Genomic DNA, 162,737 nt, shown 5'->3' on the forward strand with positions numbered 1-162,737 from the left:
TCTTCCTTGCCGGCCTGGTTCGGGTCGGCGTAGCGCAGGAAGAACAGGCCCTGCTTGCGGTCCCGGTCCTCGATCGTGAAGCCGTGGCGGTCCAGCGACTGGCCGACCCGGCGCCAAGCGCGGTCGAAGTCCTCGTTGATCTTCAGCTGGTCCGGCACCTCGGCCAGCGAGCGCGGCGCGTTGCCGCGCGGCGCTTCGGCGAACGAGGGCGCCGGCTGCTGCGCGTTGGCGACCATGGTCTTGGCGTCCTCTTCCTTGCCGCCGAGCTTGAGCATCAGGCGCGAGGTCATCTCGGCTTCCAGCTCCGGATCGGAGGGGCGGGGCTGCCAGCCGGTCTCGTCACGCTGCGAGTTCGTGTAGACCTCGACCAGGCCGCGGTGCGTGATGTAGATGTCGGTGCCGCCCTGTTCGTTGCGCTCCAGGCGGGTGCGGTACTTGTCGCGTTCGCCGGTGGAGTACAGCGAGTCCAGCAGCGAACCCAGCGTCTTGCGGATGAAGTCCTGCGGCAGCTTGGCCTTGTTCTCGGCCCAGTTGGTTTCCATCAGGCCGACGTTCTGGTCCTCGGTCTCGATCGTGAAGCCGCGGTCCTGCCAGAAGCTCTTGACCTGCGGCCAGACCTGCTCGGGCGGCAGCGCGCTGTGCAGCCAGCGGGCGTTGCCCAGGCGCTGGAACTCGATCGAACCGGCCTTGTCCAGCGCGACGGGCGCGCCGGCGGTGGCGGCGGTCGGGCGCTGCGCGTTCGGCTGCGTGGCCATCTGCGCGGCGCTGATCGGGCCGGTGGGGCGGTTTTCCTTGGGCAGTTGCGTCAGGTCCGGCGGCACGTCCAGGCCGGTGGTCTGCTTGGCCTGGGTGCGGTAGTCGACCTTGTCGCTGCTGGTGATGCTCTCGAACGTGCTGCACGCCGTCAGCGAGGCCAGCGCCATCAGGCAGGCCACGCGCACTGGAGTGGGCGCGCTGGATTCAGAAAGGGAACGAGTCACGCTGGAGATCTCCGAGGTAGGTCGCTGCGGCCCGCGGCCGCTGAAGGAAAGGGTGCGGCCGGCGCGCCGGCCGGGGGTGATTAGAGCAGGCCGGCGTCGCGCAGCGCGCCGGCGACCAGGTCCTGGCCGGCGGGCGTCAGCGGCGTCAGCGGCAGGCGCAGGTTGTTGGGGCAGCGGCCCAGCTTGTTCAGGGCCCACTTGGCCGGTGCCGGGCTGGGTTCGCAGAAGAGCTGCTTGTGCAGCGGCAGCAACTGGAAGTGCAGCGCGGTGGCTTCGCGCACGCGGCCTTCGATCGCGGCGATGCACATCTCGTGCATCGCCTTGGGCGCGATGTTGGCGGTGACGCTGACGGAGCCGCGGCCGCCCATGAACATCATCGCGATGGCGGTGGCGTCGTCGCCGGAATAGATGGCGAACCCTGGCGGGGCATGCTTGATCAGCCAGGCGGCGCGCTCGACGTTGCCGGTCGCATCCTTGATGCCGAACACGCCGGGCAGCGAGGCGCAGCGCAGCGTGGTCTCCACCGACATGTCCGCCACGGTGCGGCCGGGCACGTTGTACAGCATCATCGGGATGTCGACGGCCTCGGCGATCGCCTTGAAGTGCTGGTAGATGCCTTCCTGCGACGGCTTGTTGTAGTAGGGGACGACCGACAGCGTGGCGTCGGCGCCGACCTGCTTGGCGAAGCGGCTCAGCTCGATGGCCTCGGCGGTGGCGTTGGCGCCGGTGCCGGCCAGGACCGGCTTGCGGCCCTTGACGTGCTCGACCGCGACGCGGATCACTTCGCGGTTCTCTTCCATCGTGACCGTCGGGGACTCGCCGGTCGTGCCGACGACGCCGATGACGTCGGTGCCCTGGTCGATGTGCCAGTCGATCAGGCTGCGCAGCCCATCGAAGTCGATGCGGCCGTCTTCGTGCATCGGCGTGACCAGCGCGACGATGCTGCCAACAATTGCGTTCATTGAGGATTCCTCTGGATCGGCGGATTCTACTGAAGCGCCGGGGCTGTTTCGGCGTTCCGGGCGCTCAGCCCGGGCGCTCATCCCCGGCGCTCGCGGGACTGCCCGCTCAGCGCAGCCGGTATCTGGGGTAGACCCCAGGCGGCGCGCCGCGGTCGCCGTCGCCTCCGGTCGCGGCGTCCGCCCGGCGGTTGTCGCGAACGGCAGCAACGCGCTGGACATAGCGGCCGTTGACCGCGTCCCCCTCGGCGCTGCCCTCGGCGGCATGGCCCTGCGTCTCGATGAAGCCGTCCTCGTAGGCGACCACGCGCAGGCCCTCGACGGCGGCCAGCAGCTCGCCCGGGCGCAGCAGGAAGTCCGGCCGGGCGGGCCGTCCGACCGTCTGTTGTCCGTCGGTAAAGGTCTCGTAAATCAGCCAGCCGCCGGGCGCGACGGCCGCCACCACGCGCGGCAGCAGCGGTCGCCACAGGTAGTTGGTGACGAGCACGACGTCGAAGACGCGCTCCGCGAGCGGCCACGGGCCCTGCTCGAGGTCGGCCTGGATCAGCTCGGCCCGGTCCGACAGGCCGGCCAGCGTCGCCAGCGCCGCCGCGTCGCGGTCCACGCCGGTGACGGTCGCGCCTTCCCCCGCCAGCAGCCGCAGATGGCGGCCCGAGCCGCAGGCGAGGTCCAGCGCCGTGACGCCGTCGCGGTCGCGCCAGGCCTGCGCCCAGCGCAGCACCCAGTCGCTGGGGAAGGGGGCGCCGTGGGCAGTGACGCCGGGGACCGTGGCGCCGGGGACCGTGGCGCCGGAAAAAGCAGACAGGCTCATGCGGGTCGCTGTTCCTTCTTGAGGGCCTTCATGGCCATGCGATCGACCATCGCCGGCGCCAGCAGCTTGAGCCAGCGGCCCAGTTTGCCCTTGGCGGTCATGACGATGTCGCGCTCGCGGTTCAGCGTGCCGTCGAGGATCAGTCTGGCGCACTCCTGGACCGGCATCGCGCCGCGTTCGTCGAGGCTGCTCTGTCCCGAGGCCGTGCCCTGCGCATTGAAGCCGCGGTAGCGGATCTGCGTGTCGACGACGCCCGGATAGGCGATGGTCACGCTGACGCCGCTGGCGGCGACCTCGGTGCGCAGCGCCTCGAAGAAGCCGGTCATCGCGAACTTGCTGGCGCTGTAGGCGGTGCGTCCCGGGATGCCCAGCAGGCCGGCCAGGCTGGAGACCGCGACGATGCGGCCCTTGCTGGCCTTGAGCGCCGGCAGCGCGGCCTGCGTGCACCAGGCCGAGCCCCACAGGTTGATCAGCATCAGCCGCTGGTACCAGGCGAGGTCCTTGACCTGGTCGAAGAGCGCGTGCGCCGACATGCCGGCGTTGTTGACCAGCACGTCGATCGCGCCGAAGGCGCCCAGCGTCGTGCGCACGAGCTCCTGGCAGTCCTCCTGCGACTCGACGTCGCAGCGCTGCACGCGGGTGTGGGCGCCGAGCGACTCGCACTCGGCCGCCACCTTCTCGAGCTTGTCGACGCTGCGCGCCGCCAGCACGAGGGAGAGCTTCGCGCCCTCGCGCCGTGCCCATTGACGCGCCAGTTCGGCGCCGATGCCGTCGGAGGCGCCGGTGATGATCACGACCATGTTGTCTCCGTTGTCGTTGCGGTCATTGGGGTCATTGGGGTCAGAAGCAGGCCCAGATCGCGTCGCCCATCTGCTGCATCAGCGAGGGTTGCGTGTAGGCCAGGAAGACCGCCGCCAAGGCCAGGCCCGCGCCCAGCCACGCCACGATCCGCCAGAGTCCGCGCCGCGTCATGGCATCGCTCCGCCGCCGCGCGTCAGGCCGCGGCCATCGCCGGGCGACGCGGGATCGCCGTTTCGCGGACCGGCAGGTTGGCCAGCATCGCCATCACGCCCAGCGCGATCGCCAGGTACCAGACGACGTCGTAGGACCCGGTCGCGTCGTAGAGCTTGCCGCCCAGCCACACGCCCAGGAAGCTGCCGATCTGGTGGCTGAAGAACACGAAGCCGCCCAGCATCGACATGTGCTGCACGCCGAAGATCTGCGCCACGATCGCGTTGGTCGGCGGCACGGTGGACAGCCAGAGCACGCCCATCACCGCGGCGAAGACGTAGACGCTGGCGGCCGTCAGCGGCACGTTCAGGAAGGTGATGATCGCGATCGAGCGCAGCAGGTAGATGCCCGACAGCAGGTAGCGCTTGGGGAATCTCTGGCCCAGCGTGCCCGCGGCGTAGGTGCCGAAGACGTTGAACAGGCCGATCAGCGCCAGCGCGTTGGTGGCGACCTGCGGCGTCAGACCGTGGTCCTTCAGGTAGCTCGGCATGTGCACGCCGATGAACACGACCTGGAAGCCGCAGACGAAGTAGCCCAGCATCAGCAGCTGGAAGCTGCGGTAGCCGAAGGCCTCGCGCAGCGCCTGGCCGATGCTCTGGTGGTGCGCGCCCGGGACGGCGGCGCGGGCCGGCTCGCGCAGGCCGAAGGCCAGCGGCACGATCAGGCAGGCGGCGATCGCCAGCACGTACAGCGCGTTCTGCCAGCCGCTGTAGCCGATCAGCCAGTTCTCGACCGGCACCATCAGGAACTGCCCGAACGAGCCCGCCGCCGCCGCGACGCCCATGGCCCAGGAGCGCTTCTCCGCCGAGACGTTGCGGCTGATCACGCCGTAGATGACCGCGTAGGTGGTGCCCGACTGGGCCAGCCCGATCAGCACGCCGGCGCTGCCGAGGAAACCGGCGGTCGAGGTCGACACCGCCATCAGCGCCAGCCCCGCGGCGTAGAGGAGGGCGCCGGCGATCAGCACGCGCAATGCGCCGAAGCGGTCGGCCAGCATGCCGGCGAAGGGCCCGGCCGCGCCCCAGGCGATGTTCTGGACGGCCAACGCCAGCGAGAAGGCCTCGCGGGTCCAGCCGCGGTCCATCGTGACCGGGGTCAGCCACAGGCCGAAGCCGTGGCGAATGCCCATCGACAAGGTGACGATCGCGGCGCCGCAGATCAGCACCTGCCGCATCGACAAGCCGCGGGAGGAAGAAGGGGGGATCGGAAGCGCGCTCATCCGATCAATGTACCGGCTGGGCGGGCGTCTCAGCGCGAGCCGCTCCTGGATGCGGGTTTCCCCGATGACTTCTTCTTGGGGGACGACTTGGCGGTGGACTTGGTGGTGGACTTGGCGTTGGACTTCTTGCCGGAGGCCTTCTTCTCGGCGCCGGAGGCGGCGTTCAGCGCGTTGTTCTCTTCGCCGGCGGTCGCGGCGACGTCCTCCAGCTGCGTCAGCACCCGACCCTGCTTGATGCGCAGGATCGGCTTGTCCAGGGCGTCGAGGTCCTCGAGCGGGTTGCCGATCAGCACCAGGAAGCTGGCTTCGCAGCCGGGCTGGAAGCAGCCGAGCCTGCGCTGCGGGAACAGGGCCTGCGGCGTCTCGACCGTGGCCAGGCGCAGCAGCGCGGGCTTGTCGAGCACGCCCAACTGGTCGAGGTGGTGCACCTCGCTCAGCGCATTGCCGGTGAACAGGTCGGAGCCGACCAGCAGCCGCGCGCCAGCGGCCTTCAGCCGCTCCAGGTTCTGCTTCTGCACGGCCTCGATGCGCGCCAGCAGGTCCGGCGCGGGCTGGAACAGCCGCGTCGCGACCGTGGCGGTGACGATGCCGATCTTCTTCTCGGCGGCCAGCGCGGCGACCTCCGGCGGGATCAGGTGGGTCTCGGGCGCCTCGCCGTGCTGGGGGAAGTAGCCCGGCAGCTCGGCGATGAAGTCGGCCCCGGCGCGCACGGCGGCGGCGAAGTCCGCGGCGCTCTCGATGTGGACCACGACGCGGCGCTGCTCCGCATGCGCGCGACGGACCACCTCGGCCACGACCTCGGGCGTCACGCCCAGCCGGCCGCGCTGCTCGGGCACCTGGCGCAGCTCGGGCCGGTCGTGGTAGCTCATGATCACCTTCACCAGGTCGGTGTGGCGGGCGGCGATCAGCGGCCACTTCTGGCCGACCTGCTCGGGCGTGTCCATCACCAGCACGGCCTTGTCGACGATCTGGTCCAGCGCCATCGGCGGCGTGCCCGACTGCAGCATCGCCAGCGGCTGGCCGTCCGACGAGGTGATGCAGGCCGTGGCGAACAGCACGTCCGGCGTTTCCGGCTGAGAGATGCGGGCGCGGATGGGTTCGATCGCGGCCGGATCCGCGCACAGCATTGCCGCGTAGAACACGCCGTCGCGCAGGTAATCCTGACCGAACTTGTCCAGGCCCCAGGCGCTCTGCAGGTTGTGGTTGTGCGCGTCGGCCAGCGGCGCCACCAGCGTCTGGCCGCGCAGCTCCAGCAGCCGGTTGACCTTGCGCGGCCGTTTCTCGACGAAGCGGCCGTCCTCGACGTAGAGCGTGCCGCTCTGCAGCTTCTCGCCGTCGAACCAGCGGGCGTGGCGCAGCTCCATGGCCATCTCCGGGCTGGCCTTGAAGTCGTCGGCGCGCGCGGGTCCCGCCCCGAGGAGGGCGGCCAGCACCAGGGCGAGGGAGGCCAGGGGTGTCAGCGGGGCGCGCGGGGGTCTCGGGGACCGCGGGGGCTGAGGTGGCTGCTTGAAGGGGGGCAGGAGCGACATCGGACCGGTCGGGCGGGGGCGTGCGGACAAGCGGCGGATGCTACGACAGCGCTCCCGCGCCGTCGGTGCTCCTTCGGTAACGGGACGTGCGCGAGGGGATGCGTCGTGCGGCATGCGCGCGCAGGCCCTCCACAGGGGGCCCGCGCCGAGGGGAAACCCCCATGGGAGCGACCCGTGCCGGCAGGCGTCCGGCAGCGCCGCCGACGCTGCATAGAATCCCGCCCCATGGCAACCAAAGCAGTCACTTCCACCGGCAGCAGCCCGGGCAGCTATGGCGAAGGCTCGATCCGCGTCCTCAAGGGACTCGAGCCCGTCAAGCAGCGCCCGGGCATGTACACCCGCACCGACAACCCCCTGCACGTCATCCAGGAGGTCATCGACAACGCGGCCGACGAGGCGCTGGCCGGTCACGGCAAGCGCATCGCCGTCATCCAGCACACCGACGGCTCGATCACCATCGAGGACGACGGCCGCGGCATTCCCTACGGCCTGCATCCCGAAGAGGGCGTGCCGGTCGTGGAGATCGTCTTCACCCGGCTGCACGCCGGCGGCAAGTTCGACAAGGGCTCGGGCGGCGCCTACAGCTTCTCCGGCGGCCTGCACGGCGTGGGCGTGTCGGTGACCAACGCGCTGGCCAAGCGGCTGCAGGTGACGGTCTACCGCGAGGGGCATGTCGCGACGCTGGCCTTCGCCGGCGGCGACGTCATCGAGCCGGTGGCCACGCGCAAGGCTGAGCTCAAGACGGGCGACCGCAAGCAGGGCACGACGGTGCGCGTCTGGCCTGACGGCAAGTACTTCGAGAGCGCCGACCTGCCCAAGGGCGAGCTGGTGCACCTGCTGCGCTCCAAGGCCGTGCTGATGCCCGGCGTCACGGTGACGCTGACGCAGGAGAAGACCGGCGAGACGCAGACCTGGACCTACAAGGGCGGCCTGCGCGACTACCTGATGCAGGCGCTGCCGGCCGACCCGCTGATCCCGCTGTTCGAGGGCGAGCAGTTCGCCACCGCCTCCGAGAGCGAGAACTTCGCCGAGGGCGAGGGCGCCAGCTGGTGCGTGGCCTTCACCGAGGAGGGTCAGGTCATGCGCGAGAGCTACGTGAACCTGATCCCGACGGTGGCCGGCGGCACGCACGAGTCCGGCCTGAAGGACGGCCTGTTCGGCGCGATCAAGGGCTTCATCGAGATGCACGCCCTCGCGCCCAAGGGCGTGAAGCTGATGGCCGAGGACGTGTTCTCGCGTGCCAGCTTCGTGCTGTCGGCCAAGGTGCTGGACCCGCAGTTCCAGGGCCAGACCAAGGAACGGCTGAATTCGCGCGACGCGCTGCGCCTGGTGTCGGCCTTCGTGAAGCCGGCGCTGGAGCTGTGGCTCAACCAGCACGTCGAGCACGGCAAGAAGCTGGCCGAGCTCGTCATCAAGCAGGCGCAGACGCGCCAGCGCGCGGCGCAGAAGGTCGAGAAGCGCAAGAGCTCCGGCGTGGCCGTGCTGCCCGGCAAGCTGACCGACTGCGAAAGCACCGACCTGCTGCACAACGAGCTCTTCCTGGTCGAGGGCGACTCCGCCGGCGGCTCCGCCAAGCTGGGCCGCGACAAGGAGACGCAGGCCATCCTGCCGCTGCGCGGCAAGGTGCTGAACGCCTGGGAGGTCGAGCGCGACCGGCTGTTCGCCAACAACGAGATCCATGACATCTCGGTGGCCATCGGCGTCGACCCGCACGGCAAGAACGACGAGCCGGACCTGTCCGGCCTGCGCTACGGGAAGATCTGCATCCTGTCGGACGCGGACGTCGACGGCGCCCACATCCAGGTGTTGCTGCTGACGCTGTTCTTCCGCCACTTCCCCAAGCTGATCGCCACCGGCCACGTGTACGTGGCGCGGCCGCCGCTGTTCCGCGTGGACGCGCCGGCGCGGGGCAAGAAGCCCGCGGCCAAGCTCTATGCGCTGGACGAGGGCGAGCAGACCGCCATCCTCGACAAGCTGCGCAAGGAAGGCGCGCGCGAAGGCAGCTGGAGCATCAGCCGCTTCAAGGGCCTGGGCGAAATGAATGCCGAGCAGCTCTGGGACACCACGCTGAATCCGGAGACGCGCCGCCTGCTGCAGGTGCAGTACGGCGAGCTCGACTTCGGCGACACCGAGGGCGCCATCAACAAGCTGATGGGCAAGGGCGAGGCGGCCGCGCGTCGCGAGCTGATGGAGTTGCATGGCGACTCCATCGAAGTCGACGTTTGAACCCCGGACCGCGCCATGCTCGACCACCGCGTCACCCTCCGACCCACGATGCTGTCCGACCTGGACTTCGTCGTGGGCGTGGAGCAGGACGCGGGCAACCGGCCCTTCATCACGCCGTGGGAGCGCACGCAGCACGAGGGCGCCGTCCGGTTCCCGGACGCGCGGCACTTCATCGTGGAACTGGACGCGGAACGCGCCGGTTTCGTGATCCTGCAGGGCTGCCGCAACCCCAACCGCTCGGTGGAGCTCAAGCGCATCGTGCTCGGCCCGAAGGGCCAGGGCGTCGGCCGCCTGTGCGTGCGGCTGCTCAAGAAGATGGCGTTCACGCAACTGGGCGCGCATCGCTTCTGGCTGGACGTGAAGGGCCGCAACACGCGGGCGCAGTCGCTGTACCGCAGCGAGGGCTATGTCGAGGAAGGCCGGCTGCGCGAATGCGTGCGGGCCGAGCCGCTGCCCGATGCGGACGGCGTCATGGGCGAGGGCTATGACGACCTGATCGTGATGTCGCTGCTCCAGCGCGAGTACGAGGCGCGCGCCGCGCAGGGGCTGGAGGCGGCATGAGTCACGGCCGTTCCCCGCCGCGCGGACGCGGGCTGCGCAAGCGGCTCGCGATGAGCATCGCCGTGGCTTTCGCGGCCAAGCTCTCGCCGGCGCACGCCGAGCTGTGGGGCTACGTGGACGCCGACGGCATCGCGCATTTCGCGCCGGTGCAGGTGGACAACCGCTTCCAGCCGGTGATGTCGCCGCTGAGCGGCATCCGGCGCGTGCCGGGCAAGACCGACCACGGCCAGCGCATGCTGACCTGGCTGGACATCGCGCCCGAGGCGAAGGCGGTGCAGCCATACCTGCGCGAAGCGGCGGCGGCCACCGGCATCGACGCGGAGTTGTTGAAGGCGATCATCGCGGTCGAGTCCGGCTTCAAGCCCGACGCGGTGTCGCCGCGCGGCGCGACCGGCCTGATGCAGATCACCGCCGCGACGGCGCAGCGCTACGCGACGCCGGACGAGCTGCGGCGCGCCGGCTACCTGCAGGATCCCCGCACCAACGTGCTGATCGGCGCGCGGATGCTGGCGGACCTGACGCGGCGCTTCGGGCGCCTCGACGCGGCGCTGGCCGCCTGGAACGCCGGCGAGGGCGCGGTGCGGCGCGCGGGCGGGCACATGCCCGACATCGACGAGACACAGGCCCACGTCCATCTGGTGCTGGAGCTGTACTGGGCGCTGCTGCAACGCAGCCTCGGCAGCCGGGCCCGGCAATTGACGATGATCGCGGCGCCGCTCGAATGAGCGGCCGCGGCCACATTCCCCCAGACATTCGCAAGCGGATCCGAACGACCGGCGCAGGCCGGCATGAGAGAGATGACCCAAGAGACCTTTGATTTCGAGAACCCGAACGGCTCCGGCGGCCCAGGCGGGCAGGCCCCGTCCGGCGACGCGCTGACGCTGGCGCAGTACGCGCAGCAGGCCTACCTGGAATACGCGCTGTCGGTGGTGAAGGGCCGCGCGCTGCCGTCCTACAGCGACGGCCAGAAGCCGGTGCAGCGCCGCATCCTGTTCACGATGGAGCGGCTGGGCCTGGGCTTCACCGGCACGACGGGCGCCAAAGCGGTCAAGAGCGCGCGCGTGGTCGGCGAGGTGCTCGGCAAGTACCACCCGCACGGCGACCAGGCCGCGTACGACGCGATGGTTCGCATGGCGCAGGACTTCAGCCAGCGTTACCCGCTGGTCGACGGCCAGGGCAACTTCGGCAGCCGCGACGGCGACAACGCCGCCGCGATGCGCTACACCGAAGCGCGCCTGTCGGCCTATTCCCGGCTGCTGCTGGACGAACTGGACCAGGGCACGGTCGACTTCCAGCCCAACTACGACGGCTCCGAGAGCGAACCCCGCGAGCTGCCGGCGCGGCTGCCCTTCGTGCTGCTGAACGGCGCCTCGGGCATTGCCGTGGGCATGGCCACCGAGATCCCGAGCCACAACCTGCGCGAGGTCGCCGAGGCGGCGGTGCTGCTGCTCAAGCGCCCCGATGCCGGCGACGACGAGCTCTTCAGCGTGATCAAGGGCCCGGACTATCCGGGCGGCGGCCAGCTGATCAGCTCGGCCGACGAGATCCGCGCGGCCTACAGCACCGGTCGCGGCAGCCTGAAGGTGCGCGCGCGCTGGAAGATCGAGGACCTCGCCCGCGGCCAGTGGCAACTGGTCGTGACCGAGTTGCCGCAAGGCGTCAGCACGGCCAAGGTGCTCGAGGAGATCGAGGAACTGACCAACCCCAAGGTCAAGACCGGCAAGAAAACGCTGACGGCGGAGCAGCTGCAGCTCAAGGCGTCGGTGCTCGCGGTGCTGGACAAGGCCCGCGACGAGTCCAACAAGGACGCGCCGGTGCGCCTGGTCTTCGAACCCAAGAGCCGCACTGTCGACCAGCAGGACTTCATCAACACGCTGCTGGCGCAGACCAGCCTGGAAACGACGGCGCCGCTGAACCTCACGATGGTCGGCGACGACGGCCGCCCGACCCAGAAGACGCTGCGCAAGATCCTCACCGAATGGATCGGCTTCCGCCTGAACACGGTGACGCGTCGGACGCAGCATCGCCTGGACAAGGTCCGCGATCGCATCCACATCCTGGAAGGCCGTCACGAGATCCTGCTGCACATCGACGAGGTCATCGCGCTCATCCGCCATTCGGATGAACCCAAGCCCGCGCTGATCGAGCGCTTCAAGCTGAGCGAGCGCCAGGCCGAGGACATCCTCGAGATCCGCCTGCGTCAGCTGGCGCGCCTGGAGTTCATCAAGATCGAGCAGGAACTGAAGACCCTGCGCGAGGAAGCCGGCAAGCTCGAGGAGATCCTGTCCAACCCGTCGGTGCTGCGCCGCACGGTGATCCGGGAGATCGAGGCCGACGCCAAGCAGTACGGCGACGAGCGCCGCACCGAGATCAAGGAAGACAAGCGCGCGGTGGCCGAGGTGCGCATCGTCGACGAGCCGGTGACCGTCGTCGTCAGCCTGAAGGGGTGGGTGCGGGCGCTCAAGGGCCACGAAGTGGACGCGGCGACGCTGGCGTTCAAGTCGGGCGACTCGCTGTATGGCGTGTTCCCGTGCCGCAGCGTCGACCCGCTGGTGGTGCTGGGCAGCAACGGCCGGGCGTACTCGGTGCCCGTCTCGGCGCTGCCGGGCGGCCGCGGCGACGGCCAGCCGATCACCACGCTGATCGAGCTCGAATCGGGCACCCAGATCGCGCACTACTTCGCTGGCGCGGCGACGCAGAAGCTGCTGCTCGGGGGAACGGGCGGTTTCGGCCTGGTGGCCGAGGTCGGCGACCTGGTCGGGCGCCAGAAGGCGGGCAAGAGCTTCCTGAGCCTGGAAGGCGAGGAGCGTCCGCTGCCGCCGTCGGTGGTGCCGGCCGGCGCGGCCAAGGGCGAGGCGGCTGCCGTCCAGGTCGCCTGCCTGACGATGACCGGTCGCCTGCTGACCTTCGCGATCGACGAGCTCAAGCACCAGCCCAAGGGCGGTCGTGGCCTGACCCTGATCGACCTGGACGCGAAGGACGCGCTGGTCAGCATCGCCGCGTTCACCCATCTGCTGATGGTCAGCGGCATGGTCCGCGGCGGCAAGGCCAAGGAGGAGCCGCTGCGCAACGCGGCCCTCGCGGCCTACGCCGGCAAGCGCGCGAAGAAGGGCAAGCCCTGCGACGTGATGACCAAGCCGATGCGGGTCACCGCGGGCTGATCGCCCGCTCGAGCGCCGTCGACGGTGTCGTCGGCGATGTGATCGGCACGTCTGCTTGCGCGGGCGGTATCGGACTCAACCTCGCGAGGGGGCTGCCGCCGAGCCGGTTGACGATGCCGCGTTCCAGCGGTCGATGCCGATCCAGGGACCGGACGTCGAACCTCGACAACATCTCGATCAGGAACAGGGCGGAGTCGGCCACGGCGAGAAATCGACCGGGGCACCGGTTCCGGGCGTGGAAGAAGGTCTGCATGACGTCGTCGTGGCGCTGGTTGAGCAGCCCCAGCGTGGGACGGCCTTCCTCGGCCAGCAGCCGGTCCAACCCGGCGGCCTGCCGCGTCTGCATGCCTTCGATGTCGAAGATCACCGCGTCGCCCGGCCGCAACGTGTGAGAGTGGCCGTCGGCATCCTCGAAGGTCGTCGGCATGAGGACGTCGCGGGACACGATGCCCACGGGGCTGTTCTCCAGCATGACCGGCAGCAGGGCACGCAGCGTCGGGCAGTTGCGCAACTGGGTCACCCCGACTGCGCCGGTGGGAAAGTCCTCGCGCATGTGCTGGCGCAACGTGCGCAACGCGTCCGGATGTCGCTGGTAATGGTCCAGCGTCCGCTCGATCAGGTTGCCCGTGGTGAACAGCGAGGCGGCGAGGCTCATCGCCACGTCGATCAAGGCGTCCGTCGGAAATACGGTTGATTCGTCGACGTCGGCCGGGTCGATCCCGTGGCGCCGGAGCGCACGCAAGGCCAGCGTGTCTTCCAGTCCCTGCCGGGCGGCGCCGGCGATGAGCATCTTCCGGCCGGCGCTCTGGAATTCGCGGGCCGCGCTCCGCGCCTCCAGGGCCATGTAGTCGGCCGTCCCGGGCACGTTGGCGGCCAGGGCCGTCCTGAGCATCGACGTCGCCTCCCGATGCAAGGCCTCCACGCCACGCCTGAACACGGGCACCTCGGCGCCCAGGTCCACGTCGACACCCGTGATGGCTCGCGAACCGACGTCGAAGAGATAGCGCAGGATGACGTCCAGCATGTCCACCGGCGCCTCGGGCGCGTCCGCCACCGCCGCGCGCACCGTGTCCACGGCCTGGCGGGCGCGGGCGGCGATGTCGGGGGTGATGGCGTCGATCCGCTGCTGGTTGAACAGCCGGGTGAACTCTCCGGCGCGACGCGTGTGAGCGCGGCCATGCGGCATCAGGAACAGCGTTCCCGGGCCGAAGACCGATCGGAGGAGTGTGACGCCGGCCCCCCGGTCGAGCGCCGGATCGTTCGCCAGCTTTGCCATCGTGCCGGCATGGCGCACGAACAGCAGCTGCGTATTGCCGGGCAAGGCGACCCGCACGGTGTCCGTGCCGTCGGGCAGTTCGCGGACCTGCCGGGAAGGATGGGACGACAACAGCCCGGCCATGTTGGAGAAGGAACTGGCGAGCGAACGGAGAGACGGGAGCATTCAGGAGACCGGTGAGAACGGGAGGTCCTGTGTGACCCTCGCAATGTCGGCCGTTCCGTCGGAAAGCATCGATCGGCCTGGCGTTGCGGCTGGCGTGCCCGATGCGCGCATGGGGGGACACCACAGGGGACGAAACCCCGATCTTTGTCCCTCGCGATGGTGACGTCGTCGTGACGCACTGCAACAAAAGTCGCCAGTTTGTCCAGGACGCGAACTCATGCTGCAGTGCAAACTCCGTCACGAAATCAACTCGACTGACGGGATGGGCAGCCATGAAACTTAAATCTCTCGTGCTGGCGCTGGGCGCCGCGCTGATCGCCGGCGCCGCAGGCGCCGCGACCCTGGATGCGGTGGCGGTGAGCACCACCCCGACGCCGGCGGGCAACAGCTTCTCCGACGTCGTGCTGGGGTCCTTCACCCTGACGCAGGCGTCGGACGTGACCGGCTCGGTGCTGGCCGCGACCACCGTGGGCTTCGGCAACGGCCTGACCTTGCCCCTGCAGTCGGTGAGCTTCAGCTTCGCCGGCCTGAACGGCCTGACCGACCTGGACGCGAGCGCCTCCGGCTTCCATTACGCCAACCTGGCCGCGGGCACCTATCAGCTGCTCGCCAGCGGCTCGCTGAGCGGCCCGGGCTTCGGCGGCATCGCCGTGCTGTCGACGACGCTCAACGTCACCGCCGCGGCCGTCGTGCCGGAACCCGCGACCTACGCGCTGATGCTGGCCGGCATCGCCGCCATCGGCTTCGTGGCGCGCCGCCGCCGCCAGGACTGATCGGTGTCCGGGCCGCCGGTGGCGGCGGTCTCTGCCTTTCCGGCCGCTCGCGCGGCCGTTTCTATTTCAGCCGCTCGCGCGGCCGTTTCTCCTCCAGCCGCTCAACGCGGCCACAGCGCCTTCAGCCATCGCGGGCGCCACGACAGCGTGGCCGCGATGGCCGACGCCGCGCCTGCGAGCAGCATCAGCCAGACCAGCGCGGCCATCGACGGGTGATCCGCCTTCAGGCACAGCCCGAGCGACAGCGCGAGCGCCAGCACGCCTGCCGCGCGGAGATTCCGGGCGGTGGCCGCCTTCGGCGCCTCGTCGCCGTGGACCTGCTCCCAGTGGGTGTCCATGGCCAGCGCCAGCCAGCCGAAGCCCAGCACGGCGTTCACGGCGGCGGCGCTCAGCAGAACAACCGGCTCAGCCATGACGGACTCCCGCGGTCTTGAGGGCGGACGGCGAAGCATGCGCCGCCGACGCTGATCGCCTGGCCCGCTGAGCGAGCTTTCCGGCGGCGAAGAGGGCGACGGCGGCCGTCGCGATCAGGCTCAGGTCCACGCCGGCCACCGGCCAGTACCCGGCCGACAGCGTCTTGCCGAGGTGGTCGCCCGTCGTGACCGCGTTCGCGACCACTGCCGACACCGCGCCTGCGGCGATGACCCAGCATTGCTCGCGCCAGGCCGGATTCATCTTCGCCCGCGCGACCGCGCCGCTCCGGACGAAGGCGTGCGCCATCGTCAGCGCCCAGGTGCCCCAGAAGACGTTGCGCTCCCACTCGCCCTTGTCGGCGAGCGATTCCGGCAGCAACCGGTTGGCGATCAGCATCGCCATCGTCGCGACCAGCATGCCGGTGACCGTCGTCACCGCCAGCGCATCGACGACGCGGCTGCCTTGTCCGCCCGCCTTGGCGTGCTGCTGCTTGCGCTTCTCGACGAAGAAGAGGAAGCCCGTCGCGATGCAGACGCAGCCCAGCAGGCCGCCCAGCACGTAGAGCCAGCGCAGCAGCCAGTGCCGGAAGTGCTGCAGGTGCAGCCCGGTGAGGAACTCGTTGACGCTGTCGACGGCGGTGCGCGGCGGATCCTCGCGCAGCAGCTCGCCGGTGCTCGCCTTGAAGTGGATGCCTTCGCCGGTCAGCGCGACGCGGTCGGTGCCGGCGCGATACACGCTCACATAGGCGTTGGCGTCGCCGACGTGCTGCAGGTTGACGAAGCCCACGTCGCCCGCCATGCCCTTGGCGGCCCAGCGCCGCTGCGCCTCGGCCACCATGGCGTCGACCGACGCGAGCGGCGCGGCCACGCCGGCGCGCTCGTGCGGCAGGCCGGTCTCCTTCGCCTCGATGCGTTCGGACAGGTCGTGCAGCTCATGCAGCTGCGTGTGCGCCACCGGGAAGTAGATGCCCGCGAAGATCACCAGCCCCGTGAACGCGAAGAAGAAGTGGAAGGGCAGGGCCACCACGCCGGTCAGGTTGTGCAGGTCCAGCGCGCTGCGCTGCACGGTCTTGTTGCGGCGGAAGGTGAAGAACTCGCGGAAGATCTTGCGGTGCATCACCACGCCGCTGACCAGCGCCGCCAGCATCATCAGCGCCGAGAAGCCGACGATCCAGTAGCCCAGGTCCTTCCAGCTGAGGTGCAGGCTGTAGTGCAGCGGATAGAAGAACTCGCTGCCGATGCGCAGCTGCCCCTGCGGCAGCACCGCGCCGTTGCGCGGATCGAGCGCATGGACCGCGAAGACCGTCTCGTCCGGATCCTTCGCGTTCGGGACCTTGAAGCCGGCGAACACCGACACCACCGGATCGCGGTGCGTCGTGTACGCGCCCCAGCTGCTGACGACGTCGAAGCGCTCGGGCAGCGGGCCTTTCACGCGGCCCTCGAGCAGCGCGACGGCCTCCTTGGCCGGCTGCATCTTCTCGAAGGCGGGCTTCAGGATCTGGTCGAAGGAGGGCATCGGCTGCGGCTCGAAGCGCGAGGACGGGATCGCCCAGCGGTCGATCTCGCGGTCGAAGACCGACAGCGCGCCGAAGAAGAACACCACCATCAGCACGAAGCCCAGCACCAGGCCGAACCAGGTGTGCAGCCAGGCCATCGAGAGCCGGAAGTTCTGGAACACGGTCCGTTCCTTTCGCGTCAGGCGAGCAGCGCGCGCTGGATCAGCGCGGCCGCTCCGGTCATGAGGCCGCCGCCGCCCAGCAGCACCGCCCAGCACAGGCCGACGCGGCGCGCCGCGAAGGTCCATAGGAAGACCACCAGGAAGAGCAGCACGCCCAGGAGGGCGCTCAGGTGTTCGGCGTCGTGGAAGGACATGCCCAGCGCGTACTGCCCGCTGTGCGCGATCGCGATGAAGCCCCAGCAGAACGCATAGCCGCCGAGGATCGCCGCGGCGATGCGCGACAGGTGCTGGAGCGGTCGCGGACGGCTTGCTCCACGGGCGGGATGGGTAGCGGTGTCAATCATGGGCGGGCAGGCATCAGTCAGGCGTCGGTCAAGCGTCGGTCAAACGTCGATCAAGTGTCGGTCAAATGGGAATGCGAGGCATTATCGTCTTGGCAATGGCTTGAGCTGATGAAGTTCCGGGTCAGACCCACAGGTCTTTGCTGAACGCACCAACGAAAAAGCGCTCCAGGAGGAGCGCTTTTCGAGGGGGCCAGAAGAGGCCCGTCGATCGCCGGTCAGAGCCGCGCCATCGCCTTCGCGCACTCGGGCACCAGCGCGGGACCCTTGTAGATCAGGCCGGTGTAGAGCTGGACGAGGTCCGCGCCGGCCTGCAGCTTGGCGCGGGCATCTTCCCCACTCAGCACGCCGCCGACGCCGATGATCGGATAGCCGCCGCCCAGCGCCGAGCGCAGGAGGCGGATCACGCGGTTGCTGGCCTCGAAGACCGGGGCGCCCGACAGGCCGCCGGTCTCGTCGGCGTGCGGGAGGCCCCGCACGGCGTCGCGGGAGATCGTCGTGTTCGTCGCGATGACGCCGTCGATGCCGTGGCGCTTCAGGCTGGCCGCGATGACGGCGACCTGGTCCTCTTCGAGGTCGGGCGCGATCTTCACGAACAGCGGGACCTGCCGTCCGCTCTCGTCCTGCAGCGCCAGGCGGCGCGCCTGCAGCGGCCCGAGCAGCGCGTCCAGCGCCTCGTCGCTCTGCAGCTGGCGCAGGTTCTTGGTGTTGGGACTGGAGATGTTGACGGTGATGTAATCCGCGTGCGGGAACACGCCTTCCAGGCCGATCAGGTAGTCGTCGACCGCGCGCTCGATCGGCGTCGCGGCGTTCTTGCCGATGTTCAGGCCGAGCAGCCCGCCGTGGTGGCGGAAGCTGTGAGAGCGCTTCACGTTGGCGATGAACGCGTCCAGGCCGTCGTTGTTGAAGCCCAGGCGGTTGATCAGCGCCTGTTTCGCGGGCAGGCGGAACATGCGCGGCTTGTCGTTGCCGGGCTGCGCCTTGGGCGTGACGGTGCCGACCTCGATGAAGCCGAAGCCCATCGCGCCCAGGCCGTCGATGCAGCGGCCGTTCTTGTCGAGGCCGGCGGCCAGCCCGATGCGGTTGGGGAAGCGCAGTCCGGCGACGGTCACCGGATCCGACACCCGCGTCTGCGCCCAGGCGCATTGGGCGGGGGTGTTCTGCAGACGGGCGATGCTGCCCAGGGTCAGTTCGTGCGCGTGTTCGGGATCCAGACCGAACAGGAAGGGACGGGCGAAGCCGTAGGGGATGAGAGCCATGATGGGGGCGGATTGTCTCATCGCGCCCGGAACCGCCTGCGTTGCGCCTACTCCTGGCGTGCGAACGGTGATGGGGGACTCTCCGTGGCTCGAACGGGCCGGGGTCCGGACGAGACCGGGTCGGACGCCCCCTTCATGGGCGTTTCATGCGCATTTCATGGGGGATCCGGGCGATCCCACGGCGGCACGTCCCCGAATCGTTCGACACAGAAATCGATCAGCGCACGGCCCTTCGGGCTGGGGAAGCGGCTCGGCAGATAGACGGCGTAGAGCACGTTGGCCTCGGCCGGTCCGCCCAGCGGCGTCCAGTCCGGGAGCAGCGCGGTCAGGCGACCCTCGCGCAGGTCGCGGCCGATCGCGTAGGTCGGCAGCACCGCCAGGCCCATGCCGGCGAGTGCGGCCACGCGCAGCGACTCGCTGCTGTTGGCCGTGAGCCCGCTTTCGAAGCGCAGGGCGCCGGAGATCTCGACCTCCGCCTCGCCCTCGACGGGATGCCGGAAGCGCCAGCGCTCCGGCGCATGCAGGTAGCCGAAGCGCAGGCAGCGGTGGCCGGCCAGGTCCGCGACCGCCGTCGGCGTGCCATGCCGGGCGAGGTAGTCCGGCGCGGCACACAGGACGAATCGGATGTCCGCCAGCTTGCGCGCCACGAGCCCGGGACTCGGGCGTCCGGTCAGACGCATCACGAGGTCGAAGCCTTCCTCGGCGAGGTCGACGTAGCGGTCGTTGAGTCCGAGCACCACCTGCAACTGCGGATGCATCGCGCAGAACTCCGCCATCAGCGCGGTGAACTGCAGGTTGCCGAAGGCGGTGGACGTGCTCAAGCGCAGCACGCCGCGCGGCTGCTCGCGACGGCCGGCGAGTTCCGCGTCGAGCGCCTGCGCCTCCTCGATCAGCCGCTGGGCGCGCTCATACACGCTGCGGCCTTCCGCCGTGGGACTGATGCTGCGCGTGGTCCGGTGCAGCAGCCGCGTGCCGAGCTGCTGTTCCAGTCGCGCGACCTGCTTGCTGACGGCGGACTTGGTCGCGCCGAGCAGCTTGGCCGCGCCCGAGAAGCTGCGCGCGTCCACGACGCGGGCGAAGGCTTGCAGGTCTTCCAGACGGCCCATGGCAGTCCTCCGATTGTTCTTGATCTGGAAACTCTAAAACGAATCGACAGTGGATTGTGTCCAAGGTCTTCCGTTTCTAGAGTTCATCCCATCGCTGTTTACTAGGGAGTCCGCCATGGCGACCTCGACCCTGCCCACCGCCACCTCGCGCAGGTCGCCTGCGTCCTCCACCTTGCCTGCTGCGTCGATGCCGCGTCCGCTCCCGCAGGCGGCGGGCACCGTGGGGCAGGACCGCCTCGGGGCGCTCGTCGCGCTGAGCCTGCCGGCGCTCTTCATCCTGCTGTGGAGCACCGGCTACGTCGCCGGCAAGCTGGCGCTGCCGCACGCGGGGCCGTTCACGCTGCTCGCGCTGCGCTTCGGTCTGGCGGCGGTGGTGCTGCTCGCCGTGTCAGTAGCGACGCGTGCGCCATGGCCCCAGACCGCACGGGCCTGGATCCATCTGGGCGTCGTCGGCCTGCTGATGCAGGTGCTGCACTTTTCCGGCGTCTACTGCGCGATCGCCTGGGGCCTGCCGACCGGCGTGGCCGCGTTGCTGATCGGGATGATGCCGCTGGCCACCGCGATGGGCGCCCACCTGTGGCTGGCCGAGCGCATGAGCGCCGCGCAGTGGCTGGGCATGCTCGGCGGAGCGGCGGGCGTGGCGCTGGTGATCGTCGACCGGCCCTTGGGCGGCGGCAGCGGCGGCGGGGCCTGGATGGCCTACGGCGCGGGCCTGCTCGGCCTGACCGGCCTGGTCGCCGGCACGCTGTACCAGAAGCGCTTCTGCGCCGGCATGGACCTGCGCACCGGCAGCGGCATCCAGATGACGGTCTCCGCGCTCGCCGTGCTGGCGCTCGCGCTCTGGCGCGAACCCGGCGCGCCGGACTGGAGCCTGGAACTCCTCGGCTCGACGCTGTGGCTGGGACTGGTGAACTCGATCGGCGCCTTCAGCCTGATGTTCGTGATGATCCGGCGCGGCCAGGCCGGCGCGGTGGCCCGGCTTTTCTACCTGATCCCCGGCGTCTCGGCGTTGATGGGCATGGGGCTGCTGGGCGAGCACCTCGGCGCGATGGCCCTGGCGGGCTTCGTCGTGTCGGCGACCTCGGTGGGACTCGCCTCGATGTCCCGCGCGGGCGGATAATCGGCGGTTCAATTTCGCGTTTCGACGCCCGAGAGGGCGCACCGCCGCCGCCATGAAGCACCTCGACCACCCGCAGCACGATCGCGAGATCGGTTCCGCCGACGCCACCCGCGACGACACCCGCACCGACGACACCCGCATCGACGCGGTCCGCCCGCTGATCTCGCCGGCGCTGCTGCTCGACGAGCTGCCGCTGCCGGAGGCCTCGCTGAAGGTCGTCGAGACCGCGCGCCGCGAGATCAGCGACGTGCTGCACGGCCGCGACGACCGGCTGCTGTGCATCGTCGGGCCGTGCTCCATCCACGACCATGGCCAGGCGATGGACTACGCCCGGCTGCTGAAGGATCTGCGCGGCGAGCTCCAGCAGGACCTGCTGATCGTGATGCGCGTGTACTTCGAGAAGCCGCGCACGACGGTGGGCTGGAAGGGCTACATCAACGACCCGCACCTGGACGGCAGCTTCCACATGAACGAGGGCCTGCGGCTGGCGCGCAAGCTGCTGCTGGACGTGACGGCGCTGGGCCTGCCGGCGGGCACCGAGTTCCTGGACCTGCTGTCGCCGCAGTACATCTCCGACCTGATCGCCTGGGGCGCCATCGGCGCGCGCACGACCGAGAGCCAGAGCCACCGCCAGCTGGCGTCGGGCCTGTCCTGCCCGGTGGGCTTCAAGAACGGCACCGACGGCTCGGTGAAGATCGCCGCCGACGCGGTGCTGGCGGCGCGCGCGAGCCACGCCTTCATGGGCATGACGAAGATGGGCCTGGCCGCGATCTTCGAGACCCGCGGCAACGACGACTGCCACCTGATCCTGCGCGGCGGCAAGGCGCCGAACTACGACGCGGCCTCGGTGCAGGCGGCGGCCGAGGTGCTGAAGGCGGCGGGGCTGCGCGAGCAGCTGATGATCGACTTCTCGCATGCGAACTCGTCGAAGAAGTACGAGCGCCAGGTCGACGTCGGCCACGACGTCGGCGCGCAGATCGCCGGCGGCGACACGCGCATCACCGGCGTGATGGTCGAGTCGCACCTGCAGCCGGGTCGCCAGGACCTGCTGCCGGGTCAGACCAAGGCCGACCTGCTGCCCGGCGTGTCGATCACCGACGCCTGCCTGGGCTGGAGCCAGACCGAACCCCTGATGCGCGCGCTGGCCGCGGCGGTGCGTCAACGGCGCGAGCGTCGCGCGGCCTGACCGGGCCCTCCGGGCTCCCGCTGCCACCCTGGCGAATGAGCGGCCGTCCGGACCGGCACACCCCGACGCAGGACGGCCTGACCGCATGTGGACCACGATGACGACGCTGGCGGCCCATCCCTGGGCCTATCCGGCGTTCTCGGTCGTGCACCTGATCGGGCTGGGCGCGCTGTTCGGCGGGCTGTTGGTCTTCGAGCTGAGGACGCTGGGCGCGCGGCCCGAGATCGATCCGTCGGCGCTGGCGCGTCTGGCGATTCCCACCGCGCTGGCGGGCTTCGCGCTGTGCGCCGTGTCGGGCGCGGCGATGTTCGCGGTCCAGCCGCAGGAGCTCTGGGTCAATCCGGCGCTGCGGATCAAGGTCGCGCTGATCGCGCTGGCGGGCCTGAACGCGGCGTGGTTCCACTGGCGCGGCGGCGTCCGGGCGCGGGACCAGCTCGGGCGCTGGCAATGCCTGCTGTCGCTGGGGATTTGGGTCGCTGTCATCATCTGCGGGCGCTGGATCGCTTTCGTCTGAGTTCCCACCCGCCGGCGCGTCCTTCACTTCCTTCAAGGAGGCTTCGATGGAACGTCGTCTGTTGCTGGCCGCGCTCGCGGCCGCGCCCCTGCTGCCCGCCACCGTCCGCGCCCATCACGGCTGGAGCGGCTTCGACCAGGATCGCCCGCTGTACCTCGAGGGTCGGGCGTCCAAGGTCACCTGGCGCAACCCGCATGCGGAACTGGATCTGGACCTGCCGGAGCGGCTCGTGCTGCCCGCGGACCTGAAGCAGCGGGCGCTGCCGAAGCAGACGACCGCCGTCGACGGCGAGACCCTGCTCGCGAAGACGCAGCTGCCGACGCGGCGCGACCGGCGCTGGGAGGTCGAGCTCGCGCCGCTGACGCGGCTCGAGGCCTGGAAGGTCGAGGAGATCAGACCTGGCACCGAGGTGTCCGTGATCGGCTTCGCCGCGCCGGGAGAGCAGGGCGCGGCGGTGCTGCGGGCCGAGTACCTGTTCGTCGGCGGGAAGGTGTACGGGCTCAGGTCGTCGCCGGCGTGAGCGTCCCGGCCGCTGCGCGCGCGCGCACAGTCCGGGCGAGCCGGAGCGGCGGAGCGGCGGAGATAATCCCGCCTTTCCTTATCCGCCATCCATCACGAGCCTCCGCTCGCTCCCCCGCCATGACCCAAGACGAATTGAAGACCCTGGTCGGCCAGGCCGCATTGCAGTACGTGACGCCGGACACGGTGGTGGGCGTGGGCACCGGGTCGACGGTGGACAAGTTCATCGACGCCCTGGCCGCGAGCGGGATCCGCATCTCGGGCGCGGTGTCGAGCTCGGTGCGCAGCACGGAGCGGATGAAGGCGCTGGGCATCCCGGTGCTGGACGCGTCGGAGGTCGAGTCGCTGCAGGTCTACATCGACGGCGCCGACGAGATCGACCGCCAGGGCCACATGATCAAGGGCGGCGGCGCCGCGCTCACGCGCGAGAAGATCGTCGCCGACCTGGCCAGGACCTTCGTCTGCATCGCCGACGAGAGCAAGCTGGTCGACGTGCTGGGCGGGTTCCCGCTGCCGGTCGAGGTGATCCCGATGGCCGCGGCGCAGATCGCGCGCCGCTTCCGGGCGATGGGCGCGGAGCCGGTGCTGCGCAAGGATTGCGTGACCGACAACAGCTGCCAGATCCTGGACGTCAAGGGCCTGGAGATCACGGATCCCGCCGCGTTCGAGGCCGAGGTCACCCAGTGGCCCGGTGTGGTCACCGTCGGCGTCTTCGCCCGCAACAAGGCCGGCGTGTGCCTGCTGGGCACGGCGCAGGGCGTGAAGACGATGACGTTCTGAGCATCGCCTCCCGGAACGACGACGAGGCCCCGCGGGGCCTCGTTTCGCATCCAGCGCCGCGGGCGCTCAGCGCAGCCGGAACACGGAGATCGCCGTTGCCAGTCGTTGCGACTGCTCCTTGAGGCTCTCGGCCGCGGCGGCGGATTCCTCGACCAGGGCCGCGTTCTGCTGCGTCATCTGGTCCAGCTGGCCGATGGCGGCGTTGACCTGGTTGATGCCGTCGCTCTGCTCGCGCGACGCGGCGCTGATCTCGCCGATGATGTCGGCCACGCGCTGCACGCTGGCCACGATTTCGGTCATCGCGCCGCCGGCGTCTTCCACCAGCCGCGAACCCGACTCGACGCGCTCGACGCTCGCGCCGATCAGCGTCTTGATCTCCTTGGCCGCCTCAGCGCTGCGTTGCGCCAGGGAGCGCACCTCGCTGGCGACCACCGCGAAGCCGCGGCCCTGTTCGCCGGCGCGCGCCGCTTCCACGGCCGCGTTCAGCGCCAGGATGTTGGTCTGGAACGCGATGCCGTCGATCGTGCCGATGATGTCGGCGATGCGACGCGAACTGCTGCTGATGTCGCCCATGGTGCTCACCACCTGACCCATCACCGAGCCGCCGCGCTGCGCCGTTTCGGCCGCCGAGCTCGACAGCTGGTTGGCCGTCATCGCCGAATCCGCCGTCTGGCGCACCGTGCCTGTCAGCTGCGTCATCGACGCGGCGACTTCCTGCAGGTTGGAGGCCGTCTGCTCGGTGCGGGCGCTCAGGTCGTGGTTGCCGGTGGCGATCTCCGCGCTGGCGGTGCCGATGCTCTCGGCCGAGCCGCGCACGTCGCCGATCAGCTTCAGCAGCTGCGACTGCATGCCGCCCAGCGAGCCGAGCAGCTGGCCCGTCTCGTCGCTGCCGCCTGTGGGCACGCGCTGCGTCAGGTCGAAGTGGGCGATGGCGTCCGCGACCTCGGCGGCACCGCGCAAGGGGCCGGTGATCGAGCGCGTCAGCGACACCACGAACCACACGCCCAGGCCCAGCGCGACCAGCGAGAACACGAGCAGCGCGGTCCGCGCCCGGCCGTTGGTTGCGTCGAGCTGCTTGGCCGCATCGTCCAGCAGCGAGCGCTTGTGCTGCACGATGGCCTGGATCGCTTCCTGGAACTTCGCCGCGGCGGGCTGGAATTCGCGGTCGAAGACCTCGCGCGCCTTGTCCGCGTCGCCGGCCTTCTTGGCGGCGGCGACCGCGTCACGGGTGCTCAGGTAACCTTTGCGGGCCTCGCTGAGCGTCTCGAACATCTTGCGCTCTTCCGGCGTGACCATGTAGCCGTCGAGCTGCTTCTGCAATTCGCCCGACTGCTTGGTCGACTCGGCCGAGGTCGCCGCGAAGAACTGCGCCAGGCTGGGGTCGGCGCTGACGGCGATCGCGCTGGTGCGGTTCACGCCGTTGGTGATATTGCGGTACCAGTCGGAAGCGACGCGCTCGGCGGCCAGGTCCTGGTTGAGCATCACGTCGGTCTCGGCGGCCACGCGGCCCAGGGCCAGGTAGCTCAGGCCCGAACCGACGAAGGCGATCAGCAGCACCAGGCCCAGCACCACGCCGAGCCGCTGGCCGATCGATCGGCCCGCGACGAGATGAATCATGAATGTGTCTCCCGAGAGGTTGAATCCGCGTGGATTCGTTTGGCTTCGTTTGGATTGGTGTGCCTGCGCCCATGCGGGCGCGCGGCAGCCTTGACGGCGTCTTCGCACCTTATCGACGCGTACGTGATCAAACTTAAATGGTTCGACGGAGGCGGTCGGACAATGCGCCATCCGTCACGACCTGCCGGCCATCGCCGGCGTCCGCCATGTCCGACACGACCTCCCCGTCCTCCCCGTCCTCCCAGACCGCCACGACGTCCGTCGGCGGCAGCTTCCTGCAGGTGATCGCGCATTACCACGTCAAGCCGGGACTGGGCGACCAGGTCGGCGCGCTGCTGGTCGAGCTGACCGAAGCCACCCGCCGCGAGTCCAAGAACCTGGCGTATGCGTTCTACCGCTCGCCGCAGGATCCGGACCGCTATGTGATCCTCGAGCAATATGCCGACGCGAGCGGCCTGGACGAGCATCGCGCGTCCGAGCATTTCCAGCGCCTGGGCTTCGGCACCATCATCCCGATGCTGGTGTCGCGCGAGGTGACGAGCTACGTCGTGCGCACCGGCGCGGACGGGCAGCCGGCGGACGCGGTCAAGGCCTGACCCCCTGGAAGGTTGAGCTCTAGGTCTGGGCCCGTTGGGCCTTGGCGGCGAAACGGGCCGGATCGAGGGCTTCCGCGAGGCTGGCTTCCACCGGCCACGGCGCGCCGGTGAGCTGCGCCGCGACTAGCTCGGCGCACAGCGTCGCCCAGGTGATCCCGCGCGAGGCGAGGGCGCCCACCACCATCAGGCCCGGCTGACGCGGCCAGAAGCGCACCTGCTCGGCGCGCCGCTCCGGCCTCACGACCGGCAGGGCGCCCACGATCGGGAGCCGGTCCGGCAACAGGCTTCGCCAGCCCACGCGGCCCGCGAGCGGGACCTCCGCCGGGATCGGGACCGACGGCAGCAGTGCGCGCAGCCGGGCGACGTTCTGGTCGTGATCCGCCGACCGGAGCGCGGGGGCCATGTCGCCGCCGTCGGTGCTCGCGCCGAAGCACAGGGTGCCGTCGGGGAGGCTGAGTGCGTAACCCAGTCCTGCCACCGGCATCGCCAGCGTCGCCGGGGTCAGGGCTTGCGTCATGACGCTCAGTTGCCCGCGCTGCGCCACCCACGGCCATGGCGGGCCGGCCGTCCAGGGCGCGGCCAGCGCGTCGCTGCCGATGCCGGCGCAGAGCACCACGGCATCGGCGCTCGCGATGACCTCCCCGGCGTCGTTCTTCGCGGACCAGCGACCGCTTCCCGCATCGCGAAGCAAGCCCGCAACGGGCGTGTCCAGACGAAGTCGGAAGCCATCGGCTCGCGCGGCTTCGTCGAGCCACGCGGCCACGAGCGCCGGCGGCGATACCGCGCCGCCGCCTGCGAAGTACCAGGCGGGTCGGGCCAAGGCCAGGCTCGCTTTCGCGCTGGCTTCCTCGACGCTCAGGGCCTGGACGTAGTCGTCGGGCAGTCCGCTGCGCGCGAGCAGCCTCCGCATCGATGCCAGCGCGTTGGCGTCCCGTTCGACGCGCAGCAATCCCCATTGCAGCCACGGCAGGGCGGGGGCGACACGGCGCAGTTCGCGCTGGGTCGCGAGTGCCGCCGCGCGGCTGAAGCGCGCATGCGGACCGTCTTCGGCGTGGAGCGTGCCGTGGAACAGCCCGCCCGGGTTCCCGGAGGCCTGAGCCGCGGTCGTCGCGCCGCCCTCGAGCACCGTGACGTGCCAACCCTCTCGCGCCAGCACGCGCGCGCAGGCCGCGCCCGCCAGCCCCGCGCCGATGATCAGCACATCCTTGGCCTGGGGCGCGACGGCCACCCGGCCCGGCGGCACCGGTGGCCGATGACGCGGGGCGAAACGCGCCACCGTCGTCTGCCATTTGCCGCCGATGCCCGGCCGCTTCCGGACCTCGAAACCTGCCGCGGTCAATCCGTCGCGCACGCTGCGGGCGACGCTCCAGGTCGCGGCCGTGGCATCCGGCGCGGCCAACCGGCCGACCTGCTTCAGGACGGCGTCGTCCCACAGGTCGGGGTTCTTCGCTGGCGCGAAGCCGTCGAGGAAGAACGCATCCACGGTCGCCACCAGTTCGGGCAGCCAATCGTGCGCATCACCGAGCGCCAGCATCAACCGGACCCGGCCGTCCTCGAAGTCCAAGGGGTGAAGGTTGGGGGTGAGCACGGGCCAGGACGCCAGCAGCTGCCGCGCGAGCGCGGGCTCCGGCGAGGCGGCGTGCGCGCGCGCCAGATCGGCCGGCGTCAGCGGATGCTTCTCGATGCTGAGGAAGACCAGTCGCTCACACCGTGCCGGATCCGCGCGCCAGGCGGCCCAGGTGGCGAGGAAGTTGTTGCCCAGGCCGAAGCCCGTTTCGAGCACGACGAAGCGCCGCCGTCCCGCCCATCGATCCGGCAATCCATTGCCGTCGAGGAACACCTGCCGCGCCTGCACGAACGCCCCTGACGGGGCGTGGTACGCGTCGCCGAAATCAGGCGCGCTGGGAATGGCGCCGGAGAAATCGACGCGGGCCGGAACGATGGGCGCGGTCTTCATGGGATCAGGGAGTGGCGGGGAGTATGCCCAATGTGATCTTGCCCGGCGCCAGGGATACGGTGGGCGGAAACGGCGGGCGGAAACGACAACGGCGCCTGCGAGGGCGCCGTTGCATCACGGGGAGTCCGGGATCAGGAGTTCGACTTCGGACGCGTCAGCGCCGCGCCTGCCGGACGGTTGCCCTGGCTGCCGTGACGGCTGCCCTGGCCCTGACCTTGACCCTGGCCTTGGCGCGGACCGCCTTGACCCTGCGCCTGGCGTTGGCCTTGACCCTGGCCTTGGCCGCCCTGGCCCTGACGCTGACCGCCTTGCCCTTGCGGTTGACCGCCGGATCTCTGGCCGCCGCCCTGGGCGCCCTGCGCCGGACGGCCCTGGCCTTGACCCTGGCCGCCGCCCTGCGGACGGCCGCCTTGGCCTTGCGAACGGCCACCGCCGCCGCCGCCGCCGCCGCGACGGCCACCGCCGCCTCCGCCACCCGCCGGTCGCGGCGAGCCCGAAGACTTGCCCAGGCCGCCGTTCAGCACCATGCGGCCCAGCACGATGGGTTCGGGCTTGGCGTTCGGATCCGGCTCGAAGCCCGGCACGACCTCGCGCGGGATCTCGCGCTTGATCAGCTTCTGGATCTCGCGCAAGAAGCCTTCCTCGTCGACGCACACCAGCGACAGGGCCTCGCCCTGCGCGCCCGCGCGGCCGGTGCGGCCGATGCGGTGCACGTAGTCTTCGGCGACGTTGGGCAGCTCGTAGTTGATGACGTGCGGCAGCTGGTCGATGTCGATGCCGCGGGCGGCGATGTCGGTCGCGACCAGCACCTTCAGGTCACCGCTCTTGAACTCGGCCAGCGCCTTCGTGCGGGCGCCCTGGCTCTTGTTGCCGTGGATCGCCATCGCGGTGATGCCCGACTTGTCCAGGTACTCGGCCAGGCGGTTCGCGCCGTGCTTCATCCGCGTGAACACCAGCACTTGGTGCCAGTCGTTCTTCGTGATCAGGTGGGCCAGCAGTTCCTTCTTCTTGTCGCGGTCGACCGGATGGATGCGCTGCGCGATCGTGTCGGCCGTCGCATTGCGGCGCGCGACCTCGATCAGGCCCGGCTTGTCCAGCAGGCGGTCGGCCAGCGCCTTGATCTCGTCGCTGAAGGTCGCGGAGAACAGCAGGCTCTGCTTCTTCGCCGGCAGCAGCGCGAGCACCTTCTTGATGTCATGGATGAAGCCCATGTCGAGCATGCGGTCGGCTTCGTCCAGGACCAGGATCTCGACCTTGGACAGGTCCAGCGTGCCTTGCTGCGCGTGGTCCAGCAGGCGGCCCGGCGTGGCCACCAGGATGTCCACGCCCTTGCGCAGCTGGCTGATCTGCGGATTCATGCCGACGCCGCCGAACATGACCATGCTGGTCAACGGCAGGTACTTGCCGTAGGTGCGCACGCTTTCCTCGACCTGCGCCGCGAGTTCGCGGGTCGGCGTCAGCACCAGCGCACGGATCGCGACGCGGCCCTTGGCGTCGCGCACGGGCTTGCCGGTGGAGAGGCGCTCCAGCAGGGGGAGGGTGAAACCGGCGGTCTTGCCGGTGCCGGTCTGGGCGCCGGCCAGCAGGTCGCCGCCGGTGAGGACGGCGGGGATCGCCTGGCTCTGGATGGGGGTGGGGGTCGAGTAGCCGGCATCGGCGATCGCGCGGAGCAGGGGCTGGGAGAGCCCCAATGCGTCAAAACTCATAAGCTGCTTTGTTGGTGCCCGAACGGGCTTTGTGTGCAGCACGCCGGCCCCGTGGGGGCTGGCGCCAGTCTTCGGCTGCCGTGGGAGAGCGTGAGCTCAAAAGATAAAGCCGCGGCAAGACTGAGCCGCGGCGATGGGGCCATTGTAGCTGACGGGGTCTGTGATCCTTGCGAGCGATGGGTTCGGAACGACGATGCGATCGTGAGGAGGCACCGGTCCGCGGCTTGAGCGACCGAATGCGCCGGAGTTGCGGAAAAACGGGGATCCGGACAGCTTCCAGCAAGCTGGGTGACAGCCCTCACTCAGGCAAGCGTGTCGGTGTCCGCAGCCGTGTTTCAGTGCGGTAAACCGCGGGTAAAAAGGGCGGTGAGGCCCGTCCTGATCGGCGTTCAAACGGGATTGCAGCGGCATAGTCTTGCGCCAATGTGTCCACTTGTCCCATCGTCATGAGCGCCCTGTTTCCCGATCCTGCCGCCGGCACCCATCTGCTGCTGCTGGACCCCGACCCGCATGCGCGCCAGCGATTCGCCGGCCTGATGCGGGCGTGGGGGTTCCGTGTCACCGACAGCAGCGAGGCGGCCCTGCTGGACCGCGTGCCGCTGCTGCCGGTGGACCTCGCCCTGATCGATCCCAGCGACGCCCGCGAGGCCGGCTGGGGCGCGCTGACGCGGCTCAGACAGCGATCGCGGATGCCGGTGATCGTGCTGCTGCAGCATGACAACACGCTTGAACGCGTGCTGGCGCTGGAGCGCGGCGCGGACGCGGTGCTGGCGAAGGACGGGGAGCCGCGGGAGCTGCAGGCGCGCATCAAGGCGCTGTTGCGCCCGCGTGAGGGCGATGCGGCGGAGGTGCTGATGTTCGGGCGGTTCAAGCTGGAGCCGATGACGCGCCGGCTGTCCGGGCCGGGCGGATTCTGCGTGGTGCTCTCGCAGAGCGAATACAAGCTGCTGCGGGCGTTCCTGGAGCGGCCGCACAGCGTGTTGCAACGGCAGGAGCTGCTGCACCTGGCGCGCGGCGACGGCGTGACGGCGCTGGAGCGTTCGGTCGACCTGATGGTGTCGCGGCTGCGCCAGAAGCTGCACGACGATCCCAGCTCGCCGTTGATCCGCACGGTGCGCGGGATCGGGTATCTGTTCGATCCGCCGCTGCGCTGAGGTCCTTCGACGGCCGCTGGCCCTCACCCCCACCCTCTCCCGCAAGCGGGAGAGGGAGTCCGAGAGGCGCCGTGCTTACCCCCTCTCCGGCTTGCGGGAGAGGGCAGGGGTGAGGGCCAGCGGCCGACGCAGTAAGCCGATGGCTTACTTCGGTGTGACTGACGCCCAGCGCAGTTCGAACCAGTTGTCGGGGCGGTGGATCACCGTCACGTTGGCGCGGGTCGCCCACGGGATCATCTGGCGGTGCAGCGGGATCAGATGCGTCTGCGCGCGGAACTCGCGCAGCGCGGACTTGATCAGCTCCTCGCGCTTCTTGGGATCGGCTTCCTCGCTGGAGGCGGCGGCAAGCTGATCGAACTTGTCGTCGCGCCAGTTGCCGAAGTTGTACTGCCCGACCGACTTCTCGCCGCGGTTGCGCATCAGCGGCGTCATCGCGACCTCCGCGTCGGTGATGCTGCCGCCCCAGCCGTACAGGTAGAGGCTGGTGTCGAGCTTCTCCAGCTTGGGGAACATCAGCACGCGCGGCTGCGCGTTGACGCTGACCTTCACCTTGAGCTGCGCCCACATCGACGCCAGCGCCAGGCAGATGCGCTCGTCGTTGATGTAGCGGTTGTTGGTGCAGTCCAGCGTCACCTCGAAACCGTTGGCGTAGCCGGCGTCCGCCATCAGCTTGCGCGCCGCGGCCAGGTCGAAGGGCAGGCGCGTCTCCAGCTGCGGGTCGCTGAACGCGCCCAGCGGCGACGGCGTCAGTCCGCCGGTGGGCAGGCTCAGGTCGTTCATCAGCTTGGTGCGCATCGTGTCGATGTCGATCGCCTGGTACAGCGCCTGCCGCACGCGCAGGTCCTTGAACGGGTTCTTGTCGCCGGGCACCTTGCCGTACAGCAGCTTGTCGCGCGACTGGTCCATGCCGATGAAGACGATGCGGTTCTCCGGGCCTTCCTGGACCTTGACCTGCGGCGTCTGCTTCAGCTTCGGGATGTCGCGCGGCGACGGATCGAGCACGAAGTCGATCTCGCCCGACACCAGCGCCGCAAGCCGCGTCGCGTCGTTGGCGATCGGCGTGTAGACGGCGTCCTGCACGTTGCCGTCGAACTTGCCCCACCAGGTCGGGTTGCGCTTGAAGGTGGTGCGGATGCCGGGTTCGCGCGCCACCATCGCGTACGGTCCGGTGCCGTTCGAATGCGTGGCGGCGTAGGTTTCCTGCTTGTCCTTGAAGTTCTGCGGCTTGACGACGTTGTGCTGTTCGCACCACTTGCGGCTCATGATGAACAGCGTGTCCAGGTGCTGCAGGAAGATCGGGTTGACCTTGTCGAGCTGGAACTCGACCGTGTGGTCGTCGATCTTCTTCGGCGTGCCGACGGCCTGCGCGTAGACGCTGATCTGCGAGTACGGATCCTTGGCCCGGTTGATCGAGAACACCACGTCGTCCGCCGTGAACGGCGTGCCGTCCTGGAACTTCACGCCCTGGCGCAGCTTCAGCCGCCACAGCGTCGGCTTGGGCTGCGTCCATTCGGTGGCAAGACCCGGCACCAGGTTCAGGTTGCGGTCGCGCGAGACCAGACGCTCGTACACCTGGCCGTTAATCGCGTTGGTGACGATCTCGTTCTGCGAATGCGGGTCGGCCGTCTGCATGTCGCCCTGGCTGGCCCAGCGCAGCGTCTGCGCGTGCGCGCTGCCCACGAGGAGGGCCATCGTGAGCGGGAGCGCCGCCAGGACGCCGACTGTGCGCGAACGAACCGAGACGGTGCGCGAGATGGAACGGAACAGCATGGTGGTCATCTCTGAAGAAACCGGAAGGGGCGGGCAGGGCCGTCGAGTTTATGGGCACCGGCGGAAGCTGCGACAATGCACGACTATTGCCCGGGCGCCCCGCCGCCCATGCAGGCTCCGGCCCCGCTGTCGAACCCGTCGCTGCCACCGCCGCGACTGGCGCCCCGGGGCCCCCAGGTCAACCCACGAAACGCTGAAGAACCATCGCCATGGCTCAATACGTCTTTTCGATGAACCGCGTCAACAAGACGGTTCCTCCGAAGCGCCACATCCTCAAGAACGTCTCGCTGTCCTTCTTCCCCGGCGCCAAGATCGGCGTGCTGGGCCTGAACGGCTCGGGCAAGTCCACGCTGCTGAAGATCATGGCCGGCGTCGACAAGGAGATCGAGGGCGAGGCCATCCCGATGCCCGGCATCAAGATCGGCTACCTGGAGCAGGAGCCGCAGCTGAACCCGGACCAGACCGTGCGTGAAGCGGTCGAGGAAGGCATCGGCGGCGTGCTGGCCGCCAAGAAGCGCCTGGACGAGGTCTACGCCGCCTACGCCGAGGACGGCGCCGATTTCGACGCGCTGGCCGCCGAGCAGGGCGAGCTGGAGGCCATCATCGCCGCCGCCGGTTCCGAGAACACCGACCTGCAGCTGGAACTGGCCGCCGACGCGCTGAACCTGCCGCCGTGGGACGCCAACATCGGCGTGCTGTCCGGTGGCGAGAAGCGCCGCGTCGCGCTGTGCCGCCTGCTGCTGTCCAAGCCCGACATGCTGCTGCTGGACGAACCGACCAACCACTTGGACGCCGAATCGGTCGAGTGGCTGGAGCAGTTCCTGCAGCGCTTCCCCGGCACCGTGGTGGCCATCACCCATGATCGCTACTTCCTGGACAACGCCGCCGAGTGGATCCTGGAACTGGACCGCGGCCACGGCATCCCCTGGAAGGGCAACTACTCCGACTGGCTGGACCAGAAGGAACGCCGCCTGGAGCAGGAACAGAAGACCGAGGACGCCCGCGCCAAGGCGATGAAGGAAGAACTGAAGTGGGTGCGCTCGAACGCGAAGGGCCGCCAGGCCAAGAGCAAGGCGCGTCTGGCCCGCTTCGAGGAACTGAGCGACGTCGACTACCAGAAGCGCAACGAGACCAACGAGATCTTCATCCCCGTGGCCGAGCGCCTGGGCAATGAGGTCATCGAGTTCGAGGGCGTGACCAAGTCCTTCGGCGACCGGGTCCTGATCGACAACCTGTCGTTCAAGGTGCCGGCCGGCGCGATCGTCGGCATCATCGGCCCGAACGGCGCCGGCAAGTCGACGCTGTTCCGCATGATCCAGGGCGTCGAGACGCCGGACAGCGGCACGGTGAAGATCGGCAAGACGGCCAAGCTGGCCTTCGTCGACCAGAGCCGCCAGAGCCTGGACGCCAACAAGACCGTGTGGGAAGACGTCTCCGGCGGTCTGGACAACATCATCGTCGGCAAGTTCGTGATGCCGTCGCGCGCCTACATCGGCCGCTTCAACTTCAAGGGCAACGACCAGCAGAAGATGGTCGGTCAGCTGTCGGGCGGTGAGCGCGGCCGCCTGCACCTGGCCAAGACCCTGGCCCAGGGCGGCAACGTGCTGATGCTCGACGAACCGTCGAACGACCTGGACGTCGAAACCCTGCGCGCGCTGGAAGAGGCGCTGCTGGAGTTCGCCGGCTCGGCGATGGTGATCTCCCACGATCGCTGGTTCCTGGACCGCATCTGCACGCACATCCTGGCCTGCGAAGGCGATTCGCAGTGGTTCTTCTTCGACGGCAACTTCCACGAGTACGAAGCCGACAAGAAGAAGCGCCTCGGCGAAGAAGGCGCGCGTCCCAAGCGCGTCCGCTTCAAGCCCATTGCGTAACCTCCGCAGCCCCGCTTCGGGCGCCTCGCGTCGTTGCAAATCCTCGCCATAGCTGGGCTATGGCTCCGGTTTGCGCCTAGCGCTGCATCCCGAACCGGAGCCGCGGCGGTCACGCAATGCCGAGCGTTGCGCTGAAGCCCAATTCGCCCGTGAAGCCTCGATTTCAAGAGGCGCCGCGGGCGTTTTTCATTGGGGTCGATTCATTTCACGAATCTTTACGGGACGCCCACGGCCAATTGACGCGCGCCGCCGACCATTTCCTCACCCCAGAACGATTTGGAGATTCCGAGATGGTCAAGAGCTTCTCCCGCCCCCTGAAGATGCTGGCCCTGGCCGCGACGATGAGCGTGGCCGCCCTGGCCGCCAACGCCCAGCCGGCGCCCGGCGACGCGCCGCCCCCCCCGCCGCACGGCATGCACCGCGGCGGCCCGGACTTCGGCGGCCCCGGCTTCGGCCCCATGGGCGCCATGCACGGCAAGTTGCTGAAGGACGCCGGCGTCACCGACGCGCAGCAGGCGCAGATCAAGCAGATCTTCGAGGCCGCGCACAAGGACCTGAAGTCGCAGCGCGACACCGAGCGCCAGTTGCACGAACGCATGCAGGCGCTGTTCACCGCGCCCACCGTCGACGCCAACGCCGTCGAGCAGGTGCGCCAGCAGATGCATGCCGCGCATGACGTCGAATCCAAGCGCATCACGCTGGCGATGATCGACGCGTCGCGGGTCCTGTCCCCCGAGCAGCGCGCCAAGATCGCCCAGCTGAAGAACCAGCAGCGCGAGAAGGTGAAGGAGCGCATGAAGGACCGCGCCGAGCGCGCCAAGGAACGCCGCGGGGCCAATGAGGCCAACCCGGTTCCGAAGCCTTTCACTGACCGCTGAACGCACGAGGCCGGCTATGCTTCAGTCTTTCGATGAGTCCGCGGCGCGCGGCCTGGCCGATCCGGCCCGGTCGGTGGCTGCACCGCAACGCCCGATGAACCCACGACTGCTCCTGATCGACGACGACGCCCGGCTCACCGCGATGCTGGGCGACTACCTCAGCAGCGCCGGCTTCGACGTCAGCTTCGCCGGCTCGCTGGCACAAGGTCGGACCGAACTCGAGGCCGGCCAGTTCGAGCTGCTGGTCCTGGACCTGATGCTGCCCGACGGCGACGGCCTGGAGTTCTGCCGCCAGCTGCGCGGCGACAAGCGTTGGCGCCGCCTGCCGGTGCTGATGCTGTCGGCGCGCGGCGAGCCGATGGACCGCATCCTCGGCCTGGAACTGGGCGCGGACGACTACCTGCCCAAGCCCTTCGAACCTCGTGAGCTGCAGGCCCGCGTGAAGGCGCTGCTGCGCCGCACCGAGCCGCAGGCCATGGGCGACGAAGTGCTGCGATTCGGTCGCCTGGAGATCGACCTGGCGGCACGCCAGGTGCGCCTCGACGGCAATGCCTGCGACCTGACGAGCCACCAGTTCGACCTGCTGGTCGTGCTGGCGCAGAGTCCGGGCCGCGTGCTCTCGCGCGACCAGATCATGGATGCGCTGAAGGGCCATCCGCTCGAAGCCTTCGACCGCTCGATCGACGTGCACATCTCGCGCATCCGCTCGGTCATCGAGGACGACGCCAAGAACCCGCGCCGCGTGCTGACGGTGCGCGGTGCCGGTTACGTGTTCGCACGCAAGCAGGACGCCGAAGGCCTCGAATGAAGGCTGCGACGCGGTGAAGGCGCTGTACCTGCGCATCTACATCACCGTCGTGGTGGTGTTGCTGGCGTTTGCGCTCGGCTCGGCGTGGCTTTTCCAGGGCCGCATCGAGCAGGAGCGCGGCACCTTCGAGCAAGCCGCGTCGGAGCGCCTGGTGGCGCTCGCGGTGTTGGTGCAGCGCGCCTTGCCGCCGGTGACGGCATCGACGGACGAGCAGGCTGACGCCGTCGAGGACTGGGGTCAGCGCCTGCGCATGGCGCTGGCATTGGAAGATTCGCGCGGACGCCGCATCGGCGCCTCGCCGCTGTTCGAGCGCCGGGAAGATCTGCCCGGCTCGCGCGTGCAGCGTGTGCCGCTGGACGACGGCCGGCATCTGCTGTTCCTGCGACTGGCGCGCCCGCCGGGCGCCTCGGGACCGACCGGCCAGGACAAGCTGGAAGCGGATGCGCGCGCCGCGAGCGGTCCGCACCGGATCCAGCGCGAGCGCCGCGATCCGTTCGTCGACGGGCCGCCGCCGGGCGACGCCCGGGATCCCCTCCGACGTGAACCGCGTCCGGAAGTCGAGCAGATGCGCCAGCGCATGCTGGATCGCCTGGAGCAGCAGCGTCGCGAGGACGCCGCGAACGGCTCCTGGCTGCCGGGCTGGATCCCGCGTCCGAGCGGCGAAGCCTTGGCGGTGCTGCTGGCCATGCTGTTCGTGGCCGTGGCCGTCGGCGCCTATCCGGTCGTGCGCCGGCTGACGCGTCGGCTCGAATCGCTGAAGTCCGGTGTCGAGCAGTTCGGCGCCGGTGACCTGAGTTTCCGCGTGCAGGACAACGGCAAGGACGAGGTCGCTGCACTGGCGACCAGTTTCAACCTCGCCGCCGAACGGATCGAGGCCTTGCTGAGATCGCAGAAGAGCCTGCTCGCCAACGCGAGCCATGAGCTGCGCTCACCGCTGGCGCGGCTGAAGATGGCGTTCTCGATGCTGGACGACGCGTCCCCCGCGCAGCGCGCGCGGCTGGGGCATGAGATCAACACCAACATCGTCGAACTCGACGCGCTGGTCGAGGAAGTGCTGCTGGCCAGCCGCCTTGAAGGCGGCGCGCAGTCGTTGCGGCTGGAGCCGGTCGATCTGCTGGCCATCGCCGCCGAGTCCGCCGCGCTGGGCGACGCCGAGCTGGAGATCGAGGACGGCATCGAACGCCTGCCGCTGAACGGCGACGATCGTCTGCTGCGCCGCGCGCTGCGCAACCTGCTCGAGAACGCGCGTCGTTATGGGGGACCGGTCGTCGAACTCAAGGTGCGCCGCGCCGGGCAGGACCGCGTCGAATTGCAGGTCTGCGACCGCGGCCCGGGCGTGCCCGAGCCGATGCGCGAGCGGATCTTCGAAGCCTTCTTCCGTCTCCCCGGCCATGCCGAGGTGTCCGGCGGCGTGGGGCTTGGCTTGAGCCTGGTGAAGCAGATCGCGACGGCGCATCAAGGCACCGTGCGCTGTGACGCCCGCGAGGGCGGCGGCAGCTGCTTTGTGATCACGCTTCCGCTGAGCGCGGCCTCAAGAGCGGCCTAACAGCGGACTGAAGAGCGTCCCGAAAGCCTCCGAAGCTTTCGCTCAGAGGCTCAGAGGCTCAGGGACCGATCTCGCGGCGATGGACGAAGGCCAGCAGGATGCTGAGCCCGATCGCGGCCGCCGCGAGTCCGGCGGAAGCGGCGCTCCAGAAGCCCATCGCGCCCTGCATCATCGCGGGCAGCGCGACGGCATGGTCGCCGAAGACCAGCCAGTAGCCCCCACCGAGCCCGAGCCCCCAGATCGCGAAGGCGTAGATCAGCATCGGCGCGGTCGCGATGTGATGGGCCCGCAGCACGAACGCGGCCACGGTCTGGCCGGCGTCGGACACGTGGAAGAGCCACAACCAGCCCAGCAGGGGCAGGGCGGCGGCGATCACGGCGGCGTTGCTCGTGTACAGGCCCAGGACCTGCTCGCGCAGCGAGAAGACCACCCCGCCCAGCACGAACGCGATCGCCAGCGCGATCTCCAGTCCGTGCCAGCCGAGCCGGCGCGCCGCCGCGTAGTCGCGCGCGCCCATTGCCTGCGCGACCAGCGTGCTGCAGGCGTTCGCCTGCGACAGCGGCAGCATGAACATCATCGCGACGAGGTTGGCGCAGAGTTGATGCCCCGCCACCGGCGTCGTGCCCAGCCGCGCGATGAAGATCGCCATGAAGGTGAAGCCGGTGACCTCGATCAGCACCGACGCGCCCATCGGCACGCCCAGCTTCAGCAGCCGCATCAGCGTGTCCTTGCGCGGGCGGTGCAGCCCGCTGCGTGCGAAGCCGAAATCGGCATAGAACGGATCGCGGCGAAGCACCGTCAGCGCGATGAGCAGTTGGCTCCACATCACGATCGCCGTGGCGATCGCGCAGCCGACGGCGCCGAGCGGCGGCACGTGCAGCGGCCCGAGCGTGAATCCGCCGATCAGCAACGCGCTGGCCGGGAACTTCAGCAGCAGCCCGCCGATCTGCAGCGCCATCACGGCCTTGGGGCGCGACACCGCCGTGTTGAAGCCGCGGTAGGCGGTGAACAGCAGGGCCGCCGGCAGCGCGACGCCCAGCATGCGCAGGTAGTCGCGGATCTTGTCTGCGATCTCGGGACCGACCTGCGAGATCGCGAGGAAGGGCTGCGGGAACCACAGGATCAGTTCACCGACGACCGTCAACGCCAGTGCCAGCCACGCGGCCTGGTGGAGGCTGTCGCCGGCCTCGGTCATGCGTCTCGCGCCGAAGAGCTGCCCCGCCACCGGCGAGATCGCCAGCACCACGCCCATCAACCCGACGAAGACCGAGGTGTAGACGGCCGAGCCCACCGCCAGCGCTGCGAGGTCGATCGCGGAATGGCGCGCGACGAGCAGCGTATCGATCGTCGAGTACGCCAGCACCGCGAGCTGCCCGATGAACACGGGCCACGCGAGCGGCAGGATCTGGCGCAGGCTCGAGAGCCGGCCGTGCAGCGCTGCGCTCAAGCGGCATCCTTGTCGGCGGGGGGCGGTGCGTCGGCGGCGCCGCCGCCGGGCACGCTGGCGGCGCCGCGCAATTCGATCGCCCGCTCCGCATAGCGGTTGAAGCGCCATGCGGTGCCTTCGATGGTGATCCGTCGCCAGGTCGCGCGCTTCTCGCCCGGCGTGAGCACCGGCCAGTTCTGGACTTCGTCGAAGCTGCGGCCGCAGCCCTTGCAGCGTTCATCGCCCTGGCTGGTCGAGCAGATCGCGATGCAGGGCGCATCCGGCGTCGTGTCGTACCAGCGCATCCAGGCTTCGCGCGCGCGTGGCGGCATCGAGTCCTCGTCGCAGTCGTTCTCGTGATGGAAGACCATCAGCGCGTAGACCTCCGCCAGCGCGCGCAGCTCGGGCCCCAGCGTCACGCCGTCCCCCGGCGAGCGCTGGCGCCACCAGTTGATCGCGGATTCGATGTCGGTGATGTGGATGCCGGCCATCTCTCTCGTCTCAATAGTCGATGCCCATCGCGCCGCGCACCTCGCGCAGCGTCTTGCGCGCCACTGCACGGGCACGTTCGGTGCCGACCTCGACGATCCAGTGGACCTTCTTCGGATCGGCGAGCAGCTCGTCGGCGCGGGCGCGCCAGGGCGCCTGTTCGTCGTGGATCGCCTCGATCAGCGGCTCCTTGCAGTCCAGGCAGCCGATGCCCGCGGTGCGGCAACCGGACTCGACCCAGGCGCGGGTGTCGCTGTCGGCGTAGACCTTGTGCAGCGCCCAGACCGGGCAGCGCTCGGGCTCGCCCGGATCGCCGCGGCGCACGCGCTGCGGGTCCGTCTGCATCTTGCGCACCTTGTCGGCGACGACCTCCGGCGCGTCGCGCATCGCGATCGCGTTGCCGTGCGTCTTGCTCATCTTGCGGCCGTCCAGGCCGGGCAGGCGCGAGGTCTCGGTCATCAGCGCCTGCGGCTCCGGGAACAGCGGCGCCGACGGCGGCCGGTAGAGGTGGTTGAAGCGGCGCGCCACCTCGCGCGTCACCTCGACGTGCGGCGCCTGGTCCTCGCCGACCGGCACGAACGCCGCCTTGTAGATCAGGATGTCGGCCGCCTGCAGCAGCGGGTAGCCGAGGAAGCCGTAGGTCGCCAGTTCGCGGTTGTCGGCGACGAGGTCCTTGTAGCTCGGCATCCGCTCCAGCCAGCTCGACGGCGTGCTCATCGCCAGCAGCGTGAACAGCTCGGCGTGCTCCGGCATGCGGCTCTGGATGAACAGCGTCGCCTGCTCCGGATCGACCCCGGCCGCCAGCCAGTCGACGACCATGTCGTAGACACTCTGCTCCAGGCCCTCCCGGTGCTGGTAATGCGTCGTCAGCGCATGCCAGTCGGCCACGAAGAAGAAGCAGTCGTAGGCCGTCTGCAGCCGCACCCAGTTCTTCAGCGCGCCGTGGTAGTGGCCAAGATGCAGCGCGCCGGTCGGGCGCATGCCGGACAGGACGCGCTGGCGCGGGGAGAGGGGAGGGTGGTCGGACATGGCGAGAGGCTGGGCGGGAGGCTGGGCGGTGGCCACGGCGGCGCGCGACGGCCTCGGGACGGGGCCGGCCGTGCGACGGCGGGAGGGCGATTGTAGGGAGCGGCGGCCGGGTCGACGGCGGTCATGGCCATGCCCTTGGCTACACTGCCGGCCCATGAAGCACATCGTGATCCTGATCTCCGGGCGGGGCTCCAACATGGAGGCGATCGTCCAGGCCTGCGCCGCCGGCGGTTGGCCGGCCCGCATCGCCGCGGTGATCAGCAACCGGCCGGATGCCGCCGGGCTTGAATTCGCGCGGACGCATGGCATCGCGACTGCGGTGGTCGACCACCAGGCCTTCGGCAAGGGCGACGCGGCCCGCGTCGCGTTCGACGCGGAACTGCAGCGCGTGATCGACGGTTTCTCGCCCGATCTGGTGGTCCTGGCCGGTTTCATGCGCATCCTGACGCCGGGGTTCACCGGCCATTACGCGGGCCGCATGCTCAATATCCATCCGTCGCTGCTGCCCGCCTTCACGGGCCTGCACACGCATCGGCGCGCGATCGAGGCCGGCTGCCGCGTGGCCGGCGCGACGGTGCACTTCGTGACGGCGGAACTCGACCACGGGCCGATCGTCGCGCAGGCGGTCGTGCCGGTGCTCGACAACGACGACGAGGCGGCGCTGGCCGCGCGGGTGCTGACACTCGAGCACCGCATGTATCCCAGCGCCGTGCGCTGGTTCGTCGAAGGGCAGCTGGCGACCGAGGGCGCCCGCGTCCTCCATCGCGGCGGTGAGCCGCAGATGTTCAGTTGACCGTCGGTCCGGCGCTCAACCCAGCATGCCGGCCAGGAAGTTGATCGTCAGCGCCAGCACCACGGTGTTGAACACGAAGGCCTGGATCGCCTGCACCAGCACCAGACGCCGGATGGGTCGCGCGCTGACGACGACATCCGAGGTCTGCGAGGTCGCGGCGACCGTCGCCGCGAAGTAGAAGAAGTCCAGGTAGTCGGGAGCGTCTTCGTCGCCCGGGAACTCCAGCCCGTGGGGCGCCTTCGGACCGCAGTGGAACAGCGACGCGTAGGCCAGCCCGAATTCCACCGGCAGCAGCAACCAGGAGCCGGTCAGCGTCGCCGACGCCACCAGCAGGTGTGGCCAGGCCTGCAGCAGGCCGGACTCTTTCACCTGGGCCAATTCCAGTGCGATCGCCGCCATGCTCGCGGCGGCACCAAGGATCGCCAGCACCAGCACCATGGGTGCGCTGTCCGCGACGGCACGAGCCTGGTCCTCGACATCGTCCGCATCGGTGCGGAACATCATCCAGCCGATCAGCACGAGATAGGTCCAGACACCCGCGCTCCAGCCCAGCAGCGTGCGCGTGTGCCAGGCCAGTTCGACCGGCCAGGCGGCCGCCAGCAAGGCGCCGGTGGCCGCGCCGATCAGCAGGCGGGGGCGGCGTTGGATCTGGTGCAGCAAGGGCATGTCGGGTTCGGCGGGGATCCGTCCAGGCTCAATCCGCCATCAAGGCGAAGCGCGGCCGCGTCACGCCGTCGATCTCGACGGTGCCGAAGAACATGTCGTAGGGACGGACCCACAAGCCGCTGACGTTGTAGAGCGGCGCATACAACACCAGCGCCTCCAGCGTCTCGCTGTGACGCACGACGCCTCGGACCTCGTACTCGCCGCCCTTGTAATGGCGGTAGCGGCCGGCGGGGGCCTCCGGCAGGGGCGGCAACGGGTCGCCGGCACCGTGCGCGGCGGAGGCCTGGGTCGTAGAGGAATCGCTCATTGGGGGGAGGGCGTGACGGAGGCAACAGGGCAGGGCGCAGGCCCGGGCCCGGAGCCGGGGATAATCGGGCGATGCATCCTAATGCCCTTCTTGAACTCTGCGCCGAACTGGTGGACAGCCTGCTGCTGTTCGACAAGCCCGCCGACGCCCTCGTCTCCGACTTCTTCCGCGCGCACAAGGCGCTCGGCCAGCGCGAGCGCCACACCATCGCCGAAACCGCCTACGCCGTGCTGCGTCAGCGCCCGGTGCTGCAGCATCTGGCCCAGTCGGGCCGCGGCCCGATGTCCCGGCGGCTGGCGATCCTCGCGTGGGCCGGCAGCGAAGCCTTCCTCCGCGCCGCGACCGATGACCAGGAGCAGCACTGGCTCAAGCAGGTCGAGAAGGTCGACCGCAGCAAGCTGCCGGAAAAACTCCGCCACAACCTGCCCGACTGGCTGGTGCAGCCGCTCAAGGAGCGCCTCGGCGACGAGGAGTTCTGGCAACTGGCGGACGCCGTCAACGTGTCGGCGCCGCTGGACCTGCGCGTCAACCTGCTGAAAGCCAAGCGTGAGGAAGTGCAGGCCGCGCTGAAGGACAAGGGTTTCGCCTCGTCCCCGACGCCGTTCTCGCCGTGGGGCCTGCGGCTCGAAGGCAAGCCGGCACTGCAGAAGCTCGATGTCTTCACCAGCGGGCAGGTCGAGGTCCAGGACGAGGGCAGCCAGCTGCTGTCGCTGCTCACCGAAGCCAAGCGCGGCGAGATGGTGGTCGATTTCTGCGCCGGCGCCGGCGGCAAGACGCTGGCACTGGGCGCCGCGATGCGCAACACCGGGCGGCTGTACGCCTTCGACGTGTCGGGCCACCGGCTCGACAAGCTCAAGCCGCGCCTGGCGCGCAGCGGCTTGTCCAACGTCTACCCGGTGCAGATCAGCAACGAGCGCGATGAGCGCGTCAAGCGCCTGGCCGGCAAGATCGACCGGGTGCTGGTCGACGCCCCTTGCTCGGGCCTGGGCACGCTGCGCCGCAATCCCGACCTGAAATGGCGCCAATCGCCGGACAGCGTCCGGGAGTTGCACGACAAGCAGCTGGCGATCCTGAACGGCGCGTCGCGCCTGCTCAAGCCGGGCGGGCGCCTGGTGTACGCCACCTGTTCGCTGCTGGATGCCGAGAACGAGTCGGTGGCCCAGGCCTTCGCCGAGGCGCATCCCGACTTCGTCCTGATGCCCGCGCAGGAGGTGCTGGCGCATGCCCAGGTCGACCCGACCCAGGCGGCGCAACTGTCCGAGAACGGCTATCTGCGCCTGTGGCCGCACCGCCATCACAGCGACGGCTTCTTCGCCGCGGTGTGGGAACGGAAGAAATGAGCCACTCGACGGGCGCCGTCGCCAGGATCCTGGACGGGGTGCTTGTTTTCGATGCGAACTGATCGGCGTCCGATCGATCACATCTTGAGGGTCTTCCAGTCGCTAAGCGTCAAAAGACCGTCGGGAAAGCCGCTTACATCCGGGCGATTTCTAGAGTGAGTCGCCTACAATCGGGCTTCCTGTGGACAACTGGCTCTCCGCGAGCAGGGTTAGGACCGAATGAACGTATTGATGTCTGTGCACGACGCCATCCTGGCGTGGATGATCGATGGCCTCACCGGCGCGAGCTGGTGGCAGATCGTCGTCTTCACCTTGGTGGTGACGCATATCACCATTGCTGGCGTCACGATCTTCCTGCACCGCGCCCAGGCGCACCGGGCCCTCGACCTGGGGCCCATCCCGTCGCACTTCTTCCGCTTCTGGATGTGGCTGACGACCGGCATGGTGACCCGCGAATGGGTGGCCATCCATCGCAAGCACCATGCGAAGTGCGAGACCGAGGACGATCCGCACAGCCCAGTCACCCGTGGCATCAAGACGGTGATGACGCGCGGCGCCGAGCTGTATCGCGCCGAGGCGAAGAACGAGGAAACGATCAAGAAGTTCAGCCACGGCGTGCCGGACGACTGGATCGAGCGCCATGTCTACACCGGCCGTTCGGTGTGGGGCGTGTCCCTGATGATGATCATCGACCTGGCGCTGTTCGGCGTGGCCGGCATGGCGGTCTGGGCGGTCCAGATGGCCTGGATCCCGTTCTGGGCGGCTGGCGTGATCAACGGTGTCGGCCACTACTGGGGCTATCGCAACTTCGAGGCGCAGGATGCGTCGACGAACGTGTCGCCGTGGGGCGTGATCATCGGCGGCGAAGAGCTGCACAACAATCACCACACCTACCCGACGTCGGCCAAGTTCTCGGTCAAGCCGTTCGAGTTCGACATCGGTTGGGGCTACATCCGCGCGATGGAGATGATCGGCTGGGCGAAGGTCCGCAAGACCGCGCCGCAGATCAAGACGGGCGAGTTGAAGGCAGTCGCCGACAAGGACACGCTGGAAGCCATCATCGCCAACCGCTATGAAGTGATGGCACGTTATGCGCGCGGTCTGCGCGGCGTGTGCAAGGCCGAACTGACCCGACTGAAGGCGGCGGGCGAGCAGCACAGCGTCAAGTTCCACCAGTTCAAGCTGGCGACGCGCTGGCTGCATCGCGACGCCGAGAAGATCCCGGCCGCCTACCAGGCGCATCTGGATGGCGCCCTCGCGGCGAGCCCCGTGCTCGACAAGCTGGTGACCATGCGCGAAGAGCTGCGTCAGCTGTGGACCCGCACGAACGTGTCGGCCGAGCAGCTGGTGCATGACCTGCAGGCCTGGTGCCGCAAGGCCGAGGAGAGCGGTATTGCCGAGCTCAAGGCCTTCGCCACGGGCCTGCGCGCGGTGCGCGTCTGATCAGAACGCGATCATTCATCGGACCCGGCGGCTGTCCAGAGTGACGGCCATCACCCAGGTGCAGATGAAGCAATGCAAAGGGCGCCCCTACGGGGCGCCTTTTTTCTTGGCGACGCCCATAATTTGTGTGGACTCTCAGACAAGGAGATTGACATGATGGCCTCGACCTTTTTCAAGCGCACCGTGCTGTTCGGCCTGACGAGCGTGAGCCTGGGCGCGATCGCCGCGGCCGCTCAGGCGCAGGCGGAAGTCAACTTTATCAAGCCGGAGAACTTCGCCGACATTGGCTGGGCCGGTGTGGACCGCGACAACGCCATGAAGCAGCTGGGAGAGCACTTCAAGGCGCTCGCGGCGCGCGAGCTGCCCGGCAAGCAGCTCAAGATCGACGTCACGGACATCGACCTGGCAGGGGAGGTCGAGCCGCGCGTCCGCATGGATCGCGTCCGCATCCTCCGGTCGGTGACGATTCCGCGCATGAGCTTCACGTACACCCTCAGCGAGAACGGTCAGGTCCTGAAGTCCGGCAAGGCTGATCTGAAGGACATGAACTATCAGGACGCCGGCGGCAACCGCTACTTCGACTCCGAGCCGCTGCGCTATGAGAAGAAGATGATCGATGACTGGGTGGCGAGTGAGCTGCTGGGCAAGACGCGGTTGGCGCCGACGCGTTGATCACGAAGGCTGCGGACGCAGCCGCTCTTCGATCGCCCATGAAAAAACCCGCCGAGAGGCGGGTTTTCTTCTTCAAGGACCGGGCTGAATCACTTCAGCTTGGTTTCCTTGTACAGCACGTGCTTGCGTGCCTTGGGGTCGAACTTCATGAATTCCAGCTTTTGGGGCGTGGTCTTCTTGTTCTTGTTGGTGGTGTAGAAATGACCGGTGCCGGCAGTGGATTCCAGCTTGATCTTCTCGCGTCCGCCTTTGGATGCCATGGTGTCGCTCCTGATTCAGTGATTAGGCTTGACCGCGCGAGCGCAGGTCGGCCAGCACGGCGTCGATGCCCTTCTTGTCGATCAGACGCAGACCTGCGTTGCTGATGCGAAGACGGACCCAGCGGTTTTCGCTCTCGACCCAGAAGCGGCGGTATTGCAGGTTCGGGAGGAACCGGCGCTTGGTTTTGTTGTTGGCGTGGGAAACGTTGTTCCCGACCATGGGCTTCTTGCCCGTGACTTCGCAGACGCGTGCCATGAGGACACTCCGATACTTGTCATCCGGCGACCGTCCCAGTCGACTCGACCTCGCTGTCGAGCCGCGGGCGGCGGCCTCACCTCGCCATAGGGTGGCGGTATCCCATCTTCCTCGCGTCAAGATCCTTCACAGGTTGATGGCGCGGGGAAACGAAGAGTGTAGCAGAAACACACCGGCCCGCGCAAAGGCGGGCCGGTCGGGTCCTGCTGGGGCGCCCATCGACGGGCGCCGCCATCGGGCAGTGATCAGGCCGATTCCTGTTCCAGGAAACGTTGTGCGTCCAGGGCCGCCATGCAGCCCGTGCCGGCGCTGGTGATGGCCTGGCGATAGACATGGTCCTGCACGTCGCCCGCGGCGAACACGCCCGGCACGCTGGTCATCGTGGCGAAGCCTTCCAGGCCGCTCTTCGTGCGGATGTAGCCGTCCTTCATCTCGATCTGACCCTCGAAGATGTCGGTGTTGGGCTTGTGGCCGATCGCGATGAAGCAGCCCTGCAGCTTGACGTCGGTCGTCGTGCCGTCCTGCGTGCTCTTGATGCGCACGCCGGTCACGCCGCTGGCGTCGCCCAGCACCTCGTCCAGCGTGTGGAACACATGCAGCTCGATCTTGCCGGCCTTGACCTTGTCCATCAGCTTGTCGACCAGGATCGGCTCGGCGCGGAACTTGTCGCGGCGGTGGATCAGGTGCACCTTGCTGGCGATGTTGGACAGGTAGAGCGCCTCTTCGACGGCCGTGTTGCCGCCGCCGACGACGCAGACTTCCTGCTCGCGATAGAAGAAACCATCGCAGGTCGCGCAGGCGCTGACGCCGCGGCCCATGAACGACTCTTCCGACGGCAGGCCCAGGTACTGCGCCGACGCGCCGGTGGCCAGGACCACCGCATCGGCCGTGTAGACCGCGCTGTCGCCGGTCAGCGTGAACGGCCGCTTGGAGAAATCGACGCTGTTGATGTGGTCGAAGACGATCTCGGTCTGGAAGCGTTCCGCGTGCTCCTGGAAACGCTGCATGAGCTCGGGCCCCTGCACGCCCATCACGTCGGCGGGCCAGTTGTCCACTTCGGTCGTGGTCATCAACTGACCCCCTTGCGCCATGCCCGTCACCAAAAGCGGCTTCAGGTTGGCACGCGCCGCGTAGATGGCGGCGGTGTAGCCGGCAGGGCCGGAACCGAGGATCAACAGTTGGGCGTGGCGGGTGTTTTGGCTCATGACGGGGGAGGTGGGGATGCGTTCAGCGGACGCAAGGGACGACAGCCTAAGGGGGCCGGCGCGCGGCTCATGGCGTTGACCCTATGAACAGCCGTGAACAAATTGGCACAATGCATCCATTCTAGGTGGCGGGTCACTCTGCCATCCTGACAACCACGATTGACCCTAACACCCCACAGGAGGCATTCCTTCATGGCCATGTTGTCCAATTTGGATCTGATCCGCAGGGTTCCCTTGTTCTCCCTGCTGACCGCCGACCAGGCCCAGTCCATCGCGGACAGCGTCGTCAAGCGGCGCTTCAAACGCGGCGAGTTGATCGTCGAGCAGGGCACCAAGTCCAACGCGCTTTTCATCCTGCTCAACGGCCGCGCCCGCGTGCTGACCGCGGACAGCCGCGGCCGCGAAGTCATCCTCGCCGTGCTGCAACCCGGCGACTACGTGGGCGAGATGAGTCTCATCGACAACGAGCCGCATTCGGCCACGGTCCGCGCGGAGGTGCAGACCGACATGCTGGTCCTGGGTCGCGCCGATTTCGGGCGCGGACTGCCGGAGTCCTCCAGCCTGGCCTACGGCATCCTGCGCGGCCTGGTGGCGCGCCTGAGAAACGCGGACCGACAGATCGAGTCGCTCGCGCTGCTCGACGTCTACGGCCGCGTCGCGCGCACGCTGCTGGACATGGCGGAGGAAGAGAAGGGGGTGAAGATCATCCGCGGCAAGGTGTCGCGGCAGGACATGGCCAAGGTCGTCGGCGCGTCGCGCGAGATGGTCAGCCGCGTCATGAAGGACCTGGAGGACAAGGGCGTCATCGAGACGCTCGAGAACGGCTCCGTGGTCATCAAGGAACGACTGCAGCACGACTGAGTCGCGGGCGACCGACGCTTCAACGTTTCTTCACCTTGGCGGGGGGCCTCGCGTCCGGGACGCGGGGCTTGTGCGTCACAATCGGGGAATGAGTTTTCCCGGTTCCCTGCTGGGCGGCGGTGACGACGCCGCCCCGACCGAGCGCCCCGCGCCGGCCCGCAAGTCCAAGAAGGCCGCGGCGCCCGTGGCACCGCCCCCCTCGCCCAGCCCGCTGCGTACGCCGCTGTGGCTGTTGATCGGCGCGTTGGTGTGGTGCCTGGTCTTGCTCGCGATGGTCAGCCATGACCGCGTCGACGCCGCCTTCAGCACCGCCGGCACCTCCGCCCCGGCGCACAACCGCGTCGGTGCGCTCGGCGCGTGGATCTCGGACCTGATGCTGTTCGGCTTCGGCTACTCCTGCTGGTGGCTGATGCTGGTCTCGCTGCGCGCGTGGCTGAGCGGCCTGGCACGCATGCTGCGCGCCGACGCCGGGCCGATGCCCACGTTCAAGGAGCGCCTGCCGACCGTTGGCGGCCTGGTCCTGCTGATGGCCGCGAGCTGTGCGCTCGAATGGACCCGCCTCTACGGTTGGGAGTCGCATCTGCCGGGCCACGCCGGCGGCGTGCTCGGTTATCTGCTCGGTCCTGCCAGCATGAAGCTGCTGGGCTTCGCCGGTTCGGGCGTCGTGTGGATCGCGGCGCTGGTCGCCGGCGTGTCCCTGGCGCTGAAGTTTTCCTGGCTGCGTCTGTCCGAGCAGATCGGCACCGCGATCGAGCGCCTGATCGAGAAGCGCGAAGTGCGCCGCGAGATCGCCGAGGACAAGCGCGTCGGCAAGGAGGCCAAGCGCGAGCGCGAGGCCGTCGTCGAGGTCGAGCGCCTCGTCGAGGAAGAGCACCACATCCCGATCGTCATCGAGCCGCCGGTGGTCGAGCAGCCAAAGTCCACGCGCGTCATCAAGGAGCGCCAGCAGACGCTATTCACCGATCCGAGCGACGCGAAGCTGCCGCAGGTCGACCTGCTGGACGCGCCGCCGCCGCGGATCGAGACCGTGACCCCTGAGTCGCTGGAAATGACCAGCCGCATGATCGAGAAGAAGTTGAAGGACTTCGGCGTCGACGTGCGGGTGGTGGCGGCGTCGCCGGGGCCGGTGATCACGCGCTACGAGATCGAGCCGGCGACCGGCGTGAAGGGCTCGCAGATCCTCGGCCTGGCCAAGGACCTGGCGCGTTCGCTCAGCCTGACCTCGATCCGCGTGGTCGAGACGATCCCGGGCAAGAACTACATGGCGCTGGAGCTGCCGAACGCGCGCCGCCAGACCATCCGGCTGTCGGAGATCCTCGGCTCGCAGGTCTATGCCGACGCCGCGTCGCCGCTGACGATGGGCCTGGGCAAGGACATCGTCGGCCTGCCGGTGGTGGCCGACCTGGCCAAGATGCCGCACTGCCTGGTGGCCGGCACGACCGGCTCGGGCAAGTCGGTCGGCATCAACGCGATGATCCTGTCGGTGCTCTACAAGGCCGAGGCCCGCGACGTCCGCCTGATCCTGATCGACCCGAAGATGCTGGAGATGAGCGTCTACGAGGGCATCCCGCATCTGCTCGCGCCCGTCGTCACCGACATGAAGCAGGCCAGCAACGCGTTGAACTGGTGCGTCAACGAGATGGAGCGCCGCTACAAGCTCATGTCCAAGATGGGCGTGCGCAACCTGGCGGGCTTCAACAAGAAGATCGCCGACGCGGCCGAGCGCGAGGAGAAGATTCCCAATCCGTTCAGTCTCACGCCGGAGGAGCCGGAGCCGCTGGAGCGGCTGCCGCACATCGTCGTCGTGATCGACGAACTGGCCGACCTCATGATGGTCGTCGGCAAGAAGATCGAAGAACTGATCGCCCGCCTGGCGCAGAAGGCGCGGGCGGCCGGCATCCACCTGATCCTCGCGACGCAGCGCCCGTCGGTCGACGTGATCACCGGCCTGATCAAGGCCAACATCCCGACGCGCCTGTCCTTCCAGGTGTCGAGCAAGATCGACTCGCGGACCATCCTCGACCAGATGGGCGCCGAGGCGCTGCTGGGCATGGGCGACATGCTCTACATGGCATCGGGGACAGGGCTGCCGGTGCGTGTCCACGGCGCGTTCGTCAGCGACGACGAGGTGCATCGCGTCGTCGAGTACCTCAAGGAACAGGGCGAGCCCAACTACATCGAGGGCATCCTGGAAGGCGGCGTGCTGGACGGCGATGGCGGCGGCGACGGACTGCCCGGCTTGACGGCGGGCGGCGACGGCGAGTCCGACCCGATGTACGACCAGGCGGTGGCGATCGTGCTGCAGCACAAGCGGGCGTCGATCTCGCTGGTGCAGCGTCATCTGCGCATCGGCTACAACCGGGCCGCCCGTTTGCTGGAGCAGATGGAGAAATCCGGCGTCGTTTCGGCGATGGCCACCAACGGCAACCGCGACATCATCGTGCCCAAGCGGGACGATTGACCGCGACGAATGATTGAGGCCTTTTCCATGTTCCGTACCCTGACCCGAGGCGTCGCGGCGATCGCCGTCTGCTTCACGACCCTGGCTCATGCCGACGGCGCGAGCGCGCTGCAACAGTTCGTCAGCGAAGTGAAGAGCGGTCGCGCGACCTTCACGCAGACCGTCACCGCGCCGGACGGCAAGCGCAAGAAGACGACCACCGGCACCTTCGAGTTCCAGCGTCCCAACCAGTTCCGCTTCGCTTACGCGAAGCCGGCCGAGCAGTTGATCGTGGCCGACGGCAAGGAAGTGTGGATCTACGACCCGGACCTGCAGCAGGCCAGCGTCCGCAACATGGACCAGGCGCTGGGCGCGACGCCGGTGTCGCTGCTCGCGGGCGGGGACCTGTCGAAGGACTTCAGCTTGAAGTCCCTGCCTGCGGCCAACGGCCTGGACTGGGTGCAGGCCACGCCCAAGCGCAACGACAGCAGCCTGCAGAGCCTGAAGCTCGGCTTCAAGGGACGCGAGCTGGCGGCGCTCGAGATCGTCGACGGCTTCGGACAGCGGTCGGTGATGCAGTTCAGCGCGATCGAGCCCAACGCCAAGGTGTCGGCCGACCGCTTCCGCTTCACGCCGCCGCCCGGCACGGACATCGCGCGCCAGCCCTGAGCGGCGCCTGAGTCTGCATCGATGAGCAACGCGTCGCTCTTTCCGGACGAGTTCGGGTCCGTTCCCGGCGGAACGCCCTCTGCGGCAGCGCCGAGCAAGCATGCGCCGCTGCCTGAGCGGCTGCGTCCGCGCAAGCTCGACGAGGTCGTCGGTCAGCGCCACCTGCTGGGCGAGGGCATGCCGCTGCGGGTCGCGCTCGAGAGCGGTCGTCCCCACTCGATGATCCTGTGGGGGCCGCCCGGCGTCGGCAAGACGACACTGGCGCGCCTGATGACCCAGCATTTCGATGCGCAGTTCATCGCCATCTCGGCGGTGCTGGGCGGCGTCAAGGACATCCGCGAGGCGGTCGATCGCGCGCAGGTCGCGGCGGGGCAGGGCCGGCGCACGATCGTGTTCGTCGACGAGGTCCACCGCTTCAACAAGGCGCAGCAGGACGCCTTCCTGCCGCACGTCGAGTCGGGCCTGTTCAGCTTCATCGGGGCGACGACCGAGAACCCGTCGTTCGAGGTGAACTCGGCGCTGCTGTCGCGGGCGACGGTGCACGTGCTGAAGTCGCTCGACGAGCAGGACATGCGCGAGTTGCTGGCGCGCGGGCAGGAGGCGCTCGGCGCGCCGCCCGTGAGCGAGGCGGCCACGCTGCGGCTGATCGGTTATGCCGACGGCGATGCGCGGCGCCTGTTGAACACGCTGGAGACGGTGGCGCAGCTGACGCCGCCCGCCACGACCGAGATCGACGAGGCGCTGCTGGAGCGCACGCTCGGCGAGCAGCTGCGGCGCTACGACAAGGGCGGGGACCAGTTCTACGACGTGATCTCGGCGCTGCACAAGTCCGTGCGCGGCTCGAATCCCGATGGGGCGCTGTACTGGCTGGTGCGGATGCTCGATGGCGGCGTCGACGCGCGCTACATCACGCGACGGCTGATCCGCATGGCGAGCGAGGACATCGGCAACGCCGATCCCCGCGCGCTGCGGATCTGCCTGGACGCCGCGGAGACCTACGAGCGTCTCGGTTCGCCGGAAGGCGAGCTCACGCTGGCGCAGGCCGTGGTCTACCTGGCGATCGCGCCGAAGTCGAACGCCGTCTACAACGCCTACAACCAGGTGCGCGCGCTGATCAAGCAGGACAGCTCGCGGCCGGTGCCGGTGCACCTGCGCAACGCGCCGACGCGCCTCATGAAGGAACTCGGCTACGGCAAGGCCTACCGCTATGCACATGACTTCCCCGGCGCGTATGTGGCCGGCGAACAGTACCTGCCGGACGGGCTGGAGGACCATCGCTTCTACGAACCCGTGCCGCGCGGCCTGGAGATCAAGATCGGCGCGCGCCTCGACGAATTGAGGCGGCTCGATGCCGGCGCGCTCGGGCAGGACGATGCCGGCGCGCACGGAGGGACCGCCGGCATCGCCGACGACAGCGAGGCCTGATCGATGGGCACGTGGATCCCCGGCGTCGCGGCGGCGTTGATCCTGGCGCTTGCGGCGACGGCCGGCGCGCTGTCCGCGGTCGCCGCGCCGGCCAAGCCGGGGCTCGCCGCGCCGGCGGCGTCACGCCCCGCGCAACCGCCGGAAGGCCCGACGCTGACGCGCATCCGCGAGACCGGGGTCGTCGTCATCGGTTATCGGCCGGCTTCCGCGCCGTTCTCGTACCTCGACGCCCAGCTGCGACCGACGGGATACTCCGTCGAGCTGTGCGAGCGCGTGATCGCCTCGCTGCGCGTGAAGCTCAAGCTGCCGGACCTGGAAGTGCGACGCGTCGCGGTCGGCTCGGCCACGCGCATCCCCATGGTCAGCAACGGCACCTTGGACATGGAATGCGGCATCACGACCAACACCGCCGAGCGTGCGCGCAGCCAGGCGTTCTCGGTGACGATCTTCGTGGCCGAGACCAAGCTCATGACGCGCCACGGCGAGAAGGTGCAGAGTCTGGCCGACCTGCGCGGCCGCCCAGTGGTGAGCACCATCGGCACGACCAGCATCCAGCACCTGGCCAAGGTCAGCGAGCAGCAGGGGCTGAACATCCGCATCGTCGCCGGGCTGGACGATCCGGATGCGTTCCAGCTGTTGCGCAGCGGCCGTGCCGACGCGTTCATGATGGACGACGTCATCATCCGCGCCCTCCTGGCGCAGCAGGGGGCGGCGGTCTCGGCGGACGACTACGTGATCTCCGATCGCGCGCTGACGGTGGAGCCTTATGCGATCGGGCTCAACCGCGACGATCCGATGTTCAAGACGATGGTCGACGACGTGCTGATCGGCCTGTATCGCAGCGGCGAGATCCACGCGATCTACAAGCGCTGGTTCGAGTCCCCGCTGCCTCCGACGGGCATCAACCTGAAGCTGCCGATGAACGCCGCTTTCCGGCGCGTGGTCGCGCAGCCGACGGACTCGCCGGATCCGGAGCGTTACCGCTGAGCGACGGGCTGGCCTTCGCGCCGCTTGTCGTGCCAGCCACCGCGCGATCGCCGGCGATCGCGCCGGAGCAGCCCTCGCGACCGTTCAGCAGTGCCACGAAACGCCGCGCGGCGAGACCCAGCGGCCGCGTCTGGGTCCAGACGACGTCGACGTAGAGCTGCAGCGCCGTCGTGAAGTTGCCGGCGGGGATCTGCACCAGTTCCCCGGAGGCCAGCGCCGCGCGCACGAACCCGGAGGGCAGCCATGCCCATCCAAGTCCCGCAGACACCATCCGCAGCGCCGCCACCGGGCTGTCGGTGCGCCACCGCACACGCGAGACGGCAATGCGTTTGTCGACGTCGCAGGCGTCGCGCCCGGCGACCAGGATCTGGCGTTCGGCGATGAGCTGCTCGTCGCGAAGCGCCGGCGCATCCCGTGCGAGCATCGGATGCGAAGCCGCCGCAACGGCGATCAGCGTTTCGCGCGCCACTTCCTGGAACTGCTCCGAGGGGTCCAATCCTTGGCGTTCGAAGACCAGGGCCAGTTGCGCGCGGCCCGACTTCAGCATCGCCAGCGCGTCCGCCTGCGGCGCGGTCAGCACCTCGACGTCCAGCAGCGGGAACTCCGCGGACAGTGTCGTCAGTGCGTCGCTCCACGGCGTCGCGGCGACGAGTTCGGGCACGACCGCGATCGTCAGCGAGGGCTCCAGCCCCTGGGTCATCGACAGCGCGTGGCGGTTGAGCTGGCCGAGTTGCTCGGCCAGCCGGCGCGCCTGAGGCACCAATGCGAGCGCCTGCGCGGTGGGGACGGGCTCCCGGCCAACGCGGTCGAAGAGGGCGAGGTCGAGCTGCGCTTCGAGGTTGGCGATCGTCATGCTGACGGCCGAGGGCACGCGCCCCAGCACGCGCGCGGCGGCGGAAAACGAGCCGTGATCGATCGCGGCGAGGAAGACGCGGAGATTGTCGAGGTCGAAGGCCATGGCACGGTTGACGATCTGTCAGTGGAACTGATGAATGCTGACTTTAACTATCAGCGCAGCCAACATAAATTCGCCTCCATCCACTTTCAAGGAGATGGCGATGGTGTGGGGTGTGTTGTTTCTGGCCGGGCTGTTCGAGATCGGCTGGGCCGTCGGCCTGAAGTACACGGACGGCTTCACCCGGCTGTGGCCGACGGTTGGCACCGTGGCGGCGATGGTGACGAGCGTCGTGCTGCTGGGCTGGGCGTTGAAGCACCTGCCGGTGGGAACGGCCTACGCGGTGTGGACGGGCATCGGCGCCGTCGGCACCGCGATCGCGGGCATCGTGCTGCTGGGCGAATCGGCGTCGCTGGCGCGCCTGGCGTGCATCGGCCTGATCGCTGTGGGCATCATCGGCTTGAAGATGTTCTCGTCGCAGTGAGCCGGCCGTCCGCGGCGCCCTTGGGCGTCCGCAGACGCGGGACCGGTGGTCAGCGGAAGGTCTTGAGCGCCTGCTGGCCCGCCGGCGTCAGGTAGGGCCAGATGGCGTCGATCGGCAGCGCCACGTCCTCGGCGCACGGCGTCATCGCGTACGAGGCCTGCGTGTGGAAGACGAGCTGCTTCGTTTCCGGGTGGATCGAGCTGCCCATCCAGGACACTTCATCGCGGCATTCGGCGTCCTCGCCGTTGCCGCCGCCGTCGGCATAAGCCTTCACGAGCAGCTTGCCGAGCCGGGAGTCCTTGGGGATCTCTTTGCGCAACTCGGGCTTCAGCCATGAGGCGACGTCCGCCTCCGCCCCGGTGTCCAGGCGATACGTGGTGACGCTGCTGCCGTGCCACGGGTGAGCGCCGCCGCAGTAGCCCTCGTTCCAGGTGTCGACGACGACGAAGGCAGCGTTCCAGGCGACCACCTTCTGTGTCTGCGAGGACTCGTAGCCGGCCTCGGGGCCGCGCTCGCGCCGGCCTTGCGCCAGGCAGTCGATGTGGTCGAGGACTGCGTCCGCGGCCTTGTCCCACAACGTGGCGTTCAGCGTCGAGATGGCCGGCGTCGTGCCGACCAGGCGGACGCCGACCTGCGTGGTGTCAGGTGTTGCGTCTCTGGAGCCCGTGCCGCCTCCTGGCAGGGGCAAGGTCAGCGCCTCGTAGCGGCGACCTCCGATCTGGGTGGCCTTCGCGGAGATCGGCTTGAGCGCGGCCTTGCGGGTCGCGTTGTAGTCGCGCTCCTGGATCGCCACGGCGGCGATCGGCAGCGTCTTCGTGCCGTCGACGGAGCGCCACTCGCCGCTCAGCGTGCGGGCATCGCAACTGAGCTTCAGCCGGCCCGTCTGCTTGTCCCTGGCGTCGCGCTCCTGCCACTCGCCGCTCTTGGCGTCGCGCACCAGCGTGAGGTCGCCGAGCGCGCCGCGGTAGTAGTAGCGGCCGACGGCGGGGCGCTCGCCCTCGGCGGGATTGAGTTCCATCGATACCGGCGTGGTGCCCAGCGTGCCGCGCCATGCGCCCTTGTCGCAGGCCTCGGCGGCCTGCGCTGCCAACGGGCTGAGCACCGCCGCCATCGCCAGCGTGATCAACGCGTGAAGGCGGGTGGCAGGGATGGATCGGAAGAGGGCGGAGGGACGTGCGCGCATGACGCCGACTGTAGCGACGGCAGGGCATGGCACTTGCCGACGAAGGTCATCGAGACTTTCTGGAGACTGCCATGCCTGACTTCGACAAGCCCCGCGACAAGGCCTACGACCACGAGCAGGAGGCCACCTACTGGCGCGACAACTACGCCAAGCGGCCCTACATCCAACAAGGCGACACGCACGACGACTTCGGTCCCGCGTATGCCTACGGGGTCGATGCGTTTGCCCGTTATCCCGATCGCGACTTCGAGGACTTCGAAGCCGAACTGCACCGCGACTGGGGCAACCAGCGCCAGGGCTCCTCGCTGGAATGGGCGAGGGCCAAGCCCGCGGTGAAGGACGCCTGGGATCGCATCAAGGAGGCGTCGAACATGCCGCCGTCGACACGCTAGGGCGCGCCTTCCGAGGCTGCGGAGGCCGGCGACGACGCCGCCTCCGCCGGCAGCCCGAACAGCGCGTTCGTGTCCGCGTTGGGGTCGGTGCGCTCGGCTTGTCCGGCATCGATGCCCTGCAGCATCTCCGTGGCCTTGTCCATGTCGACCGCTTCCGTCTTGTCGAGGAAGGCGGTCACCGTGACCGGGAAGAAGATGACGATGGCCACGAGGATCAGCTGCATCACCACCCAGGGGATGGAGCCGAGGTAGATGTCGCTCGAGAGCACGCGCCTGGGCAAGGCGCCGTTCTTGAAGAGCGTGTCCGAGATCCCTCGCAGGTAGAAGAGCGCGAACCCGAACGGCGGGTGCATGAAGCTGGTCTGCATGTTCACGCAGAGCATCACGCCGAACCACACCAGGTCGATGCCCATCTTGTCGGCCACCGGGCCGAGCAGGGGCAGGATGATGAAGGCGATCTCGAAGAAGTCGAGGAAGAACGCCAGGAAGAAGATGAACAGGTTGACGACGATCAGGAAGCCGATCTGACCGCCGGGCAGGTTCGAGAGCAGGTGCTCGATCCACTTGCCGCCTTCGACGCCCTGGAACACCAGCGAAAAGGTCCGCGAGCCGATCAGGATGAACACCACCATCGCGGTGATGCGCATCGTGCCGATCATGGCGTCCTTGACCACGGGCCAGTTCAGCCGCCGGTGCGACGCCGCCAGGATGAACGCGCCGACCGCGCCCATCGCGCCGGCCTCGGTTGGCGTGCAGACCGCCGTGTCGATGCCGGGCAATCCGCCCATCGAGCCCAGCACGGCGAAGATCAGGATCGCCGACGGGATGATCCCGCGCAGGCACTTCTTCCACAGCGCCCAGCCGTTGAGGGTGCGCGCCTCCTTGGGCACACCGGGCACATGTTCCGGCCGGATGCGCGACACCAGGAAGGTGTACAGCGCGAAGATCAGGACCTGCAGGATGGACGGCCCCCATGCGCCCTTGTACATGTCGCCGACGGGCTTGCCGAGCTGGTCCGCCAGCACCACCAGCACCAGCGACGGCGGCACCAGTTGCGTGATCGTTCCCGAGGCCGCCAGCACGCCGGTGGCGTAGCGCATGTTGTAGCCGTAGCGCATCATGACCGGCAGCGAGATCATCGCCATCGCGATCACCTGGCCCGCGACCGTGCCGGTGATCGCGCCCAGGATGAAGCCGACGATGATCACCGAGTAGCCCAAGCCGCCGCGCACCGGGCCGAAGAGCTGGCCCATCGAATCGAGCATGTCCTCGGCGAGTCCGCATTTCTCCAGCAACGCGCCCATCAGCGTGAAGAAGGGGATCGCGAGCAGCAGGTCGTTGGACAGGATGCCGAAGACGTTCTGCGGCAGCGCCGACATGAACGAGGGCGGGAACCAGCCCTGGCTCACCGCGAAGAAGCCGCAGGCCAGGCCCAGCGCTGCCAGCGAGAACGCCACGGGGAAGCCGATCAGCATGATGATGATCAGCCCCGCGAACATCAGCGGGGGAAACTGCTCCATCGTGATCATTGCAGCGGCCTCTCGTAGTGCGTGTCCATCTCGACGAGATGCGACAGGTAGCCGATGCGCTTGATCACCTCGGAAATCCCTTGCAGGAACACCAGCGCGAAGCCGACCGGCAGCGTCAGCGCGGCCGGCCAGCGGATCAGGCCGCCGGCGTTGCCCGACACCTCGCCGCTGGTGAACAGCTTCCATGCGTAGCCGCCGTGGCCGAGCGCGGCGACGGTGTCTTCCGCGCGCATGCCGGTGGTCAGCTTCACCATGAAGAAGTCCCACGACAGCCAGCCCGCATACCCCATCACGGGGAGCAGGAACACGATGAGTCCGAACAGGTCGACGTACACCTTGCCGTGGCCGCGCAGGCGCGTGTAGAGGATGTCGACGCGGACATGCTCATTGAGTCGCAGCACCTGCGCCGCGCCGCCCATCACGCAGGCAGCGAACAGGTACCACTGGATCTCAAGGAAGGCGTTGGAGCTGATGTCCAGCCCGTAGCGGATCACCGCGTTCGCGGCGCTGATCAAGCACGACAGCAGGACAGCCCAGGCGGCAAGCGTGCCGAACCGGTCCGTCAGCCAGTCGATGCCCTTGGCAAGTGCAAGCAGGGCTTTCATCGACAAGTCCAGGTCTCCATCTCGAACCCCGACGGGAGGGCTCTCGGTTCTTGTGTGTAGACGTGGACTGTAGCCAGAGGGGGCTGTCGGGAAGCTGAATTCGGGAGGGGCTGCGGGAAAGCCCCGACGTGCTGCGGATGGAGCGCCGATCGAGGCAACCGGGGGCCCTTTCCTCCATCTCCCTCCTTTGCTTGCCTCCCGGCAAGCAAATTCCCTCCCTAAGTCCGGAAAGGGCCCCCGGTCGCCTCGATCCGAGGCACCGAGGGGCACGCTTCGGATCAGAGTTGGGTGGCGGCGGCGAAGAGGCGCGTGGAACGCGCACCGGAGCGGCAGAACGCCAGCACCGGCTTCGGCACGTCGTCGAGCAGCGCGCGCATCGCGGCGATCTCTTCCGGCGATTGGTAGCCGCCTTGCACCGGCAGGTGGTGATAGGTCAGCCCTGCGGCTTCGGCCGCGGCGCGGATCTGCTCGCTCGTCGGTTGATCGGGGCCGTGCTCGAAATCGGGACGGTTGTTGATCACCGACTTGAAGCCGGCTTCGGCCAGCGCAGCCATCGCCTCGGGCGTCAGCTGCGGCGCGACGCAGAAATCGGGCGTCAATTGTTGGACGGTCAGTTCCATCGCGTGCTCCTGTCGTTGAATCGAAGCGAGGAGGGCGCTCAGCCCGCCAGCGCAGCCTTCACCGCCGCCGAGACCAGACCCATGTCGGCCTTGCCCGCCAGCTTGCCCTTCACGGCGCCCATCACCTTGCCCATGTCGGCCGGACCCTTGGCGCCCAGCTCGGTCACGATGGCGGCGACTTCGGCCTTGATCTCAGCTTCGCTCAGGCGCTGGGGCAGGTAGACCTCCAGCACCTTCAGCTCGGCGGATTCCTTGTCGGCCAGGTCCATGCGGCCCGCGGCCGTGAACTGGCTGATCGAATCCTTGCGCTGCTTGATCAGCTTGTCGACGATGCCCACCAGCATCACGTCGTCCACCTCGACGCGCTCATCCACTTCCTTCTGCTTCACCGCAGCCAGCAGCAGGCGGATGGTGCCCAGGCGTTCACTGTCCTTGGCGCGCATCGCCGTCTTCATGTCTTCGGTGATCTGTTCCTTCAGGCTCATGAGGGCTCCTTGATTCGTGGTCTCGAGGGAGATGTGGGAGAGGTGAGAGATGTCGTAATGTCGCGCAGAAACAGAAAAGCCCGCGGCAGCGTCCTGCGCGGGCTTTCTGTGCTGTTCCGGCGGTGGGGATCGTCAGTGGACGGGTCCCCGGTGCCGAAGCGGTCCGATCAGGCGATCAGTACAGCTTCTTGGGCAGCTGCATGCTGCGCACGCGCTTGTAGTGACGCTTGACGGCAGCCGCCTTCTTGCGCTTGCGCTCGGCAGTCGGCTTCTCGTAGAACTCGCGGGCGCGCAGCTCGGTGAGCAGGCCCAGCTTTTCAATCGTGCGCTTGAAGCGGCGCAGGGCCACGTCGAACGGCTCGTTTTCTTTGACGCGAATGGTGGTCATGAAATTCCTTCAAATAGCGCTCGGTGTTCGCGAGGAAGGGCTTGCCTTCGAAGCGGAGTATCCGGATTCCACTTCCGAATCGACGCGCAGGGTTTGCCAGCAAAACGAGGATTCTAGCCTTATTTTTGACCGTTCGCCATCTGCCGGCGCGCATCGGCGCTGCGCAAGACGCAACGCTTCCTGCCGGGAGGCGTGTCCCCTGTGAAGGTCCCATGGCGCCGCGGCAGGCGGGCGTGACATTTTCACGCCTTGTCCCCGTCCGAGCGCAGGCCCGCCTCCCTGGGCGAAGTGCATCGCCTTCGGCCCGACCCGGGGCAAGCTAGGATGCCGGACCCCAAGCTTAGGGGGAGTGGCGCCTCTGTACTGCCGACGGCACTTGCCCCGGCAACGGACGCCCAACTACATTCGATCCACCACCATTCGACCGCGAGGGGCCTCCCCCCTGGCCCGGCCTGACCCATGGACTTACAAGCCGCCGCGACGCCCGCGCCTGCCAGTTTCGATGCCTGGCTGGAGTCGTCGGGAACGTCCCAGACGCCCGTCGCGGCCGGCTTGCTCAGCCTGCTGGAGCCGACGGGTGCCTGTCTGACCGTGAAGTCGATGGCCACCGGACGTTACGTCTTCGCCAGCCCCGGCATGAGCGAACTCTTCGGCCGCCTCGAGGCCGGCATCGTCGGCGCCACCGATGCGGAACTCATGCGCGGCGACGAGGTGCAGGCGATGCGCCGCTCCGAACAGGCGACGCTGGCGCAGCGCGGCGTGGTGAGTTCGGAACACCGCCTGGAGATCGGCGGACGCCGCCGCGAGTTCATGGTCATGCGCGTGCCGCTCGGCGCGGAACACGTGATGGCGCTGTGGAGCGACAAGACCGAGGAGCGCCATCGCGAGACGCACCTGCAGCGCGCGCTGCAGCAGCTCGAGCAGCAGCAGAAGTCGCTCGAGCAGATGCGCCGCGAGCTGCAGCAGGGCAGCGGACGCGACGAGGTCTCCGGCCTCTACATGCGGGCGCAGTTCGATGACCAGCTGCTGCGGGAGATCGATCTCTCCACCCGTGAACACCGCGAGTTCACGCTGGTGCTGATCGCGCTGGATCCGGTGTCGCCGGAGGCCGGCCTGGGTGAAGAGGCCCGCCAGCGCCTGCTCGAGGGCCTGGGGCGCATGCTGCGCGCGAATACCCGCGCGATGGACGCGGCCTGCCGCATCGGCGACGACCTGTTCGCCGTGCTGCTGTCGGGTGTCGGTCTTGCGACGGCGCATGCGCGCATGGAGCAGCTTCGTCGCCAGTGCCATTCACAGATCGTCGTTTTGCACGGGCAGGACATCGGCCTGTCGCTGTCGATGGGCGTCGCGAGCTTCCCGCATACCGCCTCTCGCCAGGAAGAACTGCTGGGCGCCGCCGAGATGGCGGTCAAGGAAGCCCAGCGCCGCGGCGGCAATCAGGTCGTGCTGGCGTCGATCCCGTTCGGGATGGGCGGCTGACGCCGCGGCGGGGCTTCGCTTCGCGTTCGCCCGTCGCGTCCGCCCTTCAGGCGAGCAGCTTCTGGAGGTGTCGCCACTCCGCCGGCGTCACCGGCGTGATCGACAGCCGGTTGCCCGGCTGCAGCGTGCGCATGTCGGCGAGCGCCGGATCGCGCTTCATCTCCGCCAGGCTCAGCAAGCGCGTCTTGCGCACGAAGCGCACGTCGACGTGCTGCCAGCGCGGTTCCTCGCGCTTGGACTTCGGATCGAAGTAGGGGCTCGCGGCATCGAACTGGGTCTCGTCCGGATACGCGGTGCTGCTGACCTCCGCGAAACCGGCGATGCCGGGCTCCGGACATGAGGAGTGATAGAACAGCACGCCATCGCCGATGCGCATCTGGTCGCGCATGAAATTGCGGGCCTGATAGTTGCGGACCCCGGTCCACGGGAGCTCTCCGGCGGATTGCAGATGGTCGATCGAGGCCTCGTCCGGTTCGGACTTCATCAGCCAGTACTGCGGGCTGGCGTGCGCTGCGGTGCTCAAGGCGGAATCCTCACGACGATGACCGGCAGGGTCGACCATGAAAAAACCGCGCGTGACGATGGATCAGGCGCGGTTTCGGGAAGAGGTGTCCACGGCGAACCGTGAGCCGCATTCCTGAACCCTAGGGGTACAGGTGGGCGAGGTCAGCAGGGCTTCGGGTTCATCTGACGCGAGACGCTCACACCAGCTCTGCAATGTTCCAAGCCCTTGCTCGCGAAAGCATCGGTTCAAGGAAATATAAAACTCACGCGAACGCAGTGGACACGGTGGATTCTACGCGCCGCGGTGCCGTCATCACAGCAGTTGCCCATCTTGGACAAGGGCTTCATCGAGCCGCTTCATCAACGTTTCAAGATCGGGTAGGGGGCCGTCGGTGTCCGCGCTGCGCGCGTCACCGGCGGTTGCATTCGTTGCCTCGCCGACGCCTGCCGCTCCGGTGCCCGAATCGGTGAGCGAATAGGCGAGATTCAGCGCCGCCAGCACCGCGATCCGCTCCCGCGCCTTGATCCGGCCCGCATCGCGGATCGCGCACATTTCCTTGTCGACCCGGCCCACGGCCTTCTGCAACGCGGCTTCGCCGCCCTCGGGGCAGCCGAGCAGGTAGCTCTGGCCCATGATCGTGACTTCCATTTGCTTCATGCGCCCGTCTTTCGAGAATCGGAGGTGTCAGAGCCGTCGCCGCCGCTCTCGAGAAGATCGACCGCTTCCAGCGGCAGGCGGTCCAGCAGGGCGTCGACGCGCGCGCGGGCCGCGGCCAGTCTGGAGCGCAGGCTGTCGCGCTCCAGGGTGAGTGCCTGGACCTGTTGCTCGAGCAAGCCGTTCGTGCGTTTGAGTTCCTCGTGACGCACCAGCAGGCGCTCGACGCGGTCGACTAGGTCGTTGATGCTGGACATGGCTTCCCTGACGGATGAACGCGCAGATTGTAGAGGGCGGGGTTCGCTCAACGGGCCGCGGCCATCGGCGCGCTGTCACATTGCGCGACGACGGCGCAGCGCTCGCACAGCGGGCGTCGCGCCTGGCAGACGTAGCGTCCGTGGAGGATCAGCCAGTGGTGCGCATCGACGAGGAATTCCTCCGGCACGCGCCTGAGCAGCTGCTGCTCGACCTCGAGCACGTTCTTGCCGGGTGCGAGGCCCGTGCGGTTGCCGACGCGGAAGATGTGCGTGTCCACGGCCATCGTCGCTTCGCCGAAGGCGACGTTGAGCACCACGTTCGCCGTCTTGCGGCCAACGCCGGGCAGCGATTCGAGCGCCTCGCGGCTCTGCGGCACGGCGCCGCCGTACTGCTCGACAAGGATGCGGCAGGTCGCGTACAGGTTCTTCGCCTTGGTCTTGTAGAGCCCGATCGTCCTGATGTAGTCGGCGAGACGTTCCTCGCCGAGATCCAGGATCTTCTGCGGCGTGTTGGCGACGACGAACAACCGTCTCGTCGCCTTGTTGACGCCGACGTCGGTGGCCTGCGCGGACAGCAGCACCGCGGCGAGCAGTTCGAAGACGCTGGCGTATTCGAGCTCGGTCTGCGGCGACGGATTGGCTCGGCGGAGGATCTCGAAGAATTCGCGGACTTGCGTGGTGTTCATGGCGCGCTAAGGGGCTTCGTTCAGACGCCGCGCTTGGCGCGGGCCCGCGCCAGCGCAGCCTCGATGACGGCGCGCTTGCGATCGATCTGCGCAGCGTCGGTGAGGCGCGTTTCCTCTTCGAGAGGGTCGAGCTTGTGCTGCGCCTTGGCGTCGAGGCGCGCGTCATGCTCGCGCAGGTCGCGCGCGACGCGGATCTCATGCCAGCGGTAGCGCTCGCGGGCACGTTCGGCCTGCGGCGCGCTCCACGCCGCCCAGCCGCTGCGTCCCGGCGTCGCGTCGGTCAGGGAGATGCAATCGACCGGGCACACCGGGATGCAGAGTTCGCAACCGGTGCAGTCGGCATCGATGACGACATGCATCTGCTTGTTGGTGCCGATGATCGCGTCCACGGGGCAGGCCTTGATGCAGAGCGTGCAACCGATGCACCAGCCTTCATCGATGACGGCGAGCCGCCTGGGCCCCTCGATGCCGTTGTCCGGATTGAGGGGCAAGGCCTCGCGGGCGGTCAGCGCGGCCAGGCGGGCGATGCCCTCGGCGCCGCCGGGCGGGCACTGGTTGATCGCCGCCTCCCCCCGCGCGATCGCGTGGGCGTACGAGTGGCAGTCGGGATAGCCGCAGCGCGTGCATTGCGTCTGTGGCAGGGCCAGGTTCAGGCGTTCGACGAGATCGTCGAACGTGGCGGAGGTCGGTTCAGCGGAGGCGGAAGCGGCGGGATTCACTCGGTCGGCTTGCGCGGCCGGCGTGCCGCAGCCGGACGGGCGGCGGCACGCTTGGCCGCAGCGGGCTTGTGCAACGGGGCCGCATCGTACTTCGCAATGAAGTCGCGGATCACCGGATAGACCTTCTCGCGCCAGCGGCGGCCCGAGAAGATGCCGTAGTGGCCGGCGCCGACCGCGTCGTAATGGGCCTGGTTCTTCGCGTCGATGCCGCTGCACAGTTCGTGCGCGGCCTTGGTCTGCCCGGCGCCGGAAATGTCGTCCAGCTCGCCTTCGACCGTCAGCAGCGCCGTCTGGGTGATGTCCTGCGGACGCACCAGATCACCGCCCACCTCCCAGGTCCCGTGGACCAGCGCGAAGTCCTGGAACACCGTCTTGATCGTGTCCAGGTAGTACTCCGCCGGCATGTCCAGCACCGCGTTGTACTCGTCGTAGAAGCGGCGGTGGGCGTCGACGCTGTCGTCGTCGCCGCGCACCAGGTCCAGGAAGTAGTCGTAATGGGAGCTCAGGTGGCGGTCCGGATTCATCGCCACGAAGCCGGTGTGCTGCAGGAAGCCGGGATAGACCTCGCGGCCCGCGCCCGGGAAGTTGGTCGGAACGCGGTAGATCACGTTGTTCTCGAACCAGCTGTAGCTCTTGTTCATCGCCAGGTTGTTGACGGCCGTCGGGCTGCGACGGGCGTCGATCGGGCCCCCCATCATCGTCATCGAGCGCGGCGTGGTCTCGCCCTTGGAGGCCATCAGCGAGATCGCGGCCAGCACCGGCACGGTCGGCTGGCAGACCGAGATCACATGGCAGTCCTCGCCGACGTGGCGGATGAAGTCCTGGACGTAGTAAATGTAGTCGTCGAGGTGGAAGGCCCCGGCCCCCAGCGGCACCATGCGGGCATCGGTCCAGTCGGTGATGTAGACCTTGTGGTCCTTCAGCAGCTGCTTGACCGTGTCGCGCAGCAGCGTGCTGTGGTGGCCCGACAGCGGTGCCACGACCAGCACCGTCGGTTGCGCCTTCATCTTGGCCAGCACGGCCTGGTCGTCGGTGTAGCGCTTGAAGCGCAGCAGGCGGCAGAACGGCTGCTCCAGCGCCACCAGTTCCTGCACCGCGACGTCGACGCCGTCGACCTCGACGCTGTTGATCTCGAACTCCGGCTTCTCGTATTCCTTGGCCAGACGGTGCATCAGGTCGAGGCCCGCGGACATCCGGTGCGACAGCGGGGTATGGGCGAAGGGCGACAGCGGGTGGCTGTAGAGCTTGGCCGTGGCGCTGGCGAATTCGGAGAACGGGCTCAGCAGCGCGCGTTGGGTTTCATAAAGCTGGTAGAGCATCTGGCGAACCTCGTGAGGGGGAGTGAGGCGAAGGCTGGCACCCGTTGTGCATTGCAGCAATTCTAGGTCCCGGCTTCAGGCAGTGTGTGTCGCCAGTGCGCCGTGCAAGGCGGAAGGAGGGGCTTCGAACCCCCGCATTTCGCCATAAATGCGCAGAGCCGGCCCGCCTGCGGCGGGTCCGGCCCTGTGTTCGGAGGCCGATCGGGCGATCAGCGCATCGAAGTGTGGTGTCGGCAGGAAGATCCGCGATCAGCCCTTCTTCACGGCGGCGATCGCGGCGGCGACCGGCTTCAGGTTCTTGCTGTTCAGCGCGGCGACACAGATCCGGCCCGAGTCGACGCCGTAGACGCCGAACTCCGAGCGCAGGCGCTGCATCTGCTCGGCGGACAGGCCGCTGTAGCTGAACATGCCTTTCTGGCGGGTGACGTAGCTCAGGTCATCGGTGATGCCGGCGGCTTGGAGTTCAGTCACGAGCGCCTCTCGCATCTGCTTGATGCGCACGCGCATGCCGGCCAGTTCCTCTTCCCACTGGGCACGCAGCGTCGGGGTCGACAGCACCGTGGCCACGACCTGCGCGCCGTGCGTGGGCGGGTTCGAGTAGTTCGTGCGGATGACGATCTTGAGCTGGCTCAGGACCTTCACCGTCTCCTCGGCGGAAGCGCAGACCACGCTCAGCGCGCCGACGCGCTCGCCGTAGAGCGAGAAGCTCTTGGAGAAGCTGGTCGACACGAAGAAGTCCAGGCCGGCGGCCAGGAACTGCTGGATCACGGCGCCGTCTTCGGCGATGCCTTCGCCGAAGCCTTGATAGGCCATGTCGAGGAAGGCGACGAGCTGCTTCGCCTTGACGGTCTCGACCACCTGCGCCCATTGCGTGGGCGTCAGGTCGTAGCCGGTCGGGTTGTGGCAGCAGGCGTGCAGCACGACGACCGTGCCGGCCGGCGCGGCGTTGAGCGCCGACAGCATGCCGTCGACGTGGATGCCGCGGTTGGCGGCGTCGTAGTAGGGGTAGGTCTCGACCGCAAAACCGGCGTTGGTGAACAGCGCGCGGTGGTTTTCCCAGGACGGGTCGGAGATCAGCACCGTGGCGCCCGGGTTCAGGCGCTTGAGGAAGTCTGCGCCGATCTTCAGGCCGCCGGTGCCGCCGATGGCCTGCACGGTCGCCACGCGCTTGCTCTTGAGCACGTCGTTGTCGGCGCCGAAGACCAGGCCCTGGACCGCCAGGTCGTAGGCGGCGATGCCGTCGATGGGCAGATAACCGCGCGGCTTCGGGGCGGCCTGCATCTGCGCTTCCGCCGCGGCCACGCAGGCCAGCAGCGGCAGCTTGCCGTTGTCGTCGTAATAGACGCCGACGCCCAGGTTGACCTTGTCGGGATTCGGGTCGGCGTCGAATTGCTCGTTCAGACCCAGGATGGGGTCGCGAGGGGCCATGGCGACGGCGGCGAACAAGGACATGGAGGCTTTCCTGACAAACGGTGGAGAGGACTGCGCTACGCTGTCGCGTCCTGACGCCCGAGGCGCCTCCTGAGCGCCCAGCGAAGCCCGCCGATTGTAGGCAGGGAACATGCGTTGCCCCTGGGAAACCCTGATGAGCCGATCCACCGTCGCCAAGCCTGAAATTTCCGTCGCCAACGGGGAGAGACCTGCCTCGCCAGAGGCGGACGCCGCCAGCGCGGGCGAGCCGCCGAAGGGCGAATTCGTCTCTTTCGAAGGCTCTCCGTTCCAGCTCTTCCAGCCGTACCCGCCCGCGGGCGACCAGCCGGCGGCGATCCAGGGGCTGGTGGACGGCGTCAACGACGGCGAAAGCTTCCAGACGCTGCTGGGCGTGACGGGCTCCGGCAAGACCTTCACGATGGCCAACACGATCGCGCGGCTCGGACGCCCGGCCATCGTGTTCGCGCCCAACAAGACCCTGGCCGCGCAGCTGTACAGCGAGTTCCGCGAGTTCTTCCCGAAGAACGCCGTCGAGTACTTCGTCAGCTATTACGACTACTACCAGCCCGAGGCCTACGTCCCGCAGCGCGACCTGTTCATCGAGAAGGACAGCGCGATCAACGAGCAGATCGAGCAGCTGCGGCTGTCCTGCACGAAGAGCCTGCTCGAGCGGCGCGACGTGGTGATCGTGGCGTCGGTGTCGGCGATCTACGGCATCGGCAACCCGAGCGACTACCACCAGATGGTGATGACGCTGCGCGTGGGCGACAAGGTCGGCCAGCGCGACGTGATCCAGCAGCTGGCGCGCATGCAGTACACGCGCAACGAGATGGAATTCACCCGCGGCCACTTCCGCGTGCGCGGCGACACGATCGACGTGTTCCCGGCGGAGCACTCGGAGCTGGCGCTTCGGATCGAGCTCTTCGACGACGAGGTCGAGGGGCTGGTGCTCTTCGATCCGCTGACCGGCCAGATCCGGCAGAAGATCCCGCGCTTCACGGTCTATCCCTCGAGCCACTACGTGACGCCGCGCGACCGCGTGGTCGCCGCGATCGAGACGATCAAGGAGGAACTGCGCGAGCGCGTCGCCTTCTTCATCAAGGAGGGCAAGCTGGTCGAGGCCCAGCGGCTGGAGCAGCGTACGCGTTTCGACCTGGAGATGCTCCAGGAGGTCGGCCATTGCAAGGGCATCGAGAACTACACGCGCCACCTGTCGCAGGCCGCGCCGGGCGATCCGCCGCCGACGCTGGTGGACTATCTCCCGCCCGACGCGCTGATGTTCCTGGACGAGAGCCACGTGCTGATCGGCCAGTTCGGTGGCATGTACAACGGCGACCGGGCGCGCAAGAGCACGCTGGTCGAGTACGGCTTCAGACTGCCGTCGGCGATGGACAACCGGCCGCTGAAGTTCGAGGAGTACGAGCGCAAGATGCGCCAGGCCATCTTCGTCAGCGCGACGCCGGGCGAGTACGAGAAGCGTCAGGCCGGCAACGTCGTCGAGCAGTTGGTGAGGCCGACGGGACTGGTGGATCCGATCGTCGAGGTGAGACCGGCCGTGCACCAGGTCGACGACGTGCTGCAGGAGATCCGCGACCGGGTCGAGATCCGGGAACGCGTGCTGATCACGACGCTGACCAAGCGCATGGCCGAGCAGTTGACCGAGTACCTCAGCGACAACGGCGTGAAGGTGCGCTACCTGCACTCGGACATCGACACCGTCGAGCGGGTGGAGATCCTGCGCGACCTGCGGCTCGGGACCTTCGACGTGCTGGTGGGCATCAACCTGCTGCGCGAGGGCCTGGACATTCCCGAGGTGTCGCTGGTGGCGATCCTGGACGCGGACAAGGAAGGTTTCCTGCGCGCCGAACGCAGCCTGATCCAGACGATCGGGCGGGCGGCCCGGAACGTGAACGGCAAGGCGATCCTGTATGCGGACCGCATGACCGAGTCGATGAAGAAGGCGATCGGCGAGACCGAACGCCGACGTGCCAAGCAGGTGGAGTTCAACGCGGCCAACGGCATCACGCCGCGCGGCGTCGTCAAGCGCATCCGCGACCTGATCGACGGCGTCTACAGCGACAAGCCGGGCCGCGACGACGCCAAGGTGATCCACGATGCCGCCGAAGTCGAGGCGCTGAGCGAGAAGGACCTGAGCAAGCGCATCACGCAGCTGGAGAAGCAGATGCTGGAGCACGCGCGCAACCTGGAGTTCGAGAAGGCCGCGCGCCTGCGCGACCAGCTGTCTCAGCTCAAGGAACAGGCCTTCGGCGCGGCCGTGCACGACAACGTCGTGCCGATCTCGGCCGGCAAAGGGAAGTAGGACTAGTCCTCGATCACGCGGAAGAAGTGCGTCCCGTCGCGCTCGAGCTGGGCGATCAATCCGAACTCCCAGTCGAGGTAGGCCTGCATCGCGTCGCGCGGGTGATTCGTGCCTTCGTAAGGCCGGCGGTAGCGGTCGTCGCGCGGGAAGGCCAGGCGCGGATTGGCGGATTCGATCGGCAGTCCCGCGTCGTACCAGGCCGTCGTGCCGCCCTCGAGCACCAGCAGTTCGCGTCCCTCCGAGGCCAACTCCGCGGCGAGGTCCGCAGCCACGAAGCGCGGCAGCACGCCCAGGTTGCCGGTGAGCACGACGCGGCGCGCCGGCGGGATCACGTTGCGGAGTGCGTCGGCGAGCCGCGCCCGGGGGCTCCACCAGGCGCCGGGGATGTGGCGGACGATGTAGGTGATGCTCGGCGCCACGTCGACGATCACCGTGTCCGGCCGCTCCTGATCCACCTCCTCGGCTCGCCAGCGGGCGAGCTCCGCGGGCGTGACGGTCGCGACCGTCGGCGAGAGCGGCTGCGGCGGCAGGTCGGGGCCGGTCTCGGTGTGGGCGGCGGCGTCGGGCGGCAGCACGGCGACCTCCCAACCCATCTGAGCCAGCCAGGCCGCCGCCATCGGCGCGCGGATGCCGTCGTCGTCGGCCAGCACGATGCGGGCGCCGCGCACCGGCACGTGGTGATCGGTCTCCTGGACGAGTTGTCCGCCCGCGGCGTTGCGGAAACCGGGGCGATGGCCGCGACCGTACTCGACGGCGCTGCGCACATCGAATCGGTAGGTCGACCGTCGGGCATCAGCCAGCCATTCCGCGAGGACCGAGCCGTCGATGCGCTGGACGTGCGCCCGGCGGGCGAGGGCTGCCGCGCCTTCCCGGGCGGCGCTCAGATCGCCGAGCGGCACATCCTCGTGCGAGCGGCCCTGGCCCTGCGCCAGCGCGAGGCCGGCGAGCGTCCATCCGATCGTCCCGTTTCGCAGCGCCGCGACGGGATTCGGCACGCCGGCGTCGATCAGCGATTGCGCGCCGATCAGGCTGCGCGTCCGACCCGCGCAGTGCACGACGATCGTCGTCGACGGGTCCGGCGCGAGGTCGCGCGCGCGGCGCACCAGCTCGCCGCCGGGCGTGCTGATCGAGCCGGGCAGGCTCATCGTCCGGTATTCGTCGAAGCGTCGGGCGTCCAGCAGCACGACGTTGTCGCGACGAACGAGTCGCTCCTGGACCTCTTCCGCCGGCAGCGACGGCGTGTGCCGACGTGCTTCGACGAGCTCGCCGAACGCCTTGCTCGGCACGTTGACGTCGCGGAAAAGTTCCAGGCCGTCGTCGCGCCACGCGCTCAGGCCGCCCGCGAGCAGGGCGACGTCGGTGTAGCCGAGCGACTGCAGCTTGCGCGCCGACGCCGCCGCAACGCCTTCGCCGTCGTCGTAGACGACGATGGGCACGTCACGCCGGGGCAGGCGGCCCCATGCGTCCAGTTCCAGCCGCGAGGCCGCCAGGTTGGCGGCCCACAGCGGATGGGCCTCGGCGTAGGCGGCTTCCTCGCGGACGTCGAGCAGCGCGATCTCCACGCGCGCCAGCAACGCGGCGCGGACGTCGGCGGGCGTGCGGATCGGCAGCGGCGCGGGGTGCTTAGGGACCGGCGGACGGGACAGCTCCTGGGCGGCTCCCGTGTCGGAGTTCAGGACGGACATGGCGTTGCTCCTTGCGATCGGACCGGGGCGGTGCGGGTCGGGGGTCGGGGCGGTATTCAAGCCGGGCGCCAGACGGGCGATTCCTGGATCGCGATGCGGCGCGGCAGGATCTGCGCGCCGCTGAAGGCGTCGGCGATGCGCTGCTGCTCGGACAGCGATTCCGCGTCGACCGCGCGGACCGCATAACTGCGGCGCTCGTTGGCGGCGGCGACGATCGAAGCGTCGAGACCGAGCACCGGCGCATGCCACTCGGCTGCTGCGCCGGGGTTCTTCTTCACCCAGTCGCCGGCACGCTGAAGTTCGTCGTAGACGCGCTGGAGCACGTCCGGGTTCTGCTGTGCGAACGCGGTCGCCGCCAGGTAGAAGCGCCGGTAGGCCGCGATGCGCGTGCCGTCGACCAGGATGCGCGCCCCGGACTGGCGCTGCACGGCCGCCAGGAACGGATCCCAGACGACCCAGGCGGCGATGGCGCCGTTCTCGAAGGCGGAACGGCCGTCGGCGGGAGTGAGGTAGGCGGGTTCGATGTCGCGGATCGACAGGCCGGCTTGGCTCAGTGCTTCCAGCAGCAGGTAATGCGCGCCAGCGCCTTTGGCGAAGCCGATCTTCCTGCCCTTCAACTGCGCGACGCTGGTGATCGGCGAATCCTTGCGGACGACGATGGCCTGCGCGGTGGGCGAGGGCGTCTCGATGGCGTAATAGGTGAGCTTGGCGCCGGCGGCGAGCGCAAACGGCGGGACGGCGTCGGCCACGTCGGCGCTGAGGTCGAGCGCGCCGATGTTGAGCGCCTCGAGCAGCGGCAGGCCGGAGGTGAACTCATGCCAACTGACGGTGACCTGGTGAGGCGCCAGCGCCTTCTCCAGGACGCCGCGCGACTTGAGGAAGAGCGTCAGCGTGCTGGATTTCTGGTAGCCGATGCGCAGGGTCTTGGCCTCGGCGGCGCGGACAGGAAGCGCGGGCAGGGCGGTCGCTCCGGCGAGGGCGGCGGCCTGGGTCAGCCAGCGGCGGCGGGAGGTCTGGATACGCGGAGAAACCATGGCAGCGGACTCGAAGTCGAGCGTGAAACAGGGGAACGCTGCAGGCTACGGATCCGGACCAGGGAGAGGAAGGAAGCAAAGCGAGGATCGATACACGCGCTCTGCTTCGGCGCTGCCGACGGGACGTCAGCCGGCCTGCGGAGCGTTGCGCTCCGGTTTGGTGTCGGAGACCGGCGAGGGCGGAACCTCCGTCTTCAAGGCCCACTCCAGCAGCGCCGCGGTCTTCTCGTCGCCGAGGTCGATCAATTGCAGACGCGCGGCGCGGACGGTTTCGATTTGCGAGAGGCTCATGGCTGGACTCCAGGGTGGGGATGACCGGTTGATCAGCAAATTCTGATCCCAGGCGGATGACTTGCTGAAGGCGATTCGATGAACCCTGCCAAGACCACGCCCGAAAAGGGGGCTATGAGCTCCGCGATCAACGGGGGCGCGCGCTTCGCACCGATGATTTCGAGCGCTTCGATCTCCCGGCCGCCATGGTCGGCGGCCATCTGCGGGAGCTTCGCCGCCGCTGCCCTGCTGCGCTGCAGCACCGGATTTCCCTGCTTCCGGGGGAGATCGAGGTACCCGATGCAGGCCCCCTCGACCCCTGTCCGGGGTAACCCGAGCAAGCTTCTTCTTAATTGAGTAAAATGGTCGGACTTAGCCGGGGTTAACCCTGCTCCGGGAGTCGACCCGGCGTCAGCCGAGCCACCGCCTCCATGTCCTGTAGCCCGACAAGGGCGCCAAGGAGAAGTTCGATGCGTCTCACCACCAAAGGTCGTTTTGCCGTCACCGCGATGATCGATCTGGCCCTGCGCGAAAACGGCGGGCCCGTCGCGCTGGCGGCGATCAGCCAGCGCCAGCAGATCTCGCTGTCCTATCTCGAACAGCTGTTCGGCAAGCTGCGCCGCCACCAACTGGTCGAATCCACCCGCGGTCCCGGCGGTGGTTATTCGCTGGGCCGCCGTTCCGATGAGATCACCGTCGCCGACATCATCGTCGCCGTCGACGAGCCCATCGACGCCACCGGCTGCGGCGGCAAGGAAAACTGCATGGGCGATGACACCGGCCGCTGCATCACGCACGACCTGTGGACGGCGCTCAACAACAAGATGATCGAGTACCTCGACTCGGTCACGCTGCGCAAGCTCGTCGACGACCAGCTCGCCAAGGGCGTCACCGTCGAGGAAGCGCCGATCAAGCGCGCCATCTCGAGCACCCCCGTCGTCAAGCCCATCCGCATCACCGCGCCGAATTCCGTGTTCGCGCTCGGCAATGCGATGAGCAAGTGATCCCGGCCCTCCGGTCCACCCCGGTCCGCGTCACCCCGATTCAGTAGTCGATAAGAAAAAACGTTCCCATGGACATGACCCCGCACTTCCCCATCTACATGGACTACGGCGCCACCACGCCGGTGGACCCGCGCGTCGTCGACGCGATGATTCCGTGGCTGCGCGAGCACTTCGGCAATCCGGCGTCGCGCAGTCACGCGTGGGGCTGGGAGGCGGAAGAGGCCGTGGAAAAGGCGCGCGTCGAAGTCGCCAAGCTGATCGGCGCGGACCCGCGCGAGATCGTCTGGACCTCCGGCGCAACGGAGTCGAACAACCTCGCCATCAAGGGCGCGGCCAACTTCTACCAGTCGCGCGGCAAGCACCTGATCACCGTCAAGACCGAGCACAAGGCCGTGCTCGACACGACGCGTGAGCTGGAGCGCCAGGGCTTCGAGGTCACCTACCTCGACGTCCAGGAGGACGGCCTGATCGACCTGGACGTGCTGAAGGCGGCCATCCGTCCCGACACGATCCTGATCTCGGTGATGTTCGTGAACAACGAGATCGGCGTGATCCAGGACATCCCGACCATCGGCGCGCTGTGCCGCGAGAAGGGCATCGTCTTCCACGTCGACGCCGCGCAGGCCACCGGCAAGGTCGAGATCGACCTGGCCACGCTGCCCGTCGACCTGATGAGCCTAGCCTCGCACAAGTCCTACGGCCCCAAGGGCATCGGCGCGCTGTACGTGCGCCGCAAGCCGCGCGTGCGCCTGGAAGCGCAGATGCACGGCGGCGGACATGAGCGCGGCCTGCGTTCGGGCACCTTGCCGACGCACCAGATCGTCGGCATGGGCGAAGCCTTCCGCATCGCCCGCGAGGAAATGGCCGCCGAGCTGCCCCGCATCAAGGCGCTGCAGCAACGGCTGCTGGACGGGCTGAAGGACATCGAGCAGGTGTTCATCAACGGCGACCTGACCCGCCGCGTGCCCCACAACGTCAACGCCTCGTTCAACTACGTCGAGGGCGAGTCTCTGATCATGGGCATCAAGGGCATCGCCGTGTCGTCGGGCTCGGCCTGCACGTCCGCGAGCCTGGAACCGAGCTACGTGCTGCGCGCGCTGGGCCGCAGCGACGAGCTGGCGCATTCCTCGCTGCGCATGACGATCGGCCGCTTCACGACCGAAGAGGAAATCGACTACGCCGTCTCGCTGCTGAAGGACCGGGTCGCCAAGCTGCGCGAACTGTCCCCGCTGTGGGACATGTACAAGGAAGGCGTCGACATCAGCACCATCCAATGGGCAGCGCATTGAGCGCCCCTCATTGATTGCGGCGGATTGATCGCCATCTGATCATTACGAACAAAGTTGTTGGAGAACGAGACATGGCATACAGCGACAAGGTCATCGACCACTACGAAAACCCCCGCAACGTGGGCGGCTTCGACAAGGGCGACGAGTCCGTCGGCACCGGCATGGTCGGCGCGCCGGCCTGCGGCGACGTGATGAAGCTCCAGATCAAGGTCAATCCCGCGACCGGCCTGATCGAGGACGCCAAGTTCAAGACCTACGGCTGCGGCTCGGCCATCGCGTCGAGCTCGCTGGTCACCGAGTGGGTCAAGGGCAAGACCCTGGACCAGGCGCTGACCATCAAGAACAACCAGATCGCGGAAGAGCTGGCCCTGCCGCCGGTGAAGATCCACTGCTCGATCCTGGCCGAGGACGCCATCAAGGCCGCGGTGGACGACTACCGCGCCAAGCACGGTCAGCACGCCGAGGCTGGCGCGACCGCCAGCGCCTGAGGTCCGCGATGTCCGTCACCCTGACCGAAGCCGCCGCCCGGCACGTCACGCGCTACATCGCCAAGCGCGGTCGTGGCGTGGGCGTGCGCCTGGGCGTGAAGACCACCGGCTGCTCGGGCCTGGCCTACAAGCTGGAGTACGCGGACGACGTGGCCCCGGAGGATGTGATCTTCGAAGGCCATGGCGTGAAGGTGCTGATCGACCCGAAGAGCCTGCCTTACCTGGACGGCACCGAGTTGGACTTCGTCCGCGAGGGCCTGAACGAGGGCTTCAAGTTCCGCAATCCGCGTGAGAAGGACCGCTGCGGCTGCGGCGAATCCTTCCGAGTCTGAATGTCGGCCCCCGGGCCGGGCGTTGCCCGTCCCGCCCCCCCGAGGGGGCCGCAAGAAACCTTGGGGCGGCCCGGCGGTTCCTTGCGGGCTGCTTCGACACCACCGAGCGGCGCGGCCAGAAGCCGCGCTTTTTCTTTGCCATCGTGAAACTCGACGACGACGACTTCATCCTCTTCGGACTGCCGCAGCGCTTCGCGCAGGACGGCGCCGAGATCGCCGAGCGCTGGAAGGCGCTCGCGGCCAAGGTGCATCCCGACCGCTTCGCCGCCGACGGCGCGGCGTCGCAGCGCCTGGCGATGCAGTGGGCGCTGCGCGTCAACGAGGCGCATCAGCGCCTGCGTGATCCGCTCAAGCGCGCGTCCTACCTCTGCGAATTGCGCGGCGCGCCGATCCAGGCCAACGAGAACACCCGCATGCCCGCGGCGTTCCTGATGGAGCAGATGGAATGGCGGGAGTCGCTCGACGAGGCGAAGACGCCCGACGCGATCCTGGCCATCGACAAGCAGGTCGCGGACCGCGAACGCGCGCTGCTGGCGCAGGCCGGCCGCCAGCTCGACGGCGAGGGCAATGCCGCCGGCGCCGCCGAGTCGGTGCGCGCGCTGATGTTCCTGACGCGTTTCCGCTCGGACATCGACCATCGGCTCGATACGCTTGAGCACTCCTGAGGCGGTACCGCCCGGGACCGCCTCATCGACATCCGAAGAACAAGACAACACACCATGGCCCTGCTGCAAATCTCCGAACCCGGCGCGTCGCCCGATCCCCATCAGCGCCGCATCGCGGTGGGCATCGACCTCGGCACGACGCATTCGCTGGTGGCGTCGGTGCGCCACGGCGTCGCCGAGTGCCTGCCGGACGACCAGGGTCGCGTGATCCTGCCGTCGGCCGTGCGCGTGATGCCGGAAGGCCGTCGCCAGTTCGGCTACGACGCGCTCGCCGCGCAGGCCGAGGATCCGGAGAACACCATCGTCTCGGTGAAGCGCTTCATGGGCCGGCGCCTCGACGACATCGCCAACCGCGACAAGCTCCCGTACCGCTTCGAGGACACGCCCGGCATGCTGAGCGTGCTCACGCGCGAAGGCCTGAAGTCGCCGGTCGAGATCAGTGCGGAGATCCTGGCCACGCTGCGCCAGCGCGCCGAGGATACGTTCAACGACGACCTGTTCGGCGCCGTGATCACGGTGCCCGCTTACTTCGACGACGCGCAGCGTCAGGCGACCAAGGACGCGGCGCAGCTCGCGGGCCTGAACGTGCTGCGCCTGATCAACGAGCCCACCGCCGCCGCGATCGCCTACGGGCTCGACACCGGCAACGAGGGCCTCTATGCCGTCTACGACCTGGGCGGCGGCACCTTCGACATCTCGCTGCTGCGCCTGACGAAGGGCGTGTTTGAAGTCGTCGCGACCGGCGGCGATGCGCAGCTCGGCGGCGACGATTTCGATCGCCTGCTGGCCGATTGGGCGCTGGCGCAGGCGGGCCTGAGTGTGAGCAGCGCAGCGGACAAGCGCCGCGTGCTGGTTGCTGCTCGCGAAGCCAAGGAATCGCTGACCAACCACGAGCGCGTGACGCTGAGCGCCGCGCTCGACGCCGGCGCGCTGAACATCGAGGTCTCGCGCGGCCAGTTCGACGAGCTGGCGCAGCCGCTGGTCAACAAGACGCTGCTGGCCGTGCGCCGCGTGCTGCGCGACGCCAAGGTCGCCGCGGAGGACGTCCAGGGCACGGTGATGGTCGGCGGTTCCACGCGCATGCCGATCGTGCGCCGCGTCGTCGGCGAGCTGTTCGGCCGCGAGGTCCTGACCGATCTGAATCCTGATGAAGTCGTCGCGCTGGGCGCCTCCGTCCAGGCCAATCAACTGGCCGGCAACAGCTCGGACGGCGAGATCCTGCTGCTGGACGTGATCCCGCTGTCGCTGGGTCTGGAGACCATGGGCGGTCTGGTCGAGCGCATCATCGAGCGCAACGCCACGATCCCCGTGGCCAAGGCGCAGGACTTCACCACCTTCAAGGACGGCCAGACCGCGCTGGCGGTGCACGTGCTTCAAGGCGAGCGCGAGCTGGTGAGCGAGTGCCGCTCGCTGGCGCGCTTCGAACTGCGCGGCATTCCGCCGATGGTGGCGGGCGCCGCGCGCATCCGCGTGACCTTCCAGGTCGACGCCGACGGCCTGCTGAGCGTCTCCGCGCGCGAGCTGGGCTCCGGCGTCGAGGCGGCGGTGCAGGTCAAGCCGAGCTACGGCCTGTCCGACGACCAGATCGCGACCATGCTGCGCGAGGGTTTCGCCAGCGCCGAGGGCGACATGGTGGCCCGCAAGCTGCGCGAAGCGCGGGTCGACGCCGAGCGGATGATCCTCGCGACGCAGTCCGCGCTGCGTGCCGACGGCGACCTGCTCAGCGACGCTGAACGCGCCGAGATCGCCGCGCTGCAGACGGACCTGCTCGCGAAGGCGCAGGCCGACGACGCGGTCGCGAACGCCGATGCGATCGACGCCGCCGTCGAGGCGCTGGCCAAGGGCACCGAGGCCTTCGCCGCCGCGCGCATGAACCGCGGCATCCAGCAGGCCCTCACCGGCCGCAGCATCGATCAGGTCTGATCGCAAGCCGACGCCCAGCCGGAAAAGCTCAGCTCGCCCGCCTCAAGGACTCCTCCCCATGCCCGTCATCAAGATCCTTCCCCATCCCGAATACGCGCCCGAGGGCAAGTCGATCGAGGCCCCCTCCGGCACGACGATCTGCGAAGCGCTGCTGGACAACCACATCGACATCGAACACGCCTGCGACCAGGTCTGCGCCTGCACGACCTGCCACGTGATCGTGCGCGAGGGCTTCGCGTCGCTGTCCGAGATGGAAGAGAACGAGGAAGACATGCTGGACCGCGCCTGGGGCCTGGAGCCCAACTCGCGCCTGTCCTGCCAGGCGATCCTCTCCAACAAGGACGTGACGGTCGAGATCCCGAAGTACTCGATCAACCACGCCAAGGAGAACCATTGATCGCTGCGGCCGGCTTCGCCGGCCCGGCGGCGGTTCGCGGCGACTTTCCAGGCATCCTGAACGGCTGATCCCATGCGCGTCCTCGGCATCGAATCCTCCTGCGACGAAACCGGCGTGGCGCTGGTCGACGCGTCCGGCGACGGCGTGCCGACGCTGCTCGCGCACGCGTTGCACAGCCAGATCACGATGCACCAGGCCTACGGCGGCGTCGTGCCCGAGCTGGCCTCGCGCGACCACATCCGCCGCGTGCTGCCGCTGACCCGCGAGGTGCTCGCGGGCGCCGGGCTGTCGCTCGCGGACGTCGACGTCGTCGCCTACACGCAGGGGCCGGGTCTTGCCGGCGCGCTGCTGGTCGGTGCCGGCGTCGCCGCATCGCTGGGCGCGGCACTCGATCGGCCGGTGATGGGCATCCACCACCTCGAAGGCCATCTGCTGTCGCCGTTCCTCTCGGCGGATCCGCCGGAGTTCCCTTTCGTCGCCCTGCTGGTGTCCGGCGGCCACACGCAGCTGATGCGTGTCGACGACGTCGGCAGCTACGAGCTGCTCGGCGAAACCATCGACGACGCCGCCGGCGAAGCCTTCGACAAGTCGGCCAAGCTGCTCGGCCTGCCGTATCCGGGTGGTCCGCATCTGTCGAAGCTGGCGGAGCAGGGGAATTCGGAAGCCTTCGCGCTGCCACGCCCGCTGATGCACAGCGGCAAGCCGGATTTCAGTTTCGCCGGTCTGAAGACGGCGGTGCTGACGCAGGTCCGCAAGCTCGAAGCGCAGCCCGGCGGCATCACCGAAGTGCAGCGCGCCGATCTCGCCGCATCGACGCAGGCCGCGATCGTCGAGGTGCTGGTCAAGAAGGCGCTGCTGGCGCTGAAGGAGACCGGCCTGAAGCGCCTGGTCGTGGCGGGAGGCGTCGGCGCCAACAAGCGCCTGCGCGAGCAACTGGATGCGGCCTGCGAGAAGCGGCGCGTGCGCGTCCACTATCCCGAGCTGCACCTGTGCACGGACAACGGCGCCATGATCGCGCTCGCGGCCGGCCTGCGCCTGCAGCGTGACATGGCCAACCTCACGCGCGGCGGCGGCTTCGAGGTCAAGCCGCGCTGGGACCTGTCGCAACTCGCCGGCCCGGCCCAGCTCTGATGCGTTGGACGAGAAGGGCGGTGGTCGCCTTGACCGCCGCGATGGCCGTCATGTCCGCGCTGACGGCGGACGTCGTGCTGGCTCAAACGGTGCCGGCACCGGCCCCGATGGGCGTTGCTGGCATCGCCTCCCCGCCTCCGATCCGGCTCGCGTTGATCGAAGGGCTGTCCGGTCCGCTCGGCAACGGCGGCGAGACAGTGTTCCGCAACCTCATCTGGGCGACCGAGCGCGTCAACGCCCGCGGCGGCGTGAAGTTGCCGGGTGGCGCGCGCCGGTTGGAGATCGTCCGCTTCGACAGCAAGGGCTCCGTCGAGGAGTCGCTGTCGATGCTGCGCGCGGCGACGGACCAGCGCATTCCGGTGGTCCTCCAGGGCAACAGTTCCGCCGTCGCGAGCGCGCTGATCGGCGCGCTCGATCGGCACAACGCGCGCGAGCCCGACCGTCGCGCGCTGTTCCTCAACTACGCGGCCGTCGATCCGGCGCTGACCGGCGCCCAGTGCAGCTTCTGGCACTTCCGTTTCGACGCGCACACCGACATGCGGCTGGCCGCGCTGATCGAGGTGATCGCCCAGGATCGGCGCCTCAAGCGGCTGTACCTGATCGGGCAGGACTACAGCTTCGGCCAGCACTTGCGCGAGCAGGCGAGGGCGATGCTGACCCAGCGCCGTCCCGACCTGGAAATCGTCGGCGACGAGCTTCATCCGCTCGGCCGCGTGAAGGACTTTCTGCCTTACGCGACCAAGATCCGCGCCAGCGGCGCCCAGGCGGTGCTCACCGGCAACTGGGGCAACGACCTGACGCTGCTGATCAAGGCGGCGAAGGACATCGGGCTCGACGCGCGCTTCTACACCTTCTATGGCAATGCGCTGGGCGTGCCCAGCGTGCTGGGCGAGGCGGGCGTCGACCGCGTGCTGGCGGTGGCTGAGTGGCACCCGAACGTCGGCACGGCGGACTCGGAGCGCTTCTACGCCGCGTTCCGCCAGCGTTTCCCGAAGCCGGAGCACGACTACCTCCATGCGCGGATGCAGCTCATGATCGAGATGCTGGTCGCCGCGATGGAGCAGGCGGGGACGGCCGATCCGAAGGCGATCGCGCTGGCGTTGGAGGGGCTGCGGCTGGACGGTCGGCCGCTCGACGTGGCGCACCAGGGCTGGATGCGGCCTGCGGATCATCAACTCCAGCAGCCGCTGTACGTCAGCATCATGCGTCGCGCCGGCGAGGCCGGGACCCCGCATGACAACGAAGGTTCGGGGTACGGCTTCCGTACCTTGCGCTTCCTCGACGCTGCCCAGGCGGCGCGGCCGTCCGCCTGCCGGATGGTGCGCCCCGGCTGAGCCCGCCGTCCGTGAGTCATCCGCCGGGCACGGTTCGCCGGATGGGGTGCCAATCGGATATACTCCGTGGGTTTTTCGCCAGCTCCCGGGGTCAGTTCCAGGACCATCCCCACGAGCGGCGGGACGCAATCAGCACGACACGGGTCGGTTTCACCTGTGATCGCAAGTCAAACCTCGGAAACCGTCAGCGCACTCGACGCCTTCACTGGCATGCCGGCGGACCTTCCGAATCATTCCGGAACAAGGAACGCATCATGTCCAGCTTCGACCAAAACAAGGCCGAGATCGTCAAGGCCAACGCGCGCAGCGCCAACGACACCGGCTCGCCGGAAGTGCAAGTCGCCCTGCTGACCGCGCGCATCAACGAACTGACCCCCCACTTCAAGCTGCACGCCAAGGACCACCACGGCCGTCGCGGTCTGCTGAAGATGGTCAACGCGCGCAAGAGCCTGCTGTCCTACCTGAAGAAGAAGGACGCCGACCGTTACACCGCCCTGATCCAGAAGCTGGGTCTGCGCAAGTAATCGGCGCATGAAAGCAAAGAGCCTGATTGGTCTGACTCCAACAGGCTCTTTGTCGTTTCTGCGTGCTTTCAGCGTGCTGTCGGCCGGAGTGTTCCGGCAGGCGGCCCGACCGGTCGGTGGACCGGTCACACAACGGAGTTGAACTGACGTGGCGCCGATGTGTCATTCCAAAGCGATTGCAATGCGTTCGCCGGCGGCAGCCGGGACCTGCAGCCGCTCTGGAATGGCATCCCGCCAAACCCAGTTTCACTCCCGGTCCTTGTGCCGCACCGTGAGCGGCGCATCCCTGAACTGAGGAGAACTCGAATGAGCATGTTCAACAAGGTCGTGAAGACCTTCCAATGGGGCCAACATCAAGTCGTGATGGAGACCGGCGAGATCGCCCGTCAGTCCTCCGGCGCCGTGCTGGTGAACATCGAGGACACCGTGGTGCTGGCGACCGTCGTCGCCAAGTCCTCGCCCAAGGCCGGCCAGGACTTCTTCCCGCTGACCGTCGACTACATCGAGAAGACCTACGCCGCCGGCAAGATCCCCGGCAGCTTCTTCAAGCGTGAAGGCCGTCCGAGCGAGCTCGAGACCCTGACCTCGCGCCTGATCGACCGCCCGATCCGCCCGCTGTTCCCGGAAGGCTTCTTCAACGAAGTCCAGGTCGTGATCCACACGGTGTCGCTGAACCCTGAAGTCCAGGCCGACATCGCCGCCCTGATCGCCACCAGCGCCGCGCTGGCCATCTCCGGCATCCCGTTCAACGGCCCGATCGGCGCCGCCCGCGTGGGCTACGTCAACGGCGAATACGTGTTGAACCCGGGCAAGACCCAGCTGATCGACTCCAAGCTGGACCTGGTCGTCGCCGGCACCGAAGCCGCCGTGCTGATGGTCGAGTCCGAAGCCGACCAGCTGAGCGAAGACATCATGCTGGGCGCCGTGACCTTCGGTCACGACCAGGGCAAGGTCGCCATCGCCGCCATCAACGAACTGGTCCGCGACGCCGGCAAGCCGTCCTGGAACTGGGTCGCCCCGGCCAAGGACGAAGCCTTCATCGCCAAGGTCACCGCCCTGGCTGAAGAAGAGCTGCGCGCCGCCTACCAGATCCGCTCGAAGCAGGCCCGCACCGAGGCCTGCCGCTCGGCCTACTCGAAGGTCAAGGCTGCCCTGACCGCCGAAGGCACCGCCTTCGACGGCGTCGAGGTCGACGGCCTGCTGTTCGAGATCGAAGCCCGCATCGTGCGCGGCCAGATCCTGGCCGGCGAGCCGCGCATCGACGGCCGCGACACCCGCACCGTGCGTGCCATCGAGATCCGCAATGGCGTGCTGCCGCGCGCCCACGGCTCGTCGCTGTTCACCCGCGGCGAAACGCAGGCGCTGGTCGCCGCGACGCTGGGCACCGACCGCGACGCGCAGACCATCGACGCGCTGGCCGGCGAGTACTCCGAGCGCTTCATGCTGCACTACAACATGCCCCCGTTCGCCACCGGCGAAACCGGTCGCGTGGGCAGCCCCAAGCGCCGCGAAATCGGCCACGGCCGCCTGGCCAAGCGCGCGCTCGTCGCCGTGCTGCCGACCAAGGAAGACTTCCCGTACTCGATCCGCGTCGTCTCGGAAATCACCGAGTCCAACGGCTCGTCGTCGATGGCTTCGGTTTGCGGCGGCTGCCTGTCGCTGCTGGACGCCGGCGTGCCGCTGAAGGCGCACGTCGCCGGCATCGCCATGGGCCTGATCAAGGACGCCAACCGCTTCGCCGTGCTGACCGACATCCTGGGCGATGAAGATCACCTGGGCGACATGGACTTCAAGGTGGCCGGCACGACCTCGGGCATCACCGCGCTGCAGATGGACATCAAGATCCAGGGCATCACCAAGGAAATCATGCAGGTCGCCCTGGCGCAAGCCAAGGAAGCCCGCCTGCACATCCTGGAAGCCATGGTCGGCGCCCAGGGCGAAGCCAACGCCGAGATCTCGCAGTTCGCGCCGCGTCTGTACACGATGAAGATCAATCCGGAGAAGATCCGTGACGTGATCGGCAAGGGCGGCGCGACCATCCGCGCGCTGACCGAAGAGACCGGCACGCAGATCGACATCGGCGAAGACGGCACGATCACGATCGCGTCGACCGACGGCGCCAAGGCCGAGATCGCCAAGAAGCGCATCGCCGAGATCACCGCGGAAGCCGAGATCGGCAAGGTCTATGAAGGCGCGGTCACCAAGATCCTGGACTTCGGCGCGCTGGTCAACATCCTCCCGGGCAAGGACGGCCTGCTGCACATCAGCCAGATCGCGCACCAGCGCGTCGAGAAGGTCACCGACTTCCTGAGCGAAGGCCAGATCGTCAAGGTCAAGGTGCTCGAGACCGACGAGAAGGGTCGCATCAAGCTGTCGATGAAGGCGCTGCTGGACCGCGACGCTCCGGCGCCGCACCACGGCCACGGCGAAGGCTCGGGCGAGTAATCGTCCAGCCCTCCGGCACCTCACGCCACTGCATGCCATGAAGGCGATTGCCATCACCCAGCCCGGCGGACCGGAGGTCCTGCAGCTGGTCGAGCGCGCCGACCCCGTCGCCGGGGTTGGCGAGTGCCTGATCCGCGTGCAGGCCTACGGCATCAACCGTCCGGACGTGCTGCAGCGCAAGGGCGCGTATCCGGCGCCGGCCGGCGCCAGCGATCTTCCAGGTCTGGAAGTCGCGGGCACGGTCGAGTCGGGTGACGCCCAGGCGCTGGCCGCCGTCGGCCTGAAGGTCGGCGACGCGGTCTGCGCGCTGGTGGCGGGCGGCGGTTATGCCGAGCTCTGCGTCGCGCCGGTGGCCCAGTGCCTGCCGGTGCCCGCGGGCTGGAGCATGGTCGAGGCGGCGAGCCTGCCGGAAACCTTCTTCACCGTCTGGAGCAACGTCTTCGAGCGCGCACGCCTGCAGCCGGGCGAAAGCCTGCTGGTCCATGGCGGCAGCAGCGGCATCGGCGTGACGGCGATCCAGCTGGCGAAGGCGTTGGGCGCGACGGTGCTGGTCACCGTCGGCAACGCGGACAAGGCGAAGGCCTGCCTGGCGCTAGGCGCCGACGTCGCGATCAACTATCGCGACCAGGACTTCGTCGAGGAAGTGAAGGCGGCCACGAGCGGCCGCGGCGTCGACGTGATCCTGGACATGGTCGCCGGCAGCTATGTCGCGCGCAATGTGCAGTGCCTGGCCGACGACGGCCGTGCCGTGATCATCGCGGTGCAGGGCGGCGTGAAGGCGGAGTTCGATGCGGGTCAGGTCTTGCGCCGCCGGCTGACGATCACCGGTTCCACGCTGCGTCCGCGCCCGATCGCCTTCAAGGCCGGCATCGCCCGCGCGCTGCGCGAGCGCGTGTGGCCGCTGCTCGAGTCGCGGGCGATCTCGCCGGTGATCTTCAGGCAGCTGCCCGCGACGGAAGCCGCCGCGGCGCATGCGCTGATGGAATCGGGCGAGCACGTCGGCAAGATCGTGCTGAGCTGGTGAGCGGTCCGCTCATCCGCAGGATTTTTCGGATTCAAGGGAGTTGATCTGATGCGCAAGAAACTGGTGGTCGGCAACTGGAAGATGCACGGCACCCGTGCGTCCAACGCCGTGCTGCTGGCGGGCCTCAAGGAAGCGGGTCCGTGGAACGCCCAGGTCGCCGTGTGCGTGCCGTTCCCGTACATCACGGACACGGCGCTCGGGCTGACCGGCACGCAGGTCGCCTACGGCTCGCAGGACGTGTCCACGCACGAGCAGGGCGCCTACACCGGCGAGGTGTCGTCGGCCATGCTGGCGGACCTGGGTTGCCGCTATGCGATCGTCGGCCACTCGGAGCGCCGCGCGTACCACGTCGAAAGCGATCAGCTGGTCGCCGACAAGGCCAAGGCCGCGCTGGCGCATGGCGTCACGCCCATCGTCTGCGTCGGCGAGACGCTGGCCGAGCGCGAGGCGGGTCGCACCGAGGAAGTGGTCAAGCGTCAGCTCGCGGCGGTCATCCACACGCTGACGCACTGCATCGGCGAGATCGTGGTGGCCTACGAGCCGGTCTGGGCGATCGGCACCGGCCTGACGGCCACGCCGGAGCAGGCCCAGCAGGTCCACGCGCTGCTGCGTCAGCAATTGCGCGCGGCCACGCAGAAGGCCGATCAGATGCAGATCCTGTACGGCGGCAGCGTCAAGCCCGACAACGCCCCCCAACTGTTTGCGCAGACGGACATCGACGGCGGCCTCATCGGAGGCGCCGCGCTGAAGTCGGCCGATTTCGCGGCGATCTGCCGCGCTGCCGGCTGAAGCCCGGCGTTCAAGGTTCCTGGAGAAAATAGCAATGCAAGTGATGATGAATCTGGTCCTGGTGCTGCAACTGGTTGCAGCGCTGGCGATGATCGGCCTGGTGCTGGTGCAGCATGGCAAGGGCGCCGACATGGGCGCGTCGTTCGGCAGCGGCGCCTCGGGCTCGCTGTTCGGCGCCACCGGCAGCGCGAACTTCCTGTCGCGCTCGACGGCTGTCGCGGCGACGATCTTCTTCGTGTCGACGCTGGCGCTGGCCTACATGGGCAGCCACCGCGACGGCGGCATCGGTTCCGGTCCGTCGGCGGGCGAGCAGCTGCTCGAACGCGCCGCCGTGCCGTCCGCGCCGGCCTCCGCTGCCGTGCTGCCGGGTGCCTCGATCGCACCGCAGGCGGCGCCTTCGGCTGCCGCTTCCGGCGCGTCGAACTGACAGAGCTGGGCGGCAAGCGCAAGCACCTCGACAAAATTGCTTTGGTTTCCTTTTGGAGCTTGAAAAGCACTATAGAATTCGAGGCTGTCTGAAGCGCAAGCCGTCAAGACAAAGTCACTGAAAGGTGACGATATGCCGACGTGGTGAAATTGGTAGACACGCTATCTTGAGGGGGTAGTGGCGAAAGCTGTGCGAGTTCGAGTCTCGCCGTCGGCACCAGAATCAATCGGCCTGCCATGGTCTTCGCGATCTAGCCGGAAAGCCGGATCGAATGTGATCAAGCAGGTTGAGGACTCGGGAAATTCCAGCGCCCATCAGGTGTGCGAATTTTCGGAGGACAAGGCGGGCGCGGTCCGTGAGCGATTGGATAATCGCTGGCGGCGCGCCCGTTGCTTTTGCCGAATCTTTGGTCGGCCCTGGCCCGCCAATCTTCGGTGACACGCCGGGAAATGGTTTTGCCGTTCAAGGTCGGCAGTATCTGATCCCGGCCATACAACGAGAGCAAGTCGTGAGCCTGGAACAATACCTGCCCGTCATCCTTTTCATCCTGGTCGGTTGCGGAGTGGGTATCGCTCCGCAAGTGCTGGGCTTCCTGGCGGGTCCGCGTCGCCCTGACGCGGCAAAGAACAGCCCGTATGAATGCGGCTTCGAGGCCTTCGAGGACGCGCGCATGAAGTTCGACGTGCGCTACTACCTCGTCGCCATCCTCTTCATCCTCTTCGATCTGGAAATCGCCTTCCTGTTCCCGTGGGCGGTCTCGCTGCGCGAGATCGGTCCGACGGGCTTCTGGGCGATGATGATCTTCCTGGGCATCCTGGTCGTGGGCTTCGCCTACGAATGGAAGAAGGGCGCGCTCGACTGGGAGTGACGACCTGACCGCGGATCCGCGATGACGCGCCGGATCCGTGAACGCATGAAGACACGGCGCCCGTTTCGGGCGCGTGTCCGTTAGGGAAGGGCAACGCGTCAACGCGGCGTTAATGCGACGACCGCAGTCCGACGCGCCTTCTCCGCTGATCTCGAAAGATGGGAATTCGATATGGGTAACGAAGGCGTAATGAAGGAAGGCTTCATGACCACCCAGCTGGACAAGCTGGTGAACTGGTCCAAGACCGGTTCGTTGTGGCCGATGACCTTCGGTCTCGCCTGCTGCGCGGTCGAGATGATGCACGCGGGCGCCGCCCGCTACGACATCGACCGCTTCGGCATGCTGTTCCGTCCCAGCCCGCGCCAGTCCGACCTGATGATCGTGGCCGGCACGCTGTGCAACAAGATGGCGCCGGCGCTGCGCAAGGTCTACGACCAGATGGCCGAGCCGCGCTGGGTGCTCTCGATGGGCAGCTGCGCCAACGGCGGCGGCTACTACCATTACAGCTATTCGGTGGTGCGCGGCTGTGACCGCATCGTCCCGGTCGACGTCTATGTCCCGGGCTGTCCGCCGACCGCCGAGGCGCTGCTCTACGGCATCCTGCAGCTGCAGGCCAAGATCCGCCGCGAGAACACCATCGCTCGCTGAGCAGAAGCAGGCAGACTCCCATGACCATCAAACTCGACACCCTGCAGGCGGCCCTGCACAGCGTGCTGGGCGACCAGATCGTCGCGTTCAAGCGCGAGCTGGGTGAAATCACGATCACCGTCGCGGCCAAGGACTACTTCAACGTCGCCAAGCTGCTGCGGGACCACTCGGAGCTGCGCTTCGAGCAGCTGATCGACCTGTGCGGCGTGGACTACTCCGCCTACAAGGACGGCGCCTACGAAGGCGCGCGCTTCGCGGTCGTCACCCACCTGCTGTCGATCAACAAGAACTGGCGCCTGCGCCTGAAGGTCTTCGCGCCGGAGGACGACTTCCCGTCGGTCGCCGCCGTGACGCCGATCTGGAACGCCGCCAACTGGTTCGAGCGCGAAGCGTTCGACCTCTACGGGATCATCTTCGAAGGTCATGAAGACCTTCGTCGCATCCTGACCGATTACGGTTTCATCGGTCACCCGATGCGCAAGGACTTCCCGGTGACGGGCCATGTCGAGATGCGTTACGACCCCGAGCAGAAGCGCGTGATCTACCAGCCGGTGACCATCGAGCCGCGCGAGATCACGCCGCGCGTGATCCGCGAAGACAACTACGGGGGCCTGTGAGCATGCCAGCCGAAATCAAGAACTACACCCTGAACTTCGGGCCGCAGCATCCAGCCGCGCACGGCGTGCTGCGCCTGGTGCTGGAGCTGGACGGGGAGGTCATCCAGCGCGCCGACCCGCACATCGGCCTGCTGCACCGCGCCACCGAGAAGCTGGCCGAGAGCAAGACCTTCATCCAGTCGCTGCCCTACATGGACCGCCTCGACTACGTGTCGATGATGTCCAACGAGCACGCCTACTGCCTGGCCATCGAGAAGATGCTCGGCCTGGAAGTGCCGGAGCGCGCGCAGTACATCCGCGTGATGTTCGGCGAGCTGACCCGCATCCTGAACCACCTGCTCTGGCTGGGCGCGCACGGCATCGACTGCGGCGCGATGAACATCCTCATCTACTGCTTCCGCGAGCGTGAGGACATCTTCGACATGTACGAGGCGGTCTCCGGCGCGCGCATGCACGCCGCCTACTTCCGTCCGGGCGGCGTGTACCGCGACCTGCCGGACTCGATGCCGCAGTACAAGGTCAGCAAGATCAAGAACCAGAAGGCGATCGACAAGCTCAACGAGAACCGCCAGGGTTCGCTGCTGGACTTCATCGAGGACTTCTGCAAGCGCTTCCCGGCCAACGTCGACGACTACGAGACGCTGCTGACCGACAACCGCATCTGGAAGCAGCGCACGGTCGGCATCGGCGTCGTCACGCCCGAGCGCGCTTTGAACCTGGGCCTGACCGGCCCGATGCTGCGCGGCTCCGGCATCGCGTGGGACACGCGCAAGACGCAGCCTTACGACGTGTATGGCCGCATGGACTTCGACATCCCCATCGGCACCAACGGCGACACCTACGACCGCTACTGCGTGCGCGTCGAGGAAATGCGCCAGTCCAACCGCATCGTCCAGCAGTGCGTGAAGTGGCTCAAGGCCAACCCCGGTCCGGTCATCACCGACAACCACAAGGTCGCTCCGCCGAGCCGCGTGGCGATGAAGACCAGCATGGAAGAGCTGATCCACCACTTCAAGCTGTTCACCGAAGGTTTCCGCGTCCCCGAGGGCGAGGCCTACGCATCGGTCGAGCACCCGAAGGGCGAGTTCGGCATCTATCTGATCAGCGACGGCGCCAACAAGCCGTACCGGCTGAAGATCCGCGCGCCCGGCTATTCGCATCTGGCTGCGCTGGACGAGATGGCCCGCGGACACATGATTGCCGACGCGGTGGCCGTGATCGGCACGATGGACATCGTGTTCGGTGAAATTGACCGTTGAGTGGTGACCGCATGAGCAGCACTGAAATTGTGAGCACCGGCTTCGTGTTGAGCGAGGCCACCGCAGCCCGCTTCGCGCGCGAGGTCGCGAAGTACCCGGCCGAGCAGGCGCAGTCGGCCGTGATGGCCTGCCTGTCCATCGTCCAGCAGGAGCAGGGCTTCGTGTCCCGCGAGGCCGAGGACGCGATCGCGCACTACCTGGGCATGCCGGCGATCGCCGTCTACGAGGTCACGACCTTCTACAACATGTACAACCAGCGCAAGCTGGGCCTGTTCAAGCTGAACGTCTGCACCAACCTGCCGTGCCAGCTGCGCGACGGCCAGAAGGCGCTGGACCATCTCTGCTCGAAGCTGGGCGTCGAGGCCGGCGGCACGACCGCCGACGGCGTCTTCACCGTGCAGCAGAGCGAGTGCCTGGGCGCCTGCGCCGACTCGCCGGTGATGCTGGTCAACGACCGCCAGATGCTGAGCTTCATGAGCGCCGAGCGGCTGGACGAGCTGGTGGATGCGCTCAGAGCGCACCATGGCCAGCAATCCGCGGCCAACAAGAACTGAGGGACCCCGACGATGACGAACATCGATCTCTCGAAGTGGCAGGCCACCGGCAAGGAAACCTGCTTCCACGACCGTAACATCACCCCGCAGATCTACGCGGGCCTCGATGGCAAGAACTGGTCGCTGAAGGACTACGAAGCGCGCGGCGGCTACCAGGCCCTGCGCAAGATCCTCGCCCAGGGCGAGGGTCAGGGCATGACCTCCGACCAGGTCATCGCGGAAGTGAAGGCCTCCGGCCTGCGCGGCCGCGGCGGCGCGGGCTTCCCGACCGGCCTGAAGTGGAGCTTCATGCCGCGCCAGTTCCCGGGTGCGAAGTACCTGGTCTGCAACAGCGACGAGGGTGAGCCCGGGACCTGCAAGGACCGCGACATCCTGATGTTCAACCCGCACATCGTCATCGAAGGCATGGCGATCGCGGCGTTCGCGATGGGCATCAAGGTCGGCTACAACTACATCCACGGCGAGATCTTCGAGGTGTACGAACGCTTCGAAGCCGCGTTGGAAGAGGCCCGCGCGGCCGGCTACCTGGGCGACAACATCCTGGGCAGCAACTTCAGCTTCCAGCTGCACGGCCACCACGGCTTCGGCGCCTACATCTGCGGCGAGGAAACCGCGCTGCTCGAATCGCTCGAAGGCAAGAAGGGCCAGCCGCGCTTCAAGCCGCCGTTCCCGGCCTCGTTCGGCCTGTACGGCAAGCCGACGACCATCAACAACACCGAGACCTTCGCGGCGGTGCCCTGGATCATCCGCAACGGCGGCCAGGCCTACCTCGAGGTCGGCAAGCCCAACAACGGCGGCACCAAGATCTTCTCGATCTCCGGCGACGTCGAGCGTCCGGGCAACTACGAGATCCCGCTGGGCACCTCGTTCGAGAAGCTGCTCGAGCTCGCCGGCGGCATGCGCGGCGGCCGCAAGCTCAAGGCGGTCATCCCCGGCGGCTCGTCCGCCCCGGTGCTGCCGGCCAACGTCATGATGCAGTGCACGATGGACTATGACTCCATCGCCAAGGCCGGCTCCATGCTGGGTTCGGGCGCCGTCATCGTGATGGACGAGACCCGCTGCATGGTGACCAGCCTGCTGCGCCTGTCCTACTTCTACGCGCACGAATCCTGCGGCCAGTGCACGCCCTGCCGCGAAGGCACGGGCTGGATGCACCGCGTGATCGAGCGCATCGCCCACGGCAAGGGCCGCATCGAGGACATCGACCTGCTGAACTCCGTGGCCGACAACATCCAGGGCCGCACCATCTGCGCGCTCGGTGATGCCGCGGCGATGCCGGTGCGCGCGATGCTGAAGCACTTCAAGGGCGAGTTCATCGCGATGATCGAACAGGCCCAGCAGAACAAGGCGCCTGCCGCGTCGTCCCCGTCCGCCACGGCGAAGTCGCCGGCGCACGCCTGATCGGAGCCGCTGAGAAGAACTATGGTTGAAATCGAACTCGACGGCCAGAAGGTCGAAGTGCCCGAAGGCAGCATGGTGATGCATGCCGCCGAGAAGGCCGGCACCTACATCCCGCACTTCTGCTACCACAAGAAGCTGAGCATCGCGGCCAACTGCCGCATGTGCCTGGTGGACGTGGAGAAGGCGCCCAAGCCGCTGCCCGCCTGCGCCACGCCGGTGACGCAGGGCATGATCGTCCGCACCAAGAGCGAGAAAGCCATCAAGGCCCAGCAGGGCGTGATGGAGTTCCTGCTGATCAATCACCCGCTGGACTGCCCGATCTGCGACCAGGGCGGCGAATGCCAGCTGCAGGATCTGGCCGTCGGCTACGGCGCCAGCGCCTCGCGCTACTCGGAAGAGAAGCGCGTGGTGTTCCACAAGAACGTCGGCCCGCTGATCTCGATGGAAGAGATGAGCCGCTGCATCCACTGCACGCGCTGCGTCCGCTTCGGCCAGGAGATCTCCGGCGTGATGGAGCTCGGCATGGCGCACCGCGGCGAGCACAGCGAGATCCAGACCTTCGTCGGCCGCACCGTGGACTCGGAGCTGTCGGGCAACATGATCGACATCTGCCCGGTCGGCGCGCTGACCAGCAAGCCCTTCCGCTACAGCGCCCGCACCTGGGAACTGTCGCGTCGCAAGAGCGTCAGCCCGCATGACTCGACCGGCGCCAACCTGATCGTGCAGGTCAAGAACAACGAAGTGTTGCGCGTCGTCCCGATGGAGAACGAAGCCGTCAACGAGTGCTGGATCGCCGACCGCGACCGCTTCTCCTACGAAGCGCTGAACGGCGACGAACGCCTGACCACGCCGATGCTCAAGCAGGGCGGGGAATGGAAGCCGGTCGACTGGACCACCGCGCTCGAGTACGTCGCCAACGGCCTGAAGCAGGTCAAGACGGAGAAGGGCGGCGCGTCCATCGCCGCGCTGGGCTCCGAGCACAGCACCGTCGAGGAACTGCATCTGCTCGCGCAACTGGTGCGCGGCCTGGGCAGCGAGAACATCGACACGCAGCTGCGCGTCGTCGACCCGGCGCTGCGCGCCGCGGACGGCAAGGCGCTGTGGCTGGGCACCTCGATCGCGTCGCTGTCGCAACTGGACCGCGCCTTCGTCGTCGGCTCGTCGCTGCGCAAGGACCACCCGCTGTTCGCGCAACGCCTGCGCCAGGCCGCCCGCCGCGGCGCGCAGGTCGTGTCGCTGGCCGGCTCGGTCGAGGACTGGAAGATGCCGGTCGCTGCCGCGATCACCGCCGCGCCGTCGGCCTGGGTCGCTGAACTGGCCAACGTCGCCGCCGCGATCGGCGCATCGAAGGGCGTCAGCGCGCCGGCCCAAGGCACCGCCACCGACGCCGCCAAGGCGATCGCCGACACGCTGCTGTCGGGCGAGCGCAAGGCCGTGCTGATCGGCAACGCCGCGATCCAGCATCCGCAGGCCGCGACGCTGCTGTCGCTGGCGAACTGGATCGGCGAGCAGACCGGCGCCACCGTCGGCGTGCTGTCGGCCGCCGCGAACAGCGTCGGCGCGCAGCTCGTCAACGCGCGCCCGGGGCAGGGCGGTCGCACGGCGGCCCAGCTGCTGAACGACCAGCCGGCCAAGGCGCTGCTGCTGCTCAACACCGACCCGGTGCTGGACGGCGCGAACGCCGCCGCCGCCGCCAAGGCCGTCAACGCGGCCGAGATGGTGGTCGTGCTGACCCCGTTCAAGACCGGCCCGGTGGTCGAGTTCGCCGACGTGCTGCTGCCGACGGCGCCGTTCACCGAGACCTCGGGCAGCTTCGTCAACGCGGAAGGCCGCCTGCAGAGCTTCGTCGGCGTGGCCAAGGCCCGCGGCGAGACGCGTCCGGGCTGGAAGATCCTGCGCGTGCTGGGCAACCTGCTGAGCCTGCAGGGCTTCGACTTCGACAGCTCCGAGCAGGTCCGCACCGCGGCGCTGGGCTCGTCGCTGGACCTGGCGAGCCGCCTGGGCAACACCGTGTCGGCCCAGTCCGCCGCGGTGGCCCCGGTGCAAGGCCTGGAACGCCTGACGACGGTGCCGATCTACGCGACCGACGCGCTGGTGCGTCGCGCCACCTCGCTGCAGCTGACCCGCGACGGCCGTGATGCGGCGATCGCTTCGCTGCCGCAGGCGCTGTGGACCGAACTCGGCCTCGCCGAGAAGGGCGCGCAGGTGCGCGTGTCCCAGAACGGCGGCGAGGCCGTGCTGGCCGCGCAGCTGGACGCTTCGCTGCCCGCGACCGTGGTGCGCATCCCCGCCGGCATCCCCGAGACCGCCGCACTGGGCGCGTTCACCGGCGCGATCGCCGTGACCAAGGCCTGAGGACGAGACGATGGAAAACTTCTATAACACCGGCGCCTCGCTGCTGGGAGGTGTGGTCTGGCCGGTGGTCTGGAGCGTGCTCAAGATCATCGCCGTGCTGCTGCCGCTGCTGGGCTGCGTCGCCTACCTGACGCTGTGGGAACGCAAGGCCATCGGCTGGTCGCAGATCCGTCCGGGTCCGAACCGTGTCGGTCCGCTGGGCCTGCTGACCCCGATCGCCGACGCCGTGAAGCTGATCTTCAAGGAGATCATCGTCCCGAGCGCCGCGAACAAGGGGCTGTTCTTCCTCGGCCCGATCATGACGATCATGCCGGCGCTGGCCGCCTGGGCGGTCGTGCCCTTCGGCCCGGGCGTCGCGATCGCCGACGTCAACGCCGGCCTGCTGTTCCTGATGGCCATCACCTCGCTCGAGGTCTACGGCGTGATCATCGCGGGCTGGGCCTCGAACTCGAAGTACGCCTTCCTGGGCGCGCTGCGTGCCTCGGCGCAGATGGTCTCGTACGAGATCGCGATGGGCTTCTGCCTGGTCGTCGTCCTGATGGTCACGGGCTCGATGAACGTCAGCGCCATCGTGACCAGCCAGGAGCAGGGCTGGTTCGCGTCGCACGGCGTGAACATCCTGTCCTGGAACTGGCTGCCGCTGCTGCCCATCTTCCTGGTGTACTTCATCTCCGGCCTGGCCGAGACGAACCGCCACCCCTTCGACGTCGTCGAAGGCGAATCGGAAATCGTGGCCGGCCACATGATCGAGTACTCGGGCATGTCGTTCGCGATGTTCTTCCTGGCCGAGTACGCCAACATGATCCTGGTGTCGGCCCTCGCGGTGCTGATGTTCCTGGGCGGCTGGTCGGCCCCGATCTCGTGGTCGCTGCTGGGCATGGACACGCCGGCCTGGATCCAGCACTCGATGGCGTTCTGGAACTGGTTCTGGCTGTTCGCCAAGACCTTCTTCGTCGTGACCTGCTTCCTGTGGGTGCGCGCGACCTTCCCCCGCTATCGCTATGACCAGATCATGCGTCTGGGCTGGAAGATCTTCATTCCGGTCACCCTGGTGTGGCTCGTCGTGGTGGGTCTGTGGATCCAGTCGCCGTTCAATATCTGGAAGTAATCCGAGGTACCCGCTGTGATCAAGGACCTAGTCAAGAGCTTCATGCTCACCGAGCTGCTGAAGGGCATGGCCCTCACCGGCCGGCATTTCCTCTCGAAGAACATCACGGTGCAGTTCCCGGAAGAGAAGACCCCGCTGTCTCCTCGCTTCCGCGGTCTGCACGCGCTGCGCCGGTACGAGAACGGTGAAGAGCGCTGCATCGCCTGCAAGCTGTGCGAGGCCGTGTGCCCCGCCATGGCGATCACGATCGAATCCGAGGTGCGCGCGGACGGCTCGCGCCGCACGACGCGTTACGACATCGACCTGACCAAGTGCATCTTCTGCGGCTTCTGCGAAGAGAGCTGCCCGGTCGACTCGATCGTCGAGACCGACATCTTCGAATACCACGGCGAAAAGCGCGGCGACCTGTACTTCACCAAGGAGATGCTCCTGGCGGTGGGGGACCGGTACGAACCGCAGATCGCAGCCAGCAAGGAGGCCGACGCCAAGTACCGCTGACCGGTCCGGCGGTCTCCTTCACCTTGCCGCGAGGCGAGGGGAGAGGACCGCGACCGGCGGCCTGCTTGCAGGACATCGCATGGATATCACTACCGCGCTCTTCTACGTTTTCTCGGCCGTTCTGCTGGCCTCTGCGATCCGTGTCATCACGGCCAAGAGCACCGTGCACTCGGCCCTGTTCCTCATCCTGTCCTTCTTCAGCGCCTCCTGTCTGTGGATGCTGCTGAAGGCGGAGTTCCTGGCCATCACGCTGGTGCTGGTCTACATCGGCGCCGTGATGGTGCTGTTCCTGTTCGTCGTGATGATGCTGGACTTCGAGTCCACCGCCGTGCGCGAGAGCATCTGGAAGCACCTGCCGGTGGCCAGCCTGGTCGGCGCGGTCATCGCGCTGGAGATCGCGGCCGTGCTGATGGGCGGCTTCCGCGGCGTCGAGAACGCCCCGGAGATCCCCAACATGGCGCAGCTGGGCAACACCAAGCTGCTGGGCATCGAGATCTACACCAACTACCTGTTCCCGGTGCAGATCGCCGCGGTGCTGCTGCTGGTGGGGATCATCGCGGCGATCGCGCTGACGCTGCGCGGCCGCAAGGACTCGCGCCACCAGGACGCGTCGCAGCAGGTGCGCGTGAAGAAGGCGGACCGCCTGCGCATCGTCAAGGTCGCCCCGACCGTCGAAGCGCCGTCCCTGCCGGCGGCTGACAAGAACGAAGGAGCCGCGTGATGGGTGCGCTGAGCCTGAACCATTTCCTGATCCTGGGCGCATTCCTGTTCGCGCTGTCGGTGATCGGGATCTTCCTGAACCGCAAGAACCTGATCGTGCTGCTGATGGCCATCGAGCTGATGCTGCTGGCGGTCAACATGAACTTCGTGGCGTTCTCGCACTACCTGGGCGACATGGCCGGCCAGGTGTTCGTGTTCTTCATCCTCACCGTGGCGGCTGCCGAATCGGCGATCGGCCTGGCGATCCTGGTCGTGCTGTTCCGCAACCGCAGCAGCATCGACGTGGAAGAGCTGGACGCCCTGAAGGGCTGACGAGGGAAGCGAGAAAAACAATGTCTGCAACACTCTCCCAGAACATGCTGCTGGCGGTGCCCCTGGCCCCGCTCGCGGGCGCCATCGTGGCGGGCCTGTTCGGCAAGCAGGTGGGCCGCCGCGGCGCCCACGTGGTGACCATCCTCGGCGTGCTGGTGGCGCTGATCATCTCGGTGATGACGCTCAACGCCGTGCTCGACGGCGCGCGCTTCAACCAGACCGTCTACGAGTGGATGGTGCTGGGCGGCCTGAAGATGGAAGTCGGCTTCATGATCGACGGCCTGTCCGCGATGATGATGTGCGTGGTGACCTTCGTCTCGCTGATGGTGCACATCTACACCATCGGCTACATGGAGGAAGACCCCGGCTACCAGCGCTTCTTCAGCTACATCTCGTTGTTCACCTTCAGCATGCTGATGCTGGTGATGTCCAACAACATGCTGCAGCTGTTCTTCGGCTGGGAAGCGGTGGGCCTGGTGTCCTACCTGCTGATCGGCTTCTGGTACACGAAGCCCACGGCGATCTTCGCCAACATGAAGGCCTTCCTGGTGAACCGGGTCGGCGACTTCGGTTTCATCCTGGGCATCGGCCTGCTGGTCGCCTACGGCGGCTCGCTGAACTACACCGAGACCTTCGCCAAGTCGGCGGAACTGGCCAAGATCGGTTTCGCGAACCCCTTCGGCGCCGAGCCGTGGATGATGCTGAGCGTGGCCTGCATCTGCCTGTTCATCGGCGCGATGGGCAAGTCGGCGCAGTTCCCGCTGCACGTCTGGCTGCCGGACTCGATGGAAGGCCCGACCCCGATCTCGGCGCTGATCCACGCGGCGACGATGGTGACGGCCGGCATCTTCATGGTGTCGCGCTTCAGCCCGCTGTTCGAGCTGTCCGACACGGCGCTGAACTTCGTGCTGATCATCGGCTCGATCACCGCGCTGTTCATGGGCTTCCTGGGCATCATCCAGAACGACATCAAGCGCGTCGTCGCGTACTCCACGCTCTCGCAGCTGGGCTACATGACGGTGGCGCTGGGCGCCTCGGCCTACTCGGTCGCGGTGTTCCACCTGATGACGCACGCGTTCTTCAAGGCGCTGCTGTTCCTGGGCGCGGGCTCCGTGATCATCGGCATGCACCATGACCAGGACATCCGCAACATGGGCGGCCTGCGCAAGTACATGAAGGTGACCTGGATCACCTCGCTGCTGGGCTCGCTGGCGCTGATCGGCACGCCGTTCTTCTCGGGCTTCTACTCGAAGGACTCGATCATCGAGGCCGTGCACGCCTCGCACCTGCCGGGCGCGAGCTTCGCGTACTTCGCGGTGGTGGCTGGCGTCTTCGTGACGGCGTTCTACAGCTTCCGGATGTACTTCCTGGTCTTCCACGGCAAAGAGAACTTCCACCATAAGCCGTTCCCGGGCGAGCACGACCATCACGATGATGATCATGGCGACCACCACGGCGACGCTCACGACCACACGCCGCATGAGTCGAAGTGGGTGGTGACGGTGCCGCTGGTGCTGCTGGCGATCCCGTCGGTGCTGATCGGCTTCTTCACGATCAAGCCGATGCTGCACGGCGACTTCTTCAAGGACTCGATCTTCGTGAACCACGAAGTCCATCACGCGATGGGCGAGCTGGGCGAGGAGTTCCACGGCGCCGTCGCGATGGCGCTGCACAGCGTGCAGACGCTGCCGCTGTGGCTGGCGATCGCCGGCGTGGCCCTGGCCTACTGGTTCTACATGATCAGTCCGTCGATTCCGGCTGCGTTCGCGCGCATCTTCCGCCCGATCGTGACCCTCCTCGAGAACAAGTACTACATGGACTGGTTCAACGAGAACGTGCTGGCCCGCGGCGCGCGCGCGCTGGGCGCCGGCCTGTGGAAGGGCGGGGACCAGGCCGTCATCGACGGCGTGCTGATCAACGGCTCGGCGCGCACGGTGGGCGGCGTCGCCGGCCTGGTGCGGCTGGTCCAGACCGGCCACCTGTACTGGTACGCGCTGGTGATGATCCTGGGTGTCGTCGGTCTGATGACCTGGCAGCTGTGGCCTTACATGGGGCCCCAATTCAAGGCCCTGTTCGGCCTCTGACGCGGGCGGAGAATAAGAATGTTGCTAAGTCTCTCCATCTGGCTGCCCATCGTGTGCGGTGGCCTGCTGCTCGCGCTTGGGCGCGACAACAACGCCGGCGCGGTGCGCTGGCTCGCGCTGGTCGGCGCGGTGCTGTCCTTCCTGGTGACGCTGCCGCTGATCAGCGGTTTCGACACCTCGACGGCGGCGATGCAGTTCGTCGAGGTCGCGACCTGGATCCCGCGCTTCAACATCCACTACCACCTGGGCGTGGACGGCATTTCGATGTGGTTCGTCCCGCTGACGGCCTTCATCTCGATCATCGTGGTGATCGCGGCCTGGGAAGTGATCGACACGCGGGTGCACCAGTACATGGGCGCCTTCCTGATCCTGTCGGGCCTGATGATCGGCGTGTTCTGCGCGCTCGACGGCATGCTGTTCTACGTGTTCTTCGAGGCCACGCTGATCCCGATGTACATCATCATCGGCGTCTGGGGCGGACCTCGTCGCGTGTACGCGGCCTTCAAGTTCTTCCTGTACACGCTGGCCGGCTCGCTGCTGATGCTGATCGCGCTGCTGTACCTGTACAGCCAGTCGGGCAGCTTCGAGATCCTGCTGTGGCACAAGCTGCCGCTGCCGATGTCGGCGCAGTCGCTGCTGTTCTTCGCCTTCTTCGCGGCCTTCGCGGTGAAGGTGCCGATGTGGCCGGTGCACACGTGGTTGCCGGACGCCCACGTGGAGGCGCCGACCGGCGGCTCGGTGGTCCTGGCGGCCATCATGCTGAAGCTGGGCGCCTACGGCTTCCTGCGCTTCTCGCTGCCGATCGCGCCTGACGCGGCCCGTCACTACGACTGGTTCATCATCGGCCTGTCGCTGATCGCGGTGGTCTACATCGGCCTGGTGGCCATGGTCCAGCGCGACATGAAGAAGCTGGTGGCCTACTCGTCGGTCGCCCACATGGGCTTCGTGACGCTGGGCTTCTTCATCTTCAACGAGCTCGGCGTCGCCGGCGGCCTGGTGCAGATGATCTCGCACGGCTTCGTGTCGGGCGCGATGTTCCTGTGCATCGGCGTCCTGTACGACCGCGTGCATTCGCGCGAGATCGCCGACTACGGCGGCGTCGTCAACACGATGCCCAAGTTCGCGGCGCTGGCGGTGTTCTTCGGCATGGCCAACTGCGGCCTGCCGGCGACGGCCGGTTTCGTGGGCGAGTGGATGGTGATCCTGGGCGCCGTCGGCCACAACTTCTGGATCGGCCTGCTGGCGGCCACGGCGCTGATCTTCGGTGCCGCGTACACGCTGTGGATGATCAAGCGCGTCTACTTCGGCGCGGTGACCAACGACAACGTCCGCAACCTGACCGACATCAACGGCCGCGAGTTCCTGATGCTGGGCGTGCTGGCGATCGCGACGCTCTTCATGGGCGTGTACCCGAAGCCGTTCACCGACGTGATGCATCCATCCGTCGACGCGCTGCTCAAGCACGTCGCGGTGTCCAAGATCCAATAAGGGCCCAACACAATGAACGACATGAACTGGGTCGCGGTCTATCCCGAAATCCTGTTGCTGGCGCTGGCCTGCGTGGTCGCGCTGGTGGACCTGTTCGTCACCGATGCGCGCCGCACGACGACCTACTGGCTGACGCAGCTCAGCCTGGCGGTGGTCGGCGTGATGCACTTCGCCGCGATGGGCGACGTGCCCACCGAGACGATGCAGGGCATGCTGGTCGTCGACCCGCTGAGCCACCTGCTCAGCGGCGTCAGCGCCGTCGCGCTGATCGTCACGCTGGTGTATGCGCGTCCGTATGCGGAATCGCGCGACATCCTCAAGGGTGAGCTGTTCACGCTGAGCCTGCTGGTGCTGCTGGGCGTCAACGTGATGGTGGCGGCCAACAACTTCCTGACGACCTACCTCGGCCTGGAGCTGATGAGCCTGTCGCTGTACGCGCTGACGGCGCTGCGTCGCGATCACACGATCTCGACCGAAGCCGCGATGAAGTACTTCGTGCTGGGCGCGCTGGCCTCGGGCTTCCTGCTGTACGGCCTGTCGATGATGTACGGCGCGACCGGCTCGCTGTCGATCCCGCGCGTCTTCGAGGTCATCTCCACCGGCACCGTCAACAAGGGCGTGCTGGTGCTGGGCGTGGTCTTCGTCGTCGCCGGCCTGGGCTTCAAGCTGGGCGCCGCGCCGTTCCACATGTGGGTGCCGGACGTCTACCAGGGCGCACCGACGGCCGCGACGCTGCTGATCGGCGGCGCGCCCAAGCTGGCCGCGCTGGGCATGACCTTGCGTCTGCTGGTGGAAGGCATGCTGCCGCTGGCGACCGACTGGCAGCAGATGATGCTGGTGATGGCGGTGGCCTCGCTGGTGGTGGGCAACCTGGCCGCGATCGCGCAGAGCAACCTGAAGCGGATGCTGGCCTACTCGACGATCTCGCAGATGGGCTTCGTCGTGCTGGGCCTGGCGTCGGGCGTGGTGAACGGTCAACCGGACCTGCATGCGCTGAACGCCTACAGCTCGGCGATGTTCTATGCGATCACCTACGTGCTGACGACGCTGGGCAGCTTCGGCCTGATCATGCTGCTGGCGCGCCAGGGCTTCGAGTCCGAGCAGATCAGCGACCTGGCCGGCCTGTTCAAGCGCAGCCCGTGGTACGCCCTCGTGATGGCGATCTACATGTTCTCGCTGGCCGGCATCCCGCCGATGGTGGGCTTCTACGGCAAGCTGGCCGTGCTGCAGGCGATGGTCACGACGGGCCAGTCGCTCTACATCTGGCTGGCCGTGATCGCGGTGCTGCTGTCGCTGGTCGGCGCGTTCTACTACCTGCGCGTGGTGAAGGTCATGTTCTTCGATGAGCCGACCGATCGCAGCCCGCTGACGGCCCCTGTGGACGCCCGCGTGGTGATGTCGCTGAACGGCGTCGCCGTGCTGGTGCTGGGCCTGGTGCCGAGCGGCCTGCTGGCGCTGTGCAGCCAGGCCGTGACGCGCGCGCTGGCGCACTGATCGTCCGCGACGGATCACAAGGAGCACGCGCATGGGGCAGGGCGCTTCGGTCTGGACGGTGCTGGTGGTCGCGCTCATCGCGGCCAACCTGCCGTATCTGAGTTCGCGCATCCTGCTGGTCGGGCCGCGCCGCGATCCGAAGGCCGGCGGCTGGCGCCTGCTCGAGCTCTTCCTGCTGGCGCTGCTGACGCTGGCGGTGGGCTTCGGCCTCGAGTCGCAGCAGGGCCAGCGCTTCCCGCAGGGCTGGGAGTTCTACGCCGCCGCGCTCGCGATGTTCGTGACCTTGGGCTTCCCGGGTTTCGTGTGGCGCTACCTGCGCCGCTCGCGGGCCAAGGTGCGAGAGTTCGATGACGAAGAAGCTGCCTGACGCCAACCGACCCGAGGACGACGGTGTGATCGGCATTCCGCCGGCCGTCGACGCTGACGAGCATCTGCGCGAAACCCCGCTGTCGTCCGACTGGATCCTGCGGGGCCATTTCCTTCAGGTGAAGCGCGACCGCGTCGCGCTGCCCGACGGCCGGGAGGCCACGCGCGAGTACATCCGCCACCCCGGCGCCGCGGTGATCGTGCCGCTGTTCGACGACGGCCGCGTGCTGCTGGAGCGCCAGTACCGCTATCCGCTCGGTCGCGTGGTGCTGGAGTTCCCCGCGGGCAAGCTGGATCCGGACGAGAGCCCGCTGCGCTGCGCCGTGCGCGAGCTGTTCGAGGAGACCGGCTATCGCGCCCGCGAGTGGGCCTACGCGGGCGTGCTGCACAACGCGATCGCCTACGCGGACGAGCGCATCGAGATCTTCTTCGCACGCGGCCTGATCGCCGGCGAGCGGCAACTGGACGAGGGCGAGTTCCTCGACCTGCTGCCGGTGACCGAGGACGAGCTCGACCGCATGGCCTGCGACGGGCGCGTCACCGATGCCAAGACGCTGATCGGCCTGCAGTGGCTGCAGCGCTGGCGGGCCGGCGCATGGCCATTGGACTGGATGCCGGCGGACGCAGCGTCCAGCCGCTAGCATCGGTCCATCATGCTGGTACTGAACCTGGCCTGCGAGGCCGGCCATGCCTTTGAAGGCTGGTTCGCGTCTTCCACCGATTTCGAATCGCAACAGGAGCGCGGTCTCCTGAGCTGCCCGCTGTGCAACAGCGTCTCCGTGCGGCGGATGCCGAGCGCGCCGCGCTTGAATCTCTCTGCCACTGCGGAGCCCAAAGGTGCAAAGGCCGCTGCAAAGGCCGCTGCGAAGGCCGCCGAAGCCGGCGGCACGCGCGGAACCGAGACACCGCCGTCGCTCCCCCCGGGACCGGGCCTGCCGGACGGCGTGCCGCCGATCGCGGTCGAGCTGCAGAAGCAGGTGATGCAGGCGGTGCGCACGCTGATGGCGAAGACCGAGGACGTCGGCGACCGCTTCGCCACCGAGGCGCGCCGCATCCATTACGGCGAAGCCGAGGAGCGCGGCATCCGTGGCCGCGCGACGCTGGACGAGGCGCGCGAGCTCGCGGACGAGGGCATCGACATCGTCGCATTGCCGGTGCCCGACGCGCTGAAAGACCCTCTCCAGTAACGACCTGACGCCGCTTGGGATTGCGGGCGACACCGGTGCGGGTGTCGAATGCCCCGTCGCATCTCTTGAGGAATCAGGTTCATGAAGACTTTCCGTTTGCTCGTGTGCGCCGCGGCGGTGACCGCGTCCTTGACCTTCGCGCCGATGGCGCCGTCCCTGGCGGCCTCCGCCGCGCCGGTGGCCGCGCAGAACGGGATGGTGGTGACGGCGCAGCACCTCGCGACGCGGGTCGGCGTCGACGTGCTGAAGGACGGCGGCAATGCCGTCGACGCCGCGGTGGCGGTGGGCTACGCGCTCGCAGTGGTGTACCCGGCGGCGGGCAACCTCGGCGGCGGCGGGTTCATGACGATCCAGCTGGCCGACGGCCGCAAGACCTTCCTCGACTTCCGCGAGAAGGCGCCGCTGGCCGCGACGGCCAACATGTACCTCGACAAGGAGGGCAACGTCGTCAAGGGGCTGAGCACCCGCGGCCACCTCGCGGTGGGCGTGCCGGGCACGGTGTCAGGTCTTGAGTACGCGCGGGAGAAGTACGGCACGATGAAGCGCCCCGCGCTGATCGCGCCGGCGATCGCGCTGGCGGATCGCGGCTTCTCGCTGGACCAGGGCGACGTCGACATGTTCCAGACGGCGACCAAGGATTTCGAGGCCGACGCGGCCTCGGGCGCGATCTTCCTCAACAAGGGCAAGCCCTTCCAGGCCGGCGACAAGCTGGTGCAGAAGGACCTCGCGAAGACGCTGCGCGAGATCGGCGCCAAGGGCACCGACGGCTTCTACAAGGGCTGGGTGGCGAAGGCGCTGGTCGAGTCCAGCCAGTCGGGCAAGGGCATCCTGACGCAGGCCGACCTGGACCAGTACCAGACGCGCGAGCTGCCGCCGGTGGAATGCGACTACCGCGGCTACCACGTCGTGTCGGCGCCGCCGCCGAGCTCGGGCGGCGTGATCATCTGCGAGATGCTCAACATCCTCGAGGGCTATCCGCTGCGGCAGCTCGGCTGGGGATCGGCGCAGGGCGCGCACTACCAGATCGAGGCGATGCGCCATGCCTACGTCGATCGCAACAGCACCCTGGGCGATCCCGACTTCGTGAAGAACCCGCTGCAGCGGCTGCTGGACAAGGGCTACGCGGCGAAGATCCGCGCGGCGATCGATCCGGCGAAGGCGGGCGTGTCCATGGACATCAAACCCGGCGTGGCGCCGCATGAGGGCAGCAACACGACGCACTACTCGATCGCGGACAAGTGGGGCAACGCGGTGTCGGTGACCTACACGCTGAACGACTGGTTCGGCGCCAAGGTCACGGCGGCGAAGACCGGCGTGCTGCTCAACAACGAGATGGACGACTTCACCTCCAAGGTCGGCGTGCCCAACATGTACGGCCTGGTCCAGGGCGAGGCGAACGCCATCGCGCCCGGGAAGCGGCCCCTGTCGTCGATGAGCCCGACGATCGTGACCAAGGATGGCAAGCCGGTGATGGTGGTCGGCACGCCGGGCGGCAGCCGCATCATCACGGCGGTGCTGCAGACCATGCTCAACGCGATCGACTTCGACATGAACGTGCAGGAGGCGGTGGATGCGCCGCGCTTCCACCAGCAGTGGCTGCCGGACGTGACCAACGTCGAGCCGTACGCGTTCTCGCCGGACACGCGCAAGCTGCTGGAGGGCATGGGCCACAAGCTGGGCGCGCCGCATCCGGCCAACCACCTGGCGGCGATCATCGTCGGCGCGCCGTCGCTGGCGGGCAAGCCGGTCGGGAACAACCGCTTCTACGGCGCGAATGATCCGCGCCGCAACACGGGGTTGGCGGCGGGGTATTGAGTCGCCGCGGCGCTGCGGCGCTGCGGCGCTGCGGTGCCGAGGTGCCGAGGTGCCGCCCGACGCCTTCAATCAAAGGGCGGCACGGCGAAGGGCGGCATGCACCGGCTATTGCGGGGCTGACGCCGGACCGGCGGGTTCCGCAGCCGCCGGGCCGCTCCACGGCTTCAAGGCCTCGTAGCGCTGCGGCAGCGTCAGCGCGTCCCCCCACGACCCGTAGGTCGGATTGGGAATCGGCACCCACGAGAGGCCCCAGCGCTTCGCGTGCGTCGAATCGACGTAATTCTTGCGCGGCACGAAGTCGTTGAGGTCGTCGCCGACGAGCATCGCGATGCGGTGCGTGCGCGCGACCGCGTAGCGTCTGGCGCTCTTGTCGGAGTCGGACCATTCGATGCGGTCGCGGCGCAGCATCAGGTCTTCCGGCGCGACGGCACGGCCCAGCACGCGCTCCAGATTCGCGAGCGTCTGGGCCTTCTGCGGGCAGGCGACATGGAAGCCGTCGGGACCGTAGGAACCCTGGAGGGGGCAGGTCCGGTTGGTGATGAAGACGACGCGGAATCCGAGCGTCCTGGCACGGTCGATGAACTCAGGCGCGCCCGGGATCGCGGTCGCCTGCGCGGAGGCCACCCAGGCGGCCCAGGACGCGCTGTCGTAGGGCTTGCCGGCGCGGATCCGCCAGGCATCGTAGGGCGAGTTGTCGACCACCGTCTCGTCCACGTCCAGCACGATCGCCGGTGGCTTGCGGGTGAAGCCGCCTTGCTCGGCCTGCTCGAGCGACGCGGTCTCGTGCGTGGCCGTGCGGGCGGCGGCCAGGCGGGCGGTTGCGGCGCGGAAGACCGCGAGCGTGGCAGCCCGGCGCTCCACCGCGGTCTGGAACCACAGGGTGGCCGTCACGCCTTCGCGACCGACGATCGGAGGTTCCTCGGCGGGCGCTGACGCGGCCACCGCGGCCGTCGCGGCTGGCGGGGCCCCTGTGGCCTCAGCGGCCATCGCGGTCGATGGGGCCACCGAGGCCATGGCGGTCATCGCGCCCAGCGCGCTCATTGCCGCGAAGGCGGCCAGCGGGGGGCGTGTGAGGCGGGTTCGAATCGCTGCGAGGCGCATGCCGGGGCTTTCTCGGTAGTCGGAACGCGTCGATTGTCCGGCGGTCCAGCGTCCTACGGACTGATGATGCGCGCCCGCGTGGCGCGGGATATACGGCCACGTCGCCCACTTGTCTCCCGCCATGCAAGCTCCCTCTCCCGGCTTTCCCGGCTCTCGCGGCTCTCGCGGCTCTCCCGGCTCGCTCGGCTCTCCCGCGACCCATCGACGCGGCGGCCGTGCCTGGCTGTGGATCGCCGTCGTCTGGTGCGCGCTCGCCACCGCCGTGGCCCTGTGGCAGCCGCCCGGGCCGGTGAGCTCGGCGATGCCGGTCACGCGCGCCGAGCGCGGCCTCTGGGACTGGTGGCGACTTCCCGTCGAGCGCAACGCGTTCCGCCGTCTGCCCGATGTCAGCGGCGTCTTCACGTCGATCGCGGTCGATGCCGGCGGCAGCCACTGGTGGCTCGCCGGAGAGGGCGGCGCGTTGGTCGAGACCCGCGACGGCGGTGCCACCTGGGAGCCCTTGTCGACCGGCTCCGACCGCCTGCTCACGGCCCTGCACGCGAGCGCCGACGGCCGGCGCCTGTGGGCCGTCGGTGAGCGCGGCACGGTCCTGGCTTCCGACGACGGCGGCCAGCGCTGGCGCATGCAGACGTCCGGCACCGATCGCCAGTTGCGCGCCGTCCAGTTCGCGTCGGACGCGCGCACCGGATGGGCGGTCGGCGACGACGGCGCGGCGATCGCCACGGACGATGGCGGCACGACATGGCGCCCGATGGCGGGCCTGGGGACGTCCCGGCTGAAGGACGTGCGATTCGAAGCGGCCGGTCGCCTGGGCCTGGTGGTCGGCGACGGTGGGCTCGTGTTCCTCACGGAGAACGGCGGCGCGCGCTGGCTGAGCCTCGAAGCCAGACCGCCGGCCCTCGTGCCGTCGAGCATCGCCCAATCGGCGACAGTCACGTCGACGCCCGTCCAGTCGTCGCCCGTCCAGTCGTCGCCCGTGCCATCGATCCCTGTGCAGTCCAGCCCGGTGCAGGCGGCGCAGGCGCAGCCCAGCTTGCAGACCTATCCGTCCGACGACTGGGTGGCCGCCGCGCTGACCGCCGACGGGCAGCGGATCGGGCTGGCGAGCCAGCAGGGCCGTTTCTCGTGGTCGAGTGATCGCGGCAAGACCTGGTCTTCCCCGACGGATCTCGCCGTGCTCATGCCGGAATCGATCGCCTTCAGCGCCGACGGCCGTCATGGCGCGGCGGTCGGCGCCTTCGGCGGGCTTGCCACGTCGGTGGATGGGGGCAGGACCTGGCGGACCCAGGACAGTCCCGAGTTCAGGCTGCTGGTCGCCAGCCGGGTCGCCGACGACGGGCAACGCGCCTGGGCGCTCGGGAAGAACGGCTACCTGATCACGTCCGAGGATGGCGGACTGGCCTGGGCGCCGGCCATGCGGCGGGCGCTGAACACGCTGACGAGCGTCGGCTTCTCCGACGACGGCAGACGCGGCTGGGCGGTCGGCCTCGGCGGCACCGTGCTGAAGACCGAGGACGGCGGCAAGACCTGGCACCGGCAGTCGGCGGGGACCGGCGCGGCGCTGGGTCTGCTGCACGTCAGCGCGGACGGCGGGAAGGCCTGGGCGATGGACGTCGACGGCAAACGCGTGCTCCAGACAACCAACGGGGGCGCGTCGTGGGAGCCTGGCAACATGACCACGCCGGACGCGCGGGCAGCCATGCAGCGCCCGCGCCAATCGCTGCAGCCGCCGATGCCGCTGCCCTTGGGTGTGCGCTCGGGCCACATCGGCGCGGACGGCCTGCGCGGCTGGGCGGTCGGCGAAGGCGGGCTGTTGCTGGCCACGCGCGACGGCGGCCGCAACTGGGACGATCCCCGCGCCTACGCGCGTTATCCAGCGCCGTGGTACTGGCTGGCCTTGCTGCTGGCGGTGCCAATGTTCCTGCGCGCCTGGCGGCTTTTCACGCAGGCGCACCAGACCGTGATCGGCATGGCCGACACGCCGGCCACCGACGCGGCGCTGACCGACCCGCGGCAGGACCGGCTCAACTTCGAGCCGCTCGCCGCGGGCATCTCCCGCTTCCTGCGCAATCCGGCGACCGAGCCGCCGCTGACGCTGGCCATCACCGGCGACTGGGGCTCGGGCAAGAGCTCGCTGATGGGGCTGATCTGCGCCGATCTGCGCAAACACGGCTCGCGGCCGATCTGGTTCAACGCCTGGCACCACCAGAAGGAAGATCACCTCTTCGCCGCGCTGCTCGGCGCGTTGAGCAAGCAGGCGCCGCCGCCCTGGCTGAGCCTCGACGGCATTGGGTTCCGGCTGCGCCTGCTGTGGCTGCGCTCGCGCAAGCACTGGGTCTTCACCCTGCTGCTGTGCACGGCGGTGGCGGCGCTCATCACCTTGCACCTCGGCATGAACGACGCCGTGGCGGAGACGCAATTGTTGCGGCGGCTCGGCGACCTGCTGACGTCGCTCGGAGACCTGGGGAGCGCGAAGACCGCCGGCGCATCCACGACCGCGGCGACCGCGGCGACCGCGGCAAATGCGGTGACCGCGCCGCCCGTGCCCTGGGCCGGCTGGCTCGCGCTGCTGACCGTCGCCGGCACGACGCTGGCCGCGCTGCGCAAGGCGCTGACGGCCTTCGGCGCCGATCCCGCCGCGCTGCTGGCCGGCGGGCTTCAAGGCATGAAGCCCAAGCTCGCCGCCGAGCAGAACAGCTTCCGCACGCGCTTCGCCGAACAGTTCGGCGAGGTCTCGCAGGCCTTGCCCGAGCGCATCGTCGTCGTCATCGACGATCTCGACCGCTGCCGGCCGGAGGCGGTGCTGGAGATCATGGAGGCGGTGAACTTCCTGACCTCGTCGGGACAGTGCTTCGTGCTCTTCGGCATGGCGACGGACAAGGTGCAGGCGGCGCTGGCGATCGCGTTCGAGCGCATCGCCAAGGAGTTGGCGAGCGGCGCCAACGACGAGAAGGATCCCGAGGCCGCCGCGCGCAAGCAGCGCCGCAGCTATGCGGCCAACTACCTGCAGAAGTTGATCAACCTCGAGATCAAGGTCCCGACCGAGCAGTCGTACGAGGCGTGGCGGCTGCTCACCGACGATCCGGCGACGGCGGTGTCGCCCTCGTGGCGCGCACAGGCGATGGACGGGCTGCGCCGTCATGCGATGTGGCTGGCGCTCGCGGTGGCCATCGCCGTCGGCGTGAGCCTGGGCGTGCTGCTGCGTCCCGACGCGCCGCAGACGGACGAGCGCGCGATAGCACCGGCGCCATCGGCGTCGTCGTCACCCGCGCCCTCGACGGCGCCGGCGGCCAGCGCGCCGTCCGCGTCCGGTGCGTCGTCCTTCCCGGGGCAGTCGGCCTCCGACCCCACGCTGGCCTGGGGCGTGTCGCCGGCCCAGTCGCCGACGCGGGTGCTGGTGCAGTCCGGCCAGGAGAGCCACGCGGACGAATGGATCGCCGCGGCGGTGCTGGCCGTCGGCGCGGCGCTGGCGGGCCTGCTGCTGTGGCGCGCCGCGAGCCGGCGCCATCGCGAGGCGACCGATTCGAAGGACTTCCGCGACGCGCTCAAGGTCTGGACCGAGCTGGTCCGCGAATCCGCGCACACGCCGCGCGCGGTGAAGCGCTTCGGCAACAAGCTGCGCTACTTCGAGATGCTCCAGCAAGGCGAGGAACGCGACCGCACGCTGCTCGACGACCTCAAGGCGAGGTTGCGCCGGATGACCGCGAAACGCGACGGCCCCATGCCGGTGGAGACGGCCACGCCTCGCACCGAGCCGAATCGCCGGATCGCCGCGCCGCAACTGGTGGCGCTGGGCGCATTGCACGAGGTCTTCGGGACGCAATGGCTGGTCCAGCAACTCGCGTTATCGCGGTCCGGTGCTGAAAGCGATCTGCCGCCGGGAGGCGCTCAGTTGTTGGGCAATCGGTTGATCAAGACGCACACGGCGTTGTTCTCCACGGACTGGCCGCCGAGCTTTGAAGAAATGCAGACCTTCGCACGCCTGCTCGATGGCATCCGCATGCCCGGCGAGTCGGAAGAACTCGACATGCGCCGATCGGGGACCGCCGTGCCGTCACCCAACGCGCCCTCGAGTCCAGGGACGGATTCGCCGTCGAGCTTTGCCTCCAGCGCACCCCCGCGCGATCCGGCCTAGGAGCTGCATGGCGATGCGACCCTGCGGCCCATGAACGAGGCGGCGGCCACGACCGCGTCAGCGCGCCTGATCGACGCACTGGCCGCCGCCGATGTCTCCCGGCGGTCCTCGATGGGACCGCTGGCGGGGAGCCAACGACCCGCCTCTCCGGTGGCGATGTTCGTCGGCGCGCCGGCCTGAAGAGTTCCTTCACGCCTGCGCGGCGGCCAGCAGGTCGCGCGGATGGACCATCAGTTCGCGCACGGCGCGCAGCGTCACGTACTGGCGCAGGACCGAGGTGAACGCGGGCGATTCCAGCAGCAGGCGCCACACCGGGCTCAGCAGTTGCGGATCGGCCGGCGCGCCGTCCTCGAGCAGGCCGGCGAAGTCGAGGCTGGCCTCGGCGGACAGCAGCTGCATGCGGCTCGCCGCGTTGAGCAGTCGCGGCGTGCGTTCCTCCGGACCGTCGCAGCAATAGAGCACGGCGCGCGCGAGTGCGCCTTCCTCGGTGGGCAGCGCGCTCAACGAGGCGCCGCGCAGGCGGACCTCGCCGTCGTTGGAGGCGAACCCATAGGTCGTGTCGATGTCGGCCTGCGACAGCAGGCGCAGGCCCCGCAGGAGTCGCGGCAGGTCGGTGGTCGCGGCGTCCGGCGAGGCCTTGGCCTCGATGAGCAGGCAGAGGTCCCAGTCCTTGCCGGTCCCTGTGACGACCTCGCCGATCCCTGCGGCAACTTCGCCGAGCCCTGTGACGACGTCGCCGTCGTGGCGACGAAGCAGCGCCACGTCCCACTCGCTCTTCGCGCGTTGGGCGTCGCCGGGGAAGGAGGCCGGGATCCGCAGCGAGGTCGCGACCCGGTAGCGCGACGTCCCGGCCTCGGCGTTCATCCGGATGACGAGCGCGCCGAGCGCCTCGGTGGCCAGCGTTTCCACCGCGTCGCCGCGATGCTGGGCGTCGGCGCCGCTGGCGGCGGCCTGCTCGCTGCCCGCGACCGGGCCGCGACGATCCCAGAGGGCGCGATAACGCGTCACCAGCGGGTCGGACGACACGCTGTCGAGTCGGCGCAGGCGCGTCAGCGCGGCTTCGGCGGACAGGCGCTCCAGACCGCGATGGAGCAGGTCCTCCGCGCGCACGTCGGGGGCCTGGCGCAGCGCGGCGATGACGTCGGACACCCGCGTCCAGTCGCTCGCCGCGGCCGCGGCGTGCAGCGCGAGGAGCGCCTCGCGCGTCGATCCCGGCGATCGACGCTGCGTCTTCTCGGGATGCGCGAGCGCGTTGACCGCGGCGCGAACCGCGCGGCGATCGCGTTCGACGTGCGCGCTGAGCGAGGCGTATTCGCGCACCACGGGCGACCGATGGCGCAGGACCATGGCCTGGAAGGCGGGATCGCCGCAGCCGTCGATGCAGCCATTGCCTCCGTTGCCGTCATTGCCTCCATTGCCACCACTGCCTCGATTGCCACCACTGCCGCCATTGCCGCCGCCGCCGTCGTCGCCGCCGTCGTCGTCGCCGCGATCCTTGAGCGGGCGCATCGCCTCCTCGATCAGTCGGGCGAGTGCGCTCAGGAAAAGCGTCCGCACGGCGTCCGCCGGTGTCGATCCGGCGGCAAGCGCCGCGCGCGCGTGCTCAATGGCGACGGACAGCGCGGTGGCTGGGCCGCGAACGCGCGCGTCGTCCAGGCTTGCCGGCAACACCGGCGCACGGTAGCGACGCACCGTCTTCCTCAGCGCGTGATCGAGCAACGGCGACAGCGTCGGTGATGGCGGCTGCCCCGAACCGGGCGCGGCGTGGGACGGAGGCATCGTCGGCGGGCTCATGAGAAGCAGGGCGCGTCATGCGGGCATCGAGTGGCGGAGGGCGGCCGCGAGGACCGGACAATGGCAGCCGAGTGTGCCTCATCGCCCGGTCTGACCGCGCGGCGCATGGCAACATCGCGGTTCAGACCGACCACAGCCTCCGCCCATGCGTGCCCCATCGCTTCCGATCCTGCTCACCGCCGTTTTCGCCGCCGTTTTCTCCGCCGGGGTCGCCGTGCCGACCGGCGCCTGGGCGGACCCGCTGCCGCCGGCCGCGAAGGCCGAGGTCACCGCGCTGCTCGGCAAGTTGACGGCCTCGTCGTGCGAGTTCAACCGCAACGGCGACTGGTTCTCCGCCGCCGAGGCGAAGTCCCACCTCGAGCGCAAGCTGAGCTACCTTGAAGACAAGCACCTCGTGAAGACCGCCGAGCAGTTCATCGACCTCGGCGCGTCCAAGAGCAGCATGAGCGGCAAGCCCTACCTCGTGCGCTGTGGCGGCGCGGCGCCGGTCGAGAGCAAGACCTGGCTCACCCGCGAACTCGTGGCCGTGCGCGCCGCGGGGAAGGGCGCGTCGGCGCCTTCGCTCGCGCGCTGAGCCCATCGTGCCGAAGCGCCGACGCTGAAGTTCCCGGGCCGAGTCGCTTCAGCGGGTGAGGTTCGCCTGGAGCTTGCCCAGGATCGCGTAGGCCGCATCCACCCGCTCCGGGATCGGCCAGCTCCGGTTGCCCAGCAGCACGACGCCGATGCGCTGCGTCGGCACGAACACGACGTAGGCGCCGAAGCCGCGCGTCGAGCCGGTCTTGTTGAACAGCCGCGGTCCCGGCGGCGTCGGGTCCAGCGGCTTGACCGCCGTCGTCGCGCGCCCGAGCGCGTTGCCCGCCTGGAGCTGCGTCAGCGACACCGGCCACGGGTACTGCTCCCAGCCCAGTCCCTGCGTCATGCCGTCGACCTGGAAGTGGCCGATGTGCGTGGCTTCGACGGCCTGGCGGGTCCTCGCGTCGAGGGCGCCGGGATCGATGTTGAGCTGCATGAAGCGCACCAGGTCCGCCGCCGTCGTCTTGATGCCGTAGGACTCCGAGTCGAACGCACCCGGCGAGACTCGCACGGCCATGTCCTGGACCACACCCTGATGCTCGACCTTGTCGTAGCCCGTGGCGTAGTCGGGCACGGCCGTCGTCGGCACGCGCAGGTACGTCTCGCGCAGGCCCAGCTTGGGCAGCAGGTCGGACTCGACCGCGTCCGCGTAGTCGCGCCCCATCGCCGCGGCGGCCGCGCGACCGAACAGGCCGATGCTCGGATTCGAATAACGACGTTTCTCGCCCGGCGCGAAGTCGGGCTTCCACTGCTGGAGGTAGCGCAGCAACGAGGCCTCGTCGATCACCGCGTCCGGCACCTGCAGCGTCAGGCCGCCGGCCGTGTAGGTGACGAGGTTCAGCAGCGTCGCGCGGTCGATCGGGCGGCCCTTCAGCGCGGGCAGGAAACGGCTGGGATGGTCCGACAGCTGGAGCTTGCCTTCCACCAGCGCCTTCGCGCCGAGCGTCGCGTTGAAGGTCTTGCTGACCGAGCCGACCTCGAACAGCGTCCTGTCGTCCACCGGCTTGCCGGACTGCTTCGACGCGACGCCGTAGTTGAAGACGAAGGACTGTCCGCCGACTGTCACGCCGACGGCCATGCCGGGGATGTCGTTCTTTGCCATCATCGGCCGGACCGCCGCGTCGACGGCCGCGCGAATGGCGGCAGCGTCAGGCGCCTGCTCGGGCGCGGCCTGCGCGGCGCAGAGCGCCAGACCGGCGGCGGCGAGCGCCGCCAGTCGTGTCGTCGATCGCGCCGCGGCGCGTGAGATTCCCTGCATCGATGAAGCCTCGTGGAGTCGTTGGATCGGGCCGCGCGAGTGGCGCGGCGTTCATCCCGGACCTTAGAGGCTGGCGCGAAGCCGTGAAGGCGAAAGGCGCGTTACGGGCGATCGCCGTAACGCGCCCTGACTGCCGAGCGCGCCGGCAGCATCGAGCGCGCCGTGCGACCTCTCCGCCATCGCCTCAGTTCAAGGCTGGATCTCGAAGACCAGCATCTGGTTGCGATCCGTCAGCGAGTCCGCCGTCGGGAAGTTGTCGTCGGCGACGACGACCAGGCTGCGCTTGCCGTTGGGCAGCTTCGGCCCGAAGGTCATGCCTTCGAGGTTGGCGATGCCGCCGAGCTGCGTCTTCAGCGTCTCGAAGTCCAGCACCAGCTTCTTGGTCACCGGCGTCGCGCCGGTCAGCGAGCTTGCCGTCAGCACGTTGGTCGCGTTGGCGGTGTCGATCTCGTAGAGCCGGACCTGGTTGCCGACCACGCCGACCGAGAAACTGCGCTCCAGCACCAGGAAACGCGTCGCCGACAGCGCCAGGATCTCCGTCGGGCCGTTGACCGTGAACTGGTCGGCCGGCACCGGCGTGGCCTGCACCTTCTCGATCGGATAGACGTATTGCGCGTTGGCCACGCCGCTCGCGCGATCGAAGCGCGTCAGGCGCGAGGCGCTGCCCGCAGACGGCGTCGGCGCGGCGCCGTCCTGGATCAGCGCGCCTTCCATCAGCACCCACGCCGACTGGGCGTCCGGCGAGAAGCTCAGGCCTTCGAAGACCAGGTTGCCGCGCGGACCCGTCTCCTGCGCGCTCATCTGGAACATGGCCGGCAGGGTGTACTCGCGCACTGCGTTGCCCTGCGGCGAGATCTCGCGGATGAAGGGGTTGATCACGCGCGGCGGCGCGCTCGTCAGCGTGCGGTCGCCCTCGCTGAGCCAGACCCAGTTGCCGGTGACCGGATCCACGCGGACCGACTCGGGGTCGGCGACCTTCGCGTCCGGCACCTTGGGATAGACGCTGCCGTCCGGCTGCTTCATCGTCACCACGCCGGTGAAGTTCACGGCGCTGAAGGTGCTCGTGTCGAAGCTCAGCTTGGCGGTGTAGAGGCGGGGCGCGCCGGCGGAGTCCGTCGTCGTGCGGTCGTCGCTGATCAGCACGTAGGTGTCGGTCTTGGGGTCGTAGTCGACGCCGGACAGCCCTCCGACGACCGTGCCGGCGTAGTCCATCCGACGCGGCAGCACCTGCTGGCCGATCAGGCGCAGGCTGGAGACGGTGATGTCGTTGTTGCCGTTGAGCGGCGCGCCGGCGTCGTCGTCGCTGCCGCCGCAGGCGGCCAGGGCCGCGGTGGCAAGCATCAGCGGCACCAGGCGCAAGGCGGCGAGACCGTTCCGCGCGGCGAGCACGGTCGTTCCGGTGGGTGGGGTGCCAAGGCCGCTGGCCCTCACCCCCGCCCTCTCCCGCAAGCGGGAGAGGGAGCAAGAGGTGGGCCGGTGGAAGGAGAGCGTCGAGGAGAGGGACATGACAGCGATGAAGGTCGTGATGCGTGTCATGTTCGTTGCGCCAGGTTGCGCCGAGGTGACAAGCCGTCGCTATCATTCGCACCCGCCGCGCCGCATCATTTCGAAACACATGGCCGGCCGATCAGGGAGAAGAAGTCATGCGAGCCGTGCTGCTCATCATCGTTGTCGCCGTCCTGGGCGTCGTCGGCTGGAAGAAGCGCGACGAGATCCCGTTCCTGCGCGACGCCGCGCGCGAGGTCGAGCGCCAGGCCGACAAGGTCGAGCTGCCGAAGATCCGCTTCGACAACGATCCGGCCGCGACCTCCGACGCTCCGCAGGCCAAGCCGTCGTCCGGCGTTCCGCGCCGTTGCGTGGTCAACGGCAGCGTGCTCTACACCAACGACGCCTGCCCCGCGGGCAGCACCGAGCAGAAGGTCAAGGGCGGCACCATCACCGTCATGCCCGCCTACAAGGCGCCGCCGGCGCCCGAGTCGGCCAGCTCTGGCATCCCCAACGCCCGCGACCTGCTCAAGCCCAAGGGCGGCACGCTGAAGGACCAGGCGCACGAGAAGGCAATGGAAGGCCTTTGAAGCCTTCATGGGCTCCGAAGCCTCTAAGCCTCTGAGCCTCTGAGCCTCTGAGCCTCTGAGCGTCTAAGCGTTGGACGCCAACTGCGCTTCGGCGACCGCCTGTCGCGAGGTTCACGCAGGGTCAGGTCTTGCGTCCCACCTTGCCGACCGTCTTGACCGGCAGCACTGCCAGCAGCGCGCGGCCCACGCCGAAGACGGCGATGCCCAGGCTCCAGGCGAGCAGCTTCACCAGCGAGCAGGCGCTCATGACCAGCAGCGCCACGCCGGCGAGGCGGGGCATGCCGAGGGTGTCGATCACGACCGCGGCCAGCGTCGACAGGTCCTCCAGCGCGTCGGCGCCGAAAGCCAGCGCCGGCAGCCAGCCGATGGCCAGCAGCAGCCGCGAGCGGGATGCGCCCGGGCGGCGCCATCCCGCCAGCCACGTGAACACGCGCGACGCCAGCCGCGATAGCAGGTAGGCGGCCGCCAGCAGGAAGAGCAGGTCCCAGGCGAGGCCCCAGAAGATGCCCGCGCGGTTCTGGCGGATCCAGTCGAGGTGATCGGGCCAGCCGTGGACCAGGACGTGGACCAGGAAACCCGCCTGGTGCCGGGCGAATTCCCACGGCGCCGCCGCGCTGCGCACCAGGCATTCCCACCAGCCGCCCGGCGCGGGCAGCCTCGACTGCAGGAAGGGCAGCTGTTGCAGGTTCCAGCCGGAGAACAGCAGGAGGACCGCGGCGGCGACGACCGCGAACAGCAGCCACGGCAACGACCGCCGTTCGTCCCAGACGCTGGGGCCCTGGAACGGGGCCGGCGGGGACTGGGGCAGCACGTCGACCGGGATCTTCTGCCTGCCCTTGGGGATGCGCACGATCTCCGTCGACATGCGCCGCACCGTCATGCCGGCGAGCGCCCAGAGCGGCGTGTCGTGGAGCGCGTCGTGGCGCAGCGGCAGAGTGCCCACGAAGGACTCCGCCAGCGGCATGCCGAAGGCGTCGCTGCCGGCGGGCAGGCTGGACAGCGGCGGGACGCCGAGCTCCTGCGCCACCTCGTTGACCATCCACACCATCGAGGCGTCCGGCAAGCCCGTGCGGCCATGGGGATAGCGCCGGCTGTCCTCCGATGCCGCCGGATAGCTGCCGCCGACATCGCAATGCACGCCCGGGAACCAGAGCTGGCGCAGCGTGCGCGTGATCGGGCGGTCGAAGCGGTCGACCGCGGGGATGTCGACGCGGCTCGGCGAGTCGTAGACCCGCGGCAGGAAGGGCCAGCGGTGCTCGTCGAAGGCCAGCGCGTGGCGGACGTTGAGCATGTGCCGCTTGTCGGCGAAGGTCGCCGTGGCCGGGTTGTCCCGTGAGCCGAACGGCGGCAGGCCGACCGATTCGACGGTGTCCCAGACGCCGACCCAGAAGACGTCCGCCGGACGCGCGAAGTTGCGCCGGACCTGCTCGGCGAGCCGGTTGCGCGTGGCCGCGGTGGCCTCTTCGCCGCCCTGGGCGCCGCGTGCGCCTTCCTGTCCCGGCCTCGCGAAGCCTCGGTGCAGGGCGCGGGCCAGCGCGCGCTGCCAGTTCTTGCGGCCTTCGGCCTGTTCCTCGATCGGCGGCTGCGAGAAGTAGATCCGCACCAGCGTCGGGATCAGCTCCTCGTGCTCGGGACGCAAGATGCCGAAGAGGTTGACCATGCCCACGATCGCGCGCGCGGTGAAGGCGCCGCGCGAGAAACCGAAGCAGAAGATGCGGTCGTCGATGCGCTCGTCGAAATGGCGCATCAGGAAGCGGTAGCCCTCGCCGATGTTGTCGTAGACGCCCTGGCCTGAGGCCAGGCCGGCGATGCGCGCCCAGCGGCGCTTGATCAGGTCGATGAGGCCGGTGGGCGGGGCGGCGTCGGGCGAACCGACGCCGGGGTCGTAGTACGACAGGGTCTCGATCGTCGGCCGTTGGCTGCGCAGGTAGCCGAACAGCTTCAGGACGTTGGTGTCTTCGATGCCGCCGGTCAGCGTGTTGTTCGTGCCGTCGCAGAACAGCACGAGGTTGCGCTGTCTGGGGGCGGCGCTCGTGCCTTTGCCTGTGCCCGTGCCTGTCCCTGCGCCCGCGTCCATATGTCCGTCCCCCGCTGTGTTTCTTCTGGCGAAAGGCGAAGGCTAGGCCGGATGGGCGCGGCGGTCATCCCCGAATGAAGGGACGCGGGAAAACACCCCGTGCCGCAGGCGGCGCGCCCGCGCCGACGGCATCCGGGCTGAGGCACCATCCGGGCATGCCGCTTTCCGATCCGCAACTTTTCGTCGACGGTGTCGCGCGCCGCGGGCGCCGCATGACGGCCTGGCTGATCGGCGCCAACCTCACCGTCGGGCTGGTGCTGGGCGCGCTCGTGGCGCATGTGCTGGCCACCTCCCACCGCGCCTACGCGGCGCAGGCGCGCGATGTGTCCGAAGGGCTGGCCGCCGTCGCGCAGCTCAACGTCGCCGCCGAGATGGGGCGTGTCGACGCGGTCCTGCGCGCGACCGCGGCAGAGATGGAGCGGCTGCTCGACGCGCCGGGCGGCGTCTCCGACGCGATGCTGAACGACGTGCTCAACGCGCGCTACGGGCTGCTCTTCGGCATCGAATCCCTCCGTGCCGCCGACGCGTCCGGACAGGTGCGCTGGGGCACGCGCCTGCCGGCGGGCATGCCTGCGCAGATCGCCGATCGCGACTTCTTCATCCAGGCCCGCGACCTGTCGAAGCCGCTGACGCAGGTCACCGGCCCGCTGGTCTCGCGCGTGTCGGGCAACTGGGTGATCGGCTTCGGACGGCCGCTGGTCGCGCGTGGCCGATTCGCGGGCATGCTCTACGTGACTGTGGGCGTCGATCATTTCCGGCATCTGTTCGAGCGCTACGACCTCGCGCCGCTCGACGCGATGACGCTGCGCCGCGACGACCTGCGCCTGGTCGCGCGCATGGCGCCGGGCAGCCCGGCGCAGGGGGAGATCGGCGAGCGACAGGTCTCGCGCGAGCTGCGCGAGATGCAGGCCGCGCAGCCGCGCCAGGGGACCTTCGTGTCGACGGTGACGATCGACGGGCAGGACCGCACCACGGCGTACCGCGCACTGGACGACTGGCCCTTCATCGTCTACGCCGGGGTGAACAACGAGCGCTTCTTCCAGACCTGGCGCCAGCAGGCGTGGACGGTGGTCTCGCTGGCGGTGCTGGCGTGGCTGCTGGTGGCGCTGGCGACCTGGCAGGTCCATCGCGCCACGCGGCGGCAGGACCGGGCGATGCAGGCGCTGGCGGAACAGGGCAGGCGCATCCAGGCGCTGCAGCGCGAACAGTCGGCCATGCTCGACAGCGACCTGGTCGGCATGGCGAGGATCGCGCGGCGCACGATCACCTGGCGCAACCGGGCGGTGGAGCGGCTGCTCGGCTATGGCCCCGGCGAGCTGCAGGACATGCCGGCGCGGATCTTCTACTGGGACGACGAGCAGTACGAGGAGATGGGCCGGCAGGTCTACGCGGCGGTGACCGAGCACGGCTATTACCGCTCGCAGATCCGGATGCGCAGCAAGACCGGCGAGGCGGTGTGGGTGGACTTCGGCGCGGTGCCCTTGTCCGACACCGAGGTCTTCGCGATGGCGGTCGACATCACGGCGATGAAGGCGGCGCACGAGGACATGGCCCACGCCGCCTTCCACGACGCGCTGACGCAGCTGCCCAACCGCTTGCTGCTGTACGACCGGATCGAGCAGGCGCTGGCGATGGCGCGGCGCGAGCGCAAGCGGGTGGCCGTCTGCTACCTGGACCTGGACGGGTTCAAGGCGGTCAACGACGCGCAGGGGCACGATGCGGGCGATCAACTGCTGCAGACGGTGGCGGCGCGCCTGACGGCGTGCATCCGGCCGCTGGACACGGCGGCGCGGCTGGGCGGCGACGAGTTCGTGCTGGTCCTGACCTGCGTCGAGGACGATGAATGGCGGGCGGCGCTGGCGCGGGTGGTCGACGCGATCGGCGCGCCCGTCGTGCTGTCGTCCGGCACGGTGGTGACGGTGGGCGTGACCGCCGGGGTCGCGGTGTTCTCGCCGGACGACGAGGCCGGCGCGCATGAGCTCATCGAGCGCGCGGACCACGAGATGCTGCGCGGGAAGCGGGATGGGAAGGGGCGGGTGAGGGGCGGTGAGGGGAACCGCCACATCGGGTGATCAAGGAGTCGATCGGTCGGGGAAGGTCATCTTGATCATCCGTCGGCGGGAGCTGCAGCAGCTATCGCTCATCGTCATCCTTCGACGGAGCAACCCCAGCCGTCGTACTCGCCGCCATGGCGCTGTGCGGCCTCGAACAATGGACGAGTCACCTCGTCGATGCCTCTCGGGGACGGCACATCCACGCGTGCGACGTGCACGCCGATCGCGTCGCGTTCCTCGTCATGCCTTGGGTCTTCCTTGAGCTGAAAGCCGAGCGGGCGGACCTCGTCGATGAACGCGGTGGCCGACGCCGCATTCGAAAAATACGCCCAATGATCGATCGCACGAGACGCTGAGAGCTTGTCGCCATGCTGCTTCAGTTGCTCGCAGACGCGGCGGTTCTGGATCCGCTCGCGATCCCATGGGCTGGGCAGCAGGAAGTTCCTGTAGGTCGACCACTCGGGGTCCTCGCGGACGCCGGTCTGGAACTCGTAGTCGGGGAAAGACTTCATTGCCGCCGCGGCCCGCGCCGACCACGTGTCAGGTGCGGAGACGTGGAAGTAGAAATCTCGGCATCCATTCGACGTGTTGCGGCCGACATAGGCGGTGAGATCGTTGCAGAGCGACGCTTCCAGCTTGTCCTCGACTGCGATGAGCTGGTCGAACTCGGACTGGCTGGAGAGTCCGTCATCGCGAGGCTGCTGCATGCGCAAGCGCAGGTAGGCCATATGCGGCAGCGCCTCCACCGGCGCGGCGGCCTCCGCGCCAAGGTCCACGTAGAAAGAGGCGGGCCTGCCGTCGGCGCGCGCGGAGTAGAAGTCCCAGTCGTCGGTCATGAGGTCGTGTTGGCGGAAGTGAGTTGGCGCGGCGCACTCGGGTGGCCTTGGTTGAGAAAGCTCGTCCAGAACACACTGTCCTTGATGACGACTCTGGTGCAACCGTCCCGGGCCCGAGCTTCCAGCGCGGAGATCAGCGAATCCGTGACGTCGGACCTGTCATACGGGTGAACAACGCGACGTTCGCCGATCAGCGTTTCCCAACCCCACAGATCAAGCACGACGAGGAATGCGTTGCCGTCGTGGACGAAGGCATTCTCATCTTGATAGTCCGGACCTGGCTCCACTGGCAGACGGACCAGGTAGCCGCGGCGGTTGACGACGAACGTCTGGATGGACGTGAAAACCCTGGCTGTTCCGGCGAGGCTTCGTTCACCGAGATCGGCAAGCACCCGCTCCAGCGCGGCAGCTTCAAGCGGGACCGTTTCGTAGGTGTTCATGCGGCAAACGCGTCTCGCTTCAAGGCAGCGGTCTCGGGCGTTGAGGTCCGGGGGGCGAGGTGCAGGACAAGAACCACGCACTGGATGCCACTGTGGCCCAGACTTTTGGCGACAGCGTCGGCGGCGATCTGAGTCGTTGTTTCCTTCATCGATCATAGGGCGGGTTTGTCGCGGCCCGATCTGAGCACGTGCCCATGCAACGGCTCTCTGAGGTCGATCGCAAGGGCCGGAGTTTTTCAATGGCGTGACCGTCCCTGAGTGGCCTCATCGTCGCCATGCGTCAAGGCGTCAGCCGGATCAGCCGCGGCCATCGTCATACGATGGGATTGATCTTTCACGACACGAGGTGACCGGGTGAGCACACGGGGACTGTTCGACGACATGCACATCGATGGGGACATCGATGGCGTCCAGGAAATCGGCCCACGGGCGCGCGTGCTGCGGGGATTCGCACGGCCTGTCGCCGGCGAGTTGCTGAAGGCGATCGACGAGGTGGAGCGGACCGCTCCGTTCCGGCACCTGGTGACGCCGGGCGGTTACACCATGTCCGTCGCGATGACCAACTGCGGCGCGCTCGGTTGGACGTCCGATCGGCGGGGTTATCGGTACACGACGATCGATCCCGACACGGGGGCGCCCTGGCCGGCGATGCCTGATGTGCTGAGGCGCCTCGCGAACGATGCCGCGGCGGCGGCTGGCTTCGAGCGCTTCGAGCCCGACGCCTGCCTGATCAACCGCTACGCACCCGGCACGAAGCTGAGCCTCCATCAGGACAAGGACGAGCAGGACCTGGACGCACCGATCGTCTCCGTGTCGCTGGGCATGCCGGCTGTCTTCCTGTTCGGGGGGCTGCGACGCGACGATGCGACCGCGAAGGTCCCGCTGTTCCACGGCGACGTGGCCGTCTGGGGCGCAGAGGACCGGCTGCGCTATCACGGCATCATGACGCTGAAGGACAACCCCCATCCCGATCTGGGGAGCCACCGCATCAACCTGACCTTCCGCAAGGCGGGATGAGCAGGCAGTCGACCCGCCAAGCACACGCTCCCCCGATGCATTTCCCTTGCAGCGGGGAACCTTGCCCTGGCACCTTGCTGGCTCGCTCACCGGTCTTGCCCCGGGTCGTCTCGGCACCAGCAACGCCAACGGCAACGCCTGACCCCGCGCAGGCCTGACTGGCCCGCTGGAACGGACCGGAAGGCGACCATGACATCCGCATCAGGGATCTGGACGCGGAACTTACCTTCAGGGGCGGACCTGGGGGGCTGGCTCTTGCCGCCTCTGCACTTCCGCGGGAGCCCGGCTTGCTCCCCTGAAACCATTGGCTTCGACAAGGAGGCACCCATGGCAAAGTTCATCACCGTAGGCTACGGCGACGAGGCCGGCTACAAGAAGACCGACGCCGCCGTGCGCGACGCGGCGCATGCGCATGACGCGCAGCTCAAGGCCGGCGGCGCCTTGATCGGCATCGCGGGTGCTCCGGTGCAAGTCCGCAACCCCGACGACTCGGGCGTGCAGACGACGTCGGGCGCCTACCTGCGCAGCGCGTTGCCGATCGCCGGCTTTGCCGTGATCGAAGCGAAGGACCTGCAAGAAGCGATCGCGATGGTGGCGAAGACGCCCTGCGCCGTGGCGCACGGCGTCGTGGAGGTCTGGCCGCTTCAGGAGTCGTCGTGACGACGGGGAGCCGGCGCGTCGACGCGGGACACTGAAAGTTCTTCCGGGAACTTGTCGATTTCCGACGCTCCCCCTCGTCGTCAGTGCATCAACTCCCGCAAAGGACTTCCCTTGAAATACCTCGGCCTCGCCTACTTCACCCCTGAAGCCTTCGCCAAGATGGCGCCCGAAGACGTCAAGGCCCTGGTGAGCCAATGCCCGCCCCTGGACGAGAAGATGCGCGCCACGGGCAAGGTGCTGGTGTCCGCGTCGCTCGGCGATCTGGAAGGCTGGAAGACGCTTCGTCCGAGCGGCGGCAGGACGCACGTCACCGACGGGCCCTACACCGAAGCGAAGGAAGTCGTCGGCGGCCTGTTCATCATCGAGGCAGACAGCCAGGAAGAAGCGCTGCGCATCGCTTCGATGCATCCGGCCGCCACGCTGGGCGAGGCCGGCGGATGGGCGGTCGAGCTGATTCCGATGGATTTCTATCTGAGCCGCTGAAGGTCGGCGCGCCGGCAGTTCAGCAGGTGCTGGTGGTCTGCCGATCGGCGATCACTCGTGGGACTGCTCGGAAATCGTCGCCGTCCGAAGGCCGCAGTGGACTTCGTCAAGGGTGATCGAGCGGCACATCCAGCGGCGTGATCCTTGCCCCGGCGGGGTAGCGTCTCCAGAAGTCCAGGTTGAAGATCTGCCATGCGGGAATGGCCCACGACGAACCCAGATCGTTGCCGGCGATGTGCATGCCCACGAGCGTCATGGAGCCGTCTTCGTGTCGCATCACGATGGGTGCGCCACTGTCACCTCCCATGGGAGTCTTCGCCCCCCGACTCTTCAAGGTGATGAGGCCTGCGTGCAGCACGGCGCAACTGACCGCACGGTCGTTGCGTGAGAGCGTGTATTGGATGGAAACGGTGGTGGACTCGGTGGGCATCGCGCTCAGGCTCATGGGGAGCGCACCGCGAGGCTGGGGGTGGTTGTCCGGCGTCAGCAGGAGGAAGGCGTTGGGGCCGTTGGCCTTGTTCATGGCCAGAAGTTCAGCGATGTTCCGCACCCACGGTTGCTTCGGGTTGAAGCGTCGCAAGGCGACGCGATCGAAGATGGCCGAATTGGCCTGCGCCAGTTGTACGTCAAAGCTGGGCCTGTCCTTCAACGCATCGCTGCGCAGCACACCGCCGTAGGGCAGGGTGGTGGCAAGAATCGGCGAGGCAAGCCCGTCTCCTTGGCCGCTGATCGGCAACATCGACAGTCCCGAGTCCATCAGCAGGGAGTCCGCATCCGCATACGGCGTCAGAACGTGCTGAGCGCTGAGCGCGCAGGTCTGTGCGCCGGTGTCGTCAGTCAACTGCACGAGGCAAGTGATGCATCCCGGCGCCAGGCGCCACGGCGGGCGTTCGATCCAGACGCCGGCGCCGGCGCCGTGCGCCTTGGCACCGGCGAAGGCGGTGGCGTCCTGCACGTCGGTAGGCACCGCAAAGAGCTTGCGCGAGCCGTCCCAGTCCGCGTACACCAGCAGTTGCTCTGGCAAGGCCTGAGGATGCTTGTCCGCGACGCTGCCTTTGTTGCGCACGACGAAGAGCACGCACACCTGTTCCGTCAGCTGGCGGCGGCCCTTGCGGGTGGCCTGCCGGAAGCCCGGCAACATCCACACGAGATTCCTGTAGGCGAGTGTCAGCTCTGGAGCGCGCGTATCGCATAGTTCCTGCGCCAAGCGGGTCTGGAAGGCGGGGTCGCCTTCAACGGCCTGCCAGTTGGCGCGGCCCGTCTCGAGCAAGGCTGCCGGCATCGTCAGCGAGCGCTGTTCCGTGGCGCGAGCCCAGGCCTTGAAGCGACGGGCGCGGGGGCCGGCGTCGGCAGCCTTGTCTGGCACGATTCACTCCTTGACGCAGGGCTTGCTGCGCGACAGGTCGATCTGCTTGAGCTTGCCGTCCAGTGCGTCATTCTTCTGCAGCGTGGCCTTGGCTTCCGGGGCCGCCGCGGCAAGCTCTTCCCGAACGCTCAGGGCGGCGAGCCCCGCATCGGGCTTGCTGCATTTGAGCTTGACGATGAGGCGCCCCGACTTCAGCTGCGTGGACTCCACGCCCAAGGTCACGCCGCTCAGCGTGCGAGTGAAACCCGGTGCCGCCAGCGCCGCCTGCAGCGCCTTCCAGGCATCTTCGACGGCAGCGGCATCGGAGGGTGCCGGCGCCGGCGTTGCCGCTGGCGCTGGCGTTGGCGTCGGCGTCGGCGTCGTGACTGGGTCAGTGGGCTTGGGCGGCGGCGTCACAGGCGTCTTGCCCCCCGTGTCCTTCGGCTTGTTCGGCGGCGGCGGCGGGAGGGCGATGACCTTGACCACGAACTGCTGCGTCTGAGCCGGGTTGCTCTTGTCGCTGACCAGAATGCGTGCCTCCGTCGGCTGGACCTTGTCGCTGGCGGCAATGCTGACGGTGTTGGCGGAATCGCCCTCGAACGACATGCTGATGCCTTCAGGCAGTGTGCCCAGAGCCTTGACGCGATAGTTGGGCAGGCCTCCCTTGATCTCGAAACCAGCGACTTGCGCGCGCCCCTGCGTGAAGGTGAGGGTGGTCGGCACCAGCTCGAACGGCTTGATGACGTCGGCGAGTTTGCAGGCTTTCAACGCTGCGGTGGCGGCAGTAGCGGCGGTGGCGGTGCCATTGGAGTTCGTCAGCAGCTTGTTGAGGTCCCGCTGTGCGACTTCCAACTCCTTGAGGGCTTCCGACAAGTTCTTGATGTCCTTGTCCACCACCGAGCTGCTCTCCGCCTTGGCCTTGTCATCGCCATCCGATGTCGCGGCCTTGGGCAATGCGCCGGGCACCAGCATGCTGATCTGTCCCGGCAGGCCAGCCAGGATCTCCTTCACTGCAGAGGGCGGCAAGGCGATGTCGCCCATGACCTGGTTCACCTTGCTGGAGATGTTGTTCACGACCACCGACAGTTCGCTGCCGCTGGATGCTCGCAGCAGGAAGTTGCCGGCATTCTGCGTTTTCTCCGTTTGGGCGATCTGTTCGTCCGCTGCGGCAAGCAGCGCCCGGATCTTGAGGTCGTTCTCCTCAGTGACTTCCCGTGTTCCCAGATCGGAGGCCAGCTTCGCGCGCGCCGTTTCCGCCGCGGTCTTCTTGAGCTGGAGCGTCTCCATTCCTGTCTTGATCTGGTTGCGCTCGCTGTCGTTGATCTCCAGCGGTACGACCGCGGCGCGCGCGCAATCCAGCGCATCGATGCCGGCTTGCCACACGTCGATGCGGCGCTTGTCCAGTTGCGCCACGGTGAGCCCGTAGGTCGTGCCGCCAATCACCCCCGCGGTCACCAGCACGTCCTTGTGCACCGCCGGAGCGGCCCCCAACATGACGGCACCCAGCCACACCAGACCGGTGATGGAGTTCTGTGTGGCACCCGTCTGGTTGTGGATCTCCTCGCTGTAGGCGGCCCGGACGTGATTGAGTTTGCCGATGGCCTCTGCCATCGACGTGGGCTCACCCTTTGGCGCGGGACTCGCCTTCAGGGAGTGCCCGGCGAGATCCAGCTTGACGATGGGATTGGCGCAGCCGGCCAACAACACCAGCACCGCCACGTAGACCAGTCGGGCGACAGGCGCGCGGGCTGGCGCCATCCATGGCACAGACGAAGCAGTCATGTTGTCCTCCCTGGCGCCATGCGCCTCATTGCGGCGTGGCCGAGTACCCGACCTTGGCTTCGGCCACGGTACCGGCGAGTTGCACGGTGTCGTCGTCGGCCTTCTTCTCGGGGATTTTCAAGCCCACGTAGGTGGCGGCGCTCAGGCCCATGAGGGTGAGCAAGGATGGCTCGAACTCGGGCATGGTCAGGTGGCGGGCGACGTGGAACAGGAAGACCAGTCCCAGCGCGACGGTCATGACGACCATCTGGAAGCGGTGGATGGTGATGCCGTCGGCGTCGCTCAACAGGTCGCTGAAGAAGACGTCCTTGACGCCATCGTTGCCGGCGCGAGTACCGCCGATACCGAGCGAAGCGGCCGCCGTGACGCTGGAGATACCCATCAACGACAGCGCCTGCCCGCTGATGGAGGGGGTCTCGCCGGTCACCATCCACAGGAAGACGAAACTGGCGAAGACGATCGCGAACCACCAGGCCATCTGCACCTTGGCCAGGCTGAAGGTGCGCTGCGCCAGCGGTACACCGGGCGCGGCGCCGTCCCGCACGAGGGCAGAGCGCGCGCCGAGGTAGATCATCGCTCCCCAGACTCCCAGCACCAGCGCCACGGCCCCGGGCGCCCACCACTCGAAGATGACGAGCGGGACCGTGCTGTTCGCGGGTGCCAGGTTGCCGTCCTTGCCATCGGCGCTGCGGATCTCATAACGCAATAGTCGCGGCTCCTGAATGGTCTGGAGTGGTCGGCTCAAGATGACAGACCACACGGCACGATCCTCGGCATCGGTCAGGCTGCTCGGTCGGGTGTGCTTGAAGTCGAATGCGGCCGACGACGTGTTTGCCTTGGGGTCCAGGCAGCCCACGCTGCGCAGCCCGGTATCCATGCCTTCGATGAAGAGCATCAAGGGCGTGTCCCCGAGTGTTTCGCAACTGGGCGTCGCCAGTCTCTCGAAGTGATGCACCGTGTCCACACGCAGGAAGCCGGCGCCTGCCTGCCTGTCTCGGTACTTGCAAATGCCCATGACGACGGCCGCCACCATGAGGTACAGCGCCAACCAGATCAGACCCTTGCGGTGTTCCTGCATGGACATGAAGATTTCCTCCCCTCGGTTCAGGACGCCAGGAACAGTTCACGCTCTGCCTGGCGTCGGCGAACGAGACCTGGGAATGGCTTGCCGCTGGCCAGGATCCAGCGGCCGAATTGATCCGCTGCGCCAAGGCGGTCGTTGCGGTTCAGCAGGCGCAGCAGCGTGGAGCTGCGCAGATTGGCAGCTCCCAGATTGAACGTGAAGCTCACCAGGGCCGCGTATTCGTTGTCGTCGAGCGGCACCGCCACGGCTGCGAGCACGTCGCGTCCGGCATCCACCAGATCGGCCGAGAGCAGGCGCTCGGCCTGCGGCTCTGTCAGCCCGCCTGGATACAGTGCCGCCGTTGTTGCGCGGTCGGCCTCGCCGCGAAGGAAGCGACCCTGGTAGCGGATGGCATGGCCCCAGCCTATGGTCCAGATGCCGACCGGATCCAGGTAAGGATCAATGTTGACAGTGGACGGATCGCCGTCGGGAATGCCTTCGAACGACTTGATGAGGTCGATCCCCGCCTGATTCACCTCCCTTTGACCCATGGGGAGCCCCCTTTCCCTTGCTTTGGAGAAGTGTCGATGTCGCTCTCGACCACGTCATCCTTATTCATGATGAGTACGGGCTCACGGCGTCTTTTTTCTTCACGGCGTCCGACCTGATGCACGCCCTGATCCTCGCGACGGCGCCGTGAGCACGATCGCCAGGACGCCCAGCGCCGCGCCCGCCGGCACATCCATCACATGGTGCTGATACGTCGTCAGCACCGAGATCCCGATCAGCGCGAACCACGCGTGCAGGCCCACGGCCCAGGCGCCTCGCAGCACCGGCGCGAAGCGCGCCCACAGCAGCACCAGCACGCCGATGTGCAGCGAAGGCGCGCGGTTGTAGGGCATGTCGCAGTGCCCGAGCACCTCGAACAGGAGCCCGATCAGCCCCTGCGTCGCCGGCCGCTCGAAGGTGAAGCGCAGCGGGAACGCCGCATAGCAGAGCACCGACACCACCAGCACGATGAGCAGCCGCATCACATGGCGGCGCAGCCGCCCGGCGTCCGTGTCGATGAAGAACGACAGCGCGAAGAAGACGCAGATCGACAGGTAGGGCACCACCGTCCAGCCCACGAAGGGAATGGCGCGCTCCCACGCGAACACGCCCGCACCGACGTCGGTGCGCAGGCTGGTCAGCTGGTTGGACAGTCCATACAGCGCGACGTAGGCCGCCGAAGTCGCCACGCCGCAGGGCAGGGGGCGCCAACGGAGCGCGGTCGCTGCCGGCGTCTGCGTCCGCGTCTGCGTCTCGGTCTGGGTCAGCGCTGGCGCTGGCGATGGCGATGTCGACTCGCCGCTGCCGGACGTCTGGCCGCCGCCGGACCACGTGATCGGATAACTCATCGGGATCTCCGCCGCGGGCAAGGTCGCCCGCCTATCCCTGATTACGAGATCCAGACCCCGAAGCGGACATCGCCGCGCGCCATCACGGCAGCTGAACCGGCTGGCGCTGCGCGGCGCGAATGGCGCGGATCTGCTCGAGCAGGCGGTCGGCCTCGGCGTCCTTGCGCAACGCGCGTTTGACTTGAGCCAGCGCGCCGAGCGCTTCCGCCACCGCGGGGCTCAGCGCCGGGTCGTAGATCAGCCGATGCAGTCGCACGGTCTCCTGCAGCACCGGCTCCGCCGCCGCGGCCTTCCGCTGCTGGAGCAGGGCCTGACCCAGCACCAGCGTGGCGAGGGCCTGGTTGTCCCGTTGGTAGTCGGCATTCCCGCCGCGGTCGATGGCGGCGAGCGCCTGCCGCGCCTGCGCTTCCGCCACGTCGAGATGACCTGCGTTCAGTTCGAGCCACGCGGACTCGGCCTGCTCCGTCACGGGCTCGCTCGGGGTGGGGGCGGGCGGCACCTTCCTCGCGGCGCGCTGCGCCTGCAGGCCCGCCAGCGCCTCTCGCGCCTGACCGCCTTGCACTTGCCAGCGCCGCAGCGCCAGGCTGTATAGCCTGCCCGGCGGCTTGCCCGCGGGCGTGGCCTGTCGCTGGCGCTCCAGCAAGGTCTGCGCCTCGGCCAATCGACCCAGGCTCATCAGCGCCAATGCGCGATCCGTCAGCACCTGCTCGTCCATGCCGTCCACCGGATGCGGTTTGCCCAGCACGGCCACGTCGTCGCTGCTGACGGCCAGCGCGGCTTGCGCATGACCGTAGTTCGCCAGCGCGCGCGCCTGCCACATGCGCACCCAGCGGCGTTGCGGCAGATCGGCCGCCGCGGTCTCGCTCCAGCGCCATGCCGGCGCGAGCGCCGTCAGGCTGTCCCGGAAACGCCCGCCCAGGTTGAGGAAGATCGCGAGGTGCGTCTGCGTCTCCGCCACGCGCACCGCGTTGGCATTGCGCGCGACCTCCGCCTCCATGCCCTTGCGCATGCTGGTCTCGGCTTCGGCGTATCGACCCAGCGCGCGCTGCGAATGCCCGAGGAATTCATAGAGCAGCGACAGCTCGCCGGCGCCCAGCGGCGGATGCGCTTCGCAGAGTTGCACGGCTTCTGCGTAGGCGGCCTGTGCGCGCTCGAACGACCGGTCGTACAGGGCCGCATCGCCCAGGATGTGCAGCACCAGCAGCAGGTCGGCGTTGGAGTCGCCGCGGCGGGCGATCGTCAAGGCGCGTTCGGCGAAGGCCATCGCCAGGACCGGTTCCGCGCGTCGGTTCAGCGATGCCTGGCCGATCTCCACCTGCAGTCGCGTCGGCGAGGTGTTGTCCTGTCGCGCATCCAGCAGGGCGGTGGCTGCCTTCAACTGCGCCGCGGCTTCGTCGCGCTTGCTGTCCTGGGCCAAGGCGTTGGCCAGCGCCGCCATCGCCAGCACCGCCTCGTCGCTGGTCGGTCCGTGCAGCGCGCCGGCCACGGTCAGCCGCTGGCGCTGCAGGTCGACCTCGCGCGCGTACAAGCCCAGGTCCTGGTACATCGAGGCCAGCACCGTCAGCAGCCGCAGCCGCGCCGCGGGCGCGTCCTTGAGCTCGGCGTCGATGCGCTCCGCGCCGCGGTCCAGCAACTCGCGCGCGGTCGTGTCGCGCGCCTTCGCCGGGTCGGCTTGGTCCGCCGTGTTGACGCGGAACACGCCTTCCAGGAAGCCTTGTACGGCGCGCGCGGTGGCCGCTTCGGCCTGCGCGCGTTGCGTCTGCAGCCCCGCCTGGTGCGCCTGCCACAACGCGACCGAGGCGCCGCCCAGCAGTGCCATCGCCGCGACGGCGCCCGCGGCCACCGGCAGCCGGTGCCGTCGGACGAGCTTGGCCGCGCGGTAGGCCCATCCATCGGGCCTGGCCTGGACCGGCTCGCCCGCCAGCCAGCGGCGCAGGTCCTGCGCGAACGCTTCCATCGTCGGATACCGATCGGCGGGCGACTTCTTCAGCGCGTGGTTCAGGATGGCATCGAGGTCGCCGCGCAGCTGTCGGCGCAGCGCGCGATCCGCGCCGGGATCGCTCTCCCCGGGACCGACGGCGAGGGCGTTGCCGCTGGCCATCGGCACTTCCGCGGCTTCGATCACTTCCTCCAGCTCGGCCGCGCTGCCGCGCTTGAGGCGGTACGGGCGCACGCCCGCCAGCACCTCATAGGCCACGACACCCATGCTGTAGACGTCGCTCGCCGTGCCCAGCGGGTCGCCGCGGATCTGCTCGGGACTCGCATAGTCGAGCGTCAGCGCGCGGCCCGAGAACTCCGTCAACGCGGTGCGCCTCGTGCGGTCGCCCTCGAGCAGCTTGGCGATGCCGAAGTCCAGCAGCTTCACCTGGCCCTCGCGCGTCACGAGGATGTTGCCCGGCTTCAGGTCGCGATGGACGACCAGCCGCGCATGGGCATGCCCCACCGCCGCCATCACCTGCAGCAGCAGCACGACGCGCTCCCGCAGCGACAGCGCATGCGCGCGGCAGTACGCGTCGATCGGCACGCCGTCGACGAGTTCCATCGCCAGGAACGGCCGGCCGTGCGCGTCGATGCCGGCGTCGTACAGGCGCGCGATGTGTTCGTGCGCTAGCGTCTCGAGGATCTCCCTTTCCCGATCCATCCGTTCGGCGAGGCTGTCGCCCCAGACGATGCGCGGCAGCTTCAGCGCCACCCGGCGGTGCATCAGGCCGTCCGCCCGCTCCGCCAGCCACACCGAGCCCATGCCGCCGCGACCGATCTGGTCGATCAGCCGGTAGGCGCCGACGCTGCTCCCCGGGGTGACGCCGTCGAACGGCCCGAGGCCGCCGGCCGGTCCCTCCGCCGCGAAGAGCCGCGGCAGCGTGTCGAGGAAGTCGTCGGTCTCGACCTCGGCCTGATGCGCGAGCAGGGCGCGCAGCGCCTCGCGATGCACGGCGTGTTCGCCGATCAGGCCTTCGAGCCAGGCCTCGCGCGCCGGCCTGGACAGGTTGAGCGCCTCGTCAAGCAGGGCGCTGATCGCGGGCCAGTCGCCTTCGAATCGGGAGAGGGTCGTCATACCGTCATCCCCTGCGCAATGACGAACCGCGACGACATCGTCAGTCGCGCAGCGCGTGCGCGAGCAGCAGCCGGGCCTTGTCCCAGTCCCGGCGCACGGTGCGCGCGGACAGTCCCAGCGCCTCGGCGATCTCCTCGTCCTCCAGGCCGCCGAAGTAGCGCATCTCGACCACGCGTCCCAGCCGCTCGTCGACACGGCCGAGATCCACCAGCGCCGCATGCACGGCCAGGATCTCGTCGGACGCGGCGGGCAGGGCGCCGATCAGCTCGGAGTTCAGCGTCACCTGCTCGGCCTCGCCGCCGCGGCGGTCGGTCTTCGCCTGGCGCGCGGCGTCGACGATGATCGATCGCATCACCGTGGCCGCGTAGGCCAGGAAGTGCCCGCGGTCCGAGGGCGTCAGCGTGTCGCGCTGGAGGAACTTGAGGTAGCACTCGTTGACCAGGGCCGTCGTCGCCATCAGGTCGTCGCCGGAGCCGCGCGACAGGCGCCGGTGGGCCACCTGCCGGAGCTCGGGATAGAGCAGCTCGAAGATCCTGTCGAACGCGCCGCGGTCGCCTTCGCGCGCCCGTCCGATCAACTGCGTCACTTCCCCCATGCCGTGCTTCCGTCCAAAACGAGGTTGGTGACGGCGATGGTAGCGCGCGCTCCTGGCGGTCCGTCCCACCGCGCGTCCCCAAGTCCTGACGGGTTGGTGTCATCTCGTGTCACTCCGCCCGGCGCGCAGCGCGGGACAGGGGTCGCAGCGGCGTCAGATCGGGGCTCAGCGACGGCAGCCGCCACCGGACGGCGGACAGCAGGCACGCGCAGGCGCCGGCGAGCGACAACGCCGCGAGGGCCCCCGTGCGGGGCGCGAGCAGGACGAACAAGGTGCCGAAGGCCGCCTTGCAGAAAAGCCCGCCGACGTAGCCGCGAAGGAAGTGCGCGGCGGCGCGATGACCGCCCCGGGCGTGTTCCGCCATGGCGACGGGGCCGGTGATCAGCGGCAGCGAGGACAGCACCCCGGCCGCGAAACCGCCGAGGGCGGGGCCGAAGAGCGTCGCGATCGCGGTGAGCGCGCCCGCCATCGCGGCGACGCCCCCCATCGAGCGCCATGTCGTGCCGTCGGAACGCTCGTTCGACACCATCTCCGCCCCGAGCCGGGGCATGGCCACGAAGGCGAGGGCGCAGCTGCCGAGCGCCAGCATCAGCGCGGCGCTCAGATGGGCACTGGCCGCCTTCGCCGGCAGCGCCATCGTCAACGCACCGCCCAGCCCGCAGACCAGCGCGATGGCGCCGCCGCCGTGGCGGGCGGCGCGCGCATAACCCAGCGCGAAGACCGCCAGCATCGCGCAGGCGGCGACGCTGCCGATCGCGGCGCTGATCGCGAAGCTCATCCCCTCGTCCTGCGCCAGCCAGGCCAGCGTCGGCGCCGTGACCGTCGGCAGCGCGGCGACAAGACCTGCCACCCGGCGGCCGCCGTGGCGCGCCGCCGCCATCACCAGCAACACCGTGCCCGCCGTCAGCAGGCCCTTCAACAACTCGTCCATCGCGCCCCCCTTGGGGACGGCGGGAGAAATCACGCCGTCCTGTCCAGGTGAACGAGGTGGGCGGGCCGGAACGGACAGTCCGCCGGAACCTCAAGCAGGGGACAAGGGCATCGGCCTGCGGTGAGCGTTGCGTGTCCGGCGCCTGTCCGGGACTTCGTTCAGGGAGATAGCAGGCGCCGCGTCGGTGTGCAGTGGGATGACGCGGCGCTCCCTGATCTCGCTGTTCTTCCTTGCGGAGTGCCCATGTTCAGTGTTGACTGGTTCTCGATGGAACGGAGGCCGCATGCCGTCCTCGTCGCCGTCCTCGTCGCCGTGCTTATCGGCCTGGTATCGGGTCATGCGGCATCTGCGCAGTCGACTGTGGCGACCGCGTCGAACGCATCGGCTGCATCGCCTGCATCGCCTGCATCGACCGCGCCGGCCGAGCTGCTCTGCAGCATGCGCACCAGCGGCACCACCGCGACGCTGCGCGTGGCGGCGGGCGTCGATCCGCTGTCCGCGTCGACGGTCCAGGTGGGCGAGAGCTTCGAGCTGCGCGCCGTCGCATTGGCGGGCGCATCTGCGGGCGCATCGCCGGGCGCGCCGGACGCCGAGATGATCGACCGCGTTGTCGTCACGGCGCTGGGCCGGAGCGGCGACGGTCCAGGCATCGTGCTCTCGCAAGGTCGCTGGTCGGTGGCGGGGCAGTCCGTCATTGACCCCTCGGGGCGCTGGCGGCCGACGGTCTCGGGCTGGCAGCGGGCCTATCTGCCGGGCCTCGGACGGGAACTGGCCTGGGGCTGCGCCTTGGTGCGACCGGGCGCGACACCGGCAGGCTGGGACCAGGCCGACGCCACGGGCGACGACGCCCTCCCAGCCCCCTCGTCGTCCCGCGTGGCGAGGCCGGCCCCGAGCGCGGCCGCGGTTCGCGTGGCGTGGATGGGCGACGTCATGCTGGCGGATGGTCCGGGTCGCGTGATCGCTGCAGGCCGCGATCCTTTCGCCGCCGTCATGGGGGCTATGAAGGGCGCGGACCTGCGCATCGCCAACCTCGAATGCGTGATCGCCACGGGCGGCAGCCAGGTCGACAAACCCTGGACCTTCCGGGCCCATCCGCGCGTGCTGGACGTGCTGCGGCGCCACGTGGACGCGGTGTCCCTCGCCAACAACCATTCCGGGGACTTCGGCCCGGCGGCCTTCGCGCAGATGCTGACGCGGCTGGATCGTGCCGGCCTGCCGCATTTCGGCGGCGGGACCGATCTGCGCTCGGCGCATCGCCCCGTCATCCTCGAGCGCCAGGGCTTGCGCATCGCCGTGCTGGGCTACAACGAAATGTTCCCGCGCCAGTTCGAGGCCGGTCCCGACAGCCCCGGCATCGCGTGGGCGGACGAGGAGCAGATCGTCGCCGACATCGAGGCGGCGAGGGCGCAGGCGGACGTGGTGATCCCCTTCATGCACTGGGGCGAAGAGCACAGCGAGACGGCGCATGCCCGCCAGCGCGCGCTCGCCCGCCTGATGGTGCGCGCCGGCGCGGATGCGGTCGTCGGCACGCATCCGCATGTCCGGCAGGACACCGAGATCATCGACGGCAAGCCGGTGATCTACAGCCTGGGCAACTTCGTCTTCGACGGCTTCAAGGACGCGGACAACAACACCGGCTCGATCCTGTGGATGACGGTCACAGCGGACGGCGTCAAGGACTGGCACCTGCAGGAGGTCCACATCGATGCGGCGGGGCGGCCGCATCCGGGGCGGGGCGCGGCGGCGCCTTGAACGGAAGCGCGCGCTCGGGCGGAGTCAGCTATAGGCGTAGAACAGCGCCGCGAAGAAGTGGCAGACGCTGCCGCCCAGCACGAACAGATGCCAGACGAAATGGGCGTATCGCAGCTTGTTGTCGAGCAGGAAGACGACCGCGCCCAGCGTGTAGCTCAGGCCGCCCGCGACCAGCAGCGCAAGACCCGGCCCCGGGGTGCGCTCGATCAGCGGGCCGATGGCGAAGACCACCACCCAGCCCATCGCGAGGTAGAGCGCCGTCGACACCAGCGGATGGCGCAGCCGGTTCAGCAGCTTGATCGTGACACCGAAGGCGGCCGCGGCCCAGACGGCGATCAGCAGCGTCACGCCCGGCCCCGAGTGCAGCACGCCCAGCGTGAAGGGCGTGTAGCTGCCGGCGATGAAGACGTAGATCGCGGCATGGTCCAGACGCATCAGCCACGCCTTCAGGCGGCCGTTGGCCAGCTTGGCGGGCAGGGCGTGGTACAGCGTGGAAATGCCGTACAGCAGGATGCCGGTGGACGCGAAGATGGCCGCGGCGACCACGTCCGCGACCGCGCCGTGGTGCATCGCACGGATCACGAGGATGGGCAGCGCGGCGATGGCCAGCAGGGCGCCCAGCCCGTGGCTGATGGCGTTGGCGATCTCTTCGCCCAAGGTCTGCGGACGGTCGACGAGGAGGGAACGTTGAGTCATGGTCCGATGCTACAGCGTGCGACACCGCATCGACGCGTCCAGCCGCAGGCAAGCTGCGGACCTGTCCGTATCCCCACTCGCACCGCGAAGCGGCGACAGGACGCGGCACGCACGCTTCCTATCGTCGACGTTCCGACAACCAGGGAGCGCTCACATGAAGCTGATCGGCATCCTCGCCGTCTTCGTAGCCGGCGGCGCCATGGCGCAGACGCCAGTGCAGCCCTTCACGCCGGGCGGCGTGGTCATCACCACGGCGGCCGACAAGCGCGAGTCCAAGGACGTGGACGGCGTCGGGCTCGTCACCTCCACCGTCACCGCGGTGGGCGTGGACGAGAGCACGGGGAGAACGTACAGCGCCTGGGCCTCGGGCCGCAGTTTCATCGGGCCCGGCACGATCCAGGCTGCCAGCGCCGCCTCCTACGCAGGCTCCCAGGTCTACGCCGCGACGTTCGCGAGCGTGGGCCTGTCAGACGCACTCACGTTCGACAGCGGCGTCGCAGGACAGGCGCTGAAGGTGACCTATCGCATTCAGGTGGTGGGCAGCACCTCGCTGACGCTGGACGCGGGGGGATCCACCCGCTACGACACCACGAACGGATTCTGGAGCTGGCAACTGGCGCAGGGCCTCAACGGCAGCGGGACCCGGATGTTCACCGGGGCCTACGCGAACGGCGACGGCACCACCTCGCCCTACCTGTATGGCGACCGGCCGCTGGGCGGCGGCGATTCGGGCTTCGGTTGGTACGAGGTCACTGCCGACGTCGTGTCGGGCCAGGCCGCCCAATTGAGCTTTGACATGCGCACGACGCTGTCATCGCCGACCATCGAGGGCGGGCTCTCGGGGGGCGGCCATGTTGACGTCAACGCCTACTGGGGTGGCATCCGCTCGGTCACGACGGCCGATGGCGGCAGCGTCGCGTACGCACTCAGCGCCGACAGCGGCTTCGACTACGCGCGCTCGTATGCGATCGCCGTGGTGCCGGAGCCGGCGAGCGTCGTGTTGATGGGGCTGGGTGCGTTGGCGTTGATCGCCCGGGGATATGTGCGACGTTGGCGGTCCGCCAGTGAGTAGACGAATCGAGTGATGCAAGAGCGGTCATCGCGGGGACGCCGTCAGTGCCTGATATGCCTTCCTCTTGAACCTCAATCCATACGGATGCGCGTAGCCGAAGTAGCGCTGCGTCAGCAGCACCGCCGCGACGTTCAGGCGCGGATTGATCCACCACAACGTGCCTGCGAGTCCACCCCAGCCGACTTCCCCAGCCGCTTCGGCGGGCTCGCCCGGATCGGCGAAGGCGCGCACCGCCGAGCCCAGGCCGAACAGTCTGCCCGGTGTCGGCGGCGTGTCGTCGAAGCGCACGTGCAGTCCCGGCGCAAGCTGGTTGCTGAACATCATGTCCAGCGTGGCGGGCTTGAGCAGCGTCGGACCGCCGGGGATCAGGCTCTGGATCAGGCAGATCGAGTCGTCCAGGGTGCTCACCAGCCCGCCGCCGCCGGACTCCAGCGGCGCGCGCTGGACATAGGCGCCGGCATAGGGCTTGTCGTCGACGCGGGGCAGGCCGGGCTTGTCGGGGTCGTTGAAGTCGGCGCCCTCGTAGAGCACCGTCAGCCGGTCGCGTTTCGAAGGCGGCACCCAGAAGTCCGTGTCCACCATGCCGAGCGGCTCGAAGATGTGCCGGGCGAGGAACTGGCCGAAGCGCTCGCCGCTCACCACTTCCACCAGACGGCCCAGCACGTCCATGGACACCGAGTACTCCCACTGCGTGCCCGGATGGAAGAGCAGCGGCAGGTCGGCCAACGCCGTCATCATCCCCGCCAGGTCGCGGCGGTGGTCGAGGACGCGGGCGCGGTGGTAGGCGTCGAACATCGGCGAGCCGGGATCGAAGACGCCGTAGGTGAGGCCCGACGTGTGCGTCAGCAGGTGGCGCGCGGTGATCGGCGCGCGGGCGGGCTCCGTGTCCGAGAGGTCTCGCGCGCCGGGGCGCAGGACGCGGCGGTTGGCCAGCTCGGGGAGATGGACATCGACAGGATCGTCCAGGCCGAGCCGCCCCTGTTCCACCAGCAGCAGGACGGCGCAAGCCGTGATCAGCTTGGTGCTGGAGAACATCCGGAAGAGGTGGTCCTCGCGCAGCGCGATGCCGGCCTCGCGGTCGGCGGCGCCGTAGCAGAACCGGTCCACGACCGTGCGTCCGCGCAGCAGGGCGGTCGCCACGTTGGGCAGGAACTGCTGGTCGACCTCGGCGCGCAAGGCGGCGTGGAGAGCGTCGAAGGGGCTGTCCGTCATCTGGGGTTCCCGGCGTTGATGCGCGGACTGTAAGGTCCGGCGCGGGCACGATCACACCAGCAGCAACCCCAGCACGTGCTCGTCGACGTAGTGCGTCTGGTCGGCGCGTTTGTAGAAGTCGCGCAGCGTCCCTTCGACCACAAACCCGAGCCGCTGGTAGAAGGCCAGCGCCTGGGCGTTGTCGGACTCGGCGTAGAGCTCGACGCGGCGGATGCCGGCGTCGCGGAAGTGGCGCAGGGCGTCGTCGATCATGGCGCGGCCGACGCCCTGGCCGTGTCGGCGAGGGTCGACCGCCAGGGTGCCCAGCAGCAGCACGTGGCTCACGCGGCCGGGATAACGCGTCGCGCGGTAGAAGCCGGCGATCTCGCCGTCCACTTCCCAGATCCAGAAGGCGCCGCTGCGCACGAGCTCCTCGTGGATCGGCACGAAGGACGCGAGGTCCATCGGCTCGTAGGTCAGGTAGGGGACGACCTGGGGATGCGAGTAGATCGCGAAGACCGGTTCGAGGTCTTCGGATCGGGCGAGGCGTCGCGCGGTACGGGTCATCGGAGGGCTCGGCGGGGTCAGACGTGACCCCAGTGTCCCTCAGCTTGGGGCGGCTTCCGGCCGCTTCAGGCCGCTTCAGGCGGCTTCGGGCAGCTTGGCGATGACCTTGATCTCGAACTGGAAGCCCGCCAGCCAGGTGACGCCAACGGCGGTGGCGGTCGGGTAGGGCGCGTCCCCCCAGAACTCGGCGGCGATCTCCCAGGCGCGCTCGAAGCGGGTCTGAGGGTCCACCATGAACACCGTCACGTCGATGACGTCGCCGAAGCTGCAGCCGGCTGCGGCGAGGATGGCGTTGAGGTTCTTGAACGCGAGACGGACCTGGGCGTCCAGGTCCGGCTCGGGAGAGCCGTCGGCCCGGCTGCCGACCTGGCCCGACACGAACAGCAGGCCGTTGGACCGGATGGCCGGGGAGTAGCGGTGCAGCTCGTAAAGGGCGTGGCGGTCGGGCGGGGAGACGACGTCGCGGATGGTCATGGAGGCATTCCTTCCAGGTGATTGCGGATGCAGCCACTTTAGGAATTCGCGAGGCGCCGATAAACAGGCGGTTCGCACAATCAGTGTTTGGGGATGGCAAACAGTGGGGGCTGTGGAAGGGCTCGCAGGTCCTGCGTCGACGCCTGGAGATCCAGATCGCCCCTCCTTGCGTACAACGAGCGTCCTCCGCTTCCAGGCGTCTCCATGGATCTCGACCTTTCCTCGATCGCCGTCCGGCTCGCCGAGCGCGGGCTGCTGCCGGAGGCCGCCTTGCGGCTGGGCATCCGTCGCCTACTTCGGCAGCGTCTCGACGAATCGCATCACCACGACCACGAAACCGCCGCCGCGTTGACTCAGGCCTTCCTGGCCTCTCTGCGCGCCGCGCCGCTGGCCGTGCAGACCGAGAAGGCCAACGAGCAGCACTATGAGCTGCCCGCCTCGCTGTTCGAGGCGATGCTCGGCCCCCAGCGCAAGTACAGCTGCTGCTGGTGGCCGGAGGGCGTCGAGACGCTCGAAGGCGCCGAGGAAGCCGCGCTCGAGGCCACCGCCGCACGCGCCGGGCTCGCCGACGGGCAGACCATCCTCGAGCTCGGTTGCGGCTGGGGTTCGCTGAGCCTGTGGATGGCGGCGCGATTCCCCGCGGCGGAGATCCTCGCCGTGTCCAACTCCGCGTCGCAGCGCGCCTTCATCGAGGACCAGGCCCAGGCGCGCGGACTGCGCAACCTGCGCGTGCTGACCTGCGACTTCAACGCGTTCGGCGAGGACGGCAGCCTCGAGCGCCGCTTCGACCGCGTCGTGTCCGTCGAGATGTTCGAGCACCTGCGCAACTGGCCGCGCGCGTTCCGCAAGGTCGCCGGCTGGCTGCGCGACGACGGCCGCTTCTTCATGCACGTCTTCGCGCACCGCGAGGCGCCTTACGCCTTCGAGGTGCGCGACGCCACCGACTGGATGAGCCAGCACTTCTTCTCCGGCGGCATGATGCCCAGCGACGACCTCGCGCTGCTGTGCCAGGACGACCTCGCGCTGCTGGAACGCTGGCGCTGGGACGGGCGCCACTACGCGCGCACCGCCGCCGCCTGGCTCGCGCGCTTCGATGCGCATCGCGCCGCGCTGTGGCCGGTGTTCGAGTCGGTCTACGGCGCCGCCGCCGCGCCGATGTGGTGGCAGCGCTGGCGCCTCTTCCTGCTGTCCGTCGAGGAACTCTTCGGCTACGACCGCGGGCAGCAGTGGTGGGTCAGCCACTACCTCTTCGCGCCGCGGCGTTGAGGCCGTCGCCATGAGCTTTCTCGACACGCTCCCCGCCATGCTGGCGCTGGCGATCACGGGCCTGCTGATCGCCGCCGCGATCGCGGTGCCGACCTGGCTCGCGAGCATCCCGCTGCGCGACGCGAGCCTCGCCGACCGGGTCTGGTCGGCCTTCATCGCCGTGCCTGTCGCGTTCTACGTGTGGAAGACCGGCGGCGACGCGCGCGCGGTCGTCATGCTGGCGATCACGCTCGCTTGGGCGCTGCGGCTCGGCCTCTACGTCACGGTCCGCAACTGGGGCCACGGCGAAGACCGCCGCTATCAGGCGATCCGTGCGCGCAATCAGCCGAACTTCGCGCTCAAGAGCCTGTGGCTCGTGTTCCTGCTTCAGGCGGTGCTTGGGTGGATCGTCGGCTGGCCGATGCTGGTGGCCACCGCCCCGGACAGGGCGCCTTGGAGTGTGTGGGATGGCCTCGGTGCCGCGCTCGCCGCGGGCGGCCTCCTGATCGAGACGATCGCGGACGCGCAGCTCGCGCGCTTCCGCCGTGATCCCGCCAACCGCGGCCAGGTGATGGACGGCGGCCTGTGGCGCTACTCGCGCCACCCCAACTACTTCGGCGAGACCTGCGTCTGGTGGGGCCTCGGCGTGATGGGCCTCGCCGCCGGGGGATGGGCAGGGGCGTGGTTGCTGGTGTCGCCGCTGCTGATGACGGTCCTGCTGTTGAAGGTCTCCGGCGTCACGCTGCTGGAGCAGGACATCGGCGAGCGTCGCCCCGCGTATCGCGACTACATCGCCCGCACGAGCGCCTTCATTCCATGGCCGCCGAAGCGCGGAGCGGCGCGATGACCACGGCCTCGTCGCCGGGATCGAGCGTCGTGGCCGCACGCGTCGCGACCTTCGTCGGCGCCTCGATCCTCTGCGGTGTCGGGCTCGCCGCGCCGGCCTGGGCCGAGACCTGGAACTTCGACGTGCGCCTGGACGGCAAGCCGATCGGCTCGCATCGCTTCGTCGTCGACGGACCGGCGGAGGCCCGCGTGGTCACGAGCACCGCGGCGTTCGATGTGAAGCTGCTCGGCATCACCGTCTTCCGCTACCGCCACGAGGCGCGTGAACGCTGGCGGGGCGATTGCCTGCAGGAGATCCGCAGCACCACCGACGACGACGGCAAGCCCGTCCAGGTCGATCGTCGATGGGAACTCGCTGCGCCGACTGCTTCCACGGCTACCGCCGCGACCGGCGCAACTGGCACCACCGGCACCACCGGCGCCGCTGCGAACGGCACCGCGGCTGAGTCGGTCTGCCTCATGAGCTACGCGTATTGGCATCCGGCGTTGATCCGACAGCAGCGGCTGCTGAATCCGCAGACCGGCGAGGCGGACGAGGTCCGCATCGAGCGCTTGCCCGATGCGACGATTCCGGTCGGCGGTCGGGACGTCGACGCCTCACGGTGGCGCATCACGTCGACGGCCACGTCGACATCGACATCGTCCGGCAAGCCGGCCCCCGCCCGTCAGGTGCTCACCCTGTGGCGCGATCGCGCGGACGGCCGCTGGATCGGCCTCGACGCGCAAGTGAAGGGCGATCGCGTGCTGACCTACCGCCTGCCTTGATCCGGAGACCCCCATGAGCTTTCGCGACGACCCGATACCCACCCACGCGCCGGCTTGGCGCTGGCCGCTGGCCTACGGCCTGACGCTCCTCGTCTTTCTGGCGCTGGACGCGGTCTGGCTGAGCCTCAGCGCGAGCGCGCTGTACCGGCCCGCGATCGGTCACCTGATGGCGCCCGCCGTCGACTGGCGCGCCGTGGCGGTGTTCTATCCGCTCTATGTCGGCGGGCTGGTGTTCTTCGCGGTGGCGCCGGCCTTGGCGAGTCGTCCGTTCGCAGGCGCGCTGGGCCGCGGCGCGCTGTTCGGCTTCCTCGCCTATGCGACCTACGACTTCACCAACCAGGCGACGCTGCGCGACTGGCCTTGGCACATCACGGTCATCGACCTGGTGTGGGGCGCGACCGTTAGCGGCGTGTCCGCCGCGGTCGCCTCGGCGCTCACCGCCGTCACATGCCGACGAGCGACCCGAACCATCGGGCGATGAGCCCGTCGAAATGCAGGCGGCCTTCGACGGCCGCCACGCAGATGCACTCGCTGCCGTCCTGCACCACCGGTTGATGGTGGACGTCGTCGTCGGCGAGGTCGAAGTCCCCCGGCCCGAACAGCGCCCGGCCGTCGTGGAAGCGGCCGTAGATGATCTGCGTCAGCTCGGTGCCGCGGTGCGTGTGTTGCGGCAGGTACTTGCCGGCGCCGATGCGCAGCAGGAAGACGTTGGCCTCGGGCGCATCCGGCACCGTGACGCGGCTCCAGCGCATGCCGGGGCCGAGCCAGCGCCAGCGCGTCGCGCTGCAGCCCGCCAGGGCCTTCGGCCAGACCGCGCCGGCCGGCAGCGGCGGCGGCGCCGGCACCTTGCGCGGGGCGGGCGTGCCGTCGGCCCGCTCGGCCCGCTCAAGCCGGTCGACGCGATCGAAGGCCCGCGCCAGCGCGTCCTCGCGCATGGTGGCTTCCGGCTGTTCCTCCAGCACCGCGCCGCCGAGCGCGCGCAGCATCGCCACGCGCTCCCGGCAGGCCGGGCACAGCTCCAGGTGGGTCTCCGTCACCAGCCGCAGGCCGATCGGCAACGCGCCGCTGGCGAGCGACAGCAACAGCTCGTCGGCGGGGTGATGGCGGATGTCGGTGGACGGCAGCATGGTCGGGAAGGGCAACAGGAGTCGGGACATCACAGATCGATCATCCGGCGCAGGTGCGCGACGGCCAGCCGGATCCGGGACTTGACGGTGCCCAGCGGCAGGCCGAGCTCCGCCGCGATGCGGGCATGCGGTTCGTCGTCGTAGAAGGACAGGCGCAGCACCTGCGCCTGCTCGGGCGGGAGCCGGTCCAGCGCCTCGCGCACGCGGCGCGCCTGGCGCGTCGCATCCGCATGTTCGGCGACGCCGGGCTGATCGGCCTCGAGGCGGTCGAATTCGAAACACTCGTCGCCGGCGCCGTCCAGCTGATGGCGCCGCGCGGCGTCGATGCGCAGCCGGCGCGCGATCGTGAAGATCCAGGTCGACACCGCCGCCTGCGCCGGATCGAAGAGCGCCGCCTTGCGCCACACCATCACCAGCGCGTCCTGCGCCAGGTCCTCGGCGGCGCCGTCGGTGCTGCCGGTGCGGATCAGGTAGCTCTTCACCCGCGGCGCGAAATGCGAGAACAGCCGGCCGAAGGCCTCCCGATCCCGCTGGTCCGCGACGCGACGCATCAGCGCCGGCCAGTCGTCCCCGGTCGGGGACGACGGCGCGCTGCGGTCGGGATCGATCGGGACGATCTTCAAGTGACGGGCTTTCGGGGCGGGGGCGGCGGTCGATACGGCGCTCGACACGGCGGTCGACGCGACGTCCAAGGAGACGGACACCGGCACGGCCACCGGCGGGACGGCCGGGGTCGAGGAGGTTTCGTCGCGTCGCAGGGTGCCCATGGGCGCTCTTACGCGGCGAACGGCGTGCTGGATCATCGCTCGTCCCGCGCATGCCCGCCATGCGGGCGACCCTCGCCCGGGCGGCGGGGCGTTCCTTCACGGGGGAGGAATCCAAAACGCGGACCCGCGCGTAGAAGCGCGTAACCACAAAAAAACATTGGACGCGCCCATGGACCGCCCCGACAACCCTCCCAGCCTGCCGATGCCGCTCCTCGACGAAGGACGCCGGTTGCGGGTGGCTGTCGTCGGCGCCGGCATCTCCGGACTGTCCTGCGCGTGGCTGCTGTCCCAGCGGCACGAGGTCCAGGTCTTCGAGGCCGACGGGCGCGTCGGCGGCCACAGCCACACGGTCGACGCGCCCTGCGGGCTGCTGCAGGTGCCGGTCGACACCGGTTTCATCGTCTACAACGAGCCCGCCTATCCCAACCTGAGCGCGCTGTTCCGCCACCTGGACGTGCCGACGCGGGCGTCGGACATGTCCTTCGCCGTGAGCCTGAACGACGGGGCGCTGGAATACGCGGGCACCGACCTCAACGGCCTGTTCGCCCAACGCGGCAACCTGATCCGTCCGCGCTTCTGGGGCATGCTGCGCGACCTGATGCGCTTCTACCGCGAGGCCCCCCGCGACGCCGCCGCCTGCGGGGATCTGCCGCTCGACGACTACCTCGACGCGCGCGGCTACGGCCGCGCCTTCCGCGACGACCACCTGTACCCGATGGGCGCGGCGATCTGGTCGTCATCGGCGGCGGACATCGGGCGTTATCCGGTGGCCGCGTTCGTGCGCTTCTGCGAGAACCACGGACTGCTGAAACTGACGGACCGCCCGGTCTGGCGCACCGTCGAAGGCGGCAGCCGCGAGTACGTGCGGCGCCTGGTGCGCGGCTTCGAGGACCGCCTCCACCGCGACGAGCCGGTCATCGCCATCGCGCGCGAGCCCGACGGCGTGCGACTGCGCACGCGGCGCGGGTCGTGGACACCGAGATTCGACCAGGTGGTGCTGGCCACGCACGCGGACCAGTCGCTGCGCATGCTGACCGCACCGACGGCGGCGGAGCAGCGGCTGCTCGGCGCCTTCCCCTACACCCGCAACCTCGCGGTGCTGCACCGCGATCCCACGCTGATGCCGCGCCGCCGGGCCGTGTGGTCGAGTTGGAATTACCTCGCGGGGCAGGGCGACGATCCCATCCGGCTGCCGCCGACGGTGACCTACTGGATGAACCGGCTGCAGCCGCATCTGCCGCAGGGACGCAGTGCGGTGCCGCTGTTCGTGTCGCTGAACCCGTCGGTGGCGCCGCGCCCCGAGCACCTCATCCGCACCGATGTCTACGAGCATCCGCGCTTCGACGCCGGCGCGATTGCCGCGCAGCGCGAGCTCTGGTCGCTGCAGGGGCGGCAGCGCACCTGGTTCTGCGGCGCGTACTTCGGCTCGGGCTTCCACGAGGACGGCTTGCAAGCCGGACTGGCGGTGGCCGAGGCGCTGGGCGGCGTGCGCCGGCCATGGACCGTCGCGGGCGAGTCCGGGCGCATCCACCTGCCGGGGACGGTGTCCGCATGAGCGCGCGGCCGGACGCGGACCTGCACTCCGCGATCTACCGGGGTCAGGTGATGCATCAGCGGCTGAAGCCGCTGCGGCATCGGTTGCAGTACCGGATGTTCACGCTGCTGCTCGACCTCGACGAGCTGCCCGCGCTGCACGCGCGGCTGCGCTGGTTCTCGGTCGGGCGCTTCAACCTCTTCAGCTTCCGGCCGGCCGACCACGGCGACGGCACGGCCACGGACGTTCCCGGTCTTCGCGCCCACATCGACGCGCATCTGGCGCTGGCCGGACTGCCGATCGGCGGCGCGATCCGGCTGCTCGCGATGCCGCGCCTGCTCGGCTATGCCTTCAATCCGCTGAGCGTCTGGTTCTGCGACGCGCCCGACGGCACGCTGCGCGCCATCGTCTACGAGGTCAACAACACCTTCGGCGAGCGGCACAGCTACCTGATCAAGGTCGACGAGGCGCAACGCGCCGCCGCCATCGTCGAACAGCGCAGCGGCAAGCAGCTGTATGTCTCGCCGTTCCTCGGCATGGCCTTGACCTACCGGTTCAGGATCGAGCCGCCGCGCGAGCGGCTCTCGATCGGGGTCAGCGTGCACGAGAGCGGCGGGCACGACGGCAAGGGCAGCACCGGCAGCAGCAGCAGCAGCAGCGACGGTGCGGTCGTCCTCAACGCGCGGCTCGACGCGACCCGTGCGCCGCTGAGCGACGGCGCGCTGCTGCGGCTGCTCGTGACGCATCCGTTGCTGACGCTCAAAGTGGTGGTCGGCATTCATTGGGAGGCACTGCGGCTGTGGCTCAAAGGCGCTCGACTGCATGAGCGGCCCGCCGCGCCGGATCGCCCGATGACCATCGTCCCTGCCGGCGGACCCCCGCGACCTGATCCGATCCGACCTGAACCAGCCCACACGGCCCCACCGGCCGATCCCTCCGAGGCGACCTTGCATGCATGAAGAGAGCTCGTTCATGACCGCTCCGGCGGTCCTCGAGATCACCCCCGCGACCGTGAGCGGCGACCGGCTCGGCGCGCGCCATGACACGCTGCTGCGCCTGCTGTCGCGCGTCCAGTCGGGCCGGCTGGCGCTGACGCTGCCCGACGGGCGCTGCGTCGAGGCCGTCGGCCCGTACCCCGGTCCGGCCGCGGCGCTGCATCTGCATCGATGGCGGCCGGCGCTGCGGCTGCTGCTGCAGGGCGATCTGGGATTGGCCTTGTCCTACCGGGACGGCGACTGGCGCACGCCCGACCTGACGGCGCTGCTGTGCTTCGGCATCGCCAACGAGGCCGCGCTGGGCAAGGTGGCCGAGACGCGCGGCCCGGCGCGCTGGATCTCCCGGCTGCTGCATCGCGCGAACGCCAACACGCGTCGCGGCAGCAGGCACAACATCTCCGCCCACTACGACCTCGGCAACCGCTTCTACGAGCGGTGGCTCGACGACAGCATGCTGTATTCGAGCGCGATGTACGACGAGCCGCGCGAGGAGAAGGGCGCGATCGCCGATGACGCGAACCGCTCGATCGATGTCGGCTCCCTGGAGCAGGCACAGGCGCGGCGGCTCGATCGCATCATCGAGCTGCTCGACCTGCGCCCGGGCCAGCGGGTGCTGGAGATCGGCTGCGGCTGGGGCACGCTGGCGGCGACCTTGGCGAAGCGCTGCGGCGTGCAGGTGGTCGGTCTCACGCTGTCGACCGAGCAGCTGCGCTTCGCGCAGGCGCGCGCCGAACAATGGGGCGTGGCCGATCAGGTCGACCTGCGGCTGCAGGACTACCGCGACGTCGAGGGCCGCTTCGACCGCATCGTGTCGATCGAGATGATCGAGGCCGTGGGCCAGGCCTACTGGCCGGTCTACTTCACGACACTGCGGGACCGGCTCAAGCCCGATGGCCTGGCCGTGCTGCAGGCCATCACGATCGACGAGCAGCACTTCGAGCGCTATCGCGCCAATCCGGACTTCATCCAGCGCTGCATCTTCCCGGGCGGCATGCTGCCGACGCCGGAGCGCATGGCCGAGGAGGCGCGCAAGGCGGGCCTCGGCTTCTCGACGCAGGCGCGCTTCGGGCGCGGCTACGCGGCCACGCTGGTTGAATGGCGTCGGCGTTTCCTGGCCGAGTGGCCGGCCATCGAGGCGCAGGGATTCGACCTGCCGTTCAAGCGGCTGTGGGAGTACTACCTCTGCTACTGCGAGGCCGGGTTCCGCTCCGGGCGGGTCGACGTCGGCCTGTACCGTTTGGCCCCGGCGGGCTGAGGCCAATTCCTACAGGCTGTAACTTTTCCGTCGACTGCCGGTGCGCTCGGTTGTGCTTCGGTAGCATGTTCCTTCCCTCCAGCCACTACCGCTGCTCCAGCCGTCTTTCGCCCGATGTACGACCGTCCGTTCACTGCTCATTCCCTCGACGTCGCCATTTCCGAACTGCTCGCCGCCACCTCGGACGGATTCGACCCGGACCTGGACGCCCGGATCACCGCCGTGCTGAAGGGCCTGCGCCAGCAGCTCGGCATGGATGTCGTGTTCGTCTCGGAATTCCAGGACGGTGAGCGCGTGTTCCGTTTCGTCGACGGCGCGTCGGCGATCGACGTGCAGGTCGGCGATTCCGCGCCGCTGGAGCAGAGCTACTGCCAGCGCATCGTCGAAGGCCGCGCCCCGGCGCTGATGACCAACGCCGGCGCGGTGGCCGCGGAGCTGAAGCTGCCGCCGACGCCGGTGCCCATCGGCGCGCATCTGAGCGCGCCGGTCGTGCTGTCGGACGGCCGCATCTTCGGCACGGTCTGCTGCTTCAGTCTCCAGCCGAATCCGGGTCTGAGGTTCGAGGACCTCTCGCGCCTGAAAGGCTGCGCGCGTCTGGTGGCGCGCAAGGTGGAGGCCCAGGACTTCCTGGACACGCTGCCGTTCGAGAACGATTGAGCGGTCATCGGGGGGCGGAGTCCAGGGGTCAGGACTTGAGGTCGGACTGCGGCGTCGCCCAGCGATAGAGCTGTTCCTCGAAACCGGCCAGGGCGACGACGCGCAGCAGGATGTCGAGTTCCTCGAGGACCTGGACGATCACCGCATGGTCGTGGGCCTGCCGGGAGGCGGAGTCGTCGGGACGCATCACTTCCACGTGCTGTTGCAGCAGGTGGATGCGGTCGCAGAGGCCGTCGAAGGCGGCACGCGTCGTGATCTTGCGGTTCAGCATGATGCCCCTCGATGCGGTGCTTCATGAGCCGGCGAGCCGACGGTCGTCAGGGAGAGAAGGGGGTGGATGTTCAGCATCGGTCGGTCAGGTCAGGGTGTCTTTCCCAAGGCTGGCGCAAAGCTTCCCCGGGGAAGGACAGGTTGATCCGCGCGATCGGGTGGGCGAGATGTCGAAACACGTGGGAAGCGCCGTGTGGCCGTCCTCGCGGAGAGGCCCATCTCGCCCCATGAACACGCGGAATTGGGGCGAAGTGGCCGCTCTGTCGGGGCGGCCCGCCGCTTCCTTTCAGGTGCTTCGAACACCTGGGACCTATCGTCGCGAATGCGGGCGCTTCGCGCCATGACCGACTTCAGTGCAAGTCGGACGTTCGATGCCTCGGATCAGTGGGGACGCTGGCTTGGATGCAGGAGGGCGCGCCGATGGCGTCAGTGGCGAGGCTTGAAGGCCGTGCGCACAAGGGGGACGGTCATTGGAGCTTGTGATCCTCGCCCTTCGCCTCCTGCATGGCCTCGGGCTCGAGCTCCTCGGCGGAGCGGTTCAGGTGGATGAACAGTCCCCAGCCGGTGAGCAGCGCACCGACCGCGAAGACCATCGCCGCGGCATGCAGCAGCAAGGTCGAATCCGAATGCGCGGCGCGGAAGGTGGCCACCAGCGCCTCGATGGCGAGCGCGACGACGATGACCACCATGAACCGGGACAGGAAGCGCCGCACGCGCGTGGGGGCGCTGATGTGGGCGGTGCGGATGACTTCCTCTTCGGTGATCGTCTGGGCGATCTGCAGCGCGACCACCGCGGCGGCAAGCACGCCCATGGCCTCGATGACCAGTTGCGCGGCCTCGTCGTTCCAGTCGAGGTGGAGCGCCATCCAGGCCTCCTTCGCCGCGATGGCCAGGAGCAGCAGCGCCATGGCGGTGAAGAGCAACGCCAACGCGCCATGCACCACGGAGAAGCCGCGCAGGAGCAGCGGGACGGTGTCTTCGTCGGAGGAGATCGGCTTGCTGTCGGGGGAAGGGGCGGTCGGCTTCATCCCACGACCTTAGGCGACGGGTGCGGTGAACGCTGTAGGAAGGACGGCCATCCGGGTGACGGACACGGTGTGATTCGGAACGGATCGTCCCGCATACTATTCACCGGTCGGTGTCGCGCAACGGTAGACCACTGCCATGGCAATCTCCGCCAGGGGCAGGCGTCGATGCCTGCCGTCGACCCCAAAAGAAGGAAGTGCAGTGAAGACGATCGACGAGATGTTGAACCTGGACCTGATCACGGTGGCGCAGCACCAGGAGATCGATGCGTGGATCGCGAGAGCCAGCTCGCCGGAGGAGATCCTGCAGATGCCGGCCGAGCTCTGGCAGGCCGTGGAGCGCGCCAGCGAGGCGATGGGCGTGGACGTGGACCTGCTGCGCCCGCCGGCGCTGGACGCCGGCGGTCACGCGGTCGAGTAAGCGTCAGCGCTTCAGGCTGGCCGACAGCTCGGCCAGTCTGGCGAACTCCGCGCGGTGGCCGTACCGGTCCTCGCCGCGCGCGCCGCGGGCCAGCGGCACGAACTGATCCGGGCCGTAGTCGCCGATCAGTGTGCTGCCCCGCAACCACTGGCCCCAGGCGGCCACCGCCACCGCGAAACGCGTGTCGGCGTCCTGCGCGGCGAGCGCCGGCATCGTCGCGGGCTTCACGACCGGCAGCTCCACCAGTTGGCTCGCCTCCTGGCCGGGCGGCTTGTAGCGCAGCTTGATCCACGCCAGCTCGCCATTCCTGCCGGCGCGCGTGTCTTGCTTCGCCGCCTTGTCCTCATCGCCGTAGCGCAGGGGATCGACATTGCCCTTCGCGCCTGCGGGCACGAACTCGTACAGCGCTGTGACCTGATGGCCGGCGCCGATGTCGCCCGCGTCGACCTTGTCGTTGTTGAAGTCCTCGCGCTTGAGCGCATGCAGCTCGTAGCCGATCAGCCGGTACTCCTGCACCGCCGCCGGGTTGAACTCGACCTGAAGCTTGAGGTCCTGCGCGATGGTGGCCAGCGTCGAGGTCATCTCGTTGACCAGCACCTTGTGCGCTTCCTGCAGCGAGTCCAGGTAGTGGTAGCTGCCGTTGCCGGTATCGGCCAGCTTCTTCATCAGCGCTTCGTTGAAATTGGACTGGCCCACGCCCAGCGCCGTCAGCGTGACGCCGCTCTTGCGCTCGCCCTCGATCATCTTCCTGAGCGCCTCCTGGTTGGTCTCGCCGATGTTCAGGTCGCCGTCGGTGGCCAGCAGCACGCGGTTGATGCCTTCCGGGATGAAGGACTCGCGCGCCTGCGCGTAGGCCAGCCTCAGCCCGCCTGCGCCGTAGGTGCCGCCGCCGGCCTGGAGCTGGTCGATCGCCTCGTTGATGGCCGTCTTGCGGTCGCCCGGCGTCGGCGGCAGCGCGACGCGCGTGCCGCTGGCGTAGGTCACGACGCTCACGCGGTCCACCGGACGCAGCTGCGCGGTCAGCAGCTTCAGCGCCGACTTCACCAGCGGCAGCCGGTCCTCGGGACCCATGGACCCCGACACGTCGACCAGAAACACCAGGTTCGCGGGCGGCAGGCTCGCCTTCGCGATGTCCTTGCCCTTGATCGCGATGCGGATCAGGCCGCGCTCGGCGTTCCAGGGCGAGGCCAGCACCTGCGCGCGGACCTTGAACGGATCGCGCTCGCCGGCCTCGGGGCCGGGGGCGTCGAAGCCGAAGTAGTTGACCAGCTCCTCGACGCGCACCGCGTCCTGCGGCGGCAGCTGGCCGCGGTTGATGAAGCGGCGGACGTTGGCGTAGCTGCCGGTGTCGACGCTGGCGCTGAAGGTGGAGACCGGCTGCTCGGTGGCGCGCTGCCAGGGGTTGTCGGAGAAGGCGGTGTACTTGGCCGTGGAGACCGGCGGGGGCGGCGTCCATTGAGGCGCATAGGCGGGGGCACTGACCGCCGCGCGCGCCCGGTAGTCCGTGACCGCGGCCGGCGCCGCCGGGGAGGGCGTGGGCGGCACGCGAGCGGGGTAGACCGGGTCCGGCATCGCAGGCGTGGTGGCGACGGGCGAGGTCGACCGGGTCTCGGCGGGCGCCTGCTGCTCGACGGGCGAGTTGCCGGCCTGCCGAGGGATGGTCGAACAGCCGAGGAGCGTGGCGATCGAGGCCGTCAGCAGGACGGCCTGCGCGACCGCGGAGCGGGACGGAAATGACATGGTTTCTCCCTCTGTGGTGCAGCCGACCGGCGCTGCGGGCGCCGTCCTGGCCGATGCGGATCATCGTCGCGACGACCCGATCGACGGTCAACGGGCGCGAGGGGGGATGGTTGACAGGCCGCCGTCCCCGGGGAGGGGGAGAGCGGGGAGGCCTCCGGCGCGTGTAAACTCCCGCCCTTCACCGTATTTCCGACGCTGCTCCAGGCAACCGGTCGCCCCTTCGGGTCCGAGGCCGGCGAGTCTGTGACTTCGGGCGGGTGTTTCTCAGTTCATTACCGGAGCCAACATGGGCAACAAGATCATCACCGAAGCCGATCGCAAGGCGGCACCCCGTCCCGTCGCGCCCAAGGGCGTGACCGTGACTTCGCATCGCGGTCAGAAGAGCAGCCTCGAGCGCGGTTCGCACACCCGCTCGAAGAAGAACCCGGGCAAGCGTCCGCACTCGGGTTGAGATCGCGGGGAGTCCCTCCCCATCGATCCGACAACAGGCCCATGCCTCCCGGCGGGGCCTGTTTTGCTTTCAGCGAGGCGCAATCCCTGACCCTCGCATCGACGCCCGATCAATCGCCATGATCCGCATCAACGAACTCCGCCTGCCCCTCCACCACCCCGAGGACGCGCTGCGCCCCGCCGTGGTCGAACGGCTCGGCATCCCCGACGCACAGCTCACCGCCTTCACCGTCTTCAAGCGCAGCTACGACGCCCGCAAGAAGACCGCGATGGTCCTGATCTATTCCGTCGACTGCGAAATCAACGGAGGGGGCGACGCCGCCGCCGAAGCCGCACTGCTCCAGCGCCACGCCGGCGACACGCACATCAAGCCCTCGCCCGACACCGACTACCAGTTCGCCGGTCATGCGCCGGCCGACTTCTACGCCGCGTCGGTCGGTTCCGACGGCACGCCCGGTGATGACGGCGGCCGCCCGCGTCCCGTCGTCATCGGCTTCGGCCCCTGCGGCCTCTTCGCCGCGCTGATCCTGGCGCAGATGGGACTGCGGCCCATCGTGCTCGAACGCGGCAAGCAGGTCCGCGAACGCACCAAGGACACCTGGGGCCTGTGGCGCGAAAGCGTGCTGGACCCCGAGTCCAACGTCCAGTTCGGCGAAGGCGGCGCCGGCACCTTCTCCGACGGCAAGCTCTACAGCCAGATCTCCGACCCGCGCTTCCTCACGCGCAAGGTCCTGACCGAGTTCGTCAAGGCCGGCGCGCCGGAGGAGATCCTCTTCGTCAGCAAGCCGCACATCGGCACCTTCCGCCTGGTGAGCATGATCATCAAGATGCGCGCCGAGATCGAGAGCCTCGGCGGCGAGATCCGCTTCCAGCAGAAGGTCACCGACCTGCTCATCGAGCCCGATGCCGACGGCCAGCGGCATGTGCGCGGCGTGACGCTCGCGTCTGGCGAGCAGCTCCGCGCCGATCACGTCGTCATCGCGCTCGGCCACAGCGCGCGCGACACCTTCACGATGCTCCACGAGCGCGGCGTCCACATGGAGGCCAAGCCCTTCTCCATCGGCTACCGCATCGAGCATCCGCAATCGATCATCGACAAGGCCCGCTTCGGCCCGAACGCGGGGCATCCGATCCTCGGCGCGGCGGACTACAAGCTGGTCCATCACGCGGGCAACGGCCGCGCGGTCTACAGCTTCTGCATGTGCCCCGGCGGCACGGTGGTCGCGGCGACGTCGGAGCCGAACCGCGTCGTCACCAACGGCATGAGCCAGTACTCCCGCAACGAGCGCAACGCGAATGCGGGCATCGTCGTCGGCATCACGCCCGAGGACTACCGGCAGGACGGCAAGAAGGACGGCAGCGCCGTCAACCCGCTCGACGGCTTCGCGTTCCAGCGCTTCTGGGAATCGCGCGCCTATGAACTCGGCGAAGGCAACTACCTGGCGCCGGCCGCGCTGGTGGGCGACTTCATCAAGCGCCAGCGCAGCACGGCGCTCGGCAGCGTCGAGCCGAGCTACAAGCCCGGCGTCACGATGACCGACCTGCAGCAGAAGGGCATGGGCAGCCTGCCGAAATACGCGCTCGATGCGATCCGCGAGGCGTTGCCGGCCTTCGAGCGTCAGATCCGCGGCTTCGCCATGAACGATGCGGTGCTGACGGGTGTCGAGACGCGGACGTCCTCGCCGCTGCGCATCACGCGCGGCAAGGACTACCAGAGCCTGAACGTCCGCGGCCTGTATCCGGCCGGCGAGGGCGCCGGCTACGCGGGCGGCATCATGTCCGCCGGGGTCGACGGCATCGAGGTGGCCGAGGCGGTGGGCCGCAGCCTCCTGCGCATCCAGGACTGAGCCCGACGCCTTCTCACGCCCTGCCGCGCCGCAGTGCGCCCCCCCCACCCACGACACCCCACGCGCACCATGCTGCAACGCGGCAGAGGGTGCCGGGGGCACCGGGGAGGAATGCGGAGCCTGCGACGCGATTGACGACACGGTGCCCCCGGCACCCTCTGCCGACGCTCAGTCCTGGAAAGTCAGACCGCCTGCCAGAGTGTCGGCGACGACGCTGGATTCCAGCCTGCGCCGGCCCAGGCCGTGTGCGCCTGCAGGCAGCGGTACTGCTTGCCCTGATAGCTCACGATCTGCCCCGCGGTGTAGCTCGACCCTTCCGCCCATGCCGGCGCGCCGCCTGGCGGGTTGGTCGGGGGTGTCGTCGGCAGGATCACGTCCAGCGCGTAGCTGGCGCCCGAACTGGCGTTCTGCAGATAGACGTCCATCACCGTCGCGCCGCCCGGCACGACCACGCTGCCACCTTGCAGGGTGCCGACCTTCAGGTAGCCTGAAGTCTGGTTGACCTTGGTCGCGATCTGGCCCAACCACACGGCCTTGGTCGCCGCCGTGGTCAGCGCGACCGAGATCGTCTCCAGGTCATTGCCCGCGCCATTGAACACGCGCAGCTTCACCTGGCTGCCCGACGGCAGGTCCTGGACCGCCGAGACCTGGCCGATCTGCTTCAGTCCCGACGGCGTGCCGGGCGGCGTCGTGCCGCCGCCGAAGTCCACGTCCGAGCAGGCGTAGAAGGCTTCGGTACTGTCCGCCCGCTGCCAGGCCGAGAACAGCACGTGCTTGCCGGTGCGGCGCGGCAGGCTCAGCTTCATCGTGTAGGTCTTGCCCACCGTGACGATCTGGTCCGGGCCAAGTTGCTGCACCTGTTCCAGATCCGACCAGCGCAGCGGCGAGGTGGTCGGATTCCAGCCGTCGCGCGTCATGAAGAAGGTCCAGTTCAACGAGCTGTGCGGTGCGGTGGCGTTGTAGCGGTACTCGTACTTGCCGTCAGCCCCCGGCGAGTAGGCCGTGCTCGGCCAGTCGGCGCGCGCCAGGTCGAAGCCCTTGAACTTCTCCTGCCCGCCGGCGCAGATCTTGAGGTCGGGCACCACCGCCTTGTGGTTGCCGTTGGCGGCGGCCTGGTTGACGCCGTTCCAGTCGTAGATCGCCTGCTCCCCGCCGAACGCGATCGCGGCCTGGCAGGCCGGCAGCGATGGGTTCTTGTAGCAGTTGTATTGGCGCGAAATCGGGAACTCCGGCGCGCCGTGGGCGAACACAGCGCTGGGTGTCAGCGCGGCGGTCAGGGCGGTCGAGAGTGTGGCCAGCGCGGCTGCACCGGCGGATCGGGCTCGGACATTCATTCAAGTCTCCTGAAGTGTTGGGTGAACGCTTCAGTGCGATGGGCCCGACATCGCACCAAAGAAGTACCACCATAGGACCTGATAAATACCAAAACAAGCCAGATAAGCGTAACGGCCGTCGCTGAAGATTTTCCAGCTTTCGTTTCAGGCGAAGGGATTATCATGAACGGCCGCAGTCTTGCTCTCTGAGCGAAGGCTACAGTTCAACCCAGCTGCCGCCGTACCATGCGCCTCGACCTCACCACCTTGAACCTCGTGCTGGCGATCGAACAGACTCGATCCATCACCCGCGGGGCCGAGCGCGAGCACCTGGCGCTGGCTGCGGCCAGCAAGCGGATCTCGGACCTGGAGACGCGCCTGGGGGTGCAGCTGTTCGAGCGTCGCGCCCGCGGCGTCGAGCCCACCGAGGCCTGCCGCGCGCTGGTCCGCCACATCCGATCGCTGCATGCCTCGCTGCATGCGCTCGAGAGCGAGGTCGTCGAGTTCGCCCGCGGCATCAAGGGACACCTGCGCATCGCCGCCAACGCCGGCGCGATCGCGGAAGCGCTGCCGCCCGACCTGGCCGCGTTCTCGCAGGCCCATCCGCAGATCCGCATCAGCCTCGAGGACCAGACCAGCGCCGAGGTGCAGGCCGCCGTCGCGGAAGGTCGCGCCGATGTCGGCGTCTTCACGACGCCGCTGCTCGACAACCGGTTGCAGACCTGGTCCTACCGCACCGGTCGCCTCGCCGTGCTGGTGCCGGCCGGCCACGAACTCGCCGGGCGCGAGTCCGTCAGCTTCGACGACCTGCTGGACCATGACCTCGTCGGTCTGCACGGCGGCGCTGCGGCGCAGGAATTGATGATGCAGGAGGCCATGACCCGCGGCCGCACGCTCAAGGCGCGGCTGCAGGTGCGCGGCTTCGACGCGATCGCGCAGCTGGTCGAGGCCGGCCTGGGGGTCGCGGTGCTGCCCGACGCGCCGTCGCGCCGTTTCGCGCAGGTCTTCGACGTCAAGCGCCTGACCCTGGATGAAGCCTGGGCCCAGCGCGACTATGTTCTGGGGGTGGCTCGCCAGGAGCGCCTGCCGACTGTCGTCCAGCGCTTCGTCGACGCGCTGTGTCCGGCCGCCAAGGAAGCCGCCAAGGAGGCCGCCGCCGCGGGGGCGACCCCGGCCCCGGCCATTCCCGTTTCGAAGGCCGGCTCGCGGTGAGCCGTCCCGTCCGCAGCCGATCGAGCCGCTTTTCCCTGAAGTGATGGAGAGCCCTCCCATGACCGCCAACGTCTCCAACGCCGCCCACGCCGGTGCGCCGCGCACCCTCTACGACAAGCTCTGGGACGAGCACGTGGTGCACACCGAGGAAGACGGCACGTCCGTCCTCTATATCGACCGCCACCTCGTCCACGAGGTCACCAGTCCGCAGGCCTTCGAAGGCCTGGACCTGGCCGGCCGCAAGGTCTGGCGCCTGTCGGCCAACCTGGCCGTCAGCGACCACAACGTGCCCACGACCGACCGCAGCCAGGGCATCGCCGATCCGGTGTCGCGCCTGCAGGTCGACACGCTGGACAAGAACTGCGACCGCTTCGGCATCACGCAGTTCAAGATGAACGACAAGCGCCAGGGCATCGTCCATGTGATCGGACCGGAGCAGGGCGCCACGCTGCCCGGCATGACGGTCGTCTGCGGCGACAGCCACACGTCCACGCACGGCGCCTTCGGCGCGCTGGCCCACGGCATCGGCACGTCCGAGGTCGAGCATGTGCTGGCCACGCAGACGCTGCTGGCCAGGAAGGCGAAGAACCTGCTGATCAAGGTCGAGGGTCAGGTCATGCCCGGCGTCGGCGCCAAGGACATCGTGCTGGCGATCATCGGCCGCATCGGCACGGCCGGCGGCACCGGCTACACGATCGAGTTCGCCGGCAGCGCCATCCGCGCGCTGTCGATGGAAGGCCGCATGACCGTCTGCAACATGGCGATCGAGGCGGGCGCGCGCGCCGGCCTGATCGCCGTCGACGAGACGACGCTGCAGTACGTCAAGGGCCGTCCGTTCACGCCGACCGGCGTCGAATGGGACCAGGCCGTCCAGTACTGGCGCACGCTGCACACGGACGCCGGCGCGAAGTTCGACGCGGTCGTCGAGCTCGACGCCGCGCAGATCCGTCCGCAGGTCACCTGGGGCACCTCGCCCGAGATGGTCCTGTCCATCGACGACCGCGTGCCCGATCCCGACAAGGAGAAGGACGCCGTCAAGCGCGGCGCCATCGAGCGCGCGCTGCAGTACATGGCGCTGGAGCCCAACAAGGCGATCAACGACATCCGCATCGACAAGGTCTTCATCGGCAGCTGCACCAACAGCCGCATCGAGGACATGCGCGAGGCCGCGGCCGTCGTGAAGCGCCTGGGCGGTCGCGTCGCGGGCAACGTGAAGCTGGCGATGGTGGTGCCGGGCTCGGGCCTGGTGAAGGCGCAGGCCGAGGCCGAAGGACTCGACCAGATCTTCAAGGCCGCCGGTTTCGAGTGGCGCGAGCCGGGCTGCTCCATGTGCCTGGCGATGAACGCCGACCGGCTGGAACCGGGCGAGCGCTGCGCCTCCACCAGCAACCGCAACTTCGAAGGCCGGCAGGGCGCCGGCGGCCGCACCCACCTGGTGAGCCCCGCGATGGCCGCCGCCGCCGCGATGGAAGGCCACTTCGTCGACGTGCGTCGAGTGACATGAGCCACCCCCGACGCGCTTCGCGCGCCCCCTCAAGGGGGCGTCACCGGCCGCCCGGCAAAGCAGGTCGTCGGTGCCCGCTTGGTCAATGCGGCCAGCGTTGAGCATCCAGAAATGAGAAGGAACGAGTGATGGACAAGTTCACCGTGCACAAGGGCCTCGTGGCCCCGATGGATCGCGAGAACGTCGACACCGACGCGATCATCCCCAAGCAATTCCTGAAGTCGATCAAGCGCAGCGGCTTCGGCCCGAATCTCTTCGACGAGTGGCGCTACCTCGATCATGGCGAGCCCGGCCAGGATCCGGCCAGCCGCAAGCCGAATCCGGACTTCGTGCTGAACCAGCCGCGTTATCAGGGCGCCTCGGTGCTGATCGCGCGCAGCAACTTCGGCTGCGGTTCCAGCCGCGAGCACGCGCCCTGGGCGCTGCAGCAGTACGGCTTCCGCGCGCTGATCGCGCCGAGCTTCGCCGACATCTTCTTCAACAACACCTTCAAGAACGGCGTGCTGCCGATCGTGTTGCCGGAGAGCCAGGTCGCGCGCCTGTTCGACGAGGTCTTCGCCTTCCCGGGCTACCAGTTGACGGTGGACCTGGAGCGCCAGGTCGTCGTCAAGGCCGACGGTGAGGAGCTGCCCTTCGACGTGCAGCCGTTCCGCAAGTACTGCCTGCTCAACGGCTTCGACGACATCGCGCTGACGCTGCGCCACGCCGACAAGATCAAGGCTTTCGAAGCCGAACGCATCGCCACCAAGCCGTGGCTGAATAATCGAATTACTCGCTGAGGACCCTATGAAGATCGCAGTCCTGCCCGGTGATGGCATCGGCACCGAAATCGTCGCGGAGGCCGTCAAGGTCCTGAACGTGCTCGAGCTCCCGTTCGAGCTCGAGACCGCGCCCGTCGGAGGGGCCGCCTACGAGGCCTCCGGCCATCCGTTGCCCGAGGCGACGCTCAAGCTCGCGCAGGACGCGGACGCGGTGCTGTTCGGCGCCGTCGGCGACTGGAAGTACGACAAGCTGGAGCGCGCGCTGCGCCCCGAGCAGGCCATCCTCGGACTGCGCAAGGCGCTCGGCCTGTTCGCCAACTTCCGTCCCGCGATCTGCTACGAGCAGCTGACCCACGCGTCGAGCCTCAAGCCCGAGCTGGTCGCCGGCCTGGACATCCTCATCATCCGCGAGCTCACCGGCGACATCTACTTCGGCCAGCCGCGCGGCCGCCGCACTGCCGTCGACGGCCACTTCCCGGGCAGCGAGGAAGCCTTCGACACGATGCGCTACTCGCGCCCCGAGATCGAGCGCATCGCCCACGTCGCCTTCCAGGCCGCGCGCAAGCGCTCCAAGAAGGTGACCTCGGTCGACAAGGCCAACGTGCTGGAGACCTTCCAGTTCTGGAAGGACGTCGTCACCGAGGTCCACAAGGACTATCCGGACGTCGAGCTCGACCACATGTACGTCGACAACGCCGCGATGCAACTGGTCAAGGCGCCCAAGAAGTTCGACGTCGTCGTCACCGGCAACATGTTCGGCGACATCCTGTCGGACGAGGCCGCGATGCTGACCGGCTCCATCGGCATGCTGCCCAGCGCCTCGTTGGACAAGAACAACAAGGGGCTCTACGAACCGAGCCATGGCAGCGCGCCGGACATCGCGGGCAAGGGAATCGCCAATCCGCTGGCTACAATCCTTTCCGTTGCCATGATGCTCAAGTTCTCCCTCAACCAGCCCGAAGCCGCCGCTCGCATCGAGTCGGCGGTTCAGTCCGTGCTGGCCCAGGGTCTGCGTACCGCGGACATCTGGAGCGAGGGCACCCAGAAGGTGAGCACCCGCGAGATGGGTGATGCCGTCGTCGCCGCCATTGCCTCGGGCAAAGGCGTGACCACGACCGCTTCGACCATTGCGACCACGACCAAAACCATCAAGAGCTAGTCCGCTCCGGTTCGTCTCGCCCCACCTCACACACCCGGCGAAGCGAGCCGGGCAGGCTCCCAGGGGGTGTGACGGTGTTTGGGCGATGCCCGGCCAGCAGTGCCGGGCCTTTCAATGAACGAAGGTACGCAAATGACGACATTGGTTGGTTTGGTGGGATGGCGCGGCATGGTCGGCTCGGTGCTGATGGACCGCATGGCGCAGGAGCGCGATTTCGACCTGATCGAGCCGCTGTTCTTCAGCACCTCGAACGCGGGCGGCACCGCCCCGGCGTTCGCGAAGAACGAGACGGCGCTGCAGAACGCCTTCGACATCGCGCAGCTCAAGCGCTGCGAGATCATCATCACCTGCCAGGGCGGCGACTACACCAGCGAGGTCTATCCCAAGCTGCGCGCCGCGGGCTGGAACGGCCACTGGATCGACGCCGCGTCCTCGCTGCGCATGGCCGACAACGCCGTGATCGTGCTGGACCCGGTCAACATGCCGGTCATCAAGAACGCGCTGTCCAAGGGCGGCCGCGACTGGATCGGCGGCAACTGCACCGTCAGCTGCATGTTGATGGGCGTGGGCGCGCTGTACAAGGCCGGCCTGGTCGAGTGGATGTCGACGCAGACCTACCAGGCCGCCTCCGGCGGCGGCGCGCAGCACATGCGCGAGCTGCTGACCCAGTACGGCACGCTGAATGCGGAAGTGAAGGCGCTGCTGGACGACCCCAAGAGCGCCATCCTCGAGATCGACCGCAAGGTCATCGCCAAGCAGCGCGCGCTGTCCGCCGATGAGATCGCCAACTTCGGCGTGCCGCTGGGTGGATCGCTGATCCCGTGGATCGACAAGGATCTGGGCAACGGCACCTCCAAGGAAGAGTGGAAGGGCATGGCCGAGACGAACAAGATCCTCGGCCAGGGCGAGGGCTTCGGCACCGCCGCCATCCCGGTCGACGGCTTCTGCGTGCGCGTGGGCGCGATGCGCTGCCACTCGCAGGCGCTGACCCTCAAGCTGCGCAAGGACGTGCCGCTGGACGAGATCGAGGCCATGATCGCCGCGGACAACGAGTGGGTGAAGGTGGTGCCCAACACCCGCGAGGCCACGATCAAGGACCTGACCCCCGTCGCCGTCACCGGCACGATGACCATCCAGGTCGGACGCATCCGCAAGCTGGCCATGGGGCCGGAGTACGTCGGCGCGTTCACCGTCGGTGACCAGTTGCTGTGGGGGGCGGCGGAACCGCTGCGCCGGATGCTGCGTATCCTGCTGGATCGCTGATCCGATCATCGACGGCCCCGGCCGGCCGTCGTGGCTGAAACGCCGGCCGGCGCCCGACGTGCTGAAAGCGGTGGCGATGCCACCGCTTTTTTTCATGGTGATTAGGGATTGCCAGGAGCGGGGCGCGTTGCCTTCTAGCGACAAGCCCGTAACGACCTGTGAATCAAGGCTAGCTCATGGATGTTATTCATGAGCTACCTCAGCAACGATGCGTATATGCTTGCCACCGTTGTGATTTTCTACCGCGGGAATGGCTGGGAGCCTGCCCGGGCGCATCAGTCGCACAACAACAATACGTCAGACAGGCGGTCCTTTGGATGGGCCGCCTTGTTGCTTTGGGGGACGCCTTGAAAAAACATGCGAGCGCATATGCGCGATTTGCGCTGAGCCAGGTGGCCGCGGTCACTGTGTTGGGACTGGCGGCGGGTTCCGCTTACGGCCTCGGGCTTGGGAAACTGACGGTGCAATCCGCGCTCGGCGAAACGCTGCGCGCGGAGATCGACGTCAGCAGCCTGACACCGGAGGAAGCCAGCTCGCTCAAGCTGCGCGTCGCGCCGCCTGAGTCCTACCGGGCTTCCGGTCTGGACTACAACGCGGTGCTGGCCAGCACGCAGGTGCAACTGGCCCGCCGTCCCGACGGCCGGCCTTACCTGCGCCTGAGCAGCGACCGCGCTGTCCAGGAACCGTTCGTCGACGTCATCCTCGAAGTGAACTGGTCCAGCGGCCGCCTGACCCGCGAGTTCACGCTGCTGTTCGATCCGCCGAGCAACACCAACGTCGCCCGTTCGAGCGAGCCCACCACGTCCCCGGTGATCTCGGCCCCCGCGCCGGCGTCCACCCCGGCCGTTGTCGCGCCGCCGCCCGTGGCCCGCACGCAGGCCCCGGTGTCGTCCGCGCCCGCCGCGCCGGTG

General features: G+C 68.6%; 156 protein-coding genes, 1 tRNA gene and 1 other RNA gene (1 of these 158 cut by a window edge). 90 read left to right on the forward strand and 68 right to left on the reverse strand.

Going from position 1 to position 162,737, the window contains the following annotated elements; genetic code table 11:
- The 7 genes from bamC to AC07O8_RS20180 all read right to left on the reverse strand — a co-directional run.
- Nucleotides 1–980, reverse strand: the 5' portion of a protein-coding gene (gene bamC, locus AC07O8_RS20150) for an NlpB/DapX family lipoprotein (RefSeq protein WP_495049724.1). Its footprint begins 181 nt before the window's first position; 980 of the gene's 1,161 nt are visible here — the first part of the coding sequence; the start codon lies at nucleotides 978–980; its stop codon lies beyond the left edge, outside the window.
- Between the two features lie 80 nt (nucleotides 981–1,060).
- The gene (gene dapA / locus AC07O8_RS20155; protein ID WP_495049725.1) at nucleotides 1,061–1,942 is read right to left on the reverse strand and encodes a 4-hydroxy-tetrahydrodipicolinate synthase; all 882 of its coding nucleotides are present in this window, start codon (nucleotides 1,940–1,942) and stop codon (nucleotides 1,061–1,063) included.
- Nucleotides 1,943–2,048: 106 nt separating this feature from the next.
- Entirely contained in the window at nucleotides 2,049–2,750 is a 702-nt protein-coding gene (locus AC07O8_RS20160; RefSeq protein ID WP_495049726.1) for a class I SAM-dependent methyltransferase, read from the reverse strand.
- The gene (locus tag AC07O8_RS20165; protein WP_495049727.1) at nucleotides 2,747–3,550 is read right to left on the reverse strand and encodes an SDR family oxidoreductase; all 804 of its coding nucleotides are present in this window, start codon (nucleotides 3,548–3,550) and stop codon (nucleotides 2,747–2,749) included. Before AC07O8_RS20165 ends, AC07O8_RS20160 begins: the two co-directional genes overlap by 4 nt.
- A gap of 40 nt (nucleotides 3,551–3,590) precedes the next feature.
- The gene (locus tag AC07O8_RS20170) at nucleotides 3,591–3,722 is read right to left on the reverse strand and encodes a hypothetical protein (protein ID WP_331612828.1); all 132 of its coding nucleotides are present in this window, start codon (nucleotides 3,720–3,722) and stop codon (nucleotides 3,591–3,593) included.
- A 22-nt stretch (nucleotides 3,723–3,744) separates the two neighbouring features.
- Nucleotides 3,745–4,980, reverse strand: coding sequence for an MFS transporter (locus AC07O8_RS20175; RefSeq protein ID WP_495049728.1), 1,236 nt, complete (start codon nucleotides 4,978–4,980; stop codon nucleotides 3,745–3,747).
- Between the two features lie 29 nt (nucleotides 4,981–5,009).
- Nucleotides 5,010–6,413: an amidohydrolase family protein gene (locus tag AC07O8_RS20180; protein WP_495049729.1), complete on the reverse strand. Its 1,404-nt coding sequence runs from the start codon at nucleotides 6,411–6,413 to the stop codon at nucleotides 5,010–5,012.
- Between the two features lie 321 nt (nucleotides 6,414–6,734).
- Between AC07O8_RS20180 and AC07O8_RS20185 the strand changes: the two genes are divergently transcribed.
- The 4 genes from AC07O8_RS20185 (at nucleotide 6,735) to parC (ending at nucleotide 12,457) form a co-directional block, all read left to right on the forward strand.
- Nucleotides 6,735–8,735 carry a DNA topoisomerase IV subunit B gene (locus AC07O8_RS20185; RefSeq protein WP_495049730.1) on the forward strand — a complete coding sequence of 667 codons (2,001 nt, stop codon included), beginning with the start codon at nucleotides 6,735–6,737 and terminating at the stop codon, nucleotides 8,733–8,735.
- Nucleotides 8,736–8,750: 15 nt separating this feature from the next.
- Entirely contained in the window at nucleotides 8,751–9,296 is a 546-nt protein-coding gene (locus AC07O8_RS20190; RefSeq protein WP_495049731.1) for a GNAT family N-acetyltransferase, read from the forward strand.
- The gene (locus AC07O8_RS20195) at nucleotides 9,293–10,021 is read left to right on the forward strand and encodes a lytic transglycosylase domain-containing protein (RefSeq protein WP_495049732.1); all 729 of its coding nucleotides are present in this window, start codon (nucleotides 9,293–9,295) and stop codon (nucleotides 10,019–10,021) included. The genes AC07O8_RS20190 and AC07O8_RS20195 overlap by 4 nt, the downstream gene beginning before the upstream one ends.
- Nucleotides 10,022–10,093: 72 nt before the next feature.
- Complete coding sequence (parC, locus tag AC07O8_RS20200) at nucleotides 10,094–12,457, forward strand: DNA topoisomerase IV subunit A (protein WP_495049733.1); 2,364 nt, start codon at nucleotides 10,094–10,096, stop codon at nucleotides 12,455–12,457.
- Here the strand turns inward: parC and AC07O8_RS20205 are convergent.
- Nucleotides 12,444–13,790 (reverse strand): cytochrome P450 family protein, encoded by a 1,347-nt coding sequence (locus AC07O8_RS20205; RefSeq protein WP_495049734.1) that lies wholly within the window; start codon nucleotides 13,788–13,790, stop codon nucleotides 12,444–12,446. The genes parC and AC07O8_RS20205 overlap by 14 nt on opposite strands.
- A gap of 380 nt (nucleotides 13,791–14,170) precedes the next feature.
- Here AC07O8_RS20205 and AC07O8_RS20210 point away from each other — a divergent pair, with 380 nt between their 5' ends.
- Nucleotides 14,171–14,671 (forward strand): FxDxF family PEP-CTERM protein, encoded by a 501-nt coding sequence (locus tag AC07O8_RS20210; protein ID WP_495049735.1) that lies wholly within the window; start codon nucleotides 14,171–14,173, stop codon nucleotides 14,669–14,671.
- Between the two features lie 101 nt (nucleotides 14,672–14,772).
- On the opposite strand, the gene AC07O8_RS20215 is transcribed toward AC07O8_RS20210, so the two are convergent.
- The 5 genes from AC07O8_RS20215 to AC07O8_RS20235 form a co-directional block, all read right to left on the reverse strand.
- Nucleotides 14,773–15,084: a DUF3325 domain-containing protein gene (locus tag AC07O8_RS20215; protein ID WP_495049736.1), complete on the reverse strand. Its 312-nt coding sequence runs from the start codon at nucleotides 15,082–15,084 to the stop codon at nucleotides 14,773–14,775.
- Nucleotides 15,077–16,762 (reverse strand): PepSY-associated TM helix domain-containing protein, encoded by a 1,686-nt coding sequence (locus AC07O8_RS20220; protein WP_495049737.1) that lies wholly within the window; start codon nucleotides 16,760–16,762, stop codon nucleotides 15,077–15,079. Before AC07O8_RS20220 ends, AC07O8_RS20215 begins: the two co-directional genes overlap by 8 nt.
- 17 nt (nucleotides 16,763–16,779) lie before the next feature.
- Nucleotides 16,780–17,106 carry an iron uptake protein gene (locus tag AC07O8_RS20225; protein WP_495049738.1) on the reverse strand — a complete coding sequence of 109 codons (327 nt, stop codon included), beginning with the start codon at nucleotides 17,104–17,106 and terminating at the stop codon, nucleotides 16,780–16,782.
- A gap of 215 nt (nucleotides 17,107–17,321) precedes the next feature.
- Nucleotides 17,322–18,362: a quinone-dependent dihydroorotate dehydrogenase gene (locus AC07O8_RS20230; RefSeq protein WP_495049739.1), complete on the reverse strand. Its 1,041-nt coding sequence runs from the start codon at nucleotides 18,360–18,362 to the stop codon at nucleotides 17,322–17,324.
- A gap of 155 nt (nucleotides 18,363–18,517) precedes the next feature.
- Nucleotides 18,518–19,468: a LysR family transcriptional regulator gene (locus tag AC07O8_RS20235; RefSeq protein ID WP_495049740.1), complete on the reverse strand. Its 951-nt coding sequence runs from the start codon at nucleotides 19,466–19,468 to the stop codon at nucleotides 18,518–18,520.
- Between the two features lie 115 nt (nucleotides 19,469–19,583).
- Between AC07O8_RS20235 and AC07O8_RS20240 the strand changes: the two genes are divergently transcribed.
- The 5 genes from AC07O8_RS20240 to rpiA all read left to right on the forward strand — a co-directional run bounded on the left by AC07O8_RS20240 (nucleotide 19,584) and on the right by rpiA (nucleotide 23,587).
- Entirely contained in the window at nucleotides 19,584–20,588 is a 1,005-nt protein-coding gene (locus tag AC07O8_RS20240; RefSeq protein WP_495049741.1) for a DMT family transporter, read from the forward strand.
- A 52-nt stretch (nucleotides 20,589–20,640) separates the two neighbouring features.
- A complete protein-coding gene (locus AC07O8_RS20245) occupies nucleotides 20,641–21,774 on the forward strand; it encodes a 3-deoxy-7-phosphoheptulonate synthase (RefSeq protein ID WP_495049742.1) in 1,134 nt (377 codons plus the stop codon).
- Nucleotides 21,775–21,859: 85 nt separating this feature from the next.
- Nucleotides 21,860–22,288, forward strand: a complete 429-nt coding sequence (locus AC07O8_RS20250) for a hypothetical protein (RefSeq protein ID WP_495049743.1) — start codon at nucleotides 21,860–21,862, stop codon at nucleotides 22,286–22,288.
- Between the two features lie 46 nt (nucleotides 22,289–22,334).
- Nucleotides 22,335–22,808, forward strand: coding sequence for a DUF6152 family protein (locus tag AC07O8_RS20255; RefSeq protein ID WP_495049744.1), 474 nt, complete (start codon nucleotides 22,335–22,337; stop codon nucleotides 22,806–22,808).
- A 119-nt stretch (nucleotides 22,809–22,927) separates the two neighbouring features.
- Complete coding sequence (gene rpiA, locus AC07O8_RS20260) at nucleotides 22,928–23,587, forward strand: ribose-5-phosphate isomerase RpiA (protein WP_495049745.1); 660 nt, start codon at nucleotides 22,928–22,930, stop codon at nucleotides 23,585–23,587.
- 66 nt (nucleotides 23,588–23,653) lie between these two features.
- On the opposite strand, the gene AC07O8_RS20265 is transcribed toward rpiA, so the two are convergent.
- Entirely contained in the window at nucleotides 23,654–25,204 is a 1,551-nt protein-coding gene (locus AC07O8_RS20265) for a methyl-accepting chemotaxis protein (protein ID WP_495049746.1), read from the reverse strand.
- Between the two features lie 206 nt (nucleotides 25,205–25,410).
- Between AC07O8_RS20265 and AC07O8_RS20270 the strand changes: the two genes are divergently transcribed.
- Nucleotides 25,411–25,800, forward strand: a complete 390-nt coding sequence (locus tag AC07O8_RS20270; protein WP_495049747.1) for a putative quinol monooxygenase — start codon at nucleotides 25,411–25,413, stop codon at nucleotides 25,798–25,800.
- Nucleotides 25,801–25,819: 19 nt separating this feature from the next.
- On the opposite strand, the gene mnmC is transcribed toward AC07O8_RS20270, so the two are convergent.
- A complete protein-coding gene (gene mnmC, locus AC07O8_RS20275; RefSeq protein WP_495049748.1) occupies nucleotides 25,820–27,757 on the reverse strand; it encodes a bifunctional tRNA (5-methylaminomethyl-2-thiouridine)(34)-methyltransferase MnmC2/FAD-dependent 5-carboxymethylaminomethyl-2-thiouridine(34) oxidoreductase MnmC1 in 1,938 nt (645 codons plus the stop codon).
- A 131-nt stretch (nucleotides 27,758–27,888) separates the two neighbouring features.
- The gene (locus AC07O8_RS20280) at nucleotides 27,889–29,463 is read right to left on the reverse strand and encodes a DEAD/DEAH box helicase (protein WP_495049749.1); all 1,575 of its coding nucleotides are present in this window, start codon (nucleotides 29,461–29,463) and stop codon (nucleotides 27,889–27,891) included.
- Nucleotides 29,464–29,909: 446 nt separating this feature from the next.
- Here AC07O8_RS20280 and AC07O8_RS20285 point away from each other — a divergent pair, with 446 nt between their 5' ends.
- On the forward strand, nucleotides 29,910–30,617 hold the full coding sequence (locus tag AC07O8_RS20285; RefSeq protein WP_495049750.1) for a winged helix-turn-helix domain-containing protein: 708 nt from the start codon (nucleotides 29,910–29,912) through the stop codon (nucleotides 30,615–30,617).
- 144 nt (nucleotides 30,618–30,761) lie between these two features.
- On the opposite strand, the gene AC07O8_RS20290 is transcribed toward AC07O8_RS20285, so the two are convergent.
- On the reverse strand, nucleotides 30,762–32,387 hold the full coding sequence (locus tag AC07O8_RS20290; protein WP_495049751.1) for an ABC transporter substrate-binding protein: 1,626 nt from the start codon (nucleotides 32,385–32,387) through the stop codon (nucleotides 30,762–30,764).
- Between the two features lie 209 nt (nucleotides 32,388–32,596).
- Here AC07O8_RS20290 and ettA point away from each other — a divergent pair, with 209 nt between their 5' ends.
- The 4 genes from ettA (at nucleotide 32,597) to AC07O8_RS20310 (ending at nucleotide 37,493) form a co-directional block, all read left to right on the forward strand.
- The gene (ettA, locus tag AC07O8_RS20295) at nucleotides 32,597–34,261 is read left to right on the forward strand and encodes an energy-dependent translational throttle protein EttA (RefSeq protein WP_495049752.1); all 1,665 of its coding nucleotides are present in this window, start codon (nucleotides 32,597–32,599) and stop codon (nucleotides 34,259–34,261) included.
- Between the two features lie 290 nt (nucleotides 34,262–34,551).
- Nucleotides 34,552–35,139, forward strand: coding sequence for a Spy/CpxP family protein refolding chaperone (locus AC07O8_RS20300; RefSeq protein ID WP_495049753.1), 588 nt, complete (start codon nucleotides 34,552–34,554; stop codon nucleotides 35,137–35,139).
- Between the two features lie 94 nt (nucleotides 35,140–35,233).
- Nucleotides 35,234–35,947 (forward strand): response regulator, encoded by a 714-nt coding sequence (locus tag AC07O8_RS20305; RefSeq protein WP_088407529.1) that lies wholly within the window; start codon nucleotides 35,234–35,236, stop codon nucleotides 35,945–35,947.
- 13 nt (nucleotides 35,948–35,960) lie between these two features.
- A complete protein-coding gene (locus AC07O8_RS20310) occupies nucleotides 35,961–37,493 on the forward strand; it encodes a sensor histidine kinase (protein WP_495049754.1) in 1,533 nt (510 codons plus the stop codon).
- Nucleotides 37,494–37,551: 58 nt separating this feature from the next.
- Here AC07O8_RS20310 and AC07O8_RS20315 read toward each other — a convergent pair whose 3' ends face one another.
- The 3 genes from AC07O8_RS20315 to trpS are packed head-to-tail and all read right to left on the reverse strand — an operon-like array spanning nucleotide 37,552 to nucleotide 40,437.
- The gene (locus AC07O8_RS20315) at nucleotides 37,552–38,940 is read right to left on the reverse strand and encodes an MATE family efflux transporter (protein WP_495049755.1); all 1,389 of its coding nucleotides are present in this window, start codon (nucleotides 38,938–38,940) and stop codon (nucleotides 37,552–37,554) included.
- Nucleotides 38,937–39,410, reverse strand: a complete 474-nt coding sequence (locus AC07O8_RS20320; RefSeq protein ID WP_495049756.1) for a DUF3717 domain-containing protein — start codon at nucleotides 39,408–39,410, stop codon at nucleotides 38,937–38,939. Before AC07O8_RS20320 ends, AC07O8_RS20315 begins: the two co-directional genes overlap by 4 nt.
- Before the next feature lie 10 nt (nucleotides 39,411–39,420).
- Entirely contained in the window at nucleotides 39,421–40,437 is a 1,017-nt protein-coding gene (trpS, locus tag AC07O8_RS20325; protein WP_495049757.1) for a tryptophan--tRNA ligase, read from the reverse strand.
- Between the two features lie 154 nt (nucleotides 40,438–40,591).
- Between trpS and purN the strand changes: the two genes are divergently transcribed.
- Entirely contained in the window at nucleotides 40,592–41,230 is a 639-nt protein-coding gene (purN, locus tag AC07O8_RS20330) for a phosphoribosylglycinamide formyltransferase (RefSeq protein WP_495049758.1), read from the forward strand.
- A 15-nt stretch (nucleotides 41,231–41,245) separates the two neighbouring features.
- On the opposite strand, the gene AC07O8_RS20335 is transcribed toward purN, so the two are convergent.
- Both AC07O8_RS20335 and AC07O8_RS20340 read right to left on the reverse strand, forming a co-directional pair.
- A complete protein-coding gene (locus tag AC07O8_RS20335) occupies nucleotides 41,246–41,896 on the reverse strand; it encodes a DUF1345 domain-containing protein (protein WP_495049759.1) in 651 nt (216 codons plus the stop codon).
- A 28-nt stretch (nucleotides 41,897–41,924) separates the two neighbouring features.
- A complete protein-coding gene (locus AC07O8_RS20340; RefSeq protein WP_495049760.1) occupies nucleotides 41,925–42,203 on the reverse strand; it encodes a DUF1653 domain-containing protein in 279 nt (92 codons plus the stop codon).
- Nucleotides 42,204–42,274: 71 nt separating this feature from the next.
- On the opposite strand from AC07O8_RS20340, the gene AC07O8_RS20345 reads away from it, so the two are divergent.
- From AC07O8_RS20345 to AC07O8_RS20355, 3 genes are all read left to right on the forward strand, one after another.
- Nucleotides 42,275–43,543, forward strand: a complete 1,269-nt coding sequence (locus AC07O8_RS20345; RefSeq protein ID WP_495049761.1) for an RsmB/NOP family class I SAM-dependent RNA methyltransferase — start codon at nucleotides 42,275–42,277, stop codon at nucleotides 43,541–43,543.
- A 231-nt stretch (nucleotides 43,544–43,774) separates the two neighbouring features.
- A complete protein-coding gene (locus AC07O8_RS20350) occupies nucleotides 43,775–44,986 on the forward strand; it encodes a DesA family fatty acid desaturase (RefSeq protein ID WP_495049762.1) in 1,212 nt (403 codons plus the stop codon).
- A 153-nt stretch (nucleotides 44,987–45,139) separates the two neighbouring features.
- Entirely contained in the window at nucleotides 45,140–45,658 is a 519-nt protein-coding gene (locus AC07O8_RS20355) for a DUF3016 domain-containing protein (protein ID WP_495049763.1), read from the forward strand.
- Nucleotides 45,659–45,747: 89 nt separating this feature from the next.
- Here AC07O8_RS20355 and rpmG read toward each other — a convergent pair whose 3' ends face one another.
- From rpmG to trxB, 3 genes are all read right to left on the reverse strand, one after another.
- Entirely contained in the window at nucleotides 45,748–45,918 is a 171-nt protein-coding gene (rpmG, locus tag AC07O8_RS20360; protein ID WP_067273562.1) for a 50S ribosomal protein L33, read from the reverse strand.
- Nucleotides 45,919–45,940: 22 nt separating this feature from the next.
- Complete coding sequence (rpmB, locus tag AC07O8_RS20365; protein WP_088407487.1) at nucleotides 45,941–46,174, reverse strand: 50S ribosomal protein L28; 234 nt, start codon at nucleotides 46,172–46,174, stop codon at nucleotides 45,941–45,943.
- Nucleotides 46,175–46,419: 245 nt separating this feature from the next.
- Nucleotides 46,420–47,379 carry a thioredoxin-disulfide reductase gene (gene trxB, locus AC07O8_RS20370; RefSeq protein WP_297530090.1) on the reverse strand — a complete coding sequence of 320 codons (960 nt, stop codon included), beginning with the start codon at nucleotides 47,377–47,379 and terminating at the stop codon, nucleotides 46,420–46,422.
- Nucleotides 47,380–47,571: 192 nt separating this feature from the next.
- Between trxB and AC07O8_RS20375 the strand changes: the two genes are divergently transcribed.
- From AC07O8_RS20375 to AC07O8_RS20395, 5 genes are all read left to right on the forward strand, one after another.
- Nucleotides 47,572–48,240 (forward strand): Crp/Fnr family transcriptional regulator, encoded by a 669-nt coding sequence (locus AC07O8_RS20375; RefSeq protein ID WP_088383470.1) that lies wholly within the window; start codon nucleotides 47,572–47,574, stop codon nucleotides 48,238–48,240.
- 88 nt (nucleotides 48,241–48,328) lie between these two features.
- Nucleotides 48,329–50,701, forward strand: coding sequence for a DNA translocase FtsK (locus tag AC07O8_RS20380; RefSeq protein WP_495049764.1), 2,373 nt, complete (start codon nucleotides 48,329–48,331; stop codon nucleotides 50,699–50,701).
- A 27-nt stretch (nucleotides 50,702–50,728) separates the two neighbouring features.
- Complete coding sequence (gene lolA / locus AC07O8_RS20385) at nucleotides 50,729–51,349, forward strand: outer membrane lipoprotein periplasmic chaperone LolA (protein WP_495049765.1); 621 nt, start codon at nucleotides 50,729–50,731, stop codon at nucleotides 51,347–51,349.
- Between the two features lie 21 nt (nucleotides 51,350–51,370).
- Complete coding sequence (locus AC07O8_RS20390; RefSeq protein WP_495049766.1) at nucleotides 51,371–52,774, forward strand: replication-associated recombination protein A; 1,404 nt, start codon at nucleotides 51,371–51,373, stop codon at nucleotides 52,772–52,774.
- Between the two features lie 3 nt (nucleotides 52,775–52,777).
- Nucleotides 52,778–53,761, forward strand: a complete 984-nt coding sequence (locus tag AC07O8_RS20395; RefSeq protein ID WP_495049767.1) for an amino acid ABC transporter substrate-binding protein — start codon at nucleotides 52,778–52,780, stop codon at nucleotides 53,759–53,761.
- Here AC07O8_RS20395 and AC07O8_RS20400 read toward each other — a convergent pair.
- Nucleotides 53,676–54,719 carry a LysR family transcriptional regulator gene (locus tag AC07O8_RS20400; RefSeq protein ID WP_495049768.1) on the reverse strand — a complete coding sequence of 348 codons (1,044 nt, stop codon included), beginning with the start codon at nucleotides 54,717–54,719 and terminating at the stop codon, nucleotides 53,676–53,678. The two genes, AC07O8_RS20395 and AC07O8_RS20400, sit on opposite strands and share 86 nt — an antisense overlap.
- 100 nt (nucleotides 54,720–54,819) lie before the next feature.
- Between AC07O8_RS20400 and sugE the strand changes: the two genes are divergently transcribed.
- A complete protein-coding gene (gene sugE / locus AC07O8_RS20405) occupies nucleotides 54,820–55,140 on the forward strand; it encodes a quaternary ammonium compound efflux SMR transporter SugE (protein WP_088407527.1) in 321 nt (106 codons plus the stop codon).
- A gap of 49 nt (nucleotides 55,141–55,189) precedes the next feature.
- Here the strand turns inward: sugE and AC07O8_RS20410 are convergent, their stop codons facing one another.
- The gene (locus AC07O8_RS20410) at nucleotides 55,190–56,323 is read right to left on the reverse strand and encodes a hypothetical protein (protein ID WP_495049769.1); all 1,134 of its coding nucleotides are present in this window, start codon (nucleotides 56,321–56,323) and stop codon (nucleotides 55,190–55,192) included.
- A gap of 71 nt (nucleotides 56,324–56,394) precedes the next feature.
- Here AC07O8_RS20410 and AC07O8_RS20415 point away from each other — a divergent pair, with 71 nt between their 5' ends.
- A complete protein-coding gene (locus tag AC07O8_RS20415; protein ID WP_495049770.1) occupies nucleotides 56,395–56,715 on the forward strand; it encodes a hypothetical protein in 321 nt (106 codons plus the stop codon).
- Here the strand turns inward: AC07O8_RS20415 and AC07O8_RS20420 are convergent.
- The 5 genes from AC07O8_RS20420 to rpsU form a co-directional block, all read right to left on the reverse strand.
- The gene (locus AC07O8_RS20420; protein ID WP_495049859.1) at nucleotides 56,712–58,241 is read right to left on the reverse strand and encodes a TRAP transporter large permease; all 1,530 of its coding nucleotides are present in this window, start codon (nucleotides 58,239–58,241) and stop codon (nucleotides 56,712–56,714) included. The genes AC07O8_RS20415 and AC07O8_RS20420 overlap by 4 nt on opposite strands.
- Nucleotides 58,241–58,849 carry a TRAP transporter small permease subunit gene (locus AC07O8_RS20425; RefSeq protein ID WP_495049771.1) on the reverse strand — a complete coding sequence of 203 codons (609 nt, stop codon included), beginning with the start codon at nucleotides 58,847–58,849 and terminating at the stop codon, nucleotides 58,241–58,243. The genes AC07O8_RS20420 and AC07O8_RS20425 overlap by 1 nt, the downstream gene beginning before the upstream one ends.
- Nucleotides 58,850–59,127: 278 nt before the next feature.
- The gene (locus AC07O8_RS20430) at nucleotides 59,128–59,469 is read right to left on the reverse strand and encodes a protein tyrosine phosphatase family protein (RefSeq protein WP_297530080.1); all 342 of its coding nucleotides are present in this window, start codon (nucleotides 59,467–59,469) and stop codon (nucleotides 59,128–59,130) included.
- Between the two features lie 38 nt (nucleotides 59,470–59,507).
- Nucleotides 59,508–59,954, reverse strand: a complete 447-nt coding sequence (locus AC07O8_RS20435; RefSeq protein ID WP_495049772.1) for a GatB/YqeY domain-containing protein — start codon at nucleotides 59,952–59,954, stop codon at nucleotides 59,508–59,510.
- A gap of 175 nt (nucleotides 59,955–60,129) precedes the next feature.
- Complete coding sequence (gene rpsU / locus AC07O8_RS20440; RefSeq protein WP_012346814.1) at nucleotides 60,130–60,342, reverse strand: 30S ribosomal protein S21; 213 nt, start codon at nucleotides 60,340–60,342, stop codon at nucleotides 60,130–60,132.
- Between the two features lie 459 nt (nucleotides 60,343–60,801).
- Between rpsU and AC07O8_RS20445 the strand changes: the two genes are divergently transcribed.
- The gene (locus tag AC07O8_RS20445) at nucleotides 60,802–61,821 is read left to right on the forward strand and encodes a GGDEF domain-containing protein (protein WP_495049773.1); all 1,020 of its coding nucleotides are present in this window, start codon (nucleotides 60,802–60,804) and stop codon (nucleotides 61,819–61,821) included.
- A gap of 46 nt (nucleotides 61,822–61,867) precedes the next feature.
- Here the strand turns inward: AC07O8_RS20445 and AC07O8_RS20450 are convergent, their stop codons facing one another.
- The 8 genes from AC07O8_RS20450 to AC07O8_RS20485 all read right to left on the reverse strand — a co-directional run bounded on the left by AC07O8_RS20450 (nucleotide 61,868) and on the right by AC07O8_RS20485 (nucleotide 67,413).
- The gene (locus tag AC07O8_RS20450) at nucleotides 61,868–62,305 is read right to left on the reverse strand and encodes an EVE domain-containing protein (RefSeq protein ID WP_495049860.1); all 438 of its coding nucleotides are present in this window, start codon (nucleotides 62,303–62,305) and stop codon (nucleotides 61,868–61,870) included.
- A gap of 123 nt (nucleotides 62,306–62,428) precedes the next feature.
- Nucleotides 62,429–62,609, reverse strand: a non-coding RNA gene (gene ssrS / locus AC07O8_RS20455) — 6S RNA.
- Between the two features lie 29 nt (nucleotides 62,610–62,638).
- The gene (locus AC07O8_RS20460) at nucleotides 62,639–62,983 is read right to left on the reverse strand and encodes a cell division protein ZapA (protein WP_495049774.1); all 345 of its coding nucleotides are present in this window, start codon (nucleotides 62,981–62,983) and stop codon (nucleotides 62,639–62,641) included.
- On the reverse strand, nucleotides 62,980–63,237 hold the full coding sequence (locus AC07O8_RS20465) for a cell division protein ZapB (RefSeq protein WP_297530076.1): 258 nt from the start codon (nucleotides 63,235–63,237) through the stop codon (nucleotides 62,980–62,982). The genes AC07O8_RS20460 and AC07O8_RS20465 overlap by 4 nt, the downstream gene beginning before the upstream one ends.
- 47 nt (nucleotides 63,238–63,284) lie before the next feature.
- Complete coding sequence (nth, locus tag AC07O8_RS20470; RefSeq protein WP_495049775.1) at nucleotides 63,285–63,923, reverse strand: endonuclease III; 639 nt, start codon at nucleotides 63,921–63,923, stop codon at nucleotides 63,285–63,287.
- A gap of 20 nt (nucleotides 63,924–63,943) precedes the next feature.
- Nucleotides 63,944–64,642: an electron transport complex subunit RsxB gene (gene rsxB / locus AC07O8_RS20475; RefSeq protein ID WP_495049776.1), complete on the reverse strand. Its 699-nt coding sequence runs from the start codon at nucleotides 64,640–64,642 to the stop codon at nucleotides 63,944–63,946.
- Nucleotides 64,639–65,961 (reverse strand): polyhydroxyalkanoate depolymerase, encoded by a 1,323-nt coding sequence (locus AC07O8_RS20480; protein WP_495049777.1) that lies wholly within the window; start codon nucleotides 65,959–65,961, stop codon nucleotides 64,639–64,641. The genes rsxB and AC07O8_RS20480 overlap by 4 nt, the downstream gene beginning before the upstream one ends.
- Before the next feature lie 249 nt (nucleotides 65,962–66,210).
- Complete coding sequence (locus AC07O8_RS20485; protein WP_495049778.1) at nucleotides 66,211–67,413, reverse strand: amino acid aminotransferase; 1,203 nt, start codon at nucleotides 67,411–67,413, stop codon at nucleotides 66,211–66,213.
- A 133-nt stretch (nucleotides 67,414–67,546) separates the two neighbouring features.
- Between AC07O8_RS20485 and uvrB the strand changes: the two genes are divergently transcribed.
- Complete coding sequence (gene uvrB / locus AC07O8_RS20490; RefSeq protein WP_495049779.1) at nucleotides 67,547–69,712, forward strand: excinuclease ABC subunit UvrB; 2,166 nt, start codon at nucleotides 67,547–67,549, stop codon at nucleotides 69,710–69,712.
- 2 nt (nucleotides 69,713–69,714) lie between these two features.
- Here uvrB and AC07O8_RS20495 read toward each other — a convergent pair whose 3' ends face one another.
- From AC07O8_RS20495 to AC07O8_RS20505, 3 genes are all read right to left on the reverse strand, one after another.
- Nucleotides 69,715–71,397: a rhodanese-like domain-containing protein gene (locus tag AC07O8_RS20495; RefSeq protein WP_495049780.1), complete on the reverse strand. Its 1,683-nt coding sequence runs from the start codon at nucleotides 71,395–71,397 to the stop codon at nucleotides 69,715–69,717.
- Nucleotides 71,398–71,453: 56 nt separating this feature from the next.
- Nucleotides 71,454–72,431 (reverse strand): aliphatic sulfonate ABC transporter substrate-binding protein, encoded by a 978-nt coding sequence (locus AC07O8_RS20500; RefSeq protein ID WP_495049781.1) that lies wholly within the window; start codon nucleotides 72,429–72,431, stop codon nucleotides 71,454–71,456.
- A 126-nt stretch (nucleotides 72,432–72,557) separates the two neighbouring features.
- Nucleotides 72,558–72,722, reverse strand: a complete 165-nt coding sequence (locus AC07O8_RS20505) for a hypothetical protein (protein WP_495049782.1) — start codon at nucleotides 72,720–72,722, stop codon at nucleotides 72,558–72,560.
- A 449-nt stretch (nucleotides 72,723–73,171) separates the two neighbouring features.
- Between AC07O8_RS20505 and AC07O8_RS20510 the strand changes: the two genes are divergently transcribed.
- The 33 genes from AC07O8_RS20510 (at nucleotide 73,172) to ggt (ending at nucleotide 105,247) form a co-directional block, all read left to right on the forward strand.
- Entirely contained in the window at nucleotides 73,172–73,705 is a 534-nt protein-coding gene (locus AC07O8_RS20510; protein WP_067273486.1) for a Fe-S cluster assembly transcription factor, read from the forward strand.
- Between the two features lie 68 nt (nucleotides 73,706–73,773).
- Entirely contained in the window at nucleotides 73,774–74,994 is a 1,221-nt protein-coding gene (locus tag AC07O8_RS20515) for an IscS subfamily cysteine desulfurase (RefSeq protein WP_495049783.1), read from the forward strand.
- A 71-nt stretch (nucleotides 74,995–75,065) separates the two neighbouring features.
- Nucleotides 75,066–75,482 (forward strand): Fe-S cluster assembly scaffold IscU, encoded by a 417-nt coding sequence (gene iscU, locus AC07O8_RS20520; protein ID WP_297532124.1) that lies wholly within the window; start codon nucleotides 75,066–75,068, stop codon nucleotides 75,480–75,482.
- A gap of 8 nt (nucleotides 75,483–75,490) precedes the next feature.
- Nucleotides 75,491–75,814, forward strand: a complete 324-nt coding sequence (gene iscA / locus AC07O8_RS20525; RefSeq protein WP_297532126.1) for an iron-sulfur cluster assembly protein IscA — start codon at nucleotides 75,491–75,493, stop codon at nucleotides 75,812–75,814.
- Between the two features lie 143 nt (nucleotides 75,815–75,957).
- Nucleotides 75,958–76,479 carry a Fe-S protein assembly co-chaperone HscB gene (hscB, locus tag AC07O8_RS20530; RefSeq protein WP_495049784.1) on the forward strand — a complete coding sequence of 174 codons (522 nt, stop codon included), beginning with the start codon at nucleotides 75,958–75,960 and terminating at the stop codon, nucleotides 76,477–76,479.
- A 54-nt stretch (nucleotides 76,480–76,533) separates the two neighbouring features.
- Nucleotides 76,534–78,402, forward strand: coding sequence for a Fe-S protein assembly chaperone HscA (gene hscA, locus AC07O8_RS20535; RefSeq protein WP_495049785.1), 1,869 nt, complete (start codon nucleotides 76,534–76,536; stop codon nucleotides 78,400–78,402).
- Nucleotides 78,403–78,460: 58 nt separating this feature from the next.
- On the forward strand, nucleotides 78,461–78,799 hold the full coding sequence (fdx, locus tag AC07O8_RS20540; RefSeq protein ID WP_297532131.1) for an ISC system 2Fe-2S type ferredoxin: 339 nt from the start codon (nucleotides 78,461–78,463) through the stop codon (nucleotides 78,797–78,799).
- Between the two features lie 72 nt (nucleotides 78,800–78,871).
- Complete coding sequence (gene tsaD, locus AC07O8_RS20545; protein WP_495049786.1) at nucleotides 78,872–79,930, forward strand: tRNA (adenosine(37)-N6)-threonylcarbamoyltransferase complex transferase subunit TsaD; 1,059 nt, start codon at nucleotides 78,872–78,874, stop codon at nucleotides 79,928–79,930.
- Between the two features lie 50 nt (nucleotides 79,931–79,980).
- Complete coding sequence (locus AC07O8_RS20550) at nucleotides 79,981–81,264, forward strand: branched-chain amino acid ABC transporter substrate-binding protein (RefSeq protein WP_495049861.1); 1,284 nt, start codon at nucleotides 79,981–79,983, stop codon at nucleotides 81,262–81,264.
- A gap of 254 nt (nucleotides 81,265–81,518) precedes the next feature.
- The gene (gene rpsO, locus AC07O8_RS20555) at nucleotides 81,519–81,788 is read left to right on the forward strand and encodes a 30S ribosomal protein S15 (RefSeq protein WP_067273461.1); all 270 of its coding nucleotides are present in this window, start codon (nucleotides 81,519–81,521) and stop codon (nucleotides 81,786–81,788) included.
- A 306-nt stretch (nucleotides 81,789–82,094) separates the two neighbouring features.
- Nucleotides 82,095–84,233, forward strand: coding sequence for a polyribonucleotide nucleotidyltransferase (gene pnp / locus AC07O8_RS20560; RefSeq protein WP_495049787.1), 2,139 nt, complete (start codon nucleotides 82,095–82,097; stop codon nucleotides 84,231–84,233).
- 37 nt (nucleotides 84,234–84,270) lie between these two features.
- Entirely contained in the window at nucleotides 84,271–85,257 is a 987-nt protein-coding gene (locus AC07O8_RS20565; RefSeq protein ID WP_495049788.1) for an NAD(P)H-quinone oxidoreductase, read from the forward strand.
- 48 nt (nucleotides 85,258–85,305) lie between these two features.
- A complete protein-coding gene (gene tpiA / locus AC07O8_RS20570) occupies nucleotides 85,306–86,046 on the forward strand; it encodes a triose-phosphate isomerase (RefSeq protein ID WP_495049789.1) in 741 nt (246 codons plus the stop codon).
- A 34-nt stretch (nucleotides 86,047–86,080) separates the two neighbouring features.
- The gene (gene secG, locus AC07O8_RS20575) at nucleotides 86,081–86,473 is read left to right on the forward strand and encodes a preprotein translocase subunit SecG (RefSeq protein WP_431103171.1); all 393 of its coding nucleotides are present in this window, start codon (nucleotides 86,081–86,083) and stop codon (nucleotides 86,471–86,473) included.
- A gap of 134 nt (nucleotides 86,474–86,607) precedes the next feature.
- Nucleotides 86,608–86,692: transfer RNA gene (locus AC07O8_RS20580), tRNA-Leu, on the forward strand.
- A gap of 289 nt (nucleotides 86,693–86,981) precedes the next feature.
- Nucleotides 86,982–87,341 carry an NADH-quinone oxidoreductase subunit A gene (locus tag AC07O8_RS20585; protein WP_088407453.1) on the forward strand — a complete coding sequence of 120 codons (360 nt, stop codon included), beginning with the start codon at nucleotides 86,982–86,984 and terminating at the stop codon, nucleotides 87,339–87,341.
- Nucleotides 87,342–87,512: 171 nt separating this feature from the next.
- The gene (locus AC07O8_RS20590) at nucleotides 87,513–87,989 is read left to right on the forward strand and encodes a NuoB/complex I 20 kDa subunit family protein (protein WP_067273441.1); all 477 of its coding nucleotides are present in this window, start codon (nucleotides 87,513–87,515) and stop codon (nucleotides 87,987–87,989) included.
- 20 nt (nucleotides 87,990–88,009) lie between these two features.
- Nucleotides 88,010–88,606, forward strand: coding sequence for an NADH-quinone oxidoreductase subunit C (locus tag AC07O8_RS20595; protein ID WP_297526090.1), 597 nt, complete (start codon nucleotides 88,010–88,012; stop codon nucleotides 88,604–88,606).
- A 2-nt stretch (nucleotides 88,607–88,608) separates the two neighbouring features.
- A complete protein-coding gene (locus tag AC07O8_RS20600) occupies nucleotides 88,609–89,865 on the forward strand; it encodes an NADH-quinone oxidoreductase subunit D (RefSeq protein WP_495049790.1) in 1,257 nt (418 codons plus the stop codon).
- An 11-nt stretch (nucleotides 89,866–89,876) separates the two neighbouring features.
- A complete protein-coding gene (locus tag AC07O8_RS20605) occupies nucleotides 89,877–90,419 on the forward strand; it encodes an NADH-quinone oxidoreductase subunit NuoE family protein (protein WP_495049791.1) in 543 nt (180 codons plus the stop codon).
- Nucleotides 90,420–90,431: 12 nt separating this feature from the next.
- Nucleotides 90,432–91,820: an NADH-quinone oxidoreductase subunit NuoF gene (gene nuoF, locus AC07O8_RS20610; protein WP_495049792.1), complete on the forward strand. Its 1,389-nt coding sequence runs from the start codon at nucleotides 90,432–90,434 to the stop codon at nucleotides 91,818–91,820.
- 21 nt (nucleotides 91,821–91,841) lie between these two features.
- Nucleotides 91,842–94,175: an NADH-quinone oxidoreductase subunit NuoG gene (nuoG, locus tag AC07O8_RS20615; protein ID WP_495049793.1), complete on the forward strand. Its 2,334-nt coding sequence runs from the start codon at nucleotides 91,842–91,844 to the stop codon at nucleotides 94,173–94,175.
- Between the two features lie 10 nt (nucleotides 94,176–94,185).
- A complete protein-coding gene (gene nuoH, locus AC07O8_RS20620; RefSeq protein ID WP_495049794.1) occupies nucleotides 94,186–95,283 on the forward strand; it encodes an NADH-quinone oxidoreductase subunit NuoH in 1,098 nt (365 codons plus the stop codon).
- 15 nt (nucleotides 95,284–95,298) lie between these two features.
- A complete protein-coding gene (gene nuoI / locus AC07O8_RS20625; protein WP_255362648.1) occupies nucleotides 95,299–95,781 on the forward strand; it encodes an NADH-quinone oxidoreductase subunit NuoI in 483 nt (160 codons plus the stop codon).
- A 79-nt stretch (nucleotides 95,782–95,860) separates the two neighbouring features.
- On the forward strand, nucleotides 95,861–96,502 hold the full coding sequence (locus AC07O8_RS20630; RefSeq protein WP_495049795.1) for an NADH-quinone oxidoreductase subunit J: 642 nt from the start codon (nucleotides 95,861–95,863) through the stop codon (nucleotides 96,500–96,502).
- Nucleotides 96,502–96,813: an NADH-quinone oxidoreductase subunit NuoK gene (nuoK, locus tag AC07O8_RS20635; protein ID WP_067273420.1), complete on the forward strand. Its 312-nt coding sequence runs from the start codon at nucleotides 96,502–96,504 to the stop codon at nucleotides 96,811–96,813. Before AC07O8_RS20630 ends, nuoK begins: the two co-directional genes overlap by 1 nt.
- Before the next feature lie 20 nt (nucleotides 96,814–96,833).
- Nucleotides 96,834–98,897, forward strand: coding sequence for an NADH-quinone oxidoreductase subunit L (nuoL, locus tag AC07O8_RS20640; protein WP_495049796.1), 2,064 nt, complete (start codon nucleotides 96,834–96,836; stop codon nucleotides 98,895–98,897).
- Nucleotides 98,898–98,915: 18 nt separating this feature from the next.
- Nucleotides 98,916–100,385, forward strand: coding sequence for an NADH-quinone oxidoreductase subunit M (locus tag AC07O8_RS20645; protein WP_495049797.1), 1,470 nt, complete (start codon nucleotides 98,916–98,918; stop codon nucleotides 100,383–100,385).
- Between the two features lie 12 nt (nucleotides 100,386–100,397).
- The gene (nuoN, locus tag AC07O8_RS20650; RefSeq protein WP_495049798.1) at nucleotides 100,398–101,879 is read left to right on the forward strand and encodes an NADH-quinone oxidoreductase subunit NuoN; all 1,482 of its coding nucleotides are present in this window, start codon (nucleotides 100,398–100,400) and stop codon (nucleotides 101,877–101,879) included.
- Between the two features lie 31 nt (nucleotides 101,880–101,910).
- A complete protein-coding gene (locus tag AC07O8_RS20655) occupies nucleotides 101,911–102,246 on the forward strand; it encodes a DUF2818 family protein (RefSeq protein ID WP_495049799.1) in 336 nt (111 codons plus the stop codon).
- Nucleotides 102,227–102,886, forward strand: coding sequence for an NUDIX domain-containing protein (locus AC07O8_RS20660; RefSeq protein WP_495049800.1), 660 nt, complete (start codon nucleotides 102,227–102,229; stop codon nucleotides 102,884–102,886). Before AC07O8_RS20655 ends, AC07O8_RS20660 begins: the two co-directional genes overlap by 20 nt.
- Before the next feature lie 12 nt (nucleotides 102,887–102,898).
- Complete coding sequence (locus tag AC07O8_RS20665; RefSeq protein WP_495049801.1) at nucleotides 102,899–103,432, forward strand: DUF1178 family protein; 534 nt, start codon at nucleotides 102,899–102,901, stop codon at nucleotides 103,430–103,432.
- Nucleotides 103,433–103,576: 144 nt separating this feature from the next.
- A complete protein-coding gene (ggt, locus tag AC07O8_RS20670; RefSeq protein WP_495049862.1) occupies nucleotides 103,577–105,247 on the forward strand; it encodes a gamma-glutamyltransferase in 1,671 nt (556 codons plus the stop codon).
- 105 nt (nucleotides 105,248–105,352) lie between these two features.
- Here ggt and AC07O8_RS20675 read toward each other — a convergent pair whose 3' ends face one another.
- A complete protein-coding gene (locus tag AC07O8_RS20675; protein ID WP_495049802.1) occupies nucleotides 105,353–106,288 on the reverse strand; it encodes a 5'-nucleotidase, lipoprotein e(P4) family in 936 nt (311 codons plus the stop codon).
- Nucleotides 106,289–106,469: 181 nt separating this feature from the next.
- Here AC07O8_RS20675 and AC07O8_RS20680 point away from each other — a divergent pair, with 181 nt between their 5' ends.
- Together AC07O8_RS20680 and AC07O8_RS20685 are read left to right on the forward strand one after the other, a co-directional pair.
- Nucleotides 106,470–110,483, forward strand: a complete 4,014-nt coding sequence (locus AC07O8_RS20680) for a YCF48-related protein (protein ID WP_495049803.1) — start codon at nucleotides 106,470–106,472, stop codon at nucleotides 110,481–110,483.
- Between the two features lie 30 nt (nucleotides 110,484–110,513).
- Nucleotides 110,514–110,663 carry a hypothetical protein gene (locus AC07O8_RS20685; protein WP_495049804.1) on the forward strand — a complete coding sequence of 50 codons (150 nt, stop codon included), beginning with the start codon at nucleotides 110,514–110,516 and terminating at the stop codon, nucleotides 110,661–110,663.
- Between the two features lie 9 nt (nucleotides 110,664–110,672).
- On the opposite strand, the gene AC07O8_RS20690 is transcribed toward AC07O8_RS20685, so the two are convergent.
- Nucleotides 110,673–112,262, reverse strand: coding sequence for a 3-deoxy-D-arabino-heptulosonate 7-phosphate synthase (locus AC07O8_RS20690; protein ID WP_495049805.1), 1,590 nt, complete (start codon nucleotides 112,260–112,262; stop codon nucleotides 110,673–110,675).
- 160 nt (nucleotides 112,263–112,422) lie between these two features.
- On the opposite strand from AC07O8_RS20690, the gene AC07O8_RS20695 reads away from it, so the two are divergent.
- Nucleotides 112,423–112,851 carry a YfeK family protein gene (locus AC07O8_RS20695; RefSeq protein ID WP_495049806.1) on the forward strand — a complete coding sequence of 143 codons (429 nt, stop codon included), beginning with the start codon at nucleotides 112,423–112,425 and terminating at the stop codon, nucleotides 112,849–112,851.
- 48 nt (nucleotides 112,852–112,899) lie between these two features.
- On the opposite strand, the gene ampC is transcribed toward AC07O8_RS20695, so the two are convergent.
- On the reverse strand, nucleotides 112,900–114,108 hold the full coding sequence (ampC, locus tag AC07O8_RS20700) for a class C beta-lactamase (protein WP_495049807.1): 1,209 nt from the start codon (nucleotides 114,106–114,108) through the stop codon (nucleotides 112,900–112,902).
- A gap of 189 nt (nucleotides 114,109–114,297) precedes the next feature.
- Nucleotides 114,298–115,497 carry an esterase-like activity of phytase family protein gene (locus AC07O8_RS20705; RefSeq protein ID WP_495049808.1) on the reverse strand — a complete coding sequence of 400 codons (1,200 nt, stop codon included), beginning with the start codon at nucleotides 115,495–115,497 and terminating at the stop codon, nucleotides 114,298–114,300.
- Nucleotides 115,498–115,751: 254 nt separating this feature from the next.
- Here AC07O8_RS20705 and AC07O8_RS20710 point away from each other — a divergent pair, with 254 nt between their 5' ends.
- Nucleotides 115,752–116,183 (forward strand): hypothetical protein, encoded by a 432-nt coding sequence (locus AC07O8_RS20710; RefSeq protein WP_495049809.1) that lies wholly within the window; start codon nucleotides 115,752–115,754, stop codon nucleotides 116,181–116,183.
- 121 nt (nucleotides 116,184–116,304) lie between these two features.
- Here the strand turns inward: AC07O8_RS20710 and AC07O8_RS20715 are convergent, their stop codons facing one another.
- On the reverse strand, nucleotides 116,305–118,188 hold the full coding sequence (locus tag AC07O8_RS20715; protein ID WP_495049810.1) for a T6SS phospholipase effector Tle1-like catalytic domain-containing protein: 1,884 nt from the start codon (nucleotides 118,186–118,188) through the stop codon (nucleotides 116,305–116,307).
- Between the two features lie 227 nt (nucleotides 118,189–118,415).
- On the opposite strand from AC07O8_RS20715, the gene AC07O8_RS20720 reads away from it, so the two are divergent.
- Nucleotides 118,416–120,332, forward strand: a complete 1,917-nt coding sequence (locus tag AC07O8_RS20720) for a sensor domain-containing diguanylate cyclase (protein WP_495049811.1) — start codon at nucleotides 118,416–118,418, stop codon at nucleotides 120,330–120,332.
- A 74-nt stretch (nucleotides 120,333–120,406) separates the two neighbouring features.
- Here the strand turns inward: AC07O8_RS20720 and AC07O8_RS20725 are convergent, their stop codons facing one another.
- Entirely contained in the window at nucleotides 120,407–121,150 is a 744-nt protein-coding gene (locus tag AC07O8_RS20725; protein ID WP_495049812.1) for a DUF695 domain-containing protein, read from the reverse strand.
- Complete coding sequence (locus AC07O8_RS20730) at nucleotides 121,147–121,590, reverse strand: hypothetical protein (RefSeq protein ID WP_495049813.1); 444 nt, start codon at nucleotides 121,588–121,590, stop codon at nucleotides 121,147–121,149. The genes AC07O8_RS20725 and AC07O8_RS20730 overlap by 4 nt, the downstream gene beginning before the upstream one ends.
- A gap of 275 nt (nucleotides 121,591–121,865) precedes the next feature.
- On the opposite strand from AC07O8_RS20730, the gene AC07O8_RS20735 reads away from it, so the two are divergent.
- The 4 genes from AC07O8_RS20735 (at nucleotide 121,866) to AC07O8_RS20750 (ending at nucleotide 123,750) form a co-directional block, all read left to right on the forward strand.
- Nucleotides 121,866–121,940 (forward strand): 2OG-Fe(II) oxygenase, encoded by a 75-nt coding sequence (locus AC07O8_RS20735; protein WP_495049863.1) that lies wholly within the window; start codon nucleotides 121,866–121,868, stop codon nucleotides 121,938–121,940.
- A 31-nt stretch (nucleotides 121,941–121,971) separates the two neighbouring features.
- Nucleotides 121,972–122,607 (forward strand): DNA oxidative demethylase AlkB, encoded by a 636-nt coding sequence (gene alkB, locus AC07O8_RS20740; protein WP_495049864.1) that lies wholly within the window; start codon nucleotides 121,972–121,974, stop codon nucleotides 122,605–122,607.
- Between the two features lie 327 nt (nucleotides 122,608–122,934).
- Nucleotides 122,935–123,267, forward strand: a complete 333-nt coding sequence (locus tag AC07O8_RS20745; protein ID WP_495049814.1) for a YciI family protein — start codon at nucleotides 122,935–122,937, stop codon at nucleotides 123,265–123,267.
- 111 nt (nucleotides 123,268–123,378) lie between these two features.
- The gene (locus tag AC07O8_RS20750; protein WP_495049865.1) at nucleotides 123,379–123,750 is read left to right on the forward strand and encodes a YciI family protein; all 372 of its coding nucleotides are present in this window, start codon (nucleotides 123,379–123,381) and stop codon (nucleotides 123,748–123,750) included.
- Nucleotides 123,751–123,856: 106 nt separating this feature from the next.
- Here AC07O8_RS20750 and AC07O8_RS20755 read toward each other — a convergent pair whose 3' ends face one another.
- The 8 genes from AC07O8_RS20755 to AC07O8_RS20790 form a co-directional block, all read right to left on the reverse strand.
- Nucleotides 123,857–125,116, reverse strand: coding sequence for a hypothetical protein (locus AC07O8_RS20755; RefSeq protein ID WP_495049815.1), 1,260 nt, complete (start codon nucleotides 125,114–125,116; stop codon nucleotides 123,857–123,859).
- 3 nt (nucleotides 125,117–125,119) lie between these two features.
- Entirely contained in the window at nucleotides 125,120–126,877 is a 1,758-nt protein-coding gene (locus tag AC07O8_RS20760) for a hypothetical protein (RefSeq protein ID WP_495049816.1), read from the reverse strand.
- 25 nt (nucleotides 126,878–126,902) lie between these two features.
- Complete coding sequence (locus AC07O8_RS20765) at nucleotides 126,903–127,961, reverse strand: hypothetical protein (RefSeq protein ID WP_495049817.1); 1,059 nt, start codon at nucleotides 127,959–127,961, stop codon at nucleotides 126,903–126,905.
- Nucleotides 127,962–127,981: 20 nt separating this feature from the next.
- Nucleotides 127,982–128,491, reverse strand: a complete 510-nt coding sequence (locus AC07O8_RS20770; protein ID WP_495049818.1) for a lysozyme — start codon at nucleotides 128,489–128,491, stop codon at nucleotides 127,982–127,984.
- 99 nt (nucleotides 128,492–128,590) lie between these two features.
- Nucleotides 128,591–129,337, reverse strand: coding sequence for a phosphatase PAP2 family protein (locus tag AC07O8_RS20775; RefSeq protein ID WP_495049819.1), 747 nt, complete (start codon nucleotides 129,335–129,337; stop codon nucleotides 128,591–128,593).
- A gap of 82 nt (nucleotides 129,338–129,419) precedes the next feature.
- Nucleotides 129,420–132,392 (reverse strand): serine/threonine-protein kinase, encoded by a 2,973-nt coding sequence (locus AC07O8_RS20780; RefSeq protein WP_495049820.1) that lies wholly within the window; start codon nucleotides 132,390–132,392, stop codon nucleotides 129,420–129,422.
- A 40-nt stretch (nucleotides 132,393–132,432) separates the two neighbouring features.
- Nucleotides 132,433–132,987 carry an ECF-type sigma factor gene (locus AC07O8_RS20785; protein WP_495049821.1) on the reverse strand — a complete coding sequence of 185 codons (555 nt, stop codon included), beginning with the start codon at nucleotides 132,985–132,987 and terminating at the stop codon, nucleotides 132,433–132,435.
- Between the two features lie 109 nt (nucleotides 132,988–133,096).
- Complete coding sequence (locus AC07O8_RS20790) at nucleotides 133,097–133,918, reverse strand: hypothetical protein (protein WP_495049822.1); 822 nt, start codon at nucleotides 133,916–133,918, stop codon at nucleotides 133,097–133,099.
- Nucleotides 133,919–134,161: 243 nt separating this feature from the next.
- Between AC07O8_RS20790 and AC07O8_RS20795 the strand changes: the two genes are divergently transcribed.
- Nucleotides 134,162–135,670: a CapA family protein gene (locus tag AC07O8_RS20795; protein WP_495049823.1), complete on the forward strand. Its 1,509-nt coding sequence runs from the start codon at nucleotides 134,162–134,164 to the stop codon at nucleotides 135,668–135,670.
- 24 nt (nucleotides 135,671–135,694) lie between these two features.
- On the opposite strand, the gene trhA is transcribed toward AC07O8_RS20795, so the two are convergent.
- On the reverse strand, nucleotides 135,695–136,366 hold the full coding sequence (gene trhA / locus AC07O8_RS20800) for a PAQR family membrane homeostasis protein TrhA (protein WP_495049824.1): 672 nt from the start codon (nucleotides 136,364–136,366) through the stop codon (nucleotides 135,695–135,697).
- Nucleotides 136,367–136,520: 154 nt separating this feature from the next.
- Between trhA and AC07O8_RS20805 the strand changes: the two genes are divergently transcribed.
- Nucleotides 136,521–137,438 carry a PEP-CTERM sorting domain-containing protein gene (locus tag AC07O8_RS20805; protein ID WP_495049825.1) on the forward strand — a complete coding sequence of 306 codons (918 nt, stop codon included), beginning with the start codon at nucleotides 136,521–136,523 and terminating at the stop codon, nucleotides 137,436–137,438.
- Nucleotides 137,439–137,462: 24 nt separating this feature from the next.
- Here AC07O8_RS20805 and AC07O8_RS20810 read toward each other — a convergent pair whose 3' ends face one another.
- The 3 genes from AC07O8_RS20810 to AC07O8_RS20820 all read right to left on the reverse strand — a co-directional run bounded on the left by AC07O8_RS20810 (nucleotide 137,463) and on the right by AC07O8_RS20820 (nucleotide 139,670).
- On the reverse strand, nucleotides 137,463–138,650 hold the full coding sequence (locus AC07O8_RS20810; protein ID WP_495049826.1) for a serine hydrolase domain-containing protein: 1,188 nt from the start codon (nucleotides 138,648–138,650) through the stop codon (nucleotides 137,463–137,465).
- 51 nt (nucleotides 138,651–138,701) lie between these two features.
- Entirely contained in the window at nucleotides 138,702–139,196 is a 495-nt protein-coding gene (locus tag AC07O8_RS20815) for a GNAT family N-acetyltransferase (protein ID WP_495049827.1), read from the reverse strand.
- A 75-nt stretch (nucleotides 139,197–139,271) separates the two neighbouring features.
- Nucleotides 139,272–139,670 carry a RidA family protein gene (locus tag AC07O8_RS20820; RefSeq protein ID WP_495049828.1) on the reverse strand — a complete coding sequence of 133 codons (399 nt, stop codon included), beginning with the start codon at nucleotides 139,668–139,670 and terminating at the stop codon, nucleotides 139,272–139,274.
- 204 nt (nucleotides 139,671–139,874) lie between these two features.
- On the opposite strand from AC07O8_RS20820, the gene AC07O8_RS20825 reads away from it, so the two are divergent.
- Genes AC07O8_RS20825 through AC07O8_RS20840 form a run of 4 tightly spaced genes read left to right on the forward strand, consistent with a single transcriptional unit; the run spans nucleotide 139,875 to nucleotide 143,007 of the window.
- Nucleotides 139,875–140,936, forward strand: a complete 1,062-nt coding sequence (locus AC07O8_RS20825) for an SAM-dependent methyltransferase (RefSeq protein ID WP_495049829.1) — start codon at nucleotides 139,875–139,877, stop codon at nucleotides 140,934–140,936.
- 10 nt (nucleotides 140,937–140,946) lie between these two features.
- Nucleotides 140,947–141,762, forward strand: a complete 816-nt coding sequence (locus AC07O8_RS20830; RefSeq protein ID WP_495049830.1) for a DUF1295 domain-containing protein — start codon at nucleotides 140,947–140,949, stop codon at nucleotides 141,760–141,762.
- On the forward strand, nucleotides 141,759–142,526 hold the full coding sequence (locus AC07O8_RS20835) for a DUF6134 family protein (RefSeq protein WP_495049831.1): 768 nt from the start codon (nucleotides 141,759–141,761) through the stop codon (nucleotides 142,524–142,526). Before AC07O8_RS20830 ends, AC07O8_RS20835 begins: the two co-directional genes overlap by 4 nt.
- Before the next feature lie 13 nt (nucleotides 142,527–142,539).
- Entirely contained in the window at nucleotides 142,540–143,007 is a 468-nt protein-coding gene (locus AC07O8_RS20840) for a DUF2177 family protein (protein WP_495049832.1), read from the forward strand.
- Here AC07O8_RS20840 and AC07O8_RS20845 read toward each other — a convergent pair.
- Both AC07O8_RS20845 and AC07O8_RS20850 read right to left on the reverse strand, forming a co-directional pair.
- Entirely contained in the window at nucleotides 142,970–143,683 is a 714-nt protein-coding gene (locus tag AC07O8_RS20845) for a ChrR family anti-sigma-E factor (protein WP_495049833.1), read from the reverse strand. The two genes, AC07O8_RS20840 and AC07O8_RS20845, sit on opposite strands and share 38 nt — an antisense overlap.
- The gene (locus AC07O8_RS20850; RefSeq protein WP_495049834.1) at nucleotides 143,683–144,420 is read right to left on the reverse strand and encodes a sigma-70 family RNA polymerase sigma factor; all 738 of its coding nucleotides are present in this window, start codon (nucleotides 144,418–144,420) and stop codon (nucleotides 143,683–143,685) included. The genes AC07O8_RS20845 and AC07O8_RS20850 overlap by 1 nt, the downstream gene beginning before the upstream one ends.
- Before the next feature lie 169 nt (nucleotides 144,421–144,589).
- Between AC07O8_RS20850 and AC07O8_RS20855 the strand changes: the two genes are divergently transcribed.
- From AC07O8_RS20855 to AC07O8_RS20870, 4 genes are all read left to right on the forward strand, one after another.
- Nucleotides 144,590–145,975: an NAD(P)/FAD-dependent oxidoreductase gene (locus AC07O8_RS20855; RefSeq protein ID WP_495049835.1), complete on the forward strand. Its 1,386-nt coding sequence runs from the start codon at nucleotides 144,590–144,592 to the stop codon at nucleotides 145,973–145,975.
- On the forward strand, nucleotides 145,972–146,913 hold the full coding sequence (locus AC07O8_RS20860; protein WP_495049836.1) for a DUF1365 domain-containing protein: 942 nt from the start codon (nucleotides 145,972–145,974) through the stop codon (nucleotides 146,911–146,913). The genes AC07O8_RS20855 and AC07O8_RS20860 overlap by 4 nt, the downstream gene beginning before the upstream one ends.
- A 13-nt stretch (nucleotides 146,914–146,926) precedes the next feature.
- Nucleotides 146,927–148,204 carry a class I SAM-dependent methyltransferase gene (locus AC07O8_RS20865; RefSeq protein ID WP_495049837.1) on the forward strand — a complete coding sequence of 426 codons (1,278 nt, stop codon included), beginning with the start codon at nucleotides 146,927–146,929 and terminating at the stop codon, nucleotides 148,202–148,204.
- A 114-nt stretch (nucleotides 148,205–148,318) separates the two neighbouring features.
- The gene (locus AC07O8_RS20870) at nucleotides 148,319–148,861 is read left to right on the forward strand and encodes a GAF domain-containing protein (RefSeq protein ID WP_495049838.1); all 543 of its coding nucleotides are present in this window, start codon (nucleotides 148,319–148,321) and stop codon (nucleotides 148,859–148,861) included.
- Between the two features lie 28 nt (nucleotides 148,862–148,889).
- On the opposite strand, the gene AC07O8_RS20875 is transcribed toward AC07O8_RS20870, so the two are convergent.
- Together AC07O8_RS20875 and AC07O8_RS20880 are read right to left on the reverse strand one after the other, a co-directional pair.
- The gene (locus tag AC07O8_RS20875; protein WP_495049839.1) at nucleotides 148,890–149,132 is read right to left on the reverse strand and encodes a hypothetical protein; all 243 of its coding nucleotides are present in this window, start codon (nucleotides 149,130–149,132) and stop codon (nucleotides 148,890–148,892) included.
- Between the two features lie 466 nt (nucleotides 149,133–149,598).
- Nucleotides 149,599–150,039, reverse strand: coding sequence for a hypothetical protein (locus AC07O8_RS20880; RefSeq protein ID WP_414710407.1), 441 nt, complete (start codon nucleotides 150,037–150,039; stop codon nucleotides 149,599–149,601).
- Between the two features lie 319 nt (nucleotides 150,040–150,358).
- On the opposite strand from AC07O8_RS20880, the gene AC07O8_RS20885 reads away from it, so the two are divergent.
- Entirely contained in the window at nucleotides 150,359–150,577 is a 219-nt protein-coding gene (locus AC07O8_RS20885) for a hypothetical protein (RefSeq protein WP_495049840.1), read from the forward strand.
- Nucleotides 150,578–150,580: 3 nt separating this feature from the next.
- Here the strand turns inward: AC07O8_RS20885 and AC07O8_RS20890 are convergent, their stop codons facing one another.
- Nucleotides 150,581–152,317 (reverse strand): vWA domain-containing protein, encoded by a 1,737-nt coding sequence (locus tag AC07O8_RS20890; RefSeq protein WP_495049841.1) that lies wholly within the window; start codon nucleotides 152,315–152,317, stop codon nucleotides 150,581–150,583.
- Between the two features lie 286 nt (nucleotides 152,318–152,603).
- Between AC07O8_RS20890 and AC07O8_RS20895 the strand changes: the two genes are divergently transcribed.
- Nucleotides 152,604–152,768 carry a hypothetical protein gene (locus AC07O8_RS20895; RefSeq protein WP_297530647.1) on the forward strand — a complete coding sequence of 55 codons (165 nt, stop codon included), beginning with the start codon at nucleotides 152,604–152,606 and terminating at the stop codon, nucleotides 152,766–152,768.
- 118 nt (nucleotides 152,769–152,886) lie between these two features.
- Complete coding sequence (locus AC07O8_RS20900; RefSeq protein WP_495049842.1) at nucleotides 152,887–154,614, forward strand: NAD(P)/FAD-dependent oxidoreductase; 1,728 nt, start codon at nucleotides 152,887–152,889, stop codon at nucleotides 154,612–154,614.
- A gap of 182 nt (nucleotides 154,615–154,796) precedes the next feature.
- Here AC07O8_RS20900 and AC07O8_RS20905 read toward each other — a convergent pair whose 3' ends face one another.
- A complete protein-coding gene (locus AC07O8_RS20905; RefSeq protein WP_495049843.1) occupies nucleotides 154,797–155,948 on the reverse strand; it encodes a lytic polysaccharide monooxygenase in 1,152 nt (383 codons plus the stop codon).
- A 225-nt stretch (nucleotides 155,949–156,173) separates the two neighbouring features.
- Here AC07O8_RS20905 and AC07O8_RS20910 point away from each other — a divergent pair, with 225 nt between their 5' ends.
- The 6 genes from AC07O8_RS20910 to AC07O8_RS20935 all read left to right on the forward strand — a co-directional run.
- Nucleotides 156,174–157,139: a LysR family transcriptional regulator gene (locus tag AC07O8_RS20910; RefSeq protein WP_495049844.1), complete on the forward strand. Its 966-nt coding sequence runs from the start codon at nucleotides 156,174–156,176 to the stop codon at nucleotides 157,137–157,139.
- A 58-nt stretch (nucleotides 157,140–157,197) separates the two neighbouring features.
- On the forward strand, nucleotides 157,198–158,643 hold the full coding sequence (gene leuC / locus AC07O8_RS20915) for a 3-isopropylmalate dehydratase large subunit (RefSeq protein WP_495049845.1): 1,446 nt from the start codon (nucleotides 157,198–157,200) through the stop codon (nucleotides 158,641–158,643).
- A gap of 128 nt (nucleotides 158,644–158,771) precedes the next feature.
- On the forward strand, nucleotides 158,772–159,422 hold the full coding sequence (gene leuD / locus AC07O8_RS20920; protein WP_088407364.1) for a 3-isopropylmalate dehydratase small subunit: 651 nt from the start codon (nucleotides 158,772–158,774) through the stop codon (nucleotides 159,420–159,422).
- 7 nt (nucleotides 159,423–159,429) lie between these two features.
- The gene (leuB, locus tag AC07O8_RS20925) at nucleotides 159,430–160,563 is read left to right on the forward strand and encodes a 3-isopropylmalate dehydrogenase (RefSeq protein ID WP_495049846.1); all 1,134 of its coding nucleotides are present in this window, start codon (nucleotides 159,430–159,432) and stop codon (nucleotides 160,561–160,563) included.
- Nucleotides 160,564–160,695: 132 nt separating this feature from the next.
- Nucleotides 160,696–161,826 carry an aspartate-semialdehyde dehydrogenase gene (gene asd, locus AC07O8_RS20930; protein ID WP_495049847.1) on the forward strand — a complete coding sequence of 377 codons (1,131 nt, stop codon included), beginning with the start codon at nucleotides 160,696–160,698 and terminating at the stop codon, nucleotides 161,824–161,826.
- 317 nt (nucleotides 161,827–162,143) lie between these two features.
- A partial coding sequence (locus AC07O8_RS20935; RefSeq protein WP_495049848.1) for a type IV pilus assembly protein FimV occupies nucleotides 162,144–162,737 on the forward strand: 594 nt, incomplete at its 3' end.

The organism is Roseateles sp. GW821-FHT09G09, assembly GCF_059415965.1.

Bases quoted from the DNA above. Each gene is read 5' to 3' on its own strand.
- dapA (WP_495049725.1), bottom strand. From the start codon at position 1,942: ATGAACGCAATTGTTGGCAGCATCGTCGCGCTGGTCACGCCGATGCAC.
- AC07O8_RS20160 (WP_495049726.1), bottom strand. From the start codon at position 2,750: ATGAGCCTGTCTGCTTTTTCCGGCGCCACGGTCCCCGGCGCCACGGTC.
- AC07O8_RS20165 (WP_495049727.1), bottom strand. From the start codon at position 3,550: ATGGTCGTGATCATCACCGGCGCCTCCGACGGCATCGGCGCCGAACTG.
- AC07O8_RS20170 (WP_331612828.1), bottom strand. From the start codon at position 3,722: ATGACGCGGCGCGGACTCTGGCGGATCGTGGCGTGGCTGGGCGCGGGC.
- AC07O8_RS20175 (WP_495049728.1), bottom strand. From the start codon at position 4,980: ATGAGCGCGCTTCCGATCCCCCCTTCTTCCTCCCGCGGCTTGTCGATG.
- AC07O8_RS20185 (WP_495049730.1), top strand. From the start codon at position 6,735: ATGGCAACCAAAGCAGTCACTTCCACCGGCAGCAGCCCGGGCAGCTAT.
- AC07O8_RS20190 (WP_495049731.1), top strand. From the start codon at position 8,751: ATGCTCGACCACCGCGTCACCCTCCGACCCACGATGCTGTCCGACCTG.
- AC07O8_RS20195 (WP_495049732.1), top strand. From the start codon at position 9,293: ATGAGTCACGGCCGTTCCCCGCCGCGCGGACGCGGGCTGCGCAAGCGG.
- parC (WP_495049733.1), top strand. From the start codon at position 10,094: ATGACCCAAGAGACCTTTGATTTCGAGAACCCGAACGGCTCCGGCGGC.
- AC07O8_RS20210 (WP_495049735.1), top strand. From the start codon at position 14,171: ATGAAACTTAAATCTCTCGTGCTGGCGCTGGGCGCCGCGCTGATCGCC.
- AC07O8_RS20215 (WP_495049736.1), bottom strand. From the start codon at position 15,084: ATGGCTGAGCCGGTTGTTCTGCTGAGCGCCGCCGCCGTGAACGCCGTG.
- AC07O8_RS20225 (WP_495049738.1), bottom strand. From the start codon at position 17,106: ATGATTGACACCGCTACCCATCCCGCCCGTGGAGCAAGCCGTCCGCGA.
- AC07O8_RS20230 (WP_495049739.1), bottom strand. From the start codon at position 18,362: ATGGCTCTCATCCCCTACGGCTTCGCCCGTCCCTTCCTGTTCGGTCTG.
- AC07O8_RS20235 (WP_495049740.1), bottom strand. From the start codon at position 19,468: ATGGGCCGTCTGGAAGACCTGCAAGCCTTCGCCCGCGTCGTGGACGCG.
- AC07O8_RS20240 (WP_495049741.1), top strand. From the start codon at position 19,584: ATGGCGACCTCGACCCTGCCCACCGCCACCTCGCGCAGGTCGCCTGCG.
- AC07O8_RS20245 (WP_495049742.1), top strand. From the start codon at position 20,641: ATGAAGCACCTCGACCACCCGCAGCACGATCGCGAGATCGGTTCCGCC.
- AC07O8_RS20250 (WP_495049743.1), top strand. From the start codon at position 21,860: ATGTGGACCACGATGACGACGCTGGCGGCCCATCCCTGGGCCTATCCG.
- AC07O8_RS20255 (WP_495049744.1), top strand. From the start codon at position 22,335: ATGGAACGTCGTCTGTTGCTGGCCGCGCTCGCGGCCGCGCCCCTGCTG.
- rpiA (WP_495049745.1), top strand. From the start codon at position 22,928: ATGACCCAAGACGAATTGAAGACCCTGGTCGGCCAGGCCGCATTGCAG.
- AC07O8_RS20265 (WP_495049746.1), bottom strand. From the start codon at position 25,204: ATGATTCATCTCGTCGCGGGCCGATCGATCGGCCAGCGGCTCGGCGTG.
- AC07O8_RS20270 (WP_495049747.1), top strand. From the start codon at position 25,411: ATGTCCGACACGACCTCCCCGTCCTCCCCGTCCTCCCAGACCGCCACG.
- mnmC (WP_495049748.1), bottom strand. From the start codon at position 27,757: ATGAAGACCGCGCCCATCGTTCCGGCCCGCGTCGATTTCTCCGGCGCC.
- AC07O8_RS20280 (WP_495049749.1), bottom strand. From the start codon at position 29,463: ATGAGTTTTGACGCATTGGGGCTCTCCCAGCCCCTGCTCCGCGCGATC.
- AC07O8_RS20285 (WP_495049750.1), top strand. From the start codon at position 29,910: ATGAGCGCCCTGTTTCCCGATCCTGCCGCCGGCACCCATCTGCTGCTG.
- AC07O8_RS20290 (WP_495049751.1), bottom strand. From the start codon at position 32,387: ATGCTGTTCCGTTCCATCTCGCGCACCGTCTCGGTTCGTTCGCGCACA.
- ettA (WP_495049752.1), top strand. From the start codon at position 32,597: ATGGCTCAATACGTCTTTTCGATGAACCGCGTCAACAAGACGGTTCCT.
- AC07O8_RS20300 (WP_495049753.1), top strand. From the start codon at position 34,552: ATGGTCAAGAGCTTCTCCCGCCCCCTGAAGATGCTGGCCCTGGCCGCG.
- AC07O8_RS20305 (WP_088407529.1), top strand. From the start codon at position 35,234: ATGAACCCACGACTGCTCCTGATCGACGACGACGCCCGGCTCACCGCG.
- AC07O8_RS20320 (WP_495049756.1), bottom strand. From the start codon at position 39,410: ATGGCCGGCATCCACATCACCGACATCGAATCCGCGATCAACTGGTGG.
- trpS (WP_495049757.1), bottom strand. From the start codon at position 40,437: ATGTCCGACCACCCTCCCCTCTCCCCGCGCCAGCGCGTCCTGTCCGGC.
- purN (WP_495049758.1), top strand. From the start codon at position 40,592: ATGAAGCACATCGTGATCCTGATCTCCGGGCGGGGCTCCAACATGGAG.
- AC07O8_RS20335 (WP_495049759.1), bottom strand. From the start codon at position 41,896: ATGCCCTTGCTGCACCAGATCCAACGCCGCCCCCGCCTGCTGATCGGC.
- AC07O8_RS20340 (WP_495049760.1), bottom strand. From the start codon at position 42,203: ATGAGCGATTCCTCTACGACCCAGGCCTCCGCCGCGCACGGTGCCGGC.
- AC07O8_RS20345 (WP_495049761.1), top strand. From the start codon at position 42,275: ATGCATCCTAATGCCCTTCTTGAACTCTGCGCCGAACTGGTGGACAGC.
- AC07O8_RS20350 (WP_495049762.1), top strand. From the start codon at position 43,775: ATGTCTGTGCACGACGCCATCCTGGCGTGGATGATCGATGGCCTCACC.
- AC07O8_RS20355 (WP_495049763.1), top strand. From the start codon at position 45,140: ATGATGGCCTCGACCTTTTTCAAGCGCACCGTGCTGTTCGGCCTGACG.
- rpmG (WP_067273562.1), bottom strand. From the start codon at position 45,918: ATGGCATCCAAAGGCGGACGCGAGAAGATCAAGCTGGAATCCACTGCC.
- rpmB (WP_088407487.1), bottom strand. From the start codon at position 46,174: ATGGCACGCGTCTGCGAAGTCACGGGCAAGAAGCCCATGGTCGGGAAC.
- trxB (WP_297530090.1), bottom strand. From the start codon at position 47,379: ATGAGCCAAAACACCCGCCACGCCCAACTGTTGATCCTCGGTTCCGGC.
- AC07O8_RS20375 (WP_088383470.1), top strand. From the start codon at position 47,572: ATGGCCATGTTGTCCAATTTGGATCTGATCCGCAGGGTTCCCTTGTTC.
- AC07O8_RS20380 (WP_495049764.1), top strand. From the start codon at position 48,329: ATGAGTTTTCCCGGTTCCCTGCTGGGCGGCGGTGACGACGCCGCCCCG.
- lolA (WP_495049765.1), top strand. From the start codon at position 50,729: ATGTTCCGTACCCTGACCCGAGGCGTCGCGGCGATCGCCGTCTGCTTC.
- AC07O8_RS20390 (WP_495049766.1), top strand. From the start codon at position 51,371: ATGAGCAACGCGTCGCTCTTTCCGGACGAGTTCGGGTCCGTTCCCGGC.
- AC07O8_RS20395 (WP_495049767.1), top strand. From the start codon at position 52,778: ATGGGCACGTGGATCCCCGGCGTCGCGGCGGCGTTGATCCTGGCGCTT.
- AC07O8_RS20400 (WP_495049768.1), bottom strand. From the start codon at position 54,719: ATGGCCTTCGACCTCGACAATCTCCGCGTCTTCCTCGCCGCGATCGAT.
- sugE (WP_088407527.1), top strand. From the start codon at position 54,820: ATGGTGTGGGGTGTGTTGTTTCTGGCCGGGCTGTTCGAGATCGGCTGG.
- AC07O8_RS20410 (WP_495049769.1), bottom strand. From the start codon at position 56,323: ATGCGCGCACGTCCCTCCGCCCTCTTCCGATCCATCCCTGCCACCCGC.
- AC07O8_RS20415 (WP_495049770.1), top strand. From the start codon at position 56,395: ATGCCTGACTTCGACAAGCCCCGCGACAAGGCCTACGACCACGAGCAG.
- AC07O8_RS20425 (WP_495049771.1), bottom strand. From the start codon at position 58,849: ATGAAAGCCCTGCTTGCACTTGCCAAGGGCATCGACTGGCTGACGGAC.
- AC07O8_RS20430 (WP_297530080.1), bottom strand. From the start codon at position 59,469: ATGGAACTGACCGTCCAACAATTGACGCCCGATTTCTGCGTCGCGCCG.
- AC07O8_RS20435 (WP_495049772.1), bottom strand. From the start codon at position 59,954: ATGAGCCTGAAGGAACAGATCACCGAAGACATGAAGACGGCGATGCGC.
- rpsU (WP_012346814.1), bottom strand. From the start codon at position 60,342: ATGACCACCATTCGCGTCAAAGAAAACGAGCCGTTCGACGTGGCCCTG.
- AC07O8_RS20445 (WP_495049773.1), top strand. From the start codon at position 60,802: ATGGACTTACAAGCCGCCGCGACGCCCGCGCCTGCCAGTTTCGATGCC.
- AC07O8_RS20450 (WP_495049860.1), bottom strand. From the start codon at position 62,305: ATGAAGTCCGAACCGGACGAGGCCTCGATCGACCATCTGCAATCCGCC.
- AC07O8_RS20460 (WP_495049774.1), bottom strand. From the start codon at position 62,983: ATGAAGCAAATGGAAGTCACGATCATGGGCCAGAGCTACCTGCTCGGC.
- AC07O8_RS20465 (WP_297530076.1), bottom strand. From the start codon at position 63,237: ATGTCCAGCATCAACGACCTAGTCGACCGCGTCGAGCGCCTGCTGGTG.
- nth (WP_495049775.1), bottom strand. From the start codon at position 63,923: ATGAACACCACGCAAGTCCGCGAATTCTTCGAGATCCTCCGCCGAGCC.
- AC07O8_RS20480 (WP_495049777.1), bottom strand. From the start codon at position 65,961: ATGCTCTACCAGCTTTATGAAACCCAACGCGCGCTGCTGAGCCCGTTC.
- AC07O8_RS20485 (WP_495049778.1), bottom strand. From the start codon at position 67,413: ATGTCCTTGTTCGCCGCCGTCGCCATGGCCCCTCGCGACCCCATCCTG.
- uvrB (WP_495049779.1), top strand. From the start codon at position 67,547: ATGAGCCGATCCACCGTCGCCAAGCCTGAAATTTCCGTCGCCAACGGG.
- AC07O8_RS20495 (WP_495049780.1), bottom strand. From the start codon at position 71,397: ATGTCCGTCCTGAACTCCGACACGGGAGCCGCCCAGGAGCTGTCCCGT.
- AC07O8_RS20500 (WP_495049781.1), bottom strand. From the start codon at position 72,431: ATGGTTTCTCCGCGTATCCAGACCTCCCGCCGCCGCTGGCTGACCCAG.
- AC07O8_RS20505 (WP_495049782.1), bottom strand. From the start codon at position 72,722: ATGAGCCTCTCGCAAATCGAAACCGTCCGCGCCGCGCGTCTGCAATTG.
- AC07O8_RS20510 (WP_067273486.1), top strand. From the start codon at position 73,172: ATGCGTCTCACCACCAAAGGTCGTTTTGCCGTCACCGCGATGATCGAT.
- AC07O8_RS20515 (WP_495049783.1), top strand. From the start codon at position 73,774: ATGGACATGACCCCGCACTTCCCCATCTACATGGACTACGGCGCCACC.
- iscU (WP_297532124.1), top strand. From the start codon at position 75,066: ATGGCATACAGCGACAAGGTCATCGACCACTACGAAAACCCCCGCAAC.
- iscA (WP_297532126.1), top strand. From the start codon at position 75,491: ATGTCCGTCACCCTGACCGAAGCCGCCGCCCGGCACGTCACGCGCTAC.
- hscA (WP_495049785.1), top strand. From the start codon at position 76,534: ATGGCCCTGCTGCAAATCTCCGAACCCGGCGCGTCGCCCGATCCCCAT.
- fdx (WP_297532131.1), top strand. From the start codon at position 78,461: ATGCCCGTCATCAAGATCCTTCCCCATCCCGAATACGCGCCCGAGGGC.
- tsaD (WP_495049786.1), top strand. From the start codon at position 78,872: ATGCGCGTCCTCGGCATCGAATCCTCCTGCGACGAAACCGGCGTGGCG.
- AC07O8_RS20550 (WP_495049861.1), top strand. From the start codon at position 79,981: ATGTCCGCGCTGACGGCGGACGTCGTGCTGGCTCAAACGGTGCCGGCA.
- rpsO (WP_067273461.1), top strand. From the start codon at position 81,519: ATGTCCAGCTTCGACCAAAACAAGGCCGAGATCGTCAAGGCCAACGCG.
- pnp (WP_495049787.1), top strand. From the start codon at position 82,095: ATGAGCATGTTCAACAAGGTCGTGAAGACCTTCCAATGGGGCCAACAT.
- AC07O8_RS20565 (WP_495049788.1), top strand. From the start codon at position 84,271: ATGAAGGCGATTGCCATCACCCAGCCCGGCGGACCGGAGGTCCTGCAG.
- tpiA (WP_495049789.1), top strand. From the start codon at position 85,306: ATGCGCAAGAAACTGGTGGTCGGCAACTGGAAGATGCACGGCACCCGT.
- secG (WP_431103171.1), top strand. From the start codon at position 86,081: ATGCAAGTGATGATGAATCTGGTCCTGGTGCTGCAACTGGTTGCAGCG.
- AC07O8_RS20590 (WP_067273441.1), top strand. From the start codon at position 87,513: ATGGGTAACGAAGGCGTAATGAAGGAAGGCTTCATGACCACCCAGCTG.
- AC07O8_RS20595 (WP_297526090.1), top strand. From the start codon at position 88,010: ATGACCATCAAACTCGACACCCTGCAGGCGGCCCTGCACAGCGTGCTG.
- AC07O8_RS20600 (WP_495049790.1), top strand. From the start codon at position 88,609: ATGCCAGCCGAAATCAAGAACTACACCCTGAACTTCGGGCCGCAGCAT.
- AC07O8_RS20605 (WP_495049791.1), top strand. From the start codon at position 89,877: ATGAGCAGCACTGAAATTGTGAGCACCGGCTTCGTGTTGAGCGAGGCC.
- nuoF (WP_495049792.1), top strand. From the start codon at position 90,432: ATGACGAACATCGATCTCTCGAAGTGGCAGGCCACCGGCAAGGAAACC.
- nuoG (WP_495049793.1), top strand. From the start codon at position 91,842: ATGGTTGAAATCGAACTCGACGGCCAGAAGGTCGAAGTGCCCGAAGGC.
- nuoH (WP_495049794.1), top strand. From the start codon at position 94,186: ATGGAAAACTTCTATAACACCGGCGCCTCGCTGCTGGGAGGTGTGGTC.
- AC07O8_RS20630 (WP_495049795.1), top strand. From the start codon at position 95,861: ATGGATATCACTACCGCGCTCTTCTACGTTTTCTCGGCCGTTCTGCTG.
- nuoK (WP_067273420.1), top strand. From the start codon at position 96,502: ATGGGTGCGCTGAGCCTGAACCATTTCCTGATCCTGGGCGCATTCCTG.
- nuoL (WP_495049796.1), top strand. From the start codon at position 96,834: ATGTCTGCAACACTCTCCCAGAACATGCTGCTGGCGGTGCCCCTGGCC.
- AC07O8_RS20645 (WP_495049797.1), top strand. From the start codon at position 98,916: ATGTTGCTAAGTCTCTCCATCTGGCTGCCCATCGTGTGCGGTGGCCTG.
- nuoN (WP_495049798.1), top strand. From the start codon at position 100,398: ATGAACGACATGAACTGGGTCGCGGTCTATCCCGAAATCCTGTTGCTG.
- AC07O8_RS20655 (WP_495049799.1), top strand. From the start codon at position 101,911: ATGGGGCAGGGCGCTTCGGTCTGGACGGTGCTGGTGGTCGCGCTCATC.
- AC07O8_RS20660 (WP_495049800.1), top strand. From the start codon at position 102,227: ATGACGAAGAAGCTGCCTGACGCCAACCGACCCGAGGACGACGGTGTG.
- AC07O8_RS20665 (WP_495049801.1), top strand. From the start codon at position 102,899: ATGCTGGTACTGAACCTGGCCTGCGAGGCCGGCCATGCCTTTGAAGGC.
- ggt (WP_495049862.1), top strand. From the start codon at position 103,577: ATGGCGCCGTCCCTGGCGGCCTCCGCCGCGCCGGTGGCCGCGCAGAAC.
- AC07O8_RS20675 (WP_495049802.1), bottom strand. From the start codon at position 106,288: ATGAGCGCGCTGGGCGCGATGACCGCCATGGCCTCGGTGGCCCCATCG.
- AC07O8_RS20680 (WP_495049803.1), top strand. From the start codon at position 106,470: ATGCAAGCTCCCTCTCCCGGCTTTCCCGGCTCTCGCGGCTCTCGCGGC.
- AC07O8_RS20685 (WP_495049804.1), top strand. From the start codon at position 110,514: ATGAACGAGGCGGCGGCCACGACCGCGTCAGCGCGCCTGATCGACGCA.
- AC07O8_RS20690 (WP_495049805.1), bottom strand. From the start codon at position 112,262: ATGCCTCCGTCCCACGCCGCGCCCGGTTCGGGGCAGCCGCCATCACCG.
- AC07O8_RS20695 (WP_495049806.1), top strand. From the start codon at position 112,423: ATGCGTGCCCCATCGCTTCCGATCCTGCTCACCGCCGTTTTCGCCGCC.
- ampC (WP_495049807.1), bottom strand. From the start codon at position 114,108: ATGCAGGGAATCTCACGCGCCGCGGCGCGATCGACGACACGACTGGCG.
- AC07O8_RS20710 (WP_495049809.1), top strand. From the start codon at position 115,752: ATGCGAGCCGTGCTGCTCATCATCGTTGTCGCCGTCCTGGGCGTCGTC.
- AC07O8_RS20720 (WP_495049811.1), top strand. From the start codon at position 118,416: ATGCCGCTTTCCGATCCGCAACTTTTCGTCGACGGTGTCGCGCGCCGC.
- AC07O8_RS20725 (WP_495049812.1), bottom strand. From the start codon at position 121,150: ATGACCGACGACTGGGACTTCTACTCCGCGCGCGCCGACGGCAGGCCC.
- AC07O8_RS20730 (WP_495049813.1), bottom strand. From the start codon at position 121,590: ATGAACACCTACGAAACGGTCCCGCTTGAAGCTGCCGCGCTGGAGCGG.
- alkB (WP_495049864.1), top strand. From the start codon at position 121,972: ATGCACATCGATGGGGACATCGATGGCGTCCAGGAAATCGGCCCACGG.
- AC07O8_RS20745 (WP_495049814.1), top strand. From the start codon at position 122,935: ATGGCAAAGTTCATCACCGTAGGCTACGGCGACGAGGCCGGCTACAAG.
- AC07O8_RS20760 (WP_495049816.1), bottom strand. From the start codon at position 126,877: ATGACTGCTTCGTCTGTGCCATGGATGGCGCCAGCCCGCGCGCCTGTC.
- AC07O8_RS20765 (WP_495049817.1), bottom strand. From the start codon at position 127,961: ATGTCCATGCAGGAACACCGCAAGGGTCTGATCTGGTTGGCGCTGTAC.
- AC07O8_RS20770 (WP_495049818.1), bottom strand. From the start codon at position 128,491: ATGGGTCAAAGGGAGGTGAATCAGGCGGGGATCGACCTCATCAAGTCG.
- AC07O8_RS20775 (WP_495049819.1), bottom strand. From the start codon at position 129,337: ATGAGTTATCCGATCACGTGGTCCGGCGGCGGCCAGACGTCCGGCAGC.
- AC07O8_RS20780 (WP_495049820.1), bottom strand. From the start codon at position 132,392: ATGACGACCCTCTCCCGATTCGAAGGCGACTGGCCCGCGATCAGCGCC.
- AC07O8_RS20785 (WP_495049821.1), bottom strand. From the start codon at position 132,987: ATGGGGGAAGTGACGCAGTTGATCGGACGGGCGCGCGAAGGCGACCGC.
- AC07O8_RS20790 (WP_495049822.1), bottom strand. From the start codon at position 133,918: ATGGACGAGTTGTTGAAGGGCCTGCTGACGGCGGGCACGGTGTTGCTG.
- AC07O8_RS20795 (WP_495049823.1), top strand. From the start codon at position 134,162: ATGTTCAGTGTTGACTGGTTCTCGATGGAACGGAGGCCGCATGCCGTC.
- trhA (WP_495049824.1), bottom strand. From the start codon at position 136,366: ATGACTCAACGTTCCCTCCTCGTCGACCGTCCGCAGACCTTGGGCGAA.
- AC07O8_RS20805 (WP_495049825.1), top strand. From the start codon at position 136,521: ATGAAGCTGATCGGCATCCTCGCCGTCTTCGTAGCCGGCGGCGCCATG.
- AC07O8_RS20810 (WP_495049826.1), bottom strand. From the start codon at position 138,650: ATGACGGACAGCCCCTTCGACGCTCTCCACGCCGCCTTGCGCGCCGAG.
- AC07O8_RS20815 (WP_495049827.1), bottom strand. From the start codon at position 139,196: ATGACCCGTACCGCGCGACGCCTCGCCCGATCCGAAGACCTCGAACCG.
- AC07O8_RS20820 (WP_495049828.1), bottom strand. From the start codon at position 139,670: ATGACCATCCGCGACGTCGTCTCCCCGCCCGACCGCCACGCCCTTTAC.
- AC07O8_RS20825 (WP_495049829.1), top strand. From the start codon at position 139,875: ATGGATCTCGACCTTTCCTCGATCGCCGTCCGGCTCGCCGAGCGCGGG.
- AC07O8_RS20830 (WP_495049830.1), top strand. From the start codon at position 140,947: ATGAGCTTTCTCGACACGCTCCCCGCCATGCTGGCGCTGGCGATCACG.
- AC07O8_RS20835 (WP_495049831.1), top strand. From the start codon at position 141,759: ATGACCACGGCCTCGTCGCCGGGATCGAGCGTCGTGGCCGCACGCGTC.
- AC07O8_RS20840 (WP_495049832.1), top strand. From the start codon at position 142,540: ATGAGCTTTCGCGACGACCCGATACCCACCCACGCGCCGGCTTGGCGC.
- AC07O8_RS20845 (WP_495049833.1), bottom strand. From the start codon at position 143,683: ATGTCCCGACTCCTGTTGCCCTTCCCGACCATGCTGCCGTCCACCGAC.
- AC07O8_RS20850 (WP_495049834.1), bottom strand. From the start codon at position 144,420: ATGGGCACCCTGCGACGCGACGAAACCTCCTCGACCCCGGCCGTCCCG.
- AC07O8_RS20855 (WP_495049835.1), top strand. From the start codon at position 144,590: ATGGACCGCCCCGACAACCCTCCCAGCCTGCCGATGCCGCTCCTCGAC.
- AC07O8_RS20860 (WP_495049836.1), top strand. From the start codon at position 145,972: ATGAGCGCGCGGCCGGACGCGGACCTGCACTCCGCGATCTACCGGGGT.
- AC07O8_RS20865 (WP_495049837.1), top strand. From the start codon at position 146,927: ATGACCGCTCCGGCGGTCCTCGAGATCACCCCCGCGACCGTGAGCGGC.
- AC07O8_RS20870 (WP_495049838.1), top strand. From the start codon at position 148,319: ATGTACGACCGTCCGTTCACTGCTCATTCCCTCGACGTCGCCATTTCC.
- AC07O8_RS20875 (WP_495049839.1), bottom strand. From the start codon at position 149,132: ATGCTGAACCGCAAGATCACGACGCGTGCCGCCTTCGACGGCCTCTGC.
- AC07O8_RS20880 (WP_414710407.1), bottom strand. From the start codon at position 150,039: ATGGCGCTGCTGCTCCTGGCCATCGCGGCGAAGGAGGCCTGGATGGCG.
- AC07O8_RS20890 (WP_495049841.1), bottom strand. From the start codon at position 152,317: ATGTCATTTCCGTCCCGCTCCGCGGTCGCGCAGGCCGTCCTGCTGACG.
- AC07O8_RS20895 (WP_297530647.1), top strand. From the start codon at position 152,604: ATGGGCAACAAGATCATCACCGAAGCCGATCGCAAGGCGGCACCCCGT.
- AC07O8_RS20900 (WP_495049842.1), top strand. From the start codon at position 152,887: ATGATCCGCATCAACGAACTCCGCCTGCCCCTCCACCACCCCGAGGAC.
- AC07O8_RS20905 (WP_495049843.1), bottom strand. From the start codon at position 155,948: ATGAATGTCCGAGCCCGATCCGCCGGTGCAGCCGCGCTGGCCACACTC.
- AC07O8_RS20910 (WP_495049844.1), top strand. From the start codon at position 156,174: ATGCGCCTCGACCTCACCACCTTGAACCTCGTGCTGGCGATCGAACAG.
- leuC (WP_495049845.1), top strand. From the start codon at position 157,198: ATGACCGCCAACGTCTCCAACGCCGCCCACGCCGGTGCGCCGCGCACC.
- leuD (WP_088407364.1), top strand. From the start codon at position 158,772: ATGGACAAGTTCACCGTGCACAAGGGCCTCGTGGCCCCGATGGATCGC.
- leuB (WP_495049846.1), top strand. From the start codon at position 159,430: ATGAAGATCGCAGTCCTGCCCGGTGATGGCATCGGCACCGAAATCGTC.
- asd (WP_495049847.1), top strand. From the start codon at position 160,696: ATGACGACATTGGTTGGTTTGGTGGGATGGCGCGGCATGGTCGGCTCG.